Source organism: Nonomuraea sp. NPDC050227, assembly GCF_044459705.1.
In the GTDB taxonomy this organism is placed as follows: Bacteria; Actinomycetota; Actinomycetes; order Streptosporangiales; family Streptosporangiaceae; genus Nonomuraea.
On the sequence record NZ_JBITJF010000018.1, the window covers coordinates 57,435 to 259,680 of the forward strand.

198 protein-coding genes, 3 tRNA genes and 1 riboswitch (1 of these 202 running past the window's edge) are annotated in these 202,246 nt (G+C 71.7%); of the genes, 94 read left to right on the plus strand and 107 right to left on the minus strand.

Features of this window, described 5'->3' with window-relative positions:
* Window positions 1-1,346 carry the 5' portion of an MFS transporter gene (locus ACIBK9_RS48300; RefSeq protein WP_397165932.1) on the minus strand. It extends 61 nt beyond the left edge of the window, so 1,346 of the gene's 1,407 nt are visible here — the first part of the coding sequence; it begins with the start codon at window positions 1,344-1,346; the stop codon falls past the left edge of the window.
* Window positions 1,347-1,419: 73 nt separating this feature from the next.
* Between ACIBK9_RS48300 and ACIBK9_RS48305 the strand changes: the two genes are divergently transcribed.
* The 7 genes from ACIBK9_RS48305 (at window position 1,420) to ACIBK9_RS48335 (ending at window position 7,819) form a co-directional block, all read left to right on the plus strand.
* On the plus strand, window positions 1,420-1,881 hold the full coding sequence (locus ACIBK9_RS48305; protein ID WP_352351891.1) for a MarR family transcriptional regulator: 462 nt from the start codon (window positions 1,420-1,422) through the stop codon (window positions 1,879-1,881).
* Between the two features lie 149 nt (window positions 1,882-2,030).
* Window positions 2,031-2,106 (plus strand) — tRNA-Met (locus tag ACIBK9_RS48310).
* A gap of 22 nt (window positions 2,107-2,128) precedes the next feature.
* On the plus strand, window positions 2,129-2,563 hold the full coding sequence (locus tag ACIBK9_RS48315; protein WP_397165934.1) for an RpiB/LacA/LacB family sugar-phosphate isomerase: 435 nt from the start codon (window positions 2,129-2,131) through the stop codon (window positions 2,561-2,563).
* A 10-nt stretch (window positions 2,564-2,573) separates the two neighbouring features.
* Window positions 2,574-2,798, plus strand: a complete 225-nt coding sequence (locus tag ACIBK9_RS48320) for a hypothetical protein (RefSeq protein ID WP_397165935.1) — start codon at window positions 2,574-2,576, stop codon at window positions 2,796-2,798.
* Window positions 2,799-2,862: 64 nt separating this feature from the next.
* On the plus strand, window positions 2,863-4,026 hold the full coding sequence (locus ACIBK9_RS48325; RefSeq protein WP_397165937.1) for an amidohydrolase: 1,164 nt from the start codon (window positions 2,863-2,865) through the stop codon (window positions 4,024-4,026).
* 27 nt (window positions 4,027-4,053) lie between these two features.
* Window positions 4,054-6,579 (plus strand): Tex family protein, encoded by a 2,526-nt coding sequence (locus ACIBK9_RS48330; RefSeq protein ID WP_397165939.1) that lies wholly within the window; start codon window positions 4,054-4,056, stop codon window positions 6,577-6,579.
* Window positions 6,580-6,766: 187 nt separating this feature from the next.
* Window positions 6,767-7,819 carry a hypothetical protein gene (locus tag ACIBK9_RS48335; protein ID WP_397165940.1) on the plus strand — a complete coding sequence of 351 codons (1,053 nt, stop codon included), beginning with the start codon at window positions 6,767-6,769 and terminating at the stop codon, window positions 7,817-7,819.
* A 398-nt stretch (window positions 7,820-8,217) separates the two neighbouring features.
* Here the strand turns inward: ACIBK9_RS48335 and ACIBK9_RS48340 are convergent, their stop codons facing one another.
* From ACIBK9_RS48340 to ACIBK9_RS48375, 8 genes are all read right to left on the minus strand, one after another.
* Window positions 8,218-9,111 (minus strand): RNA polymerase sigma factor RpoD/SigA, encoded by an 894-nt coding sequence (locus ACIBK9_RS48340; RefSeq protein WP_397165941.1) that lies wholly within the window; start codon window positions 9,109-9,111, stop codon window positions 8,218-8,220.
* A gap of 10 nt (window positions 9,112-9,121) precedes the next feature.
* The gene (locus ACIBK9_RS48345) at window positions 9,122-9,508 is read right to left on the minus strand and encodes an STAS domain-containing protein (RefSeq protein WP_358287921.1); all 387 of its coding nucleotides are present in this window, start codon (window positions 9,506-9,508) and stop codon (window positions 9,122-9,124) included.
* 50 nt (window positions 9,509-9,558) lie between these two features.
* Window positions 9,559-10,536 carry a phosphotriesterase gene (locus ACIBK9_RS48350; RefSeq protein ID WP_397165943.1) on the minus strand — a complete coding sequence of 326 codons (978 nt, stop codon included), beginning with the start codon at window positions 10,534-10,536 and terminating at the stop codon, window positions 9,559-9,561.
* Between the two features lie 109 nt (window positions 10,537-10,645).
* A complete protein-coding gene (locus tag ACIBK9_RS48355; RefSeq protein WP_397165945.1) occupies window positions 10,646-12,043 on the minus strand; it encodes a methionine--tRNA ligase in 1,398 nt (465 codons plus the stop codon).
* Between the two features lie 136 nt (window positions 12,044-12,179).
* The gene (locus tag ACIBK9_RS48360) at window positions 12,180-12,683 is read right to left on the minus strand and encodes a TrmH family RNA methyltransferase (RefSeq protein ID WP_397165947.1); all 504 of its coding nucleotides are present in this window, start codon (window positions 12,681-12,683) and stop codon (window positions 12,180-12,182) included.
* 92 nt (window positions 12,684-12,775) lie between these two features.
* Window positions 12,776-14,023 carry an APC family permease gene (locus tag ACIBK9_RS48365; protein WP_397165948.1) on the minus strand — a complete coding sequence of 416 codons (1,248 nt, stop codon included), beginning with the start codon at window positions 14,021-14,023 and terminating at the stop codon, window positions 12,776-12,778.
* A gap of 96 nt (window positions 14,024-14,119) precedes the next feature.
* Window positions 14,120-14,578: a universal stress protein gene (locus tag ACIBK9_RS48370; RefSeq protein ID WP_352327171.1), complete on the minus strand. Its 459-nt coding sequence runs from the start codon at window positions 14,576-14,578 to the stop codon at window positions 14,120-14,122.
* A gap of 110 nt (window positions 14,579-14,688) precedes the next feature.
* Window positions 14,689-15,306, minus strand: coding sequence for a DUF998 domain-containing protein (locus tag ACIBK9_RS48375; RefSeq protein WP_352327172.1), 618 nt, complete (start codon window positions 15,304-15,306; stop codon window positions 14,689-14,691).
* A gap of 216 nt (window positions 15,307-15,522) precedes the next feature.
* Here ACIBK9_RS48375 and ACIBK9_RS48380 point away from each other — a divergent pair, with 216 nt between their 5' ends.
* Window positions 15,523-15,873 carry a MerR family transcriptional regulator gene (locus tag ACIBK9_RS48380; protein WP_358287935.1) on the plus strand — a complete coding sequence of 117 codons (351 nt, stop codon included), beginning with the start codon at window positions 15,523-15,525 and terminating at the stop codon, window positions 15,871-15,873.
* A complete protein-coding gene (locus tag ACIBK9_RS48385) occupies window positions 15,870-16,163 on the plus strand; it encodes an aldo/keto reductase (RefSeq protein WP_397165950.1) in 294 nt (97 codons plus the stop codon). The genes ACIBK9_RS48380 and ACIBK9_RS48385 overlap by 4 nt, the downstream gene beginning before the upstream one ends.
* On the opposite strand, the gene ACIBK9_RS48390 is transcribed toward ACIBK9_RS48385, so the two are convergent.
* Complete coding sequence (locus ACIBK9_RS48390; protein ID WP_397165952.1) at window positions 16,160-17,299, minus strand: low temperature requirement protein A; 1,140 nt, start codon at window positions 17,297-17,299, stop codon at window positions 16,160-16,162. The genes ACIBK9_RS48385 and ACIBK9_RS48390 overlap by 4 nt on opposite strands.
* 10 nt (window positions 17,300-17,309) lie before the next feature.
* Window positions 17,310-18,242, minus strand: coding sequence for an anti-sigma factor RsbA family regulatory protein (locus ACIBK9_RS48395; protein ID WP_397165953.1), 933 nt, complete (start codon window positions 18,240-18,242; stop codon window positions 17,310-17,312).
* Window positions 18,243-18,421: 179 nt separating this feature from the next.
* Between ACIBK9_RS48395 and ACIBK9_RS48400 the strand changes: the two genes are divergently transcribed.
* Window positions 18,422-18,976 carry a DUF1707 domain-containing protein gene (locus tag ACIBK9_RS48400; RefSeq protein ID WP_397165954.1) on the plus strand — a complete coding sequence of 185 codons (555 nt, stop codon included), beginning with the start codon at window positions 18,422-18,424 and terminating at the stop codon, window positions 18,974-18,976.
* On the opposite strand, the gene ACIBK9_RS48405 is transcribed toward ACIBK9_RS48400, so the two are convergent.
* Both ACIBK9_RS48405 and ACIBK9_RS48410 read right to left on the minus strand, forming a co-directional pair.
* A complete protein-coding gene (locus ACIBK9_RS48405; protein WP_397165956.1) occupies window positions 18,946-20,058 on the minus strand; it encodes an SRPBCC family protein in 1,113 nt (370 codons plus the stop codon). The two genes, ACIBK9_RS48400 and ACIBK9_RS48405, sit on opposite strands and share 31 nt — an antisense overlap.
* 63 nt (window positions 20,059-20,121) lie before the next feature.
* Window positions 20,122-21,216, minus strand: coding sequence for an FAD-dependent oxidoreductase (locus ACIBK9_RS48410; protein WP_397165958.1), 1,095 nt, complete (start codon window positions 21,214-21,216; stop codon window positions 20,122-20,124).
* Window positions 21,217-21,266: 50 nt separating this feature from the next.
* Between ACIBK9_RS48410 and ACIBK9_RS48415 the strand changes: the two genes are divergently transcribed.
* The 4 genes from ACIBK9_RS48415 to ACIBK9_RS48430 all read left to right on the plus strand — a co-directional run bounded on the left by ACIBK9_RS48415 (window position 21,267) and on the right by ACIBK9_RS48430 (window position 24,690).
* The gene (locus ACIBK9_RS48415; protein ID WP_397165959.1) at window positions 21,267-21,830 is read left to right on the plus strand and encodes a TetR/AcrR family transcriptional regulator; all 564 of its coding nucleotides are present in this window, start codon (window positions 21,267-21,269) and stop codon (window positions 21,828-21,830) included.
* A gap of 89 nt (window positions 21,831-21,919) precedes the next feature.
* Window positions 21,920-22,288, plus strand: a complete 369-nt coding sequence (locus tag ACIBK9_RS48420; protein WP_352351928.1) for a hypothetical protein — start codon at window positions 21,920-21,922, stop codon at window positions 22,286-22,288.
* 115 nt (window positions 22,289-22,403) lie between these two features.
* Complete coding sequence (locus tag ACIBK9_RS48425; protein WP_397165960.1) at window positions 22,404-23,867, plus strand: DUF2079 domain-containing protein; 1,464 nt, start codon at window positions 22,404-22,406, stop codon at window positions 23,865-23,867.
* Between the two features lie 31 nt (window positions 23,868-23,898).
* Window positions 23,899-24,690 carry an NAD-dependent epimerase/dehydratase family protein gene (locus tag ACIBK9_RS48430; protein ID WP_397165961.1) on the plus strand — a complete coding sequence of 264 codons (792 nt, stop codon included), beginning with the start codon at window positions 23,899-23,901 and terminating at the stop codon, window positions 24,688-24,690.
* On the opposite strand, the gene ACIBK9_RS48435 is transcribed toward ACIBK9_RS48430, so the two are convergent.
* Window positions 24,687-25,769 carry a glycosyltransferase gene (locus tag ACIBK9_RS48435; protein WP_397165963.1) on the minus strand — a complete coding sequence of 361 codons (1,083 nt, stop codon included), beginning with the start codon at window positions 25,767-25,769 and terminating at the stop codon, window positions 24,687-24,689. The genes ACIBK9_RS48430 and ACIBK9_RS48435 overlap by 4 nt on opposite strands.
* 38 nt (window positions 25,770-25,807) lie before the next feature.
* Between ACIBK9_RS48435 and ACIBK9_RS48440 the strand changes: the two genes are divergently transcribed.
* The 3 genes from ACIBK9_RS48440 to ACIBK9_RS48450 are packed head-to-tail and all read left to right on the plus strand — an operon-like array spanning window position 25,808 to window position 31,202.
* The gene (locus tag ACIBK9_RS48440; RefSeq protein ID WP_357998908.1) at window positions 25,808-26,626 is read left to right on the plus strand and encodes a PIG-L family deacetylase; all 819 of its coding nucleotides are present in this window, start codon (window positions 25,808-25,810) and stop codon (window positions 26,624-26,626) included.
* 49 nt (window positions 26,627-26,675) lie between these two features.
* Window positions 26,676-27,734, plus strand: coding sequence for a lysylphosphatidylglycerol synthase domain-containing protein (locus ACIBK9_RS48445; protein WP_397165965.1), 1,059 nt, complete (start codon window positions 26,676-26,678; stop codon window positions 27,732-27,734).
* Window positions 27,735-27,785: 51 nt separating this feature from the next.
* Window positions 27,786-31,202: a BTAD domain-containing putative transcriptional regulator gene (locus tag ACIBK9_RS48450; RefSeq protein ID WP_397165967.1), complete on the plus strand. Its 3,417-nt coding sequence runs from the start codon at window positions 27,786-27,788 to the stop codon at window positions 31,200-31,202.
* On the opposite strand, the gene ACIBK9_RS48455 is transcribed toward ACIBK9_RS48450, so the two are convergent.
* The gene (locus ACIBK9_RS48455; RefSeq protein WP_397165969.1) at window positions 31,171-31,686 is read right to left on the minus strand and encodes a hypothetical protein; all 516 of its coding nucleotides are present in this window, start codon (window positions 31,684-31,686) and stop codon (window positions 31,171-31,173) included. The two genes, ACIBK9_RS48450 and ACIBK9_RS48455, sit on opposite strands and share 32 nt — an antisense overlap.
* Window positions 31,687-31,841: 155 nt before the next feature.
* On the opposite strand from ACIBK9_RS48455, the gene ACIBK9_RS48460 reads away from it, so the two are divergent.
* Window positions 31,842-32,363: a DedA family protein gene (locus ACIBK9_RS48460; RefSeq protein ID WP_387655775.1), complete on the plus strand. Its 522-nt coding sequence runs from the start codon at window positions 31,842-31,844 to the stop codon at window positions 32,361-32,363.
* On the opposite strand, the gene ACIBK9_RS48465 is transcribed toward ACIBK9_RS48460, so the two are convergent.
* Window positions 32,360-32,551 (minus strand): DUF1508 domain-containing protein, encoded by a 192-nt coding sequence (locus ACIBK9_RS48465; protein WP_357978304.1) that lies wholly within the window; start codon window positions 32,549-32,551, stop codon window positions 32,360-32,362. The genes ACIBK9_RS48460 and ACIBK9_RS48465 overlap by 4 nt on opposite strands.
* 156 nt (window positions 32,552-32,707) lie before the next feature.
* Between ACIBK9_RS48465 and ACIBK9_RS48470 the strand changes: the two genes are divergently transcribed.
* Window positions 32,708-33,508 (plus strand): D-alanyl-D-alanine carboxypeptidase family protein, encoded by an 801-nt coding sequence (locus ACIBK9_RS48470; RefSeq protein ID WP_397165970.1) that lies wholly within the window; start codon window positions 32,708-32,710, stop codon window positions 33,506-33,508.
* 21 nt (window positions 33,509-33,529) lie between these two features.
* On the opposite strand, the gene ACIBK9_RS48475 is transcribed toward ACIBK9_RS48470, so the two are convergent.
* Window positions 33,530-34,159, minus strand: a complete 630-nt coding sequence (locus tag ACIBK9_RS48475) for a hypothetical protein (protein WP_397165972.1) — start codon at window positions 34,157-34,159, stop codon at window positions 33,530-33,532.
* 196 nt (window positions 34,160-34,355) lie between these two features.
* Here ACIBK9_RS48475 and ACIBK9_RS48480 point away from each other — a divergent pair, with 196 nt between their 5' ends.
* Window positions 34,356-34,649: a hypothetical protein gene (locus tag ACIBK9_RS48480; RefSeq protein ID WP_397165973.1), complete on the plus strand. Its 294-nt coding sequence runs from the start codon at window positions 34,356-34,358 to the stop codon at window positions 34,647-34,649.
* Between the two features lie 4 nt (window positions 34,650-34,653).
* Here the strand turns inward: ACIBK9_RS48480 and ACIBK9_RS48485 are convergent, their stop codons facing one another.
* The 3 genes from ACIBK9_RS48485 to ACIBK9_RS48495 are packed head-to-tail and all read right to left on the minus strand — an operon-like array spanning window position 34,654 to window position 36,747.
* Window positions 34,654-35,103: a group II truncated hemoglobin gene (locus ACIBK9_RS48485; RefSeq protein ID WP_358287986.1), complete on the minus strand. Its 450-nt coding sequence runs from the start codon at window positions 35,101-35,103 to the stop codon at window positions 34,654-34,656.
* 59 nt (window positions 35,104-35,162) lie between these two features.
* Window positions 35,163-35,981 (minus strand): TrmH family RNA methyltransferase, encoded by an 819-nt coding sequence (locus ACIBK9_RS48490; RefSeq protein WP_397165975.1) that lies wholly within the window; start codon window positions 35,979-35,981, stop codon window positions 35,163-35,165.
* The gene (locus tag ACIBK9_RS48495) at window positions 35,974-36,747 is read right to left on the minus strand and encodes a DUF4184 family protein (RefSeq protein WP_397165977.1); all 774 of its coding nucleotides are present in this window, start codon (window positions 36,745-36,747) and stop codon (window positions 35,974-35,976) included. Before ACIBK9_RS48495 ends, ACIBK9_RS48490 begins: the two co-directional genes overlap by 8 nt.
* Window positions 36,748-36,888: 141 nt before the next feature.
* Between ACIBK9_RS48495 and ACIBK9_RS48500 the strand changes: the two genes are divergently transcribed.
* From ACIBK9_RS48500 to ACIBK9_RS48565, 14 genes are all read left to right on the plus strand, one after another.
* Window positions 36,889-37,527, plus strand: a complete 639-nt coding sequence (locus ACIBK9_RS48500; RefSeq protein WP_397165978.1) for a hypothetical protein — start codon at window positions 36,889-36,891, stop codon at window positions 37,525-37,527.
* 134 nt (window positions 37,528-37,661) lie between these two features.
* Window positions 37,662-39,434, plus strand: coding sequence for a substrate-binding domain-containing protein (locus ACIBK9_RS48505; RefSeq protein ID WP_397165980.1), 1,773 nt, complete (start codon window positions 37,662-37,664; stop codon window positions 39,432-39,434).
* Window positions 39,435-39,573: 139 nt separating this feature from the next.
* Window positions 39,574-41,142 carry a sigma-70 family RNA polymerase sigma factor gene (locus tag ACIBK9_RS48510; protein ID WP_397165982.1) on the plus strand — a complete coding sequence of 523 codons (1,569 nt, stop codon included), beginning with the start codon at window positions 39,574-39,576 and terminating at the stop codon, window positions 41,140-41,142.
* A 274-nt stretch (window positions 41,143-41,416) separates the two neighbouring features.
* The gene (locus ACIBK9_RS48515; RefSeq protein ID WP_352327059.1) at window positions 41,417-41,785 is read left to right on the plus strand and encodes a hypothetical protein; all 369 of its coding nucleotides are present in this window, start codon (window positions 41,417-41,419) and stop codon (window positions 41,783-41,785) included.
* Window positions 41,782-42,912 (plus strand): GNAT family N-acetyltransferase, encoded by a 1,131-nt coding sequence (locus tag ACIBK9_RS48520; RefSeq protein ID WP_352351950.1) that lies wholly within the window; start codon window positions 41,782-41,784, stop codon window positions 42,910-42,912. Before ACIBK9_RS48515 ends, ACIBK9_RS48520 begins: the two co-directional genes overlap by 4 nt.
* Window positions 42,913-43,062: 150 nt before the next feature.
* Entirely contained in the window at window positions 43,063-43,896 is an 834-nt protein-coding gene (locus ACIBK9_RS48525; protein WP_357978338.1) for a glycosyltransferase family 2 protein, read from the plus strand.
* Between the two features lie 11 nt (window positions 43,897-43,907).
* Window positions 43,908-44,849: a glycosyltransferase family 2 protein gene (locus ACIBK9_RS48530; protein WP_358288006.1), complete on the plus strand. Its 942-nt coding sequence runs from the start codon at window positions 43,908-43,910 to the stop codon at window positions 44,847-44,849.
* On the plus strand, window positions 44,846-45,649 hold the full coding sequence (locus ACIBK9_RS48535; RefSeq protein ID WP_352351953.1) for a polysaccharide deacetylase family protein: 804 nt from the start codon (window positions 44,846-44,848) through the stop codon (window positions 45,647-45,649). Before ACIBK9_RS48530 ends, ACIBK9_RS48535 begins: the two co-directional genes overlap by 4 nt.
* Complete coding sequence (locus ACIBK9_RS48540; protein WP_397165984.1) at window positions 45,642-46,958, plus strand: lipopolysaccharide biosynthesis protein; 1,317 nt, start codon at window positions 45,642-45,644, stop codon at window positions 46,956-46,958. Before ACIBK9_RS48535 ends, ACIBK9_RS48540 begins: the two co-directional genes overlap by 8 nt.
* 1,040 nt (window positions 46,959-47,998) lie before the next feature.
* Window positions 47,999-50,206 carry a hypothetical protein gene (locus tag ACIBK9_RS48545; protein WP_397165986.1) on the plus strand — a complete coding sequence of 736 codons (2,208 nt, stop codon included), beginning with the start codon at window positions 47,999-48,001 and terminating at the stop codon, window positions 50,204-50,206.
* A 70-nt stretch (window positions 50,207-50,276) separates the two neighbouring features.
* Entirely contained in the window at window positions 50,277-51,482 is a 1,206-nt protein-coding gene (locus tag ACIBK9_RS48550; RefSeq protein WP_387670703.1) for a DUF418 domain-containing protein, read from the plus strand.
* 75 nt (window positions 51,483-51,557) lie between these two features.
* Window positions 51,558-51,896, plus strand: a complete 339-nt coding sequence (locus ACIBK9_RS48555; protein ID WP_352351957.1) for a winged helix-turn-helix domain-containing protein — start codon at window positions 51,558-51,560, stop codon at window positions 51,894-51,896.
* Complete coding sequence (locus ACIBK9_RS48560) at window positions 51,896-52,162, plus strand: hypothetical protein (protein ID WP_352326042.1); 267 nt, start codon at window positions 51,896-51,898, stop codon at window positions 52,160-52,162. Before ACIBK9_RS48555 ends, ACIBK9_RS48560 begins: the two co-directional genes overlap by 1 nt.
* Before the next feature lie 9 nt (window positions 52,163-52,171).
* Window positions 52,172-53,146, plus strand: a complete 975-nt coding sequence (locus tag ACIBK9_RS48565; RefSeq protein ID WP_397165988.1) for an NAD(P)-dependent alcohol dehydrogenase — start codon at window positions 52,172-52,174, stop codon at window positions 53,144-53,146.
* Here the strand turns inward: ACIBK9_RS48565 and ACIBK9_RS48570 are convergent.
* Window positions 53,136-53,600, minus strand: coding sequence for a DUF2867 domain-containing protein (locus ACIBK9_RS48570; RefSeq protein WP_397165989.1), 465 nt, complete (start codon window positions 53,598-53,600; stop codon window positions 53,136-53,138). The two genes, ACIBK9_RS48565 and ACIBK9_RS48570, sit on opposite strands and share 11 nt — an antisense overlap.
* Window positions 53,601-53,652: 52 nt before the next feature.
* On the opposite strand from ACIBK9_RS48570, the gene ACIBK9_RS48575 reads away from it, so the two are divergent.
* Window positions 53,653-54,228 carry a TetR/AcrR family transcriptional regulator gene (locus tag ACIBK9_RS48575; RefSeq protein WP_397165991.1) on the plus strand — a complete coding sequence of 192 codons (576 nt, stop codon included), beginning with the start codon at window positions 53,653-53,655 and terminating at the stop codon, window positions 54,226-54,228.
* Between the two features lie 116 nt (window positions 54,229-54,344).
* Here ACIBK9_RS48575 and ACIBK9_RS48580 read toward each other — a convergent pair whose 3' ends face one another.
* The 4 genes from ACIBK9_RS48580 to ACIBK9_RS48595 all read right to left on the minus strand — a co-directional run bounded on the left by ACIBK9_RS48580 (window position 54,345) and on the right by ACIBK9_RS48595 (window position 58,971).
* Window positions 54,345-55,124: a class I SAM-dependent methyltransferase gene (locus tag ACIBK9_RS48580; RefSeq protein WP_358288028.1), complete on the minus strand. Its 780-nt coding sequence runs from the start codon at window positions 55,122-55,124 to the stop codon at window positions 54,345-54,347.
* A 546-nt stretch (window positions 55,125-55,670) separates the two neighbouring features.
* A complete protein-coding gene (locus ACIBK9_RS48585) occupies window positions 55,671-57,062 on the minus strand; it encodes a xylan 1,4-beta-xylosidase (protein WP_397165992.1) in 1,392 nt (463 codons plus the stop codon).
* Window positions 57,063-57,152: 90 nt separating this feature from the next.
* On the minus strand, window positions 57,153-57,905 hold the full coding sequence (locus ACIBK9_RS48590) for an SDR family oxidoreductase (RefSeq protein ID WP_397165994.1): 753 nt from the start codon (window positions 57,903-57,905) through the stop codon (window positions 57,153-57,155).
* 28 nt (window positions 57,906-57,933) lie between these two features.
* Window positions 57,934-58,971 carry a phosphotransferase family protein gene (locus tag ACIBK9_RS48595; protein ID WP_397165996.1) on the minus strand — a complete coding sequence of 346 codons (1,038 nt, stop codon included), beginning with the start codon at window positions 58,969-58,971 and terminating at the stop codon, window positions 57,934-57,936.
* Window positions 58,972-59,128: 157 nt separating this feature from the next.
* On the opposite strand from ACIBK9_RS48595, the gene ACIBK9_RS48600 reads away from it, so the two are divergent.
* Window positions 59,129-60,211 (plus strand): GNAT family N-acetyltransferase, encoded by a 1,083-nt coding sequence (locus ACIBK9_RS48600; RefSeq protein WP_397165998.1) that lies wholly within the window; start codon window positions 59,129-59,131, stop codon window positions 60,209-60,211.
* Complete coding sequence (locus tag ACIBK9_RS48605; RefSeq protein ID WP_397165999.1) at window positions 60,208-61,338, plus strand: DegT/DnrJ/EryC1/StrS family aminotransferase; 1,131 nt, start codon at window positions 60,208-60,210, stop codon at window positions 61,336-61,338. The genes ACIBK9_RS48600 and ACIBK9_RS48605 overlap by 4 nt, the downstream gene beginning before the upstream one ends.
* On the opposite strand, the gene ACIBK9_RS48610 is transcribed toward ACIBK9_RS48605, so the two are convergent.
* Both ACIBK9_RS48610 and ACIBK9_RS48615 read right to left on the minus strand, forming a co-directional pair.
* A complete protein-coding gene (locus ACIBK9_RS48610) occupies window positions 61,310-62,029 on the minus strand; it encodes a hypothetical protein (RefSeq protein WP_397166001.1) in 720 nt (239 codons plus the stop codon). The genes ACIBK9_RS48605 and ACIBK9_RS48610 overlap by 29 nt on opposite strands.
* A gap of 41 nt (window positions 62,030-62,070) precedes the next feature.
* Entirely contained in the window at window positions 62,071-63,465 is a 1,395-nt protein-coding gene (locus ACIBK9_RS48615; protein WP_397166003.1) for a PLP-dependent aminotransferase family protein, read from the minus strand.
* Between the two features lie 71 nt (window positions 63,466-63,536).
* On the opposite strand from ACIBK9_RS48615, the gene ACIBK9_RS48620 reads away from it, so the two are divergent.
* The 8 genes from ACIBK9_RS48620 (at window position 63,537) to ACIBK9_RS48655 (ending at window position 72,221) form a co-directional block, all read left to right on the plus strand.
* A complete protein-coding gene (locus ACIBK9_RS48620) occupies window positions 63,537-64,175 on the plus strand; it encodes a pyridoxamine 5'-phosphate oxidase family protein (protein ID WP_397166004.1) in 639 nt (212 codons plus the stop codon).
* An 85-nt stretch (window positions 64,176-64,260) separates the two neighbouring features.
* Entirely contained in the window at window positions 64,261-66,615 is a 2,355-nt protein-coding gene (locus tag ACIBK9_RS48625; protein ID WP_397166006.1) for a protein kinase, read from the plus strand.
* A gap of 114 nt (window positions 66,616-66,729) precedes the next feature.
* On the plus strand, window positions 66,730-68,382 hold the full coding sequence (locus ACIBK9_RS48630) for a protein kinase (RefSeq protein ID WP_397166008.1): 1,653 nt from the start codon (window positions 66,730-66,732) through the stop codon (window positions 68,380-68,382).
* A 21-nt stretch (window positions 68,383-68,403) separates the two neighbouring features.
* Window positions 68,404-69,795: a hypothetical protein gene (locus ACIBK9_RS48635; RefSeq protein WP_397166010.1), complete on the plus strand. Its 1,392-nt coding sequence runs from the start codon at window positions 68,404-68,406 to the stop codon at window positions 69,793-69,795.
* 46 nt (window positions 69,796-69,841) lie between these two features.
* Window positions 69,842-71,026 (plus strand): DUF2510 domain-containing protein, encoded by a 1,185-nt coding sequence (locus ACIBK9_RS48640; RefSeq protein WP_397166011.1) that lies wholly within the window; start codon window positions 69,842-69,844, stop codon window positions 71,024-71,026.
* Between the two features lie 68 nt (window positions 71,027-71,094).
* Window positions 71,095-71,688 carry an oligoribonuclease gene (orn, locus tag ACIBK9_RS48645; protein ID WP_397166012.1) on the plus strand — a complete coding sequence of 198 codons (594 nt, stop codon included), beginning with the start codon at window positions 71,095-71,097 and terminating at the stop codon, window positions 71,686-71,688.
* A gap of 68 nt (window positions 71,689-71,756) precedes the next feature.
* Window positions 71,757-71,832: transfer RNA gene (locus tag ACIBK9_RS48650), tRNA-His, on the plus strand.
* 155 nt (window positions 71,833-71,987) lie between these two features.
* A complete protein-coding gene (locus ACIBK9_RS48655) occupies window positions 71,988-72,221 on the plus strand; it encodes a helix-turn-helix transcriptional regulator (RefSeq protein WP_352351976.1) in 234 nt (77 codons plus the stop codon).
* Between the two features lie 12 nt (window positions 72,222-72,233).
* Here the strand turns inward: ACIBK9_RS48655 and ACIBK9_RS48660 are convergent, their stop codons facing one another.
* Complete coding sequence (locus tag ACIBK9_RS48660; RefSeq protein ID WP_397166014.1) at window positions 72,234-72,902, minus strand: pyridoxamine 5'-phosphate oxidase family protein; 669 nt, start codon at window positions 72,900-72,902, stop codon at window positions 72,234-72,236.
* 116 nt (window positions 72,903-73,018) lie between these two features.
* On the opposite strand from ACIBK9_RS48660, the gene ACIBK9_RS48665 reads away from it, so the two are divergent.
* The gene (locus ACIBK9_RS48665) at window positions 73,019-74,245 is read left to right on the plus strand and encodes an NAD(P)/FAD-dependent oxidoreductase (RefSeq protein ID WP_397166015.1); all 1,227 of its coding nucleotides are present in this window, start codon (window positions 73,019-73,021) and stop codon (window positions 74,243-74,245) included.
* 18 nt (window positions 74,246-74,263) lie between these two features.
* On the opposite strand, the gene lat is transcribed toward ACIBK9_RS48665, so the two are convergent.
* From lat to ACIBK9_RS48685, 4 genes are all read right to left on the minus strand, one after another.
* On the minus strand, window positions 74,264-75,532 hold the full coding sequence (gene lat, locus ACIBK9_RS48670; protein WP_397166016.1) for an L-lysine 6-transaminase: 1,269 nt from the start codon (window positions 75,530-75,532) through the stop codon (window positions 74,264-74,266).
* 66 nt (window positions 75,533-75,598) lie between these two features.
* Window positions 75,599-76,141: an HdeD family acid-resistance protein gene (locus ACIBK9_RS48675; protein ID WP_358288076.1), complete on the minus strand. Its 543-nt coding sequence runs from the start codon at window positions 76,139-76,141 to the stop codon at window positions 75,599-75,601.
* Between the two features lie 58 nt (window positions 76,142-76,199).
* On the minus strand, window positions 76,200-76,847 hold the full coding sequence (locus ACIBK9_RS48680) for a hemolysin III family protein (RefSeq protein ID WP_387670738.1): 648 nt from the start codon (window positions 76,845-76,847) through the stop codon (window positions 76,200-76,202).
* Between the two features lie 47 nt (window positions 76,848-76,894).
* Window positions 76,895-78,427, minus strand: coding sequence for a penicillin-binding transpeptidase domain-containing protein (locus ACIBK9_RS48685; protein WP_397166018.1), 1,533 nt, complete (start codon window positions 78,425-78,427; stop codon window positions 76,895-76,897).
* Window positions 78,428-78,494: 67 nt separating this feature from the next.
* Here ACIBK9_RS48685 and ACIBK9_RS48690 point away from each other — a divergent pair, with 67 nt between their 5' ends.
* On the plus strand, window positions 78,495-79,298 hold the full coding sequence (locus ACIBK9_RS48690) for a spermidine synthase (protein WP_397166019.1): 804 nt from the start codon (window positions 78,495-78,497) through the stop codon (window positions 79,296-79,298).
* A 1-nt stretch (window position 79,299) separates the two neighbouring features.
* Here the strand turns inward: ACIBK9_RS48690 and ACIBK9_RS48695 are convergent, their stop codons facing one another.
* On the minus strand, window positions 79,300-79,977 hold the full coding sequence (locus tag ACIBK9_RS48695; RefSeq protein WP_387670744.1) for a response regulator: 678 nt from the start codon (window positions 79,975-79,977) through the stop codon (window positions 79,300-79,302).
* A complete protein-coding gene (locus ACIBK9_RS48700; protein ID WP_397166021.1) occupies window positions 79,970-81,712 on the minus strand; it encodes an ATP-binding protein in 1,743 nt (580 codons plus the stop codon). Before ACIBK9_RS48700 ends, ACIBK9_RS48695 begins: the two co-directional genes overlap by 8 nt.
* A 133-nt stretch (window positions 81,713-81,845) precedes the next feature.
* On the opposite strand from ACIBK9_RS48700, the gene ACIBK9_RS48705 reads away from it, so the two are divergent.
* Entirely contained in the window at window positions 81,846-83,198 is a 1,353-nt protein-coding gene (locus ACIBK9_RS48705; RefSeq protein WP_397166023.1) for a serine hydrolase, read from the plus strand.
* Window positions 83,199-83,207: 9 nt separating this feature from the next.
* On the opposite strand, the gene ACIBK9_RS48710 is transcribed toward ACIBK9_RS48705, so the two are convergent.
* From ACIBK9_RS48710 to ACIBK9_RS48750, 9 genes are read right to left on the minus strand one after another with little or no spacing between them, the layout of a single operon-like run.
* Entirely contained in the window at window positions 83,208-84,746 is a 1,539-nt protein-coding gene (locus ACIBK9_RS48710; RefSeq protein WP_397166025.1) for an amylo-alpha-1,6-glucosidase, read from the minus strand.
* Window positions 84,747-85,568, minus strand: a complete 822-nt coding sequence (locus ACIBK9_RS48715) for a carbohydrate ABC transporter permease (RefSeq protein WP_358288097.1) — start codon at window positions 85,566-85,568, stop codon at window positions 84,747-84,749. It lies immediately after the preceding gene.
* A 10-nt stretch (window positions 85,569-85,578) separates the two neighbouring features.
* Window positions 85,579-86,508, minus strand: a complete 930-nt coding sequence (locus ACIBK9_RS48720) for a sugar ABC transporter permease (RefSeq protein ID WP_358288100.1) — start codon at window positions 86,506-86,508, stop codon at window positions 85,579-85,581.
* 3 nt (window positions 86,509-86,511) lie between these two features.
* Window positions 86,512-87,801 carry an ABC transporter substrate-binding protein gene (locus ACIBK9_RS48725; protein ID WP_397166027.1) on the minus strand — a complete coding sequence of 430 codons (1,290 nt, stop codon included), beginning with the start codon at window positions 87,799-87,801 and terminating at the stop codon, window positions 86,512-86,514.
* A gap of 34 nt (window positions 87,802-87,835) precedes the next feature.
* On the minus strand, window positions 87,836-88,591 hold the full coding sequence (locus ACIBK9_RS48730) for an SDR family NAD(P)-dependent oxidoreductase (RefSeq protein ID WP_397166028.1): 756 nt from the start codon (window positions 88,589-88,591) through the stop codon (window positions 87,836-87,838).
* A complete protein-coding gene (locus tag ACIBK9_RS48735; protein ID WP_397166030.1) occupies window positions 88,588-89,772 on the minus strand; it encodes an ATP-NAD kinase family protein in 1,185 nt (394 codons plus the stop codon). Before ACIBK9_RS48735 ends, ACIBK9_RS48730 begins: the two co-directional genes overlap by 4 nt.
* A 3-nt stretch (window positions 89,773-89,775) precedes the next feature.
* On the minus strand, window positions 89,776-91,332 hold the full coding sequence (gcvPB, locus tag ACIBK9_RS48740) for an aminomethyl-transferring glycine dehydrogenase subunit GcvPB (protein ID WP_397166031.1): 1,557 nt from the start codon (window positions 91,330-91,332) through the stop codon (window positions 89,776-89,778).
* Entirely contained in the window at window positions 91,329-92,660 is a 1,332-nt protein-coding gene (gcvPA, locus tag ACIBK9_RS48745; RefSeq protein WP_397166033.1) for an aminomethyl-transferring glycine dehydrogenase subunit GcvPA, read from the minus strand. The genes gcvPB and gcvPA overlap by 4 nt, the downstream gene beginning before the upstream one ends.
* Entirely contained in the window at window positions 92,657-94,603 is a 1,947-nt protein-coding gene (locus ACIBK9_RS48750) for a beta-galactosidase (protein WP_397166035.1), read from the minus strand. Before ACIBK9_RS48750 ends, gcvPA begins: the two co-directional genes overlap by 4 nt.
* A 112-nt stretch (window positions 94,604-94,715) precedes the next feature.
* On the opposite strand from ACIBK9_RS48750, the gene ACIBK9_RS48755 reads away from it, so the two are divergent.
* The 4 genes from ACIBK9_RS48755 to ACIBK9_RS48770 all read left to right on the plus strand — a co-directional run bounded on the left by ACIBK9_RS48755 (window position 94,716) and on the right by ACIBK9_RS48770 (window position 97,366).
* On the plus strand, window positions 94,716-95,354 hold the full coding sequence (locus ACIBK9_RS48755; protein WP_352326109.1) for a GntR family transcriptional regulator: 639 nt from the start codon (window positions 94,716-94,718) through the stop codon (window positions 95,352-95,354).
* A 65-nt stretch (window positions 95,355-95,419) separates the two neighbouring features.
* Complete coding sequence (locus ACIBK9_RS48760; protein ID WP_387670764.1) at window positions 95,420-96,391, plus strand: pirin family protein; 972 nt, start codon at window positions 95,420-95,422, stop codon at window positions 96,389-96,391.
* 64 nt (window positions 96,392-96,455) lie between these two features.
* Window positions 96,456-97,004 carry a MarR family winged helix-turn-helix transcriptional regulator gene (locus ACIBK9_RS48765; RefSeq protein WP_397166037.1) on the plus strand — a complete coding sequence of 183 codons (549 nt, stop codon included), beginning with the start codon at window positions 96,456-96,458 and terminating at the stop codon, window positions 97,002-97,004.
* Window positions 97,001-97,366, plus strand: a complete 366-nt coding sequence (locus ACIBK9_RS48770) for a hypothetical protein (RefSeq protein ID WP_397166038.1) — start codon at window positions 97,001-97,003, stop codon at window positions 97,364-97,366. Before ACIBK9_RS48765 ends, ACIBK9_RS48770 begins: the two co-directional genes overlap by 4 nt.
* On the opposite strand, the gene ACIBK9_RS48775 is transcribed toward ACIBK9_RS48770, so the two are convergent.
* From ACIBK9_RS48775 to ngcE, 6 genes are all read right to left on the minus strand, one after another.
* Window positions 97,359-97,697: a nuclear transport factor 2 family protein gene (locus ACIBK9_RS48775; protein WP_397166040.1), complete on the minus strand. Its 339-nt coding sequence runs from the start codon at window positions 97,695-97,697 to the stop codon at window positions 97,359-97,361. The two genes, ACIBK9_RS48770 and ACIBK9_RS48775, sit on opposite strands and share 8 nt — an antisense overlap.
* On the minus strand, window positions 97,694-98,800 hold the full coding sequence (locus tag ACIBK9_RS48780; protein ID WP_397166042.1) for a low temperature requirement protein A: 1,107 nt from the start codon (window positions 98,798-98,800) through the stop codon (window positions 97,694-97,696). The genes ACIBK9_RS48775 and ACIBK9_RS48780 overlap by 4 nt, the downstream gene beginning before the upstream one ends.
* Before the next feature lie 48 nt (window positions 98,801-98,848).
* On the minus strand, window positions 98,849-99,388 hold the full coding sequence (locus ACIBK9_RS48785) for a superoxide dismutase family protein (protein ID WP_397166044.1): 540 nt from the start codon (window positions 99,386-99,388) through the stop codon (window positions 98,849-98,851).
* 85 nt (window positions 99,389-99,473) lie between these two features.
* Window positions 99,474-100,328: a carbohydrate ABC transporter permease gene (locus ACIBK9_RS48790; protein WP_397166045.1), complete on the minus strand. Its 855-nt coding sequence runs from the start codon at window positions 100,326-100,328 to the stop codon at window positions 99,474-99,476.
* Window positions 100,328-101,245 (minus strand): sugar ABC transporter permease, encoded by a 918-nt coding sequence (locus ACIBK9_RS48795; protein WP_352352001.1) that lies wholly within the window; start codon window positions 101,243-101,245, stop codon window positions 100,328-100,330. The genes ACIBK9_RS48790 and ACIBK9_RS48795 overlap by 1 nt, the downstream gene beginning before the upstream one ends.
* Window positions 101,246-101,249: 4 nt before the next feature.
* Window positions 101,250-102,698 (minus strand): N-acetylglucosamine/diacetylchitobiose ABC transporter substrate-binding protein, encoded by a 1,449-nt coding sequence (gene ngcE / locus ACIBK9_RS48800; RefSeq protein WP_358288139.1) that lies wholly within the window; start codon window positions 102,696-102,698, stop codon window positions 101,250-101,252.
* A gap of 154 nt (window positions 102,699-102,852) precedes the next feature.
* Between ngcE and ACIBK9_RS48805 the strand changes: the two genes are divergently transcribed.
* A complete protein-coding gene (locus ACIBK9_RS48805; RefSeq protein WP_397166048.1) occupies window positions 102,853-104,118 on the plus strand; it encodes an alkyl sulfatase dimerization domain-containing protein in 1,266 nt (421 codons plus the stop codon).
* 33 nt (window positions 104,119-104,151) lie between these two features.
* Here ACIBK9_RS48805 and ACIBK9_RS48810 read toward each other — a convergent pair whose 3' ends face one another.
* Together ACIBK9_RS48810 and ACIBK9_RS48815 are read right to left on the minus strand one after the other, a co-directional pair.
* Window positions 104,152-105,117, minus strand: coding sequence for a hypothetical protein (locus ACIBK9_RS48810; RefSeq protein WP_397166049.1), 966 nt, complete (start codon window positions 105,115-105,117; stop codon window positions 104,152-104,154).
* A complete protein-coding gene (locus ACIBK9_RS48815; protein ID WP_358288148.1) occupies window positions 105,114-105,656 on the minus strand; it encodes a sigma-70 family RNA polymerase sigma factor in 543 nt (180 codons plus the stop codon). Before ACIBK9_RS48815 ends, ACIBK9_RS48810 begins: the two co-directional genes overlap by 4 nt.
* 92 nt (window positions 105,657-105,748) lie before the next feature.
* On the opposite strand from ACIBK9_RS48815, the gene ACIBK9_RS48820 reads away from it, so the two are divergent.
* Complete coding sequence (locus tag ACIBK9_RS48820; protein WP_397166051.1) at window positions 105,749-106,192, plus strand: NUDIX hydrolase; 444 nt, start codon at window positions 105,749-105,751, stop codon at window positions 106,190-106,192.
* Between the two features lie 9 nt (window positions 106,193-106,201).
* On the opposite strand, the gene ACIBK9_RS48825 is transcribed toward ACIBK9_RS48820, so the two are convergent.
* The 4 genes from ACIBK9_RS48825 to ACIBK9_RS48840 form a co-directional block, all read right to left on the minus strand.
* A complete protein-coding gene (locus tag ACIBK9_RS48825) occupies window positions 106,202-106,540 on the minus strand; it encodes a hypothetical protein (RefSeq protein WP_397166053.1) in 339 nt (112 codons plus the stop codon).
* A gap of 202 nt (window positions 106,541-106,742) precedes the next feature.
* Window positions 106,743-107,603: a hypothetical protein gene (locus ACIBK9_RS48830; protein WP_397166055.1), complete on the minus strand. Its 861-nt coding sequence runs from the start codon at window positions 107,601-107,603 to the stop codon at window positions 106,743-106,745.
* A gap of 461 nt (window positions 107,604-108,064) precedes the next feature.
* Complete coding sequence (locus tag ACIBK9_RS48835) at window positions 108,065-109,279, minus strand: aminotransferase class III-fold pyridoxal phosphate-dependent enzyme (RefSeq protein WP_397166057.1); 1,215 nt, start codon at window positions 109,277-109,279, stop codon at window positions 108,065-108,067.
* Window positions 109,276-110,196 (minus strand): carbohydrate kinase family protein, encoded by a 921-nt coding sequence (locus ACIBK9_RS48840; RefSeq protein ID WP_397166058.1) that lies wholly within the window; start codon window positions 110,194-110,196, stop codon window positions 109,276-109,278. Before ACIBK9_RS48840 ends, ACIBK9_RS48835 begins: the two co-directional genes overlap by 4 nt.
* A gap of 71 nt (window positions 110,197-110,267) precedes the next feature.
* On the opposite strand from ACIBK9_RS48840, the gene ACIBK9_RS48845 reads away from it, so the two are divergent.
* Both ACIBK9_RS48845 and ACIBK9_RS48850 read left to right on the plus strand, forming a co-directional pair.
* Window positions 110,268-110,852 carry a TetR/AcrR family transcriptional regulator gene (locus ACIBK9_RS48845; protein WP_357998699.1) on the plus strand — a complete coding sequence of 195 codons (585 nt, stop codon included), beginning with the start codon at window positions 110,268-110,270 and terminating at the stop codon, window positions 110,850-110,852.
* A gap of 43 nt (window positions 110,853-110,895) precedes the next feature.
* Complete coding sequence (locus ACIBK9_RS48850) at window positions 110,896-111,534, plus strand: class II aldolase/adducin family protein (RefSeq protein WP_387670789.1); 639 nt, start codon at window positions 110,896-110,898, stop codon at window positions 111,532-111,534.
* Between the two features lie 23 nt (window positions 111,535-111,557).
* On the opposite strand, the gene ACIBK9_RS48855 is transcribed toward ACIBK9_RS48850, so the two are convergent.
* The gene (locus ACIBK9_RS48855; RefSeq protein WP_397166059.1) at window positions 111,558-113,126 is read right to left on the minus strand and encodes a DUF885 domain-containing protein; all 1,569 of its coding nucleotides are present in this window, start codon (window positions 113,124-113,126) and stop codon (window positions 111,558-111,560) included.
* Window positions 113,127-113,149: 23 nt separating this feature from the next.
* Between ACIBK9_RS48855 and ACIBK9_RS48860 the strand changes: the two genes are divergently transcribed.
* On the plus strand, window positions 113,150-114,367 hold the full coding sequence (locus ACIBK9_RS48860) for a DUF4032 domain-containing protein (protein ID WP_387670792.1): 1,218 nt from the start codon (window positions 113,150-113,152) through the stop codon (window positions 114,365-114,367).
* Here ACIBK9_RS48860 and ACIBK9_RS48865 read toward each other — a convergent pair.
* Complete coding sequence (locus ACIBK9_RS48865; protein WP_358288173.1) at window positions 114,361-114,963, minus strand: NAD(P)H-binding protein; 603 nt, start codon at window positions 114,961-114,963, stop codon at window positions 114,361-114,363. The genes ACIBK9_RS48860 and ACIBK9_RS48865 overlap by 7 nt on opposite strands.
* Window positions 114,964-115,017: 54 nt before the next feature.
* Between ACIBK9_RS48865 and ACIBK9_RS48870 the strand changes: the two genes are divergently transcribed.
* From ACIBK9_RS48870 to ACIBK9_RS48890, 5 genes are all read left to right on the plus strand, one after another.
* A complete protein-coding gene (locus tag ACIBK9_RS48870) occupies window positions 115,018-115,368 on the plus strand; it encodes a helix-turn-helix domain-containing protein (RefSeq protein WP_358288175.1) in 351 nt (116 codons plus the stop codon).
* A gap of 137 nt (window positions 115,369-115,505) precedes the next feature.
* Window positions 115,506-115,880: a roadblock/LC7 domain-containing protein gene (locus tag ACIBK9_RS48875; protein WP_397166061.1), complete on the plus strand. Its 375-nt coding sequence runs from the start codon at window positions 115,506-115,508 to the stop codon at window positions 115,878-115,880.
* A gap of 3 nt (window positions 115,881-115,883) precedes the next feature.
* A complete protein-coding gene (locus ACIBK9_RS48880) occupies window positions 115,884-116,708 on the plus strand; it encodes a DUF4388 domain-containing protein (protein WP_397166062.1) in 825 nt (274 codons plus the stop codon).
* Between the two features lie 32 nt (window positions 116,709-116,740).
* On the plus strand, window positions 116,741-117,112 hold the full coding sequence (locus ACIBK9_RS48885; protein ID WP_352323334.1) for a roadblock/LC7 domain-containing protein: 372 nt from the start codon (window positions 116,741-116,743) through the stop codon (window positions 117,110-117,112).
* Between the two features lie 26 nt (window positions 117,113-117,138).
* Window positions 117,139-117,510, plus strand: coding sequence for a hypothetical protein (locus ACIBK9_RS48890; RefSeq protein ID WP_352352019.1), 372 nt, complete (start codon window positions 117,139-117,141; stop codon window positions 117,508-117,510).
* A 42-nt stretch (window positions 117,511-117,552) separates the two neighbouring features.
* Here ACIBK9_RS48890 and ACIBK9_RS48895 read toward each other — a convergent pair whose 3' ends face one another.
* The 4 genes from ACIBK9_RS48895 to ACIBK9_RS48910 form a co-directional block, all read right to left on the minus strand.
* Complete coding sequence (locus ACIBK9_RS48895) at window positions 117,553-118,428, minus strand: alpha/beta hydrolase (RefSeq protein WP_358288184.1); 876 nt, start codon at window positions 118,426-118,428, stop codon at window positions 117,553-117,555.
* A gap of 54 nt (window positions 118,429-118,482) precedes the next feature.
* Window positions 118,483-119,190, minus strand: a complete 708-nt coding sequence (locus ACIBK9_RS48900; RefSeq protein WP_387670800.1) for a hypothetical protein — start codon at window positions 119,188-119,190, stop codon at window positions 118,483-118,485.
* Between the two features lie 175 nt (window positions 119,191-119,365).
* A riboswitch (cyclic di-AMP (ydaO/yuaA leader) is annotated at window positions 119,366-119,500 on the minus strand.
* A gap of 165 nt (window positions 119,501-119,665) precedes the next feature.
* A complete protein-coding gene (locus ACIBK9_RS48905) occupies window positions 119,666-119,866 on the minus strand; it encodes a DUF5302 domain-containing protein (RefSeq protein ID WP_352323331.1) in 201 nt (66 codons plus the stop codon).
* Between the two features lie 47 nt (window positions 119,867-119,913).
* Window positions 119,914-121,368, minus strand: a complete 1,455-nt coding sequence (locus tag ACIBK9_RS48910; RefSeq protein WP_397166063.1) for an MDR family MFS transporter — start codon at window positions 121,366-121,368, stop codon at window positions 119,914-119,916.
* Between the two features lie 56 nt (window positions 121,369-121,424).
* Between ACIBK9_RS48910 and ACIBK9_RS48915 the strand changes: the two genes are divergently transcribed.
* From ACIBK9_RS48915 to ACIBK9_RS48930, 4 genes are all read left to right on the plus strand, one after another.
* Window positions 121,425-121,922 (plus strand): PadR family transcriptional regulator, encoded by a 498-nt coding sequence (locus tag ACIBK9_RS48915; protein ID WP_358288189.1) that lies wholly within the window; start codon window positions 121,425-121,427, stop codon window positions 121,920-121,922.
* Between the two features lie 84 nt (window positions 121,923-122,006).
* Window positions 122,007-123,002: a rod shape-determining protein gene (locus ACIBK9_RS48920; RefSeq protein ID WP_397166065.1), complete on the plus strand. Its 996-nt coding sequence runs from the start codon at window positions 122,007-122,009 to the stop codon at window positions 123,000-123,002.
* Window positions 122,999-123,568 carry a DUF421 domain-containing protein gene (locus ACIBK9_RS48925; RefSeq protein ID WP_397166067.1) on the plus strand — a complete coding sequence of 190 codons (570 nt, stop codon included), beginning with the start codon at window positions 122,999-123,001 and terminating at the stop codon, window positions 123,566-123,568. Before ACIBK9_RS48920 ends, ACIBK9_RS48925 begins: the two co-directional genes overlap by 4 nt.
* A gap of 90 nt (window positions 123,569-123,658) precedes the next feature.
* A complete protein-coding gene (locus ACIBK9_RS48930; RefSeq protein ID WP_397166069.1) occupies window positions 123,659-124,123 on the plus strand; it encodes a hypothetical protein in 465 nt (154 codons plus the stop codon).
* Window positions 124,124-124,138: 15 nt separating this feature from the next.
* Here the strand turns inward: ACIBK9_RS48930 and ACIBK9_RS48935 are convergent, their stop codons facing one another.
* From ACIBK9_RS48935 to ACIBK9_RS48950, 4 genes are read right to left on the minus strand one after another with little or no spacing between them, the layout of a single operon-like run.
* Window positions 124,139-125,353: an ABC transporter permease gene (locus ACIBK9_RS48935; RefSeq protein WP_397166070.1), complete on the minus strand. Its 1,215-nt coding sequence runs from the start codon at window positions 125,351-125,353 to the stop codon at window positions 124,139-124,141.
* Complete coding sequence (locus ACIBK9_RS48940; protein WP_397166152.1) at window positions 125,353-126,099, minus strand: ABC transporter ATP-binding protein; 747 nt, start codon at window positions 126,097-126,099, stop codon at window positions 125,353-125,355. The genes ACIBK9_RS48935 and ACIBK9_RS48940 overlap by 1 nt, the downstream gene beginning before the upstream one ends.
* 59 nt (window positions 126,100-126,158) lie before the next feature.
* Window positions 126,159-127,289 carry an efflux RND transporter periplasmic adaptor subunit gene (locus ACIBK9_RS48945; protein ID WP_397166072.1) on the minus strand — a complete coding sequence of 377 codons (1,131 nt, stop codon included), beginning with the start codon at window positions 127,287-127,289 and terminating at the stop codon, window positions 126,159-126,161.
* The gene (locus tag ACIBK9_RS48950) at window positions 127,289-127,804 is read right to left on the minus strand and encodes a hypothetical protein (RefSeq protein ID WP_358288207.1); all 516 of its coding nucleotides are present in this window, start codon (window positions 127,802-127,804) and stop codon (window positions 127,289-127,291) included. The genes ACIBK9_RS48945 and ACIBK9_RS48950 overlap by 1 nt, the downstream gene beginning before the upstream one ends.
* A 135-nt stretch (window positions 127,805-127,939) precedes the next feature.
* Between ACIBK9_RS48950 and ACIBK9_RS48955 the strand changes: the two genes are divergently transcribed.
* Together ACIBK9_RS48955 and ACIBK9_RS48960 are read left to right on the plus strand one after the other, a co-directional pair.
* On the plus strand, window positions 127,940-128,596 hold the full coding sequence (locus ACIBK9_RS48955; RefSeq protein WP_352352030.1) for a response regulator transcription factor: 657 nt from the start codon (window positions 127,940-127,942) through the stop codon (window positions 128,594-128,596).
* Window positions 128,593-129,783 (plus strand): sensor histidine kinase, encoded by a 1,191-nt coding sequence (locus ACIBK9_RS48960; protein WP_397166074.1) that lies wholly within the window; start codon window positions 128,593-128,595, stop codon window positions 129,781-129,783. The genes ACIBK9_RS48955 and ACIBK9_RS48960 overlap by 4 nt, the downstream gene beginning before the upstream one ends.
* 5 nt (window positions 129,784-129,788) lie before the next feature.
* On the opposite strand, the gene ACIBK9_RS48965 is transcribed toward ACIBK9_RS48960, so the two are convergent.
* The 5 genes from ACIBK9_RS48965 to ACIBK9_RS48985 form a co-directional block, all read right to left on the minus strand.
* Window positions 129,789-130,736 (minus strand): hypothetical protein, encoded by a 948-nt coding sequence (locus tag ACIBK9_RS48965; protein WP_358288212.1) that lies wholly within the window; start codon window positions 130,734-130,736, stop codon window positions 129,789-129,791.
* The gene (locus ACIBK9_RS48970) at window positions 130,733-133,153 is read right to left on the minus strand and encodes an AAA family ATPase (RefSeq protein WP_397166076.1); all 2,421 of its coding nucleotides are present in this window, start codon (window positions 133,151-133,153) and stop codon (window positions 130,733-130,735) included. The genes ACIBK9_RS48965 and ACIBK9_RS48970 overlap by 4 nt, the downstream gene beginning before the upstream one ends.
* Window positions 133,153-134,292, minus strand: coding sequence for an exonuclease SbcCD subunit D (locus ACIBK9_RS48975; protein WP_397166078.1), 1,140 nt, complete (start codon window positions 134,290-134,292; stop codon window positions 133,153-133,155). Before ACIBK9_RS48975 ends, ACIBK9_RS48970 begins: the two co-directional genes overlap by 1 nt.
* A gap of 10 nt (window positions 134,293-134,302) precedes the next feature.
* The gene (locus ACIBK9_RS48980; RefSeq protein WP_397166079.1) at window positions 134,303-136,012 is read right to left on the minus strand and encodes an ATP-binding protein; all 1,710 of its coding nucleotides are present in this window, start codon (window positions 136,010-136,012) and stop codon (window positions 134,303-134,305) included.
* Window positions 136,013-136,148: 136 nt separating this feature from the next.
* A complete protein-coding gene (locus ACIBK9_RS48985) occupies window positions 136,149-136,775 on the minus strand; it encodes a hypothetical protein (RefSeq protein ID WP_397166081.1) in 627 nt (208 codons plus the stop codon).
* Window positions 136,776-137,011: 236 nt separating this feature from the next.
* Here ACIBK9_RS48985 and ACIBK9_RS48990 point away from each other — a divergent pair, with 236 nt between their 5' ends.
* Complete coding sequence (locus ACIBK9_RS48990) at window positions 137,012-137,779, plus strand: hypothetical protein (protein WP_397166082.1); 768 nt, start codon at window positions 137,012-137,014, stop codon at window positions 137,777-137,779.
* Window positions 137,780-137,862: 83 nt separating this feature from the next.
* Complete coding sequence (locus ACIBK9_RS48995) at window positions 137,863-138,483, plus strand: L-threonylcarbamoyladenylate synthase (RefSeq protein WP_397166084.1); 621 nt, start codon at window positions 137,863-137,865, stop codon at window positions 138,481-138,483.
* 46 nt (window positions 138,484-138,529) lie between these two features.
* On the opposite strand, the gene ACIBK9_RS49000 is transcribed toward ACIBK9_RS48995, so the two are convergent.
* The 8 genes from ACIBK9_RS49000 to ACIBK9_RS49035 all read right to left on the minus strand — a co-directional run bounded on the left by ACIBK9_RS49000 (window position 138,530) and on the right by ACIBK9_RS49035 (window position 146,937).
* Entirely contained in the window at window positions 138,530-139,870 is a 1,341-nt protein-coding gene (locus ACIBK9_RS49000; protein WP_397166085.1) for a hypothetical protein, read from the minus strand.
* Window positions 139,867-140,883 carry a LacI family DNA-binding transcriptional regulator gene (locus ACIBK9_RS49005; protein WP_397166086.1) on the minus strand — a complete coding sequence of 339 codons (1,017 nt, stop codon included), beginning with the start codon at window positions 140,881-140,883 and terminating at the stop codon, window positions 139,867-139,869. The genes ACIBK9_RS49000 and ACIBK9_RS49005 overlap by 4 nt, the downstream gene beginning before the upstream one ends.
* Window positions 140,884-142,527: a glycoside hydrolase family 36 protein gene (locus ACIBK9_RS49010; RefSeq protein WP_397166087.1), complete on the minus strand. Its 1,644-nt coding sequence runs from the start codon at window positions 142,525-142,527 to the stop codon at window positions 140,884-140,886. It abuts the gene before it with no gap.
* Window positions 142,528-142,529: 2 nt separating this feature from the next.
* Complete coding sequence (locus tag ACIBK9_RS49015) at window positions 142,530-143,339, minus strand: carbohydrate ABC transporter permease (protein ID WP_352352042.1); 810 nt, start codon at window positions 143,337-143,339, stop codon at window positions 142,530-142,532.
* Window positions 143,336-144,205, minus strand: coding sequence for a sugar ABC transporter permease (locus tag ACIBK9_RS49020; protein WP_352352043.1), 870 nt, complete (start codon window positions 144,203-144,205; stop codon window positions 143,336-143,338). Before ACIBK9_RS49020 ends, ACIBK9_RS49015 begins: the two co-directional genes overlap by 4 nt.
* Window positions 144,202-145,512, minus strand: a complete 1,311-nt coding sequence (locus ACIBK9_RS49025) for an ABC transporter substrate-binding protein (RefSeq protein WP_397166088.1) — start codon at window positions 145,510-145,512, stop codon at window positions 144,202-144,204. The genes ACIBK9_RS49020 and ACIBK9_RS49025 overlap by 4 nt, the downstream gene beginning before the upstream one ends.
* Window positions 145,509-146,642, minus strand: a complete 1,134-nt coding sequence (locus tag ACIBK9_RS49030; protein WP_397166089.1) for an aminotransferase class V-fold PLP-dependent enzyme — start codon at window positions 146,640-146,642, stop codon at window positions 145,509-145,511. Before ACIBK9_RS49030 ends, ACIBK9_RS49025 begins: the two co-directional genes overlap by 4 nt.
* Window positions 146,643-146,863: 221 nt before the next feature.
* Window positions 146,864-146,937: transfer RNA gene (locus ACIBK9_RS49035), tRNA-Lys, on the minus strand.
* A 101-nt stretch (window positions 146,938-147,038) separates the two neighbouring features.
* On the opposite strand from ACIBK9_RS49035, the gene ACIBK9_RS49040 reads away from it, so the two are divergent.
* On the plus strand, window positions 147,039-147,878 hold the full coding sequence (locus ACIBK9_RS49040) for an AAA family ATPase (RefSeq protein WP_397166091.1): 840 nt from the start codon (window positions 147,039-147,041) through the stop codon (window positions 147,876-147,878).
* A complete protein-coding gene (locus ACIBK9_RS49045) occupies window positions 147,871-149,250 on the plus strand; it encodes a VWA domain-containing protein (RefSeq protein ID WP_358288249.1) in 1,380 nt (459 codons plus the stop codon). Before ACIBK9_RS49040 ends, ACIBK9_RS49045 begins: the two co-directional genes overlap by 8 nt.
* Before the next feature lie 6 nt (window positions 149,251-149,256).
* Here ACIBK9_RS49045 and ACIBK9_RS49050 read toward each other — a convergent pair whose 3' ends face one another.
* Window positions 149,257-150,021, minus strand: coding sequence for a nuclease-related domain-containing protein (locus ACIBK9_RS49050; protein ID WP_358288252.1), 765 nt, complete (start codon window positions 150,019-150,021; stop codon window positions 149,257-149,259).
* Between the two features lie 172 nt (window positions 150,022-150,193).
* Here ACIBK9_RS49050 and ACIBK9_RS49055 point away from each other — a divergent pair, with 172 nt between their 5' ends.
* Window positions 150,194-150,784 carry a TetR/AcrR family transcriptional regulator gene (locus tag ACIBK9_RS49055; protein ID WP_397166093.1) on the plus strand — a complete coding sequence of 197 codons (591 nt, stop codon included), beginning with the start codon at window positions 150,194-150,196 and terminating at the stop codon, window positions 150,782-150,784.
* Here ACIBK9_RS49055 and ACIBK9_RS49060 read toward each other — a convergent pair.
* The 3 genes from ACIBK9_RS49060 to ACIBK9_RS49070 are packed head-to-tail and all read right to left on the minus strand — an operon-like array spanning window position 150,743 to window position 154,157.
* Window positions 150,743-151,798 (minus strand): acyl-CoA dehydrogenase family protein, encoded by a 1,056-nt coding sequence (locus ACIBK9_RS49060; RefSeq protein WP_397166095.1) that lies wholly within the window; start codon window positions 151,796-151,798, stop codon window positions 150,743-150,745. The two genes, ACIBK9_RS49055 and ACIBK9_RS49060, sit on opposite strands and share 42 nt — an antisense overlap.
* Entirely contained in the window at window positions 151,795-152,958 is a 1,164-nt protein-coding gene (locus ACIBK9_RS49065) for an acyl-CoA dehydrogenase family protein (protein WP_358288263.1), read from the minus strand. The genes ACIBK9_RS49060 and ACIBK9_RS49065 overlap by 4 nt, the downstream gene beginning before the upstream one ends.
* Window positions 152,955-154,157 (minus strand): acyl-CoA dehydrogenase family protein, encoded by a 1,203-nt coding sequence (locus ACIBK9_RS49070; protein ID WP_352352052.1) that lies wholly within the window; start codon window positions 154,155-154,157, stop codon window positions 152,955-152,957. Before ACIBK9_RS49070 ends, ACIBK9_RS49065 begins: the two co-directional genes overlap by 4 nt.
* 107 nt (window positions 154,158-154,264) lie before the next feature.
* Here ACIBK9_RS49070 and ACIBK9_RS49075 point away from each other — a divergent pair, with 107 nt between their 5' ends.
* The 3 genes from ACIBK9_RS49075 (at window position 154,265) to ACIBK9_RS49085 (ending at window position 157,526) form a co-directional block, all read left to right on the plus strand.
* Window positions 154,265-154,840 (plus strand): GNAT family N-acetyltransferase, encoded by a 576-nt coding sequence (locus ACIBK9_RS49075; protein WP_387670848.1) that lies wholly within the window; start codon window positions 154,265-154,267, stop codon window positions 154,838-154,840.
* 24 nt (window positions 154,841-154,864) lie between these two features.
* Entirely contained in the window at window positions 154,865-157,261 is a 2,397-nt protein-coding gene (locus ACIBK9_RS49080; protein ID WP_397166098.1) for a hypothetical protein, read from the plus strand.
* Window positions 157,262-157,400: 139 nt separating this feature from the next.
* Window positions 157,401-157,526: a hypothetical protein gene (locus ACIBK9_RS49085; protein WP_397166099.1), complete on the plus strand. Its 126-nt coding sequence runs from the start codon at window positions 157,401-157,403 to the stop codon at window positions 157,524-157,526.
* A 42-nt stretch (window positions 157,527-157,568) separates the two neighbouring features.
* Here the strand turns inward: ACIBK9_RS49085 and ACIBK9_RS49090 are convergent, their stop codons facing one another.
* Window positions 157,569-158,141 (minus strand): TetR/AcrR family transcriptional regulator, encoded by a 573-nt coding sequence (locus ACIBK9_RS49090; protein ID WP_397166101.1) that lies wholly within the window; start codon window positions 158,139-158,141, stop codon window positions 157,569-157,571.
* An 82-nt stretch (window positions 158,142-158,223) separates the two neighbouring features.
* Here ACIBK9_RS49090 and ACIBK9_RS49095 point away from each other — a divergent pair, with 82 nt between their 5' ends.
* Window positions 158,224-159,384 carry an FAD-dependent monooxygenase gene (locus ACIBK9_RS49095; protein WP_397166103.1) on the plus strand — a complete coding sequence of 387 codons (1,161 nt, stop codon included), beginning with the start codon at window positions 158,224-158,226 and terminating at the stop codon, window positions 159,382-159,384.
* Here ACIBK9_RS49095 and ACIBK9_RS49100 read toward each other — a convergent pair.
* The 5 genes from ACIBK9_RS49100 to ACIBK9_RS49120 all read right to left on the minus strand — a co-directional run bounded on the left by ACIBK9_RS49100 (window position 159,353) and on the right by ACIBK9_RS49120 (window position 165,109).
* Complete coding sequence (locus tag ACIBK9_RS49100; protein WP_397166105.1) at window positions 159,353-160,321, minus strand: DMT family transporter; 969 nt, start codon at window positions 160,319-160,321, stop codon at window positions 159,353-159,355. The genes ACIBK9_RS49095 and ACIBK9_RS49100 overlap by 32 nt on opposite strands.
* Before the next feature lie 164 nt (window positions 160,322-160,485).
* The gene (locus ACIBK9_RS49105) at window positions 160,486-160,860 is read right to left on the minus strand and encodes a VOC family protein (RefSeq protein ID WP_352319548.1); all 375 of its coding nucleotides are present in this window, start codon (window positions 160,858-160,860) and stop codon (window positions 160,486-160,488) included.
* A 54-nt stretch (window positions 160,861-160,914) separates the two neighbouring features.
* Window positions 160,915-163,065 carry an accessory Sec system translocase SecA2 gene (gene secA2 / locus ACIBK9_RS49110; RefSeq protein ID WP_397166107.1) on the minus strand — a complete coding sequence of 717 codons (2,151 nt, stop codon included), beginning with the start codon at window positions 163,063-163,065 and terminating at the stop codon, window positions 160,915-160,917.
* A gap of 167 nt (window positions 163,066-163,232) precedes the next feature.
* Complete coding sequence (locus tag ACIBK9_RS49115) at window positions 163,233-164,102, minus strand: DMT family transporter (protein WP_397166109.1); 870 nt, start codon at window positions 164,100-164,102, stop codon at window positions 163,233-163,235.
* Between the two features lie 191 nt (window positions 164,103-164,293).
* Entirely contained in the window at window positions 164,294-165,109 is an 816-nt protein-coding gene (locus ACIBK9_RS49120) for an SAM-dependent methyltransferase (RefSeq protein ID WP_387670862.1), read from the minus strand.
* A 190-nt stretch (window positions 165,110-165,299) separates the two neighbouring features.
* Here ACIBK9_RS49120 and ACIBK9_RS49125 point away from each other — a divergent pair, with 190 nt between their 5' ends.
* Window positions 165,300-165,587: a PRC-barrel domain containing protein gene (locus ACIBK9_RS49125; protein ID WP_352352063.1), complete on the plus strand. Its 288-nt coding sequence runs from the start codon at window positions 165,300-165,302 to the stop codon at window positions 165,585-165,587.
* Between the two features lie 103 nt (window positions 165,588-165,690).
* Here the strand turns inward: ACIBK9_RS49125 and ACIBK9_RS49130 are convergent, their stop codons facing one another.
* A complete protein-coding gene (locus ACIBK9_RS49130; RefSeq protein ID WP_397166111.1) occupies window positions 165,691-166,242 on the minus strand; it encodes a nucleotidyltransferase in 552 nt (183 codons plus the stop codon).
* A gap of 151 nt (window positions 166,243-166,393) precedes the next feature.
* On the opposite strand from ACIBK9_RS49130, the gene ACIBK9_RS49135 reads away from it, so the two are divergent.
* On the plus strand, window positions 166,394-166,879 hold the full coding sequence (locus tag ACIBK9_RS49135) for a DUF1360 domain-containing protein (RefSeq protein ID WP_397166112.1): 486 nt from the start codon (window positions 166,394-166,396) through the stop codon (window positions 166,877-166,879).
* A gap of 3 nt (window positions 166,880-166,882) precedes the next feature.
* On the opposite strand, the gene ACIBK9_RS49140 is transcribed toward ACIBK9_RS49135, so the two are convergent.
* Window positions 166,883-167,836, minus strand: a complete 954-nt coding sequence (locus tag ACIBK9_RS49140) for a TIGR03557 family F420-dependent LLM class oxidoreductase (RefSeq protein WP_364330130.1) — start codon at window positions 167,834-167,836, stop codon at window positions 166,883-166,885.
* Window positions 167,837-167,907: 71 nt separating this feature from the next.
* Here ACIBK9_RS49140 and ACIBK9_RS49145 point away from each other — a divergent pair, with 71 nt between their 5' ends.
* Window positions 167,908-168,057 (plus strand): GPGG-motif small membrane protein, encoded by a 150-nt coding sequence (locus tag ACIBK9_RS49145; protein WP_165959640.1) that lies wholly within the window; start codon window positions 167,908-167,910, stop codon window positions 168,055-168,057.
* A 136-nt stretch (window positions 168,058-168,193) separates the two neighbouring features.
* The gene (locus ACIBK9_RS49150) at window positions 168,194-169,975 is read left to right on the plus strand and encodes a PP2C family protein-serine/threonine phosphatase (RefSeq protein WP_397166115.1); all 1,782 of its coding nucleotides are present in this window, start codon (window positions 168,194-168,196) and stop codon (window positions 169,973-169,975) included.
* Between the two features lie 14 nt (window positions 169,976-169,989).
* Here the strand turns inward: ACIBK9_RS49150 and ACIBK9_RS49155 are convergent, their stop codons facing one another.
* The 3 genes from ACIBK9_RS49155 to ACIBK9_RS49165 are packed head-to-tail and all read right to left on the minus strand — an operon-like array spanning window position 169,990 to window position 172,024.
* Entirely contained in the window at window positions 169,990-170,739 is a 750-nt protein-coding gene (locus ACIBK9_RS49155) for a metallophosphoesterase (RefSeq protein ID WP_397166117.1), read from the minus strand.
* The gene (locus tag ACIBK9_RS49160; protein ID WP_352352068.1) at window positions 170,723-170,971 is read right to left on the minus strand and encodes a BON domain-containing protein; all 249 of its coding nucleotides are present in this window, start codon (window positions 170,969-170,971) and stop codon (window positions 170,723-170,725) included. The genes ACIBK9_RS49155 and ACIBK9_RS49160 overlap by 17 nt, the downstream gene beginning before the upstream one ends.
* A 45-nt stretch (window positions 170,972-171,016) precedes the next feature.
* Window positions 171,017-172,024, minus strand: a complete 1,008-nt coding sequence (locus tag ACIBK9_RS49165) for a DNA topoisomerase IB (RefSeq protein WP_397166119.1) — start codon at window positions 172,022-172,024, stop codon at window positions 171,017-171,019.
* A gap of 54 nt (window positions 172,025-172,078) precedes the next feature.
* Between ACIBK9_RS49165 and ACIBK9_RS49170 the strand changes: the two genes are divergently transcribed.
* Together ACIBK9_RS49170 and ACIBK9_RS49175 are read left to right on the plus strand one after the other, a co-directional pair.
* The gene (locus ACIBK9_RS49170; RefSeq protein ID WP_352319527.1) at window positions 172,079-172,345 is read left to right on the plus strand and encodes a hypothetical protein; all 267 of its coding nucleotides are present in this window, start codon (window positions 172,079-172,081) and stop codon (window positions 172,343-172,345) included.
* 8 nt (window positions 172,346-172,353) lie between these two features.
* Window positions 172,354-173,358 carry an SDR family oxidoreductase gene (locus tag ACIBK9_RS49175; protein ID WP_387670872.1) on the plus strand — a complete coding sequence of 335 codons (1,005 nt, stop codon included), beginning with the start codon at window positions 172,354-172,356 and terminating at the stop codon, window positions 173,356-173,358.
* A gap of 533 nt (window positions 173,359-173,891) precedes the next feature.
* On the opposite strand, the gene ACIBK9_RS49180 is transcribed toward ACIBK9_RS49175, so the two are convergent.
* From ACIBK9_RS49180 to ACIBK9_RS49190, 3 genes are all read right to left on the minus strand, one after another.
* On the minus strand, window positions 173,892-174,407 hold the full coding sequence (locus tag ACIBK9_RS49180; protein ID WP_397166121.1) for a GNAT family N-acetyltransferase: 516 nt from the start codon (window positions 174,405-174,407) through the stop codon (window positions 173,892-173,894).
* A 170-nt stretch (window positions 174,408-174,577) separates the two neighbouring features.
* Window positions 174,578-176,293, minus strand: a complete 1,716-nt coding sequence (locus tag ACIBK9_RS49185; protein WP_397166123.1) for an ATP-binding protein — start codon at window positions 176,291-176,293, stop codon at window positions 174,578-174,580.
* Between the two features lie 71 nt (window positions 176,294-176,364).
* A complete protein-coding gene (locus ACIBK9_RS49190; protein ID WP_397166125.1) occupies window positions 176,365-176,772 on the minus strand; it encodes a RidA family protein in 408 nt (135 codons plus the stop codon).
* A 130-nt stretch (window positions 176,773-176,902) separates the two neighbouring features.
* On the opposite strand from ACIBK9_RS49190, the gene ACIBK9_RS49195 reads away from it, so the two are divergent.
* Window positions 176,903-177,283 (plus strand): helix-turn-helix domain-containing protein, encoded by a 381-nt coding sequence (locus ACIBK9_RS49195; protein WP_358288320.1) that lies wholly within the window; start codon window positions 176,903-176,905, stop codon window positions 177,281-177,283.
* Between the two features lie 125 nt (window positions 177,284-177,408).
* Window positions 177,409-179,235: a transketolase gene (locus tag ACIBK9_RS49200; protein ID WP_397166127.1), complete on the plus strand. Its 1,827-nt coding sequence runs from the start codon at window positions 177,409-177,411 to the stop codon at window positions 179,233-179,235.
* A 5-nt stretch (window positions 179,236-179,240) separates the two neighbouring features.
* Here ACIBK9_RS49200 and ACIBK9_RS49205 read toward each other — a convergent pair whose 3' ends face one another.
* Both ACIBK9_RS49205 and ACIBK9_RS49210 read right to left on the minus strand, forming a co-directional pair.
* Window positions 179,241-179,624, minus strand: coding sequence for a ChaB family protein (locus ACIBK9_RS49205; protein WP_364330157.1), 384 nt, complete (start codon window positions 179,622-179,624; stop codon window positions 179,241-179,243).
* A gap of 13 nt (window positions 179,625-179,637) precedes the next feature.
* Window positions 179,638-179,919, minus strand: a complete 282-nt coding sequence (locus ACIBK9_RS49210) for a hypothetical protein (RefSeq protein ID WP_352319513.1) — start codon at window positions 179,917-179,919, stop codon at window positions 179,638-179,640.
* A 38-nt stretch (window positions 179,920-179,957) separates the two neighbouring features.
* On the opposite strand from ACIBK9_RS49210, the gene ACIBK9_RS49215 reads away from it, so the two are divergent.
* The 3 genes from ACIBK9_RS49215 to ACIBK9_RS49225 all read left to right on the plus strand — a co-directional run bounded on the left by ACIBK9_RS49215 (window position 179,958) and on the right by ACIBK9_RS49225 (window position 184,370).
* Complete coding sequence (locus ACIBK9_RS49215) at window positions 179,958-180,467, plus strand: shikimate kinase (RefSeq protein WP_397166129.1); 510 nt, start codon at window positions 179,958-179,960, stop codon at window positions 180,465-180,467.
* A gap of 12 nt (window positions 180,468-180,479) precedes the next feature.
* Window positions 180,480-181,034 (plus strand): GNAT family N-acetyltransferase, encoded by a 555-nt coding sequence (locus tag ACIBK9_RS49220; protein WP_397166131.1) that lies wholly within the window; start codon window positions 180,480-180,482, stop codon window positions 181,032-181,034.
* A gap of 105 nt (window positions 181,035-181,139) precedes the next feature.
* Window positions 181,140-184,370 carry a protein kinase gene (locus ACIBK9_RS49225; protein ID WP_397166133.1) on the plus strand — a complete coding sequence of 1,077 codons (3,231 nt, stop codon included), beginning with the start codon at window positions 181,140-181,142 and terminating at the stop codon, window positions 184,368-184,370.
* 13 nt (window positions 184,371-184,383) lie between these two features.
* On the opposite strand, the gene ACIBK9_RS49230 is transcribed toward ACIBK9_RS49225, so the two are convergent.
* Complete coding sequence (locus ACIBK9_RS49230) at window positions 184,384-186,021, minus strand: protein kinase (protein WP_397166134.1); 1,638 nt, start codon at window positions 186,019-186,021, stop codon at window positions 184,384-184,386.
* An 82-nt stretch (window positions 186,022-186,103) separates the two neighbouring features.
* Here ACIBK9_RS49230 and ACIBK9_RS49235 point away from each other — a divergent pair, with 82 nt between their 5' ends.
* Both ACIBK9_RS49235 and ACIBK9_RS49240 read left to right on the plus strand, forming a co-directional pair.
* Window positions 186,104-187,234 (plus strand): alpha-hydroxy-acid oxidizing protein, encoded by a 1,131-nt coding sequence (locus tag ACIBK9_RS49235; protein ID WP_397166135.1) that lies wholly within the window; start codon window positions 186,104-186,106, stop codon window positions 187,232-187,234.
* A 50-nt stretch (window positions 187,235-187,284) separates the two neighbouring features.
* Window positions 187,285-188,391 carry a winged helix DNA-binding domain-containing protein gene (locus ACIBK9_RS49240; RefSeq protein WP_397166137.1) on the plus strand — a complete coding sequence of 369 codons (1,107 nt, stop codon included), beginning with the start codon at window positions 187,285-187,287 and terminating at the stop codon, window positions 188,389-188,391.
* Here the strand turns inward: ACIBK9_RS49240 and ACIBK9_RS49245 are convergent.
* From ACIBK9_RS49245 to ACIBK9_RS49255, 3 genes are read right to left on the minus strand one after another with little or no spacing between them, the layout of a single operon-like run.
* A complete protein-coding gene (locus tag ACIBK9_RS49245) occupies window positions 188,362-189,183 on the minus strand; it encodes a carbohydrate ABC transporter permease (RefSeq protein ID WP_387655483.1) in 822 nt (273 codons plus the stop codon). The genes ACIBK9_RS49240 and ACIBK9_RS49245 overlap by 30 nt on opposite strands.
* Window positions 189,180-190,070, minus strand: coding sequence for a carbohydrate ABC transporter permease (locus ACIBK9_RS49250; protein WP_397166139.1), 891 nt, complete (start codon window positions 190,068-190,070; stop codon window positions 189,180-189,182). Before ACIBK9_RS49250 ends, ACIBK9_RS49245 begins: the two co-directional genes overlap by 4 nt.
* Window positions 190,067-191,317: an extracellular solute-binding protein gene (locus ACIBK9_RS49255; protein WP_397166141.1), complete on the minus strand. Its 1,251-nt coding sequence runs from the start codon at window positions 191,315-191,317 to the stop codon at window positions 190,067-190,069. Before ACIBK9_RS49255 ends, ACIBK9_RS49250 begins: the two co-directional genes overlap by 4 nt.
* Before the next feature lie 122 nt (window positions 191,318-191,439).
* On the opposite strand from ACIBK9_RS49255, the gene ACIBK9_RS49260 reads away from it, so the two are divergent.
* From ACIBK9_RS49260 to ACIBK9_RS49270, 3 genes are all read left to right on the plus strand, one after another.
* Window positions 191,440-192,195, plus strand: a complete 756-nt coding sequence (locus tag ACIBK9_RS49260; RefSeq protein WP_352352086.1) for an IclR family transcriptional regulator — start codon at window positions 191,440-191,442, stop codon at window positions 192,193-192,195.
* A complete protein-coding gene (locus ACIBK9_RS49265; RefSeq protein ID WP_397166143.1) occupies window positions 192,192-193,136 on the plus strand; it encodes a sugar kinase in 945 nt (314 codons plus the stop codon). The genes ACIBK9_RS49260 and ACIBK9_RS49265 overlap by 4 nt, the downstream gene beginning before the upstream one ends.
* An 85-nt stretch (window positions 193,137-193,221) precedes the next feature.
* The gene (locus tag ACIBK9_RS49270; RefSeq protein ID WP_397166145.1) at window positions 193,222-194,886 is read left to right on the plus strand and encodes a catalase; all 1,665 of its coding nucleotides are present in this window, start codon (window positions 193,222-193,224) and stop codon (window positions 194,884-194,886) included.
* 7 nt (window positions 194,887-194,893) lie between these two features.
* Here ACIBK9_RS49270 and ACIBK9_RS49275 read toward each other — a convergent pair whose 3' ends face one another.
* From ACIBK9_RS49275 to ACIBK9_RS49295, 5 genes are read right to left on the minus strand one after another with little or no spacing between them, the layout of a single operon-like run.
* Window positions 194,894-195,826 (minus strand): dihydrodipicolinate synthase family protein, encoded by a 933-nt coding sequence (locus ACIBK9_RS49275; RefSeq protein ID WP_397166147.1) that lies wholly within the window; start codon window positions 195,824-195,826, stop codon window positions 194,894-194,896.
* A complete protein-coding gene (locus tag ACIBK9_RS49280) occupies window positions 195,823-196,815 on the minus strand; it encodes an oligopeptide/dipeptide ABC transporter ATP-binding protein (protein WP_397166148.1) in 993 nt (330 codons plus the stop codon). Before ACIBK9_RS49280 ends, ACIBK9_RS49275 begins: the two co-directional genes overlap by 4 nt.
* On the minus strand, window positions 196,808-198,739 hold the full coding sequence (locus tag ACIBK9_RS49285; protein ID WP_397166150.1) for a dipeptide/oligopeptide/nickel ABC transporter permease/ATP-binding protein: 1,932 nt from the start codon (window positions 198,737-198,739) through the stop codon (window positions 196,808-196,810). The genes ACIBK9_RS49280 and ACIBK9_RS49285 overlap by 8 nt, the downstream gene beginning before the upstream one ends.
* Window positions 198,739-199,698, minus strand: a complete 960-nt coding sequence (locus ACIBK9_RS49290; protein ID WP_357996617.1) for an ABC transporter permease — start codon at window positions 199,696-199,698, stop codon at window positions 198,739-198,741. Before ACIBK9_RS49290 ends, ACIBK9_RS49285 begins: the two co-directional genes overlap by 1 nt.
* On the minus strand, window positions 199,695-201,299 hold the full coding sequence (locus ACIBK9_RS49295) for an ABC transporter substrate-binding protein (RefSeq protein ID WP_397166151.1): 1,605 nt from the start codon (window positions 201,297-201,299) through the stop codon (window positions 199,695-199,697). The genes ACIBK9_RS49290 and ACIBK9_RS49295 overlap by 4 nt, the downstream gene beginning before the upstream one ends.
* Window positions 201,300-201,437: 138 nt before the next feature.
* Between ACIBK9_RS49295 and ACIBK9_RS49300 the strand changes: the two genes are divergently transcribed.
* Complete coding sequence (locus ACIBK9_RS49300) at window positions 201,438-202,148, plus strand: FadR/GntR family transcriptional regulator (RefSeq protein WP_387670911.1); 711 nt, start codon at window positions 201,438-201,440, stop codon at window positions 202,146-202,148.
* Window positions 202,149-202,246: the final 98 nt, after the last annotated feature.

Sequence of the window (202,246 nt, forward strand, 5' to 3'; positions counted from 1 at the left end):
ACCGCCGCGACCAGCCCGGCCGCCGCGGCGGTGCCGAACACCCACTGGAAGCCCAGGACGCCGGGGCGCGCGGCCAGGATCGCGGCGATGGCCGCGCCCGCCACGCTGCCCCCGACGATGCGCACCAGCGCGTTGACGCCCGCGGCCAGCGCGGTCCTGGACGGCTCGACGTGCTCGACGGCCATCGTGCCCAGTGCGGCGTAGCCGATGCCGAGGCCGATGCCCATGAGGGACGAGGCCACGTACAGGGTGGCCGGGCTGCCGTGCTCGAACGCCAGCCACACCCCCGCGAGCCCGGTCACGCCCGCGCCCGTCGCCACCATGAACGAGGCGGCGAACCGGCGCATGATCCGCCCCGCGAACAGCGAGATGACCAGCATGAACAGGGTGCTCGGCAGCAGGAACAGCCCGACCTGGAGGGTGGAGGCGCCGAAGCCGAAGCCGGTCGCCTTCGGAACCTGGGCGAACTGCGACATGCCGGTCAGCATCGTGAAGAACGAGAACCCGAGCAGCATCGAGGAGACCGTCGCGCCGATCGTGCCCCTGTGCACCAGCATCGACATCTCGACCAGCGGCTCGGCCACCCTGCGCTCGACCAGCACCCACACCACGGCCAGCACGGCGGCCGCGGCGAACAGGCCGAGCACGCCGGCCGACGTCCAGCCCCACGAGCCGCCCTCGCTGATCGCCAGCAGCAGCGCGACCAGCCAGGCGGTCAGCAGCGCGGCCCCGGCGAGGTCGGGACGGCCCTTGCCGGCCGGCGCCACGTCCCGCACGAGGAAGGCCAGGATCACGACGGCCACCGCCGAGATCCCGCCGGTGATCCAGAACACCAGGTGGTAGTCACCGGCGGCCAGCCCGGCCAGGATCATGCCGCCGCCGCTGCCGAACCCCATCGTCGCGCTCAGCACGCCGATGCCGGTCGCCAGCTGCTGCCTGGGCAGCAGGTCGCGGACCACCCCGATCGACAACGGGACCAGCGCGGACACCGCCCCTTGCAGGATCCGGGCGACGATCAACCAGGTCAGCGACGTGGCCATCGCCGCCATGACCGAACCCACCACCAGCAGGCCCAGCGCGCCGAGGATCATCGGACGCCGGCCGTACATGTCGCCGAAGCGCGACAGCAGCGGCGTGGAGACCGCGGCGACCAGGAGGCTGATGGTGAGCGTCCAGCTCACGGCCGAGAGCGAGGCGTGCAGCTCCCGCTGCAGCACGGGAAGCAACGGGACCACCGCGGTGTTCTGGAGGGCGGCGATGGAGGCCGCGAACGCCAGGGAGACCACCGTGGGCCAGGGATTGCGCATCGACGTCTCACGCGCCGCGGGTACGACGGCTGTCGCCATGTCGGCTCCTTTAGATAACTTAGGTAAGTAACCGAGCACCGATGATACATACGTAAGTTAGGTAAGCAAACAGATGGGCGAAGATCTCAACAGGACGGTGTCGGCCTTCCGGCGGCTGGTCGTCACGCTCAACCGCGCCAAGACCCACGAATGGCTCACCGAGGCGGCCGGTATCCGGCTCGACCGGCCCGACGTGCAGATCATCGTCTACCTGCTCGACGCGGGCGAGCCCCGCAGGATCGGCATGATCGCCGAGGGGCTGCAGGTCGAGAGCCCGCACGTGACCAGGCACGTCGCGGCCCTTGAGCAGCGCGGGCTGGTCGAGCGCGTACGCGACCCCGACGACCGGCGGGCCTGGCGCATCGCGCTCACCGAGGAGGGGGCCGAGGTGGCGAGCAGGTGCCGCCGGGTCACCACCGAGTGGTTCGAGGAGGTGCTGTCCGACTGGCCGGAGACCGAGCGGGCCGAGCTGTCCAGGCTGATGACCAAGCTGTCGGACGACTTCTGCGAGCGCATGCGCGCCCGGTACACCTGAGAAAACGCGTTGCGGGGCCGGGGGCGCGGGCGGCATGCTCGTGCCCATGGTCATCCGGCTGGTCATCCAGCTCGTCATCCGGCGAATGCGCATGCCGCACCCGTCCGGGGGCTCCCGCCGTTGAGATCGGCGGCCCCCGGCCCGTTCCAGGCGGGTGGGGGCGCTGGTGTGCCCGGCGGTTTCATAAGCCGCTCCAGGCGGGTTCGATCCCCGCACCCGTCACCACATTGCTGGTAGAGATGGGCCCATGCGGATTTCGGTGGCGGCGGACAGCACTGACGGGGTGGCCGGGCGCATCGTGGCCGAGCTGCGCGGGCGGGGTCACGAGGTGCTGACCCACGGCGCACTCGACGACGGCGAGCGCGACGACTGGGCGTGGGCCTGCGAACTGGCCGCCAGAGACGTCGCGGAGGGCCGGGCCGACCAGGCGGTGGTCTGCTGCTGGACGGGCACGGGCGCCTCCATCGCGGCCAACAAGGTGCCCGGCGTGCGGGCCGCGCTCTGCGCCGACGCCTACACCGCCGACGGGGCGCGCAGGTGGAACGACGCCAACGTGCTGGCCCTCAGCCTCCGCCTGACCTCCGACGTCGTGCTCGGCGAGATCCTCGACGCCTGGTTCGGCGGGCGGCCCAGCACCGATCCGGCCGACGTGGCCAACGTGGCGCACCTCGCGGAGATCTAGGCTCTGCGGCATGGACAACTTACGGTGCACGCATTGCGGCGCGGAGGGGCTCGAACCCGGGTTCGTCACGGACCAGGGGTCGGGCGCCGAGGGGTATGCCCAATGGGTCGAAGGGGAGCTGGAACGAGGCTTCTTCGGCAGGGCCCGGCTGGCGGGCATCCCCAGGTGGCAGATAGACGCCTACCGCTGCCCTCGCTGCCACCACCTCGAGCTCTTCGCCACCCGTCCCGCCTGACGGTCCACAACCCTCACACCTGGGGGCACGGAAATCGTCGGTGCCGCCCTCTAGGGTGCTGGGCATGACCGACGTGCTGATCCGCGGCGGCCGGCCCTGGGGGCTCGCGTCCCCCGCCGACCTGCTCGTCCGCGACGGCCGCATCCACCGGGTGGGCCCGTCCCTCGACGCGCCCGGCGCCCTCGTCCTCGACGTGTCCGGTCAGCTCGTCCTGCCCGGTCTCGTCGACGCCCACTGCCACCTCGACAAGACGCTCTACGGCGGCCCCTGGATCCCCCACTCGGCCGACGACTCGCTGGCCGGCCGCATCGCCAACGACCTGGGCCGCCGCGCCGAGCTGGGGGTGCCGAGCGCCGAGCGGGCCGCCGCGCTGCTGGCCCGGATGAGCGAGTCCGGCACCACCCACGTGCGCACCCACACCGACATCGACCCGTCCGTGGGCCTGCGGGGCGTGGAGGCCGTGCGCGAGGCCGCCGCCCGCTCCCCCGTCCACGTGCAGCAGGTCGCCTTCCCGCAACACGGTGTGCTCACCAACCCCGGCACCGCCGACCTGCTGGCCGAGGCGCTCCGAGGCGGCGTCGAGGCGATCGGCGGCCTCGACCCGGCCGGCGTCGACCGCGATCCCGTGCGCCACCTCGACCTGATCTTCGGCCTGGCCGACCGGTTCGGCGCGCGCATCGACATCCACCTCCACGACGGCGGCTCGCTGGGCGGCTGGGAGCTGGAGCTGATCATCGAGCGCACCAAGGCGCTGGGGCTCGGCGGCCGGGTCACGGTCAGCCACGCGTACGCGCTGGGCGAGCTCGGCGAGGCCGCCCAGGATCGCCTGATCCAGGGCTTCGTCGACGCGGGCGTGGCCATCGCCACCGCCGCCGTCTACAGCTACCCGGTGCCGCCGGTGAAGAAGCTGCGCGCCGCGGGCGTCACCGTCGCCTGCGGCCACGACGGCGTCCGAGACCTGTGGGGCCCCTACGGCTCCGGCGACATGCTGGAGCGCGCGATGCACCTCGCCTACCGCAGCGCGTTCCGCCGCGACGAGGACATCGAGCTCGCCCTGGAGGCCGCGACCGTGGGCGGCGCGCTGGCCCTCGGGCTGCCCGGCTACGGCCTGGCTCCGGGCGACCGGGCCGACCTCGTCGTGGTGCCCGCGAGCGGCCCCGGAGAGGCCGTGGTCGTTCACCCTCGGCGCACTCTGGTCATGAAAGACGGCGTAGTCCTGCACAATTGACCGGCGGGACCATCGAAAGGCAGGCAAGTGCTCTCTATTCACCAGCGGATCGCGGCAGAGCTCGGCGTGCGCGACGGGCAGGTGCAGGCGGCGGTCGATCTGCTCGACGGCGGCGCCACCGTGCCGTTCATCGCGCGCTACCGCAAGGAGGTCACCGGCGCCCTCGACGACGCGCAGCTCCGCACGCTCGAAGAACGGCTGCGCTACCTCCGCGAGCTCGACGAGCGCAGGGCGGCGATCCTGGAGTCGATCGAGTCTCAGGGCAAGCTCGACGACGAACTGCGCGCGCAGATCATGGCGGCCGAGACCAAGGCCAGGCTCGAAGACATCTACCTGCCCTACAAGCCCAAGCGGCGCACCAAGGCGCAGATCGCCCGCGAGCTCGGCCTGGAGCCGCTGGCCGAGAAGCTGCTCGGCGACCCGACGCTCCACCCGGCCACGGTCGCCGCGGAGTTCGTCACCGAGGGCGTGGCCGACGCCGGCGCGGCCCTCGAAGGGGCCAGGGCGATCCTGATCGAGCGGTTCGCCGAAGACGCCGACCTCATCGGCGACCTGCGCGAGCGCCTGTGGAGCCGCGGCCGGCTCGTGTCGAAGGTGCGCGAGGGCAAGCAGGAGGCCGGGGCCAAGTTCTCCGACTACTTCGACTTCACCGAGCCGTTCACCAAGCTGCCCTCCCACCGCATCCTGGCGATGTTCAGGGGCGAGAAGGAGGAAGTGCTCAACGTCGCGCTGGAGCCCGACGAGACCGCCGACTACGAGCTGCGCATCGGCGCCCGGTTCGGCATCTCCGACAAGGGGCGTCCGGCCGACACGTGGCTGGCCGAGACCGTGCGCTGGGCCTGGCGCACCCGCATCCTCGTGCATCTCGGCATCGACCTGCGCATGCGCCTGTGGCAGGCCGCCGAGGACGAAGCGGTGCGCGTGTTCGCCGCCAACCTGCGCGACCTGCTGCTGGCCGCCCCGGCCGGCACCCGCGCGACCATGGGCCTCGACCCCGGCCTGCGCACCGGCGTGAAGGTGGCCGTGGTCGACGCCACGGGCAAGGTCGTCGAGACCGCCACCATCTACCCCCACGAGCCCAAGCGCCAGTGGGACCAGTCGCTGGCCGTGCTCGGCGCGCTGGCCCAGAAGCACGGCGTCGAGCTCATCGCCATCGGCAACGGCACCGCCTCGCGCGAGACCGACAAGCTGGCCGGCGACCTGGTCAAGCTCATGCCGTCGATCACCAAGATCGTCGTGTCGGAGGCGGGCGCCTCGGTCTACTCGGCCTCGGCCTACGCCTCCCAGGAGCTGCCCGACCTCGACGTGTCGCTGCGCGGCGCGGTCTCCATCGCGCGCAGGCTGCAGGACCCGCTCGCCGAGCTGGTCAAGATCGACCCCAAGTCGATCGGCGTCGGCCAGTACCAGCACGACCTGGCCGAGTCCAAGCTCTCCCGCTCGCTCGACGCCGTCGTCGAAGACTGCGTCAACGCGGTCGGGGTCGACGTGAACACGGCGTCCGCGCCGCTGCTCACGCGGGTGTCGGGCATCGGCGCGACGCTGGCCGAGGGCATCGTGCGCCACCGCGACGAGAACGGGCCGTTCCGCACTCGCACGGCGCTGAAGGACGTCTCGCGGCTCGGGCCCAAGGCGTTCGAGCAGTGCGCCGGCTTCCTGCGCATCCCGGGCGGCGACGACCCGCTCGACGCCTCCAGCGTGCACCCGGAGGCCTACCCGGTGGTCCGGCGCATCCTGAGCTCGGTCCAGACCGACCTCAAGTCGCTGATCGGCAACACCTCGGCCCTGCACACCATCCGGCCGCAGGACTTCACCGACGACACCTTCGGCCTGCCGACCGTCACCGACATCCTGCGCGAGCTGGAGAAGCCGGGGCGCGACCCGCGTCCGGCGTTCAAGACGGCGGCCTTCAAGGAGGGCGTGGAGAAGATCTCCGACCTGGTGGCGGGGATGATCCTGGAGGGCGTGGTCACCAATGTGGCCGCCTTCGGCGCGTTCGTCGACATCGGCGTCCACCAGGACGGCCTGGTCCACGTGTCGGCCATGTCCCGCACCTTCGTCAAAGACCCGCGCGACGTGGTCAAGCCGGGCGACATCGTGCGCGTCAAGGTCCTTGAGGTGGACATCCCGCGCAAGCGCATCTCCCTGACCCTCCGCCTGGAGGACGACGTCACCCAGCCGTCCTCGGAGGGCCGCCCGCCCCGCAAGTCGGGCGCCCGTTCGGACGGCTCCCGCAACGAGCCCCGCCGCGACGGCAGCGCTCGCGACGGCTCCGCCCGCCGTGGCGAGGGCGGCCGCGACGGCGGCTCTCGCGGCGACGGCCGCGACGGCGGCCGGGGTGACGGCGGCCGGGGTGACGGTGGCCGGGGTGACGGTGCTCGCGGCAGTGGCGGTCGTGACGGCGGTCGCGGCCAGGGTGGTCGTGGCGACGGCGGTCGTGGCCAGGGGCGCGGCGACGGTCAGCGCGGCGGGCAGCGCCGCCAGGACCGTCCGGCTCCCATGGGCGCGATGGCCGAAGCCCTCCGCAAGGCAGGACTCGGCAACGACAACCGCTGACCTCACCCCCTGACGGCGGGCCGGCCTCACACCCGGCCCGCTGTCAGGGGGACACCCCTTGCCACCAGCCCAACCTCCAAGCCGGCCCAGGCACCAGCCCAACCTCCAAGCCGGCCCAGGCACTCACTGGGCGGGGGGTTTCCGGTGGGGGCGATACGGTCGGAGGGTGAGGACAACTGTGTTTTCCATGGCTGTCGGCCAAGCCCGCGACCTGCTTCGCTGGCGCTCGCCGCTGCGCACCGAGCTCTGGGCGGCCCGGCTCACCGCCGCTCTGGAGCCCGATGAGGTGCGGCCGTTCCTGCGCGAGCTGGCCGAGGACGGCAGCGCTGAGTCGCGTCTCACCCTCGCCGCCCTGGCCGCGGTCGACAGGCCCGGATGGCCCGGCGCGGAATCCTCTCCGGAGCCCGAGACGGAAGCGGAGGCGGAATCCGAGACGGGCGCGGAGGCGGCAGCGGAGGCGGAGCCCGGGGCAGGAGGGTTGCGGGTTCTGGGGGTGGAGGTTGCCGGGACGGCGGAGGCCGATCTCGGGCTGCCCGGATGGGTGCGTCGCATGGGGCAGGTGACCTGCGAAGGAGCCTGGTACGGCAAGGCCGACCCCTACGGCGAGCAGACCCTGGCCGTCCTGTCCTTCAGGTACGCGAACGGCAAGGAGCCGCACATCCTCGTCGTCGGCATCGACCAGCCCAACGGCGGCCTCGCGGTGGACGCCGTCGTCGAGGAGGTCAAGTTCCTCGACGACCTGGGCCTGAGCCCGGCCGAGCCTGGGGTGGTGGCCGGACGGGTGCTGGACGCGTTCGAGCTGGGCGACCGGATCATGGGGGCTCAGGTGGCCGACACGCTGCCCGCCGTCCGTCCGCTGGCCATCGCGCGGGCCCTGGCCGTGCCCGGGCTCGTCCGGCAGGCGCCCGACGGCACGATGGCCGGCTTCCACGATCTGCCCGACGTGCCGGGGGCACGGGAGGCGTTCGAGAAGTTGGCGGAGTTCGTGGGTGAGCGTCCGCTCTGGTGGAGTCCGGCGCGGGTGAGCCAGTTCCTGACGTCGTGGCTGCCGAGGGAGGCCATCCTGTCGGACACGGCGGTGGCGGCGATGCCGGAGGTGGTCCGGGCGTGGAGCCGTTTCAACGGCGCCCATCCCGCCGTCCTGCACCAGATCGACGTGGACGCCCCGCGGCTGCCCGCCCTGATGGCCGACGAGTCCCTGGCGGGGCTCGGCAAACGCATCGCCCGCCGGCAGCTGTGAGCTCCTCCTAGGCGGCGTGGGGGCGGCGGCCGGGATGTGGGTGGATCGAGTCGGGGGTGGGGGCGGCTATGCTGCGCAGTGACGTTTAGCGGTGCCCCACTTGGGCGTTTCGAGGGAGACTTGCGCGATGTACAAGGAGTTCGCTGTCGAGGCCGTCATGTGGCTCGTCCCGGTTGCGGTGCTGATCGGGGTCGCGCTCCTCGTCACCGCCTGACCCAAGACCCGAGGAGAACGGGGGCCGAGCACGCGCTCGGCCCCCGTCCGCTGTCCGGGGCCGACCGGATGACCGCGCTACGACGCCCCCTGTCCAGGGACGGCGGATGAAAGGCGAGCCAAGAGGACGGCGGGGCACAAGGCGAGCCGAGAGGGCGGCGGTGACAGGGGGCGCGGGCGAGAGATCATGAGGCCCAGGCCAGGAGGGGGCTGTACTGGCGGAGACGTTTCAGCGCCTGCTTCTCCAACTGCCTGATGCGTTCCCTGGTGAGCCCGAGGCGGTCCGCGATCTCGCTGTAGCTCTCCGCCTTCTGCCCGGTGAGGCCGTATCGGAGCTTGATGACGACCGCCTCGCGCGGCGGCAGCGACGTGACCACGTCCCGGACGTCGGCGCTCATGGCGCGGCGTTCGGCGATCTCCTGCACCCCGGCCCCGTCCTCGTCGGCGATCAGGTCGGCGATGCGGCTCTCGCCGGACTCGCCGACCGGCAGGTCCAGGCTGACCACCTCCTGCCCGAGCCTGCGTAACGCGGCGACCTGGCCGGCGGTGAGCGCCGCCGATGCGGCGAGCTCGCCGTCCGTCGGCTCGCGGCCCAGGTCGGCGGCGAGCCGCCGCTCGGCCCTGAGCAGCCGCGACAGGTCCTCTGACACGTGGATGGGCAGCCGTACGGTGCGGCTCTTGTCGTGGATGCCGCGTTCGATGGCCTGACGGATCCACCACATCCCGTACGTCGAGAACTTGTACCCGCGGGTGTAGTCGAACTTCTCCACGGCCCTGATCAGCCCGAGGTTGCCCTCCTGGATGACGTCGAGCAGCGGCAGCCCGCGGAAGGCGTACCGCCTGGCGGCGGCGACGACCAGGCGGAGGTTGGACCTGATCAGCTTGTCCTTGGCCCGCCGCCCGTCGCGGACGACGGCTTCGAGCTCCGGGGTCGCGGCGCCGCGCTCGATCAGGTGGCCCGCGTACAGGCCTGCCTCGATCCGCCGGGCGAGGTCGACTTCGTCCGCGGCGGAGAGCAGGGGGTTCTTTCCGATCTGCTTCAGGTACATGCCGAGCAGGTCGGGCTCTGCGGCCGACATGCACCGGCAACTACCCGGTGAACGGCGGCGAATTCCCGGTTTCGTTGAGTTCGGCGATGGCCAGCTCGGCCGTGCTGCGGATGTCGAAGAACTTGTCCAGCGCGGTGATCGCGAACAGGTGCTTGCACCGGCCGTTCAGACCGGACAGCAGCAGCTTGCCGCCGGAGGCGGTGACGGCCTTGTGCAGGTAGACCAGCACGGACAGGCCGGAGGAGTCGCAGACGCTGACGGCCTGCATGTCGATGACCAGGAGCGGCGGCTGGGTGAGGTCGAGCGCCTTGGTGACCCGGTCGCGCACCTCGGCCGCGGACCCGAAGTCGAAATCCCCGGTCAGGCGTGCGATGACGCAGGGGCCCTGGAGTCCGAGGCTGATCGACAAAGCCTGCTCCGAAGTCACCCAGCTCCACCTACCCGCGTTGTTTCCCACTTGTCTACTTCTCGACCACTTTACGAGAAGTAGCGTCTCGGGTTGAACACCAGCATCTGTTCGATCTGGTCATCGGTGACACCAGAGCCGAGCAGTGCGGCCAGAACGTCATCGTGAATGTGATCGTAGCGCCAGTTCGGCGCGAGCGTGTTTCTGGCCTCGTCCCATGCGCCGCCGAAGTAGTCCATGAAACAGGCCGTGTCGTGGCTGAGGACCATGCGGTCGGCGTATCCGCGCCGGCACAGGGCCGCGATCGTGGCCACGCGCTGCTCGGTCGGGTTGTAGACGTCGAGACCGAACCGGTCCATGCCCAGCGTCGCGCCGGTGTCGGCCAGGCGCATCAGGTAGTCGAGGTCGTTGCTGTCGCCCGCGTGCCCGACGACCACTTTCTCCAGGTTCACCCCTTCCTTGGCGAACAGGTCCAGCGCGAGCAGCCCGCTCTGGGTGAAGGCGTTCGTGTGCACGGTGATCGGCGCCCCGGTCAGCACGCCGGCCCGCGCGACGGCCCGGCAGATGCGCTCGACGCCGGGCGTCAGCCCCTTGTGCTCCACCACGCATTTCAGCAGCGCGGCCTTCACCCCGGTGTCGGCGATGCCCTCGGTGAGGTCGCGGACGAAGTCGTCGATCATGGGGTCGGGCATGTCGAGGAACAGGCCGGGGCCGCGGTGCTCGTACTGGTGGGGCAGCTCCTCGAAGGCGTACAGGCCGGTGGCGACGACGATGTTGAGTCCGGGCACCTCGGCGGCCACCCGCTGGATGCGCGGGATGTGGCGGCCGAGGCCCCAGACCGTCGGGTCGACGATCGTCCGCACGCCCTTGGCCGCCACCGCGCCGAGCTTGGCGATGGCGTCGGCGACCCGGAACTCCTCGTCCCACCAGGCGCCCTGGCCGTAGTTGTCCACGTGCTCGGCGGCCACGACGAACACGTGCTCGTGCATCAGCGTCTGGCCGAGCCGTTCGACGTCGATCGGGCCCCGGACGGTCTCGACGGTGGGCATGGGACCTCCATACCAACTGGTCAGTAAGTGCGCCCAACGTAGGCCGCCCCTGCCGCACCGTCAACCGTCCACGGCGAAGCCCGATCGGCGCGTCGGCACATGTCGGGATTCACCGGGTCAGGCGCGGGAACAGGGGCTCCGGCCTCGGCAGCCGCTCCCCCGACACCGCCGCCGCCACCCGCGCCGCCGCCGTCGGCAGGAACGGCTCCAGCTGGACGGCCAGCGTCCGGCACGCCCCCACCAGCACGCCCAGCGACGCCTCCCGCTCGCCGGCGGCCTGCTGCCACGGACGGACGCGTTCGACGTACCTGTTCGCCTCCTCCACCAGCCGCCACACCGCTCCGGCGGCCCGGCGGAAGTCGAAGTCCCGCAGCGCGCCGTGCACGTCGCCCGGCCCGAGCTCCTCGCGCACCTCCGGCACGTTGCCGTCCAGGAACCGGTGGACCATCGTGGCCACCCGGTTGACCAGGTTGCCCACGCCGTTGGCCAGGTCCTCGTCGGCCCTTGCGATCAGGCGTCCCTCGGTGAAGTCGGCGTCGCCCACGCGCGGCACCTCGCGCAGCAGCCACCACCGCACCGCGTCCACGCCGTACGCGTCCACCAGGGCCACCGGGTCGACGGCCGTCCCGGACGACTTGCTGATCTTGCGGCCGTTCACCGTGAGGTAGTCGTGCACGAAGATCTGCGACGGCAGCGGCTCGCCGGCGGCCAGCAGCATCGCCGGCCAGTAGACGGCGTGGAACCGGATCACCCCCTTCCCGACCAGGTGCACCTTGTCCGGCTCGCGCACCCACCAGCGCTCGTGGTCCTCCCCCTCCAGCGCGGTGACGTAGTTGGCGAGGGCGTCCCACCACACGTACACGACCTGGGTGGGATCCCCCGGCACGGGGATGCCCCAGCCGCGGGCGCGCGCCGCCGACCGCGAGACGCTGATGTCGGCCAGCCCCGCCTCGACGAACGCCAGCACCTCATTGCGCCGGGCGGCCGGCTCGATGCGCAGGCCGCCGCCGCGGATGAGGTCGAGCAGGGCGTCCTGGTAGCGGGAGAGCCGGAAGAACCAGTTGCGCTCCGAGACCGCCTGCAGGGGCGCCTCGTGACCTTCCGCGCAGGGTCCCTCGGGGTAGAACTGCTCGCAGCCGACGCAGTAGAGCCCCTCGTAGTGCCGCTGGTAGAGGTCGCCTTCGACGGCCTTCCAGATGCGTTCGACCCCGGCGCGGTGCGCGGGGTGGCTGCTCGTCCTGACGAACGCGTCGAAGGACAGGTCGAGCGGTTCGCGCAGCCCTTCGAACGCGGCCGCGTTGCGGTCCACGAACTCCCGTACCGGCAGTCCTTCGGCCTCGGCGGCCAGCACGTTCTTCAGCGAGTTGTCGTCGGTCCCGGTCTGGAACCGCACGGGTTCGCCGCGCCGCCGGTGGTGCCTGGCCAGCACGTCCGCCTGGACGAGCTCCAGCGCGTGCCCGAGGTGCGGGCGGGCGTTGACGTAGGGGAGGGTCGTCGTGATGTACATCGGTCGCCTCCCGGAAAGGGGCCCCGACACGACGAGAGGCCCCGGGTCGCAGGGCCTCAACAGGACGTCGTCGGTGAAACCCCCTACGGGGCCATCATCACCGTGCTGATCGTCATGCTCGCCATCGTACCCGGCGTCAGGCCAGCCCGGCCAGCTTGTAGAGCACCAGCGACCCGGCCACCGCCACGTTGAGGCTGGCCCCGGTGCCGATCATCGGGATCTCGACCACGGCGTCGAGCAGGTCGAGCGCCTCGCCGGGGATGCCGGTGGCCTCGTGGCCGAGCACCACGACGGTCGGCTCGCGGGCCATGGGCAGGTCGGCCAGCCTGATGGCGTTCTCGGCCAGCTCGACGCCCAGCACGCGGTCGCGCCGGGAGGCCAGCCAGGGCAGCGGATCGACCCAGTGGACGCATGCTCCGGCCCGGAGGGTGTTCCCCCTGGCCAGCGCCTCGGGCACCCAGGGCAGGCGGGGCACGGCCAGGCACGCGCCGGCCGCGTCGCAGGTGCGCAGCAGGGTGCCGAGGTTGACGCCGTGCATGGGCCACAAGGGGGCGACGGTGAGATGGCCGAGGCATCGGGGCCGCCTGCGCCGCCGCTGGGCCTGGAGCTCTCTGCGGGTGCGCACCCGGATGCCGCTCATGCGGCCGGGCGGAGGTTCCTTACGCGGACGTTCACGGGAAGGGCGCTTTCGTCGGCACGCCCGGGCCATCGTCGAGAGGAATCGCGCCCAGTCTACGCCCGCGAGCCGCTCGCGCGACGGCGTACGGCCCAGACGGCCAGCCCCGCGGCGAAGACGGCCACCCCCGCGAGCACGGAGGCGACCGGCAGCGTGAACGCCAGCACCAGGCACAACACCAGCCCGAGCACCGGCACGGCCTTGACCGGCGCGCCCTCGGCCCGCGAGAGGGTCAGCGCGCAGGCGTTGGCGATCGCGTAGTAGACCAGCACCCCGAACGAGGAGAACCCGATCGCGCCGCGCAGGTCGGCCACCAGCAGCAGCACGACCACCGCGGCCCCGACCGCCGCCTCGGCCCGGCGCGGGACCCGGTGCTCCGGGTCGACCGCGGCCAGCACGCCCGGCAGGTCACGCTCCCTGGCCATCGCGAGCACGGTACGGGAGACGCCGAGCAGCAGCGCGAGCAGCGCCCCGAGCGAGGCCACCGCCGCCCCCGCCCCCACGACCGGCACCAGCCACTCCGCCCCCGCCCGGCGCACGACGTCGGCCAGCGGCGCCGCGGACCCGGCCAGCCCGGACGCCCCGAGCGTGCGCAGGGCGGCCACCGCCACCAGCGTGTAGACGACGAGCGTGACGCCGAGGGCGATGCCGATCGCCCGCGGGATGGAACGGGCCGGATCGCGCACCTCCTCCCCCAGCGTGGCGATCCTGGCGTATCCGGCGAACGCGAAGAACAGCAGCCCGGCTCCCTGGAGCACGCCCCACGGGCCCGCGCCGGGCAGCCCCGCGCCCGGCATTCCGGGCGGCCGCTCCCCCGCCAGCCCGGCGACGATCACCGCGGCCAGCACGGCGAGCACGAGCACGACGATCACCCGGGCGACCGCGGCCGAACGCTGGACGCCGAACAGGTTGAGCAGCGTGAGCGCGACGACCGCCGCGACGGCCAGCGGCCGGGCCGCGCCGGGGGCGACGTACGAGCCGAAGGTGAGGGCCATCGCGGCGCACGAGGCCGTCTTGCCGACGGTGAAGCCCCAGCCCGCCAGGTAGCCCCACAGCGGGCCGAGCCGCCGCCGGCCGTAGACGTAGGTGCCGCCGGACTCGGGATGGAGGGCGGCCAGGCGGGCCGAGGAGGTCGCGTTGCAGTAGGCCACGACGGCGGCGATCGCGAGGGCGACGAGCAGTGAGCCGCCCGCCGCGGCGGCGGCCGGGGCGAAGGCGGCGAACACGCCCGCGCCGATCATCGCGCTCAGCCCGACGACGACCGCGTCGCCGGTGCCCAGCCGCCGCGCCAGGCCCTCGGCCATGCCTCCCCCCTCACTGACCTTGATCGGGTCACCGGTCAGGAGATCCCGAGGGCCCCACTCTGCCGCACGCCACCGACATCCTCGCCGCCGGGTCCGTCAGGAGGTCGCCTCGGGGCCCGGGACCACCAGCACGGGACGCCGGGCGTGGTGCAGGACGCGGTCCGAGGTGCTGCCGAGCAGCAGCGATCGCACGCCGCCCAGTCCCCGCGTGCCGGTGACGATGAGGGTGGCGTCGATCTCGTCGGCGACGTCCACGATGGTCGACCACACCGCCACCGAGTCCAGGTCGCACCGCGGCGTCGCGTCGAGGCCGGCCTCGCGGGCCAGTTCGGCGCCGTGCCCGGCCAGCTCGGTCATCGCCTGGCCGATCGCCTCGTCCTCGGCCGCGGTGTTGTCGAGGGTCATCATGAGCCCGGCGGAGGCGCGGGCGGAGGTCATCGCCAGCCGCTCCCAGACGGTCAGCACGACGGCGGACCTGTCCTGCACGGCCCGTCCGGCGAACTCGATGGCGGCCTTGGAGTCGTCCGAACCGTCGTAGGCGATCAAAATGGTCATCTTCACAGCTCCTTGGGCGAGGTCAGAGCCCTTCCTCTTTCCAGGAGCGGACCGTTCTCACGCGAAAAGGGACGGGAAGATCATCCCGCCCCTCGCGAACCGTCCAGGCGTCACGCCAGCACGGCCGACACCCGCCGGGCCGCCGGCCTGAGCATCGACAGGCCCGCCAGCGCCAGCACGCCGATCTCGGTCACGACCACCACGCGCTGGGTCAGGCCCGCCGGGATGTCGTCGTTGCTCAGCGGGATGCCGAACATGCGCACCACGTACGGGACCACGACCAGCAACAGCGCCCCGAGGGCCACGCCGCTCAGCACGCGCATCGCTCTGGCGTACCGGATCCTGGCCTTGGCCAGCAGGAAACCCGCGGCGGGCATCACCAGGAAGGCGGCGAAGGCGGCGTAGCGGTGGATGCCTCCGGACAACGAGAGCGGCACCCCGGGACGGTCGGTCGGGAAGGCCCCGATCAGGAACATGCTCGCCCCCCACGCCACCAGCAGCGCGACGACCCAGCGGTTGGCGCCCGAGCGGCGCAGCGCCTCGGCGATCAGCCCGGACCCCACGGCGAACAGCGTCAGCGAGGCCGGCAGCAGCCATCCGGACGCCTGGAAGGCGTACTCGCTGATGACGCTGTGCAACGGGTCGAGGCCCGCCTCGGCGTGCAAGGTGAGCATCGCGCCGGCTCCGGTGCCGATGGCCGTGAATCCGCTGACAAGCAATCCCCTCATGCCTTAAAGCTCGCGTAAGGCGACCTTGACCGGCATCGGAGATGAGCCCCCAGCGGGCCCTGATCCGTCCCCTAATACCTTGGTCGGCAAACTCCGGGGACGAGCCCGTGACCTGCGGGAAGACGACCCTGGGTAGGGTCTGCCTCCTCAGGGTGGGTGCAGTCGGCGGCACCCTCGATTTGACTTGGAGTGCACTCGAAGGGTGACTCTGGATACATGACGATCCAAGAGGCCGCCCAGCGTTCGGGTCTCAGCGCCCACACCTTGCGCTACTACGAGCGCATCGGACTCATCCACTCGGTCGGTCGCAACGTCAGCGGGCATCGCGACTACGCGGAGGCGGATCTCCGCTGGCTGGACTTCCTCACCAAGCTGCGGACCACCGGCATGCCCATCGCCGACATGTGCCGCTACGCGGAGCTGCGCCGGATGGGCGAGCACACCTCCGCCGAGCGGCTGGCCATGCTGGAGCTGCACCGGGAGCGCGTCCGGGCCAGGATCGCCGAGCTGAGCGCGGACATGGACGTCCTCGACCTCAAGATCGACAACTATCGGGAGCGGATGTGAAGACGCGCGTTCTGGGGACCGGCGGCCCGCGGCCTGGGTTGCATGGGCATGTCGGAGTTCTACGGCCAAGGCGACGAGAAAGAGCCCAGCTCGCGCTGGCCTGGCTGCTGGCCCAGGGCGACGACGTGGTGCCGATCCCCGGCACGAAACGCCTGGCGTACCTGGAGGAGAACGCCGCCGCGGCCGACGTCACGCTGACCGCCGAGCAGCTCGACGCCCTGGCCAGGGCGGTGCCCGCGGACGCCGTCCGGGGCGCCCGCTACCCGAGCATGTCGGAGGTCGAGCGCTAGGCCGCGCGCCTGGTCGCGCCGGTCACGACCACCAGCGCGACCAGGACGAGCGCCGTCAGCGGGATCGGCGCCGGCGTCAGCGCGGACAGCAGCACGAGCACGGCCGCGCCCAGGAAGGCCGCGCTGTCGGCGGCCCCGTAGCGGTGGGGCCGCACGTGCAGCAGCCAGAGCATCGACAGGAACACCGCGACGGGCACCGACACGGCCAGCGCCGCGCCCGTGGCGGACAGGTGGGACGCGCCCGACGCGTGGTCGATGCTCACCTCGACCCCGGCGCTGAACGCCCCGACCGCCGCGAAGATCGCGTAGTGGCCGTACCCCCAGAGGAGGGCGCGCCTGGTGGAGTCGAGGATCTCGGCGGTCGGCGGGTCGAAGTAGAGCCACCACATGGCGAAGGCGATCACCAGCGCGCCCAGGGCCAGCACGATCAGCTCGGGCCGCAGTCCGGCGGTGCGCGCCTCGGCCTGGAAGGCGACCGTGGCGGCCAGCACGTTCTCGCCCATCATGATGATCGTGAACAGGCCGTACCGCTCGGCGATGTGGTGCGGGTGCCAGGCGGTCGGGCTGCCCCGCTCGGCCCACACGGGCACCGCGAGCTCCAGCAGCACGCCGAGCGCGAACGCCGCCAGGTACCACTCCCCCGGCACGACCAGCAGCGGGATCCAGCCGACCTGCGCGACGCAGATGCCGGCGGCGTACCGCACGGCCGTCCGCCGGCCCGGACGGTCGCCGCAGGCGGCCCGCAGCCAGTGGGCGGCCATGGCCAGGCGCATGATGACGTATCCGGCGTAGACCACGCGGAAGTCGTGCTCCTGGAACGCCCTGGGCACCCCGGCGGCCAGCACCAGCACGCCCGCCATCTGGGCCAGCGTGGTCAGCCGGAACAGCCAGTCGTCGTTGTCGTAGGCGGAGGCGAACCAGGTGTAGTTCATCCACGCCCACCAGATGGCGAAGAACGTCGTCAGGTAGCCGAGGACGCCCTGGGCCAGGTGGCCTTCGCTGAGCGCGTGGTGGAGCTGGGAGCCGGCGAACGAGACCGCGACGACGAAGCACAGGTCGAAGAAGAGTTCCAGGTTGGTGGCGACGCGGTGGGACTCGCCCGCGTCGCGCGCCCGCATGGGTCGTAGCCGGATCATCCTCCGATGTCTACACCAGGGAGGCCGGCAGGTCGAAGTAGGCCCGGACCGCGGTCGCGCCGGGGCGGCTGTGGACGCGTACGAGGTCGGCGAGCAGGTTGACGATGAGCAGGCCGCGCGAGCCGGAGCGGCGCGCCTCGACGGGCAGGCGCCCGGCCAGCGGATCGGTGATGTGACCGCCGTCGGCGACCTCGCAGACCAGCCGCGCGTCCTCGATCCAGACCCTGATCAGGCCGGCGCCGCCGCCGTAGTCGAGGCTGTTGGCGCCGAGTTCGGCCACCACGAGCCGGATGTCGTCGAGCCGGTCGTCCCCGAAGCCCGCCGCCTTGGCCTGGCCGGCCGCCAGGATGCGGGCCGAGGCCAGGTTGGTGTGGTCGAAGCGCAGCGAGACGCACGCGGCCGGCTCGGGGAGCGGCTGGTTGTGCCGGGCGACGACCTCGTCGGGCGCGTAGCCGGGGCTGGTCCGCTCGCCGGAGGCGTCGCGCAGCACCGGGTGGGTGCGCTCGGCCTCGCGCAGCACCTCGGGCGTCAGCCCCGCCAGGTCGTACGGGCACAGGATCGTGACGCGCCGCCCCGCGAACGACAGGTTGATCAGTGCCTCGTGCTGGGCGCAGGCCGGGTATTCGGTCGCCGAGCGGCCGGGCCAGATCGGCTCGCCGATGATCCGTACGTGCTCGTCAGGATGCCGGTCGGCGACGGCCCGCAGCACGGCCGGGATGATCCGCCCCGGGTTGCGGCCCGCCACGCCCATGTCGAGCATGGTCACCCGGGCCGCGTCGGCGCCCAGCCCAGCCTCGATCTTGGCGAGGTTCGCGGCGGGCACGGCCACCGCCACAGGCTCCCCGGCGGCCAGCCCCTCGCGCACGAAAGCCGTGGTGGCAGCCACATATTCCGGTTCACCTCGGTAGAAGAGGGCCGGATGCACGAAAGGGTCCGCCGACATCAGGCACACGGTACCTCCGCATGAGGACTCTTAGACAATCAAATGGGTATTTACAGGGCGTGAAGCGACTTCAGCTCGTGCGCAGGCCCCCGCGGGGGCGCCGGTACTCCCACCTCGATCTGCGGACCCCTTCCGGGCGACGCCTCCCGTTCTGACCGCCGCGAACCTATGCTCGGGACATGTCGGAAATGCAGATGCGGGTCTCCGACGAGGACCGGGAGCGCGCGGCGGAGCGGCTCCAGCACGCCTTCGCCGAGGGCCGCCTGACGCGTCCCGAGCTGGAGGACCGGCTCGGGCTGGCGCTCACCGCCAGGACCTACGGCGACCTGCTCGGCCTGACCACCGATCTGCCCGCCCCGGCGGCCCCGGCCGACGACGTGGTCGAGCTGGAGTCCAAGAGCGGGCACGTGCGCCGTTCGGGTGACTGGGCCGTCCCGCGGCGGCTGCGGATCTCCTCCAAGTACGGCGGCGTCGACCTCGACCTGTCCCGGGCCGTCATCCCCCACCCGGTCGTCGACCTCGAACTCGACCTGGACTACGGCTCCGCAAGGATCACCGTGCCGGAGGGCGCCGTGGTGAACGTGGACGCCTTCCGCACCGACTGGGGCCAGACCGTCGTCGGCGACGTGCCGGGCAGGCGGCGGCCCGGCGTCCTCTACCTGGTGGTCGGCGGCCGGGCCAAGTACGGCGGCCTGCGGGTGCGCTATCCGCGCAGGCGCTGGTTCACCCACTGATGGAAGGCCGAGATGTGGTGCTCGCTCGGCACCAGCACGCCGCCCGCCCGGTAGGCGCGTGACCCCATGCCGAGCTGGGTCCGCTCGCAGGCGTCGAAGTCCTGCTCGTTGACCCGGTGGAACAGCTCGACCGAGGGCGTCAGGTCGGCCCCGGAGGCCACCACGTCGGGGTGGTAGAGCCAGTCGCACTCGACGACCGTGCGGTCGGCGGCCATGGGGAACATCCGGTGCAGGATCACGTGGTCGGGCACCAGGTTGACGAACACCTGCGGCTTGACGGTGATCGCGTAGTAGCGGCGGTCCTGCTCCGGGGCCACGTCGGGGAGCCGGCCGAAGCCCGCGCCGCCGTCCACGGTGAAGCCCTCGACGCGCTCGGCGAACTCGGCGCCGTGGCCCACGTAGTACTGGGCGGCGTACCCGCCGGCGAACTCGGGCAGCACGGCCACCAGCTCGGGGTGGATCGTGGCGCAGTGGTAGCACTCCATGAAGTTCTCGACGACCAGCTTCCAGTTGGCCTTGACGTCGTAGACCACGCGGCGGCCCAGGGCCAGCCGGTCGACGTGGTAGTTCTCGATGGCGGCCGGGTCGCCCAGGCGTTCGGTGGCCGCGGCGGTGACGGTGTCCTCGAAGGACGGCGGCTCGTCGGCCAGGCACACCCAGGCGTACCCCAGCCATTCGCGCAGGCTCACCGGGACCAGGCCGTACTCGACGCGGTCGATGTCGGGCATCTTCGCCAGGTTGGGGGCGGCGGCCAGCCTGCCGTCCAGGTCGTAGGACCAGGCGTGGTAGGCGCACCTGATCGTCCTTCTGACCTCGCCCCGCTCCTGCACGCACAGCCGCGCGCCGCGGTGGCGGCAGACGTTGAGGAAGGCGCGCAGCAGCCCGTCCCGCCCGCGCACCACGAGCACGCTCTCCGTGCCCACCTGGACGGTCCGGAACGCGCCCGGTTTCGGCAGGTCGCCGGCGCGCACGGCGCAGAACCACATGCTCTCGAAGATCTTGGCCTGTTCCTCGGCGAACAGGTCGGGGTCGGTGTAGGAGCGGCCGGGAAGCGTGGAGATCAAGCTCGACGTGGTGGTCAACCGACACCCCTTGTTGCGTATTACGCACCGAGTTGCTCTATATGCGACATCGTCCGGCGGCCTTCACGAGGCTGTCAAGAGGTAGGTGCTGAACCTGCGCAGCGACGCCATGTGCATCCTGGTCGCCATCCAGTCGGGGACCAGGCCCGTGAACGAGCGCTGCCGGTTGGTCACCTCCGTGCCGGCGATCATGGCGGGACGCCGCGCGATCCGCGCCCTGGCCCGCTCGTCCGCGCGCAGGTCGCCGCCGGCCGAGCGGGTCAGCAGCCAGGCGTCCTCCAGGGCCTGGTTGGCGCCCTGGGCCATGGTGGGCGGCATGGTGTGGGCCGCGTCCCCGGCCAGCGTGGTCGGGCCCCTGCCCCAGACCCGGGGGATCGCCTGCCGGTGGTGCGGGAAGAAGCCGACGTCCTCCGTCGTCTCCAGCACCGCGGGCACCGGGTCGGCCCAGCCGCCGAACCGCTCGCGCAGCCGCGGCACGATGTCGGGGTCGTCCTGCCAGAACGGCCCCCCGGGCGACGCCTGGACGTCGAACCACCACAACAACCGGCCCGCCCCGGCCGGGATCAGCCCGCACAGCTCCCGCCGTCCGGCGATCATCACGGCCCGGCGGGAGTGCGTCAACGAGGTCGGCGCGGTGGTGAAGCCCTGCCAGGTGACCCAACCGCTCAACGCGGCCGGGTCCTCCCCCCACAGGGCGCGGCGCACCGCCGACCTGCGGCCGTCGGCCCCCACCAGCAGGTCGCCGCGCACGGTACGGCCGCCTGTCAGCCGCGCCTGCGCCCGTTCCGGCTCGGCGTGCTCGACGCCCGCGCCGTAGACGACGGGCAGGCCCGCCGACAGCGCCTCGACCAGCTCGCGCCGGGCCACATGCACGCACGGATGCCCGTAGCGCCGCTCGGCCGCGGTGAGATCGACGGTGACCAGCCGGCGGCCGTCGTCGGCCCACGACTCCATGGTCTCCAGCCGCCGTCCCAGGCCCGCGTACCCGACGCCGAGCTCGTCGAGGATGGCCGTGCTGCCGGGCCAGAGGGTCACCGATCCGCCCGCCGTGCGCAGCTCGGGCGCCTGCTCGTACACCTCGACGTCGTGACCCGCGTTCAGCAGCCCGCGCGCCGCCGCGAGCCCCGCCACCCCGGCCCCCGCCACGATTACCCTCATAGAAGCCCCACTTTAAGAGACTGCAAGTATCAGATACTGGGAGTATCACAATGTCCGCGCGCGGCCGCAAGCCCGATCCCACGGTCGACCACCGCATCAGGCAGGCCGCCACCGAGCTGCTGCTCTCCCACGGCCTCGACTTCACCATGGACGACGTCGCCAAAGCGGCAGGCGTGGGCAGGGCGAGCGTGTTCCGGCGCTACGCCACCAAACGCGACATGCTGCTCGAATCAATCGGCGGGCTCATGGACACGCACGTCGCCGTCCCCGACACCGGCTCGCTCGCAGGCGACCTGCGCGTGGTGGTCTCCGACACCCTCGCCCTGTGGGGCCACCCGGGCGTCGCCCGCCTGACCAGGCAGATGTACGGCGAGGCCGGCCGCGACCCCGCCGTGGCCGAGATCGTCCGCACCGGCATGCGCACCCGGATGCGGCGCTCGCGGGTCGTCTACGAGCGCGCGATCGACCGCGGCGAGCTGTCCCCGGACGCCGACCTGGACCTCCTCACAGACCTGTTCGCCGGCCTGGTGACCTACCGCGGGCTGCTCGACCTGCCCATGCCCGACGCCGAGGAGGTCGTCCACGGGCTGTTGCGCGGTTTTACACCCACCTGACGGCCGGAATGTTAGTGGCGTGCAAGCGGGGATCAACCAGAGATCGCTAATGTCCTCCTCGTACGGAAAACCAACGAAGGGCACCAAAAATGACTCCCCCTCGCCGACTCGCCCTCGCAGTCGCGACGATCTCCCTTGCCGCTCTGTCCACCGCCTGCGGTGTCGGCCAGGCCGTTGACTGCAACACCGCCGTCAACGAGCTCTCGAAGATCACCACCGAGTGGAGCGGCGCCATCACGAAGAACGCCACGGACGCCGCGGCGGTCGGGGACGCCTCCAAGGCCGCCGCCGCCAAGACCAAGGAGCTCGCCGGCAAGTACGACGGCGACGTCGCGGCCGCCCTGAACGACTTCGCCGCCGGTTTCGAGAGCCTGCAGAGCGGCGACATCAGCAAGACGACCGAGTTCAGCGGCAAGATGAGCGGCTTCACCTCGAAGATCACCGCCGCCTGCTCCTGACCGGTCCGCGGTCGCCGCACCGCCTGCGGGGGGCAGGCCGGCGCGGTGACCGCCTCATCCGGTCCGCCGGTACGGGGTACGGACAGGACCGGATGATCCCCTTACGCTTGCTGCCGTGACCGACGAAACGGTGATCGCACGGCCTCCGGCAGGCACCGCACTCCCCGCCAGAGTGCTCTTCCGCCACCGCGTGCGGGTCGGCGCGATCGCGCTGCTCGCCGCGGTGGCGTACGCCGTTCTCGGGCTGGTCAAGCTGGCCACCTTCCGGGCGACCACGTTCGACCTGGTGATCGTGGACCAGGCGGTGCGCAACTACGCCCGCTTCCGGCCGCCGTACGTGCCGGTGCTCGGCGTCTTCCACGAGCGCGGCACGGACTACCTCCAGCTCGCCGACCACTTCTCCCCGATCTACGCGCTGCTCGCGCCCTTCTACTGGGTGCACGACGGGCCCGAGTCGCTCATCGTGGCCCAGGCGCTGCTGTTCGCGGGGGCGATCCCGTTCCTGTGGCTGTTCACCCGCCGCGTGCTGGGCGCCGGGCCCGCCTACCTGGTCGCCGTGGCGTACGCGCTGTCGTGGCCGATCGCCCAGGCCGTCGCCTTCGACGCGCACGAGGTGATGTTCGTCCCGCTGCTCACCGCGATCATGATCGAGCGTTACCACGCCGGACGCGTGCTGCCGGCGTTCCTGGCGATGCTCGGGCTCCTGCTCGTCAAGGAGGACATGGGGCTCCTGGTGATCGGGGCGGGGCTGTACCTGTTCGTCGTCGGCGACCGCCTGCGCGGCCTCGTGTGCGCGCTGGTCGGCGCGGGGGCCGTCGTGCTCGTCCGGGGCCTGCTGATCACCTCCTTCGGCGGCGACAGCAAGGACTTCTGGGCCTACGGCCACCTCGGCCCCGACGCGCCCGCCGCGCTGCTGGCGATGCTGCGCGACCCGCTCGCCACCCTGCTGCTGCCCTTCAGCGACGAGGCCAAGGTCGACACCCTGTTCCTGCTGGCCTGGCCGACGTTGCTGCTGTGCCTGCTGTCGCCGCTGTCGCTGGCGGCGCTGCCGCACGTGCTCGAACGCCTGCTGTCCGACCGTCCCCAGTGGTGGCAGGCCGACTTCCAGTACAGCGCGTTCACCGTGCTGATCCTGTTCTGCGCCGGCGTGGACGGCCTGGCCAGGCTGCTGCGCTGGACCGGCCGCGCCGACCGGCAGGGGCTCAAGCTGGCCTGGGCCGCCGCGGCCTGCGCCGTCGCTCTCACCCTGGTGCCCAGGTTCGCGCTCGACCAGCTCTACCATCCGGCCTTCTACAAGGAGGACAAGGCCGCCGCCGCGGCCGAGGCGGTGAGCAGGGTGCCCTCGGGGGTGACGGTCGAGGCGGTCAACTCCGTGGGCCCGGCGCTGTCCTCGCGCACCACCGTCCTGCTGTGGAGCGCGGCCCCGCGCGGCGCGCCGTGGATCGTGGCCGACACCGCCCGCTGGGAGTTCCCCTTCGGCTCCGCCGACGACCAGCGCAACCGGGTCGAGCAGCTCCAGACCGAGGGGTACACGAAGGTGTTCGAACGCGACGGGTACGTCGTTCTCCGGCGCAACTGACCGCATCGGCCCGATGCCGCACAATGTCGGCATGAAGATGATCGTGCTCACCGGCGCAGCCGGGATGGTGGGCGGTGCCGTACGCGAGCGGCTCCGCCGGTCCGCCACCAGGCTCGTCCTGGCCGACCGGGCGCCCATGGAGGCCGGGCCGGGCGAGGAGGCCGTCCGCACCGACCTGTCGGACCTGGCCGAGACCGTGGCGCTGGTCAAGGGCGCCGACGCGATCGTGCACCTGGCCGGGGTGCCGGACGAGGCCCCCCTGCCGGACCTGCTCGACGGCAACGTGCTGACCACCCACCGCGTGCTGGAGGCGGCCCGGCTGGCCGGCGTGCCGCGCGTGGTGCTGGCCGGCAGCAACCGCCTGACCGGCATGTACCCGGCCACCGCCACGATCTCCCCCGACCTGCCGCCGCGCCCCGACGGCCTGTACGGCGTCAGCAAGGCCGCCGTCGAGGCCCTCGGCCGCCTGTACGCCGACAAGTTCGGCCTCGAAGTGGTCTGCCTGCGCATCGGCAGCCTGGAGCCCGAGCCCAAGGACGTCCGCCACCTGGCGACCTGGCTGAGCCCGCGCGACTGCGCCGGGTTCGTGCACGCCGCCGTCACCACGCCCGGCCTGCGCTTCCTGGCCGCCTACGCCGTCTCGGCCAACGCCCGCCGCTTCTGGCTGCTCTCCCCCGAGCTCGGCTACGAGCCCGAGGACGACGCCGAGTCGTACGCCGCCCGCGTCACCGGCACGCCGGCCGCCTTCTTCACCGACGACACCCCGCAGGGCGGCGACTTCGCCGCGCCGGAGTACACGCTGCGCAGGGGCGGCCTGGCCTAACGCGCGATCGCCTGCTCGTAGGCCCGGTCGAACCCCTCCAGCACCCCGGCCCACGAGCCCGCGACGGGCGGCGTCGAGCGGTTGTGGGCGGCGATCTCCCGGCGCAGCCCGGCGTCGGAGCACAGCCGCGCCACCGCCCCGGCCAGGTCGTCCAGGGTGCGGCCGAGCAGCCCCTCGGTGCCGTCCTTGACGAAGTCGGCGACGCCGCTCTGGGCCCTGGCCACCACCGGCACGCCGGCCGCCCGCGCCTCCAGCGCCGCGATGCCGAACGACTCCCGGGGCGCCGGGGCCACGAAGACGTCGGCCGACTCCAGCAGCTTGGCGATCTGCTCGCGCGAATAGCGGCCCGGCAGCGACACCCAGCCGGTCATGCCGTGCTCGGCCAGGAAACGTTCCATGCGGGCGCGCGCGGGGCCGTCGCCGACGATCGTGGCGCGCATCGGGATCGCGGCGGGCACCCGCGCCCGCGCCGCCCGCAGCAGCCTGAGCAGCCGTACGGGCTGCTTGCGCGGCGCCAGCCGGCCGACGGCCACCACGTGCACCTCCGCCCGCCCGGCCGGCACGCCGGGGGCGGGCGCCCAGCCCGACAGGTCGAGGCCGTTGGAGACCACCCGCACCGGCACGCCGGGCCCGGCCACCGCCCTGATGGGCACCGCCGCCGCGGTGCTCACCGTGGTGGCCACCAGCCCCCAGCGCTGCCAGCCGAACGCCAGCCGCAGCAGCCGGTAGAGCCCCCGCGTGACCGGGTCCCACATGCTGTGCACGGTGACCACGCACGGCACCCCCGCCCGCCGCGCCGCCCGCACCCCCATCCAGGCGAACGGCGAGACCGCGCCGGTGTGCACGTGCACCACGTCGGGCCGGACGACGGAGATGCCCCGAGTGAGATGCCCCACTCCGAACGGATGCACCGGCAGGTCGAACGGCATCCTGGCGACGACCCTGCGCACGCCCGGCAGCGCCTCGCCCCTGGTCGCCGTGGCCACGACCACGTCGTGCCCGGCCTCGCGCTGCGCCCGCACCAGGTCGGCCACCTGGACCTCGATCCCCCCGAGTCGCGGCAGGTAACAGTCACTCACGTGAAAGATCCGCACCCCTCCCAGACTAATCTGGGCGTGTGCCTCCACGTACCGCGGTCTTCTTCCACGCCCATCCCGACGACGAGGCCCTGCTCACGGCGGGCACCATGGCGATGCTCGCGGCCGAGGGCCACCGCGTGGTGCTCGTGGTCGCGACCGCCGGCGAGCGCGGCCTGGCCGAGATCGGCCCCGGCGAGGAGCTGCGCGAGACCAGGCTCAAGGAGCTCTACGAGTCGGCCGCGCTGCTCGGCTGCGCCCGCGTCGAGTGCCTGGGCTACGGCGACTCCGGGCTCAGCCCCAAGGGCGGCGTCGCCGAGGAGCGGCCCGACAACGCCTTCATCGACGCCGACACCGAGGCGGCGGCCAGGGCCCTCGCGGCGATCCTGGAGGAGGAGAAGGCCGACCTGCTGTCGATCTACGACCCGGCCGGCGGCTACGGGCACCCCGACCACGTGCAGGTCCACCGGGTGGGCAAGCGGGCGGCGCAGATCGCGGGCACGGAGATCGTCCTGGAGGCGACGGTCAACCGCGACCCGCTGGTGCGGCTGCTGCGCATGGCGGGCCGGGTGTACAAGTTCCCGCCGGAGTTCGACGTGCGCACGTTCGAGAGCGCGTACTCGGCGAGCGACACGATCACCCACCGGGTCAACGTCCGCCGCTACGCCCGGCAGAAGCGCGCCTCGATGGCCGCGCACGCGTCCCAGGCCAGCGGCGGCGACAGCGACCGCACCCTCGCCGTCATGCTGAAGGTCCCCGGCCCGCTCTACCGCCTGGTCTTCGGCACCGAGTGGTTCGTACGCCGCGACCTGCCCCCCGGCACTCGTCTCACTCACCCTTTCGACCCATGGCCGAAGTAGCACCTGAGGGTGACGTGCCGGCTCCGGCGACCCGTCAGACTGGTGGGCGATGAAGAACAAGCCGCTCCAGATCGCCCTGTCCGTCCTGTCGCTCGGGCTGGCCGTGCTGCTCGTGGTCTACCTGCCGCAGATCGTGCACGCGCTCACCGGCAAGCCGGTCTCCTGGCGCGAGATCGGCGCGGTCTTCGGGGCGCTCAGCTTCGGCCAGATCGCGCTGATGACGGCCCTGTGGCTGCTGAGCCTGCTGGCGTACACGTTCGTGCTGACCAACTCGCTGCCGGGGCTGAACAACCTCCAGGGCCTGGCGCTCAACGCGGCGGGCAGCGCGGTCAGCAACCTGCTGCCGTTCGGCGGCGCGGTCGGGGTGGCGCTGTCGTTCGCCATGACCAGGGGCTGGGGTTTCGCCAACCGGCCCATCGTGGTGATGACGCTGGTCAGCGGCATCTGGAACACGTTGTTCAGGTTCATCCTGCCGGCCGTGGGCATCATCGCGCTGCTCATGGCGGGCGAGGTGCTCGACCCGGCGTTCGTCAGGGCGGGCTGGACGGGCGCGATCTCCATCCTGGTGCTCTGCCTCATCGTGGCCGTCGCCCTCTACTGGGACCGCGCCGCCGCCGTGCTCGGCCGGGCGCTCGACGGGCTCACCCGGCTGCTGCGCCTGAAGGTGCACGCCTCCGAGGCCTTCCACCGGCTGCGCGCCGACACCATCGAGATCGTCCGCACGCGCGCGCTCGGCCTGTCGCTCGGCATGGTGTTCTTCCTGGGCTTCCAGTGGGCGATCATGGCGGCCTGCATGACGGCCACCGGCGCCTGGCCTGGCCTGGCCCAGTCGATCGCGGTCTTCGCGCTGTCCCGGGTGCTCACCAGCGCCGTGATCACGCCCAGCGGGGCCGGGATCATGGAGAGCGGGGTCGCCGCGATGCTGATCACGTTCGGCGTGCCGGGCACTCCGGCCGTCGCGACAGCACTACTTTTCGGCTTCTGGACTTACACTATCGAGATCCCGTTCGGCGGTCTCGCGCTCGGCGCGTGGGCGCTCCTGCGCAGGCGCAACGGCCGGAACGCCGCCGCGGAACCCCCGTCCGCGATCTCGAAGGCCCCGCAGTGACAATCCCAAAGCCATCAAAGACCTTGTGCGCCCTTCGGAAGCACGCATAGCGTGGCGGCTGACATGGTGGCGTTCCGGGTTCTGGGGCCAGTCGAGGCGTACGAACACGACGACGAACTCGACCTCGGCGGGTTGCGGCAGCGGGCCGTCCTCGCCCGACTTCTCGTGGCCAGAGGTCAGGTCGTACCGGTTGACACGCTTCTTTACGACCTGTGGGACGACGACGCCGCCAAGGGCGCCCAGTCGGGCCTGCAGGTCTACATCTCCCGCCTGCGCAGGGTGCTCGAACCGGGCCGGCCGCGCGGCGGCCCCAACCGCCTGCTGGTGACCGTCGCCTCCGGCTACGCGCTGCGCGTGGCCGCCGAGCAGGTCGACGCGCTGCGCTTCGAGCAGCTGGTCAGGGCGGCGGGCGAGCACCTCGAAGAGGGCGACCCGCAGTCCGCCCGCGGCCGCCTGGAGAAGGCGCTCGGGCTGTGGCGCGGCACCCCCTACTCCGACTTCGCCGACCAGCCCTGGGCCGAGGCCGAGGTCAACCGGCTGGCCGAGCTGCGTCTGGTGGCCCGCGAGCGGCACGCCGACACCGGCCTGCGGCTGGCCCTGCACGCCGAGACCGTCCCCGACCTGGAGGCGCTGACCACCGAGCACCCGCTGCGCGAGGAGGGCTGGCGGCTGCTGGCGCTGGGCCTCTACCGCTGCGGCAGGCAGGGCGACGCGCTGGCCGCGCTGCGCAGGGCCAGGAACATGCTGGCCGACGAGCTGGGCATCGACCCCGGGCCCGCGCTGCGCAAGCTGGAGTCCGACATCCTGGCCCAGGCCCCCGAGCTAGAGCTGGCCGCGCCGCCGCGTCCCGCCCGGCCCGCCCCGGTCACCGACACCTGGCCGCCCCGGCCGGCCGCCGCGCACGTCGAGCCGCCGCCGCTGGAGCCCGAGCCGTTCGTCGGCCGCGACGCCGAGCTGGCCAGGCTGACCACGGCCGCCTCGCGCACCGGCCGCTTCCAGGTCGCGATCGTGACCGGCGTCGCGGGCGCGGGCAAGACCACGCTGCTGCGCCAGCTCGACGGCCGCCTCGGCGCCGACGGCTGGATCACCGCCTCCGGCGCCTGCCCCGACTCCAGCGCCACCCCGCCGGGCTGGGCCTGGGTCGAGATCCTGCGCTCGCTGATCGGCACGACCGGCGCCGGCGAGTACGCCCAGCTCCTGGCCCCCCTGCTCGACGACACCGCCCCCGACCCCGACGAGGACGAGGTCTCGGGCGGCTTCCGCCTGCACCGCGCGGTCGGCGGCTACCTCGCCGGCGTGGCCCGCCGGGCGCCGGTGCTGCTCACGCTGGAGGACCTCCACTGGGCCGACGACCAGACGCTGGCCCTGCTGCGCGCGCTGCCGAGCCTGCTGGCCACCAGCCGCGTCCTGCTGGTCGTGACGTGCCGGGAGAGCGAGCTCGACGACCGCCAGTCCGACGTGCTGGCCGCCCTGGCCCGCCTTGAGCCGCTGCGCGTGGGCCTGTCCGGCCTCGACCCCAAGGCCGTGGCCGAGCTGGTCAAGGCCACCTGCGTGCGCGAGATCGACGAGGACGCGGTCGAGTCCATCGTCGAGCGCACCGGCGGCAACCCGTTCTTCGTGCGCGAGACCGTCCGGCTGCTCGACGCCGAGGGCGCGGCCGACCGGGCCAGCGCCACGCAGGTGCTCTCACGCGTGCCCTCGGGCGTGCGCGACGTGCTGCGGCGGCGCATCTCGCGGCTGCCCGCCGGCGCCCAGCAGATCCTGCTCCAGGCCGCGGTGATCGGCCGCGACGTCGACCTCGACGTGCTGGTCACGGTCGCCGGCGACGAAGAGGCGGTGATCGAGGCGGTCGAGGCCGCGCTGCTGGCCGGGCTGGTCACCGAGCCGGGCCCGGGGCTGCTGCGCTTCGACCACGACCTGGTGCGCGACACGATCTACTCCGACGCCTCCCGCCTGCGCCGCACCCGCCTCCACGCCGCCGTCGCCGCGGTGATCGAGCAGCGCACGTCCTCCGACGTGGCGGCGCTGGCCCACCACTACTTCCTGGCCGACGCCGCCGAGAAGGCCGTCCACTACGCGGGTCTGGCGGCCGAGCAGGCCGAGCGGCGCTTCGCCCACCGCGAGGCGGCCACCCTGTGGGAGCAGGCCATCGCGGCCTTCGACCGCGGCGGCCCGCGCAAGGACGACAAGGGCCGCGAGTCCGAGCCACAGCGCGCCAAGGAGCGGCTGCGGCTGATGCTGCGGCAGATCAAGGCGCTGGCGTTGTGCGGCGACATGACGGCGGCCAGGCTGCTGCGCCGCCAGGCCATGGACGCCGCGCTGCCGCTCGGCGACCTGGAGATCACCGCGAAGGTGGCCGCGTCGCTGGCGGTGCCGCACAAGGGCATGGCGCGCGACTTCACCCGTACCGCGTGGGAGATCGTCGACGTCACCGAGAAGGCGCTCATGGAGCTGCCCGCGGGCGAGCAGCGCCTGCGGGCGAGCCTGCTCACCACGCTGGCGCTGGAGCTGGAGGGCTCCTCCGCGCCCGAGCGCGGGCGGCAGGCGTCGCTGGAGGCGCTGGAGCTGGCCCGGCAGAGCGGCGACCCAACGCTGATCGCGGCGGCGCTGAGCGGCCGGCTGCGCCAGTCCTACGACATCCCGGCGGTCGACACCCGCGAGAGCATCGGCAGGGAGCTGCTGGAGGTCGCCCAGCGCTCGGGCCAGATGGCCACGCAGGCCCTGGCCCACCTGGTGCTGCTGGAGTGCGCGGCGGCCAGGGGCGAGTTCGCCGTCGCCGACGAGCACGCCGCCGCCGCCGACCGCCTGGCCAAGCAGTACGACCTGTCGGCCCCCGCGGCCGTCGTCGTCTGGTACGCCGGTCAGCGTCTGATGATCGCCGGCGACTACGCGGGCGCCGAACGCGCCTACCGCGAGGCCGCCAGGATGACCGCGCGGGCCGGCATGCTCGAAGGCCGCCAGGACCTCCCGCTGATCACCGCGTTCTGCCTGCACCTGGTCGACGGCCGGGCGGCCGAGACCGTCGACCTGCTGGCGGCGGCCCACCAGCGCGGCGCCAAGTGGACGCTCGACGCCTACGCCCTCGCCCTTGCCTCGGCCGGGCACCTCAACGACGCCAGGGCCGTGGCCGCCACCCGCCCGCCCGTCCGGCCCGACTTCCTCTACGAGCTGGTGATGACCTGGCGGGCGCTGGCGGGCATGCTGCTCGACGACCGCGAGCGCATGGTCGACTGCTACGACAAGCTCAAGCCGTTCGCCGACCGGGTGGCCGGCGCGGGCACGGGCGTCGTGGCGTTGTGGCCGGTGGCGCTGACCCTGGGCGACCTGGCCATCCGGCTGGGCCAGCCCGACGCGGCCCGCGAGCACTACGAGAAGGCTCTTGAGGTGGCCCAGCGGGTGGGCGTGCCGCGCTGGGTGGAGGCGGCGCGCCGGTCGGTCAGCAGCTCACCTGGAAACGCTCGCTCGTGACGGTCCCGCCGGGCCGGGCGATCAGCTCGACCCGGTACCACCCGGCGTTGCCGGAGATCTGCGGCTGCCACTCCACGCTCCGGCTGCCGCCGGCGAACCCGGAGTGGTCGGCCAGGTAGGTGCGCCACGTCCCGGTCGCCGGGCTCCAGCGCGACAGCCGCCAGCGGTACAGGACCGTCGTCCCGGGGCGCGGGTTGACCAGCAGGCCGCGGGCCAGGAACGACTTGCCGCAGCCGGGGGCGCCGCCGGTCAGGGCGCTGAGGGCGATCTCGCCCGCGCGGGCTGGGGCGCTCTGCCGGGCCGGGGCGGTGATGGGCAGCTCGCGGGCCGAGAGGGTGACGGTCCGCACCGGCTCGGCGGCCGATCCGGCGCTGCTGTAGGCGGAGAAGCCGACGTAGGCGCTGGTGAAGGCGAGCGCGGCCACGAAGAGCTTGACCGCGTTGGCGGTACCGCCGGCCAGGACCACCGCACTTCTCGACGACATGATCAACACCCCTTTTGCTCAGTTCAGGTATAGGGCGGGATGGTTGAGGGGTGGTTGTCGGCTACTTGCAGCCGGTGACCCGGCCTTGCAAGCTGATGTGGCGGAACGCCTCTTCCTTGACTAAGGTAAGGCTGACCTAAGGCGTTGGAGTGGGGGTGAGCGGGCTCATGTGGCATGCGGCTGCCGCCCTCCCCGATCCCGCCCGGCCGTTCTGGTTCGGGCTGCCGTACTGGCTGGTGGGGGCCGTTCTCATCCTCGCGCTGTTCGGCGCGTTCCAGGTCTACTACTGGGTCGGCCGCAAGCTCGGCGAGAAGCTCTACGAGTCCAAGGTCGGTGTGCGGCTCGGCCGCGAGCGCATCGCGCGGATCGAGGGCGTCGTCGAGAAGTGGGGCGCACTGGCCGTCTACGGCTGCTTCTGGGTGCCCATGCTGCGGCACACGCTGCCGTGGGTGGCGGGCGCGCTGCGGGTGTCCTATCCCTGGTACGTGGTGGCGAGCGCGCTCGGCTGCCTGACCTGGGCGCCCATCTGGTGGTTCGGGCTCACGGCGCTGGTGTGGGGCTGGCTGCAACTGGCCGCCCGCTCGCCCGTCAGCGCGCTGGTCCTGCTGCTCGTGGTCGCGGCGGGCGTGGCCTGGTTCTTCGTCCGCCGCCGGCGCAAGGCCCTGGCCTCGTCCTAGATCGCGGCCGGGGTCTGGTCGTCGATGGCGGCCTCGGGAGCGTTCCTGCGCACGGTCTCGATGCCGTTGACGCAGGCGGCCTTGCTCGGATAGCCCTCGCCCACGGCCAGCGTCTGCCCGTTGTTCGCGACGAGCGCGAAACGGAACGTGCCCCGCTCGTCCTGACTGATGATGAACCTGCCTGCCACGGCCTCGTCTCCCCGCAGATGTCGGATCTATCAAGCATTTACCCCCAACTGAGGGCCACTTACGGCCGAGTTTCGCAAACCAACCCTTGATCTCCTGCGAACATGTCTGGCATGCGTATTGGGGGTTTCATCGGCTCTGCCGTACTCGCGTTGGTTGTGGGGATCTCTTACCCGGCGTCCGCCGCACGGGCCGCCGACGTCCCGACGGTGAAGGCGGGGGCGGCATATGTAGTGGACTCGGACGGAACGATCCACTTCGCGAAGCGGGAGACCCGGCGGGTGCCGGTGGCCAGCCTGGTCAAGGTGATGACGGCCTACGTCGTCCTGCGCGAGGGACGCCTGAACGAGCCGATCACCGTCACCGCCGCCGACGTGAAGCACGCGACCAGCAACGGCGCGACCACGGCCGGTCTGCGGAAGGGCGAGCGCCTCACGGCCAGGGACCTGCTGTACGGCCTCATGCTCCCCTCGGGCGCCGACGCCGCCAACGCCCTGGCCAGGAAGTACGGGCCGGGCAAGACCGCGTTCGTGGCCAAGATGAACCGGGCCGCGCGCTCGCTCGGCCTCGGCGACACCCGCTACACCAACCCCGACGGGCTGCCCACGCCGGCCAACGGCGGCTACTCGACCGCCGTGGACCAGGTCACGCTGGCCCAGCGGGCGATGGCCGACCCGGTCTTCCGCACGGTGGTGGGCAGCAAGGTGTACAAGGTGGCCAAGTCGGCCCTGCACGGGGCGCACACCTGGCGCAACTCCAACAAGCTGCTCGGCCGATCGGCGGACGTCGTAGGCGTGAAGACCGGATACACGAACGCGGCGCAGTACTGCCTGCTGTTCGCGGGCGACCGCGGCGGCAGGCGGGTGTTCGGCGTCCTGCTCCACGACGGGGACGAGCGCCGCTTCAGCACCGCCGAGCAACTGCTGGACTTCGCGGGCGAGCAGATCGCCGGCGGCTGACCGCCGGAAGCCGACCGGAGATCAGCCGAACGTGAGCCGGCCCGCCGCGGACAGCGTGCCCAGGCCGCCGGTCGCGCAGGCCAGGAGGCCCATGGCGGGCGTGATCGTGCCGCGGACGCGCTCGCGGTCCAGCGGCCCCGACACGACCGTGCCGGTCAGGAAGCTGTCGGCCGGGCTCTGGGTGGCCAGCCGGTCGGCCCGCGTACGCACCTCCGAGGTGCCGACCGGCCGCCCGTCGAGGCCGAACCAGGTGATGCGGGCGGTGCCGTGGACCTGCCGGGCGCTCGCGCACGACGCCCGGCCGACGCTCTTCAGGGTGACCCAGCCCGAGCGCAGGTAGGGAGCCGAGCCGTCGGCCGACAGGCAGCCGGTGAGCTGGAGGTTGCCGCGGGCCGACACCGGCTTCGCGGTCAGGCCGATGCGCGGGCTGAAGGTCAGCGGCCGACCGGCCGGGGAGCTGACGGCACAGCTCAGAGCGCTGCGATCGGCGGAGGCGGCCCACGAATGCGTGGCCGCCGCCGGGCGCACGGCCGCTCCCGCGCGGGTGACGCGCAGAGTCGTGAACGCGGGCGGGCTCGTGAACGCGGGCGGGGCCATGAACGCGGGCGGGGTGGCCGCGACCGCGGCCGCGATGATCCAGGTCGGCTTCACGGGACCTCCGTCGGTCGCTCTCGGTGATCGGCGGATCACATCTTGCCGCATCCCGTCGTGATTGAGGCCGCCGATCTCGGGTACCGGCTCGTCGCAACCGACGCCACCCAGGCCGACTTCGGCCGCCCGAAGCCGACCCCACGGTCGATTCGCGCAGATAGGGTGGCGAATGTACCCCTCCGCAATAAGGAAGATCATGGCGGAATTCATCGAAGTCCGCACGACGATCGAGGGCCATGAGCAGGCCGCCGCGCTCGCGCACACCATCCTGCTCGCGGGGCTGGCCACCTCGATCGACATCGCGGAAGTCCCGGCCGCGGAGGCCGGGGTCTCCTGGCAGCTCACCCTCATCACACCACGCGAACAGGCCGCCGAGCTGGCGGCGCACATCGGCGCGAACGGCGGTGCCGGCAGCGTCGAGACCCAGCCGGTGCTGCACGACATCGACGCCTACCCCGACTGGCTCATCGAGGACACCGACCGCCCCTGACCGGCTACTCCGGCGGCCGCTCCCAGTCCCAGCGCGGCACCTCGCGCAGCGGGTGGAGCTGGTCGTCGGTCTCGGCGTGGGAGTTCTGCAACGCCACCTGCGTGCCGAACTCCACGTGCGAGCGGAGCGAGGCCCGGAACGGCTCGTCGTCGGGCAGCCCGGCCGCGTCGGCGGCCTCCATGTACAGCTCGACGAACCGCCGCCGCTGGGCCTCCTCGATGCCCAGCCCGCGGTGCGCCTCGATGAGCAGCGGGAAGCCGCCCATCTCCGCCGAGAACGTGTCGGGGCCGCCGAACGTCTCGACGGTGAAGGCGGTCAGGTTGTCCACGTGGCTCGCCTTGCCCTCGCCGAAGAGCGGCTGGAGCAGCGGGTCGGCCAGCAGGCTGCGGTAGAAGATCTCGATGAAGCGGCGTAAGCCTTCTTCGCCGCCGGCGTGCTCGAACAGGGTCTGCATGATTACAGGGTTACACGCCTGGTCGAAGCGCCACCAGACCCATTCGCACGCCCGGACGGTCAGCGCGCGGCGGCCGAGCGCATCAGCCCGTGGCAGGCGATCGCCGCCGCGGCCACCACGTTGAGCGAGTCGACGCCCGCGTCCATCGCGGCCGGGCTCATGGGGATGCACACCGCGTGGTCGGCCTCGTGCAGCCAGTGGGAGGACAGGCCGTCGCCCTCGGCGCCGAGCAGCAGCGCCACCCGGTCGCCCATCGGGACCCGGTCGAGGGGGACCGCGCTCTGGTCGGGGGTCAGCGCCAGGGTCTGGAATCCCGACGCCCGCAGCTCGCCGAGGCCGGTGTACCAGTCGTCGAGCCGCGCGTACGGGATCGAGAAGACCGCGCCCATGGAGACCTTCACCGCCCGGCGGTAAAGCGGGTCGGCGCAGCGCGGCGAGAGCAGGACGCCGTCCACGCCGAGCGCGGCGGCGCAGCGGAAGATCGCGCCGACGTTGGAGTGGTCGACCAGGTCCTCCAGGACCAGCAGCCGGCGGGCGCCGCCCTTGATCAGGCTCTCGGCCGTGGGCAGCGGCAGGCGTCGCATGGAGGCCAGCGCGCCGCGGTGGATCTGGAAGCCCGCGATGCCGGCCATCAGCTCGTCGCTCACCTCGTAGACGGTGGCGTCGCCGATGACGTCGGACAGCGACTCGTACCAGCGCCGGGTGGTCAGGACCGAGCGGATGGGGTAGCCGGCGGCGATGGCCCGCCTGATCACCTTCTCCCCCTCGGCGAGGAACAGGCCGCGCTCCGCCTCCAGGCTCTTGCGCAGCTCGACGTCCCGCAGCCGGGTGTAGTCGGCGATTCGGGGGTCGTCGGCGTCGAACACGTAGTCAGGCACCTTCCGATACTGCCATGCGCCGCCTGACCTGCCAGCCGATCGCGTAGCAGGCCAGGACGGCCGAGAGCCCGATCACGGTGCCCGCGCCCGTCTTGGTGAGCACGCTCCGGAAGCCGAAGGCGGGGTTGGGCTCGTCCACCAGCGGCCACACGAGGGCGCCGGCGACCGTGCCGAGCGCGCAGGCGGCCAGCACGGCCCACCGCACGGCGGGCGCGAGCCGCAGACGGCCCGGCACGCCGGCCGCCTCGGTGCGGGACAAGGCGCGCCAGGCCCACCACACGACCACGGCCAGCCCGACGGCCGACGAGGTGTACTGCAGCACGCTGAAGAGCCTGGTCGTGCCGAAGACGGGGGTGTCTGGCCAGGCGCCCCAGCGGGCGGAGGCGTAGGAGTGGGTGAAGGAGTCCCAGAACAGGTGGGTGGCCGAGCCGATCACGCTGCCGGCCACCACCGGCAGGATCCTGAGCCGGCCCGGCCGCAGGAGCGCCGCGGCCGGCCCGGCCAGGGACGGCGGCAGCAACGAGATCAGCGGATCGCGCAGCACGAGGTGGAACAGCGGCAGGAGCAGCAGCACCGCGGCCAGGTCGAGGGTGAGCACGCCCTGCCAGGAGTGCCAGTCGCCGTAGACCGGCAGGAACGGCAGGAAGATCGGCAGGTCGGGGACCATCGCCCCGAGCGCGAGCGCCCACGGATCGGCGAACCGCCGCGCCCGTCCGGAGGCCACCAGAGGCAGCACGGCGGCGATGTGACTGGGCGTGAACGGCACGATCCCTCCCCCGGACGCGATCACCGCCATTATCCGGTGAATCTTGAACATCCTTTGCCGCACAGGGCTTAAAGTCACTCCAGGTCATGGGTACGTTACGTAACGCTGTCGACGGCCGGATAGCCGGGAGTTCGGGGGTTCATGGTGTCTGACCAGCGGATTCATGAGCATCCGGCCGCGACGGCCGACTGGCTGCGGGCCGCCCGCGCCGCGCGTGCGCTGTCGGTGGCCACGCTCGCCTGGCTGGCCGTGGAGAGCACGCTGGGCCTGGCCGCCGGGCTGTCGGCGCATTCCGTCGCGCTGATCGGGTGGGGGCTGTCGGCCTTCGCCGAGGCCGCGGCGAGCCTGATCGTGGTGTGGCGCTTCACCGGCGCCCGCACGCTGTCGCCGCACGCCGAGACCACCGCCAGGCGGGCGGTGGCGGTGAGCTTCTGGCTGCTCGCGCCCTACCTCGTCGGGCACGTCGCGCACGACCTCGACGCCGGCCACCGGGCCACGCCGACCGTGCTCGGCATCGTGGTCACGACGGTCAGCCTGGTCAGCATGCCCGCGCTGGGGCTGGTCAAGCGGCGGCTGGGGGCCCGGCTGGCGTCGGCGGCGACGTCCGGCGAGGGCACCCAGAACCTGATCTGCGCCGCCATGGCGGCCGGCGTGCTGGCCGGTCTGTGGCTGAACACGCTGGGCTGGTGGTGGGTGGATCCGGCCATGGCGGTGGCCCTCGCGGCGGTCGCGGTGCGTGAGGGAGCGCGCGCCTGGCGCGGTCACGCCTGCTGCCATTGACCGCCACTCTCCGTAATAGGCGCACCAAAAGAGCGGTTTTGCCACACAGAGCCCACCGAGTAGTGTTCCCGGAGTATTGCGGAGCAACTCCCGCTAGGGTCTCCGGAAGGTCTCAACACACCTAAGAGGACATCGTGGGGCGACACCGGACAGACGAGCTCGACGGCGGCTACCGAGCCCAGGAACCACCCTCCCGCAGACGGTCGGTCAGCGGGCGTGGCAGGGTGCTCGTACCGCTGGCCGGGGCCGTCGCGCTGGCCGTGCTCCTCGGTGTCGCGGCGTTCGTGATCTTCAATCGGGAGCACGACTGCTCGGCCGGCAAGCTGCCGCTGCGCGTCGTGGCCACCCCCGACATCCACCCCGCGCTCAACAAGATCGCCGCCAACTACACCAAGGCCCTGCACTCGATCGACAGCAAGTGCGTCGAGGTCACCGTGACCAGGGAGGCGGCGGCCAAGACCGCGAACGGGCTGGCCGCCGGCAAGTCCGCCGCGGACGTGTGGGTGGCCGACTCCAGCCTGCTGGTGGGCAACCTCCGCAACTCCCCCGCGGGCTCGGCGCTGCCGGAGCCGGCCGGCTCGGTCGCCCTGTCGCCCGTCGTGCTGGCCGCGGCCAAGTCCGCCGCGGCGAAGCTGTCCGGCAGCCTGACGCCGAGCTGGGCGGGCATGATCGCGGCGGCCAACGTGGCCAACCCCGACGGCCCCGGCAGGAAGGTCCGGGTGCTGGCGCTCGACCCGCAGAAGAACTCCGCCGGGCTGGCCGCGCTGCTGGCCGCCGCCACCTCGGCCAAGGAGGCCGGGCAGAACAAGGCGCTGGTCGGCGCGCTCAAGGAGATCTCCGGCCAGCTCGCCTCCGACCCGGCGGCGCTGCTGGCCAGCCTGACGGTGAAGTCGGGCAGCAAGGTGCCGGTCGGCGTCGCCTCCGAGCAGGCCGTCTACGCCCACAACGCCAAGAAGCCCGAGGCCCCGGTGGTCGCCCTCTATCCCAAGGAGGGCACGCTCAGCCTCGACTACCCGATCACGATCGTCACCAAGGACCCGGCGATCCAGAAGGCGGCCGCGGACTTCAGGCAGGACCTCGGCACGGACGCGGCCAAGAAGATCCTGCGCGACGCGGGCTTCCGCAGCCCCGACGGCAAGGCCGGCGAGACGCTGACGAAGGAGAAGGGGTTCGTCCCGGACAAGCCGGAGGCGCTGCCGCGGCCCGACGCCAAGAGCGTGGCCTCGATGGTGCAGACCTGGTCGCGGCTGAACCTCGGCACCCGGCTGCTCACCCTGCTCGACGTCTCCGGCACGATGGCGCTGCCCGTCCCCGGCACGAACATGACCCGCATGCAGGCCATCAACAAGATCGCCATGGAGGGCCTGGGGCTGTTCCCGGCCGACTCCGAGCTGGGCCTGTGGACGTTCTCCACCCACATGGACGGACAGGGCAAGGACTGGCGGGAACTCGTCTCCGTCGGCCCGCTCGCCGAGTCCACCAACGGCGTGCTCCGCAAGCAGGCGCTGGTCCGGCAGTTCGGGCAGATCCAGGCCAAGGCCACCGGCGACACCGGCCTGAACGACACCATCAAGGCCGCCTACGGCGAGCTGACGAAGACGTACCAGGAAGACAAGATCAACACCCTGCTGATCCTGACGGACGGCGCGGGCAACGACGATCCCTCCGGCGGCGTCTCGAACGCCCAGATCCTGCAGTACCTCAAGAAGACCTACAACCCGAAGCGGCCGATCAGCATCCTGCTCATCGCCTTCGGGCCGGAGGCCGAGGCGGGCAGGAAGCAGATGGACACGCTGGCCAAGACGACCGGCGGCGAGGCCTACATCGCCAAGGACGTGCTCCAGGTCCGCGACTTCTTCCTCCAGGGCATGGAACGCCGTCTCTGCGCCCCCGACTGCGACGGCTGAGCCACTCCCGTCACACGGATCACGACGTCATGCCGGTTGGGCATGACCGCGGCCGCGCCGGTCAACCTGGCCGATCGAGGCGGCGTCCTCTCCCGCGTGGGGGCTTGAGCGCCCGTTCCACCCGCGGGGAGGGGAATCCGTGCCTGGATGGCCGACGGTCGGCCGCGCCGACGATCAGGAACTGGTCGCCGCTCTGCGGCGGGCCGACACCGACGCTCCCGCCGCCCTGTACGACTCCTACGGCGAACGGCTCTACGACTACGCCCTCTCGCTGATCGGCGACCGGGACTCGGCCGCCGACGCCGTGCACGACGCCCTGGTGACCGCGCAGGGCTGCGTGGACCGGCTGAAGGAGGCCGGCCGCCTGCGCGCCTGGGTGTACGCGCTGACCAGGTTCCAGGTCCGGGCCAGGATGGCCCACCGCGGCACGCCCGCCGGGGGCCTGCCGCAGGCGCGTCCGTCCGGGCCGTCGTCCGGGCCGCCGTCCGGGGAGCCCGACTCCGAGCTGGCCGGGCTGGTCCGCGAGACGCTGGGCGAGCTGAGCGGGAACGAGCGCGAGATCGTCCTGCTGTCGCTGCGACACGGCCTGACGCCGGTCGAGGTCGCCTCGGTGCTGGGGCTGACCTCCCGTCAGGCCGCCACCCGGCTGGGCCGGGCCCGCGACCAGCTGGAGAACGCCGCCGCGGCGGTCGTCCTGGCCAAGACGGGCCGGGCGCACTGCCCGGACCTGTCGGCGATGGTGGACTCCTGGGAGGGGCCGCTCACGCCGCTGCTGCGGCGGCGGCTGTCGGGGCACATCGCCGGGTGCGAGGTGTGCACCGAGGGCAAGCACCGGCAGGTTGCGGCGTCGCGCCTGCTCGACCTGGTGCCGGTCGAGTTCCCGCCGCTCTCGCTGCGCCGCCGGGTGGTGGACACCTGCGTCGATCCCGGGCGCGACCAGACCAGGACGCTGATCACCGACCGCGGCGACAACTTCGACCGCACCGGCTTCCCGGTGGCCGCCGAACGGCGCTCGCGCCGCCGCCGTCCGCGTCGTCTCGGGCCGGTGGTGCTGGCCGGGGTGTGCGTGCTGGCCGCGACCGGGGCGGTGGTCGTGCTGAACGGCGGCGACGCCGCGCAGACCGCGCTCACCCTGACGCCCACGCCTACGCTCTCCCCTTCCTCCGAGCGCACGCCGGAGCCGGCGCCGGAGGAGGAGGACGTGACGCCCGAGCCCACGCCGAGCGCCGACGCGCCGGAGGCGTCCCCGTCCGCCACGCCGACGGTCCGGCGGCCCGCCCGGCGGCCCAGCGGGGGGCCGGCCGCGCCCACGGTGAGCCGCCGCAGGCCCGCGCCGGTCGCCCGGCTCGGCACGACGTGCCCCGCCTCGATCGCGGGCGCCGCCAAGATCGGGCTGCGCGCCCGCAACGCCGCGGTCTCCTGGGTGGCGACCGCGTCACAGGGCCTCGACGTCTTCCCCGCCAGCGGTTCGGTCAAGGCGGGCGGCTCGGTGTCGATCTGGGTGACCGTCGTGGACCCGAGCGCCGGCGGCCGCGGCCGCGTCTCGTTCACCTCGAACGGCGGCGCCGCCAGCTGCTCGCTGGCCTGGAACGCCGACCGCGCCCCGGAGTCCGATCCCCCCTCCGACCCGCCCACGCCCACCGCCGAGCCGTCCGAGGCGCCGAGCGACGGACAGACCTCGAATGTGGACGCCGCACCACAAGGGTGACGAACAGCTCCCCTGGAAGAGCGGACATAACGGGATAAACAGGACCCTGGCTCGAACATCATAGGCCACATAGGGCATTCTGGTTAGCTTGGGGAACACGCCCGGAAACCCGGAGTCACCACGTCCTGTGGCGGAAGTCACAGGAGGAACTTCGCCATGCCGGTGAACCTCAACGGCTCACCAAGCGTCGGCATTGACGTGCCCGGACCAGGATTGGTCCCATGAAAATCGATCAACCATGTCTTGACCAGAAAGAGCAGGAGAGAAACAGGAGATGCTCAAGCACCGCAGAGCGCTGGCATGGCTGCTGGCGCTCGCCTGCATAGCGGGGGCCGTGGTCGCGCTGTTCGACCTCGACACCCCGCTGCGCCCGTTCTTGATCTCCCTGTTCCTCATGGTGGTGCCGGGGGCGGCGGTGGTGGGACTGTTGCGCGATCGTGACCCCCTTGCCGCACTATCAGTAGGAGCCGCGGCCAGCCTCGTCCTGAACGTGCTCCTCGCCGAAGCCATGCTGCTGTTCAACGCATGGTCGCCCAGGGCCGGCGTGGCGACGGTCGCCGTGCTCGGCGGGTTCATGTACGTGCTTCGCGTGTTGTACCGGGGGAAGAACATGCAGACCGAACAGGGGGCCAGGGCAAGGTGAACATCCAGGTAGTGCGGCCGAGAGACCTCGGCGACTCCGAACGCGCCCGATGGCGCGAGCTCCAGAAGGCCGATCCGAGTCTGGACAACCCGTTCCTGTCCGTCGAGTTCGCCGTGGCGATGGACCGCTTGCGTGACTACGTGAGGGTGGCGGTCATCTCCGACGGCAACCGCATCGCCGGGTTCTTCCCGTACGAGCGGCACAGCTTCGGCATCGGCAAGCCGCTGGGCGGCTTCCTCACCACCTGCCACGGCCTGATCGCCGTCCCCGACCTGCACCTCGACGCCAAGCAGCTGCTGCGCGCCTGCAAGCTCAGCGTGTTCGACTTCGACCACCTGGTCGCCGGCCAGCCGACGTTCGCCCCGTACGAGGCCGACGTGCGCCCGGCCCCCGTGATGGATTTCACCTCCGGCTTCGACTCCTGGCTGGAGCAGGTCAAGGCCAACTCCCCCAAGAACCTCAAGACCGTCCGCTACAAGGAGCGCAAGTTCGGCCGCGAGCAGGGCGGGCTGCGCTTCGAGTGGAACGCCACCGACCCCGAGGTCCTGCGCACGCTGCTGGCCTGGAAGTCCGACCAGTACCGGCGCACCGGCCGGGTCGACCGGTTCGCCCAGCCCTGGATCGTCGAACTCATCGACATGATGCATGCCGAGAAGTCATCGGACTTCTCCGGCATCCTCACCATGCTTTATGCCGGGGACGTGCCTGTCGCCGGGCATTTCGGTCTCCGTACGGCCACGACGCTTGTAGGGTGGTTCCCCGCCTACGACACCGAGTACGCCCGTTACTCGCCTGGCATCGTTCACCATCTGCAGATGGCCGAGGCCGCCGCGAACGACGGGATGCACATGGTCGACATGGGCAAAGGCGGCAAAGAGTACAAAGACTGGCTCAAGAGCGGGGTCCTGTACGTTGCCGAGGGCCGCATCTCACGACCGTCCGCGACAGCGGCCGTCCACTGGATGGGCCGAACTCCTTTCAACAAAGCTCGAACAATCGTCTTGGATCGACCGTCTCTTTATAAGGCGGCCGACCGCGTCCTCAAGGGCTTTGGTCGGGTGCGCACCTCGATGCAGCAGCAGCAGGAGTCACCCAATGTAGTCAAGGAACCAACGGGAGCCGGCTGAACGCTCCCGGCACCACCCCCCGGCACCAGCACACACCCTCACTCCACAGGACCCAACAATGCACCGCTCGTCGGCTCCGCCATTCCCGCAGCACCCGGGGATGACTCCGTGCGGTGAGCAGGGCCGGGTCCCGGAAGGATATCCCTCGCCATGAGTCCCGAGATCACCAAGCACAACGGCAAGGTCCAGAAGTCGCCCTTGCGTTCCATGCCGCCCCCTTCGAGCTTCACGCCCGTCACCCCTCACCTGGCCATTTCCCCTACGGTGAGCGTGGTCGTCCCGGCGATGAACGAGGCCGAGAACCTGCCGCACGTCTTCGCGACGATCCCCCAGTGGGTCGACGAGATCGTGCTCGTCGACGGCAACTCCGTCGACGACACCGTCGAGGTCGCCAAGCGCCTGCGACCCAACGTGAAGATCGTCACGCAGACCGGCAAGGGCAAGGGCGACGCCCTGTCCGCCGGCTTCGCCGCGTGCACCAGCGACATCATCGTCATGATCGACGCCGACGGCTCGACGGACGGCCGCGAGATCATCTCGTTCGTGGGCGCCCTCGTGACCGGGGCCGACTTCGTCAAGGGCTCGCGCTACGCCGCCGGCGGCGGCAGCGACGACCTGACGCTCAACCGGCGCCTGGGAAACAAGGTCCTCACCGGCATCGTCAACGTGATGTACAAGACCAGCTACACCGACCTGTGCTACGGCTACAACGCGTTCTGGGCGCGTCACCTCGACGTGCTCGACCTCGACTGCGACGGCTTCGAGGTCGAGACCCTGATGAACGTGCGGGCGGCCAAGGCCGGGCTGAAGGTGCACGAGGTGCCCAGCCACGAGCGCAACCGCATTCACGGCGAGAGCAACCTGCGTGCCGTACGAGATGGCTTCCGTGTGCTCAAGACGATCCTGAAGGAGTGGCGCCGCCAGCCCTCCGCCCCTCAGCCTGAGCCCACCGCCACTCCCGCCGCTGACCGAGGCGTCGCGTAAGAGGAACCGTTGTGAACACGTCTGTTGTCATCTGCGTCTACACAGAAGAGCGCTGGGAGGACATCAGGCAGGCAGTCGAGTCGGTCGAGAACCAGAGCCGCCCGGCACACGAGCTGATCCTGGTGGTCGACCACAATCCGGACCTGCACCTGAAGCTCAAGCGCGCCTATCCACAGGCCATCGTGGTGGAGAACACGCACGAGCAGGGGCTGTCCGGCGGCAAGAACACCGGCGTGGCCACGGCCACCGGTGAGATCGTCGCGTTTCTCGACGACGACGCGGTCGCCGACGCGGGGTGGCTGGAGGCTTTGGAGGAGGGCTTCCAGGAATCCGGTGTGGTGGGCGTGGGCGGGCGTACCGACCCCTTGTGGGCGTCGAAGCGCCGGCCCCGCTGGTTCCCGTACGAGTTCGACTGGACGGTCGGGTGCACGTACCGCGGCATGCCCGCGGTACGCGCGCCGATCCGCAACGTCATGGGCGGCAACGCCGCCTTCCTGCGCGAGGTCGTCGCCGAGGTCGGCGGCTTCCACAGCGGCATCGGCCGCAGCGTGCAGGGCCGCAAGTCGCGCCCGCTGGGCTGCGAGGAGACCGAGTTCTGCATCAGGCTGAGTCAGCGCAAGCCGGGCTCGGTCATGCTGTTCGAGCCCCGCGCGGTCATCGGGCACAAGGTGTCCAGGCAGCGCGAGGGCTTCGCCTACTTCAGGTCCAGGTGCTACGCGGAGGGCCTGTCGAAGGCCCTGGTCACGCGGGAGGTCGGCACCCAGGACGGCCTGGCCAGCGAGCGCGCCCACGCCATGAAGACGCTGCCGCTCGGCGCGCTGCGCGGCGTGGGCGACGCCCTGCGCGGCGATCCGTCCGGGCTCGGCAGGGCCGCCGCGATCGTCGTCGGCCTGGCCTGGACGACCTGGGGTTACGTGGTCGGCACGGCAAGGCTGAAGGTGGCACGCTCATGATCCGCATTCCGATCCTGATGTACCACTCGGTCAGCGACAGCCCCAACGACGAGACGCGGCCGCACGCCGTGCGGCCGTCCGACCTGGCCGAGCAGCTCGCCTACCTGTCGGAGAGCGGGTTCACCCCGCTCACGCTGGGCGACCTGGTGGCCGCGCTGAACAAGATCGACGGCCGTACGGTGCCGGCGAAGCCGATCGTCCTGACCTTCGACGACGGCTACGCCGACTTCCACAGCCAGGCGCTGCCCCTGCTCGACCGCTACAACTTCCCGGCCACGGTCTTCCTGACCAGCGGCTGGGTGGCCGACGCCGGCAAGGACGCCGCGGGCCGTCCGCTCGACGACATGCTGTCGTGGGGCCAGGCCCGCGAGGCCGCCCAGAACGGCATCGAGATCGGCGGCCACAGCCACAGCCACCCGCAGCTCGACCAGCTCCGCACCGACGACCTGCGGCAGGAGCTGCGCAGGAACAAGGGCCTGCTGGAGGAGAAGATCGGCGCGCCGGTCGCCACCATGGCCTACCCCTATGGCTACTCCAGCGCCCGGGTCCGCCACGAGGTGCGCAAGGCCGGCTACTTCGCCGCCTGCGCCGTGAGCAACACCATCGCGGCCGACCGCCACGACATGCTCGCCATCCCCCGGCTGACGGTCGGCAAGCCGACGACCATCAGCATGTTCAAGCGCGCCGTCGAAGGCAACGCCGTACCTCTCATCTACCTGCGCGAACGCATCCTCACCAAGGGGTACGCGGTCGTCCGGCGGACGAGGTACGGGCTGCAGCGGGTGCGCGGAAATGTCTAGCCTGCGGGAAAAGATCCTCCGCGACCTCAGCAATCCGCTCTTCCGCCAGGGTTACGCCCTGATGGCCAACACGGTCGTCACCGGCACCCTAGGCATGGGCTACTGGCTGCTCGCGGCGCACTTCTACACCCCCGAGGAGTTCGGGCGCGGCCAGGCGGTGATCACCGCGATGCGGCTGTTCGCGTCGCTGACCGCGCTCGGCTTCGTGGGGGCGCTGGCCCGCTTCCTGCCGGTGGCCGGGCGGCGCACGCCCGAGCTCATCCTGCGCGGCTACGGCCTGGCCGCCGCCACGGGCGGGGTCGCGGCGCTCGGCTTCCTGCTGACGCTGCCGCTGTGGGGGAAGACGTACTCGGTGCTGGCCGGATTCGGGCCGGGGCTGTTCTTCCTGGCCTCGGTGCTGGTGTGGGCCGTCTTCACGCTCCAGGACGTCGTGCTCACCGGGTTGCGCAAGGCCACCTGGGTGCCGGTCAACAACCTGGTGTTCGGCCTGGTCAAGATGGGCCTGCTGGTCGCGCTGGCCGGCGCGCTGCCCGACGGCGGCATCTTCGTCTCGTGGATGATCCCCACCGCCCTCGCGCTGATCCCGGTCAACTGGCTGATCTTCGGCGTCGTCGTGCCCCGGCACGTCAAGAGCCTCGGCGCCGCCCACGAGCCGCCCGGCCTGCGGCAGATCGGCCGGTTCCTGGCCGGTGACTTCCCCGGCACCCTGTCGATCCTGGCGATCGTCTACCTGGTGCCCGTGGTGGTGGCGACCAAGGTGGGCGAGGCCACGTTCGGGCGCTTCTCGATGGCCCACACGCTGGCCAGCATGATCGAGCTGCTGGCCATGAACATGGCGGTGTCGCTGACGGTCGAGGGGTCGTTCGACCGTTCCAAACTGGCCCTGAACTGCCGGCGGGCGCTGCGGCGCGGCTTCATGATCGTGACTCCGATCATCGCGGTGGCGATCATCGGGGCGCCGCTGATCCTGACCGTCTTCGGCGCCGAGTTCGCCGACGAGGGGTCCACGCTGCTGCGGCTGATGGCGCTGGCCGTGCTGCCGCGGGTGCTGATCGAGGTGTACCTGAGCGCGTTGCGGGCGCAGAGCCACGCGCGCACGCTGGCGATCGTGCAGATCGGGCTGGCGGTGCTGGTGCTGGTGTCCACGGTGGCCCTTTTCCCGCACTTCGGGGTGAACGCCGTGGGTTACGGACTGCTCTTCAGCGAGCTGCTGGTGGCACTTCTGATCTTCGGAAATCTACGCAAAATACTCAATTTTGGTGAAACTGGGCAGCCGACTGTCACTCAGGGGTCGTCCGGGGCCGCATGATGGTCAACGTGAGGCAACGGGACGGCGATGGCATGACTAAGGGGAAGACCGGCTCCTCCGACGTTCGCAAGGACGCCGGGGAGGAGACAGAGACGCCCTTCGATCCGGAGGCCACGGGGGTGATCCCGCGGCTGACGTTCGACGACGGCCAAGGGGGCGCTCCGGCGTCCCCGCCGGCGTCGGACGAGGAGGCGCCTGAGGCGTCCGGCTCCCCGGCGGAGGTGAACGCCGAGACGACGACGGCCTTCCGCGTCCCCGGAACCGTGCACATCGGCCACCCTCCCACGACAGACCAGCCCGCTTCCGGGCCTTCGCAGGCGTTCGCGGAGCGTGACGGCGCGGCCCAGCCGAAGACGGCGGGGCCCAACGCGTTCACCGCCAGGGCACCCCACGCCCCGGCCGAGCCGTCCGGCACCGAGAAGCCCGCGGCTTCGGACGCGAAGAGCTCACCGACCGCCGGGACCATGCCGATGCCCGCGGCGGAGTCTCCCCAGGCTCCCGCCTCCGGGGCTGCCAAGGGCGGCTCCTCCACGACCGCTGACAGCGGCGACAGCCCCTCGAAGAGCTCCGCGACACCCCAAGGTGCGGGAAGTGGCCCGAAGGGCTCCGGCTCGGCTGGAGCGGGTGCTGCGGGATCGGCCGGGTCGCCCGCGGCAGGGCCTGCTCGTTCCGGGGCCTCCTCCGACGCGGGTGGCGCCTCGCCGAACGGGGAGGCGGGCCCTGGCCGTACCGGGGTCGCCGACGCGGGGAACGCAGGCGCATCCGGCGCGGACGCCGCCCGTGCTGCCGGCTCCGGCGCCATGGGCGCCGGTGCGTCTGGTGTGTCCCGTTCTCAGGGCAGCCGGCCCGAGGGCCCTGCCGCCAGGGGTTCCCAGGCGGGCCGTCCTGATGGGGCTGCCGTCGATGGTGAGAGTGACGGCAGGACCGTTGCCTTCCGGGCGCCTGTTTCCCGGACGGCCGATGCCGGTGCCGTCGCGGCGTCCGGGGTCGGGGCTCCGGTGGTCGAGCGGGCTCCGGCGGCTCCTGGTGACGGACAGGCCGTGGGCGGCCCGCTGGGCGGCGAAGGCGCGCCCGTGGCCGCGGGGCAGAAGGGCCGGACCGCCGGCGGGCGGGTCGGGGCGCTGGTCGCCAGCGCGCCCAAGTGGCTGCCCATCGTCCTCGTGCTTGAGGGCCTGCTCATGTACATCCTCGCCCTGCGCGTGCCCCCGGGCCCGCTGTGGGGAGTGGACCCGGAGAACATCAACGGCCTGGGCCTGATCTCGGCGCTGCCGGCGACCGCGTTCGTCGCCCTGCTGATCATGATCGTGTCGTTCTTCGTCACGGTCGCCCAGAGCACCGACCGCAAGTTCCTGCTGCTGTTCCAGATCGCCGCCATCACGTTCGCCCTGCACGGCGCGGGCGCCCTGGTGGCCACCGAGCCGCGCTTCCCCACGGCGTACATCCACGCCGGTTTCGTGGAGTTCATCTCCAGGACGGGCGAGACGGCGATCAGCATCGACGCCCGCATGGGCTGGCCGGGTTTCTTCGCGTTGTTCGCGTTCGTCACCAAGGCCGCCGGCATCACCGACATGACGACGATCCTGCAGTGGACGCCGCTCCTGTCGAACCTGCTCTACCTGCTCCCGTTCGTCCTGATCCTGCGCCAGGTGGTCGCGACGACGCGGGCCCGCTGGTTCGCGGCGCTGCTGTTCATCCTCGTGCAGTGGATCGGACAGGACTACTTCTCGCCGCAGGGGTTCACCTTCGCCCTGTATCTGGCGTTCGTGGCGATCCTGTTGCGCTGGTTCGGACGGGTGGAGCCGCGCACCAAGCCGATCCCGCCCAAGGGGCTGCGCAAGCTGCTGGGCAGGCTCGACGCCATGACGCCCGGCGAGATCGTGAACACCGGCACCTACCGGGCCGACAAGCTGCTGATGCTGCTGATGCTGCTGGCGTTGTTCTTCGCGTCGGTGGCCTCGCACCAGATCACGCCGTTCATGATGCTCGGCGTGGTGACCGCGTTCCTGATCTTCAAGCGGACCTCGCTGACCTGGGCGCTGCCGTTCTTCCTCGGTCTCGTGACGCTGGCGTGGATCAGCTACATGACGGTCGGGTTCTGGGCGGGCCAGATCGACGCGATCTTCGGCGGCCTGGGCAAGATCCTGCAGAACATCGGCAGCGCCACCTCCGACCGCGTCGAGGGCAGCGACCCGGCGCACGCGCTGGTGCTGCAGGCGCGGCTCGGCATCCTCGGGGTCATCCTCTCGCTGGCGGCGGCCGGGCTGTTCCGGCGGCTGCGCCGCGGGGTGTTCGACCGGTCCGCGCTGATCCTGCTGTGCGTGCCGGTGCTGGCGCTGGGGCTGCAGAGCTACGGCGGCGAGATCGGGCTGCGCATCTACATGTTCGCGCTGCCCGGCTCCTGCCTGCTGGCCGCCTACGCGTTCTTCCCGAACATGCCGGCCGACAGCGCGGACGTGCGCGAGGAGACCGTGCCGCTGCGCAGGCGGAACGTGCGTTTCAACCCCGAGCTGACCAGGAAGATCTCGGTCGTGCTCGCGGCCTGCTTCGCGGTGCTGTTCGCCTTCGCGTTCCTGCTGGCCCGGTACGGCAACGAGAAGTTCGAACGGGTCACCACCGGCGAGGTCGCCGCCCTGCACTACGTCTACGACCACGACAAGCCGAGCGCCAAGGTGCTCTACCTGGTGCCCAAGGAGGGCCCGGAAGTCACGCCGACCCTGCCGTGGGGCGAGCGGGACGTCGAGCTGGTCAACTTCGGCGTCCAGGCGCGGGTGCACAAGGACCCGACCCAGATCTCCGACGCGGTGGCCAAGCTGAAGGAGCAGCCGCGCAACTCGTACCTGATGGTGAGCCGCGGACAGGTCAGCTACCTGCAGCTCAACGAGGGCTTCCCGGAGGACTGGGGACAGCGGTTCCGGGCCGCGCTGGACGCCTCGCCCGACCTGAAGAAGGTCTTCTCCAACGACGACGCCGCGCTCTACACCTGGAAGAAGTTCGTGAAGGGCACGGAGATCCCCGATCCCAACCCCTACAAGGGACGTGGCGACCCCACCTCGCCGTGGACGCCCGTCGGCATCGGGGCGCTGGTCGTGACGTGGGTGGCGCTGTTCGGCTACGAGGTCATCCGGCTGAACGGGCCGAACCGGGCACGACGGGCGCGCAGAGGGCTGATGTTCCTGGCCATCCCGTCGTTCTTGATCTCAATAGCAGTGATCGTGGAGAGATTTATCCACATCGCACTAAATAACTGAATTCACAGGAAACGCTAAGGTTTTGCGGGATGATGTAGGCCTGATGAGGACACAGGAGACACTTCCCGCCATGCCCGATGCACGACTCGCGGCCGCGAGGATCACTTCTGTGGACGCCCTGCGCGGCTTCTCGCTGCTGGGGATCCTCGTCGTCAACATCGCCTTCCTGGCCTCCGGTTACCGGATGGCCGGGATGGCCGAGCCCGGCTTCGACTCCTCGCTCGACTGGGTCGTGCGCTGGCTCGTGACGCTGTTCATGGAGAACAAGTTCTACCTGCTGTTCTCCTTCCTGTTCGGCTACAGCTTCACGCTCCAGCTCGACTCGGCCGTCCGGCAGGGGCGGGCGTTCGTGCCGATGTTCCTGCGCCGCCTGGGCGGGCTGCTGCTGATCGGCCTGGCCCACGCGGTGCTGCTGTTCCCCGGCGACATCCTGACCACGTACGCGTTCGTCGGGATCGCGCTGCTGGTGCTGCGCCGGATCGGCCCCAAGACCGCGATCGTGCTGGCCGGGCTGCTGACCCTGGTGCTCGCGTTCGGGTTCCTCATGCTGGCCCTGCTGGCGATGGTCGGCCTGGACGCGTCCGGCACGGTCGCCGAGGGCACCGCCGAGGCCGCCAGGTCCGACACCGCCCTCGGCGGGGTGTTCTGGCAGATCATCTCCGAGCACATGCGCAAGCTGTCGCTGATCGTCCTGCTGCGGGTGCTGTTCCAGGGGCCGGCGGTGCTGGCCGCGTGCCTGATCGGGCTGGCGGTCGGCAAGCTCGGCGTGCTGCGGAACCTGTCGGCGCACAAGGTGGCGCTGCGCAGGCTGCAGTGGACCGGGTTCACGGTCGGGCTGGCCGGGGCCTTCGTCTACACGCAGTCGGCCTGGAACGGCACGGTGAACAAGTTCCTGGGCGAGGCGATCGACCTGGTGACCGCGCCGCTGCTGGCCGCCGCGTACGCGGCCACGTTCCTGCGGGTGCTGCCGTACCTGCCGCGGGTGGGCCGGGCCCTGGCCGCCCCCGGGCGGATGGCCCTGTCGAACTACCTGGGCCAGTCGCTGATCTGTTCGCTGATCTTCACCGGTTACGGCCTGGCCCTGGTGGACCGGGTCAGCCCCGGCGTCGAGGTGCTGATCGCGCTGGCCATCTTCACCGTCCAGGTGCTCTACAGCCACTGGTGGCTCAAGGGACACCGGTACGGGCCGGTGGAGTGGGTGCTGCGCTTCCTGACGTACTGGCGCAGGCCCACGGGCGAGCGGCGCAAGGCACCCGACTCCGCGCAGACCGTCTGAAATCTTCTGCCCAAAAATCCCTTGGGCGAGGTACGCTCTCATGTGTAAGGAAAACCTTTCACGTGACGGGAAATCATGACCGATGCCGGGCCGACCGGTGACGAGCTGGTCGAGATGCTGGCGGCGCTGGGCAACCCCCTGCGGGTGCGCATCGTCGCGACCCTGGCCGCCGGCCGCGACTATGTGAGCCACCTGGCCCGTGAGATCGGCGTCAGCCGTCCGCTCCTCCACATGCACCTGCGGCGGCTGGAAGCGGCCGGCCTGATCGTCGGCACGCTGGAGCTCTCCGAGGACGGCAAGGCCATGAAGTACTACGAAGTCACCGACTTCGACGTCCACCTCACCGCAGCGGCGCTGGCCGAGGCGGCCAAGACCCTCACCGCGCCCGACCCGGAGCCCAAGGAGCGCCCCTGATGCCCACCGCCTGGCCCGAGGTGATCTTCATCCTCGGTGTGCTGCTCGTGACCGGCTTCCTGATCTGCCTGGTCATCGTCGGCCTCTTCGACTTCCGCAAGGCGAAGCTGGAGGCCCTGCAGAAGGACGACCTGCGCCGGCTCGTGCACCGGTTCGAGCAGCTCGCCGAGAACACCCTTGACGCCCAGCAGCGCTCGGCCGCCGACCTGGCCGAGCTGCGCGCCCGCACGGCGTCGATCGAGCAGATCCTCAGAACCGTCGAGTAGGAGCGTGCCATGAAGGCCATCCGTTACGCCGCCTACGGGCCGCCCGAGTCCGTCATCGAACTGCGTGAGGTCGATCCGCCGCCGGTCGGCGACGACGATGTGCTGGTCCGGGTGCGGGCCGCGGCCGTCAACCCGGGCGACTGGCACTTCGTGCGCGGTCTGCCGTACGTGATGCGGGCCGTCTGCGGGCTGCGCCGCCCCAAGTTCGCCGGGCTCGGCATGGACCTGGCCGGTCAGGTCGAGGCGACGGGCCGCAACGTCACCCGGCTGAAGCCCGGCGACGAGGTGTTCGGCCACTTCCGGGGCGCCTTCGCCGAGTACGTCGCCGTCCCCCAGGACAAGGTGCTGCTGGAGAAGCCGGCCGGTTCGACGTACGAGCAGGCGGCGGCCGTGCCGCTGGCGGCGCTGACCGCCTACGAGGCCCTGGCCACCAGAGGCGAGGTCAAACCGGGGCAGAAGGTCCTGGTCGTCGGCGCGGCGGGCGGGGTGGGGACGTTCGCGGTGCAGATCGCCAAGGCGCTGGGCGCCGAGGTGACCGGCGTGTGCAGCGGCGGCAAGGCGGAGCTCGTCGCGTCCTTGGGGGCCGACGAGGTCATCGACTACACCCGGCAGGACTTCGCCCAGCATCCCGGCCGGTACGACGTCATCCTCGACAACGTCGGCGACCGGCCTCTCGCGGACTACCGGCGGGCCCTCGCCCCCACCGGCGCCTACGTCCCCAACGGGGGCTCCGGCGGCGGGTCGCTGCTCGGGCCGACCGGGCGCATCCTGCGCGTGCTCGTGACCAAGCCGTTCGTCCGGCAGCGCCTGGTCAACTTCGTCACGGCCGCGGACCGGGACACGCTGGCCGCCGTGCGCGGGCTTGTCGAGGCGGGCCAGGTCGTCCCGGTCGTCAGCCGGACGTACCGGCTGGACCAGGTGCCCGAGGCCATCGCCCACGTCGAGCAGGGCCACGCCACGGGCAAGGTCGTCGTCACCCTCTAGGCGCACCCAGGCGGCGCTGGGCGGAGCGGAGCATGGCCCGGACGACGATCGGGTGCACGAGGCGTACCGGCCAGAAGTAGAGCCGGCCGCGCCGGCCCTTCAGCCGGACGGTGGTCGTGACCCGCACGAGCCGGGCCTCGCGATCGACCCCCACCCCGCAGCGGAAGTCCAGGTGCCGGTCGTCGGCCACGATCAGCGCCTCCTCCCCCTCGACCCGGGCGACCCCGAAGACGTCGCGCGGCGCGCGCGGGATGCCGACCAGCGGCACGACCGCCTGGCGCAACCACAGGGCCGCGGCGATCCAGCGGGGCATCGACCTGACCGAGAAGACAGCTTTCGCCCAGGCCCGCGGGTCGTCGGTCGCGCGCGGCGGCAGCACGCCGACGACCACGTCGGCGTAGTCGGGCGCGGGCATGTCGTCCAGGGCGGACGACCAGTAGACGGGTGTTCTCATGACGCCTCCATACGGTGCCGTATGGTGAGGACTATACGGTACCGTATGGCGAATGGCGCAAGGGGGCCGGATCACGGCGGAACAGTGGGTGGACGCGGCGTACGCGCGGTTCACCAAGATCGGACTGGACTCGGTGCGGGTCGAGGCCGTCGCCCGCGACCTCGGCACCACCAAGGGATCCTTCTACTGGCACCACGCCGACCGCGGCGCGCTCGTCCGGGCGGTCATGGAACGCTGGGAGGCCGAGGAGACCGAGCACATCATCGCGGCCGCCTCCGCCGAGGCCGAGCCGCGCGCCCGGCTGCGCGCCCTGTTCGGCACGGTCGCGGCCCGCGCGGGGCGGCGCGGCGGCGAGAGCCGCCTCTACCTCGACGCCGAACGCGAGGGCGTCGCCGACATCGTCACCCGGGTCACCCGCCGCCGCGTCGACTTCGTCGCCGGGCTCCTGGTGGGGCTGGGCTTCGACGAGGGGGAGGCGGAACGCCGGGCGCTGCTCGCGCTGGCGGTGGTGCTCGGCCTCCAGCAGCTCGAACGCGGCACGCGGCCGCACATCGTGCTCGACCAGGCGCTCCTCACCGAGACCGCCTTCACGATGGCCGTCACGCCGCCGCCCGCCCAGGGCGAGTGAGTGCCGATCCCGGAGGCCTGTCAGGGCCGATCGCGGAGGCCCGTCACGGCCGATCACGGAGGCCCGTCAGGGCCGCGTCAGGCCGCCACTGGGCGGTCCGGGCGGGTTTCCTGCGGTCAGGCGTCTGGGCCGTTGCGCTGGAGTTCCAGGAAGTCCTGGTCGCAGCTCAGGCGGTAGCCGTCCGGGGTGCGGAAGTGTTCCTGGAGGTAGGCGGCGACCTCGTCCATGGCGGGCGGCTGCGACAGCGGGACGACGTTCAGCATGAACTGCGCGACGGCCAGGGCGGTTTCCAGGTCGGGCATGGTGACGGAGGCCGGGTCGGTGCTGATGCCGATCTCCCATTCGGTGCCCGCGGTGGCGGCGAAGGCGCGTCCTAGGGCGTCCAGGTCGTAGCGGTGGCCGGTGAAGCGGCGCAGCAGGCGCATGCAGTCGCTGTCGGGGTTCTGCATGACGACCACGGCGAAGCCGCCCTCGGCCGTCCAGGAGGCCAGCCTCTGGAGCTGCCGCAGCCAGGACTCTTGCGGCAGGTAGTACAGGACGTGCGCGCACAACACCAGGTCGGCGGTCTCCTCCGGGTCGGCGGTGGCGATGTCCTGACCGAGGATCGTGGCCTCGGGACACCGGCGGGCCAGTTCCGCCCGCAGGTGCTCGTTCGGCTCGATGGCGATCGTCCGGTCGAACCTGGGGGCCAGCCACGCGGTGGTCTCGCCCGTCCCCGCGCCGGCGTCGATGAGCGTACGGCGGTGGGGCAGCCGTCCCACGACCCGGGCCAGTTCTTCGCGAGCTCGGATCTTCTGGTCGGTGTGGGCCAGGAAGGTGGCGAAGGCGGCGTCGTAGGCCGCGCTCATCGGGTCGAGGATGTGCACGATGGGCGGCTCGGCGTTGCTGTCGGTCATCACGGTCCCCGGCGTCACAAGTCAGTCACTTTCGGCTTATGGAGCACCACTCTACGTTCATGGGTGTCGGGATCGGTGAAGCGGTGGACCGTACCGGGCGGCTGCCCCGGGACGGGCCTCGGGATCGTGAAGCCGGGGTCGGGTGGGGAGGGGGCTGGGTGCGGGCTCGGGTGTCGGGGGTCGCCGGGGGTGAGGGCGAGGCAGGCTTGGGGCAGGCCGGCGGGTGAGGGCGATGCCTAGGCTGAGGGGCTTTCGTGGGTGTTCGACGCATGGTGACGGTGTCGTGGAGTCCGGTGTAGGAGCCGCGGCGAACTCCAGGAGCCGAGGCGCAGGTGAGCGCCGTACGTCGCCGATGACCAAGCAACGACGCGCCAACCAGGGATGCGCAAGGCGCCCTTCCAGGGGTGGAAATCGTCAGTGCCGCAGGCGCCTCTCCAGGGTGGGCTCCAGCAGGCCCACCCGGTAACCAGGCAACGGGCCGGGTGGACCATGGGCGCCTTAGGCGCCGGGCTTGGAAACCATCAGCGCCGCAGGCGTCGGGTGCCGTCAGGCGCCGCCTCTTCCCGCCCACTTGATCTCGTACGCCCCCAGCGTCACCGCCTTGCCGTCCACCGTGGCCGTCACCTCCCGGTCGGACGTGTTCACCATGACGACCTGCTGCTCCTGCGCCAGCACCTTCACCTTCGGGTCGGACGACGTCACCGAGCCGTCGAGCCGCGCCCCCGCCGGGAACCACCGGGTGAACCCGCTCAGCAGCCCCGCCATCGGCATCTCGTCCCCCCGCCCGGGCGCCCAGAGGCAGCCGTCGCACTGGCCCGTCCCCTTCACCTGCGGGTTCCAGTACAGGGCGGTGGTGACGCCGCTCCTGGCGAACTCCATCATCGCCGCCGCCTGCACGGCCGTGCGCCGCTCCTCGCTCCACCCGGAGTTCTCCGGCTCGACGTACCACTCGGCCCACCAGACGGGCAGGTCGTCGCTCTTCTCCCGCAGCCACTTCGTGATCGCGCCGAACTTGGCGAGCGCGCCGAAGTCGTCGGGAACGTTCCCCTTGTCGGTCGTCATCGAGGCGCCGTCCACGACGATGAAGTCGGCGCCCTTCTTGTGCTCGATCCAGTACTCGATGGCGTCGAGCGCCCGCTGATCGACGGTCCCCCAGGGCCCCTTCAGCTCGGACGGCCCGCCGCCCGAGCCGGTCTCGATCGGCATGTACGGCCCGCCCACCTTGATCTGCGGGTCGACCTTCTTCAACGCCGTGTAGACCTTGTTGTAGAGCTGGGTGTACCCCTCGGCGTCCCAGCGGTTGGTGGAGGGGTCCCAGAAGCCCTTGAACTCGTTCCACACCATGTAGTACTTGACGGTCGGGTACTGCCGGGCCACCCGCGCGGCCAGCTTGGCGTAGTCGTCGAAGTGCTCCGGCTTGGGGGCGACGGTGTGGTTCTTGCTCCAGTCGGTACGTCCGGGCTGCCCACCCTTCATCCAGTCGGGCGCGCAGCACAGGGTGATCACCGGCACCGCCCGCGACGACGCCATGAACGTCAGCCGCCGGTCGAGGTCGCGGAAGCTGAACTGGCCGGGGCTCGGCTCGGGGTTGCCCACGCCCCAGCCCATGATGTGCTGGTTCTGCAGCATCGGCACCCGTCCGAGCATGCCCCTGGCCTGTTCGACGACCGGGCGCGGCTCGGTCTCGGTGCTGTACTGCGTGTGCGTGATGCCCCACCGGGGCCAGTCGTGGAGCACGGGCGGCTGTTCGAGCCGCGGCGGCGCCTGGGTGGGCCCGACCTCGGCCACCTCGCCGCCTTTGAAGCCCTCGCGGGAGCTCGACCGCATGCCCGCGTAGACCATGATGCCGACGACGAGCACGACCGCGAGGACGCCGGCCCCCAGGGCGATCGGCCATGGCGACCGTTTGCGCGCGTGTCTGCCCTCGGTGGGAATCACGGAACGCTCCTTACCATCACGCAACGTACAAGGGCCAGGCAGTGCCCGGCCCTTATGACGGTAATCGTTCCGCTTGCAGCAGACTTGCTGTCAATCGGAAGCGGGTGGGTGCTGACCGCCCGCGGGCCCGGGAACCCCCGAGTAACGGTACGGCACCGGCTGCCTACCCGGCTGCACGATGAGCAGGGTGCCCGGCGTCTCGGTGTAGAAGGCGGACTCGACGGCGGCGGCGACGTCCTCGGCCGTGAGCAGCGGGAATCCGGCGTCGACGAACATCTCCCGCGCGGCGGCCACCAGCGGAGTGTCGGTGAATCCGGGGCAGACGGCGTTGATCCGGATGTTCTGCTGGGACAGCGGCTCGGCCAGCGCCCGGACCAGGCCGACGACGGCGTGCTTGGTCATGGTGTAGATCGGGTCGCCGGCGAAGGCCACCAGCCCGGCCAGCGAGGACGTGGCCACGATCGCGCCGCCGCCCGACCTGGCCAGCAGCGGCACGCTGGCGCGCACGCCGAAGACGACGCCGTCCACGTTCACGCCGACGACCGCGCGGTAGCGTTCCAGGTCGAAGTTCGCCAGGTCGACGCCCCCGGAGATGCCGGCGTTGAGGTGCACCAGGTCGAGGCGGCCGTACCGCTGCTCGGCGAGCGCGACGGCCTCCAGGGAGGCTTCCTCGGTGCTGACGTCGGCGGCCAGCCACGCGCCCTCGACCTCCTTGGCCACCCGCTCGACGCCCTCGCCGTCGCGGTCGACGAGGACGCACTTCGCGCCGCCCGACGACAGCCGCCGGGCCACCGCGGCGCCGATGCCGCTGGCCGCTCCGGTGATGAGTGCAACTGTGCTCATGGGGCTCCTCGCGGGGTCAGGGGCGGGGTCAGGGCTGGTCGAGCATGCGATGGGCGCGGGAGATCAGCGTCGGCACGGCCGCGCCGATGCGGTCGAACCCCTCCCCCACGGTCTTACCCTGCTTGAAGCGGGCGTGGATGCCCTCCACGATCACCGCCAGCTTGAAGTTGCCGAAGGCCACGTAGAACCCGAGGTCCGAGATGTCGCGGCCGGAGACCTTCCCGTAGTGGGCGGCGAACTCGGCGGCGTTCATGAACCCCGGCGCCACCGTCACGTCGCCCGACACGGGGATGCGGGCCCGTTCGTCGTCCCCGCGGTCGTGCCAGTACGTCAGCGTGAGCCCCAGGTCGGCCAGCGGGTCGCCGAGCGTGGACATCTCCCAGTCGACCACGGCCATGATCTCGATCTCGGCCGGCGGCGGCGCCAGGCGCACCAGCGTGTTGTCCAGCCGGTAGTCGCCGTGCACCAGGGTGCTGTCGGACGCGGCGGGCAGCCGCTCGCGCAGCCGCCGCACGAGGCTGTCGTAGTCGGGCAGGTCGGCGGTCTTCGACCGTTCCCACTGCTGGCACCACCGGTCGAGCTGCCGGCCCAGGTACCCCTCGGGACGGCCGAAGTCGCCGAGCCCCACCTCGCGGTAGTCCACGGCGTGGATGGCGGCCAGCACCTCGGCCAGCCGCTCCGACAGCCGCCGCGTCTGGGCCGGCGTCGGCCGCCCCAGCTCGTCCTTGGTCTGCACGGCGGCGCCGGGCACGTACCCCATGACATAGAACGGCGCCCCGACCACCTCCTCGTCGGCGCAGAAGGCGACGGGCTCGGGCACCGGGACGGGCGTCGGCGCCAGCGCGGAGATGACCCGCCACTCCCGCCGCATGTCGTGGGCGGTGGGCAGCACGTGACCCAGCGGCGGTCTGCGCAGCACCAGCCGGCGCTCGCGCGCCTCCACCAGGTAGGTCAGGTTCGACCTGCCTCCGGAGATCAGCGAGACGGACAGCGGCTCCCCGGCGTCCGGCACGTTCCTGCCCAGCCACGAGACCAGCCGCGGCCAGTCGATCCCTGGTACCGTCATGGACACACATTAGAACGCCACTCGGTCCTGAAAGCCAGCTGAGAGTTGCATAACAGTAGGCCCGGCACATCCCAGGCATGGGCGCCCATCCTTTAACCTGGCCCTACACCTCTGACCGCATGCTGGTCAGGTTGTGGTAAGCCGACAGTAGGAGCCCATGCGCGTCACCGTTGCCCACCCTCGCGATCTGGGACAGCCCGAGCTCAGCCGATGGCGCGCCCTGCAGGAGTCCGACGCCGCCTTCGACAACCCCTTCCTGTCCCCGGAGTTCACGGTCACCGTGGGCGAGCTCCGCGACCTGGTCCGGGTGGCCGTCCTGTACGACGGGCCGGACATCGTCGGCTTCTTCCCCTTCGAACGCCATCCGCTGGGCATCGGCAAGCCGGTCGCCGCGGGGCTGACCGACGCGCAGGGCCTGGTCCACGCCAAGGGCCTCGACCTCGACCCGCGCCGGTTGATCAAGGAGTGCGGGCTGTCGGTCTACGAGTTCGACCACCTGGTCTCCGGCCAGCCGCTGCTCGACGGGCGGCACACCACGCACCCCTCGCCGATCATCGACCTGCGCGACGGGTGGGGCCCCTACACCGAGACGTTGCGCGCCCGGTCCGGCAAGACGTACAAATCAACCCTGGCCAAGTCGCGCAAGCTGCAGCGCGAGTCGGGGCCGCTGCGCCACGACTACGCGATCGCCGAGACCGGGCCGCTGCACACGCTGCTCGGCTGGAAGACCGACCAGTACCGGCGTACCGGGCGCACCGACCGGTTCTCCCAGCGGTGGATCGTCGAGCTGGTCGAGCGGCTGCTGGCCACCCGGTCCGACAGCTTCGCCGGCGTCCTCGACATGGTCTACGTCGACGACGTGCCGGTGGCCGGGCACTTCGGGGTGCGCACCCGCACGACGCTGGCCGGCTGGTTCCCGGCCTACGACACCGCCTACGCCAAGTACTCCCCCGGGCTCATCCACCACCTGGCGATGGCCGAGGCGGCCGCCGCGTCGGGCGTCCAGGTGATCGACATGGGCCGGGGCGAGAAGGAGTACAAGGAGAAGCTCAAGAACGGCGAGCTGGAGGTGGCCGAGGGCCGCGTGGCCAGGGCCGGCGTGGCGGCGGGGGTCCACTGGATGATGCGGGTGCCGGTGCGCAAGACGCGTGCCACGGTGATGGCCAATCCGCTGCTGCTCAAGACCGCGGACAAAGCGTTGAAAACTTTCGGGCGACTGCGTACCGTCCTACAAGGGTGAGACTCATCGCGGAGCGCACCGGGCGGCACTGCCTGTGGCTCCCATCCAACCGCCTCGGCCTCTACCTCGCGCTGCGCCACTGGTGCCTGCCGGGTCAGCGGCTGCTCATGTCTCCGGTCTCGGCCGACGAGATCCTCTTCCTCGTGCTGGCGGCCGGTCTGCGCCCGGTGATCGCGCCGCTGTCCCCGCGTGACGGCAACATCGACGTCTCCCGGGTCGACCTGTCCACGGTGGACGCCGTCCTGACGACGAACCTGTACGGCCTGCCCGACCAGGTGTCGGCCTTCGCGGGAAAGATCCTGATCGAGGACGTGGCGCACGCCCTGGAGACCGCTCCCGGCGGGCGCCCGCTGGGCACGTTCGGCCAGGCGGGGGTCTTCAGCCTGTCCAAGCATCCGGGCGCGGGCTCGGGCGGCGTGCTCGCGGTGACCGACCGCGCCGACCTCGAAGCGCTCGAACGCGCCCGCGACGAGCTGCTCGTCCCCGGCGCGCTGCGCGCCGACCTGTTCAGCGTGGCCACCTCCATGGCCCGGCAGGTCGCGCTCAGGCTCGACCTCGTCCGCCCGGCGCTCGCGCTGATGCGCGCACTCGGCATGCAGGAGGAGCGCGAGGGTTACCGCATCGCCCTGGAACCCGACGCGCTGGAGCTGGCGCTCAAGCAGGTGCCCGCGCTGCCGCCGTTCGACCCGTGGGTACGCGCCGACCTGGCGGCCTACCGCGCCCGGCGGGGGCGGCTGGTCCGCTGGTACCAGTCCAGGCGCCTGGCCAAGGTGCCCGGCGAGCGGGCGCGGCGGCTGGCCGGGATCGCCCGGCTGGCCGAGCTGCCCACGGTGGCGCCCGCCGTGCTGGACAACCTGGACCAGCCGCTGTTCCGCGTCCCGCTGCTGGTGCGCGACAGGGACGCGGCCGTCGCCGCGCTGGAGCGCCGCGGGGTGGCCACCGGCTACCTGTACGACCCGCCGTACGACGAGTACGCCCTCGGCTTCACCGACGCCTCGCCGGACCCGGGCCCCGCGCGCTGGTGGGCCCGGCACGTGCTGCCGGTGGACCCGCTGTACGCGGCCCGCTCGCTGCCCGTCCTGCGCGGTCTGGAGCCGCCTATGCAGGGTCCGCGCGAAGCAGTCTGAGGAACGCGCGCAGCCCGGTGATGATCTCCTGGTTGTCGTTGAGGCCGTCCACGGTCTCCTCGAAGCGGCGGGCCATCAGCGTGATCCGGCGGTCCAGGTCGTGGTCGGCCCGTTCCAGGCCGGCCCGGGTGGCCGCGAGCTCGCCGCCGAGCTCCTCGGCCTGCCGGGTGAGCCGTTCGGCGGCGGCGGACAGCGCCTCGACCTGGTCGCGCAGCGCGATCACGTCGAGGCGCGGGTAGCGGACCTCGCGTCCCAGCGTCCTGACCCGCTCGCGCAGGTGCCCGACGTAGGCCCCGGCCGGGCGGAACGCGGTGGCCAGCAGGTAGAACGCGGCGAAGTAGTAGCCGATCTGCCGCCCGGAGAAGAACGTGACCACCGCGACCACGACGGCCGAGACCACGTGCCCGGCGACCGCCAGGACGAGCATGCGGCGGGCGATCGTCCTGGCCTCCTCCGCACCGCGGGCCGGGACGTCGATGCCGGTCTCGCGGGAGACCTCGATGTCGCGCACCACCTGCCGGGCGGCGAAGGACAGGTTCCACGGGAAGGTCAGCAGGACGGCCAGCCAGACCAGGCAGATCGCGCCCAGGCCCAGCGACAGGAGGGTGGACAGGGGCACGCCCGCGTACAGGACGAGCCACGCGGTGACCGCCGTGACGATCAGCGAGGCCGGCAGGAGCCAGGGTTTCATGCCCGCCACCCTGCCGACGGCGGCCCGGCGGGCGCCAGCGCTCAGATACTCAATCCGGTCTGAGCATCCCGGATCAGCCCGGCCAGCACCGCGCAGCCGCGCCGGACGTCCCTGAGCGAGGCCGAGCCGTAGCCGAGGACCAGGCCGTGCAGGCGGGCGCGGTCGTGGTGGTGGCGGTCGGCGGGGTCGAGCAGCACGCCGCGCTCCCTGGCCCGCTCCACGACCTCCTGGACGTCGCCCGCCGGCAGCTCGGCCAGCACGTGCAGCCCGGCGGTGTCGCCGCGCAGGCGGCAGACCGGGCCGAGGATCTCCACGACGGCGGCCCGGCGGCGGGCGTACTCCAGGCGCATCCTGCGCAGGTGGCGGTCGAGGTCGCCGCGTTCCAGGAGGGTGGCGACGGCCTGCTGGACCGGTCCGCTGGTGCGGTCGGAGACCGCGGCGCGGAGGGCGGCGATCCGGCTCACCAGGTCGGGCGTGCCGACCAGCCAGCCGACGCCGACGTCGGGGGCCAGGGTCTTGGACAGCGAGCCGAGCAGCACGACGCGGGTGGGGTCGAGGCCGTAGAGGGCGGGGAGAGGGGCGACGTCGTAGCGGAACTCGGCGTCGTAGTCGTCCTCGACGATCGTGGCGCCGGTGCTCCTGGCCCAGGACAGCAGGCGTTCCCGGCGCGGGATCGGCAGCCGCCCGCCCAGCGGGTACTGGTGCGCCGGGGTGGTGTAGAGGACGCGCAGGTCGCGGGGCAGGTCGTCGACGATCACGCCGTCCTCGTCCACCGGGCAGGGCACGACCTCGGCGCCCCTGGCCGCGAACACCGTGCGGGCGACGTGGTAGCCCGGGTCCTCGACGCCCGCCCGTCCGCCGCCGGCCAGCAGGGCCAGCGCGCACAGGTCGAGCCCGTTGCCGGTGCCCCTGGTGACCAGGACGTTCTCGGGGCCGACGGCCATGCCCCTGGCCCTGCGCAGGTGGTCGGCGAGCAGCTCGCGCAGGCGCGGCAGGCCGTGCAGGTCGGGCGAGTCGCCGGGCGGCAGCTCGCCGGCGCTGCGCCAGGCCCGCCTCCAGGCGGCCCGGTCGTAGTCGCGCACCCAGGGGTCCCCGGGACGCAGGTCGATCCACTCGCCCTCGGGACGGCGGGCGGGCGGCGCCGGTTCGTACGGGCTCTCGCGCGGCGGGACGTGCGACTCCATGGCCGCCACGAACGTGCCGGACCCGTGGCGCCCCTCCAGCCAGCCCTCGGCGTAGAGCTGCTGGTACGCCTCGGTGACGACCGTCCGGCTCACCTTGAGCTGGTCGGCCAGCGCCCGCGTGGACGGCAGCCGCTCGCCCGGCGCGAGCGCGCCGCCCATCATGGCGTGCCGCAGCCAGCCGGCGAGCTGGGTGGTCAGCGGGGCGGCCGAGTCGCGGGACAGGGATACCGGCAGGTCAATGTGGGTGCGCACGAAAGTGGTCTCTAGGAAGGGTCGGTTAGTGGCCCTACAGGATAGGTCCACTTCGCGATTAGCGTCGAATCATGCTCTCCTCCACCCCGCGCACGGTTCTCGGCCGAGAGAAGCACCGCGGCAGCACCGACCGGAACGATCTCTACGACGTGCTCGACAGAGGACTCGTCTGCCATCTCGGCGTGGTGGCCGACGGCCATCCCATGGTCGTGCCCACCGGCTACGGACGGATCGGCGACACCCTCTACCTGCACGGCTCCACCGGCGCGCGCTCGCTGCGGGCCGGCGACGGCACCGAGGTGTGCGTCACGGTCACCCACCTGGACGGCATCGTGCTGGCCCGCTCGGTCTTCAACCACTCCGTCAACTACCGTTCGGCGATCGTCTACGGCCGCGCCCGGCTGGTGAGCGACCCCGACGAGCGGCTGGCGGCCCTGCGGGCGCTCACCGAGCAGCTCGCCCCCGGCCAGTGGGACTACGTCCGGCCGCCCACGCGCAAGGAGCTGGCCGCCACCGCCGTGCTGGCTCTGTCGCTGGCCGAGGCGTCGGTCAAGATCCGCAGCGGGGCGCCGGAGGACGAGGAGGAGGACTACGCGCTGCCGGTCTGGGCCGGGGTGCATCCGCTGGTCACGTCGTGGGGCGAACCGCAACCGGATCCGGCACTTCCAGAAGGTATCGATATACCGGTTCACATCCTCCGTCGGGAGTAGTTCCATGAATCCGGAACCACCTGGCAAACCCGACTCCTTGATCACGCGTCTCATCAGGTGGGCCGGCTCCTGATGGGAGAGGGCGATGGAGTGGAGTGCTCCCGGTTACACGGAGATCAGACAGCTCGGCGCGGGCGCGAGCGGGCGCGTCGTGCTGGGCTTGCACGACGAGACGGGCGTGAAGGTCGCGATCAAGTACCTCTCCGAGGCGCTGCTGCGCGACCCCGCCGCCCTGTCCCGCTTCCAGGCCGAGGCGCGGGTGCTGACCTCGCTGCGCGACCCGAACATCGCCACGATGTGGGAGTACATCCAGGAGCCGAACGGCGCCTGCATCGTGATGGAGCTGGTCAACGGCGTCTCGCTGCGCGCCCTGCTGCGTGAGAACGGCACGACCGAGCCGGAGGCGGCGCTGGCCGTGCTGAAGGGCTCGCTGCTGGGCCTGGCCAGGGCCCACGCGTCCGGGGTCGTGCACAAGGACTACAAGCCCGAGAACGTGCTCGTGCGCGACGACGGGATGAGCAAGCTCGTGGACTTCGGCGTCGCGGTGCCGCAGGGCACGGCCACGCATCCGGAGGGGACGCCGCCGTACATGGCGCCGGAGTTGTGGGCCGGCCGGCCCGCCTCGCCGGCGACCGACGTGTACGCGGCCACCGCGGTCTTCTTCGAGTGCCTGACCGGGCACCGGCCGTACCGGTCGACCGAGCCCAGCGTGCTCGGCTACCAGCACGTGCACGCGCCGGTGCCCTTCCACGACGCGCCCGAGGCGGTCCAGGGGCTCGTCCGGCGCGGCCTGGCCAAGGAGCCGCGGGACCGGCCGCCGAGCGCCCTGGCCTTCGTCGAGGAGCTGGAGGCCACGGCGCGGGCCGCGTACGGCGAGGACTGGGAGGAGCGGGGCAGACGGCGCCTGGCCGCGCTGGTCGCCCTGCTCGCGCTGCTCCTGCCGGCCCCGCCGCAGCCCACCCCCGAGGTCACCACGTCCCTGGCCAGGACGGTCTTCCACGGCCTGCGGTCCAACGCGGTGCGGGTGGGCATGGGCACCGCCCTGGTGGCGGTGGTGACGGTGGCGGTGGTGGTCGCGCTCGCCGCCCGGCGGCAGCCTGCCGAGCAGCCGGTCGGCGCGGCCGTCGCGGTGCCGCCGGCCACGACCGAGGCGGTGACCGCGCCGCCGAGCACGGCCGAGGCGGTGCTCGCGCCGCCGACCACGCCCGAGGCGACGCCGCGCACCTCTCCCGAGGGACCGCCGTCGCCGGCGTCCCCGCCCGAGCTGCTGCCGCCGCCGACCTCCAGGCCGCCCGTCACCACCCGGGCGCCGCGCACGCCGACGGCCGGGCCCACGAGGAAGCCGACCAGGACCGCCACGCCGACGCCCGAACCGACGCCCACCCGGACCCCGGCGCCGTCCCCCACACCGACCCCCAAACCGACGCCCACCCCGACGCCGACGCCCGTCGCGACCGTTCTCGGGGTGAGCGTGGGTGACGTCACGGTCGACGGCGACGGCGTCGCGCGCGCCTCCGTCACCGTCCGGACCGCCGGGGGCGCTCCCGTCAACGCCACCGGGACGTGGACCGCGCCGGGCGGCGAGGGCCACGTCCAGCGCCTGCGGCTGAGCGGCGCGACGTCCTACACCCGCGCCTTCACCTGGGACCTCGGCGAACGGCCGTGCGGCGGGACCGTCACGCTGACCGTCGTCACCTCCCCCGCCGCGCCGGGCGGCGCCCGGTCCTCCTCGGTGCCGGTGCCGGCCTGCCGGACGCGGGTGAACGGGCTGTTCGTCTCGCTGGCGATGCCCGAGGCGCCGGGGCTGACCGCGCGCGCCCGGGTCGGCGTGACCGCCGACGGCACCGGCGAGCTCCCGGTCGAGGCCGCGTTCGCGGTGGACGGCGAGACCGTCGGCACCCGTACGGCGAGCCTGTCCGGCCAGACCTCCTACTCCCGCGTCTTCACCCACTCCTTCCGCGCGCGCCCCTGCGGCTCCACCCTGTCGGTACGGGTCCGCGCCGGCGACCGCGTCCGGACCGCCCGGGTCGAGGTCACCTGCCCGCCCGCCGTGCGACGGGTCTCGATCGTCAGGGCCGGGCTGAGCGAGGGCGGCCTGGCGGCGACCGTCTCGGTGGTCACCGCCGACGACCGGCCGGTGACGCTGGACGTGGGGTTCCTGCTCGGCGGCGAGCCGGCCGGCTCGGAGCGGCTCACGCTGTCCGGCGACACCACGTACACCAGGACGGTGAGCCGGGCGCTCAGGACCGTCCCGTGCGGCACCACCTGGACCGTCACGGCGAGCACGACGCCGGAGGCGGCCGGCGGCCCGGACCAGGCGAGCGGAAAAACCCTAGAATGCCCCAGAGAGACACCCAAGCCAGAAGAAACCCCAAAACCACAGGAAACGCCCAAACCGCAGGAATCCCCACAATCCGATAAGCCCGGCACGGTGGACTAACCTCGCAAATTCGGCCATATCGGCATATCGGTGGCGGGAAAGCCCTTCCCTCTGGTTAAGCTACGCAGCGTTTGATGCGGGTGGGGGCCCGAATGACTCCAGAGGAGACCGTTTATGTACGGCGATGGGCAGTGGGGGGTCCCCGGCTACACCGAAGTCCGGGAACTGGGCAGCGGCGCCGCCGGCCGGGTGGTCCTGGCCACGCGTGACCACGACGGCGTGGAAGTCGCCATCAAATACCTGAACGACGAGCTCAGGTCCGACATGGGCTTCGTGGCCAGGTTCCGGCACGAGGCCCGGCTGCTCGGCACCCTGCAGAGCTCGCACCACGCGCGCCTGATCGACTACGTCGAGTCGGGGCAGGGCGCGGCGATCGTCATGGAGCTGGTCAACGGCGTCTCGCTGCGCGAGATCCTGCGCTCCGAGGGGCCGACCGGGGCCGAGGCGGCGCTGGTCGTGCTCAAGGGCTCGCTCCAAGGGCTGGCCGCCGCGCACGCGATCGGCGTCGTCCACCGCGACTTCAAGCCCGAGAACGTGATGGTCCAGGGCGACGGGGTCAGCAAGCTGGTGGACTTCGGCATCGCGGTCCGGGCCGGCGAGGGGGCGAGCGCCGCGGGCACGCCGCCGTACATGGCGCCCGAGCAGTGGGCGGGCGGGGCCGCCGGGCCGGCGACCGACGTCTACGCCGCCACCGTCGTGTTCTTCGAGTGCCTGACCGGCACCCGGCCCTTCCGGGCGCCCAACATCGCCGCGCTCGCCCGCCAGCACCAGAGCGCGCCGCCGCCCGTCGAGGAAGTGCCCACGGCGCTCCAGAGCCTGGTCGAACGCGGCCTGGCCAAGCAGCCGGGCGAACGGCCGCCGTCCGCCGAGGCGTTCCTGACCGAGCTGGAGGCCATCGCGGCCGAGGCGTACGGCGCCGACTGGGAGGAGCGCGGACGCCGCCGCCTGGCCGCGCTCGCCGGCCTGCTCATCCTGCTGTTCCCGAGCCCCCTGCACGATGCCGCCGAGACGCATACCGCGCTCACCGAGACCCGTTTCCCCGACCCCGCCCGCCTGCTGAGCAAGCTCTCGGCCAAGATCGCGATCGGCGCGGTCGCCGTGGGCGTGGTGGTGGCCGTGGGCGTGATCCTGGTCAACTCCTCCTCCGACGAGCCGGTGCTGCGGGCCCAGACGAGCGAGGTCACGCCCAGCGCGACCGACCCGGTGATCGACGAGGAGCCCACGGAGGAGGAGCCGACCGCGACGCCCGAGGAGACCACCCCGGAGCCGGACCCGACGCCGACCTCCGCGGACCCGGCCGTCTCGACCCCGCCGCCCGTCCTGCCGACGGCGACGGCGGCGGCCTCGCCGTCCAGGACGCCCAAGCCGACCCCGACGCGGAAGCCGACCAGGCGGCCGGTCAGGACGCCGAAGCCGACCCCGACCGACTCCCCCGAGCCGGACATCACCGGCAAGAACAGCACGACCAGCGACGGCAGCAAGCCCACCTCGGCCGCTCCCACGCCCACCCAGACCTCCGCCCCGTCCACCAGGACGCCCTCGACCAGGACGCCCCCGAGCAGCCCGCCGCCTTCGGAGACGGAGGAGCCCAGCCCGACCGGGACGCCGAGCGGCGGCGAGGGCGGCGGCACCGAGACGCCCACCCTGGACACAGTGGGCAAGGCGCAGGCCGGACTCCTCGCGCTCGGCCTGATGACGTCCGGCGCGGTTCCGGTCACACTTGCGGTGAAACGTCGCATGACAGGACGCCACAGAAAGCAGCGCTAGACGCGCCGGGGGGCAAGGGGGATGGACAACCACAGGAACGGTATCGCCGGATTCCGGCTGACCGAGCACACGTGGATGACCGAGCTCGGCAACTGGATCGACGCCATCTCGCCGGACGGCCGCAGGGCCGGGGCGCTGCTGTTCGACCCTCGGGTCATCGGCCTGCCCGGCGTCCGGGAGCGCGTGGTGAACACGGTCATGACCGACCAGCACCTCGTGCTGGGCGGCATGGGCGGGCTGATCCCGGTGGCCGACGTGGTCGCGGCGGGCGACCAGGTGTGGCTGCTCACCGCGCAGGCGGTCAGTCCCACGCTGGCCGACCTGCTCGCCGGCGCGCCCGTCGATCCGGCGGGGGCGGCGTCGGTGCTGACGGAGACCGCGCAGACGCTGCTCGCGCTGCACGCCGCCGGGGTCACGCACGGCTCGGTGCACCCGGGCACGGTGGTGATCACCGCCGAGGGGGCCGCGCTGCTGTCGGAGCGCGGCCTGTCCGACGCGATCCGCGGCCAGGTCTCGCCGCGCGAGCGGGACGCGGCGGGCTGGGCGTCGCTGGCCCGCGGGCTGGCCGCGTCCTTCACGCAGACCGCGCCTCGGGCCGCCGGCCTGTTCGAACGGGCCGCCGGCACGGCCACCACGCTCGGCCTCGAACCGGCCCGCGCCATGCTGAGCCAGGAACGCGCGGCGCTGCCCGGCGGCCTGATCAGCCGGGACGCGCTGGCGCGGGCGGCGCGCGGCAGGTCGGCGTTCGCGCAGCCGCCGTCGTTCGCCGCGCAGCCGCCGCCGGCGCCCCAGGACGAGGGCGACATCGTCACGCTGCTGCACGTGCCGACGTCGGGGTCGCCGCCGCGCCTGCAGTTCGGCCCTGGGGTGGGCGGCCCGGGAGCCGGTGCCGGCACCGTGCGGCAGCCCGAGACGACGGCCGAACGCATCTGGCGCGAGGGACGCGACGGCGCCGCGACCGTCCACCAGCCGGAGAAGCGGTCCCAAGGCCGGGTGGCCAAGGTGTCGCGGCGACGGCGGCGGCGCACGATCCTGTCCACGGCGCTCTTCGCGGTCGTCATGGCGGGCGCGATCGTGGCCTGGTTCAGGCTGACGGACGCCCCCGAGCTGGCGGTGCGGTCGATCGACGTGGTGGCGCCGAAGAAGACGCTGGGCTGCGGCGGCGCGATCGTCCTGACCGGGACGGTGGTCACCAACGGCGGCGTGGGCGAGATCCGCTACGAGTGGCGCAAGAACCTGGACAAGGAGGTCGTCAAGGGCAGCCTGCGCACGAGCGCCGACAAGACGTCCTACTCGGTGCCGCTGCGCTGGACGTTGTCGGGCAAGAGCAACGTCAAGGCCACGGCCACGCTGAAGGTGCTCTCGCCGGGCCCGGCGCGTACCGACAAGGCGAGCTTCACCTACAAGTGCTGACCTTCCCTGAATGCGCAACAAAGCGGTTCTTACTAATCTGACGGGCATGACCACGCAGACCCCCGCGGGCTGGTACCCCGACCCGTACGGAGAGCCGCAGCTCCGCTGGTGGGACGGCAACCAATGGACGGACGCCACCCACGCGCAGGAGCGGCAGCCTCAGCCGCAGCAGCCGTCCTCCGGGCCGCAGCAGGGCCCGGGGCCGCAGCCCCAGTCGTCCCCCGACTGGTCGGCCACCCCGGCGAACCCCACGCTCCAGTACGGCCGTCCCTCCTCCGGCCAGCCGCCCTACGGGCAGCCCGCCGACCAGCAGCCCGCGCAGGGTCAGCCCCCCTACGGCGGTCAGCCCGCCCAGGGCCTGCCCGGCTACGGGCAGCCCACCCACCAGCAGCCCGCCTTCGGCCAGCAGCCCACGCAGCAGCCCACGCAGTGGGCCGGCGGTCCGCTGCCCGGCCCCGGCCAGGCGCCGCCGCCCAAGCAGGGCAACCCGCTGCCGTGGGTGTTCGGCGGCCTGGCCGCGCTGGTCGTGGTCGCGCTGATCGTGGTCGCCGGGATCTTCTTCCTCAACCGGGGCGGCAGCACGCCGGTCGCCTCGCCCACCACCGAGGAGCCGCAGCCGTTCCCGACGGCCGAACCGCCCTCCGCCGGGCCGCCGACCGAGCTGCCCCCGCAGGGCGGCGAGCTGCCGCAGCCGCAGGACGGCCGCATCACCGACCCGCGCAGCGGCCTGTCCTACCAGGCGCCCGACGGCTGGAAGGTGCCCGCGTACGGCGACGTCAACGGCACCGACCCCTCCCAGCAGATGTGGACGAGCGGCGTGCAGGCCAGCTCGCAGGAGAACTACGAGGGCGACAAGGACTGGATCGGCAACGCCTACGCCGGCCCGCTGGCCGCGCTCATCCCCTACACCGGCGCCGCGGCGCTGGAGGACACCGCCAAGGCGCTGTTCATGCAGTTCAGCACCCAGTTCTACGAGCCGCAGCACACGACCAAGCTGATCGAGAACAAGGCCACGAAGATCGGCGACCATGACGCGTGGGTCATGCAGTTCCAGCTCGACTTCACTGCCGTCGCGGAGAAGAACGGCTACAAGTGGAAGAAGGAGAACGCCGCGATCGTGCTCATGGACCGCGGGGCCGGGCAGCGTCCGACGTTGTTGTACATCTCCGTTCCCGACAATCTGGGCACAGACGTGGTGGCGAAGGTTCTCGGCTCGCTCAAGCCCGCGTAAGCGGGGGCACTAGGCTGGTGGGGTAACAAGCGGGCGGATTGCTCCGAGCCGCTGGGCGAGGAGATCGAATGAGTGACGTGCTGGTCTGGATCGACTGCGAGATGACCGGGCTCGACCTGGGGCGCGACGCGCTGGTCGAGGTGGCCTGTGTCATCACCGACAGCGAGCTCAATCAGCTCGACGAAGGCGTCGACGTGGTCATCAAGCCGCCGCCGGAGTCGCTGGAGCAGATGTCGCAGGTCGTGCGCGAGATGCACACCGCCTCGGGCCTGCTGCCCGAGCTGCCGGGCGGCGTCACGCTGGCCGAGGCGGAGTCGCTCGTGCTCGACTACATCCGGCGGCACGTGCCGGAGCCGAAGAAGGCGCCGCTGTGCGGCAACTCGATCGGCACCGACCGCACGTTCATCGCCAGGGACATGCCCGGGGTCGACGCCTGGCTGCACTACCGCATGATCGACGTGTCGTCGATCAAGGAGCTGGTGCGCCGCTGGTACCCGCGGGTCTACTTCGCGGCCCCGGAGAAGCAGGGCGGCCACCGCGCGCTCGCCGACATCAAGGAGAGCATCAGGGAGCTGCGCTACTACCGCGCGGCGATCTTCGTGGCGCAGCCCGGCCCCGACTCGGCAACCGCCCGGCAACTCGCCGAGCGGGTCAGCGGCTAATTGGATGGCGTAAAGACTCCCGAACCCCGCTACACTTTTCCTGTGCCGTCACGGAGTGGGCGGCCATGGTGGGTGTAGCTCAGTTGGCAGAGCGCCAGGTTGTGGTCCTGGATGTCGAGGGTTCAAGTCCCTTCACTCACCCCAAGCACACAGCCGGTCCCTCGGGACCGGCTGTTGTCGTTTTCTCCCGCCAACGCCCCCAAATCAGGACAATGCGAGTTATGCTCACTGTCTACCGCTAACGCCGGAAGCACGGGGGCCATCGGCGATCAGACCGTCTGCGCGCCCCCGGAGGCCGGATGAGAGTCGACGACGCAGCGTTCGACAGTGTGATCACCTCCTTGAGCAAACGCGAGGCCGAGGTCATGGATCTGATCGCCTCGGGCCGATCCAACGGCCAGATCGCCCAGTGCCTGTTCCTCAGCGAGAAGACCGTGAAGAACCACGTCAACCGGATCTACGCCAAGCTCGGCGTCGACTCCCGGGTCACGGCCATCGGACTGTGGTTGTCGCTCAGGAAGGACGGCTCCTGACCCGGCGGGGGTTCAGCCGGTCGTGATCCGGCGGCCGGTCAGGCGGGTGGGCCTGATCTTCAGGTAGTGCTGGCGCCGCCCGCCGGCCCACGGCTCGACGCCCGTGCTCGCCGCCTCGGCCTGCTCGTCCTCGGTCGTGACGTGGTGCAGCGAGCCGTGGACGAGCACGCTCCAGCCGACCCGCGTCAGCTCCTCTATGCGATCGACCTCGAACGCGACCTCGTACTCGACGTCCTCCACACCCGTGCTCAGGTCCTCGTCGGTGCTGCCGCCCGCCGCGGTGCGGAACACGATCGCCCCCTCCGACATCCGGAAGTTCACCGGCAGCACGGTCAGGCCGTAGCGGCCCTCGAAGGCGATCCGGCCCACTCCCCCGGGCCGCAGCAGGCGCAGGCACTCCTCCTCCGCCAGCGGCACCAGCGTGGGGTGCGCCGCGGCCGGCCCCGCGCCGGCGGGCTCGGCCACCTCCCCGAGCAGGCCCTCCACGGTGGTCTCCAGCGCCTCGGCCAGGCGGGCCAGGGCCTCGCGCACCGAGATGCCGGACTGGTCCTCCAGATAGGCGACGTAGCCGACCGCCACGCCGGACCTCTCGGCCAGCTCCTGCCGGCTCAGGTTCAGCGATTCGCGACGTTCGGCTATCCGGCGGCCCAGGCGTTCCATCGTGGTCACTTGCTCAGACATACCGGTGCCCTACCCCGGATCTCCCCTCTTCCCGGTGGTGTCTGTGGCAGAAATGGTTTAACCGATGCTCTGGGTGCCATATGGACCATGGAACGCAATCCGGGAAGGACGTGGTCATGGTGCGGAGAGCGCGCGTCGTCGTCGTGGGGGCGGGCTTCGCCGGCCTGGCCGCGACGCGGGAACTGGCCAAGGGCGGCGCCCTGGTCACGCTCGTGGACCGGAACCCCTACTCGACCTTCCAGCCCCTGCTCTACCAGGTGGCCACGGCGGGGATGGGCACGTCCGACGTCTCCTACCCGATCCGTACGTTCGCCGCGAAGTGGCCGAACGTCCGCGCCCACCGGGCCGCGCTGAGCAAGGTGCACCCGGCCGACCGGCGGGTGGAGTTCGCGGACGGCTCCACCCTCGACTACGACTACCTGGTGATCGCCACCGGCGTCACCACCAACTGGGTCCACGTGACCGGCGCCGAGGAGAACGCGCTGCCGATCTACTCGCTGCGCGACGCGGCCGACCTGCGGCGGCATCTCCAGCACTGCCTGGAGGACACCGCGGCGGGCCGGCGCGAGAGCGCCCACGTCGTGGTGGTGGGCGGCGGCGCGACCGGCGTGGAGACCGCGGGCACGCTGGCCGAGCTGCGCCGCCGTACGGTGCCGCTGACGCATCCCGAGATCCGGCCCGACCAGACGAGCGTCACCCTGGTCGAGCGGTTCGACTACGTGCTGGCGCCGTACAAGCCGCGGCTGCGGGACGCGGCGGCCGAGGCGCTGCGCAGGAGAGGCGTCCGGATGCGCCTGGGAGCCACGGTGGCGGGCGTGGAGCCGGACGCCGTCATCCTGGAGGACGGGACGCGCCTGCCGAGCGACGTGACCGTCTGGGCCCTCGGCGTCACCGCGCCCAAGGAGGTGACCGACTGGGGGCTGCCGCAGGGCAAGGGCGGCCGGATCACGCTCACCGACGCGCTCAGCGTGCCCGGCCATCCCGAGATCTTCGTGGCCGGCGACCTGGCCGGACAGCCGGACCCGCTGCCCCAGCTCGCCCAGCCGGCCATCCAGATGGGCAAGCACGTGGGCAGGCAGATCCTGGCCGCGGCGCACGGGCGGCCGATCGGCCGCTTCTCCTACCGCGACCCCGGGATCATGGCCACGGTCGGCAAGGCCGAGGCGGTGCTCCAGCTGCGCAACGGGCTGACCATGCGCGGCCTGCCCGCCTGGCTGGCCTGGATCTTCGTGCACGTGGCGTACCTGCTGGGCGGGCGCAACCGGGTCAGCGTGCTGCTCAACTTCTTCTGGCGCTACGGCGGGCCGCGCCGCAGCGCCACCAGCATCGCCTCCACCGAGTGAGTGCCGGGTGAGCGGCGCTCAGAGCGCGGCCGACAGCGCGCCCAGGCCGTGTTCGAGGTCGGCCTCGGGGATGTTCAGCGCCGGGCGCAGGCGGACGGACCGGGGCCCGCAGGGCAGGGCCAGCACGCCGTGCTCCTCCCTGAGCCGGGTCACGTAGCCGTCCCTGGCGGCCTGGTCGGGCAGGTCGAAGGCGCACATCAGACCCCTGCCGCGCACGCCCGAGACCGTGTCGGGGTGCTCGGCCTCCAGCTTGGTGAGCCGTTCGAGCAGGACGCCGCCGAGCGTGCCGGCCCGCGCGATCAGGCCGTCGCGCTCGATGATCTCCAGCAGGCCGCGGCTGCGGACCATGTCCACCAGGCCGCCGCCCCACGTGGAGTTGATCCGGCCGCTGAGCTGGAAGACGTTGTCGGCCACCAGATCGACCCTGCGGCCGGCCATGATCCCGCCGACCTGCACCTTCTTGGCGAAGGCCACCACGTCGGGGGCCAGGCCGAGCTGCTGGTAGGCCCAGGGCGTGCCGGTGGTGCCGCCGCCGGTCTGGACCTCGTCCAGGACGAACAGGGCGTCGTGCTCGTGGCACAGGGCCTGCATGGCGCGCAGGAACTCGCCGCGCATGTGGTTGTCGCCGCCCTCGCCCTGGATCGGCTCGGCGATGAAGCAGGCGATGTCGTGCGGGTGACGCTCGAAGGCCGCCCTGGCCTGGGCCAGCGCGCGTTCCTCGGCGGCCTCGACGTCGCCGAGGTGGATGGCTGGCACGTCGATGCGCGGCCAGTCGAACTTGGGGAAGCGGTCGGTCTTGCTCGGCTCGGTGTTGGTCAGGCTCAGCGTGTAGCCGCTGCGGCCGTGGAAGGCGCGGGTCAGGTGCATGACCTTGGTGCCGAGGTCGCGGGGGCGGCCGGCGGCCTCGTTGCGCCGGCTCTTCCAGTCGAAGGCGGTCTTGAGCGCGTTCTCCACGGCCAGGGCGCCGCCCTCGACGAAGAACAGGTGGGGCAGCTCGGGGTCGCCGAGCACGCGGACGAACGTGTCGACGAAGTCGGCCAGGTGCTCGGTGTAGATGTCGGGGTTGGCGGGCTTGTTCCGGGCGACCTGGCCGAGCAGGGCGGCGAAGTCGGGGTCGAAGGGCGGGTTCACACCGAGCGGGGCGGACGCGAAGAAGGTGTAGAAGTCCAGGTAGCGGCGGCCGTTGCGGGCGTCCACCAACCAGGAGCCACGGCTGAGTTCGAGATCGAGGACGAGACGGTAGCCATCGACGAGCAGGTGACGGGCAAGGCGGGTGTGTACGTCCATGCCTTCTCCAATGTCGTGAGACAGGCCGGAGGTTCCATACAGGGAACCCGGTCGTATCCGTAAAATTTACGGTATTCCTGCCCCGCGAGTGAACTTCTTCAAACGAAGTGACAGCACAATCATCGCGATTCCATACAGGATCGCGAAAATGCCGATCAGCCAGACGAGGCTCAGCATTCCGGCGCCGGGCCAGATGATGAGCAGCACACCGAAGATCACCGACAGGATGCCGGCGATGATGAACATCCACTCGTTCTCGATGGACTTGCGCAGCCGCACGCCCGCCACGATCTCGGAGATTCCGGAGACGATGGCCCAGAAGGCGATGAGGTAGAGCAGCGCGAGCGAGGTGATCCCGGGCCAGGCGAAGGCCATGATGCCGGCCACGATGCCGACGATGCCGGAGAAGATCAGCCAGGCCCGCGACCGGGCGCCGTGCCGGAAGGCGGCGAAGAGCTCGAAGACGCCGGAGACGATGGCGTACGCACCGAAGAAGATCACCAGCACCAGCAGAGTGATCCCCGGCCAGATCAACGCCAGCACACCGAAGATGATCGCGGCGATGCCACGGACGAGCAGCAGCCACCACGAACGCGAAAGTTCCTGCATACTGGTCTGCTTTCCGTGATTCGTGCGAAAAGAGACCAGTGCCGGGTCAAATGTCGACCTACATGTGGGAATAGACCACGATCGACACCGCAATGTACTGCACCAGGTACGCGGCGATCGTGCAGGCGTGGAAGACCTCGTGGAAGCCGAACCAGCGCGGCGACGGATCGGGGCGGCGCAGCCCGTAGACGATCGCGCCCGCCGAGTAGAACACCCCGCCCACGGCCACCAGCACGACGGCGGCCACCCCGGCCCCTTCGAGCAGCTGCGGCATCACGAAGATCGCCGTCCAGCCCAGCGCCAGGTACAGGACGGTGTAGAGCCAGCGCGGCGCGTTCATCCAGAACACCCGGAACAGCACCCCGGCCAGCGCGCCGCCCCACACGACCGAGAGCACGGCGACCCTGGCCGCGCCGTCGAGGGCGAGCAGCCCGAACGGCGTGTACGTGCCCGCGATGATCAGGTAGATGTTGGCGTGGTCGAACCTGCGCAGCACCTCGGCCAGGCGCGGCCCCAGCGTGCCCCGGTGGTAGGTCGCCGAGATGCCGAACAGCAGCCCCGAGGTGATCGCGTAGACCCCGGCCGCCAGCCGGGCCTGCAGGGTCGGGCCGAGCGCCACGAGCACGAACCCGGCCACCAGCGTCACCGGCAGCGCCCCGGTGTGCAACCAGCCACGCAGCCTCGGCTTCACGGTGATGGTCGTCATGTAACCTACGGTACCGTAGGTTACGGATTGAGCTGAAGTGCCAAAGGTCACAGGCCGTTCAGGAAGCGCACGGCGATCGGCACCGCGGCCGAGCGGCCCGATCCGCCGTTCCTGACGAACACGCAGAAGGCCAGGTCGCCCCGGTAGCCGATGAACCAGCCGTGCGACGTCTGGTCCTGCACCTCGGCGGTGCCCGTCTTGCCCGCCACGCCCTCCGGCAGGCCCGCCTGGCTCGCCGTCCCGTGGTCCACGACGGCGGCCATCATCTCCCGCAACGCCCCGACCACCCCCTCGTCCAGCTTGACGTCGGGGAACGGCTCGCCGTCCACGCGGCGCACGTCGTCCTCCGGCAGCAGGCGGGGCGAGCGCCAGGTTCCGCTCTGCACGGCGGCGGCCACGGTGGCCATGCACAGCGGGGTGGCCACCACCGTGCCCTGGCCGATGACGTCCAGGGAGAACATGTCCGTGTCGTCGGTCTGCTGCATCGTGCCGCACCGGCCGCCCACGCCGGTCGCCATCGGCCGGTCGAACCCCCAGCGGGCGGCGGTCCTGCGCAGGTCCTCCATGGACAGCCGGCTGGTGGCCTGCTCGACGAACGTGGTGTTGCAGGAGTAGGCGTAGGCGTCGGCGAAGGTCACGGTCCCCCGGTCCACGTCGCCGTCGTTGCTGATCGCCGCCGCGAAGTCCGGCGCGTACGAGGCCGGGCAGCCCATCTCGTCGCCCGTGGCGACCCCCTTCTCCAGCAGCGCGGCGGCGACGATCGTCTTGAACGTGGAGCCGGGCGGGAAGGCGTCGCGCACCGCGCTGAAGTTGTCCTCCAGCCGGTCGGCCAGGGCCAGGATCTCGCCCGTGCTCGGCCTGAGCACCACGATCGAGGAGTTCGCCACGCCGTCCAGGGCCCGCGCGGCGGCGGCCTGGACCGGCTGCGACAGGGTGGTGCGCTCGACGTTCGCCTTCGGCAGGCGGGTCAGCAGCGTCTTGTCGGGCCGTCCAGGCATCCGCGACACCAGCTCCAGCCCGTGGTTGGCCTTGGCGAACTCGGGCTTGAGCGGATTGAGGTAGGCGTCGGCGTAGCTGTCGTTGGGGATCTTGGCGCCCTCGCTGGTCACCAGCTCGGCCGCCGGGGCCTCGACCTCCTCCACCTCCAGCGTGCCGCCGTCCTTGAGCAGCGGGTGCAGCGTCTCGGGCGTCCACAGCACCCGCCAGGCCCGGTCGCGTACGCCCAGCCGCAGCGTGCTGTCGAACGGCCACGACCCGAGGTCCGTCAGCTCCCGCACGCCCGTGAAGCGCACCTCGGCCGACTCCTCCCCCGTGCCGCGCACCGGCCCCGGCGTGAGCCGGATCGACTCGACGTGCAGGTTCTGCGACAACTCGCGGTGCCGGTCGAAGAAGTCGGCCGGCGGCCGGTCGACCAGCAGGGCCATGCCCGCGACGTCCCCCTTCCGCCAGGCGTCGAAGTAGGCGGCGGCGGTCTTGGCGGCGCTGCCCTTGACCTGCCCGGCGGCCAGAACGGCGAAGGCGCCCGCCCCCAATACCGCGACAACCGCGATGACGAGCACAATCAGCCTCTTGCGTCGCATACGGTTCTCCCAGGGAGGGATCAGCGTGGCACGTGGACAGCGGGAACCGATGCCTGGCCTTTATCCGGTGACGTTCGGCGAGGTCGAGCTTCTCCGGGACCTGGACAGGCAGGACGGCTGGGTGCTGTCCAAGGATGGCGTACCTCAGTCGTACGTTGACCTACAAGACCCGACATTTCTGGATTTCGAGTACGTCCGGCTCATGGCCGACGTCATCGACCTCCTGCCGGAGGGGCCGCTGAGCTGCGTCCACGTCGGGGGCGGCGCGTGCACGATCCCGCGTTACGTCTCGGCCACCCGCCCCGGCTCCCGGCACATCGTGATCGAGCCCGACGGCCTGCTGGTCAACCTGGTCCGCGAGCAGCTCGACCTGCGCTCGGTCCCCCGGCTGAAGGTCATCGTGGCCGGCGGCCGCGAGGGCACGGCCAAGGTGTGGGACGACTCGGCCGACCTGGTCGTGCTCGACGCGTTCACCGGCGCCACGATGCCGGTGGAGCTGGCCACCGCGGAGTACATGGGCGACCTGGCCCGCGTGCTGCGCCCCGACGGCACGCTGCTGATCAACATGGCCGACGGCAAGGGCCTGGCGTTCGCCAAGCGGCTGCTGGCCACGGTGTGCGACGCGTTCCGGCACGTGGCGCTGCTGGCCGAGCCGGGGATCATGCGGGGCCGCCGGTTCGGCAACCTGATCGTCGCGGCCTCGCGCACGGAGCTGCCGCTCGACCTGCTGTCCCGGCGCGCGGCCGGCGGCCTCACCCAGGCGCGCTGCGTGCACGGGGAGACGCTGAAGAACTTCATCGGCGGCGCCCACCCCATCAAGGACGGCGACGCCGTGCTCGCCCCGGTCCCGCCCCCGGCCGTCTTCGGCTGAGTCAGCGGTCGGCCGGGCCGAGGTAGGCCAGGACGGCGGCCACCCGCCGGTGCACGTCGCCGCTGTTCTCCAGCCCCAGCTTGGTGAAGATGGCGTTCACGTTCTTCTCCACCGACGAGATCGACAGGTGCAGGGCACGGGCGATGCCGGCGTTGGAGCGGCCGTGGGCCATCTCGCGCAGCACGTCCCGCTCCCTCGGGGTCAGCGACTCCCCCTGCCCGCGGACCTCGCGCCTGGCCAGCAGGCCCTCGACCACTTTGGGGTCGATGACCGAGCCGCCCCCGGCGACCGCCCGGATCGCGCCGAGCAGCTCGTCGAGGTCGCCCACGCGGTCCTTCAGCAGGTAGGCGAACCCGGCCGTCCCGTGCTTGAACAGCTCGAAGGCGAACAGGGCGTCGGAGAACTGCGACAGCACCACCACTCCGGTGCCGGGGTGGCCGGCCCTGATGCGGTGGGCCGCGTCGATGCCCTCGAAGCCCGGCCGCCACTCGCCGCCGGGCATGCGGATGTCGGTGACGACGACCTGCGGCTCCAGCCGGCGCACGGCGTCCAGCAGCTCGTCGGCGTCGCCGACCGCGCCGACGACGGTCACCTCGCCGGACAGTTCGAGCAGCTGCCGGGTGCCCTCGCGCACCAGGTAGTGGTCGTCGGCGACGACCGTGCGGACGGGCTCAGGCATCGGCCGGCACCCACGCGTGCATGCGTGTCCCCTTTCCGGGCTCGCTGTGGAGTTCCATGCCGCCGCCCAGCGCGTCCAGGCGGTCGGCGAGCGTGGCCAGGCCGCGGCGGGCGGCGGTGGCCGGGTCGAAGCCCCTGCCGTCGTCGGCGACGGTGGCCCGTACCCGGCCCGGCGCCAGGGTCAGGCGTACCTCGATCCTGGCGGCGGCGGCGTGCTTGAGCGCGTTGGCGACGGCCTCGCTGACGGTGAAGTACATCGCGCCCTCGACCTCGTCGGCGAAACGGCGGGCCCGCAGCCCGGGGTCGGCGGTGACGGTCGTGGGCACGGGCAGCCCGGAGCAGCGTTCCTCGACGGCCTCCACCAGGCCGCCCTGGCTGAGGGCCGACGGGTGGATGCCGGCGGCCAGCTCGCGCAGGTCGGTGAGCGTCTGGCGGGCCTGCTCGCGCAGGCGGGCCAGCGCGTCGGGGCCGGCGCCGGTGACGCGGGCCAGCTCCAGCCCGGCGATGAGCGCGACGAGCTGCTGCTGCACGCCGTCGTGGATGTTGCGCTCGATCCGCCGCCGCTCGGCCTCCTGGGCGTTGACCAGGCGGGCGACCAGCCCGGCGCTCTGGATGGCCAGCCCGGCGGGCACGGCCAGGGCCTCCAGGAGGCGCCGGTCCTCCCGGTCGTACCGGCCGGCGCGGCGCGGGCCGAGCTCGATGCGTCCGAGGCCGCCGCGCACCGGCACGGCCAGCGCCGTCCCGCCCTCCTCCTCGCCCGCGGCCACCCGGGTGCCGTCGGCCAGCGTCACGGCCGCCCACCTGGCCTCCAGCCCGTCGCGGACGGCGGCGGCGAGCCTGCCGAGCTGCTCGACCGGCTCGGGCGTGGCCGCCAGCGCGGTGCCGAGACCGGACAGCACCTCGTCCACGGTGGGCCGCAGGTCGAAGATCAGGTGCAGGCGGGAGCCCCGCAGGCCGAGCCGGATGTCGAGCAGCCGGTGCCGCACGATCCCCACCAGGACGGCGACCGGCAGCGCCGCCATCACCGTGAGCAGGCCGATCACCACGGCGCCCCACAACCGGGCGTCCAGCAGGAACAGCAGCAGCACGCCCGCGCAGAGCTGGACGGCGGTGCCGGCGACCATCCAGGCGTACTGTCCGCGCTCGGCCCGCTCGCTGCGCCGCCAGCGGACCACGAGGCCGGCGAGGACGACGACGGCCGTCAGGAAGGTGAGGAGCTGGCCCAGCGCGCTGGCCAGGGCCGCCCAGATCGCCCCGGTCGTCAGCACGGCCGGCAGCTCGCCGGGCCGGGCCGGGTCGACGCCGAACAGCCCGTTTCCCACCGTGTGCATGGCGATCGCGACCCCGCCGATCCAGGCCACGGGCCGCCAGCGCCGGGACGGCAGGCGGCCGTCGGGGAAGAGCAGCGGGACGAAGATCCAGGTCAGGCCGTAGAACGTGGCATAGAGCGCGGACAGCCAGACGACGACCGGCCCGCTGTAGTGGAACCTGACGGCCAGGCCGGTGCCCAGCGCGGCGAGTCCGAAGCAGGCGGCCGCGGCCAGGAACAGCCAGCCGTACCGCAGGTCGGGACGGCGGACGGTGAGCAGCCAGCCCAGCGCGGGCAGCACCAGGCCGAGGACGCCGAAGGCCCATTCCTGCGGCGGCGCGGGCAGCCCGGACCCCAGCAGCGCACCCGCCAGGGCGCCCCCGGCGCCGATGGTCGCCAGCGACCCGGCGAGCAGCCTGGAACTCATGAACCACCATCGTCAGGGGAATCCGAATGGGCGTCTATGAGGTTAACCGCACATTCGGTACGGACAGCCTCACCTGCGAGAACGGCGGCGCATATGGTGGGCGCGGGCCCGGCCGCGGCTGTTGGCTGGGCACATGTCTCACTACAGGTTCCCCGCACTGGCCACCGCCGTCATGGCCGTGGCGGTCACGGCCTGCGCGACGCAGCCCGTGCCAGCCCTGGCCACCATCACCGGGTCCGCCACCGCCGCGCCGACGGCGAGCGCCGCGGTCGAGATCCCCGACACCCCCGTCGGCCGGCAGCTCCGCTGGCTGCTGGAGGCGGTCACCCGGCTGCCCGTCGGCGACGCCGAGCTGGCCGGGCACTTCGCGCCGAGCTTCCTCGACCACATCCCGCCGGCGCAGCTCAACCAGGCGCTGGCCGGGTTCGAGGACATGCGGCTGGACCGGCTGGACCAGGCCCAGGAGCGGACGTTGTCGGCGACCGTCACGGCGGCCGGCAAGGCGTTCACCCTCGCGCTCGGGGTGGACGGCACCGGGAAGGTCGACTACATCCAGTTCACCGGCGTCGCGCCGGCCAGCTGGCCGGAGCTGGACCAGCGGCTGCGCCAGGCCGCGCCGCGGGCCGGCTTCCTGGCCGCCGAGCTGACCGGCGACGGCCGCTGCCGCCCGGTCCACGCGGTGGCCGGCGAGAAGAGCTTCCCGCTCGGCTCGATGTTCAAGCTGTACGTGCTGGGCGCGGTTGCCGAGCGCATCAGGAGCGGCGCGTTCGGCTGGGACACCGAGCTGACGATCAGGCCCGAGCTGAAGAGCCTGCCGAGCGGCGAGCTGCAGGACCGCCCGGACAACAGCAAGGTGACGGTGCTGGAGGCGGCCCGGCTGATGATCTCCATCAGTGACAACACCGCCACCGACCTGCTGATCCACCAGGCCGGTCGCAAGGCGGTCGAGCGGGTCGTGCGCTCGTGGGGCGGCGACCGGCGCAACGTGCCGTTCCTGACGACCCGGGAGCTGTTCGTGCTCAAGGGCGCCGACTACCCCCGGCACGCCGAGCGGTACCTGTCGCTCGGCACGTCGGCGCGCCGCGGCTACCTGGCCGGGGTCGTGGACAAGGTGCCGCTGTCGAAGGTGCGGCCGTGGACCGAGCCGCGCGAGCTGGACCGGCTGGAGTGGTTCGCCACGCCCGCCCAGGTCTGCCGCGCCTACGCCGGGCTGGCCCGGCTGAAGGACGCCCGCGTCGGCGAGGTGTTGTCGATCACCGATGCGGGGCTGCGGCTGGACAGGAACCAGTGGCCCGTCGTGTGGCACAAGGGCGGCTCGGAGCCGGGCCTGCTGGCCATGAGCTTCCTCGCCCGTACGGCCGCCGGCCGGACCTACGTGGTGTCCACGACGGCCGTGAACCCGGACGCCCCCTTCCAGCAGGGCCCGGTGGCCCAGGAGCTGCTGGTGCTGACGCGGGGGGCGTTCGGGCTGGTCACGTCCTCGTAGCGGGCGCTCTCAGAGGGCGGCGTGGGCGAGGTCGACGAACAGGGCCGAGGACCAGCCGAAGCCGGTCGTGGCGCGGCCCGCCCGCCGTCCCGTGAGGGGGTTCCAGTACTCGTACAGGCCGCCGCCGTCGCGCACCATGGCCAGGGTGCGGGCGGCGAGCTCGGCGGCGACGTCCGGGTGGCCGGAGCGGCGCAGGCCGTCGATCAGCAGGTAGTTGACGTTCAGCCAGACCGGGCCGCGCCACATGGCGTCGGGGTCGAAGCGCGGGTCGTCGAAGGCCACCGTGGGGACCGGCCGCTCGCCCCAGAAGGCGGGCGAGGTGAGGTCCTGGACCAGCCGGTCGGCGATCTCGGCCGGGAGGCGGCCGGTGAGCAGCGGCATGAGGTCGAGCGGCGTCCGCACGTCGGCGTCGGCCGCGCCGGCGACCTTGGTGACGAAGCGGCGGCCGTTCCAGCGGCGTTCGACCATGCGGTCCACGAGCGCCTGGGCCCTGGCCCGCCACTCGCCGGCGTCCTTGCCGAGCGCGGCGGCGATGTCGCCCAGGCGGTCGTACTGGAGGGCCAGGTAGGAGTTGAGGTCCGGGGGCTCGGCGCGCGGGCCGCCGTCCCAGATGGGGCTGTCGTCCAGGCCCGAGGAGTACGGGTGCAGGTACTCGGCCAGGCCGTCGCCGTCCGGGTCGGAGTGGGCGAACCACCACTGCTGCGACCTGACCAGCGGCTCGTAGACCTCGGCCAGGAAGCCCGGGTCGGGGTCCACCTCGTGGATCTTCCACACCGCCCAGGCGGTCAGCGGCGGCTTGGTGACGGGCACGACGTGCGCGATCGGCTCGCCGCCGACGTGCTGGGCCAGCCGGGCCAGGTCGGAGCGGGGCAGGTCGGTGGTCTCGGCGAGCACGCCGTGGTCGTGCACCACGTCGGGGATCAGGCCGTCGGGACGCTGGTTGTCGAGCAGGATGCGGATCTGCTCCCTGGCCAGGGCGGGGTCGGCGTGCCGCAGGGCGATGGCGTGGAAGTAGGAGTCCCAGTTCCACAGGCCGACGTAGCCGTACTTGGAGGGGATGAGGGATTCCCTGCCCTGGATGCTTACCAGGTTGACGGCCAGCGTCCACCAGGCCTGCTCGGCGCGTTCGCGCAGCTCGCCGGGGACGGCGGGCATCCGGGCGAACCAGGCGGCCCAGCGTTCGGCGGCCTCGGCCAGCACCTTCGCGCCGTCGGTGACGGTCCGCTCGCCGGCCAGGGTGAGGCAGCCGTCCACGGCGGCCTCACCGCCGTCCCAGACGGCCCTGGCGCCCTCGCCGACCGCGACGAGGGTGTCGGGGTCGGCGAAGGCCAGGGTCACGTCACCGTCGAACTCCACCCGGTGGGGCAGGGCCCGGCGCACGCGCAGCTCCCGGGAACCGGCGTAGAACCGCAGTCCGGCGCGGACGGTCGTGTCGTCGAGCCGGGTCTCGTAGAGCGCCTCGGCGACGCGCAGCGAGCCGTCGTCGGCCGCCATGACGAGCAGCCGCGAGCCGCGCTCGGTGAAGGGACGTTCGCGCAGGTCCAGCACTTACTTTCCTCCCAGGCCGGAGGCGGCCATCGAGTTGATGATCTTCCGCTGCCCGATCAGGAACGCGATCAGCGTCGGCACCACGGCGATCGCCGAGGCCGCCAGGATCTGCCCGTAGTCGGTCGCGCCGTGCTGCTGGGCGAACTGGCTGAGCAGCAGCGGGACGGTGGCCAGCTCCGGCGTGTTCAGGAAGATCAGCGGGAACAGGAACGAGTTCCAGGACGCCAGGAACACGATGATGCCGAGCGCGCCGAGCCCCGGCCGGATGTTGGGCAGGACGATGCTCCAGAAGCACCGCCACCGGCCCGCGCCGTCGATCCTGGCCGCCTCCTCCAGCTCGATCGGCACCGCCCTGATGAACTGGCGCAGCAGGAACACCGCGAACGGGTTCGCGATCGTCGGGATGATCAGCGACAGGTGCGAGTCGATCCAGCCGAACTTGGCCAGCATCAGGTAGAGCGGCACGATCGTCACCTGCGCCGGCACCATCTGCGTGGCCAGGAACAGCACGAACAGCACGCCCGAGCCCCTGAACCTGATCCGGGCGAAGGCGTAGGCGGCCATGGCCGAGGTGAGCAGGGTGAGCACCACGTTGAGCGCTGCGATGTAGAAGCTGTTCCAGTACGCCAGCCCGAACGGCATGGTCGACAGCGCGTCGGGATAGTTCTGCCAGGTCCAGGGGTTGGGCAGCCAGGCGGTCGGATCGTTGATCATCTGCCGCACGCCCTTGGCGGAGGTGAACAACATCCACACGAACGGGAACAGCATCAGCAGCCCGCCGACCGTGAGCGCGGCGTGCAGACCGATCTGCCGTGATCTCATGCGTACCGCCTCACGAGTCGTAGTGGACGAAGCGCTTCTGCGCGGCGAACTGGACCAGCGTCACGAGCAGCGTCAGCACCAGCAGGATCAGGGCGGCCGCGCTGCTCGGCCCGAACTCGAACTTCTTGAAGCCGAGATCGAAGATGTGGTAGACGATCGTGCGCGCGCCCTCGTTGTCCTTCGGGTCCACCAGCACGTAGATCTGGTCGAACGCCTGGAACGAGCTGATCACCGCGACCACGCTGGAGAAGAAGATCGTGGGCGACAGCAGCGGCAGCGTGACCGACCGGAAGATCCGGAAGGAGCTCGCGCCGTCGATCCGGGCGGCCTCGACGACCTGCGGCGGGATGGTCTGCAGCCCGGCCATGAAGATCACCACGTTGAGGCCGAGCGAGGACCAGATCGTCACCACGGCGATCGCCACGATGACCCAGCCGGGGTCGAGCAGCCAGTCGGGGCCGCTGACGCCGAACCAGCTCCTGAGCGAGGTGTTCAGCACGCCGTTCTCGTCGCCGGCCAGGATGACCTGCCACATCAGGGCGACGGCCACCGAGCTGGTGACGACCGGCATGAAGTACACGACCCGGTAGACGTTGCTGCCCTTGATGCTGTTCAGGGCGACCGCGATCAGCACCGCCAGGGCGAGCCCGAACGGCACGGTCAGCAGCGCCAGCTTGACCGTGTTCCACACCGCGCGGCCGAACAGCGGGTCGGTGAGCTGGGCGGCGAAGTTGGACAGCCCGGCCCACGACTTCTCGCCGAGCCCGTCCCAGTTCATGAAGGCCAGCACCACGGCGAACCCGAGCGGGATCACCAGGAACACCACCAGCGCGCCGACCTGCGGCGCGAGGAAGATCGCGGCCCACCAGCCGTCGCGGTCGCGCAGCTTCTTGGCGGGCCGCGCGGCGGTCTTGCCGCGCGGCCCGGCGAGCACGGCCATCCGCTAGCCCAGCTTGCCGTCGACGAGGGTCTGCAGCTCGGTCATGCCCTGCTCGAAGCCGAGCTTGCCCTGCCAGACCTTCATCAGGTGCTCGTTGATCGAGGCGGTCAGGCCGGGCACCGCGACCTCTTCGGGGTAGTTCGCGAAGCCGGTGTCCCGCACGTCGAGGAACGTCTGGGCGTGCGCGGGGTAGTTGCCGTCCAGCACGACCTGCTCGGCGCCCTTGATCGAGGGGACCGCGCCGCCGTTCTTGAGCCGCAGGAGCTGGCCCTCCTTGCTGACGAACTCCGTCAGGAAGGTGAAGGCCTCCTTGGGCTGCTTGGTGCCCTTGTTGAGCGCCAGGTAGGAGGCCGCCACGGCGCCGGGCATCGGCTCGCCGGTCTCGGACGGGAACGGGACGATGTCGTAGTTGTCCAGCTCGCCGCCCTTCTTGACGATGTCGATCATCCAGCGGCCACCGGCGAAGAAGCCCGCCTTGTGCTTGATGAACTGGGTGTTCGCGCCGTTGCTGGCCGGCAGCACGTCCGCGCTCAGGAACGTCTTGTCCTGGTAGCCCTTGGCCAGCGTCTCCAGCGCCTTGCGGGACTTGGGGTCGGTGGTGGCGACGAACTTGCCGCCGTCCCAGACCTTGCCGCCGAAGCCGGAGACGACCGAGTACGTGGATCCGTACCAGTTCCAGTAGATGGACCCGCCCAGGCCCGCGGCCTTGAGCTTGGCGTTCATGTCCAGGTACTTGGCCATGGTCCACTGCTTGGACGCGTTGAGGGTGGCCGGGTCCTCGGTGATGCCGGCGGCCTTCAGGGCCTTCTTGTCGTACCAGAGGACCTCGGGGTTGGTGTCGTTCGGGACGCCGTAGATCTGGCCGTCCTTCTTGGCGCCGCCGTACACGCCCTCGAAGAAGTCCTCGGGCTTGCTCTTGGAGTCCGGGCCCGCGAGCTGGTCGTTGAGCGGCGCGACGACACCAGCGGAGACGAACTTGCCGATGTTGTCGTCGCCCACGAAGAACACGTCGGGAGCCGTGCCGCTGGTGAGCTGGGCGAGCAGTTTGGGGTGGTAGTCCTCGTACTTGGCGACGGACTCCAGCTTGAGCTTGATGTTGGGGTGACGCTGCTCGAAGTCCTTGGTGAAGGACTCGTAGAGCTTGACGTCCTCCGCCGATCCCCACGTGGACCAGCGGATGGTGACCTGCCCTGCGGCGGCGTTCCCGCTCACGCCTGGAACGTTCCCTCCACCGCCGCTGCAGGCGGTGGCGGCGGTGGCGAGCAGACCCAGTACGGCCAGCGCACGCTTCATGATGGGCTCCTTCGGGGGGGTGGTGCTGTTGGGGCTACGCGAGCCCGCCGCCGTCGACGACGAGAGCGGAACCGGTGATGTAACTGGCGGCGTCGCTCGCCAGGAAGAGGACGGCCTGGGCGATCTCCTCGGGGCTGCCCGAGCGGCCCATCGGCCGGTCGGCGGCGTCGGCCTCGAAGGCGGCCCAGTCCTCGTTGAGCTGACGGGCCTCGTCCCGCAGCATCGGGGTGTTCGTGTCGCCGGGGTTGACGGAGTTCACCCGGATCCCGGCCTTGGCGTGGTCGATCGCCAGCGCCCTGGTCATGTTGACGACGGCCGCCTTGGAGGCGCAGTAGGAGATCGCGTTCCCGCCGCCCTTGAGGCCCCAGCCGGAGCCCGTGTTGACGATCGAGCCGCCCTCGCTCATGAGCGGGATGGCGTGCTTGCACATCAGGAACACCGAGCGCACGTTGACCGCCATCACGCGGTCCCACTCGTCGGCGTCGAGGTCGAGCGCGGTGGTGCGGCGGATGATACCCGCGTTGTTGAACAGGACGTGCAGACCGCCGTAGGTGTCCACGGCCGTGCGGGTGATGCGCCGGCAGTCCTCCTCCGCGGACACGTCCCCCTGGACGGCCACCGCAGCCGCCCCCGTCCGCGTGATCTCCTTGGCCGTCGCCTCGGCCCCGGCGCCGTCGATGTCGGCGACGACGACCTGGGCGCCCGCCTCGGCGAAGAGCAACGCCGTCGCCCGGCCGATGCCGGAGGCACCGCCGGTGACGATCGCGACCTTGCCATCGAGCCTGTTCATCCGTAGAACTCCTCACTTGCCGCACAAATGCGATAAATCGTGCTTTCGCGGTACCCGGTGATCACCCGTACGTGCCCGGCCAGCTTCCGGTCCAGTTCCTGGTCCCCGCTGTCGGCCAGCAGCGGCCGTCCGCCGAGCCCGGCCAGCTTCTGCTGGGTGGCCAGCACGACCAGCCGGTCGCCGGACCCGTCACCGAGCACCTCGTCGAGCACCCGCGGCGAGACCTGCTGGTTGCCGCGGCCGAGCACGAAGCCCTGTCCGCCGATCACCGACAGCACGATGACCGTCTCCCGGCCGCGTACCAGCTCGAACAGCTCCCCCTCGGTCACGTCGGCGGCCACCAGGTCGGCGCCACCGCCCGCGCGGGCCTCGACCACGTCCACGCCGAGCAGCGTGGTGGCGAGCCCGAGCTCCCTGCCCACGGCCGCCGTGGTGGCGCCGGGACCGAGCACGTAGCGCGCCCCCGGCCGCAGCCGGGCCGCGACCTCCCGGGCGATGCCCTCGACCGTGGCCGGAGCCGCGTCCGAGGAGCCCGCCTTGCGTCCCGACAGGGCCGCGCGACCTGCCGGGACGCGCAGGCTACCGTAGAGCCGGGGGCTGACGAGCCCGCGGCGGTAGCGCTCCTCGTCCAGGTCGACCACCTCGGCCTCGACGCTGTCCGGCCGGGCCAGGAAGTCGGCGGCCACGAACCCGGCGGTGGCCGGGCTGAGCGCGAAGCACCCCGAGTACACCTTGACCCCGGCCGGGATCCCGAGCACGGGCGGCGCCTGGCCGCCCAGCTCCCGCACGGCGTCGAGCACGTCGCGCGCCGTGCCGTCGCCGCCGGCGAACAGCAGCAGGTCCACGCCGGCGAGCGCGGCGACGGCCGCCCGGGTGTCCGCGGCTGTGCTCACGTCGTCGTCCTGGACGCCGGAGGGCGCCAGCTCGTACGGGACCGCGGCGGCGCGGGCGCTGTCCTCGCCCATCGCCCCCGCCACGGTCACCAGCCGGGCCCCGGGACGGCGGGCGAGCAGCGTGGCGACGGCCTGCGCGGCCCGCCGCCCGGCCCTGGGCTCGGCGCCCTTGGCCAGGGCCGCGCGCTGCACGTCGGCGCCGTCGCTGCCCTTGAGCCCCACGGACCCGCCCAGCCCGGCGACCGGGTTGACGACCAGCCCGATCACGCCGTTCCCTCCGGACGTCATGGCTCAGCCGCCCGCGGCCAGGTGCTTGCGCACGTACGCCCGCCAGGTCGGCGCCCACTGCTTGGGGTCGTCGAGTGGCGTCGGGTCGATCTTGTGGATCGTCTGGTTGTACGGCGCGCCCTTGACGAACTCCGGATCCCGCCGCGCCTCCGAGGCGACGTGCTCCAGGATCGCCGCGTACTCGTCCAGGTCCTCCCGCGAGTACGACTCCGTCGGCTCCAGCGTGAACGGCTCCGGCACCAGGTACGGGTGGTGGCTGGTCCAGTAGTGGACGCCGAAGTCGGCGGCGCGCACCCCGATCTCCTCCGAGTGCACCCCCGTCTCCTCCGACAGCTCCTGCCAGGAGTAGCGGACCTGCTCGATCCGGCGCTGGTTCCACGGCGCCGAGGCCCCGGGGATCTGCAGCACCTTGTGCATCAGGTAGTTGTTGTTCAGCGCCGATGTCTCGGCCACCTCGCGCAGCCCCTTCGCGCCCAGGGTCATGATCCAGGCGTAGGCGCGCACGATGTTCGGGGTGACGCCGAGGAACGGCCGGATCTTGCCGACGCTCTGCGCGGGCGTCTCCAGCCCGTAGGAGTCGCCGTCGAAGGAGACGACCGGGCCGGGCAGGAACGGCTCCAGCTCCGACGAGACGCCGCACGCGCCGGCCGCCGGGCCGCCGCAGGCGTGCGGCGTGGAGAACGTCTTGTGCAGGTTGAAGTGGCACAGGTCGAACCCGGCGTCGCGGGCCCTGGTGATGCCGAGGATGCCGTTGGCGTTGGCCTGGTCGTAGCAGGCCAGGCCGCCGACCTCGTGCACCAGGTCCACGAACTCCTTGATCCGGGAGTTGTAGATGCCGGTGTCCTCGGGGTTGGTGATCATCAGGGCGGCCGTGCGCGGGCCGACGGCGGCGCGCAGGGCCTCGATGTCGGGCAGGCCGTTGGCGTCCGGCATGAGGGTGATGACCTCGTACCCGGCGACCTTGGCGCAGGCCGCGTTCGAGGGGTGCGAGAACATCGTGGTGATGACCTGGTCCCGGTGGCCCTCGCCGCGGGCGGCGTGGTAGGCCCTGATCATGGCGATGTTGGCGTAGATCGCCGCCGAGCCCGAGCCGGGCTGGAGCGACACCCGCGACATGCCGGAGATCTCGGCCAGCATGCGCTCCAGCCGCCAGTAGACCTCCAGCACGCCCTGCACGGTGTCCTCGTGCTGCAGCGGGTGCAGCTCGGCGATCGCGTTGGCGAACTGGTCGTTGACCTTCGGGCTGTACTTCATCGTGCAGGTGCCCTGGCCGATGTCGATGTTGAGGTCGACGCCCAGGTTCTCCTGCGACAGCCGCAGGTAGTGCCGCACCACGTGCGGCTGCGACATCTCGGGCAGCTTCGGCGGGGTGGCCCGCCCGACGCCCTCGGGCAGCTCGACCTTCGGCGCGCCCGGCTCGGGCACGGCGATGCCGCGGCGGCCGGGGCTGGACAGCTCGAAGATGATCGGCTCGTCCCAGCGTGCCTGGTGGAAGCGGCGCAGCGGCGGCTTGGGCGCCACCGGCAGTTCCGCGAAGGACTCGGCTCCGTGCCCGCTCATGCCTGCACAACCTCCTGTACGGCTGCCGCGAGCCGGTCGATGTCGTCGATGGTGTGGCGTTCGGTCACGCAGACCAGCACCGTGCGCTCGTCCAGCGGGACGCCGCCGTAGATGCCGCGCTCGCGCAGCCCGGCGAGCAGCGCCGCGGAGTCGGCCACCTCGATCGCGAACTCGCGGAAGTGCACCGAGCCCGCGTGCCGGACGGTGACCGACCGGCCCAGGGCGTCCATCGCGTACCGGGTGCGGGCCAGGACGGTCTCGCCGAGCTCCTTCATGCCCTGCGGGCCCATGAGCGCGAGGTAGACCCCGGCCGTGATGCCCCACAGGGCCGCGGCCGTGCCCACCCATTCCTTGCCCTCTTCGCGCAGGGCGAAGGAGGTGCGGTCGTAGAAGACGTCGCCGAAGCCGTACTCGCCGGGGACCTTCGTCGGCGCGATGCCGAACAGGCGCGAGGGGAACTCGGCGACCAGCGGCTCGTGGTCCTGGGTGGCGATGTAGCCGGCGTGGCCGCCGCCGTAGTTCTGGTGGATGCCGAGCGACTGGATGTCGCCGCAGACGATGTCGGCGCCGTAGGAGGCGGGCGGGGCCAGCACGCCCAGGGAGATGGGGTCGGCGCTGACGACCAGCAGCGCGCCGGCGGCGTGCGCGTGGTCGGCCAGCTCCCGGCCACGGGTCTCGACGACGCCGTAGACGTTCGGGGTCTCCAGGTACAGGGCGGCGTAGGAGTCGTCCAGCGCGACCTCGCCGATCTGCCCGTCCTCGGCCACCGGGGCGAGCTCGATGGTGATGTCGGGGGCCAGGAAGTCACGCAGCTTGCTCAGCTTGTCGGCGCCGATCGCCCCGGTGACCAGCACCTTCGACCGCTTGGTGTAGCGGCAGGCCATGCGCAGCGCGGTGCCCGAGGCCTGGAAGCCGTCGTAGGTGGGGACGTTGACGACGTCCATCTCCAGCAGCTCGCCCATCATGCTGACGTACTCGAACAGGGCCTGGAAGCGGCCGTGGTCCTCGTACGGCTCGCCCGCGTACGCGGTCAGGAACTCGCTCCTGGAGTTGACCTCGTCGCAGACGGCGGGCACGTGGTGCGGGTAGCAGCCGTGGCCGAGGAAGCTGAGCGCCTCCTCGGTGTCGGTGTTCCGGGCGAACAGCCCCCTCATGTGGCGCACCAGGTCACGCTCGGCGGTGAACGGCGCCGGCAGGTCGAGGGGCCGGTCGAGCCGCAGCTCCGCGGGGATGTCGGCGTAGAACTCGTCGACGCTCGACGCGCCGACCGCCGCGAGCATCTCGGCTCGTACGCCCGGCTCGGCGTTGGGTATGTACGGGTGCGTCACTTGTCTCCTTCGATCCTGAGCACGACGGCGTCGCGCGGGGCCAGCTCGATGCCGCCCCGCAGTTCGGCCCCGGTGAGCAGGTCCGTCCCCGGGTGCGGGAGCGTGACCGGCTGCGGGGCGGTGGTGTGGTTGAGGAGGAACAGGTGGCCGCCCCTCCTGACGGCCTCCACGCCCTGCGGCACGTCGATGCGGTCGATGCCGTCCAGCAGCGGCTCCAGCACCGGCGTCACGTCGTCGAGCAGGCAGCCGACGTAGGTGGCCGTGCCCTTGCGGGTGACGGCGGGCAGTCCGTCCAGGTCGCCGCCCTCGAACAGGGCGACGGGCTCGGCGCCCTCCAGCCTGATCCACTCGGCCCAGGTGCGGGCCTCGCCGAGGCCGGTGCGCTGGACGTCCCCGTCGGCGAGCGGCCAGAACTCCTCCACGGCGATGCCGAGCAGGTCGCCCAGCGGGCCGGGCGCGCCGCCCTCGTGCACCTGGTCGCTCTCGTCCACGACGCCGCTGAACGGGCCCACGACGAGCCTGCCCTGGTACGCCTCCAGCGCCTTGGCCTGCTCGGCGGTGCACATGTACAGGTTCGGGGCGATGACCAGCTCGTACGGCGACAGGTCCCGGCCGGGCGGCACCAGGTCGACCGCGATGCCCCTGGCGTGCAGCGGGGCGTACCAGGCGAGCAGCAGCTCCTTGAGCCTGAGCCGGTTGGACGGCATGGACTCGGGGGCCTCCAGGGCCCACCAGCTCGGCCAGTCGAGCACGAGCGCGACCTGGGCGCGGGTGTCACTGCCCGCGACCTCCGACAACCGCCGCAGGTCGGCGCCGAGCGCCAGGGTGTCCCGCCAGCCACGGGTACGCGTCCCGCCGTGCGGCAGCATCGCCGAGTGGAACTTCTCGGGGCCGTACTTGGCCTGCCGCCACTGGAAGAACATCACGCCGTCGGAGCCGTGGGCGAGCGCCTGGAGGCTGTGCAGGCGCATCATGCCGGGCGGCTTGGGGACGTTCACCTCGCGCCAGGACACCGCGGACGGCGCGGACTCCAGCAGCAGCCAGGGCCCCTGCCGCAGTGAGCGCATGAGGTCGTAGCTGAGCGCCACCTGCACGTGCGAGGTCGGGTCGGCCGGGTCGGGGTAGGCGTCGTCGCTCACCAGGTCCTCGGCCGCGGCCCACTTCCAGTAGTCGAGGCCGTGCAGGATGCTCATGAAGTTCGTGGTGACCGGGACGTCCGGCGTGATCGCGCGCAGCGCCGCCTTCTCGGCCAGGAACAGCTCCAGGAGGGCGTCGCTGCAGAAGCGCCGCCAGTCGAGCAGCTGGGCGGGGTTGACCGGGCCCGGGGCCGTCCTGGGCGGCTCGACCTGGCCGAAGGACGTGTAGTGCTGACCCCAGCAGGAGGTGCCCCAGGCGGCGTTGAGGCCGCCGACGGTCGCGTACCGCTCTTCCAGCCAGCGGCGGAAGTGGGCGGCGGACTCGGGGCAGAAGCACTCCAGCGTGTGGTCGGCGTACTCGTTGCCGATGTGCCACATGGCCAGCGCCGGGTGGTCGCCGTAGCGCTCGGCCATCGCGGTGGCCATCCGTACGGCGTGCTCGCGGTAGACCGGCGAGCTCGGGCAGTAGCCCTGCCGGGAGCCGAACTCCAGCCGCACGCCGTCGGCGTTGACCGGCAGCATCTCGGGGTGCTCGCGCACCAGCCACGGCGGCGGCGTCGCGGTCGCGGTGGCCAGGTCGGCGGCGATGCCGTGCTCGTGCAGCAGGTCGATGACCCGGTCGAGCCACCCGAAGTCGTAGACCCCGCGCTCGGGCTCCAGGCGCGACCAGGAGAACACCGCGACGGTCGCCATGTTGACCCCGGCCTCGGCCATGAGCCGCGCGTCCTCGGCCCACACCTCCTCCGGCCACTGCTCGGGGTTGTAGTCTCCGCCGAACAGCAGCCCCGGTATCCGGGTCAGCCCCACTCGAACTCCTCGATCATGCAATGTAATATTTTGTATGCCGAATTCATAGTGCAGTATTTTGCATCACGTCAAGGGTTAAGATTCGGTTGTCCTGAACGAGAGGGAGTCCCCCATGCCGATCGAGCGGCGACCGTTGCGCGAGCAGATCAGGGAAGAGCTGCTGAGCCGGCTCGACCGGGGCGACTTCGCCGCCGGCACCGACATCAACGAGGCCTCCCTCGCCGCCGACCTGGGCGTCAGCCGCACTCCCCTGCGCGAGGCGCTGATCACGCTGGCGGGCGAGGGCGTGCTGGAGAGCAACCAGGGGCGCGGTTTCCGCTTCGCCCCGGTGAGCCGGCGCGAGTTCCGCGAGCTGTGCGAGATCGTGGCCGCCCTGGAGTCGCTGGCCCTCGACTGCTCCGACCCGGCCCACCTGCGCTCGATCGCCCCCGACCTGCTCAAGCTGGCCCAGGACTTCCCCGACAACGTGGCCGAGCAGCAGGTCATCGAGCGCCACGACGACGAGTGGCACGACCTGCTGCTGAGCGGCTGCCGCAACGAGCGCCTGCTCGACCTCATCACCAGCGTCAAGGCCGGCATGCGCCGCTACGCGCACCTGATCGCCGGCGACGACGCGCCCCTGGAGCGCGAGGCCGCCGAGCACCGCCGCATCGCCGAGTTCCTGCTGGCCGACGAGCCGGCCAAGGCCGTCCAGGCGCTGCGCGACAATTGGATCAACGGCATGGAACGGATGATGTCCCGCATCCCGTGACGCGATGGAATAGTTGAAATCTCAACTTGGTTGCATGGGGCAGATCCCGCTGGAAGGAGCGCGACATGCCCGCCGTAACCGTTGAGAACCCGCTCACCCTCCCCCGCGTGCCCGCGCCCGTGGCGGGGGTCCCCGAGCGGAAGGTGCTCGCCGTCGAGACCGCGCCCAGCGGGTTCGAGGGCGAGGGCTTCCCCGTACGCCGCGCCCTGGCGGCGATCAAGCTCGAATACCTCGACCCGTTCGTGATGATGGACCAGATGGGCGAGATCGACTACGCCGCCGGCGAGCCCAAGGGCACGCCCTGGCATCCGCACCGCGGCTTCGAGACCGTCACGTACATGATCGACGGCGTCATGGAGCACCTCGACTCCAACGGCGGCGGCGGCACGATCAGCAACGGCGACACCCAGTGGATGACGGCCGCCTCCGGCATCCTGCACAAGGAGGCGCCGCCGGAGTGGCTCGTGCAGAAGGGCGGGCTGTTCCACGGCATCCAGCTCTGGGTCAACCTGCCGGGCGCCAAGAAGATGATCGCGCCGAAGTACCAGGACATCGGGCGGTCCAGCGTCGCGCTGCTGAGCAGCCACGACGGCGGCGCGCTGGTCCGGCTGATCGCCGGTGAGCTGGCCGGGAACACCGGTCCGGGCAGCACGCAGACGCCGATCACGCTGCTGCACGCCACCATCACCCCGGGCGCGCGGCTGACCCTGCCCTGGCGCAAGGACTACAACGCCCTGGTGTACGCCCTCTCCGGCCGGGGCACGGTCGGCGCCGAGCGGCGTCCGCTGAACAGCGGGCAGCTCGCGGTCTTCGACGGCTTCGGCAACCGGCCGGGCCTGACCACCCTGGGCGAGACCATCACGATCGAGGCCAAGGACACCCTCGACGTGATCGTGCTGGGCGGCGAGCCGATCGGTGAGCCGGTGGCCCACCACGGCCCGTTCGTCATGAACACCCGCGCCGAGCTGGTCCAGGCGTTCGAGGACTTCCAGGCGGGCCGCCTCGGCACGATCCCGGCCGAGCACGCCCACTCCTGACCGTCCTGCCGCGAAGGCCCGTGCGTTCCGCACGGGCCTTCGCTTTTTCTGGTAGACATTCATTGTGAAGGACGTACATAAATTTGACCAGGAGCCGGACGGCTCCCTCTTCGACCCACGGGCCAGGGCGGCCATGAGCGAGTTCGCCGGCGGCGGCGACACCGCGGCCTTCGAGGCGGCCGCCGCCGTGCGGACGGCGTACCAGGCGGTCGAGCGCATGCGCGCACACGGCAGCGAGGGCCGCGGGCTCAGCTCGGGCGCGATGGACGTCCTGCTGCGCCTCGGCGCGGCGGGCGCCGGCGCCGGCATCAGCATCGGCGACCTGGCCCAGGCCGCCGGGGTCAGCTCGCGCAACGTGACCGGCCTGGTGGACACCCTGGAGCGCGACGGCCTGGCGCGGCGGGTCCAGGACAGCCGCGACCGGCGCTCGGTGCTGGCCGTGATCACCGACGAGGGCCGGGCGTGGATCGAGGCGTTCCGCACGCCGTCGCAGCTGGCGATGCGGGCGATGTTCCAGGGCTTCTCGGCCGCGGACCTGACCGCGCTGCGGCACCTGTGCCTGCGGCTGGCCGACAACGAGCAGCGGCTCGCGGCACACCTGGAGGGGCGATGACGGGCACCCGTGAGGTGGTCAGGGCCTACCACGAGGCCAGGCTCCGCGGCGACGTGCCGGCCGCGGCGGCGTTGATCGGCGAGGGCTTCTCGTTCAGGAGCCCGTTCGTCTCCTCCTCCGACGCCGCCGGTCACCTGGCCGGCATCGAGGCCCTGGTGAGCGTGGTGACCGGGGTCGACCTGATCAGCGAGCTGTACGGCGAGTCGGAGGCGACCCTCGTCTACGACCTGCACACCGCCACGCCGGCCGGCACGCAGCGCACGGCCGAGCACTTCAAGCTCGGCCCCGACGGGCGGATCCGGACCATCATGCTGATCTTCGACGCCGCGCCCTGGCAGCCGATGGCGGCGGCGATCAGGTGAGCGGCAGGGCGGCGGCGGTCTGACGCCAGATCCTGCCGTCCCTGACGACCAGCGTCCCGAACGTGGTGACCCGGTTCCCGCCCACGGTCATGACCGCGTTGTAGAAGATCACGTCGTCCTCGACGCGCAGCGACGTGATCTCCTCCACCCGCGGCCCGGCCGCCAGGTAGCCGGTGAACAACTCGCGGATCTCCGCGGCGCCCCTGGCCGCCCGGTCGAACCGGACCACCACCGCCTCGTCGTGATACTGGGCGAGCAGCGCCGCCAGGTCGCCGTCGGCGATGGCGGCGAGCTGGCGGTCGAACACTTCCTGGGTCACTTCCTGGGTCACGGTGTGCCTTCCGGGGAGGGGCGCAGCAGGTCGTAGCCCACCTGCGCGGCGCCGTACAACAGCAGGAGCGGGAGCGCCGCCGCGACGGGCAGCGCCGAGGAGGCGAGGGCGAGCACGCCGGCGGCCAGCCGGACGGCACCCGCCCGGCGGTCGGCCGAGCACAGGTGCTGAAGGCCGAGCACGGCGAAGACCACGGCGGCCGGCACCCCGACGGCCCAGCTCGCCCCCGACGGGTGCATGATCGCGTGCTCGATCCCGATGCCGAACGCCACCAGGCCCATCGACAGCGGCAGGTGCGAGTACACCCACACCTGCCCGGCCAGCTTGGTGCGCAGCACGACGGACTCGTCGACGTGGTCGAAGTACAGCCACCAGAAGGCCATCGCGATGGCCACCCCGGCCAGCGCGACCAGCAGCACGGACGGGGTGACCTCGTGCCCCTTGAGCCCGGTGACCACGGCGGCGACCACCTCGCCGAGCACGATCACGACGAACAGCCCGAACCGCTCCGGCAGGTGCTCGCTCTGCGGCGGGAGCCGGCTCTGGTGGCCGCGGCTGAGCAGCGGGGTGGCCAGGTCGATCACCAGCGCCACGGCCCACAAGGCGTACCGCTGCGGCGGATCGACGGCGAGGGAGGCCACCCAGATGACCGCGGCGACGCTGAACCCGGCCGCGTACCGCACGGTGAGCGGCCTGGCCTCGGGGACGTGCCGGCCGGCTCTGAGGTAGGCGACGACCAGCAGGATCCGGGCCGCGGCGTAGGAGATCGCGAACAGGGCCGAACGTTGCTCGATGTCGCTGACGCTGGCCGCCATCGTGGCCACCGCGAGGATCTGCGGCAGCGCGAGCAGGCGGTGGCTGACGTCGTCGGTGTCGAAGCGGTTGGCGTAGAAGACGTAACCCGCCCAGGACCACCAGACCGGCACGAACAGGCCGACGAAGGTGAGGACGCGACCGGCGTCGGCCCCGCCGGCGAGCACGTCGGCCAGCTCGGCGACCGCGACGACGAAGACGAGGTCGTAGAGTAGCTCCAGCCAGGTGGCCCGGCGGTGCACCTGCTCGAACAACCGTAAACGGGGCGGCTGCCACTGGCGGCTAGTCAACGCGGGACCTCCACAATATGTAATTGTGTAATTATGCACGCCTTTCGGCTAGTGCAGCGTCAGGCAGGCCACCCGAGGGCCCGCCTCGCCCGCGTGGGCGCCGCTCTTCTTCGTGGCCTTGGCGTGGATGACCAGCGACTTCGGCAGGGCGGCGGGGTCGAGACTCCAGGGATGGCGGGCCGTCGAACGGCCCGCGCCCGACCCGTCGGTGGTGACGTCGAGCCAGATCTCGCTGGCCGGGTCGGCGTGGCCGGGGTTGTGCTGGTAATGGCCGCCCGCGGCGTCGGGGTCGGCGCCGCAGGGCGCGGTGTGCAGGTGGGCGCCGTAGTGGTGGCGGGGCAGGAAGCCCTCCACGACCAGCGAGGTGCGGGTCTCGCCGCCGGTGGACTCGGCCGTGAGGCTGGCCTGCGCGCCCTCGGGGGCCAGGCGGCGGTCGTAGGCGATCGCCGCGGTGTCGCCGGAGGTGAACTCACCGCCGCCGCTCAGCTCCGGCACGCCCGGCGGGCTCGGCTTGGTGACCTCCTGGAGCGGCGCCGGCGGCCCGGCGCAGGCGGCGGCCGTGAACAGGACGAGCAGAAGTGCGGGCACGCGCATGAGGGACCCCCCGGATGTCTGGCGGAAGGCCCTCACTCTAATGAGTAGCCGTACGGCTACACGTCGTGTTCGGCGAAACTCACTTCAGCGCCCCCGAGCTGAGCCCGGACTGGATCTGCCGCTGGAAGATGATGTAGACCACCATCACCGGCAGGATCGTCATGCTGAGCGCGGCGAACAGGCCCGGCCAGTCCGCCTCGTAGCCGGCCCTGGTGGAGATCCTGGCGATGCCGAGCGTGAGCGGCCACTTGTCCGGCGCGCCGCCCATGAGCGCCAGGGGCAGCAGGTACTGGTTCCATTGCCCCAGCACGTTGAAGATCGTGATGCTGACCAGGCCGGGCTTGGCCATCGGCACCATGATCTGGAAGAACGTCCTGGTGTGCGAGGCGCCGTCGATCAGCGCCGCCTCGGCGACCGCCTCGGGCAGGGTGCGGAAGAACGCGGCCAGGAAGAAGATCGTGAAGGGCAGCGAGTACGCGATGTAGACGATGATCAGGCCGATGTGCGAGTCGAGCAGCCCGAACTGCTTGACGACGAAGAACAGCGGCCCGAGCGCCAGGAAGATGGGGAAGGCGAGCCCGGCGACGAAGTAGTAGTAGATCAGCTTGCCGCCGAGGAACTTGTAGCGGGCCAGCACGTACGCCGCCATCGAGCCGAACAACATCGTGCCCGCCGTGCCGAAGAACACGACGATGACCGTGTTGAGCATGTACTGCCCGACGTGCGCCTTGTCCCAGGCCCGGCCCCAGGCGTCCAGCCGCAGCGCCCCGGGGAGCTGGAGCGGGTCGCCGAAGATCTCGGTGTTGCTCTTGAACGAGGCCAGGAACGTCCACAACAGCGGCAGGATGATCAGCAGGGCCCAGACGGCCAGGGCGACATGGGAGAGCCCGCTCAGCACGCCGGGCCGCGGCCTGCCCGCTCCACGCGTAGCCATCAGAGCTCAACCCTTTCACGCCTGGTCGTGCGGAGCGTCAGCACGGCGAACGTCACGGTCAGGAAGAACAGCACCACGCCCATCGCCGAGGCGTAGCCGACCTTGTGGTAGTCGAAGGCGGTCTTGTAGATGGTGATGGGCAGGATGGTGGTGGCCCCGTCGGGCTCGCCCCGGTCGCCCGCCAGCACCTGGATCAGCGCGAAGCCGTCGAAGGCGGCGATCCCCAGGTAGATCCAGCCGACCTGGAGGGTGTCGCGCAGCAGCGGCAGCGTGATGGAGAAGAACAACCGCACCCGGCCGGCCCCGTCGATCGAGGCGGCCTCGAAGTAGTCCTTGGGGATGGCGGCCATGCCCGCGGAGAACAGCACCACGTAGAAGCCGACCGCCTGCCAGACCATCACCGCGATGATCGACCAGAGCGCGAGGCCCGGCTCGGTGAGCCAGCCGATCGGCTCGGACAGCCCGAGCCTGGCCAGCGTGCCGTTGATCACGCCGTCCTCGTCGGGACGGTAGATGGCCTGGAACAGCACGCCGACCACGGCCACGGCGAGAACCTGGGGGAAGAAGAACACCACCCGGTAGAAATTCGACCCCCACACCCCGCGCATTCCCGCGCCGCGGGTGCCGCCGCCGAGATTCAGCAGGAACGACAGGAACAATGCGATGACGATCGTCAGGAGCGGCAGCACCAGCAGGAGAATTCCGTGATTGCGCAGGGCCTGCCAGAAATTGTCGTCCTCGAACAACCGGCCGAAATTGTCCAGCCCCACGTATCGGACGACCGAGCTGACACCGTTCCAGCTCGTCAGCGAGAGCTGGAAAGCCTGCACATATGGGCTGATCACGAAGACCGTGTAAAGCGTGACCGGGACGGCCAGGAACCCGATGACGAATCCGTACTTGCGCAACCGCTCCATGTGCTCAGGCGCTCCGCGTCTGCTTGGTGACGGAGTCGTCCTTCTTGACGTCGTCGGCCTTCTTCTGCATGCGCTCGCAGAACTCGTCGGGGGTGATGCGGCCGGACATCAGGACGTTGGTCTGCTCCCAGCCGTAGTCGAACAGCTCCTTGTACCAGCCCTCGAACCGGGCGTCGGTGATGATGTTCTCGCCGGCCGCCTCCTGCGCCTTGGCTGCGCTGACCAGGCCGGGCGGGAACTCGGAGCTGTCGGCGGCGCCGGTCACCACCGTGAGGTTGTTGGTCTTCTTGGTGAAGCCCGCCGCGCCCTCCTTCGACAACATGATCCGCAGGTACTCCAGGCCGCCCTGCGGGTTCTTGCCCTTCGCCGCGACGACGAAGTTCTCGCCCACGCCGACCTGGATCGCGCCGTAGGGCATCTTGTCGGAGGCGGTGACGTCGGGGATGGGGGCCAGGGCGTACTCGAAGTCGAGCGGGATGTCCTTGGTCATCTCGTTCTCCAGCCAGGAGCCGCACGGGTAGAACAGCACCTTGTTCTGCAGCTGCTTGACCTGGGTCTGGGTGTGGTCGAGGCCCAGGTACGCCTTGTCGCCGTACTTCTGCTGGACGTCCAGCCAGGCGGTGACCGCCTGCTTGACCGCCTCGCTCTTCCAGGCGTTGTCGACGAGGTTGTCGATGTCGATGATGACCTGGTTGCCGCCGATCTTGGCGGCCGTGTAGAGGACGTTCCAGAGCTGGTAGTACGGGCCCTTCTTGCCGGGATAGGCGAAGAGCACGACGCCTTCCTTCTTGGCCGTCTCGCCGAGCGCGGTGAACTCGGCCCAGGTCTTCGGCACGCTCCAGCCCTTGGCGGCGAACAGCTTGGCGTTGTACCACAGCGCCCGGTGGGAGACGGTGTAGTTGAGCACCAGGTCCTTGCCGTCGAGCTTGCCGTTCTGCAGCACGAGGGGCGTGATCGTGTCGCGGACCTTCTTGGACGGGTCGTCGAAGGAGGGCGCGTCGTAGAGCGGGGTCAGGTCGGCCAGGTGGCCCTCGGCGGCCAGCGCGGCCAGGTCGAGCGCCTCGGGGCCGGAGTTGTTGATCACGTCGGGCATGTCGTTGCCGACGATGCGCGGCCGGAGCTGGGTGCCGATCTGCTGGGTGGCGGTGTGCTTGACCGTGACGCCGGCGTGGGCCTTCTTGTACAGCTCTTCGTGCAGGTCCTTGGCGTAGGAGTCGCCGTAGCCGCCGCTGAAGATGACCACTTCGAGCGGCTTCTTGACGTCGACGCCGAAGGGGTTCTTGGGGTCCGCCGACGCCGCGATCGACGTGGCGGGCGCCGCCGAGGGCTGGTCGCCGCCACCGCCGCTGGTCGCGCAGGCGCTCAGCAGGCTCGCGCCGGGCCCGGCCACGAGCGCGGTCAGGCCGATGCGGCGGAGCAGCTGACGCCGAGTGATCTCGCCCGGGTGGGTCATGGGGGCTCCCGAAGAGGATTCAGTTAGGAAAGTTTCCTAAACGTTTGCCCGAACGTACGAACGCCCGCCGACACGCGTCAAGGGGGCGCAATCGAGACGTGACCTTGCCGTGATCCCTTGCCTAGAACGACGTTCTAGAAGCAGGGTGGGTCACATGATTATCGAGTACGCGGACCGGGTGTGGCGCGGCGAGTCTGACGACAGCATCGTGGACACCGGCATGGAGGGCAAGGGCGTCCAGACCGTGACGGAAGGCGTGGGCTGGTGGGCCGGGTTCGGCAACGCCATCGCCTTCGAGACCGAGGGCGAACTGCTGCTCTTCGACACCGGCGGGCCGTGGGCCGCCGGACGCCTGCACGAGGACGTCCGCCGCTGGTCCCGGGCGCCGCTGACCACCGCGTTCTACTCGCACGGGCACATCGACCACGTCTTCGGCACGGGACCGTTCGAGGAGTCGGGCCCTCGGGCCACGGTTTACGCCCATCAGGCGGTGATCGATCGATTCGACCGCTACCTGCTGACAAATGGTTACAACACGGTGATCAACCAGCGGCAGTTCCAGAACACCCGCCTGCGCTGGCCCGCCGACTACCGGCGGCCCGACGTCACCTACACCGACGCGCTGACCGTACGGCGCGGCGGGCTGACCTTCGACCTGCTGCACGCCAAGGGCGAGACCGACGACGCCACCGTCGGCTACGTGCGCGAGCACCGGCTGCTGCTGCCCGGCGACCTGTTCATCTGGGTGACGCCCAACTGCGGCAACCCCCAGAAGGTGCAGCGTTACCCGCGCGAGTGGGTGCACGCGCTGCGCCGGATGGCGGCCCTCGACGCCGAGATCATGCTGCCCAGCCACGGCGCGCCGGTCTTCGGCGCCGACCGCGTGCGGCAGGCGCTGCTGGAGACGGCCGAATGGCTGGAGTCGATCATCACGCAGACGCTCGACCTGCTCAACGCGGGCGCCCGGCTCGACGAGATCGTGCATTCGGTGAAACCTTCCGAGCGCCATTCCGACCGGCCCTATCTGCGGGCCCGCTATGACGAGCCGGAATTCGTCGTACGGAATCTCTGGCGCCTTTACGGCGGCTGGTACGACGGCAATCCGGCCAATCTCAAACCGGCCGCCGAGGCGGTGCTGGCCAAATCCGTGGCGGAACTCGCGGGCGGGCCGCACGCGCTCGCCGACGCGGCGCTCAAAGCCCTTTCCGAGGGCGACGAGCGGCTCGCCGGACATCTCGCGGAAATGGCCGCGCTCGCCGCTCCTGACGACTCGGGAGTACACCGGGTCAGGGCCCAGGTTTTCGCCGCCCGGGCGGCCGGCGAACAGTCATTGATGACGAAGGGCATTTTCACCTGGGCCGCCACGGAATCCTCGGCCCGGGCGGACCGGGGAACCCCGGCACCCCCCGAAGGCGCATAGGCGCCCGCGGGGCCGGTGCCGGGGTTCACGGGCTCAGGGACCGGTCCAGCCCTCCTGTGGCCGGTCGGCCCGCGGAAGGGAGTCCTTGGGGACGTCGGCGGAGGCCACGGCGTCCACCCTGACCGTGTCCGAGGCGACCTTCATCACGCTGTCGACGATCCAGTCGTCCTTGACGTGCTCCGCGGCCACGTCGTAACCGCTGCCGCTGCCGTCGGGGTTCTGCCACATCACCACGTACTCGATCTTGAGGCCGCGGCGCGACAGCTCGGCCCTGGCGTGCGAGACGGGCTTGCCCACGAGCTTGACGCCGGCCACGCCGTCGGCGGCCACACCCACCGTGCTCGGCGCCATCGCGGCATACCGCTCGCCGGGCTCGGCCGGGCGGCCGATCCCGATGACGACCTTGCCCTTGTACCCGGTCGGCATGGAGATCGTGCCGCACCACACCGACGCGCAGTTCTCGACGCCGCGAACGGTCACGCCGGTCCCCGGCGGGAAGTTCCCGGGGGTGGCGGGGCCGAACAGCATGCCCGCGTACTCGGGCGCGACCGGGATCTTCTTCACCGTGGCGTCCAGGCCGACGGCCCTGAACGCCTCGGTGTAGGCCGCCGCCTCCGCCTCGGGGTCGGTGATGACGACGTCGATGTAGTCGTCGCCGGTCTTGACGGTGACGGCGGCGTTGGCGTACTCGGTGACCGGGCCGAAGATCGGCAGCGTGACGGCGAGCACGGCGGCCAGCCCGGCCGCCACCGCCCCCAGCAGGAACATCTTGCGCGGCGCCCTGCGGCGCGGGCGCGCGACGAGCTCGCGCTCCCCGGCAATGATCGGCTCGGAGGTGATCGGCTCGAAGGTGATCGACTTCATGAGCGCCCGCGCCCCCGCGCCGGACGCCTGCCCGGCGGGCACGCCCGCCAGCTCCTCGTCGCGCACCCGGGCGAGATCGGCGATGTTCACAACGGACTCCTTGTCGTGCCCGCTCGCGGGATCTGGGATGTTCACAACGGGCTCCCTTCGAGGGCGACGGCCTGTGTGCGCTCGACCCCGGCCTCGGTCAGGCGGCGGGCGAAGCGCCGGCGGGCCCGGTACAGGCGGACCCGTACGGCGTTGCGGGTGATGCCGAGGGCGGTGGCGATCTGGCCCGTGTCCAGCTTCTCCCAGGCGACCAGGGCGAGCAGCTCCCGGTCGTCGTCGGAGAGCGTCTTGAACGCCCGGGCCAGCGGCGACAGGTCCTCGACGGACGGCCCGGCGACCACGGGCGCGGCGGCCAGTTCCGCCCGTAACGCCTCGGTGCGCCGCTCGTGGCGGCGCTCACCGCGCCGGTGGTTGGCCAGCACCTTCCTGGCCACGCCGTACAGCCAGAGCCGGGCCTCCTCCCCGCTCGGCACCTCCTCGATGCGCCGCCACGCGATCATGAACGTCTCGGCCACCACGTCGGCCGCGTCGTCGGGGTCGGGGCAGCGGCGCAGCGCGTAGCCGAGCAGGGGTCTGTAGGAGAATGCATAGATCTCCTCGAACCGGCTCTCGGGATCGGCTCCCATCCGGTCTCCTTACGTGAGCATCAACAACACTCACCCCATGTCCGGATTTTTGGCAGCATTACAGCTCTTGGCGGGAGGAGTCGGTTTTGACGGTGAATCGCATCGTAGGCGTCGGCGTGCTGCTCACGGACCCGGACGGGCGCGTGCTGCTCGGCGAGCGGGTGAAGGCGGGCGAGCCCCTGTCGTGGTGCCTGCCCGGCGGGGCGGTGGAGCCCGGCGAGACCTTCGAGGCGGCGGCCGTCCGCGAACTGGCCGAGGAGACCGGCATCCGCGACGCCGGACCGCCGGTCGTCACCGGCGTGGCCCTGGACCACCCTGAGGGAGCCGTACGGGTGACGGCGGCGGTCGCCATGCTCCGGGGCGCCGACGCTCCGGCGGTGACCGAGCCGCACGTCTTCCGTTCATGGCAGTGGTTCCCGTACGACGGGCTGCCGTCCCCGCTGTTCCCGGCGACCGCCCTCGTCCTGGCCGTCCCGGCCTCCGGCTCCGGCGACGGGCTCTACAGGATCACGCCGCCGCCCGTCGCCCGGCCGTGATCCCGGCCGTCAGGAGAAGACCTGCTGGAGAGATCGTCCGGCGTTCGCGCGGACGGTCCAGGCCACGAGGTGGTCGACCTCGGTGCAGGCATCGATCCGCTCACGGACGTCGTCCGGCACCTCGATCCCACGCTCGGTCAGCAAGCACGTGAGCACACATTTCATGCCAGCCAGCCGAGCGTGATCCTCGTATTCCTCCTTGTAGTTCTCTCCGTAGCCCTCCTTGTAGCCCGCCATGAACGCCAGCAAGCCGAGCATCCATTCGGGCGCCCAGTCAGCCACCGTGCGGCGCTGCTTGTACGCCTCGCGAACGGAAGGGCGGTACACCGGCCAGTTGATGGACGTCATGGTCTCCTCTCGAACGCCGATTGTCGTGAACGGGGTCGCACCGAGACTGATCCTGTGCCCTCAGCCGGCCTCCGGGTGTCCGGCACGTCGCCACGCCTCGGCACCCCGTCATCCCGAGCACAGTCAAGATCTGCTGCTGAACCAGCAGACAGGACGATCAGAACCTGGACCGGGTGCTCCTGAGTGCCCGGCGCCAAGTGCGTCAGCCGTCCGAATCGTCGAACAGGTCGCGGGCGGACTGAACACTGCTCGCGCGAACGGTCCAGTGCATGAGCAGGTCGACGTCGGTACAGGCGTCGACGCGCGCGCGAACGTCCTCGGGGACATCGATGCCACGCGCGTCCAGCAGATACAGCACGATTCTCCGTGCGGTCTCGTGGCTGCCCTCTGCGTGGCCCACTGCGTGGCCCACTGCGTGGCCCCTGCCGAAGTGTTGGTGGGCGAAGCGGCTGTGGCCCGGCCAGTCGGTGGACGCCATGATCTCCTCCAAGATGAATTTGACCTCGGGTGCGGACATACTGCACGCGTATTCACTGTACTTCGCAGCGTGATCGCCGACGGTTTCCGCCAGCGCCGTCGCGAACGCCTCGATGACCTTCCGCTCACGCCCGTGGATCATGACGGACATGACCGCGAGTTCGAGGTGAGCGGCGGCCTCTTGCGGGTCGGTGATCGCCGGTACGTCGTCCGGGCCCAGCACGTACGCCTGGAGGCGGTAGCCGGTAAGCCCGGTGTCGATCGGCCGGGAGTAGTAGGCGGCGGCTCCCCGGTCCGGACAGACGACCAGGACTGTCACGTCGCAGCGCAGCATCAGCCACTGCGCGGCGGCGTAACGGGCCAGTTGCCGGGGGTCTTTGGACTTGTCCTGCTGGATCTCCACGATGATGGCGTGCGCGGGGCTCTGCGGCGGGCCGAGCACGATGCCGAGGTCCGGCTCGATGTCGTCGGAAGGCCGGGTGTTGAACAGGCGGTCCTCCTGCCGGACCAGCGACGTGGAGGGCAGGTCGACGCCCATCAGGTCACGCAGGATCTCCACCGCCACTTGAGGCCGGTCGGCGAACATCTGTCTGAGAGCGTCATGTCGGGGGGACGGCATGACACTTATTGTCACACGGCGAGCGCGTAGTGTGACCATCCTCGATAGAGGAGCGCTCGTCGCGGGGCTGCGAGCCGGATGCGACGCTACCGGGGGTGGGGAAGCACGCGGCCGAAGGGGCGCCACGGGAGCGCCTGAGAGGCCAGAGAGCCGTTCGCAGCGGGACTCCCAAGGCTCACCTCTGGTGACCCACCATGGGAGCCGAAAGCGCCGTTCGCGGCGGGGTCCTCACACGCCCATCCCGATACCCGGACAACAGGGTGGGTCAAGCCCGTCATAGGTGCCGTTCAGGGTCCGGGCGGGGTCCGGCACGCCCAGCCGGTAACCGGGCAACGGGTGGGCCCAAGGGCGGCGAAGGCGCCGTCCGGGGTGGGGTTCCGCAGGCCCACCCGGTGACCGGGCAAACGGGTGGGCCGTTCGGGTGAGGGTCAGCCGAAGTGGGTGCGGGTTTCGGTGAAGGCTTGGTCGGTGGCTTCCAGGGCGCGGGCCACGTCCTGCTCCGTCAGGGCCGCCGACATGAACCAGTTGTGCCACGGGTGCAGGTACACCCCGTGCCGTAGGCAGGCGTCGCTCCAGTACAGGGCCGTGGACAGGTCGGCGTCGCCGTCGAAGCTGAGCCACGGGATGGTCACCGGGCCGGTCTGGTTCACGACGAAGCCGTGGGACTTGGCCTGGGCGTACAGGCCCTCCCTGAGCTGGGTGCCGGCGCGTTCCATGGCGGCGATGCCGTCCGTGTCGCGCAGGGTCTCGATGGTGGCCTTGGCGGCGGCCATCGCCACGGCCGAGAACCAGAAGGAGCCGGTCGTGTAGAGGGTCTGGGCGGCGCCGCGCAGGGCGTCGGTGCCGGTGACGGCGGCGATCGGGTAGCCGTTGGCCATGGCCTTGGACCAGGCGGTCAGGTCGGGACGCACCCCGTACGGCTCCCACGACCCCCGCAGGTCGATCCGGAACCCCGCCCGCACGTCGTCGATCACCAGGGCCGCCCCGATGCGGTCGGCCAGGGCGCGGGCGCCGCGCGCGAAGGCGGGTTCGACCAGCTCCTGGTCCTCGAAGGAGTCGTGCTTGAAGGGGGTGCAGATGATCGCCGCGACGTCGCCCTCGACGGTGGCGGCGGCGGCCTCCAGGGACTCCAGCGAGTTGTAGGTGAACTCGACCAGGTCGGCGCGCTCGTTCGGGGTGGTGCCGGCGGTCGAGGGCGTGCACCAGGGGTCGGCGCCGTGGTACGCGCCGTGCGCCATCAGCACCTTCGTGCGCCCGGTGGCGGCGCGGGCGACCATGAGCGCCTGGGTGGTGGCGTCGGTGCCGTTCTTGGAGAACATCGCCCAGTCGGCGCTCGGCACGGTGTCGACCAGCAGCTCGGCCAGCTCCACCATGATCGGCCCTGGGCCGTTGAGGCAGTCCCCGAGCGCGAGCTGGCGCGCGGCGGCCTCCTCCACGCGCGGGTGCCGGTGCCCGAGCACGACCGGTCCCCAGCTGCACATGAGGTCGATGTACTCGCGTCCGTCCACGTCCCACTGGCGGCAGCCCTCGCCGCGCTGGAAGAACTGGGGGTAGCCGGGGGCGAAGATGGCCGCGTTGAGGTGCCCGTACATGCCGCCGGGGACGACCTTCAGCGCGCGCTCGCGGAGTTCTGCGTCAGTCATGCGAGAGTCCTCAGGGTGGATTCGAGGTCGGTGAGGCCGGCGTCGGAGCCGAGCCCGGTGGCCACGCGGGCCGCCGCGGCGGTGCCCCAGCGGGCGGCCTCGACGACGTCGCAGCCGTGCAGCAGGCCGGTCAGGAAGCCGGCGCAGTACGCGTCGCCGCACCCGGTCGTGTCGGCGACCTCCGTCTCCAGCGCCGGCACCCGCTCGGGCCCGCCGCCGGAGGTCAGCACGAGGCTGCCGGCCGCGCCGAGGGTGACGAGCACGCCCTTGGGGCCGTCGGCGAGCAGGGTCGCGGCGGCGGTGGCCACGTCGGGGTCGCCGGTCATGAGCAGCGCCTGCGACTCGTTGGGCAGCACGTAGTCCACGTGGGGCAGGAACGCGCGGGCCATCGCCAGCAGGTCGGGCAGCTCCGACAGCAGGTCCATCGTGACGATCGCGCCGGTCGCGCGCACCTCGTCGAGGAGGGCGAAGAAGGCGGGGTCACCCAGGCCGAAGGTGACGTCCATGCCGCCCAGGTGGATCGCCCGGGCGCGGCGCAGGACGTCGGGGTCCAGGTCGGCGAGGGTGACGCCGAGGTTGGCGCCGGGCACGTGGAAGCTGGGCCGGCCGCCGTCGGGGCGGATGGGCAGGATCGAGGCGGCGGTCTGCTCGCCGGCCCTGCGGACCAGGCGGGAGGCGTCCACACCGCGTTTGGTGAGGACGGCCACCAGGAAGTCGCCGAGCTCGTCGTCCCCGATCGCGCCCATGGTGATCACGTCGTTGCCGAGTTTGACCAGGTCCACGGCCGTTCCGGCGGCGGCGCCGGCGGCGGTGAGGCGGATCTGCTCGACGAGTACGGTGTCCTGGCCCTCGGGGATGTGCTCGACGGGCCTGGCGAGGATGTCGACGATGTGCACGCCGACAGTGGCGACGGTCATGGACTAAATAGACAGACGTCCGAATAAAAAGTCAATATGGTGGGAGTCGCCGCGAGAAGAGGGGGATCCCGATGCCGAAGATCGTCGATCACGATGAGCGCAGGGCCGAGGTCCTGTCGGCGGCCCGCAGGGTGATCGTCAGGGACGGCATCGACGCCGCCACCACCAGGGCCATCGCCAAGGAGGCCGGCTACTCCAACGGCGTGCTCGCGCACTACTTCGCCGACAAGGACGAGATCCTGCTCTCGGCGCTGAGCCAGTCGCACCAGCGCATCAGGGAGCGGCTGACGCGCAAGGTCGAGGGCGTCACGGGCCTGGCCGCCCTGCGCGAGCTGCTGCTGGACAACCTGCCGCTGGACGCCGAGCGCACCCAGGAGAGCCGGCTGGAGGTCAGCTTCTGGAGCCGCAGCCTGGCCTCGGACCGGCTGGCGGAGGTCCAGCGGGCCGAGGCCGACGAGCTGCGCGCCGCCGTACGGGAGCTGCTGGGCCAGGCCCGCGCGGCCGGCGAGGTGCGCGCGGACGGCAGCCTCGACGACCTCGCCGAGCACCTGCTCGCCCTGGTCGACGGCCTCAGCCTGCACCTGCTCCTCTACCCGGGCCGGCTCACCCGCGTCGACCTCGAACGGCTCATGCTCCAGGCACTCGACCGCCTCTGAAAAGGCTGGAAGTATTTCGGACGACCGACTACTGTGCCCACCCATGAGCCTCCGCGAGCAGTTGTGCGAGTACGGCAGGCGCGCCGTCGAGCTGGGCCTGGTCATCGGCACCTCGGGCAACCTGAGCGTGCGCCGGGGCGACCAGGTGGCGGTCACCCCGTCCGGCGTGGCGCTCGACCGGCTGACGCCGGAGGCGTGCCCGATCGTGGACCTGGAGGGGCACCTGGTCGAGGGCGAGCTGCAGCCGTCGTCGGAGACCCCCATGCACCTGGCCGTCTACCAGGCGACGGGCACCCAGGCGATCGTGCACACGCATTCGGTGTTCGGGACGGTCGTGGCCACGACGATGACCGAGCTCCCGCCGGTCCACTACAACGCGCTGCTGCTGGGCGGCGTGGTCAAGGTCGCCGAGTACGCCACCTACGGCACGCCCGAGCTGGCCGCCAACGTGCGGGCGGCGCTGGCGGGCAAGCAGGCCGCCCTGATGGCCAACCACGGCGGGGTGACCATCGGGGCGACGATGGAGCAGGCGTTCGAGGCCACCCGCCTGCTGGAGTGGCTGTGCGAGGTCTACGTGCGCGGGCTGGCCGTGGGCAGGCCGGCGGTCCTGACCGACGAGCAGCTCGCCGCCGTCGTGGACCGCGCGGCCAACCCGCCGGCGTTCCCGCGCCGCCCGAGCTAGCCCGGGGAGCGCGAGCGGGCCGGTCAGGCCAGGGCGGCCTGTTCGGCCAGGCCCAGCGGCAGGCCGCCGGAGCCGGCGATCCGGTCGTGGAACTCACGCAGCGACCCGGTGAACGACTCCCGGATGCGGTCGATCTCGATGGCCCCCGTCAGGTACGACGGCGCCTGCGTCGGCCAGGCGCAGTAGCGGTTCACCTCACCCCGGGCGGTGCCGGGCGACAACGACGCCTTGGTGGCCATGAACGTCTCGGCCTCCTCGATCGACATGTCCTCGCAGTGCAGCGCGGTGTCCACGATGATCCGGGCGGCGCGGAAGAGGCGGAAGTCCAGGTGGGCCAGCTCGGTGGCGGGGGTGTCGAAGTAGCCCTGCTCGTGCAGCACCTTCTCGACGTACAGGGCCCAGCCCTCGGTGAAGTACGGCGTCCTGAAGACCTTGCGGACGGTACGCGGGTTGTCCGCCATGTACGACAGGTGCCAGTGATGCCCGGGATAGGCCTCGTGCACGGCGATCGAGGGCATCTGGGCGCGCGCGTTGGTGCGTAGGCGCTGGCGCACCTGCTCCTCGGTGAAGTCGTCCGGGGTGTAGGGGACGAAGAAGATGCCCGTGCGCGAGCTGCTGAGCGGCGGCGGCGCCAGGTAGTGGGCGACGTACAGCACCGGGCGGGCGTACTCGGCCGAGGGCAGGACCTCGCACTCCTCCCCCTCGGGGAAGGTGACCAGCCCGCGCTCGCGGACGAACTCGCGGGCCCGCCGGGTCTCGGCCTCGTACTCGGCCCGCATGTCCGCCAGGGTCGGCGGGTGGTCGTCCATGAGGGACTCCATGGCGGCCCGCCAGTCCTCGGCGCCGGTCATGCCGAGGGCGACCCGGCGCATCCGGGCGTCCAGGTCGGCCCAGGCGGCCCTGCCCTTCTGGTGCAGTTCGGCGGCGCCGTACGTGAGCATCTCGCGCTCGCGCAGCAGGGTGGAGTAGAGCTTCTCCCCCATCCGCCAGGTGCCGCCGCACTGGAAGCCTTCGAGGAAGGACACCAGCGCGTCGAACGCGTCGGCGGCGGGTCCGGCGGCCTCGGCCAGCCGGGCGCGCAGCGTCTCGTCGCCGACCATCGCGGGGAGCGTGCGGGTGAGGAAGTTGCGGCCCGTACGGGCCTGGTTGAGCCCGCGCGTGACCAGCAGCGGCGCGGCGAGGTCGGGGTCCAGGTTGGCCTGGCAGGCGGCCAGCACGCCGGGCACCTCGGCCAGGCGGGAGATCGCGGCGGCGACCAGTTCGGACTCCGGCTTGAGCCGCTGCTGGAAGGCGTTGAACAGCGACCCGAAGACGGCCGAGAGGTACAGGCCCGGGTTGCGCCGCCACTCGGGCCAGGATTCGAGCGCGACCGAGCCCCTCAGCTGGGACAGGACCAGGTCTCTGTCGATGGCGTCGTCGAGCGAGTCGGCCGGGGCGTCGGAGAGGCGGTCGATCCAGCGGATCTCTTCCCGGGCTCTGTTCTCCCAGGCGGAGGCGGTGAAATCGCCGAGGGTGTGGTCGTAGCCGTCGGCTCCCAATTGGCTGGCGACGACGGGACGGTCGGAAAAGTACCAGTTGAGAAACTCGTCCACCTACGCACCATATCCTGACGTTCATGCCCCTGCAGATCACTGGCGCGCTAGGCGACCCCGACCTCATCCGGCTCCCCTGGGACGTCCCGCTGGCCGACTGGCCCAAGCATCATCTGGTCGATCTGCCGCGCGGCATCTCCCGCCACGTCGTGCGGTTCGCCCGGCTCTCCGGCAAGGTCTACGCGATCAAGGAGATCAGCGAGCGGTACGCCAGGCGCGAGTACCAGCTCCTGTGGGACCTGGCCAGGCTGGACGCCCCGGCCGTCGAGCCCGTGGCGTACGTGACCGGCCGCGACGAGGGCCTGGACGCCGCGCTGATCACCCGGCACCTGCAGTTCTCGCTCCCCTACCGGGCCGTGATGTCCGGCACCCTGCGCCCCGACACGCTCACCCGCCTGCTCGACGCGCTCGCCGTGCTGCTGGTGCGCCTGCACCTGAACGGCTTCTACTGGGGCGACTGCTCGCTGTCCAACACGCTCTTCCGCCGGGACGCCGGCGCCTTCGCGGCCTACCTGGTGGACGCCGAGACCGGCGAGATGCACCCCATGATCAGCGAGGGCCAGCGGCTGACCGACATCGACGTCGCCCACACCAACATCTTCGGCGAGATGCTCGACCTGGAGGCCGGCGGGCTGCTGCACCCGTCGATCGACCCCATGGAGACCGCCGAGGACATCGTCACCCGCTACCACCGCCTGTGGGCCGAGATCACCGACAGCGAGATCATCGACGAGGTCGACTGGCACCGCGTGGAGCAGCGCATCCGCCGCCTGAACCTGCTCGGCTTCGACGTCGCCGAGATGATGGTGCGGCGCAAGGTCGGCACCGGCCGCCTGATCGTCCGGCCGAAGGTGGTGGACGCCGGCCACCACCAGCGCCGGCTGATCAGGCTGACCGGGCTCGACGTGGAGGAGAACCAGGCGCGGCGGCTGCTCAACGACCTGGACGGCTACCGGGTCGCCAAGGGCCTGCGCCACGAGGACGAGGCAATAGTCGCCCACCGCTGGCTCGCCGAGGTGTTCCACCCGACGGTCGACGGCATCCCCGCCGAGCTGCGCGGCAAGCTGGAGCCCGCGCAGCTCTTCCACGAGATTCTCGACCACCGCTGGTACCTGTCGGAGACGGCGGGCGGCGACGTCGGGCTGGCCACGGCGGTGAAGTCGTACGTGGACAACGTGCTGGTGCACAAGCCCGACGAGAAGGCGCTGCTGCCCGACGACCCGGACGAGGACGATCAGTAGGCGACCGTGATGCGGGTGCGCGGGTGGGCGTGCTCCTCCAGCTCGTCGGCGATCGCCACCGCGTAGTCCTCGGCGGTGATGAAGCTGCGGCCGTCGGCGTCGCTGAGCAGGTCGTCGCGGCCGATCCGGTAGACGCCGGTGCGCTCGCCGGGCGCGATCTCGGCGGCCGGTGAGACGTAGGTCCAGTCGAGGTCGGTCACCTCCCGGTAGAGCCCGAGCGCGGCCCGCGCGGCCCTGGCCTCCTTCTTGTAGATCTCCGGGAAGCCGGGCGTGTCGACCAGGTCGAGGCCGGGGCCGGCCTTGAGGCTGCCCGCGCCGCCCACGACCAGCACCCGGCTCACCCCGGCGGCGCGCAGCCCGTCGATGAGGGCGCGGTTGGCGGCCAGGAACGGCGGCTCGGGCTCGGTGCCGTCACGCGGCGGGGCGATGGCGCAGACGACGGCGTCGTAGCCCTCGGCGAGCGTGGCGGCGTCGTGGACGTCGCCCTTGACGGGACCGCGGCGGCTGACGCCGGTGACGTCGTGGCCGCGGCCGGTGAGTTCGGTGACGATGCGCTGACCGATCATTCCGGTCGCGCCGAACACGAGGATCTTCATGAGAAGCACAGTATCCAATGGATACTGGTTACTTCATCGTGCTATAAGTACCTTATGGATACCGGTGATGCCTTCGACCCGAACTGCCCGACTCGGCTGGTCCTCGACCGGATCGGCGACAAGTGGTCGGTGCTGGTGCTGCTCAGCCTCAGCGACGGGCCGATGCGCTTCACCGTGCTGCGCGGGCGGATCGGCGGGGTGACGCCGAAGGTGCTCACCCAGACGCTGCGGGCCATGGAGCTGGACGGGCTGATCACCCGCGAGGTCTTCGCCGAGGTGCCGCCGCGGGTGGAGTACGCGCTGACCGACCTGGGCCGCTCGCTGCACGCGCCGATCTCGGTGGTCGCGCGGTGGGCCGAGGAGAACGTGCACGAAATGCTCCGCCATCGTGAAAAAACCTCGTGAATTGATCATATTTCCGCACGAGTGATGCTTTTCTTCGTCCTGGCCGTATAAAAACGTATCCCTCGGTAAATCGCCTGCCTTCTGGTCTCTTGTGGCCCCCTACGCTTTCCCCGTCCCACGACGGAGGGAGGCTCGCGGTGCTGGGAGTGGACACCTGCCTGGCGGAGGTCATGTCGATACCGGGCGCGCTCGACGCCATGCTGGTCGACGGCACGAGCGGCATGGCGGTCGCCTTCAGCAGCGCGTCCGGCGTGGACGCCGACAGGTCCGCCGCCGCGCTGACCGAGGCGCTGCGCGCCACCACCGACGGGCTGACCCGGACGTGTCCCGGCGAGATCGTGCGCATCGACGACATGCTCGTCACCACCGACCGGGGGCACCACCTGCTCCGGCTGCTGGAGACGGTCTTCGAGGGGCCGCTGATCATCTACGTCCGCCTCGACCCGGAACGGTCGAACCTGGCCCTGGCCCGGTACCGCCTGCGGGCCATCTCCGACCTGCTGACCACCTGAGCCATGGCCGCGCTCGACTCACTCCTCGCCGGACTCGCCCGCGAACGCGCGACGGGGGCGCTCCGCGTGGGCCGGAACGGCACGATCTACCTGTCGGACGGGCGCGTGACGTACATGGAGTGCGCCCAGACGCCGGGCGTCGAGCGGCTGTTCGCGGCCAGGGGGCGGGTGCCGGAGTCGGCCCTGCGTGCCCTGCAGGCCGACGGCGGCCGCGCCCGGCTGCTCCAGGACGGCCCGGTCACTCTGGCCGAGCTCCAGTACGCCGTTCTCGGCGTGGTCCAGGACGCCGCCTTCTTCCTGCTGCCGGTGACCGGCGTGCGGCCGAAGTTCCGGCCCGGCGAGGAGCACTGGCTGGGCGGGCAGTGGTTCTTCGACGTCCAGGAGCTGGTGCGGGAGTCCGCCCGCCGCCGGGAGCAGCTGGCCGGCATCTGGCCCTCGCCGGAGGTGGACACCCAGCCCGTGCGGCCGGTCCCGCGCCTGCCCGGGCACGGGGTGGCGCTCAGCCAGGTGCAGTGGGAGGTCGTCGTACGGGCCGACCACAAGGCGACCCCGCTGGAGCTGGCCCGGCACCTGGGCCGGTCGGGCTACTCGGTGCTGGTGGCCGTCAGGAGGCTGGCCGCCGCCGGCCTCCTCGTCCCGCCGGACCCGCTACGGCCCGCGCAACGCCGTCCGGACGACGGGGAGGCGCTGCCCAGGCGGGTGCCGGGCGCGGTGGCAGTTCCCGCCGGGAACGGGCGGGCGGGGGCCGCCGGGCCGGTGCCGACGGGCGACCCGACCGATCTGACGCTGCTGCTGCGGCTGAAGAAGGCGCTGGAGGAGATGCCGTGAGGTTCCCCTCACGACGCAGGAGGAGGCCACCCGTGGAGCTACGGCAAGAGGTCCTGGCGGAGATGGAGCTCCTGCGCGGCCGCACGCCGGACGTCACCGGCAGCGTCGCGTGCACCGTCGACGGCCTGCGGATCGCCTGCGACCTGCAAGGAGACACCGGCGAGCAGGTGGCGGCGCTGTCGGCGGCGCTGCTCGCGATGAGCGGCCGGATGCTGACCATGGCGGGCCGCGGGACGTTCGAGGAGACCCTCGTGTCCGGCACCGCCGGGTTCGTGGCCTTCTACGCCGCGGGCCCCACGATCGTCCTCACGGTTCTGGCGGGACCCGGCGCCAACGTCGGGCTCCTCCGGCTGGAGGGCAGGAAGACGGCGGCCTCCGTGGCCGCCGTGGCACGCAAGCACTGACCATCCCCACCGAAGCGGAGGAAAGCATGGCAGGCATGGACGTCTCCCTCAAAGAGATGATGAGCATCGACGGCACGATCGGGGCGGCGATCGTCGACCACGGCAGCGGCATGGCGCTCGGCACGCTCGGCGGCTCGAAGGAGCTGGACCTGCAGGTCGCGGCGGCGGGCAACACCGAGGTCATCAAGGCCAAACTGCGCACGATGGACTCGCTGGGCCTCAAGGACGGCATCGAGGACATCCTGATCACGCTGACCGCCCAGTACCACATCATCCGCCCGCTGACCGGCCGCAGCGGCAAGGGCCTGTTCCTCTACCTCGCCCTCGACCGCAACCGGGCCAACCTGGCCCTGGCCCGGCACATGCTCAAGGTCATCGAGGAGAAGCTGGAGCTCTGACCGGCCCGCGCAGCGAGGCTCCGCGGCGAGTCATGCGGCGGGTCACGCGGCGGGCTCGGGCCGGGCGGGCGTCGCGGAGCCGGTGTGGGCGGTGATCTCGGCGACGATCGCGGGCCAGAGGGCGCGGGGCAGGTCGTGGCCCATGCCGGGGTAGGTGACCAGGCGGGCGCCCGGGATGGCGGCGGCCGTGGCCCGCCCGCCGGCGAGCGGCACGAGCTGGTCGTCCTCGCCGTGGATGACCAGCGCCGGCACCTTCAGCCCGCCCAGCGCGGACGTGCGGTCGCCGGAGGCCATGATGGCGGCGAGCTGGCGGGCCGTGCCGGCCGGGTCGTGGCAGCGGTCGAAGGCGAGCCCGGCCAGCCTGGTGACGCGTTCGCGGTCCAGCTCCCAGCCGGGGGACCCGAGCACGGCCCAGGTCGTCAGCGCGCCGGCGACGACCCCCTCGCGGTCGGTCGCGGGCTTGGCGAAGAGCACCGCGGCGGCCGCCTCGGTCGGCGGGGCCGCCTGCGGGCCGGGCGTGGACATGATCGAGGTCAGGCTCAGCACGCGGGCCGGGTGCCGGATGGCCAGCGCCTGGGCGATCATCCCGCCCATCGAGGCGCCGACGACGTGCGCGGCGGGCAGGCCCAGGACGTCCATGAGCCCGGCGCTGTCGTCGGCCAGGTCGTCCAGCACGTACGGCGAGGGCGCGCCCCATGCGGGCACGCCCTCGTCGTGGAGATGGGTGGACAGGCCCGCGTCGCGGTTGTCGAACCTGACGACGTGGTGGCCCTGCTCGGCCAGGAGTTCGCAGAACTCGTCGTCCCAGTGGATGAGCTGGGCGCCGAGTCCCATGATGAGCAGCAGGGGCCTGCCCGCGGGTGAGCCGAAGCTCTCGTAGGCGATCTCGATGCCGTTGGCGGCTGCGCGCTGGATCACAGCGACCAGAATGTCATTCTGGTCGCGAGGCGTAAAGAGCGGTCTGTCCGGAGATCAGTCGTTGAGGAGCTTGCGCAGGCGCTCGCCGCCGAGCACCACGCCGCCGCCGGCCAGCACGAGCACGCCGGCCATGACGGTGCCGCCCATCGCGACGGTCTTCCCGACCTGGCCGCCGGCGGAACCGGCCGCGTCCTCGGCGGGCTTGTCGGCCAGCACCTTGGGAGGCTCGGCCGGGTTGTCGTCGAACCTGCCCCACGCGCCGGTGGAGAAGGCCACGGGGTAGTTCTTCTTGCCCTTGCCGTCGCCCCACTTGGTGATGACGTAGTCGATCTTGATGTGGCCCTGGCCGCCGTTGCCGTCCACGCCGAGCGTGTCGGGGTTGAAGGTGCCGCCGGTCAGCTCGGCGAAGGTCTTGGCGTCGAGGTCGAGCATGACGCCACGGCTGGAGGGCTCGCCGGGGCCGCGGTCGCCCACGAAGAACGGCATCTTCTTGCCGTTGTAGGTCACGTAACCCTCGGTCATGAGGGGCCAGCTCGGGCTGGCGGCCAGGCCCTTCTGCATGGGCTTGCCGCTGGCGGGGAGGCCGGTGTCGCCGGCCCGGCCGGAGGAGTCGTCCCAGAAGTAGGAGGCCTTCGTGGAACCCTTGAGCAGGATCTTCTGGTCGTCGCCGGTGTCGGCGTGGGCGCCGGTGGCGGAGATCGTCAGCGCGCCCATGGCGGACACGGACAGCAGGGCGAGAGAGCGCAGGCCAAATCGAGACATGAAGCAGTGAAGTCCTTCGCGAGGGGACAGGGGGAACGCGCGTGACTACGGTGCGTAACCGGGCAGAGCGCCGAAAAGGTGGTTACGCGGCGCGTGGGGGAAGTCAGGGAAGAGACCGCTCAGCAGGCGGTCGTCACTACACTGTCCGGGGGTACGACGAGGTGGTACATGCGTGAAGTCCTCTCCATCTCGCCTACCGGGTTAGCTGACGGGTTCGGGCGTGGAGATGCCCTACCGGCACATGGCCGGATTCACCCCAATGAGATGGGTCCCCGGTTCCCGACAAGTCGGGATTCGGCGCCAGCTGTCGTCCCTCTCCTGGTAGGGACTACGCCACCAGCTGGTAATTGGTTAAGACGGTACCCAGAGATTCGGACAAATACAAACGAATCGTCATGAACCGGGTAAAGATCTACCTATCGAGGTAAAGAGAAAGGGGGCACGGCATGCCGTACCCCCTGCTAAATCGGACCTTTCAGCCGCCGCTCTTGCGCCTGAAGGATCTTTTACTCGCTGCCGGACCGTGCGCCCCGTGGATCTTCGACGGGTCCACGCCCCTGCCACCCGCGGCCGAGTCGGCCTGCTGCCCGCGCTTGCGTTCCAACGCCTCGCGGAACTTGCGCTTCATCTCGTCCTCGGGAGTCTCGCTGACTTCCGGCTCCGGTGTTTCCGCCATGAGGACCTCCTGGTTCTGGGGACATCCACAGCTTCGCACGACGTCGCTTACGACGCGAAACCGGCCTCCACTCTGCTTTCCGCCGCGGGCGCCTGCTCCAGCCGCCTGCCGGGCATCATGACCAGCGCGACCAGGGCGATCACCGCGCCCGCCACGCCCAGCGACGGGATGACCACGGCCGCCGCCGAGGCGTGCGCGGCCGCGAGCCCGTGGACCGGCGCGTCCGTGGTGATGACCGACGTGTACGCGGTGCCGGCCAGCGCCAGCGCCACCGAGCCGCCGATCTGCCGGAAGAAGGTGAGGTTGGCCGAGGCCGTGCCGATGTACCGCGGCGCGACGGCCTGCTGCACGGCCACGGTCAGCCCCGACAACATCGGCCCCATGCCGAGCCCGAGCAGTGCCATCCACCCGGCCAGCAGCAGGCCGTCGGTGCGCACGGTGAGGTTCAGGCAGAGCAGGCTGCCGGCCACCAGCAGGAACGGCGCCCCGACCAGCCACGGCTTGTACGTGCGCGTCCTGGACATCAGCGTGCCCATGAGCGCGCTGCCCGCCACCATCGCCAGCGTCATCGGGTAGATCCTCAGCCCGGACTCGGTGGCGCTGACGCCCAGCGCCTGCTGGAAGTAGCGCGGCAGGAACACCACGCCGGCGTACATGCAGAAGGCGGTGAAGAACGAGGTCGCGTTGACCAGCGTGTACGTGCGGTCCCGGAACAGGTGCATCGGCATGACCGGGTTCGCCGCCCGCAGCTCGACCAGCACGAACGCGGCCAGCAGGACCAGCCCCAGCAGGATCGGCCCGGCCACGGGCGGGGAGGTCCAGGAGTTGCCGTCCAGGCCCTTCTCGGTCAGGCCGAGCAGCAGGGCGCTGATGGCCACGCTGAACACCGCGATGCCCGCGTAGTCCGGCCGGCCCCCGCCGCCGGTGCCCGGACGGAACGGCAGCCGCAGCACCACGATCGCGATCAGCACGATCCCGAGCGGCACGTTCACGTAGAAGGCCCACCGCCAGCTCGCGTGGTCGGTGAACAACCCGCCCAGGAAGGGCCCGGCCAGGTACGTCAACGCCATCACGCCGCCGAGTGCGCCCTGCACGCGGGCGCCGTTGCGTCCGGGCGGGAACATCTCCATCACCAGGGCCAGCGACAGCGGCAGCAACGCGCCCGCGCCCAGCCCCTGCACGGCGCGGAAGGCGATGAGCTGGGTCATGTCCTGGGCGAGCCCGCACAACGCCGATCCGACGACGAACACCGACATCCCGACGAGCAGCAGCGGCTTCCTGCCGTGCTGGTCGGACAGCCTGCCGTACAGCGGCACGGTGACGGTGGAGGTGAGCAGATAGGCCGTGACCACCCAGGTGTAGAGCCGGGTGCCGCCCAGCTCGCCGGTGATGCGGGGCAGCGCGGTGCCGACGATCGTCTGGTCGAGCATCGCCAGGAACATCCCGCCGAGCACCGCCAGCAACACCAGCCCGTTGCCCTTGGTCTTCATGTCATTAGTCACAGGTGAAGATTGATATGTAAGAGCTGACATGTCAAGCCTTCGCTATGCTGGCGGGCATGTCCCTGCGGATCGCGCTCCTCGGCCTGCTCGCCACCAAAGGCCCGGCCAGCGGCTACGACCTGGCCAAGAAGTTCGAGCACTCGCTCAACCACGTCTGGCAGGCGGGGCACACGCAGATCTATCCGGAACTGGTCAAGATGGCCGCCGACGGCCTGGTGACGGTCGAGCACGAGGGCGCCCGGGGCCGCAAGATCTACGCCATCACCGCCGAGGGCCGCGCGCTGGTCACCGAGTGGCTGGTCGGCCACGACCCGTCGGCGACCGTGCGCAGCGAGACCGCCCTCCAGGCGTTCCTGCTGGCCCTGCTCGACACCGGGCAGGCCGTCGCCGTGGTCGAGCGCATCAAGGCCCACTTCCAGGCCCGCCTCGCGACGCTCGACTGCCGGCCCGGGGGCCTGTTCGGCCAGTACGCGCTGTCCCTCGGCCTGCACCAGGCGCGCTCCGGCATCGAGTGGGCCGACGAGACCCTGGCCGCCCTGCGGCGCGAAGGGTAAAACGGAACTCTGCGGTTCCTGGTGTTGCGTTGGAGAAGCGCCGGATATACACCCAGGCATGATGCTCAACCTCCCAGTACGGCGATGAGCCTCCTGGGTCGTGACCTGGCGATCGACCTCGGCGCGGCCGGCACGAGGATCTACGCCAAGGGCAGGGGCATCGTGCTGGACGAGCCGTCGGTCGTCCTGCGCGACAGGCAGACGGGCAGGGTCGTCCGCTTCGGCGCCGAGGCCCTGGACGGCGCGGACGGCGCCGACGGCACGGACGGCGAGACGTACTGGCCGATCAGCGACGGCCTGCCCCAGGACGGCGAGCTCGCCCGGCGCATGATCAGGCACTTCCTGCGCAAGGTGCACCGGCACCCGTTCCCCCGGCCGCGCCTGGTGATGGCCGTGCCCGACGAGTTCACGCCGATCGAGCGGGTGGCGCTGCGCGACGCCGGCTTCGAGGCGGAGGCCCGCGGGATCCTGCTGGTCAAGCACGCGATCGCGGCCGCGCTCGGCGCGGGCCTGCCGGTCCGCGACGGCACCGGGCACATGGTCGTCGACATCGGCCGGGACGCCACCAGGGTCGCCGTGCTCTCCTGCGGGGCCGTGGTCGCCGCCGGGACCGTGCGCGGCGGCGGGAACGCCGTGACCCGCGCGGTCGCCCGCCTGGTCGAGGACGAGCACGGCCTGCTGGCCGACGAGCGGGAGGCCGAGTCGGCCAAGCTGCGCGCGACGCGGGAGCCGACCGGGAACGTGCTGATCCGCGGCAGGGACTCCGGCACCGGCGAGGAGCGCGCGGTGGCGCTGCCCGCGGCGCGCGTCCGCGAGGCGGCCGTCCAGCCGGTCGAGCACATCGTGCGGGCCGCGGAGCACACCATGGAACGCTGCCCTCCCGAGCTGACCGCCGACCTGGGCGAGCGCGGAATGGTGCTGGTCGGCGGCGGCGCGTTGCTGCCCGGCCTGCGCCGGCGGCTGCAGGAGGGGCTGTCCATGCCGGTGCGGCGCGCGGAGCGGCCCAGCGACTCGGTGGCCCTGGGGCTCGGACGCTGCGTGGAGGACCTGGGGCTGATCGCCAAGCTGAGGCGCCGGTGAGCGACCTGTTCGACCTGGGGGTCTCCGTCGCCGACAAGACCGTCAGGACGATCGCCGTCTACGTGACGATCGCCGTGCTGCTCCGCATCACCGGCAAACGCGGCATCGCGCAGCTCAACAACTTCGACTTCGTGGTCATGCTGCTGATGAGCAACGTCGTGCAGAACGCGATCATCGGCCCGGACAACTCGCTGATCGGCGGCCTGGTGGGCGTGGTGATCCTGGTGGCGGTCAACTCGGTCGTGGTGCGGCTGGCGGCGACCGTGCCCTCGGTCGGCAGGGCGTTCGAGGGCACGGCGGTCGTCCTGGCCCGCGACGGGCACTTCATCCCCTCGGCGCTGCGCCGGATGGGCGTCCGGCAGGCCGACCTCAACGTGATGCTCCAGCTCCGGGGGGCCGAGAGCGTCACCGACACCGACCTGGTACGCCTGGAGCCCGGCGGCTCGCTCCTGGTTCACCTGCGTCCCGAGGAGGAGGGAGCCGAACGCGGTGACCTGGAGGACCTGTGCCGGCGCCTCGACCGCATCGAACGCAAGCTGGACGAGCTGAGAACCGGCCCCTCCTGAGAATGCGCGGCCGGATTGCCTTTTGATATCGGCCATTAATATTGCGTTAATCCCCCTGCGCCCGGAATTGATCTCCGATATCGTCCCAACGTGCGCCTGGCTGGTCGCTCGGTCGTGATGTCCGCGGTGCTTGTATGCGTCGCGGTCGCGGCAGCCTGTACCTCCGGCCGCCAGTCCTCCTTCGAGGAGGCGGCCAGGCAGCTCACCGCCGACACCGACACCCTGCTCACCAGCGCCGCGCTGCGCGTGTCGCCGGCCGACCGCTCCGACGAGACCGAAGACCGCTCGTGCGTGCCCGGCCAGGTGCGCCGGCTCGTCCGGGCCGAGGGCGAGGCCGCCGACGCCCCCGACGGCCTGCTGCACACCCTCCAGGACATGGGCTACGACCAGATCGTCGAGGATCTCGACCTGCGTGACGAGACCCCTGTCGTCTCGGTCGTGCGCAACCCCCGGACGAACCTGACGTTCGAGCTCACCGTGCTCGACGGGCCGAACGTCAGGATCGTCGGCAGGACGACCTGCTACTCCCCCGTCCCCGAGTCCACTCTGTCCTGACCCGGGGCGCTTGTCTCAGGGCGCCGACAGCGCCTCCGTCGGCGACAGCCGGGAGGCGCGCACGGCCGGGTAGAGCCCGGCCACCGCGCCGATGAGCAGCGTGGCCGCCAGGCCCCCCACGGTCGCCCACGCGGGCACCACGGCCGGCCACCCGCGGGAGAAGGCGTAGGCGACGGTGACGCCGGCCCCCAGCAGGATCCCGCCCGCGCCGCCCAGCGCGGACAGCAGCAGCGACTCGGCGAGGAACTGGGTGCGGATCTGGCCGCGCGTCGCGCCGAGCGAACGGCGCAGGCCGACCTCCGCGCGGCGCTCCAGCACCGAGATGACCATCGTGTTGGCCACGCCGACGCCGCCGACGAGCAGCGCCACCGCCCCGACGCCGAGCAGCAGCCCGGCGAAGGCCTGGCTGGTCGCCTGCTTGGCGGCCAGCGCGTCGGACGGGCGGGAGACGTCCACCTCGTTGGGCGCCTCGGGGTTGGCCGTGCCGGCCAGGACCGACCGCACGTCCTCCAGCCTCGCCTCCTGCGAGCGGGTGTAGAGCGTGGTCGGATGCCCGTCGAAGTCCAGCCTGGACTCCGCGACCGGCCAGCCGACCAGGGCCGCGCTGTTCAGCTCCTCGGCCAGGGGCACCGGGTCGAGCAGCCCGACCACCGTGAACCGGATGCCGCCGATCACCACCTGGGTGTCGGGGGTGACCGTGCCGATGCCGAGCCGCTGGGCGGCGGCCGAGCCGAGCACCACGGCCGGGTAGCGTTCGGTGGCCGCGTTGAGCCAGGTGCCGCGGCGGACCGTCGCGCCCACGGTCGGCAGCAGGTCGAGGCGGGCGGCGATCGTGACCAGGCCGTTGGTCTGGGGCGTCGGGATCTCCTCGCTCCGGTAGACCTTCGCCTCGGGCACCTTGCCCGTGGACGAGACCGACTCCACCGGGCCGATGCGCTCGATCATCGCCTCGGCGTCCGTCGGCATCTGGGCCGCCTCGCCCAGGAGCGTGGTGCCGGAGGCGACGGTGAGCAGGTTCGTGCCCAGCGCGGACAGCGTCCGGTCCAGCTCGGCGCTGGAGGAGGACGAGATGCCCACCACGCCGATCATCGCGGCGATGCCGATCGCGATGCCGAGCGCCGACAGGAACGCCCGCAGCGGGCGCGTACGCAGGCCGACCGCGCCCACGCGCATCACGTCGCGCGGGCGCATCCTGGCCGGGGAGAGCCGGGGACGCTCCAGGGTCGCCATCACGCCACCTCGGATTCGACGGGCTCGCGCACGCACCGGCCGCCGCCCTCTTCGCCGCGCCCGCGCAGCTCCGCACCGGGTTCAGAGCCCGAGTCGGAGACGATCCGGCCGTCTCGCATGCTCACCTGGCGGGGGAGGCCGGCGGCGATCTCCCGGTCATGGGTGATGATCACGATGGTGGTGCCGCTCCCGTTCAGCTCGTGCAACAGGTCCATCACGCCGGCGCCCGACACCGAGTCCAGCGCGCCGGTGGGCTCGTCGGCCAGCAGCAGCGGCGGGTCGCCGGCCACCGCCCTGGCGATGGCCACGCGCTGCCGCTCGCCGCCGGACAGCTCGTGCGGCTCGTGGTCGACGCGGTGCCCGAGGCCGACGCGGCGCAGCGCCGTCCCGGCCCGGCGGCGGCGTTCGGCCGGCGGCAGGCCGGTGTAGATCAGGCCGTCGGCCACGTTGTCCAGGGCGGTGACCTTGGCGGCCAGGTGGAAGTGCTGGAAGACGAAGCCGATCGTGGTCGCGCGCAGGGCCGAGAGCTGGTTGTCCGACAGCTTGGAGACGTCGTGGCCGTCGATCTCGACGCGGCCCGCCGACGGACGGTCGAGGGTGCCGACGACGTTGAGCATCGTGGACTTGCCCGAGCCCGACGGGCCGACGATGGCGACCAGCTCGCCGTGCCGGACCTCCAGCGACACCGAGTCCAGCGCGGCCACCCCGCCCGGATAGGTCCTGGACACGTCGGTGAGCACGATCATCCCCCGCCCCGCATCCGCGGGGGACGGGGTGGCGGGCTCGGAGGGGGTCGGGGTGGGGGTCATTTCGGGATTCCCACTGTCATGCCGTCGGTGAGCCCGTCGCCGGAGATCTCGACGCGGCCACCGGCGAACAACCCGGTCCGCACGGCGACGTACCGCGACCTGCCGCCCTCCACCACCTCCACCCCGAACCCGCCCTCCCGCAACGCGACCAGCGCCGACACCGGCACGGTCAGCACGCCCTTCCGCCGGTCGGCGGTGAACGTCACCTTCACCGCCGCCCGGTCCAGCCCCTTGGCGGCCTTGGCGTTCCCCAGCGAGACCTGCACCTCCAGGCGGGTCTCCGGGTCGGCGTTCTGCCCGTCACCGGGGTCGATGATCGTGGCCACCTCGGTGATCCGGCCGGTCACGTCCTTGCCGTCCGGCATGGTGACCGAGACCTTGGTGCCCTTCCTGGCCATCCGCTGGTCCTCGGCGGCCAGTTCGGCGGTGACGACCTTCTTCGTGCCCGTGTAGGTGAGGATCTTCTGGCCGGGGCCGGTGGGCTGGCCCTGCTCGGCCTCCAGGCTCTCCACCCGGACCTTGCCGGGGGCGAAGACGACCCGTCCCAGCTCCACCACGCCGGTCTCGTCGAGGCCGCGGTCCTCCTGCCACTCCCGCACCGCCTGGGCGGTGTCGTAGGTGTACTCGTCGTCCACGGTGAAGCCGTCGTAGCCGAGCTTGCGCAGGTTGCGCTCCAGGTTCTCGACGTCCTTGCCCTCGCTGCCGATCCGCAGGTCGCGGTAGGCGGGGGTGGTGCCGTACAGGAGCATGACCGGCTTGTTGTCCAGGCGGTACAGGGACCGGCCGCGGGTGATCAGGTCGCCGCTGTCCGGGAGCCAGGTGACGGTGCCGGCCTTCCTGGCCATGGCCGTGGTGACCGGGCCGTAGCCGAGCTCGCCGTCGGCGTCCCTGGTGTCGTTCAGCGTCTGGCGGGTGACCGGGGTGGTGGCCGGCGGCAGCGCGCCGGCCGACGCGGACGGGGCGGCGCCGCCGTCCAGCACCCCGCCGGGATTGACCGCCAGGACCGCCGCCCCCGCCACGGCGGCCACCCCGACGAGGGCGAGGACCGCCCGCCCGCCACGGCGGCGGCGGGCGCGGGGGGAGGGGGCGTCCGGCTCGGCCTTTCCGTCGATGGTGGCCGTCCCCATCAAGAGCCCCCCTGTCCCCCGCCGATGTTCATCCGGCACTTCTCCTGCGCGGCCTTGAAGTCGGGGTCCTCGCCCACCTCGGGCGTGATGCGCATCATGCCGCCCTCGGGGTCGGGGAACGCCTCCACGCCGTTGTCCCGCATGCACTGCGCCTGCTTGCGCATGTTCTCGGCCTGCTTGGGGTCGCCGCCCTTGCCCAGGTTCATGCCCGCGGGCTGGAGCGCCTTGCAGGCGTCCATCGCCTTCTGGACCTTCTCCGGGCCGCCGGAGCCCTTGTCGAACTTCATCTGGATCCGGCCGTCCGGGCCGGGGTCGGCGATGTCCAGGCCCTGTTCGCGCAGGCAGGTGGTGTACTTCACGGCCTGCGCGTTGCGGTCGGCGGTGGCCGGGGCGCCGGCCGTCGGCTTGGCACCGGTGCCGGTCACCGACGCCACGTCCGATCCGCCTTCCTGGGCGCCGCACGCCGTCAGGAACAGCGCGGCCGCGGCCAGCGCCATGAGGGATCGTCCTCGCATGAATGTTCTCCTCCATCGAAAGCCGGTGGCCTTACGAGGGGAGATGCAATACGCGGACGTGTTTCTCCAGCGTTTCCATCTCCGGCTTATCCGGATCAAATACCACCCGCGCAAGAATCGAGCCGGAGGTACGGAATGCGGGTGCTGGTGGTGGAGGACGAGCGCGTGCTCGCCGGCGCGATCGCCGAATGGCTGCGCGACGAGACCCACGCGGTCGACCTCGCGCACGACGGCGCGGCGGCGCTGGAGCGGATCGCGGTCAACGACTACGACGTGGTCGTCCTGGACCGCGACCTGCCGCGGGTGCACGGCGACGACGTGTGCAGGGAGCTGGTCGCCTCCGAGTCCGACGCGCGGGTGCTGATGCTCACGGCCGCCGCCCAGCTCGACGACCGGGTCAGCGGGCTGTCCATCGGGGCCGACGACTACCTGTCCAAGCCGTTCGCCTTCCCCGAGCTGGCGGCGCGGGTCCTGGCACTGGGACGGCGCTCGCGGCCGGCCACTCCCCCGGTGCTGCGCCGGGCCGGGATCACGCTCGACCCGGGGCGCAGGGAGGTGTTCAGGAACGGGCGGTTCGTGCCGCTGTCGAAGAAGGAGTTCGCCGTCCTGGCCGAGCTGATGCGGGCGCAGGGCACGGTCGTCTCGGCCGAGCACCTGCTGGAGAAGGCGTGGGACGAGCACGCCGACCCGTTCACCGGCGCGGTGCGGCTGACGATACTCAAGCTGCGCCGCAAGCTGGCCGACCCGCCGGTGGTGGAGACGGTGCCGGGAGTGGGGTACCGGATCGCATGAGACTGCCCCACCCCACCCTCAGGCTGCGCCTCACCCTCGTGTACGGCGCCCTGTTCCTGGTGGCGGGGCTGGCCCTGCTGGGCGTCACGTACCTGCTGTTCAACCAGCAGCTCGCGCAGTCGTTCGAGAACCGGTTCGTGACCACTGCCGGCACCCGCAAGAACGTGATCTTCCTCAAGCAGGACGGCGTCGAGCTGGTCGGCCCCGCCGCCGTCGACTGGATGCGGCAGCAGGAGGAAGGGGTGCGGGAGGCCGCCGTGACCTCGCTGCTCACCCAGGGCGCGATCGCGCTCGTCGTGGTGTGCGGGACCGCCATCGGGCTCGGCTGGGTGGTGGCCGGACGCGTGCTGGCCCCGCTGCACCTGGTGACCGAGGCCGCGCGCAGGATCGCCGCCGCCCCCATGGCCGAGCGCGGCCTGCACGAGCGCATCGCGCTCGGCGGCCCCCCGGACGAGGTCAAGACGCTGGCCGACACGTTCGACACGATGGTGGAGCGGCTCGACCACTCCTTCGACGGCCAGCGCAGGTTCGTCGCGAACGCCTCCCACGAGCTGCGCACGCCCCTGACGCTCAACCGGGCCCTGGTGGAGCTGGCGATGCACCGGCGTACCGCCTCCGACGACGTCAAGGAGCTGGGCGAGAGCCTGCTGCAGATCAACGCCCGCCACGAGCGGCTCATCTCGGGCCTGCTGCTGCTGGCCCGCTCCGAGCAGGAGATCGCCGACCGCTCCCCGGTGGACCTCGCCGACATCGTCTCGCACGTGGTCGCCCAGACCGCCCGCGCCGCCGCGGAGGCGAACGTCGTCGTGAAGGAGGAGGCCGGGCCCGCGCCGACCGCGGGCGACGCGCTGCTGCTCGAACGACTGGTGCACAACCTGGTCGAGAACGGCATCCGGCACAACCTCGGCGACGGCGGCGGTTGGGTCCGGGTGGTGAGCCGGACGGCGCCCGGCGGCCTGGCCGAGGTGGAGGTGACCAACAGCGGGCCGAGCGTGCCGCCGTACGACGTGCCACTGCTGTTCAAGCCGTTCCACCGGCACGGCGCCGAACGGGTGGTCACCGGGATGAGCGCGGGGCTCGGGCTGTCGATCGTGCGCTCGGTGGCCGTCGCGCACGGAGGCGACGTGACGGCCCGCCCGCGCGAGGGCGGCGGCCTGGTCGTCACCGCCACCCTCCCGGCCGGCTGACCCGGCTACTGGTGGGCGGCCGTGCGCAGTGAGCGGTAGAGCAGGCGCGGGTCGCCCAGGTGGTGGCGGAGCAGCTTCTCCAGGCCGCCGATCGGGACCAGGTTCTGGGGGGCGCGCGGGTCCTTGTAGTCGACGCCGGCCAGCGCCGGCAGGGCCAGCGTGACGGCGTCGGCCAGCTCGACGACCTGCGCGGGGTCGAGCTCGGCGCTGGCCTCGCAGCGGGCGATCCCCGCCCACGGCGCCGTCGACTGGACCGGCAGCCGCAGGTACCAGGCGTGCCGGCGCCAGCTGGTGCCCATGAGGAACACCGGCGTGCGCTGCCCCGGCGTGAGCGCGGCCACCACGGCCGACTGCGGCTGCGGCAGGTACGCCGCGTGGTGCGTCTTGATGTAGCCGACGGTCCGCGGCAGGTGGGTGCGCCCCCGCAGCGGGCCGTCCACCAGCAGCAGGTCGTCGCCCAGCGACCGGTGGCGGACCGCGAGGTCCACCTCCAGCTGGGTGACCTGGCGTTGCAGGGCGAGCGACAGCTCCTCGAAGCTGGAGTCGGCGGCCTTGTTCGGCAGGTAGGAGGCGTGCGCGGTCTTGACCTCGGGCGCGTACGGGGAGGCCGAGATCAGCGTCCTGTTGACCTCGATCGCGGCCAGCTCGGCCCCCTCGCGCCCGCAGCGGACGATCCCGGCGGCGTAGGAGGCGGCGATCCCGGGGACGGGCATCGGCAGGTCGGGATCGTGCACCCACACGCGGGCGTCGATCCGGCGCACCCCGTCGGCGACCAGCAGCGTCTCGGGGGCGGCGGCGCCGGGGCCCGGCGTGACCGGCTTCCAGTCGGCGGCCGGCCGCTCGATGTCGAGGACCAGCTCGGCACTGGTGGCGCCCAGCTCGGACAGGGCCTCGACGGCGATCGCGGCGGCGTAACCCGGGTCCCAGGGGTCGACGGTGAAGCCCGGGTTCACGGCCCCACCTTGCGCACGTGCGAGCCCTTCGCGTCGCGCAGCACCTCGAAGCGCGCCGGCACCCGGTCGGCCAGCGCCGGGACGTGGGTGACGACGCCGATCATGCGCTCCTGACCGGCGGCCAGGCGTTCGAGGGTGGTGGCGACGGTGTCGAGGGTGGCCGGGTCGAGGGTGCCGAAGCCCTCGTCCAGGAAGATCGAGTCGAGCCCTCTGGCGACGGCCCCCGACAGCGCCAGGGCCAGGGACAGCGCGGCCTGGAAGGTCTCGCCGCCGGACAGCGTGCGGGCGCTGCGCCGCAGGCCGGCCTCGCCGTGGTCGATGACCTCGATGTCGCCGGTGCGTTCGCCGAGCGCCAGCTCGTACTGGCCGTCGGACAGCTCCATCAGCGTCTCGGACGCCGCGGCGACCAGCACGGCCAGCGCCTCGGCGCACAACCACCGCTCGAAGGCGTTGGCCCGCAGGCGCAGCGCCAGCTCGTGGGCGACCTTGGCCTCGTGATCCTTCTCCGCGACGACGGTCTCCAGCTCGGCGGCGCGCCTGCGTTCCTCGCGGACCCGTTCGAGGGCGCCGTCGGCCCGCGCGACCGCCCCGGCTACGGCCGCGCCGAGCTGGTCGGGGGTGGCGTTGCGCGGGACGGTGACGCCGTGCTCGGCCAGGCGTTCGGTCAGCCGGTGGCGTTCGGCGGCGAGCCGGGCGGTGGCCTGGGCGAGCTCCTGCTCCCGCTCGGTCAGGGCGGCGCGGGCGGCCTCGGCGGCCCGGTCGCGCCAGCCGAGCAGCTCGGTCCAGGCGCGGTGGAGGTCGTCGCGGGCGAGCGGCGGCGGGGCCTCGCCGGAGGGCGCGAGCACGAGCAGCCGGTCGCGGGTGGCCGCGAGGGTCTGCCAGGCGCTCTCGGCCTGCCGTTCGACCTGTTCGGCGGCGGTACGGGCGCGTTCGAGCTTCTTGCGCGTGTTGCGCATGGCCGTACGGGCCTCGGTGGCCAGGGCCTCGGCCTTGGCGATGGCGGCCAGGCGGCCTTCGATCTCGTTGCGGTCGCCGGGGGCGGGCAGCGCGGCCAGCTCGGCGTCGAGCCTGCCCGACTGCGTGGCCAGCATGGACGCCGACGTCTCGGCCTTGGCCAGGGCCGCCCGGCCACGGGTCGCGTGGTCGCGGGCGGCTGCCAGGGCGCGGTCGGCGGCGCCGAGATCGGCGGGCCGGTCGTGGTGGGGCAGCTCGGTGAGCGGGCGCAGGCAGAGCGGGCACGGCTCCCCCACGGCCAGCCGGTGGCTCAGACCTGCCGCGGTGTGGGCGTCGCGCAGCCGTTCGCGCTCGTGCTCGGCGTCGGTCAGGGCGCGTTCGGCGTCGGCGACCGCGGGGGTGAGGCGTTCCAGCGCCGTGGCGGCCTCGGCCGCCGCCCTGCGGGCGTCGGTGGCCTGGGCGGTGAGGCGCTCGCGGGCGTCGAGGGCGGCCAGCGCGGCCACCGGCTCGGCGCGGTCGCCCAGCGCGGCCAGCGCCTCGAACGCCTCGTGCTCGTCGGCCTCCACGGAGGCCGCCTCGGTCTCCAGCGCGGCGACCGCGTCGGCGGCCTCGCGGCGGGCCGAGGCCAGCGTCGGCACCGCGGGCGGCATGCGCAGCGCGGCCAGCGCCGACTGCCGCTCGGCCACGGACGCGCGTTCCTGCTCGGCCCGCCCGATGTCGGCCTCGCGGGAGCGCAGCAGGTCGAGGTCGGCGTCGATGGTGCCGGCCAGCCGCCGCAGCGCGGCCAGCCGGTCGGCCAGCTCGCGTTCGGCCTCGTCGGACGCGCCGGCCAGCTTGGCGAGCTGGTCGCGGGCGAAGGCGGCGGCGTTGCGCGCGGCCTCCTCGTCGCGGGCGGCCCGCTGCCTGATCAGCTCGTAGACGTCGGCGTCGAGGAGCTGCACCAGCAGGTCCTGGCGCTCGCGCGGCGCGGCGTGCAGGAACTCGGCGAACCGGCCCTGCGGCAGCACCACGCACTGGGTGAAGAACTTGTACTCCAGGCCGGTCACCCGCTGCACCTCGGGCGTGACGTTCTCGCCCTCGGCCAGCGGTTTCAGCACCATCTCGTACGCCGCGTCGAGCGGCGCCGCCGGGTCGAGCTCGTCGATCCTGGCCTCTTTGGTGCGGACGGTCCCCTTGGCGTCGCGGACCAGCGAGCGCACCACGCCGTAGCGCCGCCGGTCGCTCTCGAAGACCAGCGCCACCTTGCCCGAGCTGGCCGACGGGGCCAGGGCGTGGGCGATGACGTTCTCCTTGCCCCAGCGCGGGACGGTGCCGTACAGGGCGAAGCAGATGGCGTCGATGATCGTGCTCTTGCCGGCGCCGGTCGGGCCGACCAGGGCGAAGTACTCGGTGTCGGAGAAGTCGACGGTGGCCGGCTCGCGGAAACTGCCGAAGTGGTCGAGATGCAGCAGCAGGGGACGCATCAGCCGGTCACCTCGTCGTAGAGCCGGTCGAACAGGGCGGCGACCTGGTCGTCGTGGCGGCCGGTCGCGGTCAGGTACTCGCGGAACAGCTCGCGCGGGCTGCGCGCGGCCGACCCGGCCCGGCGCACCGCGGGCACCGGCCGGAACCGCTCGTCGAGGACGACGTCGACCGAGCCGGGCAGCAGGTCGCGCACCTGGTCGGACAGGCCGACCCGGGGCTTCTCCTCCACGATCACCTTGAGCCAGTCGTCACCCGCCTCCAGGCCCTCCAGCTGCTCCAGCGTGCCGCGCACCGTGCGCAGCCGGCGGGCCGAGGCGAACGTCAGCTCCCGCACCACCGCGGGCCGCCCCGGCGTGACCTCCACCAGCAGCGCGCCCGGCGTGTTGCCCTCCTCGCCGAAGTCGACGGCCAGCGGCGAGCCGCTGTACCAGATCGGGCACGGGCCGGGGATCTGCTGCCTGCGGTGCAGGTGGCCGAGCGCGACGTACTGGGTGGAGACCGGGAAGGCGTTGGACTCGAAGTAGTAGGAGAAGATCGACTGGGCCTCGCGCTCGCCGCCGCCGAACGCGCCGCCCGGCAGGGTGCCGTGCGTGGTGATCAGGTTGACGGTGTCGCTCTGGAAGCCCGCGGTCAGCGCGCCGACCAGCTCGGAGATGCGGGTGGCGTAGTCGCGGTTGTGGTCGGCGGTGGTGCCGGTGAGCACCTCAGCGGCGCGTACGACATAGCGGTGGGACAGGAACGGCAGCACGCCCAGCCGCACCGGCTCCCCCGAGCGCGCGGTGAAGGCCAGTGTGCCGCCCGCGTCGGGGCGGCGGAAGACGCCCACCACGTGCATGCCGAGCTTGCCGAGCACCGGCCGGTAGACCTCGAAGAGCTGCGGGTTGTCGTGGTTGCCGGCCAGCACCACCACGTCACGGCCGTCGCCGCGCAGCGCCATGAGCGCGTTGAGCACCAGCGACTGGGCCTCCGGCGTCGGCGCCGAGGTGTCGAACAGGTCGCCGGCCACCACGACCGCGTCGACGTCGTGGGTGCGGGCCGCCGCGACCAGCTCGCGCAGCACGGCCCGGTGCTCGTCCATGCGGGAGCGGCCCTTGAGCACCTTGCCCACGTGCCAGTCCGCGGTGTGCAGGAATTTCACCGAGCTCCCTTCAGAACGGCGGAATGTCGTCTTCGACGCCCGGCAACCCCTGGAACGGATCGGCCGACGGGCTGACCCGCGAGGCCGCCTCGGCCGGCCGGGTCGCCCAGGCGGGGAACGGGAAGGCGACGGCCAGCGGCACCGGGATCTCCGGCTGGGCGACGAACATGGTGCCCGGTTTGGCGATCGTGGCGCGTTCCCTGACGGCCGGGGGCAGCCAGCCGTACTCGGAGCGGGCGGCCTCGGCCGGGTCGAGGCGACCGGCGACGCGTACGGCGCTGTTGGAGACGATGCGGCGCTCGACCTCGGAGGCGGTCTGCTGGGCGCCGATGAGGATCACGCCGAGCGACCGGCCGCGCTCGGCCACGTCGAGCAGGATCTCCTTGATCGGCGAGTCGCCCTCGCGCGGCGCGTACTTGTTCAGCTCGTCGAGCACCACGAACAGCAGCGGCTTGGCCGTGCCCGAGGTCTCCTTGCGGTGGAACTCGCCGCGCAGCACCACGCCCACCACGAACCGCTGGGCGCGTTCGGGCAGGTTGTGCAGGTCGACGATGGTGACCTGGGCGTCGGACGTGCGCACCGAGTGGGCCCGGAAGAACGGCAGGTCGCCGCGGACGATCGGGGACAGCGGCTTGACCGCGCTGCGCAGCCTGCGCAGGAAGGCGTTGACGGTGCCGAGCGGGGTCTGGGCGCCGGTCCACTCGATGCGGGTGGCCTCGTCCTGCAACTGGTCGGACAGCAGCTCGACCAGATCGCCGAAGGTGCGGCAGGCGGTTCCCCTGATCATGACCGCGCCGCCGTCGCCGACCGGCTCGGCCCAGGACTTCAGCCGGGCCGCCACCTGGCCCACCAGCAGGGAGTAGCCGGCGCGCTCGTCGTCGGCGTCGGCGAAGACGAACCGCAGCAGCTCCTCCTCGCACAGCTCGACCAGCGTCCAGTAGAACGAGCTGACGCCCTGGGTGCGGGCGGACACGTGCGGCACGCCGTTGGGGTCGCCGGGCCGCGGCGGCGCGAACACGTGCACGCTGCCGAACGGCTGGGCGGGCAGCCCGAGCCGGGCGTACGCGGCCCGCGCCTGCTCGTCGAGGCGCACGTTGTCGTGGTCGAGGAAGAGCAGGTCCTCGCCCTTGACGGAGAAGATCAGCGCCTTGGTGTTGGCCGACTCGGCGTCGAGCACGCCCGAGTTGAAGATCGAGTAGAGCAGGAACGTGGCGAAGGACGTCTTGGTGGCCACGCCGGAGACGCCGGAGATCGACACGTGCGCGCCGCGGGTGCCGTCGAGGAAGTCGAAGTTGACGTAGAGCGGCAGGCCGTCGCGGCCCATGCCCATGGGCACCCGGCGGTCCATCACGTCGAAGTAGAGCGCCTGGTCGCGGTCGCCGGCCCCGGCCAGGAAGACCTTGGCGCCCGGCAGCGGCGGCACGAACACCTCGGGCTCGACCCTGGTCACCCGCACCTCGGCCACCTCGACCACGGCGGCGGGCAGCGCGCCCTCGGCGATGAGGAACACGTCGGAGTCGTAGGCGGCGCCCTCGTGCCTGGCCTCGACCGTGGTCACCACGCCGGCGACCAGCACCGGGCCGTGGCCGGGCACGTCGCGCCTGGTGACCACGACGTCGTCGAGCTGGAGCACCTTGCCGGGCTCCAGGCCGACCCAGAACGACAGCGGCGAGGCGGCCTGGGTGCCCAGGACCCGGCCGACCGCCTCACCGGTCGCCATCGCCGCAGGAGACGCCTCGCGGCTCGCAGCCCCGTTGACCGTCACGAATCCCTCCACCACCAGACATGCCCTTCCAAAGGAGAGTAGTCGGGGGCCGGGGATGCGTCTGGCTCATTGCCGCCTTCGCCGCGCCGCGTCAGAGCGCGAAGGCCGCCTTGGTCCAGGCGAACTGGGCGTCGAGAACCTCGCCCAGCAGGCCGGCCAGCGTGGCGTCGGGCCGCCCGGCCGACTGCCTCGGCCCGATGCGGCCGCCCTCGGCGCTCCGCCCGGCCACCAGCAGCACCCGCGCGCCCGCCCGGTCGACCGCCAGGGCCGCGGCCGGCTCCCACGCGCCGTCCCGGTGCGCCGCGGCGGGCCTGCGCGGCCCCTCCCGGTGCGCCGGAGGTCGCCACGCGGCCTGGCCCTCCGCGGGCGCGAGGGCAGGCGCGGGGGCGACGACCACCATCGCGTCGACCCGCATCGCCGTCGCCACCCGCCGCCGCGACTCGTCGAAGGCCGTCTCGGGCGGCACGGGCTGGGCCCGCATCGACTCGGCCATCGTGCGCAGCAGCGCGGGCAGGTCGAGCTCGCCCGCCGGCGGAGCCAGCTCGTACTGCAGGTAGCCGACCAGCGGGAACGGCGGGTCGGGGAGGGTGTTGTAGCCGAGGAACAGCCTCGGCCACCCGGCCGACTCCGAGGGGCCGGTCAGCGCGCCGTGAGCCACCCGCCCGAGCTCGCCGCACCCGTGGTGGGGCAGGCCATTGACTGACCGCAACATCGCCATGCACGAATTGTTGCAGACCGATTACCTTCAGTTGCGCGTTCTCCACGAGAGCCCGGGGCCTCCGCCGTCCAGCGTGATCATCTTGATGGGAGCCATGGATACCACCCGGGTCCGACAGAACCGGCACAGAACCGGCTCCGCACAGCACGTGTTGTCCGGATGTGGACGGTCCGGTCAACCTGTCGCATCCGTCCGCCGTCCCTTCTGTGTCACATCCGTCGCAAAGGGAAAACGTCGTGCGCCTGCCACTGATCCTGCCCTTGGCCGTCCTGCTGTTCGCCACGCCCGCGCCAGAGAGCGGCACGGTGGCGGCGTACACGTGCAAGACCACCGGTACGAGCGAGACGCAGATCGTCAAGATGGACATCAAGCTCACCGTGCCCGCCACCGCCCCCGCGGGCCGGCAGATGACCATCGGCTGGCGCGGCTCGTACGTCGAGGGCGCCGAGCTCCGCGCCCCCGCCACCGGCCTGGACGGCCAGGTCAGCCTCTACGCCTACGCCGCCGTCAGCGGGATCGACCGGCTGACCTCGGCGACGGGCGTCGGCAGCCCCGGCCTGATCGTCCCGGGGGCGGTCATCCCCCTCCTCCGGGAGACGGTCGAGCTGCGGACCACGCCCCGGGAGCCGGGAACGGGCACGGTCCGGCCCGCGTCGGTGAACTTCGGGCCGACCCCGCAGAAACGCCTGATCGAGTGCGAACTCCAGGACAAGGACGCGCCGGCGTCGTACCCCCTGACCGTCACCGCCGCCGCCGGCACCGCCCCGAGCCCGGACGCCCCGAGCACGCCGGACACCTCAGACACCCCGGACACCTCGGACACGGAGGCCACGCCCCCGGACGAGACCGCCGAGGACACGCCCACCGCCACGCCGACGGGCGGCGCGAACACCGGCGGCGGGGGCGAGGCGGGCCCCGACGGGCGGGCGCTGGTGCTGGCCGGCTCGCTGGTCCTCGCCGCCGCCCTCACCGGCTTACGCCTGCGCCGCCCGTCCCGCCCGTAGACGATCCGCGCCGGTACGTGACTCGGCCGTACGGGCCGGGCCACGTGTCATGCGTGGAGGTACGTGCTCCTATGATCCGATGCGTGGCCAAGTACTTCGACCTGCACCCTGACAACCCCCAGCCTCGCCTGATCGGCCAGGTGGTCGAGACCCTGCATGCCGACGGGCTGATCGCCTACCCGACGGACTCGTGCTACGCGCTGGGGTGCCGGCTGGGCAACAAGGACGGCCTCGACCGGATCAGAGAGATCCGGCACCTCGGCAGCGATCATCACTTCACCCTGGTCTGCAAGGACTTCGCGCAGTTCGGTCAGTTCGTTCATGTGAGCAACGCGGTGTTCCGGCTGGTCAAGGCGGCGACGCCGGGCGGGTACACGTTCATCCTGCCGGCGACCAAGGAGGTGCCGCGGCGGTTGCTGCATCCCCGGAAGAAGACCGTCGGCGTCCGGATCCCCGATCACGTCGTCACCCAGGCGCTGCTGGCCGAGCTCGGCGAACCGCTGGTGTCGAGCACGCTGATCCTGCCCGGCGAGACCGAGCCCTCGACGCAGGGCTGGGAGATCAAGGAGAGCCTCGACCACATGGTGGACGCCGTCATCGATTCGGGGGAATGCGGCGCCACGCCGACGACCGTCGTGGACCTCTCACAGGATGAGCCCGAGATCCTTCGTCGCGGCACCGGAGACCCGTCCCTCTTCGAATAGGCCCGCCCGGCCGGCCACCCCTTCGGGAGGCCGGCCGAGCCCGCTCTCACCCTGGACGGCCGGGAGCGGTGACCAGGGCGCTCTGTCCCGGTGCGACCTGCGTGACCACGGCGGGGGCGTCCGGGAAGCGGGCCTCCCAGCGGTAGGCGGTGTCGCTGGAGGTGTTGGTGAGCGTGGTGGCGGTCCTGCCGTCGTGCCGGACGGTGATCGTGCCGTCGCCCAAGGGGATGCCCGAGACCTCGGCCCAGGCGATGTCGTCGGGCAGGCGGGACAGCGTGGTCACGGCGTTCACCTCGGGTGTGACGCCGAGCAGGCCCTCGACGACCTGGCTGACGAGAGTGAAGGACACCTCCGGGTAGTCGCCGTTGAGCCCGCCCGCGACGTGCGGTTCCGCACGCCGGTCGAAGACGTGCCGCATCCAGCGCCAGGCGGCCGCGTTCCTGTCGTGGCGGAAGAAGGTGTCGGGCAGGTACGTGTAGGCCTCGATGTTGCGGGGACGCTCGGGGCCGGCAGCTTGGCCGTCGATGAAGTCGAGGTAGGCCTCGTTGCGCGGACCTGGCTCGATGAGGTCCTTGAGCGGCATGAACCAGCTGTTCTCGCAGCCCCATCCGGTGACGGGGGCGCCGTCCACGGTGTAGCCGCGCACCAGGTCCGCGGGGTTCTCGCCGACGCTCCAGACCTCGTTGAAGTGTCGCCTCAGCTCGGCGGCCCGGCGGGCGAAGTCCTCGCCGTCCAGGCCGCGGGCCCGGCTCAGGGCGCTCATCGCCAGGTATGCCTGGTACCGGGAGCCGACGGAGTCTCCCGCCTCCGCCAGGTGCTCGCCGGCCAGCTCGTTGTAGCTGGCCACGCCCTGGAAGATGCCCCTTCCGGTGGCACGCGGCACGACCTCCGTCACCGCGTTGCGGTAGTAGGACCACAGCACGGGATCCTCGACGTAGGCGCGGTCCCAGGTCCATCGGTAGGCGGTCCCGGCCTTCTCCACCAGCTCGTACACCGCGGGCAGCTCGCGGACGAAGGAGTCGGGGCCGCGGTAGTCGATGGACAGGTAGGAGCCGTCGAAGTTGAACGCCCACACCGGGTGGAAGCCGTGCTCGGGGGTGGCCGAGGCGGCGAAGCAGCGCAGCATGGTGAGGTTGGCCTCGGCCATGCCGAGCAGGTGCGCGCCGACGATCTGGTGGGCGAAGTCGCGGGCGTAGAAGCCGCTGCGGTGTGCGTAACCCGCCCAGTAGGAGGGCAGGTAGCGGCTCTGTCCCGTCCCCGCGGGGCGGTGCTCGTCGACGTCGACGGGGCCCTGCGAGCCGGCCTCGTGCCGCAGGCGCAGCGCCTTCGCCCGGGCCCACTCGAACATCGCGACCAGCTCGGAGCTGGCCGAGCCGATGCGCATCATGGGCCGATGCTGGGACGGATCACCAGCTCCCCGGGCAGCAGCAGCCCCGCCTGAGGGGTCGTGCCGTCCTCCACCGTCTGGATCAGACGGCCGATCAGCGCCCGCGCGATGCGCTGGAGCGGCAGCCGTACCGTGGTCAGGGCGGGATGGAGGAACGCGGTGAGGGGAAGGTCGTCGAAGGCGGCCAGGGCGAGGTCGGCGCCGATCTCGATGCCCTCCTCCCTGGCCGCGGCGTAGACGCCGAGCGCGAGCCAGTCACCGGCGGCCACGACGGCCGTCGGGCGGTTGCGGCCGCGCAGCAGCTCACGGGTGACCGTGACGAGCTCCGCGGGGCCGTCGCCCGGCGCGGAGAACTCCTGCCCCACCAGGCCGTGCCTGCGGACGCCGGCGCGGAAGCCGTCTCTGCGGTCCTCCATCCACGGTTGCGCGCCGACGGAGGCCAGGAAGGCCACGCGCCGATGCCCCCTGGCGGCCAGCAGCCCGACCAGCTCGATGACCGCCTGAACGCTGTCGACGTCCACCCACGACTGCGGCTGGTCCGGCATCGTCCTGCCGAACGCGGCGAACGGGAACCCCGCCGCGGTCAGGTGCGCGACTCTGGGGTCGTCACGCATCACGTCCGACAGCAGGAAGGCGTCCACGGTGCGGGCCGCGATCACCTCGTCCAGTGCCTGCTCCTGACTCTGGCCCGGGCGCGGCCGCAGCAGCAGGATCCGGTAGCCGACCTCACCGGCCGAGGCCACCACGGCCTCCAGGAACCCGCCCATCAGCGGGTTGGGGTTGGCGGGGTCGTCCACCGGGGTCGGGTAGGCGATGATGCGCCTGGTGCCCGACTTGAGGCTGCGCGCCGACTGGTCGGGCCGGTAGCCGAGCTCCTCGATCAGCCGGGTCACCCGTTCCAGCGTCTCCGGCTTGAGCCGCTGGGGGGCGTTGAGCGCGTTGGAGATCGTCTGACGGGACACGCCCGCCGCGCGGGCGACGTCCTCGATGGTGATCCCACGGCGTGCCGCCACTCAGTCTCTCCTCACCGTCAGCAGGCCCCCCACGGGTACCTCGACCACGCTCGCGCCGGAGGTGAAGCGCAGCTCGCTCTCGCTCACGAGCCGCCCGCCGCAGTCGCGGACCTCGGCCGTCGCGACACCCCGCCCGTACAGGACGACGCGGGTGTCGGGGGCGGCGTTGGCCACGAGCAGCTCCGCGATCTCCGGCACGTCCACAGGCAGGGCAGCGTACCGGGCCACGACCTCGTTCTCCTCACTGTAGGCCCGCACCAGCGGGTACCCGTGCTCGACCCCGTGCGGTTCCAGCACGCCGAGCTGCAGCGTGGCGAGGTGGCGCCGGAAGACGCCCAGCCAGAACCGGATGGCGGCGAGCTGGTCGGGCCGCTGGGCCGCCAGGTCCACGGAGATCTGCGGCACCGAGAAGAGCACGTTGATCAGGTGGACCGCGACCTGCTCGGCGGACTCGTCCGGATGCCAGAGGATCATGTCCGAGTGCACGGCCTGAGGTCCGGCGGTCAGCCGCAGGTCGATCGTCCGCTGCCGGTTCTCCTGCGGGCTGAGCGGGCAGTCCACCGCCCTGACCATGTTCGCGTACGGCCACAGCCCCGGGCTCGTGTACGGCTGGCGGTGCTCGATCAGCACGTCCGGCTTCGCCGCCCGGAGCCTGACGTCGAGCTCGCTCAGCAGCTCCGCCACCCCTTCGTCGGTGCCGAAACGGTCGACGAAGTCGATCTTCAGGCCGTCCGCGCCCCACTCCTCCACCGCTCGCGCCAGCTTGTCCACGAGGAACGCGCGCACCTCGGGGTGACGCGGGTCGAGGACGGCCGCGTCCATGTGGTCGAGGTAGCGCAGGAACTTCCCCTCGAAACGCTCGAACGCGGCGTTGTGCTTGCCTACGAACGGCAGCGCGTACCACAGCAGGTAGGCCATGCCGTCGCTCTGGACCCGCTGGATGTGCTGCCGGATGTCGGGGATGTTGGGCTCCCAGTCGCCGCAGAAGGCGTACCCCCGCGACCGGTCGGCCGTCTGCCACCCGTCGTCCACGATCATCGTGGCGCAGCCCAGCTCCTTCGCCAGGCGGGCCTGGAGCTCCACCGACTCCCGCGAGACCTCCTGGTGCATGCTGTACCAGGTCGAGTACACGGGCAGCCGGGCCTGAAGCGGCGTGGGCGGCAGGTCGCGGCCCTCCTGCCACCATCCGGCGACCTCGGTCAGCGCCGCGGAGAACTGCCGGTCCGACAGGTCCAGCCGGATCCGCAGCCCCTCGTTCTGCACGGTGAAGACGAACTCGCCGGTCTCCTCGATCACGCCGCCGGTGAAGCTGCCGGTCACCGAGGCCAGGGCCACCGTGCACAGGTTGGCCCCCGCCGTGCCGACAAGGCTGACGACGGGCGCGCCGGAGACCAGCCCGGCCGCCGCCGGAGAGCTCCAGATCGGCGGGATCCAGCGGGTGCCCGAGCCCGGCGTCCAGAAGGCCGCGGCGTCGACGCACGGCAGTCTCCACTGCGCCGCGGTCCCTTCGGGGGCGTCGATCAGCCAGACGTCCGGCGCGACCGGGGTGACCGTGATCGCCTCCGTACCGGCTATCGCCACCTCGACCTCGCCCGCGCGGACGACGGTCGTCTCCCCGAGGGCGTGCGGCTCCCAGATCTGCATGGTCAACCTTTCGTGGCCCCGGCCAGCAGGCCGGAGATGAACTGTTTCTGGAGGATGAGGAAGAGGATCATCATGGGCAGCGCGGAGATCGCGGTGCCCACCATGACCTGGCCGAAGTCGGTCCTGGCCAGCCCCTGGAGGGTGGCCAGCGCGACCGGCAGGGTGAACATCTCAGGTGTGCGCAGCGCGATCAGCGGCCACAGGAAGTCGTTCCACGCGCCGAGGAACAGGAAGACCGCCAACGCCGCGAGCGCGGGCCGCATGACCGGCACCACCACCCGCCACAGCACCCTGAGCTCGCCCGCCCCGTCCACGCGCGCCGCGTCGAGCAACTCGTCGGGCACGGCCTGCAGCGACTGCCGGATGAGGAAGATCCCGAACGGGACGGTCAGGTTCGGCAGGATGAGCGCCGGGAAGGTGTCGATCAGCCCGAGGTCGTTCATCATCTCGAAGATCGGGATGATGGTGACGCCGCCCGGGATCACCAGCGTCGACAGCAGCAGGACGAAGAAGGCGTTCCTGCCGCGGAACTCGAACTTGGCGAACGCGTAGCCCGCCAGCAACGCCACGACCAGCGCGATCGACGTCTGGACGGCCGCCACGAGCAGCGTGTTCCCCAGCACGCGGAGCAGGCCGATGGACTCCTCCAGCTTCGCGGTGTTCGCTCCGAGCTGGTCGCCCGGCGAGAACGTGGGCGTGGCGCCGAAGATGTCGGCGTTGGCGTGCGTGGCCGCCATGGTCAGCCAGTAGAACGGGCCGACGCACAGGGCGAAGCACGCGGCGAGCGCGAAGGTCAGCAGCCAGCCCTTCATTTCCTGCCTCCGGTGAGCTTGAGCTGCACCAGGCCGAAGCCGGCCACGATCAGCGTGAGCGCGTAGGCGATCGCCGAGGCGTAACCGAAGTCGAAGTAGCGGAAGCCGTTCTGGTACAGGTAGAGGGAGATCGTCAGGGTGGAGTTGTCCGGGCCGCCGCCGGTGAGCACGAACGGCTCGTCGAACAGTTGCAGCGTGCCGATCGCCGACAGCACGATCGTCAGCAGCAGGATCGGCCGCAGTTGCGGGACGGTGATCGACCAGAAGCGGCGGACCGCTCCCGCGCCGTCGACCATCGCCGCCTCGTACAGCTCCTTCGCGATGCTCTGCAGCCCGGCCAGGTAGATCACCGCGTTGTAGCCGCAGTAGTGCCAGGTCAGCGCGATGACGATGGCGATTCGCGCCCAGAAGGGGCTGCCCAGCCAGTCGATCGGGCTGACGCCGAAGAGGCCGAGCAGCCAGTTGAGCAGGCCGGAGTCCTTGCTGAGGATCACCGAGAACATCACGCCGTAGGCGACCAGGCCGGTCAGCGAGGGCATGAAGACGCCGAGCCGCCACAGGGCGCGCAGCCGTACGAGCTTGGAGTTGAGGCCCAGCGCCAGCAGCAGCGCGAGGATCAGCATGATCGGGACCTGGACGACGAGGATCAGCGCGGTGTTCCACAACGACGTCCAGAACAGCGGGTCGTTCACCAGCCTGACGTAGTTGTCCAGTCCGGCGAAGGAACGCGCCGCCCCGGCGCCGGTCGTCAGGCTGATGTAGGCCGCCGCCAGGATCGGATAGGCCTTGAAGCAGACGAAGCCGAGCAGCGCGGGCAGCACCAGGAAGTACGGAACGTTTCTCCTGGTGAGCAGGCGGGCGGTCATCCCGCGAGCTTCCTGCCGGACTGCTGGGACAGCTGCTGGGCCGCCTGGCTCAGCGCGGCGGCCGGGTCGGCGCCCTTCAGCAGGACCTGGGTCTGCGCGTCACTGGCGATCTTCAGCGCGCGGGCGTAGTCGCCGGAGTAGTAGGTGGCGTCCGCGCCCTCGCCCAGCGCGTCCACGAAGGTCTTGAGCGCGGGCTGCCCGCCGTAGTAGTCCGTGCCGGCGGCGAACCGCGGGTCGGCGTAGGCGGCGTTCAGAGCGGGGAAGACCCCGCCGTCCTTGAACATCTTGTTGATGACCTCGGGCCTGGTCAGCGCGTACTCAAGGAACTTGAACGCCTCCGCCTTGTGCGGGCTGGTCCCGGAGACCGACAGGTACGTGGAGTTGACGATCGCGGTGCGCTTGCCGCCCGGCACGACGGCCGGCGGCTGCATGACGCGCCAGAGCCCCTTCTGCTCCGGCCACGTCTCGGGGATGTAGCCGACCCCCCAGGCCGCCCACGGCAGCACCGCCACCTTGCCCTGGCTGATCAGCTTCTTCCGCGTCCCCTCGCCGGAGGTGTCGGCGACGATCCCGGCGTCGTTCATCTTCTTGATCAGGGTCATCGCCTGCACGGCGGGCGCCGAGGAGAGCGTGACCGCTCCCTGACGGTCGAAGTAGAAGGCGCCCTGCTGCTGCAGCAGCGACTGGAAGAGGTCCATGTCCACGCTGCCGGCCGCCGGCTTGTTCAGGCCGATCAGATAGGCGCCCGTCCTCTCCTTGAGCTTCTTGCCCGCCTCGATCGCGTCGTCCCAGGTCCTGATCGCCGCGGAGTCGATGCCTGCCTTGTCGAACAGGTCCGAACGGTAGAAGAACCCGACCGGGTTGACCTCCCACGGCATCGCGTACGCCTTGCCGTCCTTGCCGGTGACCGTCGGCCACAGGCCCTTGGCGAAGGCGTCCTTGTACTTGTCGGCGCCCAGCTCGCTCAGGTCCGCCAGCCCGCCGGGGAACTTCTCCATGTATCCGGGCAGGTAGTCGATGCCGATGTGCAGGACGTCCCCCAGGCCCTTGCCTCCCGCGGCCAGCCCCACCGTGATCTTCTCCCAGATCGCGGGGTTCCCGACCACCTGGACGTCGACCTTGATGCCGGGGTTCGCCTGCTCGAAGTCCTTGGCCACCGAGGCCAGCCCGTCGGAGGCGGGCTTCCAGCTCCAGACCGTGATCTTCACGGGACCGGTGGACCTCTGGTCGCTCCCGCCCCCGCCGCCGCAGGCCGTGACGGCCAGGGCGAGAGTCGCGGAGACGACCATGACGGCAGGTCGGTTCATGACGATTCCTTTCTCGGGGGGTGCAGGGCGGCGGCCAGACGCTGTACGGCCTCGCCCGAGGTGGTGGCGTGGGGCGAGAGACGGATCCACTCGCCCCGCAGAGTCGTGGTGAGCCCGGCGGCGGTCAGCGCGGCATGGACGGCCGCCGGCTCCCGGCCGGGCATCGTGAAGGACCCGATCCCGCTCCACTCCGCGGCGCCACGTCCGGCGCCGGGCGGCGCCGGTCCGCCGGCGGGCGCGTCCAGCAGCACCCGCGCCCCGGCGGCGCGGGCCGTGTCGAGCAGCTCGCCCAGCCGGTCGGCCGTCCTGCGGCCGATCTCCGCGACGCCGGCCTCCAGGACCAGCTCGATCGCGACGCCCAGGGCGGCGACGCCGGAATAGTCGGGATTGGTCATCGTGTGCGCGGCCGCTCCCGCGAGCGGCGGCCGGGGCGCGGGCCCCGCCAGTGGGCCCTCGACCCCCGACCATCCGCCGAGCCCTGGTGCCATCAGCCCGGCGACGCGGTCGCGGGCCAGGAAGAGAGCCGCCCCCCATCCGGCGCGCAGCCACTTCTGCCCGCCGCAGACCAGCACGTCGGCGGCCTCCACCTCCAGCGGCACGGCGCCCAGCCCCTGGATCGCGTCCACGACCAGCACGCGTCCCGGCCCGAGCACCTCCTTCAGCGCGCCCAGCGGCGCCGGGTAGCCGGTGAGCGCGTCGACCGCGCTGACCGCGAGTGCCCGCACCGACGCGTCCAGGTGCTCGGCCAGCACCTGCGGGGTGAGGCGCACTTCGTCGATCCACCGCACCCGGAGCCCGCCGCGCCCCTCGAACCGCAGCCAGGGGTAGACGTTCGCGGGGAACTCACCGCGGGGCACCAGCACCACGCCCTCTCCGGGCAGCGCGGCGGCGGCGGCGAACAGCCCGTGGCTGGTGGAGGAGAGGAACGCCACTTCGTGCTCGGCCGCCCGCAGCAGCCGCGCCGCGGCCGAGCGCGTCCGCGCCGCCTGCTCCTCGAACCAGGCCAGCGGCATGTCGCCGACGCGGCGGCGGGCCGACTCGGCCAGGACCGCCGCGACCGCGCTGGAGAGCGGCCCCAGCCGGGCGAAGTCGAGGTAGCCGGGTGGCTCCGCGAAAATTTGAACGTTCATATCCTCTGACGGCTCATCCAGGCATGACGAAGTGGGGAGTGTGCGGCTGACCGGGGATAACAGGGCTCAGCGATATGAACGTTCATATTACGCAGCTTCCTCATGGCCGCAAGCAAAGATTGCATAACGGCCCGGGGGAAGTAGGGGCTCAGACCTTCGGCCAGAGCCGCGGGAAAATGCGAAAACCCCAGCTCAGCGTACTGAACTGGGGTTTCGTGCGGTGCGCCGCCAGGGACTCGAACCCCGGACCCGCTGATTAAGAGTCAGCTGCTCTAACCAACTGAGCTAGCGGCGCTTGCAGAGAGGAATATACCGGTGATCCGCATGTTGGTCGAATCGACCTGGGTCGAGCTCCTGCCGCTAGAATAAAGTTCGGCCTGCAGACAGGGAGCATCGATGTTCGACTCGCCCGCCGACGTGACGGCGCGGCTCGCCGCCGTGGACTACCTCTCCGACGACGCCATCTCCACCTCGGTGTTCCTCGCCGCCGCGCTGGGCAAGCCGCTGCTGGTCGAGGGGCCCGCCGGCGTGGGCAAGACGCAGCTCGCCAAGGCCGTGGCCCAGGCGACGGGCTCGGAGCTGGTCCGCCTCCAGTGCTACGAAGGTCTCGACGAGGCCCGCGCCCTGTACGAGTGGAACTACAAGAAGCAGCTGCTCCGCATCCAGGCCACCAGCGCCGACGACGACATCTTCACCGAGGAGTTCCTGCTCGAACGCCCGCTGCTGAAGGCGATCAGGTCGGCCGCCCCCACCGTGCTGCTCATCGACGAGACCGACAAGGCCGACGTCGAGGTCGAGGGCCTGCTGCTGGAGCTGCTGTCGGACTTCCAGGTCACCATCCCCGAGCTGGGCACGATCGCCGCCACTCGTAAGCCGTTCGTGCTGCTGACCTCCAACGCCACCCGCGAGCTGTCCGAGGCGCTCAAGCGGCGCTGCCTCTACCTGCACATCGAGTACCCGACGCCGGAACGGGAGCGCGACATCGTGCTCGCGCAGGTGCCGACCATCCGCGCCGACCTGGCCGAGCAGCTCGCCAGGACGGTCGCCACCATGCGGGCGCTGGAGCTGAAGAAGGCGCCGTCGGTGGCCGAGACCGTCGACTGGGCCAACACGCTGCTGGCCCTCGGCCGCGAGGAGCTGGACGAGGCGACGGTGGCCGGGACGCTGGGCGTGGTGCTCAAGCACGCCTCCGACCAGACGCGGGCGATCAAGGAGCTGGGGCTGCCGGATGCCTGAGCGCGGATCGCTGGTGGACCGGCATGTCGGTTTCGTGCACGCGCTGCGCGAGGCGGGCCTGCCGGTGTCGCTCGCCGAGGGGCTCGACGCGGCCCGCGCGCTGCGGGTGATCGACCTGAGCGAGCGGGAGTCGCTGCGCGCCGCCTACGCGGCCACGCTGGTCAAGAAGCCGGCCTACCGTCCCGGCTTCGACGTGCTGTTCGACCTGTGGTTCCCGTCGTCCACGACCGGCATGTACGCCCCCCGCCCCGCCGAGGCCCGCCTGGACCCGCGCACGGCCCCGGTGGACGAGCTGCGCGAGCGCCTGGCGGAGCTGCTCACCGGCAGCACGGACGCCGAGCTGCGGGAGTTCGCCCAGGCCATGGTCGAGCGGTTCGGCCGCCAGCAGACCACCGGTCCGGGCCGCCAGAACTGGTTCTCCTACAGCGTCCTGCGCGCTCTGTCGCCCGAGACGCTGATGGCCCGCATCCTGCAGAACGTGCTGGCCGGGCAGGAACGCGGCGGGCTGGCCGAGAAGACCGTGCGGCAGCGCGTCAACGGCAACATCCGGCGGTTCGAGGAGGCCGTGGCCACCGACGTGCGCCGGCGCATCGCCGAGGACTCGGGGATCGAGCGCATCGCCCGCTCGGCCGTGCGCCCGCCGCTCGACCAGATCGACTTCCTCCGCATCACCAGGGCCGACCTGGCCAGGCTGCGCAAGGAGGTCCATCCGCTGGCCAGGCGGCTGGCCGCACGGCTGACGATCAAGCACAGGAAGGGGCGCAGGGGGCGGCTGGACTTCCGGCGCACCGTACGGGCCTCGCTGCAGAGCGGCGGCGTGCCGCTGACCACGCACTTCAAACCGCCCCGGCCGCACAAGCCCGAGCTGGTCATCCTCTGCGACACCAGCGACTCGGTCTCGTCGTTCGCCCACTTCACGCTGCTGCTGACGTACGCGCTGCGGGAGCAGTTCACGAAGGTGCGGGCGTTCGGGTTCGTGGACCGGGTGGACGAGATCACCCGCTTCTTCGTGCCCGGCGCGGACGTCGTGGAGGCCATGACGCGGCTCGCCGACGAGGCCGACATGTCGCGCTTCGGACGCACGAACTACGGCCACGCCCTGGAGGGCTTCGCCGAGCGCCACTCCGACGCCATCGGCCCGAGAACCTCGCTGCTGATCCTCGGCGACGCCCGCTCCAACTACCAGCCGCCGGCCCTCGACGTGCTCAGGCGCCTGACGTCCGGGGCCCGCCACGCCTACTGGCTCAACCCCGAGCCCAGGCAGCAGTGGGACACCGGCGACTCGGTCGCGAGCGAGTACGGCACCGTGGTCGAGATGCACGAGTGCCGCAACGTCGCCCAGCTCACCGCGTTCATCGAGACGCTGGCCTGACGGCGGTCAGACCTTCTGCAGCTCCCTGGCCGCGGTGCGGGCCAGCAGCTCGACCTGCTCGTCGGTGAACACCACGCCGTCGACCGCCTTGATGCGCCTGGCCACCAGGCGCGGCTTGAGCAGCGTGAGCCCCTCGCCGACCACGACGCCGCCGCGCGGCAGCAGCCCGCAGTGGACGGCCAGCATGGGCGAGATCGTGACCTCGATCCCGGTCTCGCGGGTCAGCAGCTCGGCGAAGGCCTCGGCGGTGTCCACCAGCGGTTTGGCCCATTTGGTGCCGTACTTCTCGCTGAAGAACAGCCTGCCGTTGTAGCAGCCGATCTCGGTGTCGGGGCTCCAGGACTCGTTGTCGATGACCCAGATGCCGGTCGGGCCGATCACGAGGTGGTCGATGGAGGCCTGGTCGCGGATCGCGCGGCCGTCGAGCACCTGGTAGCCGCGCCGGGCGAGCTGCCTGCGCAGCAGCCGGCCGGTGATCAGCTCGCCGCGCCGGGCGCCGCGCCAGACGGCCGTCGCGCGGAAGGAGCGCCAGTCGATGTACCAGTCGACGGCGGCCACGAGACCGGCGGTGACGGCCCCCCAGAACAGCATGTACTCCGAGCCGAACCGCAGCGCGAGCAGGATGCCGCCCACCGCGCCCACGCCCGCCTTGACGTACCGGGACCGGCGCCGGTTGGGCGCGTCCTCACGCCAGAACTTCTCGTACCACCACTGCGGGGATGAGCCTGTGTACTTTTCGTCCTGCTGCACGTAGATAGAGCCACCGGGCACGGCAAACTCCCCGAATGAGTAGAAACCCTCAGGATCTGCCACTCCGAAGATCCCTCGCCGGTCTAAGGCATACCCAAGCACGAACCAAGGTGAGCCTAAGGTGACGCAAATAAAACCTGCAAGACCGTCAACCGACCAGTCGGTATGCTTGGCGGGTGACAAGGGGGACGATGTGAAGGAAGAACCCGTCCGGCAGCGGTTGCTCGCCGAGGCGACCAGGCTGTTCGCGGCCCGTGGATTCGAGGGGACCTCGGTCCAGGAGATCGTCCAGGCGGCCGGCGTCACCAAGGGCGCCATGTACCACTATTTTGACTCAAAAGACGATCTGCTGCACGAGATCTACGCCCGTCTGCTCCGCATGCAGATGGACCGGCTGACGCGCATCGCCGACGGCTCCGGCACGATCCGCGAGCGGCTGCACCGGGCCGCGGCCGACGTCGTGGAGACGACGACCGCCAACCTCGACGACTCCAAGATCTTCTTCAGGTCGATGCACCTGCTCGCGACCGAGAAGCAGAAGACCGTGCGCGCCGAGCGCCGCCGCTACCACGAGCGTTTCCGCGACCTGGTGGCCGAGGGGCAGCGCACGGGCGTCCTCAGCGACCGGGTGCCCGCCGAACTGGTCGTGGACTACTTCTTCGGCTCGGTGCACCACCTGGGCACCTGGTTCCACGCGGACGGGCCGCTGACCGGCGCCCAGGTGGGCAAGCACTTCGCCGACCTACTGCTGAACTCCCTCGGGGCCGGGGACGCCGGCGAGTGAGGCCAGCGCCTCCCGATGGTCGCCGGGCGTGCCGAGCGCGATCTCGGTGGCCTTGGCGCGCTTGAGATACAGATGCACGGGATGCTCCCAGGTCATCCCGATCCCGCCGTGGAGCTGCACCGCCTCCTCGGCGGCGTGCACCGCCACCCCGGCGTTCCACGACTGCGCCACCGCGACCGCGATGTCCCCGGGATCGGCGGCCGCGCCGCGGGCGGCGGCCCTGGCCCTGACCACGTCCAGCCAGAGGTCGGCCAGCCGGTGCTTGATCGCCTGGAACGAGCCGACCGGCCGGGCGAACTGGTGGCGCTCCTTGACGTAGGCGAGCGTCGTGTCCAGGCACCACTCGGCCACGCCGACCTGCTCGGAGGCCAGCAGCCCGGCCCCGAACCTCAGCACGCCGGCCAGGTCGCACTCCCCCACGTCGCGGGCCGGCGCCCCGGACAGGGTGACGGTGGCGACCGGCCTGGTCAGGTCGAGCGAGGGCACGACCTCGACGGTGGCGCCCTCGACCTCGTACAGCCTGCCCTCGAAGGGGACGAGGAGCACGTCGGCCACGTCCGCGCCGGCCACCCCGGTGACGGCGCCGGACAGCCGCCCGCTCTCCAGCCGCAGCGACGACCCGCGCCCCGGCCGGTACGGCGAGGCCGCGAACGACACGACCAGCGCCGCCGTCCTGCGTCCTTCGGCCAGCTCGCCGAGCAGGGCGTCACCGGTGGGCAGCAGCGCCTTGGTGGCCAGCACCGCGCTGGTCAGGAACGGCACCGGCGCCACGGCCCGGCCCAGCTCCTCCAGCACGACGGCCACCTCGCTGGCCGACGCGCCCGCGCCGCCCAGCTCCTCGGGCACGAGGAGCCCGGCGACGCCGATCTCGCCCGCCAGCGTCTTCCACAGGTCCAGGTCGTAGGGCTGCGACTCGACGCGCCCGAGCACCGCGGCGGGCGGGCAGCGGTCGGCGAGCAGGCCGCGCACGGCCGCCCGCAGCTCCTCCTCGACCTCGGAGTAGAGCAGAGTCATCGCGGCAGGTCCTTCCAGGGCACGTCCTTGTCGACGCGGGGCTCGGAGGGCAGGCCGAGCACCCGTTCGGAGATGATGTTGCGCAGGATCTCGGACGTGCCGCCCTCGATCGAGTTGCCCTTGGCCCGCAGGTAGCGGTAGCCGGGGCCGCGGCCGTAGAAGTCGACGTCCTCCGAGCGGCGGAACGTCCAGTCGTCGTAGCCCAGGTCGCGGCGGAGCTCGACGTCGAAGCCGGACAGCGCCTGGTTGAGCTTGGCGAACGACAACTTCATGCCCGAACCCTCGGGGCCGGGCTGGCCGGCGGCGAGCTGCTCGCGCAGCCGGGCCCCGGACAGGCGGGTGACCTCGGCCTCCACCCACAGCGCCAGCAGCCGCTGATGCAGGTCGTGGGTGCGCAGCTCGGGGTGCGCGCGCCAGGCCTCCAGCACCGCGCCGACCATGCCGCCGCCGCGCCGGACGGGCGCGCCGCCGATCGCGACGCGCTCGTTCATCAGCGTGGTCTGCGCGACCCGCCAGCCGTCGCCGACCTCGCCCAGCCGCAGGTCGTCGGAGAGCCGCACGCCGGTCAGGAACACCTCGTTGAACTCGGCCTCGCCGGTGATCTGCCGCAGCGGCCGCACCTCGACGCCGGGGGCGTGCATGTCGCAGACGAAGTACGTCATGCCGCGGTGCTTGGGCACGTCCGGGTCGGTGCGGGTGACCAGGATGGCCCAGCGGGAGTGGTGGGCGCCCGACGTCCAGACCTTCTGGCCGTCGATCACCCACTCGTCGCCGTCCCGGACCGCGCGGGTGGCGAGCGTGGCCAGGTCGGAGCCGGCGCCGGGCTCGCTGAAGAGCTGGCACCAGATCTCCTCGCCGGTCCACAGCGGGCGCAGGAAGCGCCGTCTCTGCTCCGGCGTGCCGAACGCCAGGATCGTCGGCGCGGCCATGCCGAGGCCGATGCCCTGGACGCCGCTGTTGATCTGCGGCGTGCCGGCCAGCTCGTGCTCGACCACCTGCTGCAGCTCCCTGGCCGCGCCGAGGCCGCCGAGCCCTTCGGGGAACCAGACCCAGGCCAGCCCGGCGTCGAACCTGGCCCGCAGGAACTCCAGCCGGTCCCCCTCGGGGTCGTGCTCGCCCAGGAACGCGCGCACGCGCTCCTTGATCTGCGCTTCGTTCACATGAACCTCTTCAGCTCGCGATAGGCCAGGGACCGCTTGTGCACCTCGTCGGGACCGTCGGCCAGGCGCAGGGACCGGGCGCCCGCCCAGAGCGCGGCCAGCGGGAAGTCCTGGGAGACGCCGCCCGCGCCGTGCACCTGGATGGCCTTGTCCAGGATCCATTCGACGGTGATCGGGGTGGAGATCTTGATGGCCTGGATCTCGGTGTGGGCGCCCTGGTTGCCCACGGTGTCCATGAGCCAGGCGGTCTTGAGCACGAGCAGGCGCAACTGCTCGATCCTGATGCGGGACTCGGCGATCCAGTCCTGGACCACGCCCTGCTGGGCGACCGGCTTGCCGAACGCCGTCCTGGCCAGGGCCCGCTCGCACATCAGCTCGACCGCGCGCTCGGCCATGCCGATCAGGCGCATGCAGTGGTGGATGCGGCCGGGGCCGAGCCTGGCCTGCGCGATGGCGAAGCCGCCGCCCTCCTCGCCGATCAGGTTCTCGGCCGGTACGCGCACGTCCTCGAAGATCACCTCGGCGTGGCCGCCGTGGTCGGCGTCGGTGTAGCCGAAGACGTGCATGCCGCGCTTGACGTGCAGCCCCGGGGTGTCGCGCGGCACCAGGACCATGCTCTGCTGCCGGTGCTTGGGCGCGTCGGGGTTCGTCTTGCCCATGACGACGAAGATCTTGCAGTTGGGGTTCATCGCGCCGGAGATGAACCACTTGCGGCCGTTGATGACGTACTCGCCGCCGTCGCGGACGATCGATGTGGCGATGTTGGTGGCGTCGGAGGAGGCGACGTCGGGCTCGGTCATCGCGAAGGCCGACCGGATCTCGCCGTCGAGCAGCGGGCGCAGCCACTCCTCGCGCTGCCACTGGCTGCCGAACATCGACAACACTTCCATGTTGCCGGTGTCGGGGGCGGCGCAGTTGGTGGCGGTGGGGGCGATGCTGGGGCTGCGGCCCATGATCTCGGCCAGCGGGGCGTACTGGAGGTTCGTCAGGCCGGCGCCGTGCGCGCCCGGCAGGAACAGGTTCCACAGGCCGCGCTTCCTCGCCTCGTCCTTGAGGTCGTCGAGCAGCGGTGGCGGGCTCCAGCCGGCGGCCGCGGCCTGCTCCTCGAAGGCGGGCTCGGCCGGATAGACGCATTCGTCCATGAAGCGGAGCAGGCGCTCGCGCAGGTCCTCGGTGACGGTGTCGAAGGCGAAGTCCATGCCGGTGAGCCTACCGACCGGCCGGTATGGATGTCGACAGGTGGTTCCCCGTAAAAAGGGCCAGGTGGCCGTCAACCTGCGACGGGAGCGCCGCCTATCGTGGCGGCATGACCGCCAAGCTGCCCGCGCCCGTGGTGCTGGAGAACGACGTCGTGCGCCTCGAACCGCTCACCCTGGACCACGTCCCCGACCTGTTCGCCGCCGGCGGCGGGGACGACGAGCTGTGGCGCTGGCTACCGATCGCCACCCCGCGCACCGAGGACGATCTGGCCAGGGCGGCCCGCGAGCTCATCGGCGACGACCGGCACGTGCCGTTCACGGTGATCCCCAAGGAGACCGGACGGCCGGGCGGCTGGACCACCTACATCGACGTGCCCGGCTTCGACGACAGCGTCGAGATCGGCTGGACCTGGTACGGCCGCGCCCACTGGCGCACCGCGGTGAACACCAACTGCAAGCTGCTGCTGCTCGACCACGCCTTCGGCCTCGGATACAACCGGGTCCTGCTCAAGACCGACGTGCTGAACCTGCGCTCCCAGGCCGCCATCCGCCGCATCGGCGGCGTGCACGAGGGAACCCTGCGCCGCCACCGCAGAAGGCCCGACGGCACCTGGCGCGACACGGTCTATTTCGGCATCCTCGAAGAGGAATGGCCGGAGCACCGGGCTCGACTGAACCGCTGAACGGAAGGCGGCATCTAATCCCGCATGACTGATCGGCTGGGAGGCTACTGGCTCGGCGCCCGGCTCGACGGCGGCGGGCGGACCACCGTCCGCGAGGCCTACGACGAGTCGGGCGGTCGCCATGCCCTCCACCTGCCCGGACCGGGCGCGTACGCGACGGTCCCGCAGGTGCGCTCGGTGCACGCGGCGCGGCTGGTCGAGGCGTGCCCGCAGGGCGATCCGCCGTACCTGGTCAGCGAGTACATCGAGGGGCCGACGCTGCGCCAGGTCGTCGAGCGGCACGGCCCCTTCGCCGGTGACGACCTCTACCGCCTGGCCGCCGCCACGGCCACCGCGCTGGCCGCGGTGCACGAGGCGGGGGCGGTGCACGGGTCGCTCACGCCCGACAAGATCATCTTGGGCGCCGAGGGGCCGCGCCTGGTCGGGCTGGGGCTGGCCGACGCCGAGGCCGGCCCGGCGGACGACGTGCGGGCGTGGGGGCGCGTCCTGCTGTTCGCCGCGTACGGGCTCACCGAGCGATTAGGCAACGGGGAGCGCCTCGACCGGCTGTTACGCGGCCTGGTCGCCGCCGCGCTCCACGACGACCCCGAGCGGCGCCCGGACGCCCGCCACCTGCTCATGTCCCTGCTCGACGCCCCGCAGTCCCAGCTCGGCCGCCTGCTGCCGCCGGAGCCCATCGACGACCCGCCGCTCGGCGTCCGCGCCGAGGCCCTCTACCTCCAGCTCTGCCGGGCGGACCAGGATCTGGTGCCCGAGGTCTTCCTGCGCCTGGTCGGGCTCGACGAGTCCGGCGGCGACACCGTGGCCCCCGCCCTCCGCGACGACCTGGTCGCCGGACGCGCCCCCGACGAGGTGGCCGCGATCGACCGGGTGCTGGAGGCGTACGGGAAGGCCGGAATCCTGACGATCGGCGACCGGGGATCCCTCGCGATCACCTACACGGCGCTGCTGCGGGCCTGGCCGCGCCTGCACGAATGGCTGGACGGCGAGCGGGAGGGCCTGGCCGTGCACCGGGAGCTGGCCAGGGCGGCCCGCGCCTGGGAGGCGGGCGGGCGCCGCGAGTCCGACCTCTACCAGGGCGAACCCCTCGACCGGGCGATGGCGTGGGCGGCCGGCGGGCGGCGGCGGGTCACCTTGAGCCCCGGCGAGCAGACCTTCCTGGACGAGGGGCTCGCGCGGGCCCGCGGCGGCGCGCGCAGGCGCCGGAGGCTCGTGGTCGGGCTGCTGTCAGGCCTGTTGTCGGTCGCGCTGCTGGCGGCGCTGCTCGCGGTGTGGCAGCGCGGGGCCGCCGACGGGCGGCTGGAGCAGGCGATGGCCAAGGTCGCCGCGTCGCGGGCCGAGGCGCTGCGGGTGGCCGATCCGGTGACCGCGCGCCGGCTGAGCCTGGCGGCCTGGCGGCTGGCCCAGGTGCCGCAGGCGCGGCGGGCGCTGACGGCGGCGGCCGCCGACCCGGCCGTGGACGTCTTCACCGACCCGCAGGCCGGGCCGCGCTCGCTGTACGCGATCAGCGACGACGGCTCCCGGCTGGCCGCGCTGACCGACGACACGGTACGCGTCTACGACGTCCCCGGGCACCGGCGGCTGGCCGAGACGGCCGGTCCCGAGCAGAGCGTGCGGGCGATGGCCTGGTCCCCCGACGGGCGCACGCTGGCCTTCGTCGGCGTGGACCGGTCGTACCTGTGGGACACCGCGTCGGGGCAGGGCGTGGGGCCGCCGTTCGGGAGGGGGCTGGGGGCGCCGGGCGAGCAGTCGGCGTGGTTCAGCCCGGGCGGCGGGCTGCTGTTCGCGGCGGCCCGGCAGTCGGGCGAGCGGTGGGCCTGGGACCTGCGGGCCCGCCGGGCGGCCTTCGTCGGCGAGTACGCGGTGGCCGGTCCCGGCGATCGGGTGGCGCTGACGTTCGAGGGCCGGCGCTCGGCGATCAGGCGCGGCGGCCGCGTCACGCCCGCGCCGTGGCTGGACCGGATGCCGTGGGAGTACACGACGTTCGCGCCGGACGGCGAGCGGGTGGCCATCGCCGAGGAGACCGGCATCCAGATCTACGACCTGGACGGCGTGCCCGTGCTCGGCACCCGGCTGCGCCCCTCCCCCGGCCACCTGCGCTTCAGCCCGGACGGGCGGCTGCTGGCCGGGACGGACAACGACCGGGTGCGGGTGTGGCGCGTGCCCGACCGCGTGCTGCTGGCCGAACGCCAGGTGCCGGTGGGCGGCGCGGACCGGCCGCCGCGGGCGGTGCTGGCGGACGACGGGCGTACGGCCCGCGTGCTGGCCGCCGGCGGTACGGTGCTCACGCTGGACCTGGCCCGCTCGCCCGCGGCCGGTGACCCGGCGTCGGCGGTGTGCGCCCGCTACGGGGGCCTGTCGGCCGCCGACTGGGCCCGGCACCTGCCCGAGGTGCCCTACCGGGCGACCTGCCCCGGCTGATCGCGGCTGATCACGGCGTTACGCGAACTTTTCTCGAATTCGTGGCGTGGATCTTGAACCAACCCCCTTGCCGGGCACGTAACCGTAGTCATACGGTCACCGTGAGCTGTTGGTCGAAGAGAAGGAGAGTTCCCCCCGTATGGGCAGGCATGAGGCACCCCCCAAGGACGAGTCGCCGGAGGCCGGGTCCGGCGCGGCCGACGGCCACCGGGAGCCTCGCGGCAAACACGCGAGGGACGGCGAGGACGTGGGCGGCGAGGAGTAGGCCGCCCGAGGCCACGCACGGCCGACACGGGCGCCGGCGGTCCTATCCGCCGGCGCCCTCGTCACGCAGCATGCCGGTCAACAAGTCGCGCAGCGCGAGGGTGAGCTCCTCCACGGTGGGCACGGAGCCCGCGCCCGCGATCGCGTCGAACATCAGTCCCTCCGCGAAGGCCACGAGCTGGCGGGCGTGGCGCACCGGGTCCTTCGACCCCAGGGCGGCCAGCATGGCGGGCGCCGGGTCGCGGAAGCCGCGGCCCGCCCGGTTGTAGATCTCGCGCAGCTCGGGACGCCTGGTGGCCTCCAGGGCCAGCTCGTAGCGGGCCAGGGTGCGCCTGCGGTCGTCGAGCTGCACGCGCACCGCCTCGGCCAGCCGGGCGGGCAGGTCGTCGAGGCTGAGCGGCACCGGCTCGTAGGCGATCGCCATGGCCTTCATCTCCAGCTCGGTGAGCCGGGACAGGGTCAGCTCCAGCAGGGCGGCCCGGGTGCGGGCCAGGTTGGACGTGGACCCGGGCGGCAGCCCGGCCGCCTCGTCCACGGCGCGGTGGGTGAGGCCGCGCATGCCCCGCTCGGCCAGCAGGGTGATGGCCGTGTCGGCGACGGCGTCAGCTCGTTTCACGGACCGAATACTACAGGGGTAGTGCGAGCGGACTACAGGCGTAGTACGCTGACACTACAGACGTAGTAACCAAGGAGGCGTCATGCCCAAGGCTGTGGTGATCGGTGGCGGCATCGGAGGGCTGGCCTGCGGCGTGGCCCTGCGCCGCAAGGGGTGGGAGGTGAGCGTCCTGGAGCGGGCGGCCGCCGTCGAGCCCGTCGGGTCGGGGCTGGCGGTCGCCGCCAACGCGCTCAAGGCGCTCGACACGCTGGGGTTGGGCGACCGGGTGCGCGAGCTGTCCACGGTGGAGGGGCCGCTCGGGGTGCGGCGGGCGGACGGCCGCTGGCTGACGCGTACCACCACCGATCACGCCGACGCCCGGTACGGGGACTCGGTGGTCGTCATGCTGCGGGCGACCCTCATGGACGTGCTCGCCGACGCCCTGGAACCGGGCGTCCTGCGGCTGGGCGTCACCGTGACGGGCGTGGAGGCCGAGCGCGGGATCGTCCGCACGGACGCGGGCGAGATCGAGGCCGACCTGGTCGTGGGCGCCGACGGCATCCGCTCGGCGACCCGGCGGGCGCTCTTCCCCGGCCATCCGGGGCCGGTGTACTCGGGGGTGACGGCGTGGCGGGCGCTCGTCCCGCGGAACGGGCTGGAGATCCCCCGGTCGGAGAGCTGGGGCAGGGGGCTGGTGTTCGGCGTCCATCAGCTCACCGACGACCTGGTCTACCTGTACGCCACCGACCTGTCACCCGCCGGCGCGGCCCACGGGGACGAGCGGGAGGAGCTGCTGCGCAGGTTCGGCGGCTGGCACGAGCCGATCCCGGCGCTGCTGCGGGCCGCCGACCCGGCCCGGATCATCCGCAACGACGTCCACTACCTGAAGACGCCGCTGCCCGCCCTGCACCGGGGCAAGGTGGCGCTGGTGGGCGACGCGGCCCATCCGATGACCCCGAACCTGGGCCAGGGCGCCTGCCAGGCGCTGGAGGACGCCGTGGTGCTCGCGCACGTGGCCGACGGCGACCTGGCCGCCTACACCGCCGCGCGGCTGGCGCGCACGTCGGGGGTCGTGCGGCAGTCGATGACGATCTGCCGGGTCACCAAGCTGCGCAACCCGCTCGCGGTACGGCTGCGCGACCTCGCGGTGACCGTGGCGGGCCGGCTCAGCCCGGAGCTGATGCTGCGTTCGATGGACGACGTGCTGGCCTGGCGTCCGCCGGTGGAGGCGGTCACTGACCGGACGCGGGCCGCCGACCGGTGACCGCGCCCTCGGAGGAGGCTTCGGACGCCGTCTTGGACGCCGTAGTGGACGCAGCCTCGGCGGCCACGGTCGCCGAGGTGAGCACCGGGGGCACGGGAGCGGGGGCCGGGGCCGGCTTGGAGTGGTCGGGGGTGAGGCGGCCGAGGGTGATCGTGCCGCCGATGGTCAGCGCCCCGGCCAGCAGGGCGGGGATGGCCGTGGACGGGCTGGCAGGCAGCGGTTCGCCGAGCAGGATCGCCCCCGCCAGCACCGACGTGATCGGGTCGATGACCTGGACGCCGGCGTAGGCGATGCCGAAGTAGCCGACCGCGTACGAGCGCTGGAGCAGCACCACCGCGCAGACCAGCAGCACCGGCACGGCCAGCGTGAACCAGTGGATCAGCCGCCCCCAGTCGCCCTCCAGCCCGCCGCCGACCACCCGGACGAACGTCGAGACGCTCGCCGTCACCACGCCGGCGCCCACCGAGAGCAGCAGCGCCCGCGCGGGCCCGTGGAACCGCCGCGCGAGCACCTGCGAGACCAGCGCGATCGCCGCGATGACGCCCAGGAAGGCGAGCGCGGCGCCGCTGCTCAGCCGGGGCGTGACGTTGTGCTGCGGCACCAGCAGCATGAGCCAGAGCAGGCCCACGGCCACGGCGATCGAGCCGAGGATCTCCGCCCGGTACGGCCTGCGCCCGTACATGAAGGCGGCCAGCGGCACCGCGAACACCAGGGTGGCCACGCTGATCGGCTGCACGGCCACCAGCGGCGCGAAGCTGAGCGCCACGGCGTGCAGGCACGCCCCGGTGAAGCCGATGACGCCGCCGATCCACCAGCGGGGGCGCCGGACCAGCTTGAGCGAGGCGCCCGCGGCCACGGCCTCGTACTGTTGGAGGGCGGCGCCGAGCGCGTATCCCAGCGCTCCGGCCAGCGCGATGAGCAGCCCGATCCAGGTCATCGGCGCCCACGCAGGGGCAGGGGTCCGTGCAGGAGCATTGCTCCAGCTTAAGAGCCGAGCGGAGCACTACCATCATTCTTTAGGCTGATAATTCGCCCAATTGGGGCCGCCACCTGCACGAACTTGTGGCTGATCCTTGAGCCCCCGCAGGGGCGTCGCGGAGCTTACGATTGCTCGGGAACCACGCAGAACAGGTGGCCCTCCGGGTCCTGCAGCACGATCCAGCGCGTGCCCTCCTCGGTGACGCCCGGCTGGAACTCCGGCTTGACCGCCCCGAGCGCGGTGTACTCCTCGACCGCCTTGTCCAGGTCGGGCACGCGGAAGTCGAGATGGAACTTCTTGTCGGCGCTGGGCCACTCGCCCGGCTTGTAACCGGGGACGCGGCCGAAGTAGATGTTCGTGGAGCCGTCGCCGATCGCCGCGTACTCCTCCTCCGAGTACTGGATCTCGAAGCCGGTCACCTCGTGGTAGAAGGCGGCCAGCTTCCGGGGGTCGTCGCAGTCGATGGTGAAGGCGATGAGCTTGGCTTTCGTCGTCATGCGTCCATGCTCGCAGGCGTACCTGTCATCTTCTGTCAGGTACGCCCGGCATGTTCAGCCGCGGCGCGTGGCGGCGGTCACCCGCTTGAGGATCCGGTCCCATTCCGTGCCGAACGGGTTGTCCTGCACCAGGTACGTCCAGGTGGCCGACGGGCGCTTGAGGTCGGGCTCGGGGGCCTCGAACGACTCCAGCGAGCGGCGTTCGACCTCGGCCTGCAGCGCCTTGTACTCGGCCACGGCCTCCCGCTGGAACTCGTCGACCGGGCTCATCCGGCCCAGCGCGCGCAGGTGGATGCCCTCGCGCAGGTCGTTGAGGAAGGCCAGGTGCTCGGTCCAGCAGGTGTCGATGGCGTGCAGGACGATCTGGCGGGCCGTCTCGTCCCTGGTGTCCTCGGGCAGCTCGGCCCAGCGCTCGGGGTCGGCCTCGGCCAGCGCCTCGGCGGCGGCGTCGCCGTGGAGGACCTTGTCGCGCCATTCGAGGATCAGCTCACGCTGGTGTTCGAGCAGGCGGGTGTAGCGCCAGGTGTTGCGGTGGATCTCCAGGTTGACGCCCTCGGCCACCCGCTGGGCGTGGCCCACGATGTACGCCCCGCGCCGGTGGCGCACCAGGCCGTCGGGGTCGGCGGCGGGCGGCCGCTCATCGGGGACGAACTGGGTGATCAGGTCGTCGGTCATGCTGACGAAGAAGACCGAGCCGCCCGGGTCGCCCTGGCGGCCGGCCCGGCCGCGGAGCTGGTCGTCGAGGCGGCTGCTGGCGTGGCGGCCGGAGCCGATGACGTAGAGGCCGCCGAGCTCGGCCACGCCCTCGCCGAGCCGGATGTCGGTGCCGCGACCGGCCATCTGGGTGGAGACGGTGATCGCGCCGCGCTCGCCCGCCCTGGAGATGATCGCGGCCTCTTCGGCGTCGTTCTTGGCGTTGAGGACGACCGGTTCCATGCCGCGGCGCTGCAGGAGCTTGGCGAGGTTCTCCGACTCGGCCACGTCGAGGGTGCCGATGAGGATCGGCCGGCCCGTCGCGTGCACCTCCTGGATCTCCTCGACCAGCGCGGCGTCCTTGTCGGGGACGGTCGGGTAGATGCGGTCGGGCTCGTCCTGCCGCACGCACGGCCGGTTGGACGGGATGACCGCGACCTTGAGGCCGTAGAACTCGCCGAGCTGCTCGTTGACCGCGACGGCGGTGCCCGTCATGCCGCAGATCTGCGGGTAGCGGCGGATCAGCCCCTGAACGGTGATCGAGTCGAGGATCTCGCCCTTCTCGCTCGGCGGCAGCGCCTCCTTGGCCTCCACGGCCGCCTGGAGGCCGTCGGGCCAGCGCTGCAGCAGCGCGACCCGGCCGCGCGAGGGGTTGATCAGCTGCACCCTGCCGTCGCGCACGATGTAGTCGACGTCGCGGGCGAGCAGCGCGTGGGCGTGCAGGGCGAGGTTGAGCTCGATGAGGGTGCCGGGCTCGTGCTCGTCGTAGAGCTCGACGCCGAGGATGTTCTCGACGCTGTCGGCGCCCTTGGGGGTGAGGTAGACGTTGCGCGCCTGCTCGTCGATCTCGTAGTGGTAGCCGCGGACGAGCGTGCGCACCAGCGCCGCCATCTCCGGCACCGCGCTGCCGGGGTCGGCCGCGCCGGCCATCACCAGCGGCACCCTGGCCTCGTCGACCAGCACGGAGTCGGCCTCGTCGATCAGCGCCACCTCGGGCGCGGGCACGATGATCTCGGCCGGGTCGGTGCGCAGCCGGTCGCGCAGCACGTCGAAGCCGATCTCGCTGACCGGCCCGTACGTGACGTCCTTGGCGTAGGCGGCGCGGCGCTCCTCCGGGGTGGAGTTCTGGTCGATCCAGCCCACGCTGACGCCGAGCGCCTCGTAGAGCGGGCCCATCCACTCGGCGTCGCGCCTGGCCAGGTAGTCGTTGACGGACATCACATGGACGCGCTTGCCCTGCAACGCGTAACCGGCGGCGGCCATGGCGCCCGACAGGGTCTTGCCCTCGCCGGTCGCCATCTCGGCCACCTTGCCGTCGAGCAGGGCGAGCGTGCCCAGCAACTGCACGTCGTACGGCCGCAGCCCGAGGGTGCGGTCGGCGGCCTCGCGCACGACGGCGCAGAACTCGGCCAGATCGTCCATGGCCGGCGTCGGCAGCTCGTCGAGCTTCCCGACGCGGCCGGCGCGCTCTTCGGCCGCCTTGACGATCTTCAGATAGGGGCTCAGGTTCACGCCGCCTGGACGATCCAGGAGGTTTCTGAATATTCCCTTTATCGAGGCCACAGTTCCTCCAACGCACGTTTCGCCGGCGCCGTTCCGTTATGCCGAAATGAGAGAACGGAGCGACGATACGGCAAGCGTCGCCGTACCGGACCTTAACTCATCACGGGCCCTGGACCTCACATCTCCGTTTCCGCTTTCAGCGCGAGAACGGCGACCGCGGCGAGCAGGAGCGCGCACCCGCCCCAGGCGAGCGGGGTCAGCCGCTCGCCGAACAGCAGGACGCCGATCAGCGCCGCCCCGGCCGCCTCGCCCAGCGAGATGATCGAGACCGTGGTGGCCGGCAACGCGGTGAGCGCCCGGAAGAACAGGCCGTAGGCCAGGGCGGTGGGCACCGCGCCCAGGTAGACCAGCAGCGCCACCGACGACACGCTCAGCTCGGGCAGCACGCCCGCCGGCAGGGCGAAGGGCGCCAGGCAGGCCGCCCCGACCGCGAACCCGCCGACCGCGGTGGCCTGCGGGTCGGCCGCCCTGTGGTGCCGGGAGAAGAGCGTCACGCCGGCGTACCCGGCGGCCGACAGCAGGGCGTACCCGATGCCGGACAGAGAGCGGGTCTGGACGACGGACTCCCAGGTGAGCAGGACGAGCCCGACCGGCGCGGCGGCCAGCGAGGCGCGGGCGACCGGGCCGAGCGGCTCGCGCAGCAGCAGCCGTCCGCCGAGGGCGGCGAAGATCGGCGTGGCGCCCATGGTCACGACCGTCGCGACCGCGACGCCGGACCCGGCGATGGCCGCGAAGTACGCGGTCTGGTAGACGGCCATGCCGGCCCCGACCGGCAGGACGTGCCAGGTGAGCCGGCGCGGACGCGCCGCGCGGCGGGTGAGCGCGAGCAGGAAGGCGGCGCCGAGCAGGTAGCGCCAGAGCGAGACGCCGACGGGGCCGAGGTGGCCCGACTCGAACAGCAGCGCGCCGGCGGCGCCGCCGGTGCCCCAGGCCGTGGCGGCCACGGAGACGTAGACGGCGCCACGGCGGGCGGAGACAGAGGTCATGACAGGAGTTCTCCGGATGGAGTGGTTGGAATGGGCCCGTATGCGGGCAGCAACCACCCCCGGATCGGTCAGACCCGGAGAATCCTGAAACGCCGCCGCCCGCTAGAGGGCCGGCGGCGGGGAGCAGACGAGGAATCGACGCGGCATGGGCGTCACCCTAGCCGTCCGTCCGCCGCGAAGGCACCCGGGTTTCACGGCTTGCGGGCCACGCCGCCCAGCAGCAGCTCTTCCCAGGGGGCCAGCGGGCCGGGCAGCCGCTCGTCGGGGTGCCATTCGGGGAAGTGCACCACCCCGGGCTCGACCAGCACGAGCCCGTCGAAGTACGCCTCGATCGCCGCGCGCTCGCGGAAGTGGCCGGTGCCCATGGTGGCCTGGAGCAGCGCCTCCAGGGCCTTGGCCTTGGGGTTGCCGGAGGCGAGCATGTTGGAGACGGCCAGGTGGCTGCCGGGGGCGAGTTCTGCGACGTACCGCCGGACCAGGCCGTGGGGGTCGTCGGCGTCGGGGAACAGGTGCAGCAGCCCGATGGCCAGCAGGGCCGTGGGCTGGTCGAGGTCGATCAGGCGGCCCAGCTCGGGGTGGCCGAGCACGGCGTCGACGTCGCGGGCGTCGGCGGTGATCGCGGTGGCGCCGGGGTTGCCGCTCAGGATGGCGCGGGCGTGCGGCTCGACCATGGGGTCGATGTCCACGTAGACGACCCTGGTACGAGGGTCGGCGAACTGGGCGACCTCGTGCGTGTTCTCGATGGTCGGCAGCCCGGCGCCGAGGTCGATGATCTGCCTGATGCCCGCCTCGCGGACGAGGAAGTCGACGATCCGGCCGATGAAGGCCCGGTTGCACCAGACGAGGTCGACCACCTCGGGCACGGCGTCCTTGAGCCGGCGCGCCACCGAGCGGTCGACGGAGAAGTTCTCCACGCCGCCGAGCAGGCAGTCGTGCACGCGGGCCACGCTGGGACGCGTGACGTCGACGCCCGGAGGGGCCCACTCCTGCGCCTCGCCGACGGTCATCCGGCCCCCTTTCCAGTCCGTGACGCGGATCGTAGCCGCCGCCACCGACGCTTTGTTGGGGGTTTACCGGAGTCTGTCCGGGTAGCGGAGGTCTTGCCCGAGAAAAGACGGAAGAAGAGAGGAAGAGAGCCCGATGGAGCTCTGGAACTATCGTCCTGACGTCTATGACCGCGGTCAGAGTCTGGATCTCGTGGGGTACCACGTCCAGGCGACCGACGGGAAGATCGGGTCCGTCGACGAGGCGACGTACGAGGTCGGCGAGAGCTACATCATCGTCGACACCGGTCCCTGGATCTTCGGCAAGAAGGTCATGCTGCCGGCGCAGGTCGTCACGCGCATCGACCCTCAGGAGCGCAACGTGCACGTCGCGCGCACCAAGGCCGAGATCAAGGACGCGCCCGAGTTCGACGAGGGCAGGTACAAGGAGCCCGAGTACCGCACGCGGCTGGGTGACTACTACGGCCGCTACGGCGGGTGACCCTCGCAGTCTGCCCTAGAGGGAGGGCCGCGTCCGATCGGGGCGCGGCCCTCCGCCCGTTCCTGGCCACCCTCCTCAGGGCTGCCGGGTCAGGGCTGGCGGGTCAGGGCCACCGGCTCTCGCCGCTGGCCACCACCGGCTCGCTCAGCACGCCCAGCCGCTCCAGCAGCGTCACGAACGTCGTCGCGTACGGCGAGTCCGCCGTCACCGCCACCACCCGCGACCAGTCCACCTGCTCGCGCAGCGCCCGCACCTGGGCCAGCAGGGAGCCGTAGTCGCAGGCGTGCTCCGACAGCGGCAGCAGCCACGAGATGACCAGGTCGGTGGCCTCCAGCACGGGCACGATCACCGCCGACGCCTTCAACGGCTCGGCCCGGTCCAGCAGCTCCTCGGTGATCTCGTGGTCGGAGACCCGGAAGATCAGATCGACCAGCCGGCCCTCGTCGTACGCCTTGACCAGCCAGTCCTCCGGCGGTTTGGCGGTCTCGAAGCCCAGCCCGCGCAGGGCTTCCAGGGCGGCGGGCACGTCATGCTCGGTGAGCACGAAGTCCACGTCGTGCAAGGAGGGGGCGGCGCCTCTGGCGTAGGCCGCGCAGCCGCCGGCCAGCGCGAACTTCACCCCGGCGTCCTTCAGCCCGGAGCTGGCGCGCTTCAACGTGTCAAGGATGGCGTCAGTGACCGCATGACCATGGCTGCTCATGGTTCCGGGCTACCCTCACGATCGTCATGTAGACGTCGGGAACGGCCCAAGAGACGGCCCGGGGGACGGCGCGTAGAGGCAAGGGTTGAGGGTAGCGCCACACCCCATGACCGAGATGCTGGAGAAGACGGAACGGGCCTACGGCAACGGGCATGATCGTCCACTGGGCGGCTACCTGGGCATCCTCGCCACGTACGGCGCAGGGGTGGCCGCGGCGGCGGCGGCCGCGGTGCTCACCAAGCGGAAGCTGCCCGAGCGGGTCGGCGTCCTCGACCTCGCGCTCATGGCGGCCTGCACGCACAAGGTCTCCCGGCGCCTGGCCAAGGACCCGGTCATGAGCCCGCTGCGGGCGCCCTTCACCAGGTACGAGGGCCAGGGCGGCCCGTCGGAGGTCCAGGAGGAGCCGCGCGGGCCGATGGGCGAGCTGCTGGCCTGCCCGTTCTGCCTGGCCCAGTGGGCGGCCACCGCGTACGCCGTCGGCCTGGTCTTCGCCCCCAGGGTGACCAGGCTCGTCGGCGCCACGATGACCGCGGTGGCCATCTCCGACTGGCTGCAGCTCGGGTACGCCAAGCTGATGAAGTCGGCCGACTAGCTGTCAGCGCACTCTCGGGAGCACCTCGCGTTCGTAGAAGTCGAAGAACGCGTCCTGCTCCGTGCCGATCTGGTTGACGTAGACCTCGTCGAACCCCGCGTCCACGTACTCCTTGAGCGCCCGCGCGTGGACCTCGGGGTCGGGGCCGACCGGGCTGCCGCCCACGGCCTCGTCCTCGGTGACCGACTCGGCGAGCTGCTCGAAGTGGCGCGGCAGCGGCAGGATCTGCGACGCCTCCCCCTTGATCCCCTGCGTGGGCCACAGGCGGTGGACGGTCTTGCGCGCGGTGGCCTCGTCGGCGGCGTAGCAGGCCTTGAGCCCGCCGAGCGCCGGTTTGCCCGCGCCGCCCGCCTCGCGGAACCGCGTGACCGACTCGGCGTCCGGCGCGGTGGAGATATAGCCGTCGGCCAGCCGGCCGGCCAGCGTCGTGGACTTCTCGCCGAACCCCGACATCAGGATGGGCACCGGCTCGTCGGGGAGCGTGTAGAGCCGGGCCGTGTCCACGCGGTAGTGGGCGCCCCGGTGGGTCACCAGCCTGCCGGTGAACAACTCGCGCATCAGCCCGACGGCCTCTTCGAGCATCTCCAGGCGTTCGCTGAGCGGGGGCCAGCGCGACTCGACGACGTGCTCGTTCAGCGCCTCGCCGGTGCCCACGCCGAGCCGGAAACGTCCGCCGGTGAGCGCCCCGGTGGTGGCGGCGGCCTGCGCGACGACGACCGGGTGCGTACGGATGAGGGGGCAGGTGACGGCGGTGGTGATGGGCAGGGAGGTCGCCTCGGCCAGCGCGCCGATCACGGACCAGACGAAGGGCGCCTGGCCCTGCTCGTCCAGCCAGGGGTGGAAGTGGTCGGAGATCCACAGAGCCGCGAAACCGGCGCGTTCGGCGGCTTTGGCCTGACGTACCAGTTCTTTGGGTCCGTGTTCCTCACACGACAAGAAATAGCCGAATGTCGTCATGAATCAGCACCTGCCCGTTACGGCGGAGGAAAACATGTTACTGAGTCGCGCGTGAGGGCAGTTGCAGTCACATGGCTACTTTGCTTTGGATCATCGCCGTAATCCTCGTCATCTCCGGGATCTACGTGATTCTGGCCCGTCGCGACCTCCTCTGGGGGATCGTGCTCATCGTCCTCGGCTTCCTCGTGGGCCCGGGCGGGGTCAGCATCTTCAATGTGTAGGGCGCACGCCGCCCCGCACTCCGTCCGTGACAACCCGCTGGGCCGAACCTCGAGAACGGCCCAGCGGACCACCTAGTTTTGCCGAAACATCAGCACCACCAGCCCTCAATCCCGATTGATCGGGCATGGGGAGCGAGTGAGCAGATTTCCGCCGTTCAACCGCTACGAGATGAACGCGGCTTCGGCACGGGTCCGTGAGCAACTTGTTCACGTCCGCCGCCACCTGCGTACCCAGGCCATCCTCGACGAGGCCACGGCCCGCCTGGCCACCCGGCTCAACATCCGCCCAGGCGAGGCCGCCGAGCAACTCGCCAGGATGGCCCAGCACAGCGGTCTGGACCTGACCGAGGTCGCGAAGGGCATCGAACGGCCGTCCGAGCAGGTGCTCGAACGGCCCGAGGTGCCCGAGTGGGTACGCGGCATGCTGGCGGGCGTGCACGCCTCGGCCCTCTTCCTCACCCCCGTCCACGACGACGCGGGCCGCGTCGTGGACTTCCTCGTCCTGGCCGCGAACAAGCACGCCAGGACCCCCGCCGGGCGCACGGCCGACGACCTGGCCGGGCGCCGCCTGCTGTCGGTCAGCCCCGGCGTGGCCAGTTCGGGCCTGCTGGACGACTACATCGCCGTGTACGAGTCGGGCGAGTCCCTGCACCACATGCCGTTGGAGTTCGTCGAGGCCATGGACTACCGGCTGTGGCCGGCGACCCTGGCCGTGCGCGCCGCGCGCGTGGACGAGGGCCTGCTGGTGAGCTGGCGCATCCTCGACGACGAGGAGCTGCTGGTCTCCGGCTGGGAACGCGCCCAGCGCCTGGCCGAACTGGGCTGGGGCGAGTGGAACCTGGCGACCGAGCGCACCCTGTGGACGCCCCAGATGTACGAGATGTTCGGCCGCGCCCGCGCCGACGGCCCGATGCCCCTGGAGGAGCTGCCCGCCGTGGTGGTCGCCGAGGACCTCCCCGTCATGGACGAGCAGATCCGCACGCTGCTGGAGTTCCGCGAGGCCGTGGAGAACGAGTTCCGCATCCAGCACCGGCACGGCGTACGCCACCTGTGCGTCTACAGCGAGCCGATCCTCGACGGGGACGGCGTGCCGGTCAAGGTCCGCTGCCTGGTCCAGGACGTCACCAAGAACCGGCGCAGGGAACGCGCGCTGGCCGTGGCGCACGAGCAGGCGACCAAGGAGAAGGAACGGGCCGAGCAGGAGCACCGGATCACCGTCCAGTTGCAGAACACGATCCTGCCGATCCGCCGGGGCCTCATCCCGCTGCCGGGGCTCGCCGTCGGCGTGCGTTACCTGCCCAGCGAGGACCTGGCCCGGCTGGGCGGCGACTGGTTCAAGGCCCGGCTGATCACCGACGGCCGCGTGCTGCTGGCCATCGGCGACGCCATGGGCCACGGCCTGACCGCCGCGAGCATCATGCTGCAGATGCGCTCGGGGCTGGCCGGCCTGGCCTACACCGGCGCTCCCGCCGGTCAGCTCGCCACCTGGCTGAACGACCTCATCGTGCACTCCAACGAGGACGTCACCGTCACCGGAACCGCGATCATCGGCCACTTCGACCCCGAGCGCCGCACGTTCGCCTGGACCAACGCCGGGCACCTCGCGCCCGTCCTCATCAGGGACGGGCACGGGCAGGCCATCGACGGGGTCACCGGCACGCTGCTGGGGGCCTTCGACGCGGCCGAGTACGACATGACCGTCACCCAGCTCGAACCCGGCGACACCCTGGTCCTGTACACCGACGGCGTCGTGGAGCGGCGCGGGCAGGACCTGGACGTCGGCATGGCCGCGCTCCTGCGGGCCTCGCGCTCGTGCGTGGGGGACGATCCCGAGCAGATGATCGACTGCCTGTTGCGGCGGCTCGGCGCCGACGACTCCACCGACGACGTGTGCGTGATCGCCGCACGCGTGTTGTGACGCCTCCTGCGGGGTCAGTCGTCGTAGTCGTTGCCCGGCTCCTCCAGGCAGTAGACGCCGTACGCCCTGCCGAGGACGGGCAGGGCGACGTTGCGCACCCGGATGCCGCCCGATGTCATGCCCTTCTCCGTGCCCTTGTGGGCGTGCCCGTGCAGGATCAGGTCGGCGCCCGCCGTGTCCACCGCCTCGGCCAGCAGGTAGCTGCCGAGGAAGGGGTAGATCTCCAGCGGTTCGCCCTCCAGCGTCTCCTTGATCGGTGAGTAGTGGGACAGCACCACGCGCTGGTCGGCCACGAGCTCCTTGAGCGCGACCTTCCACGCCTCGGCGATGTAGCGCGTGTGGGAGATGAAGTTCTTGATCTCGCGCTCGCCGAACTCGCTGGCGCTCTTGCCGGCGAACCCGCCGCCGAACCCCTTGCCGCCGACCACGCCCAGCTTCCGGTCACCACAGTGGATCACCGCGCCGTCGTCGTCGAGCACGATGACGCCGGCGTCGCGCAGCTCGGCGGCGATCTCGTACTGCAGGTCGGAGTGGTAGTCGTGGTTGCCCAGGACCGCCACGGTGGGGATCGGCAGGTCGCGCAGCTCGTCGGCCACCACCCGGCCCTCCTCCAGCGTGCCGTGCCGGGTGAGGTCTCCCGCGACCATGAACACGTCGGCACGTTCCTCGATGCCCTCAAGCCTGCGCCGGTACTGGCCTCTGACGTCCTCGCCCAGGTGGATGTCGCCCACCGCCGCTATTCGCAGGTCAGTCAAGATGCTCATCCTCCCCCAGCACCGAGACGTCGACCACGCGTATCTCGTTGTGCAGGTGCAGCTGGGGCGCGATCTCCCGCGCCACCTGGCCGAGCCTGTCGCGCTGCTCGGCTCCGCTCACCTGACCACGCAGGAACAACTGGTCGCCGCGGACGTCGACCCGGATGCCCAGCTCGTTCGTGCGTCCGTCCTCGGCCAGCGCCTGTTGGACGCGGGCCGCGACGTACTGCGGAGCTTCCATCGCTTGCCTCCTTCTATTGTCGCCGCATGCCCGGGGATTAAAGGCTCAAACGGCGCGAATAAGGTCTATAACGGCCTGTTCCACCGTCCCGTGGGTGGCGAGCTGCCCGTAATCGGCGTCCGCTCCGAGTTCGGTGAGGGCCGCGGCGATCGTCCTGTCCTGGTCGTACGCCTCCACCACCCGCGGGTCCACGTACGATGCCCGCGCCACGGTCGGCGTGTTGCCCAGATACTCGGCCACCTCCCGCATCACCCGGGTCACCGCCCGCTTCCTGGCGGTGCCGTTCTCCGGCGCGTGCTTGGAGACCGCCAGGCCCACGGCGGCCAGGACGGTCGCGTGCCAGGTGCGGAAGTCCTTGGCGGTGACCTCGCAGCCGACCAGTTCGCGCAGGTAGTCGTTGATCTCCTCGCTCCTGACGTCGCCCCAGCCGCCTTCCGGGCGGCGGTAGCGGAGCAGCTCGCCCTCCGCGCCGAGCGCCTTGAGCGAACGCAGCACCGTGCAGGCTCCGGGATCGGCCACCACGACCTCGCGGGAGATGTCCCCCTTGGCCTGGTAGGCGCAGGTCACGACGCCGTTGCTACAGGTCACGTGGTCCATCCGCAGGGTGGCCAGACCGTAGGTGTCGTAGCTCTCGCCGCCGATCCTGAAGAAGCCGACGTCCAGCAGGCGGGCGGCGGCGGCCAGCACCCGGTCCCGGGTCAGGCCGCGGCCCTTGAGACGGTCGTCCACGGCCTTGCGGAACGCGGGCAGGCGCTCGGCCACCTCCAGCACGTGGTCGAACTTCGCCTTGTCCTGCTGCTCGCGCCAGAGGTCGTGGTAGCGGTACTGCCGGCGTCCGGCCACGTCCACGCCGACGGCCTGGAGGTGGCCGTACGGGGAGGGGCAGATCCAGACGTCCTTCCACGCCGGGGGGATGACGAGCGACCTGATGCGCTCCAGCGTCGCCTTGTCGCGCACCGGCCGCCCGTCCGGTCCTTCGTAGCTGAACCCGCGCCCGCGACGGCGCCGGACGATCCCCGGCTCACTCTGGTCACTGGGATGTAGCTCGGGCACGCAGGGCGGCTACCCAGCACGTTAGGCAACAAACAGGACGGGCAGGTGAGCGGCATGCCTGAGAACACGGATGACGGTAGATGGCACGAAGAGGGTGACCGGAAGGGCCACCCCATGGTGCCCGCCACACCGCGCGACGTGGTGCACATCAGGGTGGGATCGTTCATTCTGGTGTTCCTCTTCGCGTTCACGGTGCTGGGACTCATAGCAGGCGCGCCGGTGATGGCAGGGATCGCGATCGTGCTGTTCATCATCACGATCGTCGACATCGCCCTGGCGATCCGGCGGCAGAAGGACCGAAACACGGGAGAGGCAGGCTGACAACCGACATGGCATCCCTTCGAGGACGCGTGGTAGTGGTGACGGGCGCGAGCGGCGGGGTCGGGCGGGCGGTGGTGCGCGAGCTGGGCGCTCGCGGCGCTCGGGTGGCCCTGATCGCCCGCGGCACGGCGGGCCTGGGCGCGGCCGCCGTGGACGTGGGAACCGCGGGCGGGGACGCGAAGGTCTACGAGGCGGACGTGGCCGACTACGAGCAGGTGAAGGCGGCGGCGGAGCGCGTCGAGGCGGAGATGGGACCGATCTCGACCTGGATCAACACCGCCTTTTCCTCAGTCTTCGCCAAGTTCACCGATATTTCGCCAGATGAGTACGCTCGTACCACTTCGGTGACGTACCTCGGTTATGTGTGGGGAACCAAGGTCGCCCTCGACCTCATGGGCCCTCGCAACGCCGGGACCATCGTCCAGGTCGGCTCGGCCCTGAGCCATCGCGGCATCCCCCTCCAGTCGGCGTACTGCGGGGCCAAGCACGCCATCAAGGGCTTCACCGAGTCGCTGCGCACCGAGCTCCTGGCCGACCGGAGCGGCATCGACGTCACGCTGGTCCAGCTCCCCGCGGTCAACACCCCTCAGTTCGAGTGGGTCCTGTCCAAGCTGCGGCGGCACCCCCAGCCCGTACCCCCGATCTACCAGCCGGAGGTCGCGGCGCGCGCCATCGTGTACGCCGCCGAGCACCCCGGACGCAAGGAATACTGGGTGGGCGCCAGCACCGCGGCCACCCTCATGGCGCAGCGCGTCGCCCCCGCCCTGGTGGACCGGTACCTGGCCAGGACCGGCATCCAGTCCCAGCAGACGGACGAGAAGCAGCCGAGCGGGGTGTCGAACCTCTGGGAGCCGGCCGACGAGGACAAGGACTACGGGGCGCACGGCACGTTCGACCGGCGCTCCCACGGTCACAGCCCGCAGGTGTGGCTCTCCCAGCACCGGCGGGCGGTGATGGCGGCTGTGGGGGGTGTGGCCGCGGCGGTCACGGTGGCCCGCCGGCTCGCTCGCTGACCGGGGGCCTTTCTCTGGCCCCCCGCCCGGCACCTGGTTACCGGGTGGGCCGCGGGAGCCCACCCGGATGCTCGCTCCGCTCGCCATGGTCACCCGGCCCGGGGCCGGTTACCGGGTGGACCGCGGGAACCCACCCCGCCTGCTCGCTCCGCTCGCCATGGTCACCCGCCCGGCACCCGGCTACCGGCTGGGCCACGGGAACCCACCCCGGGCCAGGGGCGCAGCGAAGTGTCCCCTGCCGATGTACCGGCCATCCCCCTACCGTCCGACCTGGCAGCGGACCTGCTCATCCTCCACCAGCCGTCCCAGAGATCACCGGCTGGGCAACGGAAGCCGTCCCGGACCGGGTCCCAAGACGGCTTCCCTACCGAGGTATCGGCCATTCGCCAGCGCCCGACCTGGCAGCGGACCTGCTCACCCCCACCAGCCGTCCCAAAGATCACTAGTTGGGCAACGGGAGCATCACCAACCACTGCGATCTTCAGAGTCGCAGCACTCGGCTCCGGAGGGCCCGAGGGTCAAGGCAGTTCGGCTCAGCGCCCCGGCAAGGCTCGCTCCAGCTCGATCAAAGCCAGCGCAGGCCCCTCCTCGAACTCGTGGTCGTGGGTCCTGCCGGTCTCGGTGAAGCCGTTCTTGGCGTAGAAGCGGCGGGCCTGGGCCGAGTCCCGGATCGTCCACAGGTGCACGTCGTCGTACCCGGCGTCGCGTGCCGCGTCCAGGACGGCCGTCAGCAGAACGCCGGCGATGCCGCTGCCCCAGACGTCCGGATGGGCGAAGAAGGTATGAATCTCCGCGGAGCCGGGACGGGAAGTGGAAGCCCCGAACCGGGCGAAGGCCCCGGGCCGCTCGTTCAGGCGCGCCAGCAGGATCGGGTCTCCGCCCTCGGCCAGGATGCCGTGCCACTTGCCGCGCCGCTCCTCGATCCCGGCCGCGGCGACCTTCGGCGCACACAGCGGGCCGTGCGAGACGCCCCAGGACAGGGCGTGGATCTCGCCGAGGACGTCCCCGTCGCCGGGTTGCGCGGGGTGAACCGTGATCACGTCAGGCATGACCTGAACACTAGTGCCGGCTACCGTTGCCGACTCGGCCGGGGCTGAAGGGCCGATCCCTCAGCCCCACGGTCAGCCACCGCACCCCTTCAACGAGTTCACGAGAACGCATTCGCCGAAGGTGACGCACCGACGACATCCGGAGCCAGGCCCGTCCGCGCACCCGGCTTTCAGGATTTGGACTTCGGAAATCTGGGCCCCGGCCCGTACTTCACGCCCGCTCCCCCACGCGCTTCGCCGATCTTGTCGATGATCTCGCGCTCCCGCAGACTGTTGAGCAGGTCCCGGGCCGCGTAGACATGCAGATCGAAGAGGCGGCGTATCGTCTGGTTGGTGACGAAGCCGTACTCCCGGACGTGTTCGATCACCTTTCGATCCATGTCGTCCACGTCGACATGTCGATACGAAACCGAGCGGGACATGGCTGCGAGCACCTCTGCTCGCAGCCGATATGTGGGGAACTGCTTGGAGGCGCTTCGCTTGGTGGGCGCGATCAGGCTGTAGTCGTCAAGCATCATGCGCAGCACTTCCTGCGCTTCGACGGGCGCCCGCTGAATGATCTCAGCCAGCTCGAACGCGTCGATGCTTCTGCTGTGACGCAGGTGCGTCAAGGAGAGCAGGATGTTGATGTCCCTGCTCGCCCTCAGTGGCAGATCACTGATGAACCGCACGAAGGCCGCGTTCCCGATGCCGCCCGCGAGGGTCGCGCGGACCAACGTTCCGTGGTCCTCGAAGAGCGGTGGCTCCTTGCCGATTCTGAGCATCTCGCGGTAGGCGCGGTCCACCCCTTGTCCTGTCCGCTCGGCGAGTTGCAGGACGGACACGGTCTCCGTGAGGAGCCGGTTCCTGGGAGTGGACGGATGGGTGAGGATGTTGGCGGGGGTCACTCCCGACACCAGGCCACCGGGGCTCGTGATGATCATTCGCTCGGGAGAGTGCTCGATGTCGACGGTTCCGCCGGTCTCGTACGACCGATGGATGAAGGCGTTGATGACCAGCTCTCGTGCGGCTTCGCTGGGATAGTCGGTGAGCTGGAGCTGCACACCACCTGCCAGATTGAGCGGCCACACCTCTCTACGGCTCTCCATGGCGTCGGTCATGGCTTGGATCGCCGCGATCAACGGCCTGGTTCCTCTCGTCCGCCCGGTGGCTTCGCTGCCCGAGGTGGGGCGGAACTGGTAGGAGTAGCCATAACTCGGGATTACTCGCGGAATCAGCTCTTCATCCGCCAGCAGCAGCACTGCCGCATTTGTGACGCTTCCGTTGGGGGCGATCAGGCGGAGCGACTCCAGGAGAGCGCGGTCCGCCAGCTCGGCCAGATGATCGCGTCCGCTGGCGATCAGCAGCCGCCGTAGCCTCTCGAACTCCACCGCGCTCAGTTGGCTGATGCTGAGGCTGGAGGCGTCGGCCGACCAGTCGACCTGGCCGCGAGCGATCATGACCTCGCGCTGCTGATGCGGAGGGAACGGCAGGCACTCCTTGCCGAGACGACGGGTGGCGAGGCCCGCAGCGTTGCTGTGCGGCATCGCCCCCTGCGGGACCGTGATCAGAATCAGCCGCGCGCCTTCGACGACCCGCTCTTCCACGAAGGCGGTGATCGGTGGGCTCGTCCGGTCGAAGATCCCCTTCCGGACGCCCTCCACCGTGTAGCTCTCGGGCACACCGCGAAGTGCCCGGACACGGTCGGTCGCCTTGTCGTCGACCCCCAGGACGAGGGTGCCGCCGTGGGCGTTGACGAAGCAGACGAGGGCGTCGGAGATGAGATTGAACGTGGCCTTCAGCGACTCGGCCACCAGCTTGAAGTCGAGCGTCTCCGACTCCAGGGAGTCCGCCTTGACGCCCTCCCCCACCACAGCGAGCGCCGCGTCCACCTCGTCATGCCTCACTTCACTGAGGATAACTGAGAAGTGGGTTTTCAACGACGTTTCTCAGTTGCTCTCAGTACGTCGCGCGTCCCTTACGGGACGATCGCGGTGGCTTCGACCTCGACCAGGTGGTCCGGGACGGACAGGGCCGCGACGCCCAGCAGGGTCGCCGGTGGGGTCGCCGTCGTGCCCAGTCTCGCCTTCGCCCGGGAGATCCCGTCCAGGAGGGCGGGCATCTTGTCGGGGGTCCAGTCCACGACGTGGACGGTCAGCTTCGCCACGTCGTCGAACGACCCGCCGGCCCCGGCGACGGCGGTGGCGACGTTGAGGTAGCACTGTTCGACCTGCGCGGCGAGGTCGCCCGCGCCGACGGTCGTGCCCTCGGCGTCCCAGGAGACCTGGCCGGCGACGAAGATCAGCCTCGTTCCCGACGCGACCGCCGTCTGGTGGTAGACGTCGATCTCGGGCAGGCCCTCGGGGTTCAGCAGGGTGACGGGCATGGCGTGCGCCTCCTGACAGGGGGGCCGGAACGCGCGTACGGCCCCCAAGACTCTCTTGTGGTTACTGAGGAACTGTAGGAGAGTGTCTGCTGACGTGGAAGAACGCACTTTTCAGTGACTGGGGAACCTCATGGTGACCAAGCAGTTCAAGGGCTCGGACGGCGCGGCGGACCTGAGGCGGGCCGACTCCCTGGCGCGGGAGATCTTCACGGACGTCGCCAACAAGTGGGCGTTCCTGATCATCGAGGCCATCGGCGAGGGCACCCTGCGGTTCGGCGAGCTGCGCGACCAGGTCGAGGGGATCAGCCACAAGATGCTCACCCAGAACCTGCGCATGCTGGAGCGCAACGGGCTGGTCGAGCGGACGGTGTATCCGACCGTGCCGCCGCGGGTGGAGTACACGCTCACCGAGCCGGGGCGGGCCCTGCGCGCGACGGTCGACGCGATGTGCGCGTGGACGCAGCGCCACCTCGGCGACATCGAGGCCGCCCGCCGCCGCTTCGACGCCTGACGCCGCCCGCGAACCGCCCAGGCGAGGGAGGTTTCAACTGCCGACAAATGGGGTCAGCTGACGTCAGGCCCGAGTTAAGCGCCGCGCAGGGGGTAGGCGGCGTGAAACTCACGAGGAGGGTCTTGATGCCTGAACGCGATCTCCAGTACTTGACCGAACTGGCCGCGCAGCTGCGCGTCGACTCCGTGCGCGCCGCCGCGGCGGCCGGTTCCGGGCACCCCACCTCGTCCATGTCGGCCGCGGACCTGATGGCCGTGCTGTTCTCCTGCCACCTCAGGTACGACTTCGACCGCCCCGACAACCCCGGCAACGACCACCTGGTCTTCTCCAAGGGCCACGCCTCCCCCCTTCTCTACTCGCTCTACAAGGCGGCGAAGGTCATCGACGACGAGGAGCTGCTGTCGTTCCGGCGCCGGGGCAGCCGGCTGGAGGGGCACCCCACCCCCCGGCTGCCCTGGGTGGACGTCGCGACCGGCTCGCTCGGTCAGGGGCTGCCGGTGGGCGTGGGCGTGGCCATGGCGGGACGGCTGGAACGGCTGCCGTACCGGGTGTGGGTGCTGTGCGGTGACAGTGAGCTGGCCGAGGGGTCCATCTGGGAGGCGGCCGAGCACGCCGGGGCCGAGGGGCTGGCCAACCTGGTCGTGATCGTGGACGTGAACCGGCTGGGTCAGCGCGGCCCGACCCGGCACGGATGGGACACGGGGGCGTACGCGCGCCGGTTCGGCGCCTTCGGCTGGCACACGATCGAGATCGACGGCCACGACCCCGGCCAGATCGACTTCGCGCTGGGGGACGCCTGCAACACCCGCCGGCGTCCCACCGTGATCCTGGCCAAGACGCGCAAGGGCGAGGGCGTCGTCGAGGTCGAGAACCGGGAGGGCGCGCACGGCAAGGCGCTCAAGGACCCCGACAAGGCCATCGACGAGCTGGGCGGGCCGCGCAGCGTCCATGTGGACGTGCACCGGCCGGAGGGCGAGGCCGAGCCGTTCCACTTCGATCCGCGCCCGGCGACGTTGCCGGAGTACGAGGTCGGCGCGAGGGCGGCGACCAGGGCGGCGTTCGGCGCGGCGCTGACGGCGCTCGGCGCGGCCCGCGGCGACGTGGTGGCGCTGGACGGCGAGGTGGCCGACTCGACCAAGACCGAGGAGTTCGGCCAGGCGTTCCCCGAGCGCTTCTTCGAGATGTACATCGCCGAGCAGCAGCTCGTGGCGGCGGCCGTCGGCCTGTCGGTGCGCGGCTGGACCCCGTACGCGGCCACCTTCGCGGCGTTCCTGACCAGGGCGCACGACTTCATCAGGATGGCCGGCGTGAGCCAGGCGTCGATCCGGCTGGTCGGCTCGCACGCCGGCGTCTCGATCGGCGAGGACGGCCCCTCGCAGATGGGCCTGGAGGACCTGGCCATGATGCGGGCGGTGTACGGCAGCACGGTGCTGTACCCGTGCGACGCCAACCAGGCGGCGGCGCTGACCGTCGAGATGGCGGACGTGTCAGGGGTGTCCTACCTGCGCACCACCCGCGGCGAGACGCCGGTCATCTACCCGCCCGGCGAACGTTTCCCCGTGGGCGGCTCGCGGGTGCTGCGGCGCTCGCCCGACGACCGGGCCACGATCGTGGCGGCCGGGATCACGGTCCACGAGGCGCTGGCGGCGGCCGACGAGCTGACGGCGGCCGGCCTCCCGGTCGGCGTGATCGACCTGTACTCGGTCAAGCCGGTGGACGCGGCGGTGCTGGTGGAGGCCGCCACGACGACGGGCAACCTGATCACGGTCGAGGATCACCGGCTGGAGGGCGGTCTCGGCGACGCCGTGCTGGACGCCGTCAGCGAGCTCGGCCCGCGGGTGGTGAAGCTCGCCGTGACCGGGTTGCCCGGGTCGGCGACGCCTGAGGAACAGCTCGCGGACGCCCGCATAGACCGCCACGCGATTGCCGAGGCGGTCAAGCGGTTGTTGTGAGGGAACTAGCGGGCTTTCGCCGTGGCCTTCCTGTTGGCCTTCTTGATGGCGTCCACCAGCTCCTTCTTGGTCATCCTGGATCGGCCGCGCACCCCGAGCCTGGACGCCACGCCCTGCAAGTGCTCCTTGCTGGCGTTGGCGTCCACGCCCTCCTGGGTCCTGCCGGAGCGGTCGGTCGCGCCCTTGTCGGACGGTCCCTTCTGCCCCTTGGGCTCCCAGTGGTCCCCGACCTTCTCGAAGGAGTGCTTGAGTGCGGCGAACGCGGTCATGTGCGCGCGCCGTCCCTCTCCGTACTCCTTCACGGCGGAGTCGTGCGCCTTGATCCACGTGTTCTGTGCCTTCTTCGGCGAACGCTTGATGGTCGACGGCAGCTCGTCAACGGCTGGCATGTCGATTCACCTCCTACAGCGGCGGCTCGTCGTAGTGGCGGCGCTCCTCGTACACCGTGGTCCTGCGGGTCTCCGGCTCCTCGTAGATCTCGTGCCGGTGCACCGGCTCGTCGATCGGGCCGACCGCCCTGCGGGTGACGCTGATCCGGTAGATGCCGAACAGCAGCCCCGCCAGGCCACCGAGCATGAGGATGACGCCGACGACGTTGATGTCGAGACCGGCGAGGTCGAACTCGACGGCCCAGGTGAGGATCGCACCGAGCATGATGAGGATGATGCTTCCGGCGATGGTCATCAGATTTACCTCCTTGACACGAAGGAACCTCTATCCACATGTCGAAAAACAAACCAGTCGTGGTGATCGGGCTGATGGGATCGGGTAAGACGACCGCGGGCCGCCTCCTCGCCACCGCGCTGGGGATGCCGTTCACCGACAGCGACCCGTTCCTGGAGAAGGAGCACGGCGGCACGGCCGCGCAGATCGCCGTCCGCGAAGGGGCCGAGGCGCTGCACCGGTACGAGGCCGAGCACGTGCTGGCGGCGCTGGCGGGCGAGCCGAAGGTGATCGCGGCGGCGGCCAGCACCGTGGAGGACCCCCGGGTGCGCGAGGCGCTGCGCGAGGCGTTCGTGGTCTGGGTGGACGCCGCCGACGCCGTCCTGGCCCGGCGCATGAGCTCGGGCGCGCACCGTCCCGAGTTCCAGCCGGCGGAGATGCGGGCCCGGCGGGAGGGCTACTTCCAGCAGGTGGCGGACCTGACGTGCGACGTCGGCGTGCTGACCCCCGAGGAGGTGCGCGACGCGGCCCTGCGGAAAATGGGTTTGCCCGCCGATGAGCAGGACTGATACCCAGAGGGGATGTTCGCCGAGAAACCCACTTTGACGGGTGAGCGCGTCACGTTGCTCCCGGTCGGTCCCGAGCACGTCGAGGGCCTGATCACGTTGATCAGCGATCCGGAGGTGCAACGGCTGACGGGCTCGCACGGCGAGGTCGACCACGAGGTGGCCCGCCAGTGGTACAGCACGAGAGGCGAGCACGCCGACCGGCTCGACCTGGCCGTCATGGCCGGCGGCGAGTACGTCGGCGAGGTCGTGCTCAACGAGCTCGACCGGCACAACCTGTCGTGCAACCTGCGGATCGCGCTGATCGGCGCCCGGGTCTTCGGCAAGGGCTACGGCACCGAGGCGATCGAGCTGGTCCTCGGCCACGCCTTCGCCACCACGCCGCTGCACCGCGTCGGCCTCGGCGTCTTCACCTTCAACGACCGGGCGCGGCACGTCTACAAGAAGATCGGGTTCGTGGAGGAGGGCGTGCAGCGCGACACCCTGCTGTGGGAGGGCGAGTGGCACGACTCCGTGACGATGTCGGTGCTGCGGCCGGAGTGGCAGTCAAGATCCAGAAGCCTGGCATAATGATCATGACGCATGGGTCCCCCGAGGCGCGCGGGGGACCTGTGGTCGTTCACCGACAACCAACGGCCGGTCCGGCGCATCTAAGCATCAGTGACGATGCGCTTGGTGCCTGGTGATCCCGAGAGGCTGGGCGGCTTCTGGCTGGCCGCCCGGCTCGGCGCGGGCGCGCGCGGGGTGGTCTACGACGCCTACGACGACGAGGGCCGCCGCTACGCGGTGAAGGTGCCCCGGGTCGAGGTCGAGCCGGTCGCGCGGGTGAGCTGCCCGCATCTGGCGGAGGTGGTCGCGTCCGGGGTCGATCACGGCATCCCCTACGTGGTGAGCGAGTTCGTCGACGGGCCCGACCTGCGGCAGGCGGTCGAGCGGCACGGACCGTACCGGGGCGAGGAGCTGGCGGCGCTGGCGGGCGCGCTGGCCGGGGCGCTCCGCGCGCTGCACGCGGCCGGGCTCACCCACCGCGACCTGCGGCCGGAGAGCGTGCTGCTGGCGGCGGGCGGCCCCAAGGTGATCGACATGGGGGTGGCGGTCGGCGGCTCGCTGGGGGCGACGTGCACGTACCTGGCCCCGGAGATCCTGACCGGCAGCGGCCACGAGACGGCGACGGACGTCTTCTCGTGGGGGGCCGTGGTGCTCTACGCGGCCACGGGCGGCGATCCGTTCTCCGGGCGGAGTCTCGGCGCGGTGCTGCACCGGCTGCTGACCGTCGATCCCGACCTGAGCGCCCTGCCCGACGGGCTGCGCGAGCTGGTCGGGCGGGCGCTGGCCAAAGACCCCGCCGCCCGCCCGGCGGCGGACGAGCTGCTGGTCGAGGCCGACCCCGCCGCGTTGCGCCCGCCGGCGGGCGTGGCCGGGCACCGGTCGCTCGGCGAGCTGGCCGAGCGCGTCTACGCCGGGCTCACGCCGCGCCAGCAGGAGGCGGTGCCGGGCCTGCTGCTGCGCCTGATGGACGGCGACGACCCGCACGACGAGGGCGGCGTGCTGGCCCCGCTGATGGACGCCGGGCTGCTCGTACGCCGGAGCGTGCGGGTGCCGCCGACCGAGACCGCGGTCGGCAAGCTCGTGGCGGTGCGCGACGACCGGGTGGCGCCGGCCAGCGCCGCGCTCTACCGGGCCTGGCCTCGCCTGCGCGGCTGGGTGGCCGACGAGCGGGACGGGCTGGCCGTCCACCGGGAGCTGCGCCTGGCGGCCGGCCGGTGGTCGCGCCACCGGCGCGGGCACACGTACCTCTACCGGGGCGACCGGCTCGACACGGCGCTCGGCTGGGCCGCGGCCAAGCGCCGCCACCTGCGGCTCAGCCAGCTCGAACGCGACTTCATCGGCGCGAGCGTGGCCATGTCCAAGCAGCGCAGGCGGCTGCTGCGGCCCTCGATGGCGACCCTGGCCGCCGCCCTGGCCGTCGCGGTGTCGATGTCCGCCGTCTCGCTCAACGGCGAGCGGGAGCTGCGCGGACACCTCCTGGAGGCCAACGCGCGGGCCGTGGCCGCCCGCGCCGAGGCGCTGCGCTCCTCCGACCCGCGTACGGCGATGCGGCTGAGCGTGGCGGCCTGGCGGCTGTCGCCGGTGTTCGAGGCGCGGGTGGCGTTGCAGGCCTCCCTGGCGCAGCCGGAGCTGGGCGTGTTCACCGACCCCGCGGCCGACGAGCGGGCCGGCTACCTGCTGCGCGGCGACGAGCTGGTCAGGTGGCGCGACCGCACGCTGACCGTCTGGGATGTGCGCAGCGGCCGGCAGCTCGCCGCGCACGCGCTCCCCGAGGGCAGCGCCGCGCTGAGCGACGACGGCCGGTACGCCGAGAGCCCCGGCGGGCAGCCTGTCGAGGTGGCCACCGGCCGGGCGCCCGCGACCGGGACGTACACGATCACCAGCGGCAACCGCACCAGGGTCTACCGGGGCGCCGAGGTGCTGCTCGACGTGCTCGACCGCCGGGTGGCGGTGTCCCGCGACGGGAGCCGGGCCGCGGTCTCCGACCTGGACGGGCGGGTCGAGCTCTGGTCGCTGCCCGGCCGGGTCAAGGAGCGGGAGTTCACCGTCCGGCCGCAGACCGGGCCGGACCGGTCGGCGCCGCCCCTGTCGTTCAGCCCCGACGGCCGCACCCTGGCCGTCGCGGGCCGCGACGGCGTGACCCTCCTCACGCCCGGCGCCGAGCCGCCGCGGGAGGCCGCGACCGGAACCGCCGCCACCGCGTTCGCGGCGGAGGCGGGCGACGCGGCGATGCCCGCGGACGGCTCCGCCGGCACGCCCGTGTTCAGCCCCGACGGCAGCCTGCTCGCCCTCCCGGGCCGGGACGAGGTGCGCCTGTGGAGCGTGGCCGAGCGGCGGCTGGCCGGCGCCTACCGCTTCCGCGGCGACCAGCACGGCGACCTGGCCTTCTCCGCCGACGGCCGTACTTTGCGCTACCTGAGCGGTCTGGGCTCGGTCGTCTCGCTCGACGTCTCCGGGCTGCCGGCGCCCTCCTCCGGCGTCCGCACCGCCGCGCTGTCGAGCGACGGACGGGTGGCGGCCAAGGACGTCGGGAACGCCATCCGGCTCACCGACGTGGTGGCGCGCAAGCCGCTGGCCGAGATCGCCGCCACCGGCGACGTGGCCTTCGACGCGGCGGGCAGGCTGCTGGCCGTGGCGGGCGACCCGGTCACCGTCTGGGAGGCGTCGGGCGGCAGGAGGGTCGCCGTCATCGACGCGGGCGGCGACGTGCCCGCCGTGGCCCTGTCCCCCGGCGGCGACACGCTGGCCACCGCGCGCGGCCGGCTGCTGGAGACCTGGGACGTGCGCGTCGGCCGCCGGATCAGGGCCTACGAGGGCGCGGGCGACCTGGCGATGGCCTTCAGCCCCGACGGCTCGACGCTCGCCTCCGGCACGAACCTGCTCGACCTGCGTACCGGCGAGGTCACCCCACTGGCCCCGGCCGCCGCCCGGCCCACCGCGCTCGCCTTCTCCCCCGACGGCCGCACGCTGGCACTCGGGCTCGGCGGCGGGCGCGTCGAGCTGTGGGACGTCCGCGGGCGCGAGCGGGCCGGCTCGGTCGAGACCGGCCCGGCCCCCGTACGCGACCTGCGCTTCTCCCCCGGCGGCGACCTGCTAGCGATCGACACGGAACGCACCTCCCTGTGGGACGCCGGCACGCTGCGCGAGGTCGGCCAGGTCGGGTCGTGGGCCGAGGGCCTGGCCTTCAGCCAGGACGGCCGCAGGCTGCGCGGCGTGGCGGCGGACGGCAGCGTCCGCGAGAGCCCGGTGGACCCGGCGCTGACGGCGCAGGAGGTGTGCGCCCGCGCGGGCGGGCCGCTCAGCCAGGACGAGTGGAGCCGGCTGATCCCGGAGAGCGGCTACCAGGGCGGGTGCTGAGCCGGGCGGCCGGTCAGGAGGCGGGGTAGGTCTTGAGCACCCTGCCCTGGGGGTCGGCCACCAGGTAGCCGGTGCGGTAGGCGTCGCTGATGTAGACGAGCAGCACCTGCTTGGTGCTGGTGAAGACGAAGTTCGGATCGACGATGAGGTAGCGCGAGGTGGGCTTGCGCACGCCGAGGACGCTCTGGGCCTTCTTGAGCAGGCCGGGCAGGGCGTCCCAGTTGTACTTGGCCAGGTCGACGACCGGGGTGCGGATGGTGGAGCCGGTGCCCTCGCGGGTGGCCCTGCCGTCGCGGTAGGCGTAGCGGTCGTAGACGGCCGGGTCGCCCTTGACCGGGGCCTCGGCGGAGATGTACGTCGGGTAGACGACCATCCGGACGACCTTGGTGCCGCCCATGACCGGCTTGAGCGCCTTGATCGCGGTGCGGATGCCGTCGGCGGTGAGCAGGTTCTCCGGCTGCGGCTCCGGCTCCTCGCTCGCCTTCGGCTCCTCGACGTCGGTGGTCTCCACCGGGGTGAGCTGCGGGGTGTTCGGCTGGGTCGGCTCCTCGGCGCCGCGCACGCCGGGCAGCAGCGTGTAGACCAGCACGCCGGTCACCGCCAGCGCGCCCACGGAGGCCGTCACGGCGGCGACCGGCGAACGGCGGGCGCGGCGCGACGCCATGGTGCCGGCCCGCGAGAACGACGGCTCCGGCCCCCAGGGCTGCGGCGCCCCGGGCGGCACGGTGGCCCCCTGCCGCGCCCCGGGCGGCACGGTGGCCCCAGCCGGCGGGCCATGGTGGAACGGGGCCGGGGCGGGGGGCGGGTAGGCGGGCGGGGGCGAGCCGGGGTCGGCGGCGGCGGCGAGCATGCGGTCGAGGGTCTCGGCGTCGGGACGGCCGGCCGGGTCGCGGCGCAGCAGCGCGCCGAGCACGGGACCGAGCGGCCCGGCCCGCTCCGGCGGCGGCACGTCCTGGTTGAGCACGGCGGCCAGCGTCGCCAGCGTGGTGCTCCTGCGCAGCGGGTGGCGGCCCTCGACGGCCACGTACAGCAGCATGCCGAGCGACCACAGGTCGGAGGCGGGGTCACCCTCGTGCCCGTTGATGCGCTCGGGCGCCATGTACTCGGGCGAGCCGATGAACGACCCGGTCGCCGTCAGGCTGGTCGACTCGCGCACGGCGGCGATGCCGAAGTCGGTGAGCACCGAGCGGCCGTCCTCGCGCAGCAGCACGTTGGCGGGCTTGACGTCGCGGTGCTGGATGCCGACGGCGTGCGCGGCGCGCAGCGCGGACAGCACCTCGCGGCCCAGCCGGGCGGTCTCCCAGGGCGTCATGGGCCCGCGCGCGAGGCGGTCCGCGAGCGAGCCGCCGGTCACCAGCTCCATGACGATCCACGGGTAGCCGTCGCCGCCCGGATCGACGATGTGGTGGATGGTGGCGACGTGCGGATGGTTCAGCCGGGCCAGCGCGCGGGCCTCGCGCAGCACCCTGGCCCGCAGCTCGCGGGCGGCCTCGGGGTCGTGCTCCTCGAACGCGGGATCGGGCGGCCGGACCTCCTTCAGCGCGACCTCGCGGTGGAGGGCGGTGTCCCAGGCGCGCCACACCAGGCCCATGCCACCGCCGCCGAGCCTCTCGGTCAGCTCGAAGCGGTTGTCGATCACGCGTTTGTGCATGGGAAGCAGCGTAGGGCCGCGTCGTGGTCGCCGTCATCAGGGTGGTCGCGGCGGGGACGGGCGGCCTGGTTGGATGGGCGCCATGAACGCAGGCGATCACCAGCTCGGCATCTACCTGACGGGCATGCTCGAAGGCCGCACGCCGGAGCTGACCACCGATCTGTCGGCCCTGGAGGGCGCGGCCGGGCGGGTGCTCCCGCCCGAGGCGCTGGGCTACATCGTGCCGAGCGCGGGCAGCGGCTCGACCGCGCGGGCCAACCTGGAGGCGTTCGAGCGGCGCCGGATCGTGCCGAGGATGCTGCGCGGCGTCGCGCGGCAGCGTGACCTGTCCTGCGAGGTGCTGGGCACCCGGATGGCGGCGCCGGTGCTGGTGGCGCCCATGGGGGTGCAGACGCTGGCCCACGAGGAGGGCGAGCTCGCCACCGTGCGGGCCGCGGCCGCGGTCGGCGTCCCGTACGTGCACTCGACGGCCGCCGCCCACGACTTCGAGCAGGTGGCGGCGGCGGGCGGGGACGCGCCGCGCTGGTACCAGCTCTACTACCCGACCGACCGGGACGTGTGCCTGAGCTTCCTGCGCCGGGCCAGGGCGACCGGCCACTCGGTGCTGGTGGTCACGCTGGACACGACGCTGCTCGGCTGGCGTCCGGCCGACCTCGACCGCGGCTTCCTGCCGTTCCTGGCCGGCACGGGCATCGCCAACTACCTGAGCGACCCGAACTTCGCCGGGGTCGAGAACCCGGTCGCCCACTGGGCGGGCATGTTCCCCAACCCGGGCCTGAGCTGGGACGACCTGCCGTTCCTGCGCGACCACTGGGACGGCCCGATCGTGCTCAAGGGCATCATGAGCGCCGAGGACGCGCGCCTGGCCGCCGAGCATGGCGTGGACGGGATCGTGGTGTCCAACCACGGCGGCCGCCAGGTCGACGGCGCCCTGGCCGCGCTCGACGCGCTGCCCGGCATCGCCGAGGCGGTCGGCGACCGGCTGACGGTGCTGTTCGACTCGGGCGTGCGCACCGGGGCCGACGTGGTCAAGGCGCTCGCGCTGGGCGCGCGGGCCGTGCTGGTCGGCCGTCCGGTGCTGTACGGGCTGGCGCTGGGCGGGCAGGCGGGCGTCGAGCACGTGCTGCGCTGCCTGCTGGGCGAGCTGGACATCACGCTCGCCCTGTCCGGCTACTCCACGACGGACGAGCTGGGCCCCGACGCGCTCGCCTGAGTGCACATCGAGGTCCGGAAGTGACCGCGATTGCCCCTACCTTTGTCCCCATGGATCCCCTCATCTCCCAGCGCGCGCTCAACCGGGCCACGCTCGACCGGCAGCTGCTGCTGCGCCGCGGCGGCGGCAGCGTGCAGGAGGTCGTCGAGCGGCTCGGCGGCCTCCAGGCCCAGACCCCCCACACCTGGTACGTCGGCCTGTGGAACCGCATCGAGGGGCTCAAGCCCGAGGACGTCTCCGGCCTGCTGGCCGGCCGCGAGCTGGTGCGGATCGCGTTGCAGCGCTCCACCATCCACCTGGTCACCGCCCGCGACTGCCTGGCCATGCGGCCGCTGCTGCAGGCCGTCACCGAGCGCATGACGCGCACGACGTTCGGCAAGCGGCTGGCGGGCGTCGACCTGGAGGAGCTGGCCGCGACCGGCCGGGCGCTGCTGGAGGAGCGTGCGATGACCTTCGCCGACCTCGGGCGGGCGCTGGCCGAGCGGTGGCCGGAGCACGACCAGCACGCGCTCGGCCAGGGCGTGCGCTGGCTGCTGCCGCTGGTCCAGGTGCCGCCGCGCGGGCTGTGGGGCAGGAGCGGGCCGGTCGCGCACACCACCGCCGAGTCGTGGCTGGGCCCGGCCGAGGTGCCGCCGATGACGCCCGCCGAGCTGGTCCGGCGCTACCTGGCCGCCTTCGGCCCGGCCTCGGTGCAGGACGCGCAGACCTGGTCGGGCCTGACCAGGCTGGGCGAGGTCGTCGAGTCCATGGACCTGGTCCGCTTCAGGGACGCCGCCGGCCGCACCCTGTACGACCTGCCGGAGGCCGTCCGGCCGGCGGAGGACGTCCCGGCGCCGGTGCGGCTGATGTACGACTTCGACAACCTGTTCCTGTCGCACGCCGACCGCTCGCGGGTGATCAGCGAGCGCGGCGCGGCCGTCATGCAGGGGTCGTTCATGGGCACGAACGTGATCCCCCGGATCATCCTGGTGGACGGCGTCACCGCCGGCGACTGGACGGTGACCAGGGCCAAGGGCGTCTCCACGCTGAACGTCCACCAGTGGACGCCGATCGCCGAGCTGGACGAGGTCGAGCGGGAGGCGCGGCTGCTGCTGGAGTTCCTCGCCCCCGACGACGAGCACGACGTCTCAATCCTTGACCGCCCCTCCAAGCCCTGACACGAGCCGCCGCTGCACCGCCACGAAGAAGATCAGCACCGGGATCGTCATCAGCGTCGAGGCGGCCATGATCCCGCCCCAGTCGTTCTCGTCGGGCTTGAAGAAGACGAGCAGCGCCGCGGGCAGGGTCTGGTTGTCCTTGGCCGAGACGATGAAGGTGCGCGCGAAGACGAAGTCGTTCCAGGCGGTGATGAAGGAGAACACGCTGGTCGCCACCAGGCCGGGCGCGACCAGCGGGAACAGGATGCGCCACAGCACGGTCGCGCGTCCGGCCCCGTCGATCATCGCCGCCTCCTCCAGCGCCTCCGGCACCCCGGCGACGAACCCGCGCAGCATCCAGATCGCGAACGGCAGCGTGAAGGCGAGCTGCACCACCACCAGCGAGGCCAGCGTGTTGAGCAGGCCCAGGTCCCGGACCACGAAGAACAGCGGGATCGTCAGCGCCTCGACCGGCACCATCTGCGCGACCAGGAACATGATCAGCACGGTCGTCCTGAACCGGAAGGCGAACCGGGTCACGGCCACCGCCGCGAGGAAGGCGACCCCGGCCGACAGCACCACCACGACGAGCGCCACGATCGCGCTGTTGAGCAGGTAGCGGGCGAAGTTCTCCCCGGTCAGCACCCGGACGAAGTTGTCCAGCGTCGGGTGCGAGGTCCAGGGCCTGACCTCCAGCGACTGGATCTCCCCGGCGGGCTTGAGCGCCGACAGCACCATCCAGTAGAGCGGGAACGCGGTGAGCAGGGCGACCACCAGCGCGACCGCGTTGGGCAGAAGACGTCGTCGGTTCACAGGCGTTCCCCACTGCGCCGCAGCGCCCGGATGTAGAACAGGGTGATCACCAGCAGGATCAGCGTCATGACGACGGCGACGGCCGAGCCGAGCCCGTACTCGGAGGAGCCGAAGGCGATCTGGTAGGCGTAGACGTTGAGCACGGTGTTCTGCCCGGCCACGCCGCCGCCGTTGGTCATCACGTAGATCTGGGTGAAGAGCTTGAAGTCCCAGATGACCGACTGGATGACCACGATCGTGACCAGCGGCCGCAACATCGGCACGATGATCCGCCAGAACCCCTGCCAGGCCGAGGCGCCGTCGAGCGCGGCCGCCTCCAGCACCGAGGCGGGGACGGCCCGGATGCCCGCGTACAGGGTGATCATCACCAGCGGGAACGAGTGCCACACGACCGTCGCGCCGACCACGCCGAAGGTGATCCACCGGTCGTAGAACCAGTTGAACCCGTCGGTCCCGAGCACCTGGTTGACCAGGCCGAGGTCGGCGTCGAACAGGAACATCCACACGGTGGAGCCGGTCATCGCGGGGGCCGCCCACGCGCCGAGCGCGGCCAGCGACAGGGCGGTCCTCGGCAGCGGCCCGGTCCTGGTCAGCAGCACGGCCAGGGCCGCGCCGACCGCCAGCGTCGCGACGACCAGCGCCGCCGCGAACCCCACGGTCTGGGCCAGCACCTCCCAGAACCGCCGGTCGCCGAGCAGCGCGGCGTAGTTGCCGAACCCGACGAACGCGCTCGGCTGCCCGCCGCTGACCTGCGCCTGCCGGTAGTCGAAGACCGACAGCAGGCCCAGCATGTAGACCGGATAGCCGAACATGGGGACCAGCACGGCCGCCGCGGGCAGCAGGTAGAGCCAGGGGCGCCCGCGGCGGACGCTCGTGCCACGGCTCACGAGCGGCCGAAGGCGGTCTTGACGGCCGCGGCCGCCTCGGCGGTGGCCTGCTCGACGGTGGACTGGCCGGTCGCGACCTTCTGCAGCATCGTGGGGATGACCTTGCCGTTGTCGATCTTCACCCAGGCGGGGTCGATCGGCACGAACCGGGTGCCCTTGGCCACCGTGTCCAGGAACGGCCTGACGAACGGGTCCTTGGCCGCCAGCTCGTCGCGGGCCGAGGTGAGCGTCGGCAGGTTGCCCATCGCGTCGTACATCTTGGCCTGGTACGCCTTGCCGCCCAGCAGCTTGACGAAGTCCGCGGCCAGGGTGCGGTGACCGGCGTTCTTCAGCACGCCCAGGTTGTTGCCGCCGGCGAAGGCGGGCGCGATCGAGCCCTCGGCCGCGCCGGGCAGCGGGACGACGGCGTACTTGCCGGCCGCCGCGCCGGCGTCCACGGCCGAGCGGCTGAAGTTGCCGAGTATGCCCATCGCGGCCTTGCCGCCGGCGAACAGCTCGACCGTCTTGCCGCCGGTCAGCGAGACGCACGCCTGCGGCGGGCAGACCTCGTCGGTCAGCAGGTCCGTGTACGCCTTGACGCCCTTGCGCGACTGCGGCGAGTCGAGCGAGGTGATGTCGCCGCCGGCGTCCCAGACGAAGGGCAGGGCGCCGAAGGTGTACTCGCCGCCGACGGCTATGCCGTACAGGTCGGGCTTCTTCCTGCGGATCGTGCGGGCGGCCTCGGTCAGGGCGCCGATGGACGTGGGCGGTTTCAGGCCGAGCTCGGCGAAGACGTCGGTGCGGTAGTAGAGGGCCCGGATGCCGATGAACCAGGGCAGGCCGTACTGCCTGCCCTGGACGGAGGCCGACTTGACCAGGTCGGGGGCCAGGTCCAGGCCCTTCAGGTCGGCGGTGAGGTCGGCGAGGCCGCCGGCGGCGGCGTACTCGGCGAGGTCGGTGTTGCCGTACTCGGCGACGTCCGGGGAGCTGGCCGGGTCGTTGAAGGCGCCCTTGAACTTCTCGTGCCGGGCGGGCGTGGTGGGGATGTAGGTGACCTCGACCTTGACGTCCGCGTGCGCGGCGGTGAACTCCTTGATCGCCTCGTTGACGACCTTGTCCTTGGGGGCCCGGTTGGGCTCGTCGAACAGCCAGACGCGCAGCGTCCCCGTCCGCTCGTCGCCGCCGCCGGAGGCGGGAGCGGTCGAGGGGGCGCAGGCGGCCAGCGTGAGCAGGGCCGTTCCGGCCGCGGCAAAGTAAAGAAACTTCACTATTACCTCCTGCGCAGACACTAGGAATTCGCTCTGGAGTCGAGAAGACCTGTCAGGAGATGTTGTGCAGTGCACAACAGCGTGCTGCATTTCGCGAAATTTCATCGAATATGGTGACTTGCGTGCCTGACCGCAACCAGTCCGCCTCGCTCCGGCGCGCCCTGGCCGTCCTGGACCACGTACGCGGCCACACCGGCCTGTCGCTCACCCAGCTCGCCGAGGCCGTGGGCCTGTCCAAGAGCACGGTGCTGCGGCTGACCGTCCCGCTCGTGGAGGCCAGGCTGCTCGAACGCGACCGCAGGACCGGGGCGTACCGGCTGGGACACGGCACCCTCCAGCTCGGGCAGGCGTACCTGGCCACGCTGGACCTGCGCGCGGTCGCCGCCGAGGAGTCGCACCGGCTGATGAGCGAGGTGCGCGAGACCGTCCACCTGGTCGTCTACGACCACCCGCACGTCGTCTACATCGACAAGGTGGAGAACGAGACGAACGTGCGCATGGCCTCGCGCATCGGCAGCCGCGGCCCGGTGCACGCCACGGCGGTCGGCAAGGCGATCCTGGCCTGGCAGCCGGAGGAGGCGCTGGCCGGGCTGGCGCTCGACCCGATCACCAAGCACACCATCACCGACCCCGACCGGCTGCGCGCCGAACTGACCCACGTCCGGCGGCGCGGCTACGCGGTGGACGACCGCGAGAACGAGCCCGAGGTGCGCTGCGTCGCCGCGCCGATCTTCAACCACAACGACGCCGTCGTCGCCGCCGTCTCGGTCTCCGGGCTCACCTCGCGGATCACCGCCGCGCGGGTGCGGGAGCTCGGGCCGCTGGTGGCCGGGGCGGCGTCGCGGATCTCCAGAAAGCTGGGCAGGCCGACCACATGACCGAACTGGTGACCTTCGGCGAGACCATGGCGCTGTTCGGCGCCCGGCGTACCGGGCCGCTGCGCTTCGCCCGCGACTTCGACCTGGGCCTCGGCGGCGCCGAGTCGAACGTGGCGATCGGCGTGACCCGGCTCGGCCACCGGGCGACGTGGGCCGGACGGGTGGGCGACGACGAGTTCGGCGACCTGATCCGGGCCACGCTCGCCGGCGAGGGCGTGGACGTGCGCGCGATCACCGACCCGGACGCCCCCACCGGACTGATGATCAAGGGCCGGCGCACGGCCGACCTCGTGGACGTGCGGTACTACCGCAAGGACAGCGCCGGCTCCCGGCTGCGGCCGGCCGACCTGGATCCGGCGCTGATCGCCTCGGCCCGCGTGCTGCACGTCTCCGCGATCACCCCGGCGCTGTCGGCGTCGGCCCGGGAGACCGTGGCGCACGCCGTCGCCGTGGCGCGGGCGGCCGGCGTGCTCGTCTCGCTGGACGTCAACTACCGGCGGGCCCTGTGGACGCCGGAGGAGGCGGGCGCCTGGCTGCGCGAGACGATCGGCGGCGTGGACGTGCTGTTCGCGACCGTGCCGGAGGGCCGCCTGGTCGCCGACGTCGAGGACCCGGCGGAGCTGGCCAAGGCGCTGGCCGCGCTCGGGCCCTCGTACGTGCTGGTCAAGTCGGGGTCGGCGGGCGCGCTGGAGCTGTCCGGCGGGGTGCTGCGGCGGGCGCGGCCGTACCGGGTGACCGAGGTGGACCCGGTGGGCGCCGGGGACGCGTTCGCGGCCGGCTGGCTGGCGGACTGGCTGGCCGGGGCCGCTCCGGAACGGCGGCTGGACAGCGCCTGCGCGGCGGGCGCGTTCGCGGTGACCTCGCAGGGCGACTGGGAGAGCCTGCCCCGCCGGTCCGACCTGGGCCTGCTCGGCCGGGCCGCCGACGACGTGAGCAGGTAGCCGCCCGAGGACGAGGTTTTGCCCGTTTTCGACCCGTTCTTGAGGGCAGCCGGGGAAGATCTCGTCCGGGGAGAGGAACAGTGCGATGACAGACGTCTCCAGCAAGGGTCCGCAGTCGAACGACGAGCGCGAGGTGCTCACCAACCGACAAGGGCATGCCGTCTACGACAACCAGAACCAGCGGACGGTCGGCCCGCGCGGACCGGCGACGCTGGAGAACTACCAGTTCCTGGAGAAGATCAGTCACTTCGACCGCGAACGCATCCCCGAACGGGTGGTGCACGCCAGGGGCGCGCTGAGCTACGGCTACTTCGAGGCGTACGGCAAGATCGGCGACGAGCCGGTCAGCCGCTACACCAGGGCCAAGCTGTTCCAGGAGGCCGGCAAGCGCACCGACGTGGCGCTGCGCTTCTCCACCGTGATCGGCGGCCGGGACTCCGCCGAGACCGCCCGCGACCCGCGCGGGTTCGCGATCAAGTTCTACACCGAGGACGGCAACTGGGACCTCGTGGGCAACAACCTGGCCGTCTTCTTCATCAGGGACGCCATCAAGTTCCCCGACGTCATCCACTCGCTCAAGCCCGACCCGGTGACCTTCCGGCAGGACCCGAACCGCATCTTCGACTTCATGTCCCAGACGCCCGAGTCGATGCACATGCTGGTCAACCTGTTCAGCCCGCGCGGCATCCCCGCCGACTACCGGCACATGCAGGGATTCGGCGTGAACACCTACAAGTGGGTCAACCAGCAGGGCGAGACGTTCCTGGTCAAGTACCACTGGATGCCCAAGCAGGGCGTGCGCAGCATGACCGCGGCGGACGCGGCGGTCGTCCAGGCGGGCGACCTCGGGCACGCGACGAAGGACCTGCACGACGCCATCGAGCGCGGCGACTTCCCCGAGTGGGAGCTGCTGGTCCAGCTGATGAGCGACGAGGAGCACCCCGAGCTGGACTTCGACCCGCTCGACGACACCAAGGTGTGGCCGGAGAACGAGTTCCCGGCCAGGCCGGTCGGCCGCCTGGTGCTCAACCGCAACGTCGAGAACCAGTTCGCCGAGAACGAGCAGGCCGCCTTCGGCACCGGCGTCCTGGTGGACGGCCTCGACTTCTCCGACGACAAGATGCTGGTCGGCCGGACGTTCTCCTACAGCGACACCCAGCGCTACCGGGTCGGCCCGAACTACCTGCAACTCCCGGTCAACCAGGCCAGGAACGCGCCCATCAGGACCAACCAGCGCGACGGCCAGATGGCGTACTTCGTCGACACCGGCGGCGAGGACCCGCACATCAACTACGAGCCCTCGCTGCGCGGCGGCCTGCGCGAGGCCGAGTACCCGACCCTCGACGAGGAGGGCCCGGTCATCAGCGGCCGGCTCATGCGCAGGCGCATCCCGCGGACCAACGACTACAAGCAGGCCGGCCAGCGCTACCTGCTCATGGAGCAGTGGGAGCGCGACGACCTGGTGCGCAACTTCGTCGACGCGCTCAGCCAGTGCGACCGGCGCATCCAGGAGCGCATGGTCTGGCACTTCCTGCTCGTGGAGGACGACCTCGGCCTGCGCGTCGGCGAGGGCCTCGGCATCACCCCGGACGACGTCGCCCACCTGGAGCCGCTGGCGAGCCAGGACCTCACCGACGAGGACCGGGAGCGCCTGGTCAAGCTCGGGCGCAACGGACCGCGCGACGTGGAGGGCCTGAAGATGACCCACTGCGTGCCGAACGAGCGGGCCGCCCACGCCGACGGCCTCTGAACGACGGCTACAGCAGCCCGGCGGCGGCCAGCAGCTTGCCGACCCGGCCGGTCTCGTCGTCGTTCAGCGGGATCTGCGGCAGCGCGGTGAGCGGGCAGTCGATGACGCCCCGCAGGTGCAGGGCGGCCTTGAACGCGCCCAGCCCCGCCGAGCTGCCGCCCATGCGGCCCGCGCCGACCCGGACGATCTCGAACAGCCTGACCAGGCGTTCCTGCTCGGCCCTGGCCGCCGCCCAGTCGCCGCGGGTGGCGGCCCGGTACAGCTCGGCGTACCCATGGGGGTCCACGTTGCCGAGGCCGGGCACGACGCCGTCGGCGCCCATCCACAGCGCGGAGTCCACGGTCACCTCCGACCCGGTGAGCACGCTGAACGGCGCCCGGCGGCCCAGGATGACCTGGCGCAGCCCGCCGTCGTCGCCGCTGGAGTCCTTGACCCCGGCGAGCGCGCCCTCGGCGGCCAGGTCGAGCAGCAGATCGGCGCTCAGCTTGGTGTGCACGCTGACCGGCAGGTCGTAGGCGTAGACCGGCAGGCCGCTGCGGGCGGCGATCGTCCGGAAGTGGGTGCGGATCTCCTCGGGATGGGTGCGCGTGTAGAACGGCGCGGTCGCCACCAGCCCGGACGCCCCCGCCGCCGCCGCGACGCGGGCGTGTTCGAGCACCCGCGGCGTGGTCATGTCGATCACCCCGGCCAGCACCGGCACCTGGCCGCCGACGTGCCCGACGACCGTGTCCAGTACCACCCGCCGCTGGGCGTCGGTCAGGTAGGCCACCTCCGAGGAGGAGCCGAGCACGAACAGCGCGTCCACCCCGCCCTCCAGCAGGTGGTCCACCAGCCGGGTCAGGGAGGCGGCGTCCACCTCGTGGCCGGGGGTGAACGGGGTGCAGACCGGGGGGATCACGCCGGTCACCGTCGCGGCCCCGGCGACATCGGGATCTGTCATGAGTGCTCCTGGATCAGCTCTAGGTCGGTGGCTCCGGCCGCCACCGGGTGGTGGCAGTGGAAGAGGTGGTCGTCCCCGGCCCGCGTGGCGGCTGGCATCTCGGCCGCGCACAGGTCGTCGGCCCGCCAGCACCGGGTGCGGAACGGGCAGCCGCTCGGCGGCCTGGTGGCCGACGGCACCGCGCCGACCAGCGGGATCGGGGTGATGGGCGAGATCAGCCCGGGGGTGGCCGAGAACAGCGCCCGCGTGTACGGATGCCTGGCCCGCCCCGGCACCGACCGCGCGGGCGTCTGCTCGACGATCCTGCCCAGGTACATGGTGACCACGCGGTCGCTCATCCGGCGCACGGTCTGGATGTCGTGCGAGATGAACACCATCGCCAGCCCGAGCCGGTCCTTGAGGTCGAGCAGCAGGTTGAGGATCTGGGCGCGGACCGACACGTCCAGGGCGCTGGTGGGCTCGTCGGCGACGACCAGCCGCGGTTCGAGCGCGAGCGCCCTGGCCACGGCCACCCGCTGCCGCTGACCGCCGGAGAGCTGGCCGGGCAGCGCGCCGGCGACGCCGGCGGGCAGGCCGACCAGGTCCAGCAGCTCGCGCACGCGGGCCTCGCGCTCGCCGGGGGTGCCCCGGCGGTGCACGTCGAGCGGGTCGCGCAGGATCCGCCCGACCGGCAGCCGCCGGTTGAGCGCCGTGGACGGGTCCTGGAAGATCAGCCCGACGCCGCCGCCGACGAGCGCGCGCCGCTCGTCCTGCTTCAGCGTCCACAGGTCGCGGCCGTTCAGGCGCACGTTCCCCGCGGTCGGCCGCTGCAGCCCGACCAGCACCTTGGCCAGCGTGGACTTCCCGCAGCCCGACTCGCCCACGATCCCGACGGTCTCGCCGGGCGCGACGGTCAGCGAGGCGGCGGTCAGGGCGTGCACGCGGTCCCGCGCGAACAGCCCTCCCGAGCGGGCCTTGTGCACGACGTGCACGTCGTTCAGCTCAAGCACGTGTCTCACTCCCTGCGAGTTCGACCGCCGGGTGGTGGCAGGCCACCGCGTGCCGCCTGGCCTGTCCTGCCAGTACCGGGGTCTGCGTACGGCACACGCCGGTGGCCATCGGGCACCGGTCGGCGAACCTGCATCCGGCCGGGAAGTCGGCGGGCGCGGGCACCACGCCGGGGATCTGGGTCAGCCGCTCGGCCCCCGACTCCAGCGACAACACCGAGCCGAGCAGCCCCCGCGCGTAGTGGTGGGCGGGCTCGCCGACCAGGGCGGCGGTGGCGCCGGTCTCGACGATCTGGCCGCCGTACATGACGACGACGCGGTCGGTGACGTCGGCGACCAGGGCCAGGTCGTGCGAGACCAGGATCAGCGCGAACCCCAGCTCCTCGCGCAGCCGCAGCAGCAGCTCGATGACCTGCGCCTGGACGGTCACGTCGAGCGCGGTCGTCGGCTCGTCGGCGACGATCAGCTTGGGGTCGCGGGAGAGCGCCATCGCGATCAGCACCCGTTGCCGCTGGCCGCCCGACAGCTCGTGCGGATAGGCGGACAGGGTGCGACGGGCGTCGAGGCCGACGAGTTCCAGCAGCTCGGCCGGGGTACGCCGGCCGCCCCTGCGGGTGAGCTGCCTGAGCTGGGCCCTGATGGTCATGGCCGGGTTGAGCGAGGACAGCGCGTCCTGGTAGATCATCGCCATCTCGTGGCCGAGCAGGCGGCGGCGGGCCCGGCGCGGCAGCGCGAGCAGCTCCTTCTGGTCGAAGCGCACGTGGCCGCCGACCCGGGCCTGGCGCGGTTGCAGGCCCATGACGGTCAGGGCGGTCAGCGACTTGCCGCAGCCGGACTCGCCGACCAGGCCGACGACCTCGCCGGGCCAGACCTCGAAGCCGACGCCGTCCACGATGTCCACGCCGCGGTCGAAGCCGATTCGCAGGCGTTCGACGCTGAGGATCGGCTGTCCTTGCGGCAGCGGGCGGGCGCGTCCGGCCAGCCGGCGGGCGGCCTCGGCCAGGCCGGGCAGCTCGACGACCTGGCCGGCGCCGGGGGCGGCCTGCTCGTAGGCGTCGTCCTTCCTGGGGGCGGCCCTGCGTACCGGGGCGGCCCAGGCGTCGGAGATGCCCTCGGACAGGATGTTCAGGGCCAGCACGGTGAGCAGGATCAGCAGGCCGGGGAAGACCGTGGCCCACCAGCCGCCGAGCAGCACCAGGTTCTTGCCGTCGGCGATGACGCTGCCCCACGACGGGTTCGGCGGCCGTACGCCGGCGCCGATGAACGACAGCGACGCCTCGAACACGATCGCGTCGGCCACCATCACCGTGCAGAACACCAGCACGGGCGCCGCGCAGTTGACCGCGACGTGCCTGAGCACGATGTACGGCGTGCGCGCGCCGATGACGCGCTCGGCCGCCACGTAGTCCTCGCCGTACTGGGCGATCACGTTGGCCCGCACGACCCTGGCCACGGACGGCATGTAGAGGAAGGCCATGGCCATGACCAGCACCGGGATGCTGCCGCCGAACACCGCGACCAGCACGGCGGCCAGCGCGATGCCGGGGAAGGCCATGATCACGTCGAGCACCCGCATGACGGTCTCGTCCACCGCCCGGCGCGAGGTGGCCGCGACCGCGCCGACGACCGCCCCGGCGACCAGGGCGAGGCCGGTGGCGCCGAGGCCGATGATCAGCGACCAGCGGGCGCCGTACAGGAGCCGGGACAGGATGTCGCGGTTGGCACTGTCCAGGCCCATCCAGTGCGCGGCCGACGGGCCGCCGCCGGCGGCCTCCTGGAAGTACGGCGAGTGCGGCGCGAACAGCGGCGCGAACAGGGCGGCCAGCACGACCAGGACGACGACGGCGACCGCCGGCCACGACGCCGCGGGCAGCCGCCGGAAGGCGACGCCGGGCCTGGACAGGCGTTCGGCGAGTCCGCTTCTCATCAGGCGGCACTCCTCAGGCGGGGGTTGACCAGCAGGTAGAGGATGTCGACGACCAGGTTGACCACCATGAAGCCGATCGCGATGGTGAGCACGACGCCCTGCACCACGGCCGGGTCGCCGTCGCGCACCGCGTTGATCATGAGCTGGCCCATGCCGGGCAGGCCGTAGATCGTCTCGATGACCACCGTGCCGCCGATCAGATAGCCGATGCGCAGGCCGAGCACGGTCAGCGGGTTGATCAGCGCGTTGCGCAGCACGTTGCGGCCGACCACGACGATCATCGGCAGGCCGCTGCCGATCGCGGTGCGCACGTAGTCCCGGTCCAGCTCCTCGACCATCGACGTGCGGATGATGCGGGTGAGCTGGGCGGCGATCGGCAGCGACAACGACAGCGCGGGCAGCGTCATCGACTGCAGCCAGCCGGTGAGGGAGTCGGCGGGGTTGATGTAGCCGCCGGTCGGGAACAGCCCCTCGCCGACCGCCAGCCACTGGATCATCAGCAGCGCCAGCCAGAACGCCGGAGCCGCCACGCCGACCAGCGACACGACCCGGATCGCCTGGTCGGGCCAGCGGTCGCGGAACAGCGCCGCGGTCACGCCGAACACCAGCGAGAGCACGATCGCCACGGCCAGGCCGAGGAACGTGAGCTGCAGGGTCAGCGGCAGCGCGGTCGTCACCGACTCGACGACCGGCTTCTTGGTGAGCACGCTGGTGCCCATGTCGCCCTGGGCGAGGTCGGCGACGAAGCGCACGTACCGCAGCGGCAGCGGGTCCAGCAGGCCGTTCTCCTCCTGGAAACGGTGGATCTGCTCCGCCGTGGGGTTCGCGCCCTGGAAGTAGGCGTACTCGGGCTTGACGCCCGAGAAGCGCATCACGACGAACACGAACGCGACCACGCCCAGGACCAGCGGGATCAGGATGAGGAGCCGCCGCAGCAGCATCCTGAGTACGAGCGTCATGTCCTCTTGGCCTGCAGCAGGTTGATGCCGGGGTACGGCTGGGCGCGGATGCCGGAGAGCTTCTTCGGGTCCCAGGCGGTCATCAGCTCGTTGTGGACGACGGGATAGAGCACGGCCTGCTCGGCGACCAGGTCCAGATATTTGTGGATCTGCTCGCTCTTCTTGGCCTTGTCCGTCTCCTTGCCGGCCGCGTCCATCATGGCGAACAGCTTCTCGGCGTCCTTGCTGCCGTCCCAGTGGCTGTACTTCATCCACAGGCCGCCGGGCACGTAGTTGTAGTGCAGGATCAGGTCGGCGTCCATGCCGAACTGGTTGGGGTTCGAGGCCGCCGCGACCACCTGGTAGTCCTGGAACTGGTCCATCTTGGTGAACAGCGCGGCCGTGTCCTGCGGCTCCAGCGTGGTCTTGATCCCGACCGCCTCCCAGGAGGCGGCGATGGTGGGCAGGCAGTCGGCGATCCAGCTCACGTTGACGGCCATGAGGTTGACCGTCAGGTTCGTCACGCCCGCCTCCTTCAGCAGCGCCCTGGCCTTGTCGGGGTCGTAGTCGTAGACGACCGAGGCGCGCCGGTGGTCGGGGTGGCCCTCGTTGAGGAAGGAGCTGGAGGCCGTGCCGTGGCCCTTGAGCGCCACGTCGATCATCTTCTGCTTGTCGATGGCGTAGTGCAGCGCCTGGCGGACGCGTACGTCGTCGAAGGGCTTGGCGGCGGTGTTGAACATCAGGAACATGTGGTTCATGCCCTTGCCGCCCTCGACCGTGAGGCCCTGCTGCTTGAGCTGGTCGACGTTGGCGTACGGGATGTTGTCGGCGATCTGCGCCTCGGCCGAGCCGCCGGAGATCTTGGCCACCCGGGCGGAGGCGTCCACGATGGTCAGCCAGTTCATCTTCTTGACGGTGGCCGGGCGGGGGCCGTTGTAGCCGTCGAACGCCTCGAAGGAGGTGTTGGATTTGGGGTTGTGCGCCGCCTGCTTGTACGGCCCGGAGCCGACCGCCATGCCGCTCTTGGCCTTGTCCCACGCGCCTGCCTGGCTGAACACGTGCTTCGGCATGATCTTGGCGATGGTCAGCCGGGGCGCCGCGTCGGGGAAGGGGAACTTCAGGACCAGTTCCACGGTCCGGTCGTCCACCTTCTTCACCTCCTGGAGCCAGGGCTTGAAGAAGTTGCCGGTCAGCACGTTGTCGGGGCCGAGGATGCGCTCGAAGGTGAAGACCACGTCGTCGGCGGTGACCGGCTGCCCGTCGTGCCACTTGGCGCCCTCGCGCAGGGCGAACGTCCACGACGTGGCGTTGGCGTCGGCGGGCAGCGCCGTCGCCAGGGCCGGGTACGGCTCCCGGGTGACCGGGTCGGTGTCGAGCAGCCCTTCGTAGACGTGGCTGATCCCGGCCATCGCGAACGCCGACGCGGTCTGCGTCGGGTCCCAGCTCTGGTCGTTGCCGTAGCCGATGACGGCGGTGATCAGGTCTTTGTTCGATCCGGCGCCGACCGAGCCGGTCGAGGCCGGGCCTCCGGAACAGGCGGAGAGGGTGGCCGCGATGAACGCCGCCGCACCCGTGGCCCCGCTGTAGCGCAGGAAGTCACGGCGGCTGAACTCAGAGCTCACGGATGCCTCCTGGGGGGAACAGGTAGAACGTAGGACATCCCATGTCCTATCTTGTGCGTAACGTGGACGCTAAACGCCAGAGCGTCTTGAGGTCAACAGAGGATTTCCGGAATGTTACCTACGATGAAAGGAAGCTTCATGGCCGCAGTCCCGCGTCCGGCACGTCCCAGCCGGGCCGTCGAGGCCCAGGAGGGCGTCAAAGACCTGATCGTCAGGCGCGGGCTGGTCGCGGGCGACCCGCTGCCCACGGAGTCGGAGCTCATGGAGGAGCTCCAGGTCAGCCGCAACTCCGTCCGGGAGGCGCTGAAGGCTCTGCAGGCGGTCGGCATCGTGGACATCCGCCACGGCTTCGGCATGTTCGTGGGCCGGATGTCGCTGTCCGGGCTGGTGGACGAGCTGGCCTTCCACAGCCGCATCACCCTGCAGAACGGCCGCAACCACCTGGCGCACCTCATCGAGATCCGCGAGATCCTGGAGAGCGGGCTCGTCCAGCGGCTCATCGACCTCGGCCCGGAGGCCGACCTCGCCCCGGTGGCCGACGTCATGGCCCGCATGGACCACGAGTCGCAGGTCGGCGAGGTCTCCCCCGAGACCGACCGGCTCTTCCACGACCTGCTCTACCGGCCGCTCGGCAACCCGCTGGTCAGCCAGCTCCTCGGCGCGTTCTGGGACGTCTACCACCAGCTCCGCGACCACCTCGGCGCCCCCGACGAGCCACCAGGCGACGTGGCCAGGCGGCACCGCGACATCTACGCCGCGGTGCTGGCCGGCGACCGGGCCGCCGCGGTGTCGGCCGTGTACGCGCACTTCGACGGCGTGCGCAACCGGCTGGCCCGGCTGGGGGGCTAGTCCCAATGCCGGGAAGTTAAGGGCTTTGGGCTGCTGTCAACTGGTGTTCGGTGAGGATGTTGATGGTGGTGCTCGCGCGGTGGTTGGTGCGGTCGACG

Bases quoted from the DNA above. Each gene is read 5' to 3' on its own strand.
- ACIBK9_RS48305 (WP_352351891.1), top strand. From the start codon at position 1,420: ATGGGCGAAGATCTCAACAGGACGGTGTCGGCCTTCCGGCGGCTGGTC.
- ACIBK9_RS48315 (WP_397165934.1), top strand. From the start codon at position 2,129: ATGCGGATTTCGGTGGCGGCGGACAGCACTGACGGGGTGGCCGGGCGC.
- ACIBK9_RS48320 (WP_397165935.1), top strand. From the start codon at position 2,574: ATGGACAACTTACGGTGCACGCATTGCGGCGCGGAGGGGCTCGAACCC.
- ACIBK9_RS48325 (WP_397165937.1), top strand. From the start codon at position 2,863: ATGACCGACGTGCTGATCCGCGGCGGCCGGCCCTGGGGGCTCGCGTCC.
- ACIBK9_RS48335 (WP_397165940.1), top strand. From the start codon at position 6,767: ATGGCTGTCGGCCAAGCCCGCGACCTGCTTCGCTGGCGCTCGCCGCTG.
- ACIBK9_RS48340 (WP_397165941.1), bottom strand. From the start codon at position 9,111: ATGTCGGCCGCAGAGCCCGACCTGCTCGGCATGTACCTGAAGCAGATC.
- ACIBK9_RS48350 (WP_397165943.1), bottom strand. From the start codon at position 10,536: ATGCCCACCGTCGAGACCGTCCGGGGCCCGATCGACGTCGAACGGCTC.
- ACIBK9_RS48355 (WP_397165945.1), bottom strand. From the start codon at position 12,043: ATGTACATCACGACGACCCTCCCCTACGTCAACGCCCGCCCGCACCTC.
- ACIBK9_RS48360 (WP_397165947.1), bottom strand. From the start codon at position 12,683: ATGAGCGGCATCCGGGTGCGCACCCGCAGAGAGCTCCAGGCCCAGCGG.
- ACIBK9_RS48365 (WP_397165948.1), bottom strand. From the start codon at position 14,023: ATGGCCGAGGGCCTGGCGCGGCGGCTGGGCACCGGCGACGCGGTCGTC.
- ACIBK9_RS48370 (WP_352327171.1), bottom strand. From the start codon at position 14,578: ATGACCATTTTGATCGCCTACGACGGTTCGGACGACTCCAAGGCCGCC.
- ACIBK9_RS48375 (WP_352327172.1), bottom strand. From the start codon at position 15,306: ATGAGGGGATTGCTTGTCAGCGGATTCACGGCCATCGGCACCGGAGCC.
- ACIBK9_RS48380 (WP_358287935.1), top strand. From the start codon at position 15,523: ATGACGATCCAAGAGGCCGCCCAGCGTTCGGGTCTCAGCGCCCACACC.
- ACIBK9_RS48390 (WP_397165952.1), bottom strand. From the start codon at position 17,299: ATGATCCGGCTACGACCCATGCGGGCGCGCGACGCGGGCGAGTCCCAC.
- ACIBK9_RS48395 (WP_397165953.1), bottom strand. From the start codon at position 18,242: ATGTCGGCGGACCCTTTCGTGCATCCGGCCCTCTTCTACCGAGGTGAA.
- ACIBK9_RS48400 (WP_397165954.1), top strand. From the start codon at position 18,422: ATGTCGGAAATGCAGATGCGGGTCTCCGACGAGGACCGGGAGCGCGCG.
- ACIBK9_RS48410 (WP_397165958.1), bottom strand. From the start codon at position 21,216: ATGAGGGTAATCGTGGCGGGGGCCGGGGTGGCGGGGCTCGCGGCGGCG.
- ACIBK9_RS48415 (WP_397165959.1), top strand. From the start codon at position 21,267: ATGTCCGCGCGCGGCCGCAAGCCCGATCCCACGGTCGACCACCGCATC.
- ACIBK9_RS48420 (WP_352351928.1), top strand. From the start codon at position 21,920: ATGACTCCCCCTCGCCGACTCGCCCTCGCAGTCGCGACGATCTCCCTT.
- ACIBK9_RS48430 (WP_397165961.1), top strand. From the start codon at position 23,899: ATGAAGATGATCGTGCTCACCGGCGCAGCCGGGATGGTGGGCGGTGCC.
- ACIBK9_RS48445 (WP_397165965.1), top strand. From the start codon at position 26,676: ATGAAGAACAAGCCGCTCCAGATCGCCCTGTCCGTCCTGTCGCTCGGG.
- ACIBK9_RS48455 (WP_397165969.1), bottom strand. From the start codon at position 31,686: ATGTCGTCGAGAAGTGCGGTGGTCCTGGCCGGCGGTACCGCCAACGCG.
- ACIBK9_RS48480 (WP_397165973.1), top strand. From the start codon at position 34,356: ATGGCGGAATTCATCGAAGTCCGCACGACGATCGAGGGCCATGAGCAG.
- ACIBK9_RS48485 (WP_358287986.1), bottom strand. From the start codon at position 35,103: ATGCAGACCCTGTTCGAGCACGCCGGCGGCGAAGAAGGCTTACGCCGC.
- ACIBK9_RS48500 (WP_397165978.1), top strand. From the start codon at position 36,889: ATGGTGTCTGACCAGCGGATTCATGAGCATCCGGCCGCGACGGCCGAC.
- ACIBK9_RS48515 (WP_352327059.1), top strand. From the start codon at position 41,417: ATGCTCAAGCACCGCAGAGCGCTGGCATGGCTGCTGGCGCTCGCCTGC.
- ACIBK9_RS48525 (WP_357978338.1), top strand. From the start codon at position 43,063: ATGAGTCCCGAGATCACCAAGCACAACGGCAAGGTCCAGAAGTCGCCC.
- ACIBK9_RS48535 (WP_352351953.1), top strand. From the start codon at position 44,846: ATGATCCGCATTCCGATCCTGATGTACCACTCGGTCAGCGACAGCCCC.
- ACIBK9_RS48540 (WP_397165984.1), top strand. From the start codon at position 45,642: ATGTCTAGCCTGCGGGAAAAGATCCTCCGCGACCTCAGCAATCCGCTC.
- ACIBK9_RS48550 (WP_387670703.1), top strand. From the start codon at position 50,277: ATGCCCGATGCACGACTCGCGGCCGCGAGGATCACTTCTGTGGACGCC.
- ACIBK9_RS48555 (WP_352351957.1), top strand. From the start codon at position 51,558: ATGACCGATGCCGGGCCGACCGGTGACGAGCTGGTCGAGATGCTGGCG.
- ACIBK9_RS48560 (WP_352326042.1), top strand. From the start codon at position 51,896: ATGCCCACCGCCTGGCCCGAGGTGATCTTCATCCTCGGTGTGCTGCTC.
- ACIBK9_RS48565 (WP_397165988.1), top strand. From the start codon at position 52,172: ATGAAGGCCATCCGTTACGCCGCCTACGGGCCGCCCGAGTCCGTCATC.
- ACIBK9_RS48570 (WP_397165989.1), bottom strand. From the start codon at position 53,600: ATGAGAACACCCGTCTACTGGTCGTCCGCCCTGGACGACATGCCCGCG.
- ACIBK9_RS48575 (WP_397165991.1), top strand. From the start codon at position 53,653: ATGGCGCAAGGGGGCCGGATCACGGCGGAACAGTGGGTGGACGCGGCG.
- ACIBK9_RS48580 (WP_358288028.1), bottom strand. From the start codon at position 55,124: ATGACCGACAGCAACGCCGAGCCGCCCATCGTGCACATCCTCGACCCG.
- ACIBK9_RS48590 (WP_397165994.1), bottom strand. From the start codon at position 57,905: ATGAGCACAGTTGCACTCATCACCGGAGCGGCCAGCGGCATCGGCGCC.
- ACIBK9_RS48595 (WP_397165996.1), bottom strand. From the start codon at position 58,971: ATGACGGTACCAGGGATCGACTGGCCGCGGCTGGTCTCGTGGCTGGGC.
- ACIBK9_RS48600 (WP_397165998.1), top strand. From the start codon at position 59,129: ATGCGCGTCACCGTTGCCCACCCTCGCGATCTGGGACAGCCCGAGCTC.
- ACIBK9_RS48610 (WP_397166001.1), bottom strand. From the start codon at position 62,029: ATGAAACCCTGGCTCCTGCCGGCCTCGCTGATCGTCACGGCGGTCACC.
- ACIBK9_RS48620 (WP_397166004.1), top strand. From the start codon at position 63,537: ATGCTCTCCTCCACCCCGCGCACGGTTCTCGGCCGAGAGAAGCACCGC.
- ACIBK9_RS48625 (WP_397166006.1), top strand. From the start codon at position 64,261: ATGGAGTGGAGTGCTCCCGGTTACACGGAGATCAGACAGCTCGGCGCG.
- ACIBK9_RS48630 (WP_397166008.1), top strand. From the start codon at position 66,730: ATGTACGGCGATGGGCAGTGGGGGGTCCCCGGCTACACCGAAGTCCGG.
- ACIBK9_RS48635 (WP_397166010.1), top strand. From the start codon at position 68,404: ATGGACAACCACAGGAACGGTATCGCCGGATTCCGGCTGACCGAGCAC.
- ACIBK9_RS48640 (WP_397166011.1), top strand. From the start codon at position 69,842: ATGACCACGCAGACCCCCGCGGGCTGGTACCCCGACCCGTACGGAGAG.
- orn (WP_397166012.1), top strand. From the start codon at position 71,095: ATGAGTGACGTGCTGGTCTGGATCGACTGCGAGATGACCGGGCTCGAC.
- ACIBK9_RS48655 (WP_352351976.1), top strand. From the start codon at position 71,988: ATGAGAGTCGACGACGCAGCGTTCGACAGTGTGATCACCTCCTTGAGC.
- ACIBK9_RS48660 (WP_397166014.1), bottom strand. From the start codon at position 72,902: ATGTCTGAGCAAGTGACCACGATGGAACGCCTGGGCCGCCGGATAGCC.
- ACIBK9_RS48665 (WP_397166015.1), top strand. From the start codon at position 73,019: ATGGTGCGGAGAGCGCGCGTCGTCGTCGTGGGGGCGGGCTTCGCCGGC.
- lat (WP_397166016.1), bottom strand. From the start codon at position 75,532: ATGGACGTACACACCCGCCTTGCCCGTCACCTGCTCGTCGATGGCTAC.
- ACIBK9_RS48675 (WP_358288076.1), bottom strand. From the start codon at position 76,141: ATGCAGGAACTTTCGCGTTCGTGGTGGCTGCTGCTCGTCCGTGGCATC.
- ACIBK9_RS48680 (WP_387670738.1), bottom strand. From the start codon at position 76,847: ATGACGACCATCACCGTGAAGCCGAGGCTGCGTGGCTGGTTGCACACC.
- ACIBK9_RS48685 (WP_397166018.1), bottom strand. From the start codon at position 78,427: ATGCGACGCAAGAGGCTGATTGTGCTCGTCATCGCGGTTGTCGCGGTA.
- ACIBK9_RS48695 (WP_387670744.1), bottom strand. From the start codon at position 79,977: ATGCCTGAGCCCGTCCGCACGGTCGTCGCCGACGACCACTACCTGGTG.
- ACIBK9_RS48700 (WP_397166021.1), bottom strand. From the start codon at position 81,712: ATGAGTTCCAGGCTGCTCGCCGGGTCGCTGGCGACCATCGGCGCCGGG.
- ACIBK9_RS48705 (WP_397166023.1), top strand. From the start codon at position 81,846: ATGTCTCACTACAGGTTCCCCGCACTGGCCACCGCCGTCATGGCCGTG.
- ACIBK9_RS48715 (WP_358288097.1), bottom strand. From the start codon at position 85,568: ATGAGATCACGGCAGATCGGTCTGCACGCCGCGCTCACGGTCGGCGGG.
- ACIBK9_RS48720 (WP_358288100.1), bottom strand. From the start codon at position 86,508: ATGGCCGTGCTCGCCGGGCCGCGCGGCAAGACCGCCGCGCGGCCCGCC.
- ACIBK9_RS48725 (WP_397166027.1), bottom strand. From the start codon at position 87,801: ATGAAGCGTGCGCTGGCCGTACTGGGTCTGCTCGCCACCGCCGCCACC.
- ACIBK9_RS48730 (WP_397166028.1), bottom strand. From the start codon at position 88,591: ATGAACAGGCTCGATGGCAAGGTCGCGATCGTCACCGGCGGTGCCTCC.
- ACIBK9_RS48735 (WP_397166030.1), bottom strand. From the start codon at position 89,772: ATGACGTCCGGAGGGAACGGCGTGATCGGGCTGGTCGTCAACCCGGTC.
- gcvPB (WP_397166031.1), bottom strand. From the start codon at position 91,332: ATGAGCGGGCACGGAGCCGAGTCCTTCGCGGAACTGCCGGTGGCGCCC.
- ACIBK9_RS48755 (WP_352326109.1), top strand. From the start codon at position 94,716: ATGCCGATCGAGCGGCGACCGTTGCGCGAGCAGATCAGGGAAGAGCTG.
- ACIBK9_RS48760 (WP_387670764.1), top strand. From the start codon at position 95,420: ATGCCCGCCGTAACCGTTGAGAACCCGCTCACCCTCCCCCGCGTGCCC.
- ACIBK9_RS48770 (WP_397166038.1), top strand. From the start codon at position 97,001: ATGACGGGCACCCGTGAGGTGGTCAGGGCCTACCACGAGGCCAGGCTC.
- ACIBK9_RS48790 (WP_397166045.1), bottom strand. From the start codon at position 100,328: ATGGCTACGCGTGGAGCGGGCAGGCCGCGGCCCGGCGTGCTGAGCGGG.
- ACIBK9_RS48795 (WP_352352001.1), bottom strand. From the start codon at position 101,245: ATGGAGCGGTTGCGCAAGTACGGATTCGTCATCGGGTTCCTGGCCGTC.
- ngcE (WP_358288139.1), bottom strand. From the start codon at position 102,698: ATGACCCACCCGGGCGAGATCACTCGGCGTCAGCTGCTCCGCCGCATC.
- ACIBK9_RS48805 (WP_397166048.1), top strand. From the start codon at position 102,853: ATGATTATCGAGTACGCGGACCGGGTGTGGCGCGGCGAGTCTGACGAC.
- ACIBK9_RS48815 (WP_358288148.1), bottom strand. From the start codon at position 105,656: ATGGGAGCCGATCCCGAGAGCCGGTTCGAGGAGATCTATGCATTCTCC.
- ACIBK9_RS48825 (WP_397166053.1), bottom strand. From the start codon at position 106,540: ATGACGTCCATCAACTGGCCGGTGTACCGCCCTTCCGTTCGCGAGGCG.
- ACIBK9_RS48830 (WP_397166055.1), bottom strand. From the start codon at position 107,603: ATGTTCGCCGACCGGCCTCAAGTGGCGGTGGAGATCCTGCGTGACCTG.
- ACIBK9_RS48835 (WP_397166057.1), bottom strand. From the start codon at position 109,279: ATGACTGACGCAGAACTCCGCGAGCGCGCGCTGAAGGTCGTCCCCGGC.
- ACIBK9_RS48840 (WP_397166058.1), bottom strand. From the start codon at position 110,196: ATGACCGTCGCCACTGTCGGCGTGCACATCGTCGACATCCTCGCCAGG.
- ACIBK9_RS48845 (WP_357998699.1), top strand. From the start codon at position 110,268: ATGCCGAAGATCGTCGATCACGATGAGCGCAGGGCCGAGGTCCTGTCG.
- ACIBK9_RS48850 (WP_387670789.1), top strand. From the start codon at position 110,896: ATGAGCCTCCGCGAGCAGTTGTGCGAGTACGGCAGGCGCGCCGTCGAG.
- ACIBK9_RS48860 (WP_387670792.1), top strand. From the start codon at position 113,150: ATGCCCCTGCAGATCACTGGCGCGCTAGGCGACCCCGACCTCATCCGG.
- ACIBK9_RS48865 (WP_358288173.1), bottom strand. From the start codon at position 114,963: ATGAAGATCCTCGTGTTCGGCGCGACCGGAATGATCGGTCAGCGCATC.
- ACIBK9_RS48870 (WP_358288175.1), top strand. From the start codon at position 115,018: ATGGATACCGGTGATGCCTTCGACCCGAACTGCCCGACTCGGCTGGTC.
- ACIBK9_RS48880 (WP_397166062.1), top strand. From the start codon at position 115,884: ATGGCCGCGCTCGACTCACTCCTCGCCGGACTCGCCCGCGAACGCGCG.
- ACIBK9_RS48890 (WP_352352019.1), top strand. From the start codon at position 117,139: ATGGCAGGCATGGACGTCTCCCTCAAAGAGATGATGAGCATCGACGGC.
- ACIBK9_RS48900 (WP_387670800.1), bottom strand. From the start codon at position 119,190: ATGTCTCGATTTGGCCTGCGCTCTCTCGCCCTGCTGTCCGTGTCCGCC.
- ACIBK9_RS48905 (WP_352323331.1), bottom strand. From the start codon at position 119,866: ATGGCGGAAACACCGGAGCCGGAAGTCAGCGAGACTCCCGAGGACGAG.
- ACIBK9_RS48915 (WP_358288189.1), top strand. From the start codon at position 121,425: ATGTCCCTGCGGATCGCGCTCCTCGGCCTGCTCGCCACCAAAGGCCCG.
- ACIBK9_RS48920 (WP_397166065.1), top strand. From the start codon at position 122,007: ATGAGCCTCCTGGGTCGTGACCTGGCGATCGACCTCGGCGCGGCCGGC.
- ACIBK9_RS48935 (WP_397166070.1), bottom strand. From the start codon at position 125,353: ATGGCGACCCTGGAGCGTCCCCGGCTCTCCCCGGCCAGGATGCGCCCG.
- ACIBK9_RS48940 (WP_397166152.1), bottom strand. From the start codon at position 126,099: ATGATCGTGCTCACCGACGTGTCCAGGACCTATCCGGGCGGGGTGGCC.
- ACIBK9_RS48945 (WP_397166072.1), bottom strand. From the start codon at position 127,289: ATGGGGACGGCCACCATCGACGGAAAGGCCGAGCCGGACGCCCCCTCC.
- ACIBK9_RS48950 (WP_358288207.1), bottom strand. From the start codon at position 127,804: ATGCGAGGACGATCCCTCATGGCGCTGGCCGCGGCCGCGCTGTTCCTG.
- ACIBK9_RS48955 (WP_352352030.1), top strand. From the start codon at position 127,940: ATGCGGGTGCTGGTGGTGGAGGACGAGCGCGTGCTCGCCGGCGCGATC.
- ACIBK9_RS48960 (WP_397166074.1), top strand. From the start codon at position 128,593: ATGAGACTGCCCCACCCCACCCTCAGGCTGCGCCTCACCCTCGTGTAC.
- ACIBK9_RS48970 (WP_397166076.1), bottom strand. From the start codon at position 133,153: ATGCGTCCCCTGCTGCTGCATCTCGACCACTTCGGCAGTTTCCGCGAG.
- ACIBK9_RS48980 (WP_397166079.1), bottom strand. From the start codon at position 136,012: ATGGCGACCGGTGAGGCGGTCGGCCGGGTCCTGGGCACCCAGGCCGCC.
- ACIBK9_RS48985 (WP_397166081.1), bottom strand. From the start codon at position 136,775: ATGGCGATGTTGCGGTCAGTCAATGGCCTGCCCCACCACGGGTGCGGC.
- ACIBK9_RS49000 (WP_397166085.1), bottom strand. From the start codon at position 139,870: ATGATGCGCATCGGCTCGGCCAGCTCCGAGCTGGTCGCGATGTTCGAG.
- ACIBK9_RS49010 (WP_397166087.1), bottom strand. From the start codon at position 142,527: ATGCAGATCTGGGAGCCGCACGCCCTCGGGGAGACGACCGTCGTCCGC.
- ACIBK9_RS49015 (WP_352352042.1), bottom strand. From the start codon at position 143,339: ATGAAGGGCTGGCTGCTGACCTTCGCGCTCGCCGCGTGCTTCGCCCTG.
- ACIBK9_RS49020 (WP_352352043.1), bottom strand. From the start codon at position 144,205: ATGACCGCCCGCCTGCTCACCAGGAGAAACGTTCCGTACTTCCTGGTG.
- ACIBK9_RS49025 (WP_397166088.1), bottom strand. From the start codon at position 145,512: ATGAACCGACCTGCCGTCATGGTCGTCTCCGCGACTCTCGCCCTGGCC.
- ACIBK9_RS49030 (WP_397166089.1), bottom strand. From the start codon at position 146,642: ATGAACGTTCAAATTTTCGCGGAGCCACCCGGCTACCTCGACTTCGCC.
- ACIBK9_RS49040 (WP_397166091.1), top strand. From the start codon at position 147,039: ATGTTCGACTCGCCCGCCGACGTGACGGCGCGGCTCGCCGCCGTGGAC.
- ACIBK9_RS49045 (WP_358288249.1), top strand. From the start codon at position 147,871: ATGCCTGAGCGCGGATCGCTGGTGGACCGGCATGTCGGTTTCGTGCAC.
- ACIBK9_RS49060 (WP_397166095.1), bottom strand. From the start codon at position 151,798: ATGACTCTGCTCTACTCCGAGGTCGAGGAGGAGCTGCGGGCGGCCGTG.
- ACIBK9_RS49070 (WP_352352052.1), bottom strand. From the start codon at position 154,157: ATGGACTTCGCCTTCGACACCGTCACCGAGGACCTGCGCGAGCGCCTG.
- ACIBK9_RS49075 (WP_387670848.1), top strand. From the start codon at position 154,265: ATGACCGCCAAGCTGCCCGCGCCCGTGGTGCTGGAGAACGACGTCGTG.
- ACIBK9_RS49080 (WP_397166098.1), top strand. From the start codon at position 154,865: ATGACTGATCGGCTGGGAGGCTACTGGCTCGGCGCCCGGCTCGACGGC.
- ACIBK9_RS49085 (WP_397166099.1), top strand. From the start codon at position 157,401: ATGGGCAGGCATGAGGCACCCCCCAAGGACGAGTCGCCGGAGGCCGGG.
- ACIBK9_RS49095 (WP_397166103.1), top strand. From the start codon at position 158,224: ATGCCCAAGGCTGTGGTGATCGGTGGCGGCATCGGAGGGCTGGCCTGC.
- ACIBK9_RS49100 (WP_397166105.1), bottom strand. From the start codon at position 160,321: ATGACCTGGATCGGGCTGCTCATCGCGCTGGCCGGAGCGCTGGGATAC.
- ACIBK9_RS49105 (WP_352319548.1), bottom strand. From the start codon at position 160,860: ATGACGACGAAAGCCAAGCTCATCGCCTTCACCATCGACTGCGACGAC.
- ACIBK9_RS49115 (WP_397166109.1), bottom strand. From the start codon at position 164,102: ATGACCTCTGTCTCCGCCCGCCGTGGCGCCGTCTACGTCTCCGTGGCC.
- ACIBK9_RS49120 (WP_387670862.1), bottom strand. From the start codon at position 165,109: ATGACCGTCGGCGAGGCGCAGGAGTGGGCCCCTCCGGGCGTCGACGTC.
- ACIBK9_RS49135 (WP_397166112.1), top strand. From the start codon at position 166,394: ATGACCGAGATGCTGGAGAAGACGGAACGGGCCTACGGCAACGGGCAT.
- ACIBK9_RS49140 (WP_364330130.1), bottom strand. From the start codon at position 167,836: ATGACGACATTCGGCTATTTCTTGTCGTGTGAGGAACACGGACCCAAA.
- ACIBK9_RS49145 (WP_165959640.1), top strand. From the start codon at position 167,908: ATGGCTACTTTGCTTTGGATCATCGCCGTAATCCTCGTCATCTCCGGG.
- ACIBK9_RS49155 (WP_397166117.1), bottom strand. From the start codon at position 170,739: ATGAGCATCTTGACTGACCTGCGAATAGCGGCGGTGGGCGACATCCAC.
- ACIBK9_RS49160 (WP_352352068.1), bottom strand. From the start codon at position 170,971: ATGGAAGCTCCGCAGTACGTCGCGGCCCGCGTCCAACAGGCGCTGGCC.
- ACIBK9_RS49170 (WP_352319527.1), top strand. From the start codon at position 172,079: ATGCCTGAGAACACGGATGACGGTAGATGGCACGAAGAGGGTGACCGG.
- ACIBK9_RS49175 (WP_387670872.1), top strand. From the start codon at position 172,354: ATGGCATCCCTTCGAGGACGCGTGGTAGTGGTGACGGGCGCGAGCGGC.
- ACIBK9_RS49180 (WP_397166121.1), bottom strand. From the start codon at position 174,407: ATGCCTGACGTGATCACGGTTCACCCCGCGCAACCCGGCGACGGGGAC.
- ACIBK9_RS49190 (WP_397166125.1), bottom strand. From the start codon at position 176,772: ATGCCCGTCACCCTGCTGAACCCCGAGGGCCTGCCCGAGATCGACGTC.
- ACIBK9_RS49195 (WP_358288320.1), top strand. From the start codon at position 176,903: ATGGTGACCAAGCAGTTCAAGGGCTCGGACGGCGCGGCGGACCTGAGG.
- ACIBK9_RS49200 (WP_397166127.1), top strand. From the start codon at position 177,409: ATGCCTGAACGCGATCTCCAGTACTTGACCGAACTGGCCGCGCAGCTG.
- ACIBK9_RS49205 (WP_364330157.1), bottom strand. From the start codon at position 179,624: ATGCCAGCCGTTGACGAGCTGCCGTCGACCATCAAGCGTTCGCCGAAG.
- ACIBK9_RS49210 (WP_352319513.1), bottom strand. From the start codon at position 179,919: ATGACCATCGCCGGAAGCATCATCCTCATCATGCTCGGTGCGATCCTC.
- ACIBK9_RS49215 (WP_397166129.1), top strand. From the start codon at position 179,958: ATGTCGAAAAACAAACCAGTCGTGGTGATCGGGCTGATGGGATCGGGT.
- ACIBK9_RS49220 (WP_397166131.1), top strand. From the start codon at position 180,480: ATGTTCGCCGAGAAACCCACTTTGACGGGTGAGCGCGTCACGTTGCTC.
- ACIBK9_RS49230 (WP_397166134.1), bottom strand. From the start codon at position 186,021: ATGCACAAACGCGTGATCGACAACCGCTTCGAGCTGACCGAGAGGCTC.
- ACIBK9_RS49235 (WP_397166135.1), top strand. From the start codon at position 186,104: ATGAACGCAGGCGATCACCAGCTCGGCATCTACCTGACGGGCATGCTC.
- ACIBK9_RS49240 (WP_397166137.1), top strand. From the start codon at position 187,285: ATGGATCCCCTCATCTCCCAGCGCGCGCTCAACCGGGCCACGCTCGAC.
- ACIBK9_RS49265 (WP_397166143.1), top strand. From the start codon at position 192,192: ATGACCGAACTGGTGACCTTCGGCGAGACCATGGCGCTGTTCGGCGCC.
- ACIBK9_RS49270 (WP_397166145.1), top strand. From the start codon at position 193,222: ATGACAGACGTCTCCAGCAAGGGTCCGCAGTCGAACGACGAGCGCGAG.
- ACIBK9_RS49275 (WP_397166147.1), bottom strand. From the start codon at position 195,826: ATGACAGATCCCGATGTCGCCGGGGCCGCGACGGTGACCGGCGTGATC.
- ACIBK9_RS49285 (WP_397166150.1), bottom strand. From the start codon at position 198,739: ATGAGAAGCGGACTCGCCGAACGCCTGTCCAGGCCCGGCGTCGCCTTC.
- ACIBK9_RS49290 (WP_357996617.1), bottom strand. From the start codon at position 199,698: ATGACGCTCGTACTCAGGATGCTGCTGCGGCGGCTCCTCATCCTGATC.
- ACIBK9_RS49300 (WP_387670911.1), top strand. From the start codon at position 201,438: ATGGCCGCAGTCCCGCGTCCGGCACGTCCCAGCCGGGCCGTCGAGGCC.